The sequence below is a fragment of the Aminobacter sp. SR38 genome, from assembly GCF_014843375.1.
Lineage (GTDB): Bacteria > Pseudomonadota > Alphaproteobacteria > Rhizobiales > Rhizobiaceae > Aminobacter > Aminobacter ciceronei.
Window position 1 is genome coordinate 4818804 of sequence record NZ_CP062112.1, and the last position, 230686, is coordinate 5049489.

Sequence of the window (230686 nt, forward strand, 5' to 3'; positions counted from 1 at the left end):
GCGCAAGCGCCTGCGCCGGAGCGGTTGATCGCCGGCGGATTGGCAACGCCGGCGCTTCTGGCGCAGGTGCTGGTCTCCAAATATTGCGATCACACGCCGCTCTACCGGCAGTCGCAGATATTCGCCCGGCATGGTGTCGATCTGGCACGCTCGACGCTGGCTGGATGGGTCGGCGGCGCCTGCTGGTGGCTGGAAGCCCTGCACGAGCGGCTGGTGAAGAACATATTCGCCTCCAACCATCTGTTCGCCGACGACACACCGGTGCCGGTGCTCGATCCGGGCCGCGGGCGGACCAAGACGGGGCGGTTGTGGGTCTATGCCCGTGAGCAACGCACTTGGGCCGGACCCGAGCCGCCGGCGGCAGTCTACCTGTTTGCGCCGGACCGAAAGGCCGAGCGCCCGATATCGCATCTTCAGCACTTCAAAGGTGTGCTGCATGTCGATGGTTATGCCGGCTTCGAACAGCTCGCTGCCCGTGGCGATATCGCTCTCGCCGCCTGCTGGGCGCATACGAGGCGCAAGTTCTATGACGTGGTCGAAGCGACCGGATCGCCCGTGGCGGCGGAAGCCCTGCGCCGGATCGGTGAAATCTATGCCGTCGAGGCGGATGTGCGCGGACAGTCGCCGGCCCTTAGGCTTGCGGCGCGGCTGCAGCGATCGAAACCCGTTGTTGCCGCCTTCCACACCTGGCTGGAAGTGCAGCTCCAGCACATCTCCGGACGCAGCACGCTTGCAGAAGCGATCCGCTATGCGCTGTCGCGTTGGACCGGACTGACCCGCTTCCTCACCGATGGTCGTGTCGAGCTCGATACCAACCCGGTCGAGCGGGCCATCCGTCCCGTTGCGCTCGGCCGCAAGAACCACCTGTTCGCCGGCAGCGATGGCGGCGGCGGCCGCTGGGCGATCGTTTGCTCTCTCACCGAAACTGCCAAGCTCAACGATGTCGAGCCCTACTCCTATCTCGCCGACGTACTGCAGCGCATGCTCGATGGGCATCCCGTCAGCAGCCTCGATGAACTCCTGCCATGGGCGTGGAAAGCGCAAAATCCCGTCAAGAGCTGACATCACGTGCAGCCCCCGGACGCATACGTCGTTTCTCCAGCACCAACGCCGTAACTTGCCCCGCGCTGCCGGATGCCCGCCACACACCGCCATTCTGCGACGACAGTCAAAACGGGTCCCTCATCCCCGTGCGCGCGGCGAAGAGGCCGTTCGAGCGCGGCTTGATGGCAATGGCATCGGGCATAACGGAGCTCTCCGCGGCTGCACTATTCTCGCGGTCGAACGGCGTCGGCTCAGTGCCGGCGGCGGCTCGAACGAAAAGCGGCGAGCTGGGCCACGGCAGCGTTGCCGCACCACCAGATGCCATCGGCGTCGACGCCCGCTCGGTGAGTGAACCGCTGTCGATCAGAGGGGAAAGTGTTTCGACATAGGCGAGGGTTTCGGCCGGTAAAGGGTGTCCGGTGAGATAGGCTTCGTAGCGTGCCGGGCCCGCATTATATGCGGCGAGGAAACCTGGCGATCCGAAGCGATCGTGCATCTCACGCAGATAGGCGGCGCCCGCCAGGATGTTGTCGCCCGGATCGAACGGGTCCTGCCCAAGAAGCCATCGAGCGCGTAGCTCGTCCCAGGTGCCAGGCATGATCTGCATCAGGCCAAGCGCGCCGGCGCGGGACACGGCGCGCTCGTCGCCAGCGCTTTCCTTGCCTATGACAGCGCGTATCCAGGTAGCCGGAACTGCGAAGCGTCGAGAAGCTTCGGCGATGTGCGCGGCATAACGATCGCTGGGCACGGATTGTTGTACCGCGTTGGCTTGCGCGATGCATGGGCCCACTGAGCAGGCCGACAAAAGGAGGCCGGAAAGAAGACGAAGCGCGAACCGGCGAACCGGATGTGGCTGTCCGGCGACCGATCGGCTGCGCGTTGGGCGCAGCCGAGAAGCGATTGAAACGTTGCGGCAGGGCATGACTCAAGCCGTCTCGCTGCGGTCGCGCGGACGGCTCCAGTGCAATGACCATGCGGTTGCGTCGTCACTATTCCGGAAAAGGCGTGCGCGGATCGGTTCGTGGAAGGTCGGGTCGTCGAACTGCAACGAGACATACTCCCCTGCCTTCTCGCTGGCGCGTGTCCAGCCTGCGCCGATCTCCGGTCCGTCATCGGTGCCGCGCAGCACGCGATAGTCGGGTGTGTTGTCACCGTCGCCTGGCTCGCTCGGAACGATGGTGAGTTCGAGGTCGAGCGTGAATGTGTGGATGCGGCCTGAGAAGATGCCTCCTTCGCGCATGAACTGTCCGATCTGTGGCATGGATAACTCCCTTGCTGGTTCGGCGGTGGTGGGGGTGGCGGCGAAACGTAAGCCGCCGCTGGCGCGCTCACCGCGTTGACGCGCGCCATTCGAAGCGGCCGTCACCTTCCTCGTCGGTCCAAAGAGGGATGGCGCGGCCGATGATGCGGTCGATGGAAATCGGGCCGAAGTAGCGACCGTCGAGGCTGTCGCGGACCTCCCAGTTCATGAGGAAGATTTCGCCGCTGGAGATGCTCAGGCATCCGCGCCAGGCCGGCAGTGGACGGCCCGCACGATCGTGCTCAAGCGCGGTTCCAGCCTCGATGCCGTCGACGGTGATGAGGACGTTTGTGCGGCAGACGGTTTGCCCGGAGACCGCGCGAACACGCTTGAGTAGCGGCAGGCCTTTCGGCAGATAACCACGCGCGGCGAGGAAGGTCGCGAGAGGCTCCGGCGCATCGACGGCGACAAGATCCGTGACTTCGAGGGAGCTATTGAAATCGAGCGCGTAGAGGCCGATCGGTGCGCTGGCCGAGACGTTCCAGATCAGCCTGATTGGCATCGGCGCGAGCGCCGGATAGCCGACGCTTGCCGTCGCGAGTGCGGTCGTGAGGAGGATACCGAGACGGCTCATGGCTTCACCCTCAAGCGTTGAAGGAAGCCCCGATGCTGGTCGAGCGTGTACGCCCGCGGCTCTAGGCCCGCTGTCATTCGGTTATGAATGTGTCGCCAGTGATCGGGCGATACGGCTTCGGGATCGATGCCGAGACGTTCAATTGCATCTATCGCCTGAAGCACGCGCTCGACCTTGGGCCAGCTATCGACCTTGAGCAGGATGTCGCCGCCTGGACGCACGAATGGCAGCGTCTGATAGGCTTCGCCGCGTGCGACCGCCCGAACAATATCGATCCTTGAGATCACTGTGCCGAAGTCATTGGAAGCCCAACGGACGAAGGCGAAGATCGTGCCGGGCTGGAAAAAGAGGAGGCGACGGCGGCGATCGATACGTTGTTCGTGCGCTGCCTGACCGAAGCGGATCCAGTACTCGATCTTCTTCTCGACAAAAGTCAGCTCGACATGGGTGAGGAGCGCGACGTTCATGACGCGCCCTCCACCAGCGTGGAGTGGTCGCCCTCATCCTTGCGACAGCAGGGGAGCGTTAGAAAGATTCTCAAAGAATCTGGGTTAGTGACGTTACGCCGACCGCAAGGCACTGAAAGACGGCGCTGAATCGTCCGTTCCGGTCCCTGATAGCACGAGGATCGGGTCCCCGATGGCACGATAGGGGCAGTCCCCAATAGCACGAGCGTATTCACAGCTTATCCCCGAAGCGCGTTGATGATTTCCGAGCCGGGCGCGGTGAGGCAGCAGGATTGGTGGCGACGAATGTGAGGACATCCGGTCCGTCGACCTGGAGTTCGATGCCGAGGCGGTAGCCAGGCAGCGGTTGTCGTCGGGCAATGTCGCGCAGGTCGTATGCGAAGTGCTTGAGCGGCGAGAGGCTGCCCGACTTGTGGTGCAGGTGGGCGAAGTCGAATCTCCAGCCGAATTGCTGGTGTCCGCCATGCTTGCGCACGATGCGGTATAGCCAACGCTCGAGGCCCCCGGTCAGATCGAAATAGGCCCGATCGATGGTGAGCACGAGCGCGTCGTCAAGGACGCCGCGATAGAACCAATCCGGCAAGATCAGTTCGACGCCGACTGGGCGTCCATCCCGGTCGGTCCGCTCTTGCCATTCATTCAGCCAGGAGAAGCGATGGCGCCGCCCCTCGGCTGGCTGACGGATGGAGGTCGCGATCGTGGTAGACTGGAGACGATCAAGCGCTGCTTTCAGGCGCTGATAGTCACGTGAGCTGACGCCGCGTCCGGTAAAGGTCAGGATCTCGTAGGGCGTCGTAGCCATCAGTCGTGATGTTCGGAGTCCGGCATCGCGGGCGTTGACGATCTGGCTGGCCGCCCAGATCAGGATGTCCGCATCCCAGATCGTTGCCATGCCGTGATCCGGCACGGCCTCGACCCGGATGGTTACGCCGCCGGCCTTGAAATCGATGGGTGCTGTCCGTTTGGACTTTGCGAGGGAAAAGAATGGATAGGCCATGAGATCCTGTGCATCGCGGGGAGCGAAGTCGCCGGGGAGTGCATGGAACAGATCAAGCTGTCCGCGCTCCGAAGGTGGACAAGTACGCGCCGTCAAGGGGAAGGGCCGAGCGATCAGCGGGCCAATCGGCCGGCATGTGCCGCGGGGATGAGGGAATGGCGTTTGGCGGGCAGGACGGTACCTCGCGGGTCGGAGGTAGAGGTCATGGCTCCGCGATTGGCCCAGGCCTGGAGATCGTCGATTGAGTAGACGACCCGGCCGCCGAGTTTGCGATAGCCAGGACCGGTTCCGTAGGTGCGGTGCTTTTCGAGCGTCCTGGCCGAAAGGCTCAGAAACGTGGCCGCTTCCTTGGTGCGCAGAAAGCGCGGTGGCAAGCCGGCGTTTCGACCGTTCATCGGGGTATCTCCATCACACTTGTGAAAGCCGCTGGGATCAAGCGGCGGACATGGGCGATGATGGAGAAGGGCCCCGGCGTTGTTCAGGTGCGAAATGGATGGAGCCTATTTCGCACGAACAGGCATATTGCCGCCGGACTTTGGCGCCGGCGTTCAGGCGTCGCGCCGTCGGAACCGTAGTAGCTTGCGGTAACCGCCTTCAATCATTCTGTAGCCATCGCGTATTAGGCGCAGCGTTGTGTAACGAAATGGCGAATCTTGCCATTCTTCAGCGACGATGAAGCGGGGACCGAACAGGGCGTGGGCTATGTCGAAATGGGAAGCCCCTTCAATTCGGCCGTCGAGAGCGCGAAGCATATGGCCGAGGCGAGTGCGTTGCGATGACGTCAGGCGTTTATCAGGCACTCTGCCACCCTTGGACGATCTGATGAACCTGTCCAGGGATGACAGTCTTTCGGAGGCCTTTGCGTCGAGGGGTACTATCGCAGCCAGGGGTTGCGCAGGGTCGGTGCCATAAAGCAGCGCGATCTGGCAGCTGTTTGCTGTCGAGAGGGTACGCAGGTGTTCACCGAGCTCGTCACGCTGTGAAGCCGCCGGCGGCAAAGTGGCGACGATGTCCGCGTCGTCTGCCAGCAGCGGCGGCGTGTTGATGAGCAGGATAACACCCGGATCGACCTCGGGTGTCCAGTAAACCGGCTGCTTGGTTGCCGGGCGATCAGGATTTGCTGGAAAATCGAAGCCCCCACTGCGATGGCAGTTCATTCGGGGGGAGGGGATTCGGCATGGCGTTGATTTTCTGCATGTCAGCAAACTCGCGCTGATAGGCTGGATTGCGGCGCAGGAATTCCCAGGCGAGGGCATCAGGAGTGACGTTGCTTATGAAATCGTAGGCCTGCGAGCTACGCCACTCAGACGAATCCGGCTTCATGCATCCTCCTGCAAATTTGCGGACCATCCCCGTAATGCAGTGGAAAAGCAGAGAAAATCCCGGAAAACCGGGATTGACCGGAAGTGATTGATGGGCTGTGCGCCTACCACAAGCTGTCGAAGGAGGTCGGCGCCCGACCGCCAAGTTTTCTCTTGAGGCTTTGTCATGTGCTGGCCAGTCAATTAGCCCCGACGTCGGTCACAAGCTTGAATAGGCAGTCACCGGGAGCGGCAAGGGCCGGTGCGCGGCGGCAGGCGACGAGGCCGGACTGCGCGAAACGGATTTCTTCAGGCTGTCTGGGGAGACCTTCGACTGGAAAAAGGAAGCCTCCGGATTGGCCGGCTTCGACAGAGTCGCCGAGTTCGACAGCAGGTTCGAAGATACCGTGAATGGGGGCATATGTGTACGCGCCTCTCCCGGCGACCTGCATCAGCCGGACAGGCGGCGGCGATTTGGTTTCGGCATTGGGCAATACGCCGATGTGCTTGAGGACGCGGTAGATACCTTGGCTGGCGATGGCCTCGCCAGTAGATGAGAAGCCGCCGCCTCCACCCAACTCGGTGGTGAGGGCTACCACGCCAAATGCTTGCGCGATCGCTGAAAGCGTTGTCGCGCCTCCGCCACCAGTGCCGTCACTGACGGAGCCAATCGGCGCGCCGAAGACCTGCATGAGTTCGATGAGTCTGGCGGTTTCCGCTCCAGTTTTGCCGCTCCGGATCAGGCAGCAGGGGAGATAGTACAAGGAACTGCCGCCTGAATGCAGGTCGATGACGATGTCGGCCATTGAGAGCAGAACCGAGCTGACATAGTGGGCGATCATCTGGGTTGGAGTGCCGTTCGCCTCGCCCGGAAACAGCCGGTTGAGATTGCCTTCGTCGAGAGGGGAGAGGCGTCGCCCCGCAACGACGGCGGGATAATTGAGCGCAGGTAGAATGAGGATACGGCCCCGTGCGTCTCGGGGTTCGACCTGCCGAGCAAGCTTGCTCAACGCAACCTGGCCCTCATACTCGTCTCCATGATTGCCGGCGATCAGCAGTGCGGTTGGCCCGGCACCATTCTTGATGCAGGTGATCGGGATCGGGATGACGCCATAGGCGGACAGGTCGGTCGAGAACGGCAATCGCAGCCAATCGTGCTGCTTGCCATCCTGGTTGAAGTCAAGAGTTGTCCAGATGCGCGTCTCACCCGCCGGTAACATCTCCATGTCAGTGCAACAGGGTGTTGAGGAAGCTGCGGGCGCGAGGATGACTGGGTGTAGAGAAGAAAGTGTCGGGGGCCGCCTGTTCGACAATGCTGCCCTGATCCATGAACACGACCTGATCGGCAACCTCGCGGGCAAAGCCCATCTCATGGGTGACGCAGATCATCGTCATGCCCTCGTGAGCCAGTCCGGTCATGACGTCGAGCACCTCCTTGACCATTTCGGGATCGAGCGCGGAGGTCGGTTCGTCGAACAGCATCAGGCGCGGGTTCATGCAGAGCGCTCGCGCGATCGCCACCCGCTGCTGCTGTCCGCCTGAGAGCTGCGCGGGATATTTGTTGGCCTGCTCGGGAATGCGAACCTTTTCCAGGAAATGCCGAGCCAGGCTCTCGGCTTCGTTGCGCGGCATGCCAAGCACGCGGCGCAGGGCGAGTGTGCAGTTCGACAATACAGTCAGATGCGGAAACAGGTTGAAGCTCTGGAACACCATTCCGGTCTGCCGGCGGGCGAGTGCTGTCTCCCTGGCATTGTCGCCCAGCCGGACCGTGCCAAGTGTGACGGTTCCCTGCTGGTAGGCTTCAAGCCCGTTGAGGCAGCGGATCAGGGTGGATTTGCCGGAACCGGAGGGTCCGCAGATCACGACGCGGGAACCGCTTGGGATGGTGAGGTTGATCTCCTTCAACACATGGAAGGCGCCATACCATTTGTTGAGCGAGGCGATCTGTACGGCCGGTTTGTCGTCTGAATGGGTCATGGATTATCTCTACATTCGCTTGAAGATAGCGAGCTAAGCGTTTGGATTTGTGAGGACGTAGCCAGCCGTTGGGGTGGGCGGCCGGCCGCCTATCTGGCTGTCGGCCCCATCAGCCTGTTTTCAAGCCGTTTGATGGCCAACGAAATGAGGAGTGCGAGACCGAGGAAGATGAGGCCGGCGACCGTCAGTGGCTCGGCATAGCGATAGGTCTCGGATGCGATGTCGAAGGCACGGCCCAACATCTCCGGCACCGCAAGCACCGCCAGATAAGGCGTCGCCTTGAGGATCGAGACGAAGTAGTTGCCCATGGGTGCCGCAATGTTGCGCAACATCTGCGGTGCGATGACAAAGATGGTCATATCGATCCTGCCGAGCCCAAGTGCTCTGGCGGCTTCGGCCTGGCCATTTGGGATGGCATCGATGCCGGCCTTGAACACCTCCGCGAGATAACCGCTGTAATAGAGGCTGAGCCCGATGATGCCTGTGGCAAGCGCACCGAGGCGAATGCAGTAGAATGGCAAGATGAAATACAGGCAGTAAAGCCAGACCAGCACCGGCGTTGCCCTGATGAAGTCGATCAGGAAGCGAACGAAAACTCCACCCAGCCCGCCGGAGCGGCGAATGAGTTCAAGGCCAAATCCGACTGCCGAGGCACCAATGCAGCTGACCGCTGCCACCAGCAGCGTCATGCCAATGGCCCCAAGGATGGTCGGCACCGTCGACAGCGCAAAGGCCACATCAAACTGCACAACGCGCCTCCCTTGCCGGGTTGATGCGCCGTTCCACCCAGCGGCCGAGCAGTGCGACCGGATAACAGACGATGAAGTAGGCAAGCAGCAGCGAGCTGTAGATCGGCACAGGGTCATACTCGATCTGGGAGATCTCCTTGGCGCGGAAGGTCATGTCGGTCAGCGTCACCAGCGAGACAAGCGATGTCGCCTTCACCAGCTGGATGAGCTGGTTGATGAAGGTCGGGCTCATCGCCACCAGCGCCTGGGGCAGCTCAATGCGCAACAGGATGGTGGAACGCGACAGCCCAAGTGCGTGGCCAGCTTCCTTCTGGCCACGGTCGAGTGCCTGCAGGCCGGCTCTGACGGCCTGGCTGGCATAACCGCCAATGTTGAGCCCCAGCACCATGGCACTGACCGTCATCGCCGACAGCGCCAGTCCGGCGAGGGGAAGGGCGTAATAGAACACGAACAGCAGGATGATGACGGCAGAGCTGCGCCAGAACTCGATGATCGAGGTCACCACGAACCGCGCCGGGCCCGTGGTCATGTATTGGGCAACGCCAAAGATGAGGCCAAAGGGGATGGCAAAGACAAGGCCATAGAGCGTCACCAAAGCGGTGACGCGAAAGCCCTGCAGGATGCCGAGCCAGATCTCGAGAACACTCATTTGCCGGCACCAGCCGTGCCACAGAGCTTCTCGACGGTGACGGTATCAGGCACGACCTCCGTCTGACCAAAGCCATATCTGGCCATTACCTTGGTCACCGTGCCGTCCTTCGTCAGAGCCAGTAGCCTTTCATCCCACAGTGCCCGCAGATCCTGGTCTTCGCTGCGGAACGCGACAGCTGCATAAGTTGCCTGTTCGTCTGTCGTCACGAAGGGTGTGGCACTCTCCAGGCCCTTGAGCTTGCCGCTGGCAAGCAGCCCGATCACGGTAGGAGACGAAAGCACCGTCACGTCGATGCGGCCGGAGCGCAGGGCCGAGATGTTGGCCTCGATGTCGGGGAACAGCAGCATGTTGCTTTCGGGTACGCCGGCTACAGTCGCATTCCTGACCGACACGCTGCCGCGGCCGGCACCCATGATGATCTTCTTGCTGACGATGTCGTCAAAGCCATGGATCTGTTTTGGATTACCAGCGAGCACGATGGCTGCGTCATGGACCTTGAGATCGGGTGCACCGAAGGCGACCTGCCGGCAGCGCTCCGGTGTGATCGACAGACCGGAGGCAACCGCATCGAAGCGGCCGGCCAGCAGGCCCGGGATCAGGGCGCCGAACTCGGTGACCCTTATATCGATCTCCTTGACGCCAAGTTCGGCGAACGCGGCCTTGAGCAGATCAGGGTGCCATCCCTTTGCCTCGCCGGTGGCTTCATCGCGAAAGCCCCATGGCGTCCGGTTGTGGATGCCGATGACGATCTTGCCTTCGCGCAGGACACGCTCCTTCGTCGTCTCGGCAAAGGCCGGACCACCTGGCAAGGCGGCGATCAGCGCGAGCAAGGCGCTGCACATGAATGCAAGCCGCAGGCGTACAGAACTTCTGAAGGTCATTTTCTCTCTCCCATTGTTGTAAAATGTGCCTGCCCGACCGCCGATGCAGGGGCGCCCGGCGCATGGCCACGCGGCCGTCGCAGTCTCGCCTCCCGCGCTCCTGCAGGGCGTTCAGCTTCGCCGTGGATGGCTTTCGACGGCTGTGTTGCCGTCTGACATGGACGGGCGAATCCCATTGGTCGCAGCGACCAGGCCGCCTTCGCCCAATGCCTTGAGGTCTGCCAAGACCGACTGGATTTGCGGCCAAGGGAATGCCGAGGTGTCCCCCATGTTCTCGCCGCCGCCGCCGATGATCTTCAGCTTGGCGATCACCCCGGCAAATGACTGGGCGGGAGTGGCGGTAACAGCGTCGAGGATCTCTTCCTCAGCCTCAACGGCCTGTGCCTCGGCAGCACGAGCCCGTGAATATCCGACCTCCACATCGAGCTCGTCCCAGCGTGTCTGGAGGTCTACAGGTGGAGCTGGCTCAGCGGCTGATGTCGCATCCGCTTCGTTATGGGCCGAGGCAGTCCGCAGGGCGTTCCTGATCCTGATCTCAAGGCGCTGCTGCAGCCGGCACAAAACCACCGCCATGTGGTGGGCCTGCTCCCACTCCTGCAGAAGAACAACACACGGGTCGATAGGCGTAAGGAGAAGCGCGGCATGTACAATATCGCCAACTGCCCCAACGTCATCCAAAGCACAGCTCATCCTTCGTCCACCTTGGGTGACGAAAGGCAAAGCTGTGGTATTGTCGGAATCAGCCATGATCCGAGCTCCAACCAGCTTGGGTTTGGTCAGGCCGAGTAGGTGTTCCAGCAACTACTCGGCCGTCTTCAGAGGCAAGTTCTTATACAAATTGATTGATGTCAATCGGAATGTTTAGTTGAAATCGCCAGTCTTGACGATGGAGCAGTGCCGCGGCGCTCGAGCGATGCTTGGCTGGAGCCAAGAGGATTTGGCTCAGGTGGCAGATGTATCTCGACAGACAGTCGCTGACTACGAACGAGGTGCTCGGGTCCCCATCTTGAACAACCTCAAGAGCATGGCTGGAGCGCTAGAAAAAGCTGGCATCGAATTGCTGCCTGACAACGGAATTAGATTATCAAGAACCCGGTCGGAGTAGTCAGCACGATCTGGTCGGCCAAGTTGCGCGCCAACTGCAGCCGGGCGGGTGGGGTTAGCCGCAGCTGGCGCTAAGCTCGTGTGTTGCCTTTTGGGGGGGGCGGCAAGAGCCTGCCAGCAAATTAGACATAGCTAACGCAACGTCAACCAACGTTAGCGTGTCTTGAGAAGGATTTATCGCAACTAACGAACGCCTGGACTTGCAGCTCTGCCAATCTTGATCGGCGCAACTCCGGCCGTCTGCCTGTTCTCGAGCTAGAACTAGCGAGAGCAAGGCGCAGCCAATCGGTCGCTGTTTCTGACGCAGCGTCTAGGCCACCAATCGTCGGATTGACGTAGCTGTCGGAAAAACCTGGATGCCCTGGAATAAGTGAGAGCAGCATCTACGCCTTTGTCTTGCGTCCTGCTCGCTTTGCTGGCTGCTTTTCAGCAGGCTTGCGGCCAAGACCAAAGCTCCTAGCCATCTGCGATCGGTGGGCCGAATAGCTAGGCGCAACCATTGGATAATCTGCGGCAAGCCCCCATTTTGCGCGATACTGGTCAGGCGTCAGACCGCGAATGGTGAGGTGACGCTTCAGCGTTTTGTAGCGCTTCCCGTCCTCGAGGCTGATCAGGTAGTCGGGCGTGACGGACTTCTTGATCGATATCTTCGGCGTCAATGGTTCTTCGAGCGGCGCTAGCGGCGCGCCAAGATTGCTGATGCTGGAATGGATTTGGGCAATCAAGCCAGGCAGTTCTCCGGCCGGGACGGGATTGTTCGAAACATAGGCCGCCACAATATCGGCAGTGAGCTCAATGAGCTGATTATTGGGCTTTAGCAATTCTTCAGTCATCACATTCCCTCCGGCGGATAAACCCTCATGCCTTTTCGGTAGCGGACTTTTGTCAACAGCGAAACACAAATGTCTCAAACGTTGCCGCCCAAACTAGCAGTTAGATGGCGTTCAGAGGAACTATGACAGAGTTCGAGCAGGGTAGGGCTTTACTGGAGCACGTCCCAGCCGGCCGTCCTGGTTCAAGGCCGCGCGGCTGGTCGCAAACAGGTGGCTAAGGTTGAGCGTAGCTGGATGACAGTAAAGCACCCGTGCATGGACGGCCGTACCGGATACGCCTGTTTCACACCTGCCTCGTAAGAAGCAGCGCATAAAGCAAAGACCCCGGACCGTCCGACAGCACCAATGCCGGGACGAGGTCGAAGCAAATTCGCGGCCATTCGCTCGGTTAACAAGGTGACCTAAGGAGGTTCAGCATAGCGCCGCGCAGCGGGAACCGGGGTGATCGCCTCCGACGAATGGTCCACATATGGAGCCTTGCGTCAGGAAGTCTTCATCCTCGACCATCGATTATTTATGCGTGGCGTTGCGCGCACCAGTTCGCGGGCAAATGTTTTGGTCTGGCCATGGTGAGGCCGGCCCGAAGTGCCTCTTCCAAATCTGATGTGACGTATGCCGTTTCAGGGCCCCCAGAAAAATGATTGACACGAAGGCTGTCGCCTCTCTTGCTGATCATGATGCCGACTAGCCTTAGCTGCTCCTGCACCTCGCGATATTTCATTGGCTGTACTCCCCGCCATTGCCTGAATGCCCCAAAGCAAAGTTAGTCAGCACTAAAATGAACTGCTGGGCAAGGGTCGAGCCAATCAATGAGAAATCACGAAAGGGTGCGCCCGCACGTTGGGGTTTGGCGGCGTTAATTCTGTACCGTCAATTCGACCAACGACGAACGAGCATGTTGATCGAGCGACTGCAGTCACCGTGTGGAGGATCGAGACGCTGTTGATCGGCACGTGTTATGGGCATATTCGGGAACGCTGCCCTTTTCGACCGGTTAGAGGGCGGTCCTGCATGCGGCGCTCCAACTTGGCCGGCGCCTCCCGGCTGAGTCTTCCAAAGTTGCGCCGGCCTGCGGACAGACTGCCGCCGCGCGCAAATGCTATCAGTCTGCCGATGCTGGCTCAAGGATTGGCTTAGCTCTGCTGTTTGCTGTCCAGCTATTGCGGACGCCTCGCGATCGAGCGGTGAACGGCTGGTCAGGGGCCGTTTGCGGTCGGTCCGGTCTTGGCGAAAGCTCGCAATAACCCGCCATTCGGCAACCGACCGTTTGTCGCCGTTCAGGGAACTTTCGTCGCCGCGCGAAACTCGCCGTTCATTCAGCGCCTATTTTCGACTTAACCGCCTCGCGGGGCCTGTATATTTCACGCCCGAACGGCATGACGAGGCCATCGCTATATTCACGATAGCCAACTCATTTTGCTGATGGAAGGCTCCGCGCCTCCGCCGGTTGCTTTCCCCGCGCATCAGGGCGTAACAAAAACGGCCGAGGCTCTAATCGCCAATGGATGACAGTTCAGTGGCAGGTCAGGAGGCCGAGCTTGGGCACGAGCCGAAGCGCCCGCCGCACTCAGGCGCACTACGCCGAAGTCATCCCGACTGCGGCGAACTGTGAAGAACTGCAGCTAATTGCTTACAGCGTAATACGCCGAAGTCATCCCGACTGCGGCGAACTGTGAAGAACTGCAGCTAATTGCTTACAGCGTAACCGCGCGGTAACCGGAGCAAAAGGTCCGGCCTACCTCACTTCCGACGGGATGCTGCATATCTCAGCAAGAGCCGAGCGATATTTGTGAAGCGTCCGCGATAAGTTAGGTTGATGATTGGAGCGACTCGGCGAATTCGCTTTCGAGGGCGGCGAGGAAGTTCCGATGCGATCTCTTGGATGTCAGCCCAAGTGCGCTCCATGCGCGGCACATCTCCTAAGCGGGAGCCGCCAATGAAGTCTTGTATGGTTGAGCGGAAGAATCTAGGCGCAATAAGATCCCTAAGCCAGTGCGTATGCAGGCGAGGTTCGTTCGGAAACATCCCTTTTAGCTTGCGATAATAAATCATTCGAGAGACGGCCATTTTCATGCTGTACGACGTAGAGGAGCTGTGAATACGCCACCTTGTCACTGGTTGATCAATGTAAGTGCTTCGGTAGCCTCTTCGGAAAATCCTGAGAAAGAGGTCGTCGTCCTCATATCCCGACAGCTGCTCGTCAAAACGCCCCGCTTCAAGGATAACCTTTCGATCGATAAGTGAAGCACCGGGTAGGATAAACATGTCCTGCCCAATACACTGTTCCAGTGTCGTTCTGGGATGTTTAGTTGAAAAGATATCCAGGCAACTGTGGGCAACCATCTGCCCAGTCACATCGACGTGGTCAAGATTCCCATAGACCAGCGCAAGCCGATCCGTGGGAGATGCCCTCTCAAACGGCCGCTTGAGGATCGCAAGGTGCTCAGGATACCAAGCATCGTCTTGGTCCAGAAGTGCGATATGGCTGCTCTGGCAGTTCTGAATTGCGAGGTTGCGAGCGGACGATTGCCCTCCATTTGCTTTGCGCAGCAGGACTACCACTGGATGAGTTTTGGCTAGTTCCTCAACGATCGCGGCACCATTGTCTGTAGAGCCGTCATCCACGACAATGATTTCGTTTGGTGGCTCGGATTGAGCGAAGACGCTTTCCAGTGCTTCACGGATGAAGGCCGCGCCATTAAATAGTGGGATTACCGCCGCAACTGTAATGACTGGCATGAGCCCCCCCGACCGGGGATCCTTTATAATAGTGGCAAACGACTATCAAGCACTGCAAATCTGCGTACACGGTCTCGACAACTGATACCGCATTCGGCCACATGCGAGCATTCGTAACAATAACGATCTCGTGGGTGGTTGATGAACGCTCTTAGCTCGACCCCTGCCACGCAGGCGGTCCATATGATCGACGCACTTTGGTGCGATGCGCACGGTGTATTTGTTAAAGGCTGGGCCCACGCCTATGGCCAGGCCCCCACGGCGATCCATATTAGAAGCGGGGCACACCGCGCTACTACGGACACACTCTTCGATCGACCGGATTTGCAGCCGTTTTTCCCCACGCTCGCCTCCACCCTCTGCGGATTCGCCGTCTATCTCCCTTGCAGCCCGTTTCGACCGGTAACACTCGAAATCGAGACAATCGACGGCACCGTAGAGTTCGACGTTACTGAGCTGAGTCCAGAGCACCCCATCAACGCATGTTCTACCGATGGTGAGTACCCTATCGACGCGTTCGCATCAGAAATGAAGAGGATTGGCGGCACGGTACTCGAAATCGGTGCTCGGGTCGTAGGTCCATCGTCAACTTTGAACGCAGGTAAATTTGCACCAGAATGCAAATTCGTCGGTTTGGACATTCACGAGGCTCCCGGTGTTGATATCATTGAAGATGCTCATTTTCTAAGCGATTCGATTGCTCCCGGAACCATTGATGGTGTCTTCTCAGAGGCGGTAATCGAACACTTGGCCTGCCCCTGGCTGCTCGCGGCACAAATCAACAAGGTGCTCAAGCCCGGTGGGCTGACGTTGCACGCGGTACCGCACTCGTTCCCGATCCACGAGACGCCCAACGACTTCTGGCGGATGTCCAGTGAAGGTCTCAAGGTGCTCTTCTCACCGGCGATGGGCTTTGAAGTGATCGAGGTAGGAATGGCCGATCCCGTCAGGATGTTCATTCACCCATCAAAGCGGGTTGGCCCAATGCTTGAGTTCCCTCTCCACAACGGAATGGCATCGTCATGGATATTGGCTCGAAAGACGATTGATTTGCCGGACGGCACGGTCGCATGGCCCCTTCAGCGGGATGAATCACTGAGTCAAAGCAAAGCCTATCCATCTCATAAGCAGGCTTGAGCGACTTGCCGGCCTCGTTCACCGACATTGCTTCGCGAGGGACTAACTTTTTGAGTGCCAACATTGTCAATTTTTGCGAGCACCAAAGCCGACAAGCTTCATTTATCTGCCCAGTTTGCAGAAGCTCCGATAACAAGTCATGCGTGCTCATAACAAGGAATACGCAGCCGACATTGGACGCGAATTCGACGCTTAATCTTTATCGTTGCGATGCGTGCAGGTCTCTAGTTTACCACCCCTATCCCAAGATCGATTACACTCAGCATACATCTACCGAACTCAGTATCCGCGATTATGTCGAGTTCAACGCCGCGATTGATCTCATTGCCAAGAACATCTTGAGAGTCATACCTGACGACGGCCGCCCGGGCAAACTGTTGGATATCGGATGCGGCTATGGATTTGGTCTAGACGCTGTTCGAGGCATGCTGGGATGGAAAGTAAAAGGGTTCGAACCATCGCGCTATGGGGAATTGGGCCGAGAACAATTAGACCTAGATATCATCAATGATTTTGCGGCTCCAAACCTCAACCAGGAACAACTGTTCGATATTGTGCACTGCTCCGAAGTTATCGAGCATGTACACGACCCACATGAGTTCATTACCATCCTCAAGTCCTATCTCACTGAAGACGGCGTCCTTATCCTGACGACACCAGATGCGGAGCGTATCCACAATCGTACCGACCCGAGTTCGTTGCTGGCGCTGTTGTCACCAGGAGCGCACACCATCATCTTCAGCGCCGAAGCATTAGTAAAGGCACTCAAAGAAGGCGGTCTTCCATACGTTCAGATAGACAAAAGCGCACCAAGCATGCTGATTTATGCATCAAGGTCGCCGCTGAAATTTCAAGAGCGTTCGCCTGATCATCTTGCAATGCTTGTCCACCGGTATTTACAAGAAGCGCTCGGAAAAGCGCGCGCCGGTTCTTCGCTCGAAATTGGGCTACGTTACCGTCTTTTCCGGGGCGCCATGGATTCCGGAGACTACGCGCTCGCTGAAAGAGTGTTTGCACCCATTCTGGCGGTTGCGGACCCCTCCCTTGGCGACATAGCGACGCTAGATGACTTTGCCACTCGCTGGCCGCTCTGCATTGCCGCCTCTACATACTATCGAGGCATGATGCTGTTGATCCATACTGGCGACTACGTTGGCGCTGCAGGCTTCTTTCGTTCGGCGTTTCGCCTGTGTCGTACGAAGATAGCACTATCTCCGGCGACCGCAGTCGTGGAGTCAGACCTGATCTGGCGGGCGGTTTACCACGAAGCGCTCGCGCTAAAGTATTTGGGGAACAATCTTGGTTCCCTCGCACTGTTGGCCAGTTTTGTCGATTTCCAGCACACTCTCCAACCGCCCGTACCGGAAGACCTGCAACAGGCGGTGACGGCGTTGCGCGACGACCTTGGCGCTGAGTTCCAGGTGCTCTGACCAATTTGATCTGGCCGCCGGGAGTTGCGGCTTGCCGGCCAATCCCAAAGTCGACGGCGCACTGTCTTGAGCAGGCTTAGACCGCGCTATGGCCTACAATCCACCCGTCATGATTGCTTGACGCCTGCCTTGGCGTCTTTTCTCAAACACGACGACGCTATCATAGATAGCCATAGAGTCAGTGGAGCGCGTGAACTCGCTAACCGGCATAGCCCCGCGCGCATGCATCGCGTTGATGTCGTCGATACGCTCTTTTATCAATTCGATGAAGCTGCCCTGCCGTCGCAGGCCGCCGCCGTATTCTTCCCAGTAACAAGTGTGCAGATCTTCGACCAAGTACAAACCATTTACATCGATGCGCGGATATAAATGCTCAAACGTCGCAATCATATCGCTCATGACGTGGCTTCCGTCATCTAGGACGATATTGATCTTTGGGTGGCGTCTCATAATTTCATCGAGGATTGCTGTATCAGCTTGGCTGCCAATAACAATTTCAATTCCTTCTGCTTCGTGTTGCTTACACTGGGGATCTATGTCTAGTCCTATTATCGTTGTTCGTGGTCCGAAATAATCTCTCCACATTTGAAGAGAGCCACCGCTGCCTACGCCAATTTCAAGAACTACTGCGTCCTGGCCACGGAACCGCCGCAAATGGCGCTCGTAAATGTCGAAATAATGCAGCCATTTGTGGGCGATTTTGTCGCCATTGTTCAGGAACCAACGATGCAGATGTCCGTCGCCCATCTTTGTAATCCACTTATTCACATGATCTGCCACATAGCTATTCTGGGACAGGACATTCTTCAATACGAGACTCGATGCACCGAGTTTAGAACCAATACTTGGCGATGCGACTAGGGGGCTATGCCTCGGCGTCGCTCGAGTTTCCCGAGGTAGGGCGGGATGATCACATAAACTCGGTTGGGCTCGACCCGCATGCCGTGTTGTGTTTTGACCACTGGGAGGGGCGTGCCGCGGGTCCGTCAGCAGGCTGACATGATCAGGAGATAGCTGCGGTACCAGAACAAATGCCGACCCGCTGTCCTGCGGCAAGTGAGCTAAGAATGCCAGGAAAGCTTGAAGGCCGCCCGCTGAGGCGCCAATCCGACAATAAGGTTGAGGGGCCTCGGCTTTTCATCCTTTCGGTTCATCGAACAACAATCCTATCCCGTCTACTAGGTTCCCCAGAGCCGACCTCAGTTGGGGACCATCGGGTTGGGAATTGCACAAGGCGCCGATTAAGAGCGTGTACATCTCGTAAAATGCGGTGAGGAGCAAGCAACCGTGGCGTGATCGTCGAGACCGCGGACCGATCCGGTGGTGGATTTGCCCACGGGTTGGTCGATATGGCGGGGCAACCGAGCTAGTAGGAGACTGCACGTAGGACGGTTCGACTTCGGGAGACAATAGGTAAGTGGCCACTCGGGGGCCGAAATCGGCCGGGCCGCTTGCGAAACACATTTGGCTGAAGCGGACAACGTCACCGACCGGGGTGCTTGACATGGGGTTTAGGTTCATTTCAGCTGATATTCAGCGCGGTGGTGAGAATATTGTACTGCATTATAACTTTGGCGGTCCAATCTCAAGGTTGAGCCAAGGCTTGCAGCAACTCGCAGGCATCTGCGATGCCTGCGATGCAAGTTGTGCGCAAGGTTGTTCTTGCGTTATGTGCCGTTTGGATGACCATTTGAAGCCACGCGACGCCAGTCGCCGAAAAAGCGGGTGGGGATAATGCGCGTTGCCAGGATAGTATTACAAAACTTCCGTACATTTTCGTCGCTCGACGTGAACATTGCCGATGACCTTTGCTGCATCATCGGCGAGAACAATACTGGGAAGACCGCGATTCTTCGGGCGATTCAGATCTGCCTGGACAACATGCTGCCGTCGAGCTTTCGCTCGCTGCTCCGCGAAGACATACACTCCGGGATCGACATCGCCCACCCCAGCCAGGTTCTGATCGGTATCGAATTCACCGGCTTCGAGGGGCGGGTAAACGAGGAGGCGTTGGTCAGCACATGGAAGACCGCCGCCGATCGGGCGCGGATTTTCTATCGATTCCGACCACGCCCCTCGGTGCGCGAACAACTGGCCAGTGGCGACCTGGCCGGTGGCACTCTCACGCTCGAAGACTACCAATGGGAAATCCGCGGGGGTGGCGATCCGGCCATCGACCTTACGGATGTTGCCTGGAATGACGAGGGAATCGGTGAATCAGTTAGGTTTGCCGACCTCCAGTCCTATCTCCTCATTCACCTGCCGGCGCTCCGCGATGTGGAAAATGACCTACGCAATCCCCGCCAGTCGCCCCTTGTCCGTCTGATCGAGGCCTTCGAGATCGATGCCGCGGAACAGGCGGCACTGATCTCCATCCTCGACGGCGCCAATCAGGCCATCGCTCAGTCGCAGACCATCGCTGAAATTGCCGGGGCGATCGACGAAAGGTTCAAGGACGTGTCCGGCCCGGCGTTCGAAATGGACGCCACCCTCGGGCTCTCTGCGGCGACCTTTCGCGCGATCGTCCGCAATCTCAAGATAATCCTGTCCGACCTGTCGCTTAGCTCGTTCGAACCCGGTCGCAATGGTTTGGGAATGAACAATATCCTCTACGTTGCGATCCTGCTCGAATATCTCCAGCGTCGCATTGCGCTCGACCGCTCGGCCGGCCAGCTGATTTTGATTGAAGAACCCGAAGCCCATCTGCATCCGCAGTTGCAATTTTCGCTAATCTCAGCGCTGCGCGAAATCGGTGTACAGACGATCCTCACCAGTCACAGCACGCAGGTGACGTCGCAAGTTCCCTTGAGCAGCATGGTGTCGCTGACCAAGCGTGAGGATGCGACGATTGCTGCGGGCAATTTGGCGCTTAATGCCGCGCTCAATGCCAACGAGATCGCGGACCTGGAGCGCTATCTCGACGCAACCAAGAGCAGCCTGCTGTATGCCCGCAAAGTAATGCTGGTCGAGGGGCCGGCCGAGATGTTCCTGATCCCGGCGATGATCGAGAATGTCTACGGTGTGCAATTGGAGCGGCTCGGCATCTCTGTGATCGCCATCCACGGCGTTCACTTCGACGTTTATGCCAAGCTGTTTCGACAAGGATCGCTCGAAAAGAAGTGCGCAATCGTCGCGGATGCCGATCTGATGCCTTCAGACGCTGACGGCTTCGACCCCGGAACTGACGCTCCAGACCTAGTGGCAATGGAGGGGCCGTTCGTCTCAGCGTTCGCAGGGGCCACAACCTTCGAACGCGAACTGGTGTCGGTTGGCCGCTTGCCGATGCTCATCGAGACTGTCCGGGCACTTGGTGCACCGCAAATCCTTGCACAGCTCGAGAACGGGCTGGTCGATCTCCAGTGGGGCGGCATGGGCATGGCAGAGGAAATCGCGTTGCGTGTCGAGCTCGGCCGTCTCACGCTCAACACTGCCAAGCGGTTCGGCAAAGCGCGCTTCGCCCAGGTCGCCGCGCGCTATGCGCATCTGGCGGCGGACCTGCCGCCGTACATCGATGAAGCCTACCAGTGGCTCACTGAATGATCCCGCTCACCCCTGAACAGCGCAGCGCTGTCGAGCATGATGGCAATCTCCTCCTGACCGCGTGCCCCGGGAGTGGAAAGACACGGGTCATTCTGGCTAAACTGCTCGCGCTGGCCGACGCGGTCGTTGGTACGCCGCAGTTCATCGCCTGCATCACCTATACCAATGCGGCGGTCGATGAGATTGAGGCTCGACTCCGCACCTACGGAGGCAACGTCAGCGCCGACAAGTGCGCGATTTCGACTATTCACGCCTTTTGTCTCGAATTCATTTTGCGTCCTTACGGCTGGCTAGTTCCTGAAGTCCCGCTCGCATTCCATGTACTCACGCGCGAAAATCCGATCTTCGAACAGATCGTGATAGCGGTGGAAGACGCCTTTGGGCGTCAGGCGACGGCACGGACGTTCGACGACTATGAGGGACTGCGCATCGATGTCGATGGCGCAGCCTGTGGGCAGGGACTAGAGGGCGGCATCGTCACCCCGGAATCGGCAGCGCTCTACTGGGAACGTGTGCGAGGCCATGGCTGTCTCGATTTCGCGATGATCCTCTATTATTCATGGCGAGTCCTTGCTGCGCATCCGTTTGTTGGGCGCGGGATTGCCAGCCGCTTCGCCTGGTTACTGATCGACGAATTCCAGGACACGACCGATATCCAGCTTGCGATTTTCAGTGCGCTTCAGCGTTTCCTGCACACGCGGTTCTTCCTTGTCGGCGACCAGAACCAGTCGATCATGAGATTCGCGGGCGCGCGGCCAGATCTCGCGGACCAGTTCGGCAAGGACATCGACGCCCAATGCGATGCTGCACTTACCGGCAACTTTCGCTGCGGTCCGGCGATCGTCGAGACGGCACGTACGCTCATTCCGACCATGCCGGCAATGCAGTCGGCGGGCACCGCGAGCGCGCTCAACGCGAGCGTGAATTATGTTCATGTGGCGCGTCCGCTCGATGCGATCACCGACTATTTCCTGCCGGCCTTGCAGGCAGCCGGCATTCCCTTGGGAAAGGCTGCAATTCTCGCACCGTGGTGGACCCATCTAATCCCCGTCGCGCGAGCCCTGCGTGAGTTCGACGTGCCCGTCTTCGGACCCGGCGCTCGCCCATACCGACGTCGCCGTCTCGTTGCCGGGCTTGCGGAGCAGCTGGGTGCATGCGCGGAGTCCGTCGACTATCTCGGCCTTCCCGGTGTCGAGCGGGCAATATTTCGACTGATCGGGGATCTTACTGGCGCCACGCGCTACGATATCTTCAGCTACCTCGGGCGGCGCACCGCCCTCGGCCTGATCTATCACGCCCGTGCCCTTGCCGACCACCACCCCGGCGGAGTCGACTGGCTGCGCGCAATCGCCCGCGACATTGGTGATCACTTGGAACGCGAGGAGTGGCTTCCCGCCGCCGCGAAGCCATCGCTTATCGATTCCGCCGAAGAGATGCTCGCCGATATGCGGGCAAACAGGGTAGATCTCGACAATCTGCTGATCTCGGACATGGGACTGTTCGCCAATCCCGCCGACGCGCTCAAGTTGATCACGCTCCACAATTCTAAGGGCCGCGAGTTCGAGGGCGTGGCTTTGATCTGCATGAACGACGGCAGCATCCCGCACTTCGCGACCTCGACGCAGGAGCAATATGACGAGGCCCGGCGCTTGTTCTATGTCGGCCTCACGCGCGCGAAACAGGTGCTAGTCGTCGCCTCCGATGCCTCGCACCATCGCAATCGTCCGACACCTTTCATCGCAGATGCGGGACTCTGATCGCCGATCCAGCTCACGGCGATTTGGTATCGGGCGATTCTCAAGACAACACTGAATGAACGTCAGGAATTGGAATTTGCGATTTACCCGCCCAACGACTGAGATGGGCGCTTTCCCGCCATTCGACAATCCACGCTTGCACCGTCCACTTTCGGCTGAATGCAAAGTTTGACTGTACGGGCGAGATAGGGCGCTTTGTCGAACTCCCGATCTCCCCTGGCTGTTCTTGAGGCGATTTTAGAACCGGACTATCATCGTTTTGCACACATCAGGGTCGGGTCAATGCCCCGTCCGTTGCCCGTTGTTATCGGCCGAGTGCAGGGGCGCCTATGCAAGGTCGCAGCAACTTTCTGGATCATCATCGATCTTGGAAGTTGGCATGCCGAAACTCAAAAAACTGCGCGATGACGCTTACAACCGGCAAGACGGTCGCTGCTGGTATTGTAGCCGCCTCATGTCACCAGCCGATGCGATAAGTTCCAGCAGATGCACGGCGGAGCACCTTCTCGCACGATGCGAGGGCGGCAAAAATACGAGTGACAATGTCGTGGCGGCATGCTGGCTTTGCAACAGTCGGCGGCACCGACGAAAGGTGCCCCTCAGCCCAGAGGCCTATTTCATCCACGTCAGAGCGCTGATTGCGAAAGGACGATGGTCCGAACCTCGCTGGGATAACGGTTTTTAGTCGCTCGGCTAGCTGGGTGACTGGATTGAAGCGCAGAGCAGTTCGGGGCCCCGCCTGAGCGGCCGAGCCGTTTGGGCTACGTCTGTCACTTCGGCTCGCTCAAACGGCCGCAAGTGCGGTCAATACCAGTTTCCAGGAAGTGACGCGCCGAAACCGTAGCCCCATCATTCGAACCGCACCAATTCGTTCGGAGGTGGACTATGCCCCTTGTCGCCAACGATTCAGAACGTACCATGCTGGCAAAGCCGGCACGGGGTTGTGCATTTGGCCATCACGGCGAACTCGTTCAAGGCGTATTTGAGGACGATCGTGGGCGCTTGCACCGTGGCCTGGTAACCCTTCCAATTGATAGGCTTCGGTCCACTGCGTGGATCGTGCTCGATGAGAGCGGCAAGCTCGGCGTCGAGCCGCCCAGCCGGGAAAAGGCGTTACGTGCTGCGCAACTGGCGTTGGCGCATCTTGGATATCCATCCTTGGGTGGGCGTCTCAAGATCGAGAGCGATATTCCGATGGGGCATGGCTATGGCTCGTCCACCGCTGATGTCGTTGCTTCAACGCGAGCGGTGGCAGCCGCCCTGGGCGCGAGATTTCTGCCTTCGACGAGCAGTCGGTTGGCGGTCGCCGCGGAAGTCGCTTCAGATGCGATCGCGTTTGAAACTGAGGCGTTGCTATTCGCGCAACGGGAAGGGGTGGTGCTCGAGCACTTCGGCGGTTCGTTGCCGCCATTTGTCCTCGTGGGTTTCAAGGGAGACGCTACTGCTGGGGTCGATACGCTCGAACTTGTTCCGGCACGGTACAGCGGGGAGGAAATCCAGCTCTTCCGCGTTCTTCGAGGAATGGTCGCACGTTCTGTGCGCTACCAGGATGTGCGCCTACTTGGCCAGGCGGCGACGATGAGCGCTCGTATCAGCCAGCGGCATCTCCCCAAGCCATATTTCGATGTCGTCCTCGATATCGCAGCTCGCCATCATGCTTACGGGATCCAGGTGGCGCATAGCGGAACCCTTTTCGGGCTTATGCTCGATGCCCAATCAGCCCGTCGCGAGAGTATTCATACGATCATCTCAGCATTGGAGAACCGCGGATTCCAGGACATCGGCATCTTCCCAATCAACGTGGAGGAGGGCACTCATGTCCTTTGACGTGGACTATTTCAGGGCGCTGGAAACACCGCGTCTTGCTCGGCTCGGCCCAAACGTCGTTGCGGCGGCGTTCCCCTTGATGAAGCTGATGCCAGCTCGCTTCATCCTCGATCAGGCCGAGAAGTCGGGAGAGCTGAAGGCCGGCGCCCACATTGTCGAGACAACCTCGGGCACGTTCGGTATGGCCGTAGCCCTCCTAGCTGCAGCGCGTGGATTCCATCTCACTTTGGTGACCGCGGCCACCTTGATCGACCAAGCTTATCAGGAAAGGCTGGAACGATTGGGTGCAAAGGTCGTCGCACTTGCGGACGAGCGGGGCGACGGGAACCAGACTGGAAGATTGGCGCATCTCAGGGCGGTTATGGAGAATGAGCCGCACACTTTCTGGACACGCCAGTACGACAGTCCGGGTAACTGGCAATCCTATGCCCGCCTCGCCGAACTGTTCGTTCGTTCGATGGGCCAGGTTGATTGGCTTGTCGGTTGCATTGGCACCGGCGGCTCGCTGTGCGGGACCGGCACTTTCCTGCGCCAGGTTTATCCGCATCTGAAGATTGCCGCTGTCGACACCCATCGTAGCGTGCTTTTCGGGCAGCCCTTGGGCAAGCGAATGCTGCGCGGGCTAGGCAATAGCGTCCTTCCGGCAAATGTCCGGCATCATCTGGTCGACGAAGTACACTGGGTTGGTGCCTATGCCGCCTATCATTCCGTCCATTCGCTCTTTCGAAACCAAGGGATTTTCATGGGGCCGACGAGCGGAGCTGCGGCTCTCGTCGGCGATTGGATAGGCCGAACCAACCCGACTTCAGTCGTCGCGGTCATCATGCCCGACGAAGGGCATCGTCATGCCAACACGGTCTATGACGACAAATGGTTGGCAGCGCTCCCAGGTTGGCCGTGTGCACCCGTTCACGACCCCGAAACCCTTGTTGCAATCGAGCCGCGTGACGAATGGGAGTGGACCAGGTTCGAGTGGTCGAGGAGGTTGCTGGCCGAAGTTCCGCAGCCAGTAGCGACAAGCTAAATCAGCCCCACTGATAGCGGGCAAGCCTCAGGCTGTGCTCCGCTCGGTAGGAACTGTTCCACTTACCCACTGCCATCCAACTTCCACGTGGTGGGCTGTCTTGTTGAATGGAACATTCGCCGAGGGGGCATTTGAAGCTGCCCGGAAGCCGTATGTCGTGGCTGCTGGAGAATATTGCCGGCGAACTATTTGTTGCCATCCCCGCTCAATGCAAGTTCGGCAAGTTCCCGCGATGAACCTTCGTAATGCATTTGGTCTGAACCTGCAGCGACTGCGTCGCAAACGCGGGTTGTCTCAAGAGCAACTGGCTCATCTTGCCGGATGCGCTCGAGCCTATCTCAGCGGGGCAGAAGCTGGGCGCCGCAATGCAACTCTCGATATGGTGGAGGCGCTGGCAACGGTGCTGGAGGTAGAACCTGCGGACTTGCTGAAGCATCCGGCAGCGGGACGGGAAACGAGATAGTTGTTGGGTCGATGATAATTGAACCTCCCGCGGAATGGGTTAGACACGCTGGTCAAGAAGATTGCTGGACGACGCTTTGCCGCCGCTCGAGCACTGCTGAACATCTGCAATCGGAAGTCTATCAAGTCTCAGGCAGCAGCCGGTTCTGTGGCATGTCTCCTGGTTGCCCACTGCCATGCGGCCTCGACACTCTCAAATGGAGCTGGGGTGGCGGCCGGATTTGCTGAAATGTCGAGGTCCTTCAGGCCTGTGGCAGTCACAACTGCCACCACCCGATCCCCCGGCGCTATGATCTGCCGATCGCGCAAATCCTGGATTGCGACCAGAGGCGCGACCGAAGCCAGTTCTACGAAGAGACCTTCTCTGGCAGCCAGCGTCTTCTGCATGCGGATGAGCTTCTCGTTGGATACGCAGACAGCATGGCCCCCGGTGTCGCGCAGTGCCTTCACCGCCTGGTATGTGCTGCGCGTCGTGCCGATCGAGAGAGCAATTGTTTCGAAGGAAGGTTCCTGCTCCTCGATACGGTCAAAGCCATTCTCGAGGGCTTTTGAAAGCGAGCCATGCACTTCGGCAGCAACCAGCCTTGGTACTCGTGCGATCGTTCCCCTCCTATGCAGGTCGTGGAAGCCTGCCGCTACTCCTGCGAGGGCGTCCCCATAGCAGACTGGAAGCACACACCAGTCAGGCAGATGACCGTCCGCCTGCTCCGCAATCTCATAGGCGATCGTTTTGTAACCTTCGATGCCAAGCGGGTGACTGCCGACGACGGGGTGCTGATAGGGGGAGGTAACAAACCAACCGAGACGATCGGCAGCCTTCTCAAGAAGTTTCCACCTGTCGCTCTTGTCGGCCATCGGGATAACGGAAGCCCCATAGGCATGAATCTGCGACAACATCGGACCAGCGGCTCCGGCAAATGTCGCGACAACACAGCCGAGCCCAGACTTGGCCGCGTAGGCTGCCAGCGATGCGCCTGCATTGCCTGATGACGCTGTCGCCAGCACCCGAGCCCCTTGACCGCGCGCCATCGACACCGCGACTGTGGAAAATCGATCCTTGTGAGATCCGGTCGGATTGCGCCCCTCATCCTTGATGAAGAGCTGAGGGACGCCCAACGCTTCCCCAAGTCGCTCTGCTGGCAGCAGTGGGGTCAAACCTTCTCCCAAGGACACCACCGGACCGCTAGGGCGCGGCAGAAATGATCCGTAACGCCAAAGGGAACTGAGGAGAACGCTCCCCTCGGCCTGGTCGTCAACCGCATCTGCACCGCGTGTATAGATCGGCTGGAGGTTTGCCGGGGCCTGTTCAACGCACTTGGGACAGCCTCTGGAATCTATCCTGATGTCGCTTGCATGTTCGGAGCCACATCGGATGCAGCTGTATCCGGAAATAGTCGCCATGTGGTCGAAAGCTCCGTCTACGCAATATTGGTCTGCCGTGCGGCATGATTGGAGAGAAGGCCTTCCGAACGCTGCTTGTTGCATCAGGCTGCTAGCGAACGTCCGGACGCCTCCGGGTCCTTCTCGGGTCTGGTTTCCGCAGCCGATCAAACAGCATATGCCGCGCATGTCAACGAAAATGTGCACTATAGTGCGTTGCATTATAGTGCACATTCGGCAAGATCACGCGATGAACCTTCGCAAGATATTCGGTCTGAATCTGCAACGGCTACGCCGGGAACGGCGGTTGTCGCAAGAGCAACTGGCTCACCTCGCCGGATGCGCCCGTGCCTACCTCAGCGGTGCTGAAGCCGGGCGCCGCAATGCGACGCTCGACATGTTGGAGGCGCTGGCCACGGTGCTGGAGGTGGAGCCTGCGGAGCTTCTGAAGGATCCGGAAACCAGGTCGGAACCGAGATAGCGCGGTTCTCAGGCGGGCATTTAGGCGAAATGCTTTCAAAGCGCTGACAAATGAAAACTACAGTTAGCAATCTGCATGCGAAACGCTGAATCCGCCTGACTAGGCTGACCGGCCCTGCCATTATCGATGCGGGCTGGTCGCATAGTCGGCGGTTTTGGAGCGCGGGTGATGAACCCCAGTATGTTCGCAATGCTTACAGGCGCGCTCGCGAGAATTGATGCCGCAGTTACGCCAGCGGTTGTTTTGAAAGAACTGCTCAGCATCTTGCGGCCTTTCGGCTTTCGTCATCTGCTCATAACGGGCCTGCCTCCGCCGCAGCGTGGGCCGTGGCAGCGCGAAATCCTCTATGACGGCTGGCCAATAGAATGGCTCAAGCATTACCTTGCCAGCGAGCATTTCACCCAAGATCCGTGCGCCTCACGCAGCCGCTTGGTCGGCCAGCCCTTTGTCTGGCATGACCTGTTTTCCAAAGAGATGACCACTGGACAACTGCGGGTCATGGGCGAGGCCGCAGACTTCGGACTGAGGAATGGTTTGTGTGTTCCTGTCCATGAGCCTCGAAGAGCGCCTTCGGTCGTGACCGCTGCGGGCGAGCGTATCGAGGTTTTGCCTGAAGACGTTCCAATCCTTGAAACGGTGTGCGTGCATGCCTACCGAGCGCTTCGCCGGCTGCGTGACCAAGTTGAGCAATCACGTCAGATCACCCTGACCGATCGAGAGCGAGAAGTTCTGACATGGATCGCAGCCGGCAAGGCAGCTGAGGACGTAGCTTGCATTCTTGGGATTTCGCGGTTCACGGTCGAGCGACATCTGAGCAACGTCAGAGATAAGTGCGACGCGGTGAATACGATCCAGGCGGCCATGGAAGCCGTACGGAGAGGGGAAATCTATCCCTGACAATACCAGAAAACCGGAATATTCCGGCCCGCGCAGCTAGGGTACGCGTTCTCGGTGCGTACCATGTTCAAGCTTCATATCGTCGACTGGTCGAACCGCCGGACGTATCAGGATCATCTCGAACGCTATTTTCGCATTCGATATGAAATCTACGTCACTGGCCGAAAATGGCAGCAAATCGACAGGCCAATCCCATTTGAGATCGACGCGTTTGATACCAGGGACGCGATCTACCTGCTTGGAATAGACGGCAGCGGAAACATAGCCGGCGGGTCTCGTCTGGTGCCGACGACGAAACCGCATTTAATTTCGGATGTCTTCCCGATGCTTGCCAGAGGTGCACCGCCGAGGGGCGCCGATCTCTATGAATGGACGCGATTTTTCATCGCGCCATCTTTGCGAATGTCGGGTCGATCGTCACAGGCGGCCGGCATCGTATTATGCGGGCTTCTCGAAGCATGCCTGAGGTTGGGGATAGGCAGGCTGAGCGTCGTGTGTGAGGACTTCTGGCCTGCACGGCTGGAACAGCTTGGCTGGTCGGTTACTCGCCTTGGTGAGGTCCTTGACCATCCCGACGGCAGGATCGTCGCTCTTCTCATCCATGTCGACGGAGACGCCCTGCAGTCCACTCGAATTGCCTATGGGCTTCGAAATACGAGCGCGCTGGCCGGTGCGGGCGCATGAAGATCGCTCTTAAACTGCTGCAGATTGATGAGATTGCTTCGGTGACAGGCATCGAACTGGATGAACACGACGAAGATCTCGCCGGCGGCGGAATGGTGACGATCTATGAGAGGCTGAGGAGGCGGCCCGAACTAAGTTCGTGCCATCCATTCCTAGTGACGGTGGACTGCGTGACAGTGGGGTTCCTGATGCTGCGCGAGGGACCAGCGTTGCCGTCCTGGGCAAACCCGGAAGCAATCAGCCTGCACAACTTCCGCATCAGCCGCAAGGCACAGGGGAGGGGCTTTGGCACCGCGGCTATTGCACTTGCCGCGGTTTGGATCGCTGTGCACCGTCCAGGGAACTCCGCTTTAACGTTGAGCGTAAACGAGGACAATTCTAGCGCGCTCCGGCTTTATCGCCGCTGTGGTTTTGCGAGTTCCGGTTGCTCTTTCGCCGGACGGTTGGGGACGGAAATCGTCTTGTCGTGTGACGTGTCCCAACTTCTGAAAAAGTTTGTTGCTGATCGGTAGCGGGAGATTGCCGGCACTCGTCTTCTTCGACGCCAGGCGAACATGTCGCCATTAGCTTGTTTTGAGCGAAAAGTACCCGCCCGGATTATCCGGGCGGGACTTGATGGGGGCCTTACTCGCCTTTGCGGCGACCCGGGCGAGACCAGATGAGGCTGTATCCGTCACCTTCCTCATCGTCGAAGAGGTTGGCGAAGATGGGAGCATTGAAGCTCGGGTCGCTATTGCAGTAGAGCGGGCGGCCGCCGTTGTCAAGCGAAGCGAGGATTTGACCCCTTTGGCGAACTGAAGAACTGACCCCCTTCATTGGTTTGCTGTCTCGTTGGTTTCGAGCGCCGGTCCGGCCTTCTGCAGAAGGCCGGACCGGCGCTTTTCGCGGAGCCGGTAGCTGTCGCCCCGGATGGTGATCACCGTGGAATGGTGTAGCAGGCGATCCAGGATCGCCGTGGCCACAACGGGGTCTCCAAAAACGCTTCCCCATTCGCCCACGGACCGGTTGGAGGTGATCAGGATCGATCCCTTTTCATAGCGCCGCGACACCAGTTGGAAGAACAAATGGGCAGCGTTGGCCTCGAAGGGCAGATAGCCCAGTTCGTCGATGATGAGCAGTTTCGGCCGCGACAGGAGCGTCAACTGCTTGTCGAGCAAGCCGTCGGCATGAGCCTTGGCCAGCATCGCCACCAGCGTCGCCGCCGTGATGAACTGCACGTTGTAATTCTGACGGATGGCCTCTCGGCCCAGGGCGACCGCCAGATGGGTCTTGCCCGTGCCCGGCGGCCCCAGGAACAGGAGTGTGTCGCCGTGCGCGATCCATCGGCAGGTCGCCAGTTCCCTGATCTGTTCCTGATCCAGTGAGGGCTGCGCCTCGTAGTCGAAGCCGTCCAGCTCGCGCACGAAGGGGAACTGGGCGAGCTTGCTCGACATGGAGATGCGCCGCTCGTCGCGGCGGGCAATCTCCCGCGACACCAGGAAGGCCAGGGCCTCGCGCAAGGTCATCTTCGAACGAGCCGCTTCATCCAGCAGCGTATCGAGCTGGTCGCGGATCGCCGTCAACTTCAGCCGGTCCAGCGTTGCGATGAGCACGTCGTGATCTACGTTCGTCATCACCAGGCTCCTCCGACAACCGCCTCGTATTCCGCGAGTGGCCGCAGCAAGGCGGCCGGCGCGATCTCGACAGGATCTGCGCGCACTGGCCCTTCGAAGCCGGCAACGCCAACAAAATGGGCCCGGTCCACGATCCGTTGCCGTCGCCCTCGACACAGGGCATGATCGGCCACCACCTGGCCCGCATGACGGATGATCACCCGGCCTGCCAGCACCACGACCTGAACGCTCTCGCCGATCAGGCGCCAAGGCACAGAGTAGCTGTTCGTGTCGAGATCGATCGCGCAGTCTGCCTGAACCTTGCGTACCAGATCCCGCAACTGTCCGAATGGCGCTCGGCCAGCCAGCGGGCGCAGTGTACGAGCTTCAGCAGCAAAGCGTTCCGTCGGCGCGACACCGGTGGTGCCGTGTTCACGCTGGTCGGCCACCTCGCGTGTCCACCGGTCCAGATGCGCCTCGAACGCCGCCCAACTCTCGAACCGGCGTCCCGCGATTGCGTTCTTCTTGACGTAGCCGACTCCGCGTTCGTCCTTTCCTTTCGTGCGTGCCCGATAGGGAGCGCAGGCCCGCGGCGTGAAGCCCCAATACCGGGCGAAGGCATGCAGCCGAGCGTTGAACTTCACCTCGCGCGTCACCGCATCATGGTGTTCGACCAGCGCCTTCGCGTTATCGATCAGAACTTCCACCGGAACACCCCCAAACCGCAGGAATGCGCCTTCCATCCCTTCGAACCAGTCGGTTTGGCGCTGCCTCGGCGAGGCTCGAATGTGCATCCGGCGGGAATAGCCAAGCGTTCCGACAAACACATGGATCCGCACCCGCTCGCCGCCGATCCAGACACGCGTATCGCCGAAGTCGATCTGCATCTGATGACCCGGCGCCGTCTCGAAGCGGACCGTCGCCCGCTTCTGCGCTTTCAACTCGCGTCGCCATTGTCGAACTCGAAGCTCCACGGAACGCAACCCAATGACGATGCCATGCTCGCTCGCCAGTTCCTGGCGAATGACATCGGCATTGCCGTCGTGGCGGAAAAAGCGCTCCCGAAGCCAATCATCCAGACCGTCAAACGCTGTTCGACGAGCAGGCTGGCGATACGACACCACACCACCTTCACGAAGGTAGCGACGAACCGTATTGCGTGCGCAGCCGAACTCCTGCGCAATCCGTTTCGATCCCCAGCCAACCTCATGCAGTCGAACCATCGCTGAAACCTCTTCCCCCGACCGCATCTCCTCAACTCGCGCTGTTTTCGACACGGCGAGCTTCAATGGAAATTCAACATTCATCTACTGATCCTCTCAAAAACGAGGGGTCAGTTCTTCGTTTCGTTCGGGGGTCAATTTCTCACTTCGCCTGACAGCCGTTTGCAGCGCCCGCGTACTGTTCTTTCGACTTCCGGTTGGGAATGGCTCGAAATATCCACCCATCGACCCTTTAGCTGATCGCAAGATCGCTCAGCCGTCGGTGTCGCTTGTCGACGTCGAAGTACCGCCGGCGCCCCGATCGCGGCGAAGCAGCCGGATGGGATTACAGGGAGAAATGGCGAGGTTAGGAGCGTCCCGTTTGGAGCGTGAACCATCGCACCAATAGAAAAAAGCCCCGTCCAGTCGAACGGGGCTTTCCTATTTGGTGAAAGTACTGCGTCCGTCAGGCGGCGCGGGCGCTCGACGCCTCGACGCCATATTCCAGCGACGCGTCCACGATGGTGTGCCACAGGCTGTCGGCGAAGCTGGTGAACACCAGCATGTTGTAAACAGGGTGCCCGTCGGCGCCATTTGCCTCGCGCCACAAATTCACTGCTGTGTGGTCGACCGAAGTGTTCGCGGCAGCGCCCACCGGGAACGCCAGGTCATGCAGATCGAGCGACGAGAACTTGGCGATGGCGTCGCGGCCGCGCGGGCCGGAAACCCGGATCAAGCAGCGGCCATCCGACTGGTCGGACAAAGATGCTGATCCGGCAAAGACCTGCACCATGGCCGCAAGCTGCGACGCCTCGTCGGTCCGGGGCGCAATGACCGTGAACTGATCGGGGCCCGACCAGATCAGCGTCGCCGTCTTGCCGGTGACAGCCTTGGGCGTAGCCGGCGCCTCGATGCCGAACAGCTTCTTGGCGGCTTTGGCCGTCTCTGCTGCCTTGCCGCGCCGGGCCATGACCTGCACCAGCACGATATCGCGCACTTCATTGAGCGTCACGCCGGCATGTGCGCCGGCGGCGCCATGGCGGCCGGGAACAAGCGCCTTCTGCAACGGCGATTGGGTGTTCCAGAGATAATCAACCACGCTGGCGCGCTCCTTCTGGATCGTAGAAGACTGGGTTGCAGATTTCGGCTTCGTAGTCTTCGCTGCGCAACGGGTCGTGGATGCGCACGACTTCGCCGAAACGCTCGCGGCCGCGTTCGACCAGGCCAAGGCCGATCCACTGTTCCAGCATCGGCGAATAGCAGACCGAGGTGACGTAGCCCTGGTCGGTTTCCGGACCGGGGATCGCGCCCTTGGGAACGACATGGGCGCCGGAGCGCAGGCGACGCTTCTGGTCGAGCGGCTTGATGCCGACGACGACCTGGCGGTCAGGTGCCGTCAGTGCTTCGCGACCGGCCATGACGCGGCCGATGAAGTCCTTCTTCTTCGACATCATCTTGCCGAGGCCGAGATCGTCGGCGGTCGTGGTGCCGTTGAGCTCGGGGCCGGCGACGTGGCCCTTTTCGATGCGCATCACACCCAGGGCTTCGGTGCCATAGGGCGTGACGCCCAGGTCGCGGCCGGCGATCATCAGGTTCTGCGCCATGGCAGCGCCATAACGAGCCGGGACCGAAATTTCGAAGGCGATTTCACCTGAGAACGAGATGCGGAACAAGCGGGCAGTGACGCCGCCGCGCAGCTTGACCTCGCGGGCGCCCATGAAGGGGAAACCTTCGTTGGACATGTCCTCGGACGGATCGACAAGTTCCTGGAGCAGCTTGCGGGTGTTGGGCCCAGCAATCGAGAACTGCGCCCACTGGTCCGAAGCCGACGACAGTTGCACGTCGAGTTCAGGCCAGAGCACCTGGCGGCAAAATTCGAGATGCGCCATCACAGGGCCGGCCTTGGCCGTGGTCGTGGTCAGGAAGTAGTGGTCTTCGGCGATACGCGAGGTCGTGCCGTCGTCCATGACAATGCCGTCCTCGCGCAGCATCAGGCCGTAACGCGCCTTGCCCACGGCAAGCGACGAAAAGGCATTGATATAGACGCGGTCGAGGAAGGTGCCGGCGTCCGCACCGCGGACATCGACCTTGCCGAGGGTGGAGACGTCGCAGAAGCCGACGCCGTTGCGCACGGCCAGCACTTCGCGGGTCACCGACTCCAGCCAGTCCTTTTCGCCCGGCTGCGGATACCACTGCGCGCGCTTCCACAGGCCGGTGTCGACGAAAACCGCGCCCCGGGCAGCAGCCCAGTGATGCGACGGCGTCAGGCGCCAGGCATGGAAGTTTTCGTCACGGTGATGGCCGGCGAGCGCGCCGATCGCCACCGGCGCATAGGGCGGACGGTAGATCGTCGTGCCGGTCTGCGGGATGGTGCGGCCGGTGGCTTCGGCCATGATGGCGAGGCCGGTGATGTTCGACGTCTTGCCCTGGTCGGTCGCCATGCCGAGCGTGGTATAGCGCTTGAGATGCTCGACGCTTTCGAAACCTTCGCGCTGCGCCAGCGTCACGTCCGACGCGGTGACGTCGTGCTGGAAGTCGACGAAGGCCTTGCCCTTGGCCTTGACCTGCCAGAGCGGCGAGATCGCATAGACTTCGTCGCCGGCTTCCGACGCCTCGCCGGCATTGCCGGATGCGCCGCATTCGGCGGCGGCGGCTGCACCTGCCGCATGACCATCACGCAGGCAGGCACCGAGCGAGAACTCGCCATTGGCGGCACCGGCAGTGGTCATGCCCTTCGGCGAATCGCCGGGAACGAAGGCGGCGATGTCGTCGCGCCAGACCGGCCGGCCACGATGGAAGCAGGACAGCCCGACATTCGGGTTCCAGCCGCCGGAGACGGCGAGGCAGTCGGCGTCGATCTGCTGCGTACGGCCATTGCCGTCGGTGACGACGACACCGCGCACGCCGTCGACGCCACCCTTGACGTCGGAGACACCGCCCGAAAGCACGCGCAGGTCAGAAAGCTCGGCAAGCGCCTGGTATTCCGCCGGCACCTTGCCGCGCGGATCGATCACGGCAGCGATGTCGCCGCCGGCCTGCTGGATTGCCTCGACCGTGCGCCAGCCGTCGTCATTGTTGGTGAACAGCGCCACCTTGCGACCCGGCATCGCCGCGAAACGGTGGACATAGGTGCGCACGGCGGATGCCATCATCACGCCCGGACGGTCGTTGCCCGGGAAAACGATCGGCCGCTCGATGGCGCCTGCCGTCACCACAGAACGCTTGGCGACGATGCGCCAGACACGCTGGCGGACCTGATGCGGACCCGGCACCGGAACATGGTCGTTGACACGCTCGAGCGCGGCATAGACGCCGCCATCGTAGACACCGAACAGCGCCGTGCGGACCATGATGCGGACATTCGGAAGGGCTGTGAGTTCGTCGGTCGTACGACGCACCCACTCCTCGGCATGCATGCCGTCGATCTCGCCACCGTCGCTGAGCAGACGACCGCCGAGACGGCTGTCTTCCTCGACGAGGATGACGCGCGACCCGGCGCGGCCAGCCGCCAGGGCAGCCGAAAGACCAGCGGCACCAACACCTATGACGAGCACGTCACAATGCGCCCAGGCCTTGTCGTAATGGTCTGGATCGGGCAGCTCGGCGCTCTTGCCGAGACCAGCCGCACGGCGGATCAGCGGCTCGTAGACCTTCTCCCAGAACTTCGCCGGCCACATGAAGGTCTTGTAGTAGAAGCCGGCGACGAAGATCGGCGCGGCCAGCTGGTTGATCGACATGAAGTCGCGGCGCAGCGACGGCCAGCGGTTCTGGCTCTGGGCAACCAGCCCGTCATAGAGCTCCTGCGTGGTGGCACGGGTGTTCGGCTCCTTGCGGGCGCCGCTGCGCATCTCGACCAGCGCGCTCGGCTCTTCGGAGCCTGCGGTGATGATGCCGCGCGGGCGATGATACTTGAACGAGCGTGCGACCAGCTTGACGCCGTTGGCAACGAGCGCCGAGGCCAGCGTGTCGCCGGCAAAGCCCGACATGACCTTGCCATCGAACGAAAACTGCAGTGGCTGCTGACGGTCGATCAGACCGCCACTGCGCAGCCGGTGCGACTGGCTAGCCGATGCTGCCTGGCTGCGCGCGCTGGGGGTGGTTCCCTCGAGTGCGGCCGTCCTGCCGAGCGGTTCGGATCCGGAATAGCCCGACATCTTTATTCTCCTGCCTGCACCGGCTTGGCCGCGCCAACGCCTGGGGCTGCGGTCACCGATCTGAATTCATGCGTCACCGTGTTGCGCTCGGCTATCAGCCAGGAGCGGCAGCCGCCGCCGTGGTACCAGTACTCGCGCATGTAGCCGGCGACGTTGTCGCGCAGATAGACGTAGTCGTAGAAGGCGTCTTCGACGCCCTCGGGGCTTTCGCCGCTATCGACTGCGAAGTTGGGCCGCTTGGGCGAAGCGTCGCCGAGATAGGTGAACTCGCCATTCTCGCGTTCGCCGCAGAAAGGACATGCAATACGCATTCCGCCAGTCTCGCTTTCAGTGCAGGTTGGGTTGGGCGCCCTGGCCCTTTTCATCGATCATCGCGCCGCGACGGAACCGGTCGAGCCGGAAGCGCGCAGCCTCTGGATGCGGTTCGTCGCGCGCCAAGAGGTGGGCGAAGACGAGGCCCGAAGCCGGCGTCGCCTTGAAGCCGCCATAGCACCAGCCGGCGTTGAGATAGAGGCCGTCGATCGGCGTCTTGTCGATGATCGGCGTGCCGTCCATCGACATATCCATGATGCCGCCCCACTGGCGCAGCATGCGGACACGGCCAATCATCGGCATGACCGCCATACCGCCTTCGCAGACGTCCTCGACCACAGGCATGTTGCCGCGCTGGGCATAGGAATTGTAGCCATCGAGGTCGCCGCCGAAGACGAGGCCGCCCTTGTCGGACTGGCTGATGTAGAAGTGACCGGCGCCGAAGGTGATGACACCAGGGATCAGCGGCTTGATCGCTTCGGAGACGAAGGCCTGCAGCACGTGGCTTTCGATCGGCAGCTTCATGCCGGCCATCGCAGCAACGCGCGAGGTGTTGCCGGCGACTGCCATGCCGACCTTGCCGGCGCTGATCTTGCCGCGCGACGTCTCGACGCCAGTGACCTTGCCGCTGTGGTCGCGCACGAAGCCGGTGACTTCGCAGTTCTGGATGATGTCGACGCCGCGCTGGTCGGCGGCGCGCGCATAACCCCACACCACTGCGTCGTGGCGGGCGGTGCCGCCGCGGCGCTGCATCAGGCCACCCATGATCGGGAAGCGCGGGCTGTCGTAATTGAGGAACGGCAGTTCCTTGCGGATCTGTACGGCGTCGAGCAGCTCGGCGTCGATGCCGTTGATGCGCATGGTGTTGCCACGGCGGGCAAAGGCGTCGCGCTGGGCATCGGAATGGTAGAGGTTGATGATGCCGCGCTGGGAAACCATCGCGTTGTAATTGAGATCCTGCTCCATGCGCTCCCACAGCTTCATCGACATCTCGTAGAAGCCGGTATTGCCGGGAAGACCGTAGTTGGAGCGGATGATGGTGGTGTTTCGGCCGGCATTGCCGGAGCCGATCCAGCCCTTTTCCAGCACCGCAACGTTGCGGATGCCGTATTCGTTGGCGAGGAAATACGCCGTGGCCAAACCATGGCCGCCACCGCCGATGATGATCACGTCGTAGTGGCTCTTGGGCGCCGGATCGCGCCAGGCCCGGGTCCAGCCCTTATGGCCCGACAATGCAGCCTTGGCGAGTGAGAAGATCGAATATTTCATCGCATGTGTTCCGGCGAAATGTGAGGTGTATCCGAGGCCCGCGCCCGGTCTCCACGACCGGGCACAGCCTGTTTGGGTGCCTCAGACGTCCAGCGTGTGGTCGCGTTCCCACTGGGTGAAGTGGGAAGCGTAGGAGTTCCACTCCTGGTGCTTGAGCTTGATGTAGGCGGCGGAGAACTCCTCGCCCATCGCGGCCTTCAGCTCGCTGTCTTCGTCATAGGCGCGGAGCGCGTCGAGCAGGTTGAGCGGCAGCTTGGCACCGTGCGTGACGGTGTGGCCCTCGCGGTACATGTCGACATCGCTGCGCGGGCCGGGATCGGCCTTGGTGCGAATGCCGCTGAGGCCGGCGGCGATGATGATCGCCTGCATCAGGTACGGATTGGCGGCGCCGTCGGGCAGACGCAGTTCGAAGCGGCCAGGGCCGGGCACACGCACCATGTGGGTGCGGTTGTTGCCGGTCCAGGTCACCGTGTTCGGCGCCCAGGTGGCACCGGAGACGGTGCGCGGTGCGTTGATGCGCTTGTAGGAGTTGACGGTCGGGTTGCAGATCGCGGCGAGCGCCGAAGCATGCTTCATGATGCCGCCGAGGAAGTAGCGGCCCTTCTCCGACAGACCCAGTTCCATGTTCTTGTCGGCGAAGGCATTGGACTTGCCGGCAAGATCCCACACCGAGATGTGGGCGTGACAGCCCGAGCCGGTCAGACCCTGGAACGGCTTCGGCATGAAGGTTGCGCGCAGGCCGTGCTTTTCGGCGATCGAGCGAACCATGAACTTGAAGAAGGAGTGCTTGTCGGCGGTCTGCAGGACGTCGTCATACTCCCAGTTCATCTCGAACTGGCCGTTCGCGTCCTCATGGTCGTTCTGGTAGGGCTTCCAGCCGAGGTCGAGCATGGCGTCGCAGATTTCGGCGATGACGTCGAAGCGGCGCATCACGGCCTGCTGATCGTAGCAGGATTTTGCAGCCGTATCGTACTCGTCGGCGATCTGGTTGCCATCCGGCGTCGTCAGGAAGAATTCCGGCTCGACGCCGGTCTTGACGCGCATGCCTTCCTTGGCGGCTTCGGCGACAAGGCGCTTCAGCGTGTTGCGCGGTGCCTGGGCAACGCCCTTGCCTTCCATCAGGCAGTCCGATGCGAGCCAGGCCACTTCCGGCCGCCAGGGCAACTGGATGACCGAGAGCGGATCCGGCACGGCAAGCATGTCGGGGTGCGCCGGCGTGAGGTCCAGCCAAGTCGCGAAGCCGGCAAAGCCGGCTCCGTCCTTCTGCATGTCCGAAATGGCCTGGGCCGGTACCAGCTTGGCGCGCTGGCCGCCGAACAGGTCCGTATACGAGACCATGAAGTATCTGATGTTGCGAGCCCTTGCGAACTCTTTGAGATCGGTCACCTCTGACTGATCGATTTTGGCTTCGAAGGCCGTACCCATGAATTGCTCCTCCCAATCCTTGTGGTTTTAAAAGGGACCCTTACCAGGTACCCAGCTTGTCCCCGCAAGCGGCACGCCAGCCATGGCGGCAGCTTCGATCGAAAGAGCGCAGAGATCTTCAGGCTCGAGATTGTGCAGGTGATTTTTGCCGCAGGCACGGGCGATCGTCTGTGCCTCAAGCGTCATGACCTTCAGATAATTCGCCAGACGGCGACCAGCCGCGATCGGATCGACGCGCTTCATCAGCTCGACGTCCTGCGTGGTGATGCCGGCCGGGTCCTTGCCCTCGTGCCAATCGTCGTAGGCACCGGCGGTGGTGCCAAGCTTCTGGTATTCATCCTCCCAACGTGGGTCGTTGTCGCCGAGTGCGATAAGTGCCGCGGTACCGACCGATACTGCATCGGCACCGAGCGCCAGCGCTTTGGCCACATCCGCACCATTGCGTATGCCACCGGAGACGATGAGCTGAACCTTGCGGTGCATGCCGAGATCCTGCAGCGCCTTCACTGCCGGACGGATACAGGCAAGCGTCGGCTGGCCGACATGCTCGATGAACACTTCCTGGGTTGCTGCCGTGCCGCCCTGCATGCCGTCGAGCACGACGACGTCGGCACCGGCCTTCACTGCGAGGGCCGTGTCATAATAGGGGCGTGCGCCACCGACCTTGACGTAGATCGGCTTTTCCCAGTCGGTGATCTCACGGATTTCGAGGATCTTGATCTCGAGATCGTCCGGACCGGTCCAGTCGGGGTGGCGGCAGGCCGAGCGCTGGTCGATGCCCTTGGGCAGCGTGCGCATCTCGGCGACGCGGTCGGAGATCTTCTGACCCAGGAGCATGCCGCCGCCGCCTGGCTTTGCGCCCTGGCCGACAACGATTTCGATGGCGTCGGCGCGACGCAGGTCACGCGGGTTCATGCCGTAGCGCGACGGCAGGTACTGGTAGACGAGCTGCTTGGAGTGGCCGCGCTCTTCCTCGGTCATGCCGCCGTCGCCGGTGGTGGTCGAGGTGCCGGAGAGCGTTGCGCCGCGGCCAAGAGCTTCCTTTGCCGGGCCCGACAGCGAGCCGAAGCTCATGCCGGCAACGGTGATTGGGATCTTCAACTCGATCGGCTTCTTGGCGAAACGCGTGCCCAGGACGACTGACGTGTCGCACTTTTCACGGTAGCCTTCGAGCGGATAGCGCGAGATCGAAGCGCCGAGGAACAGCAGGTCGTCGAAATGCGGGACCTTGCGCTTCGCACCGGAGCCGCGAATGTCATAGATACCGGTCGCAGCGGCGCGACGGATTTCGGACATCGCGTATTCATCGAACGTGGCCGACTTGCGTGGCGTCGTCGGAGGATTGTGATAGCTCATAATGTTCCTCAGTAAGCGTCAGCGTTGTCGATGTTGAAGTTGTAGAGCGTGCGCGCCGAACCGTAGCGCGAGAACTCTTCCGGCTTGACGTCGGCGATGCCGGCGCGATCGAGCAGGTCCTTCAGGATGGCGATGTGCTCGGGGCGCATCTCCTTCTTGATGCAGTCGGCACCGAGGCTCTTCACCGAGCCGCGCACGAACAGGCGGGCTTCGTAGATCGAGTCGCCCAGCGCATCGCCGGCATCGCCGAGGACAACGAGGTTGCCCGACTGGGCCATGAAGGCCGACATGTGGCCGATGTTGCCACGGACAACGATGTTGATGCCCTTCATCGAAATGCCGCAGCGCGACGAGGCGTTGCCTTCGATGACAAGCAGGCCGCCGCGGCCGGTGGCGCCGGCGTACTGGCTGGCGTCGCCCTTCACGATGATCGTGCCCGACATCATGTTTTCACCGACGCCGGGGCCGGCCGAACCATGCACGGTGATCGTGCTGTTCTGGTTCATGCCGCCGCAATAGTAGCCAACGGAACCCTGCACATCGATCGAGATCGCGTGTTCGGCGCCGACGGCAACGGCGTGGCTGCCCTTGGGGTTGAGAACCTCCCAGTTCGATTCACCGGCGGCATCCTTCACATTGTGAAGAGCCTGGTTGAACTCGCGCAAAGTGATCTTGGACAGATCGAAGGTCTTCGGCGCGTAGTTGGCCTGGTGCAGAGGCGCGGTCGCAAGATTTGTTGAATGCATAATCTCAGTGCTCCCAGAAATAGACGGTGGACGGCTCGGGCTCCCAGACCTTGGCGTCTTCGATGCCTGGCAGATTGGCGAGGGCGCGATACTCGGAGCCGAAGGCGACGTACTGGTCGGTTTCGGCCATGACGGCGGGCTTGCAGGAGATCGGGTCGCGGACGACGCCGAAGCCGTTCTTGGTGCCGACGACGAAGGTGAAGAAGCCGTCGAGGTCGTTCAGGCTGCTTTCCAGCGCCTCACCGAGGTTCTGGCCGTGCGCGATCTTCGAGGACAGATAGGCTGCGGCAACTTCGGTGTCGTTTTCCGTCTCGAAGCGCATGCCGTCGCGGATCAGTTCGCGGCGCAGGTTGTTGTGGTTCGACAGCGAGCCGTTGTGCACCAGGCACTGGTCGGGGCCGGTCGAGAAGGGGTGCGCGCCGAGCGTGGTGACGGCGGATTCGGTGGCCATGCGGGTGTGGCCGATACCATGGCTGCCGCTCATCTTGGTGACGTCGAAGCGCTTCACGACTTCGACCGGCAGGCCGACTTCTTTGTAGATTTCGATCGCTTCGCCGGCGCCCATGACACGGACGCTGGGGCGCAGTTCGGCAAGTGCTGCACGGGCTTCGGCGACCTTTTCGGTCGGCACGTCGAGCACGGCATGGGTCGACTTGATCGTCGATGAAACCTTGGCACCGATCTTCTTGCCGAGCTCGGCGTCGAGACCCTTGAAATCCGCATCCGGGTTGGCCGACTGGATGGTGACCTTCGCATGACCCTTGGTGCCGCCGCCGTAGATGGCGATGCCCGCGCTATCGGGGCCACGATCGGTCATGGTTACGAGCATTTCGGACAGCAGTGCGCCCAATTGGGGCTCCAGCGACTTGTCCTTCAAAAAGAGTCCTACAATTCCGCACATCCCGGTTTCCTCACCTCATTGGCTGCCTATGACAAGCTAACAGCATGAGAGAACCTAGCAGCTTCCTTCGTCAATTTCAACTGTCATGAATGATTTATTCCTGTCAGACAAATCGAGCAGCCGTGCGTTTTGAAAAACTTGTGGCACATGCAATGAGGCAGTGCGCAAATTGCCGAGCCAATGCATCCGTCCGCCCCATGACCGCCAAGGAACTCCATCGGCGCCAAAGCTAGGAGAAGTGCGCAGTTGGCGCGGCCTGTAGGCCTAAGATGTGTGTCTAGGGGCCAAGTGGTTCGCGCGCGATCGTAGAACCAACATGTGGAGAGCTGGTGTTTGGCAAAGTGCAAGGAAAGATTGTGCTGACACCGCATCGACGTTGGAGCGCGCGGGAGGCCGCGGTGTGCAAATCACGACGCGGCCCATGGGAGGCGCTATTCCGCGGTCCAGGGCAGACATCTGCAATCACTCAGGCAATTTGAATGCTCAGGCGTTCGCTTTACGGAGTGCACTGTTGCCCACTTGAGTGTATTTATCGAGTGCATCGTGAAGCGATTTGATATCGCTTATCTTGTCGTCAGAGAACGCTCGCTCATAAATAGCTTCGAGATGCATTCGCATTATCGATTGTGCTCTATCGATGTTTCCGATCTCTAAGGCATCGATTATCTCGGTATGCTCATCTGAGTTACACTTCGTCCAATGAGGACGCCCATAGATGTAAAATACCAGCGAGCTCTGCGTCAGCAGAGGCTCAAGATACTTAGATAGAAGCTTGCTGTTAGTCATCCTGGCCAACGTTCGGTGGAAGGAGCTGGTTTGTCCCTTGTACGACGCAGGATCTTTCTCGAGATACTCATGTTCAAGCTTGACCGAATTGCGAAGCTCTTCGACTTGAGTGGCCGTCAGTTTGCCGGCAAGCGTTCGGATGACAACATCTTCCAGCTCCATGCGCATTCGCAGGATATCCCTTCCCTGCTCCATGCTAGGCTTTGCAACTGTTGCACCCTTATTCTGCTTAATCTCCACCAACTCATCGGCGGCAAGCATCTGAAGCGCAGATCTGACCGCATGTCGGCTGACGTTCAGCTGTTTGCTGATCGCTTCCTCAGGGAGTTTTGTTTCCGGAGCGAGGGCCTGCTCGATGATCGCACGCGTTAGCATGTCGTAGACCAAGTTCGCTTCGTTTTTCCGGCTTGCCATATCGTCTTTCGTCCTCATTGCAAGCAACACGTAATCGGTTGCTCGACTGCGTCTGTCCAGAGCCGACTTGAGTGCTTTCACGTCGGATCTGCAAGGGGTCTTTATCGCACAGAAACTCCCTCGACCGCAGCCGTGCGCATTGCGCGCAATTTCCCATGGATTGTTGAATATCTCCCTCACCGAATTTGCCTATTATGTCAACGAATTCCCGACATCGTGTGCGATAAATGTGATGGAGGGATGCAATTTTGGTTGGTTCAAAAGACGGCAAGGCGCGATTTGGGGCGAGGGGTGCCGGTTGAAGATTTTATATAACTATCTGAAAAAGCACGAAAATGTCGGAGATTGTGAATCAACGGAGGCGGATCGTAAGTTCTTGTTGGCTTAAGATTGTCGATTTATCGGATTAAATACGTGAAAAAATGACATTCGAAAAGTTGACAGATGTAGCAGATGGTGTTTCCTTATTCGGAGAGATCAACGCTCTGCAGGGCTCTGAAGATCTAGCAATGTGAACCGGCACCCCGTCGGTGCATGAGATCAGTGCGGTCAAATATTAGGTGGAGCCTTAACATGCAAAAATGTGATCTCTCTGTCCTGAATGGAAGAGTAATGCTGCCAGGAGGAGATCTGGTAACTGCAAACATTGGCGTTCGTGGCGGAAAAATTATTGAAATATCGTCAGAGAGCATCGATGCAGAGACAATAGTAGATGCGTCTGGAAAGGTGGTCATTCCAGGCTTAGTCGATCAGCATTTTCACTGCTGGTGGGGCTATGGGGTTGAGACACACGAAATTGCTACACGGGCAGCCGCACGCGGTGGCGTGACAACGCTGGTCGAAATGCCTCTGGACCGCCCGGCAACTATCACAAGCGAACTGCTTAGCGCGAAGTTGTCCGAGGTTGGAGACAAGTATCACGTCGACTACGCCGCAATTGGAGGATACTGCCCCGACCGCCCCGAGGAAGTCCATGCCATGGTACGGGCAGGGGTCATCTCGATAAAGATCTTCACTGGAGATGTCGCACCTCCCGGCATGTTCGCTGGCACCTCGGATGGGGAGCTTATGGATCTGATGCGGCGGGTGAAGAGCGAAAACGTCGCGCTCATGGCGCATTGTGAGAATGCGGGCATTGTAAGCGCTGAGACGGCGCGCGTCAGGGCAGAAGGCAAGACCGGGCCTGCGGCATGGGACGAAGCACGCCCGTGGTTTGCTGAGGTGGATGCCGTTCAGCGCTTGGCGACGCTTGCAAAGGCGACGGGTGCTCGCGTTATTGTGGTGCACATTTCGACCCCGGAAGCTGTCGACGTCATCACCGCCGCAAGGCGAGACGGCGTAGATATTTGGGCCGAAACGCTGCCTCATCAGTTGTGCCTGGATTTGGAGTCCGGTGGCGATGACGCGCGCCTGAAATGGAACCCACCGCCGCGGTCTCGCAAAGCCGTTGATGGACTTTGGGATCGGCTCGCCCGGGGCGAAATCCATTCAATCGCATCGGACCACGCACCTTTGACCAAGATCAACGGCGCCGACATCTGGAACCAGAACCCCGGTGCGGGCAACGTCCTGGAAACAATGCTTCCCGTGGTCGCAACTGAAGCGATCTTCAAGCGAGGGGTAAGCCTGGCGCAGCTTGTCGAGGCCATGGCGGTAAATCCAGCCAAGATTCTTGGGCTTTATCCCCGCAAGGGTGCCATTCAGGTAGGCGCTGACGCAGACCTTGTTGTCCTGGAAACAAACGGGAAGCGTGTAATCGACGGCCAAGCCTTGGAATTCTTTGACCAGACGGCCAAATGGTCACCTTACCACGGCAGGGAAGTAAGGGTTTTCCCCGTTTCCACGATCGTTCGCGGCACGGTGGTTTATCAGGACGGCGAAGTCGTAGGCCCGCTCGGGTACGGCAAATACCTCACCAAACACGTCAGCCCGTAGTGCAACTACTTGGATCGCGGATGTAGCGCTTCCAATCGATTGGCCAATTGCACGGAGCAGAACGTGAGCCAGACCTCGCATCCGAAAATTGTACGCCGGGTTTCGCCCGAAGATATCGCCACTCTGGCTCACCTTGCCGGCATACAGGTGGGCCATGAGGACTTATCGCCGCTAGCCGTTTCGCTCGAGCAGCATTTGAACGCGACGGAACTCCTCCTTCAAGCTGATCTGGAGGATGTGCTGCCTAGCATGGAGGCACGTTGGAATGTCTGACCTTGCAGATCTTACAATTCACGAGGCGTCATCGCGGATTGCGAAGGGGTCACTGACCTCCGTCAAACTAGTGGAGGCGACACTCGAGCGGATCGCACAAACAGAGCCAGCGGTGCATGCATATGCCTATGTGGGAGCAGAGCAGGCGCTCGCCGCGGCGCACCGAGCAGATGCAACCGAGCCGCGAGGCCCCCTGCATGGGATACCATTTGCAGTCAAGGATGTGCTTTTAACGAGCGACATGCCCACAGAGGCTAACTCGCGTGTACTGGCGGGGCACCGCTCCTGTAATGACGCCTGGGCAGTTGCCCGGCTTCGTGAGGCCGGAGCAATACTTGTAGGCAAACATGTTACCCACGAGTTTGCCAGTGGCCAAGACGTCCCGCCAACGCGCAATCCTTGGAACTTGGCGCACTATCCGGGAGGCTCAAGTGCCGGCAGTGGTGCCTCGATGGCCGTCGGGTCTTGTCTCTTTGCGCTTGGCACGGATGCGGGAGGCTCTGTTCGCAAACCAGCTGCGGTAACGGGCGTTGTAGGCCTAAAGCCCACTTACGGCCGCGTAAGCGCAAAGGGCACTGTGCGTGGTGCTACTGTTCCGACAGTTGAGCATGTCGGCATATTCTCACGTTCGGTGCGTGATGCAGCAATTGTGCTGAACACAATAGCTGGCGAGGATCCCGCAGATCCCAGGACGTGGCTGGGGCCGAACCCGGATTTTTGCTCAGATGCCGATGTTGAGCTTCGGGGTGTTCGGATTGGATTGCCGCGGCTCGACAGGTTCGGCCCAGCTCCCGATGAAAGCGTCGCGCGTTTGGTTGCTGATGCGATCAATGTAATCGGCAAACTCGGAGCTGAATTTGTCGAGGTGGACTTGCCTTTGGCAGAGTTGGCTCTCCCAGCTGCGACGGCAATCATCACTGGCGAGTTTGGCCCCCAACACAGGCAATGGCTGGCGCAAAAGCGGGAGCTATACAGTGAACCGGTTCGTCGTTTCATCGAGCTCTCGCTACTGACGCCCTCAGCTGATCTCCAGGCCGCCTACCGCGCTCGCCGTGCGCTGCAAGACGAGCTCTCGAAGCTGTTTGGTAGGACAGGTATTCACGCCCTCGCATTGCCGACACTGCCCTGCACATCGATGCCTCTCGACGAGATGGTCATCGCGCGGGATATGGGTCGGCTCATCCAATACACATGTCCATGGAGCCTCGTCGGCCAGCCGGCATTGAGTGTGCCATGTGGGTTTACGAGCCAGCAATTGCCGGTTGGGCTTCAATTAGTCGGTGCGCCCCTCAACGAGAAAATGATCCTGCGCATTGGGCAGGCGTTCCAAAGCGCGACCGATTGGCATGAGCGCCGTCCGGTGTTGACCAATACCTGAGGCGAAGGGCGCCGAAGGTACTAACGGGAGGAAATCAATGATAATGTTTCGTTCTTCGGTACGTGATTGGCGAACTAGCCGATCAATGAGGACCGTGCTTGGCAGCCTTACACTTGGCCTTATGGGCGCAGCGTTCAGCTCAGGAATTGCTTCGGCCGAGACTGGCGGATGCGTCAACGGCGAGGCTCAGGCGCTGATCGTCAGCGACGTCTCGGGACGCCTCGGCGTGCTCGGACCGAGCCAGTCGACTGCATCTCAAACCGTAATCGATCTGATCAACAAGGACGGCGGTTTGCTCGGTTGTAAGGTCAAGCTGACCATTAAGGACGAGCAGTTGGATCCGGCGGTTGCCGTTAGAGAGCTCAAGAAGGCTATCGCCACAAACAAGCCAAATGTGGTGTTTGGCCCGACATTGAGCAGCAGCATGCTCAGCATGGCGAAGATCACGAACGCACAAGGCATCCCGCTGTTTTCCGGTGAAGGCGGTGACGCCCAGTTCGTTATGGATGCACGCGAGCCGGGTAACTACATGGCCATCTCAACCCTGTATCAGGATGGCAGAGCAGCCGCCAAATATCTTGTTGAGAGCGGCAAATGCAAGCGATACGGCTTCCTGTATCCTGACATCGTAGCCGGCCGAGACATCGTCTCAGCCTTTCGCGGTCAGTTGGCGGAGTCGCAACCCGACGCGCAGATCGTGGTGGACCAGCCCTACAACCTGCAGAACAAGGACTTTGGGGCCATCATTCAGGCGATCTCCAGCAAGTCCCCGGACTGTGTATTTGGGAACCTGCTCGGCCCGGATTTGGGATCGGTATATAAGATATGGAACCAGCGGAAGCTGGATATCCTGACGATGTTTTACCCGGATACAGCGACGTTGAAGGCGGTTGGAAACGGCAACCTGCCTGCCAACACTTACGGGGTTATGCGAGCCAACGTCAAAACCATGGCTGCGACGCCTGTCGGGCGTGAGTTCACGGAGGCATACAAGGCTGCCAATAATGGCGCGGCTCCCGACGAGTGGGCGTACGCGGCTGCCTCAGCGGTCCAGATGTGGGCATCAATGGTAAAGGCTGCTGGTAGCTTCGACTACAACGCGCTGGATACCGCCGCGAAAAAGGGCGGGCTGACTTTCGATTCGGTCTATGGAGACGGCGTCGAAATCATGCCGAACCACCAAGCTAATGCCTGGTCCAATGTAGGCCCAGTTGTCGACGATAGCGAACTGGGGCACCCGTACTGGTCGTCCGACAGCAAGGCAATGTGGACGAAGGACGTTATCCCACAGCCCCTCTATGAAGCAATCCTTTCCGGGAAGACTTCGACGCGCTGGACGTCAGCACAATAGCAATAGGTCACGCAAGCAGTCATGGCGACAGTCATGCCTGCTTGCTTCGACCTCGTGGGAGGCATTCCTATGAATGAATTTCTGCTGCAATTACTTTCTGGAATCTCCGCGTCGGCTGTTCTGTTCCTCGTCGCATCTGGGTTTACCTTGGTGTTTGGCGCATTGCGGATCATCAACTTCGCACATGGTTCGGTCTACATGCTGGGCGCGTTCCTCGCGACTTCGATCAGCGACTTCGTTGGAACTGGAAACGTATCGTTCTGGATCAGCGCACTCCTTGCCGGCTTTTCAGTAGCTGCGCTCGGTGCGTTGATCGAAATTGTCTGCCTTCGTCGCATCTATCATCGCGATGTAGCGATTCAATTGCTCGTCACGTTTGGCCTGGTGATGATCATTGGCGGGCTAGTGCGCGGCATCTGGGGATCCGCGCCGCGACAGACTGCCATGCCTCCCTTGTTCGATGGGGGCGTCCCGATGCTTGGAACTTACTTCCCTACCTACTCGCTGTTCCTAATATGCGTAGGGAGTGCGGCGGTGATCGCGCTGTGGCTTATCATGTATCAAACCTCTCTAGGTCGACTGATCCGGGGCGCGGTCGACGACCGCCAACTTCTCGAAATGGCGGGCGTCAATGTTCCGCTCCTCTTTACGGCAGTCTTCTCTCTTGGCGCCTTCTTTGCAGGTATTGCCGGCGCTCTTGTGACCCCCCAGCAAACCATCTCTGTTGGCCTAGACCTCGACGTGATTGTTAAGGCCGTTGTCGTCGTTGTCATCGGCGGGTTGGGCAGTATCGGCGGAGCTCTTGTGGGCTCGTTGATGGTGGGTGTTGCAAGCTCGATTGCACTGATTTGGCTTCCGCCGTCCTGGTCCTTGATAGTTGTATTCGGCTTGCTTGTAACAGTGCTCGCAATTAGTCCGCAGGGCCTTTTCGGCAAGGTGAGATGATGTCGGTACAGGAAAATCAGAAAGTACCCATGGGTGAGACAATGTCACTGAACCAATTGTCTGCTGTACAGTCCGAAATGAGCGTGCTCTCGGAGACAAAACACGCAGCAGCGTGGGTGCGCCCAGTAGTTTTATTGTCAGCTATTATTTGTGCAAGCATGATGATATGTGCACCAATAATATTCCCTAGTACGATAGTGCTGGTTCTTGGCTCGGCTCTCGTTGTGGGAATGTTTTCGCTGAGTCTAAACCTTCTGTTTGGAACAAGTGGCCTGTTGACGTTTGGGCATGCTGCTTACTTCGGCATCGGCGCCTATACCGTTGCTCTTCTGGTTTCTCGACTAGAATGGAATCCGATCACTGGCTTGATCGTGGCGCCGTTCGCGGCAGCTATTGCTGCCGCGATACTTGCCCCAATCGTGCTGCGTGGGAAAGAGATCTATTTTGGTCTGCTGACACTTGGCACGGCCCAGCTTGTCTATGCAATCGCACACGGTACACCAGGATGGACTGGCGGCGATGAAGGGCTTATTGGCGATTTCCAGCCCAGCTGGGCATTCGATCTCAGCAAGCTTTATTGGTTTACCTTGGCTTGCGTGGCGGGCGGAGCGTTGGTGCTATGGATAGTGACCCGTTCACCGTTTGGGGACGCCCTGCGTGGTCTTCGCGAGAACCGTCTAAGAGCGCAGTTCATCGGCATTTCACCAATCCGCTACGAGTATGCTGCCTTCATCATGGCCGCCTTCTTTGCGGGCCTCGCCGGCGGACTGTTTACTATCTACGAAGGCCAGGTCCAGGACGCTTTGTTCTTCTGGCAGATGTCCGCGACTCCGCTGATCGTCGCGCTTCTTGGCGGGTTCGGTTACTTTCTTGGACCAGTCGTTGGCGCCATCTTCTACACGCTCCTTACGGATCAGCTCGCTTCGCGCACTGAGTTCTGGGACGTTGCTGTAGGGCTCGTGGTCGTCATCGTTGCGATTGGTATGCCCAGTGGCATCATGGGGGCGCTTGAGGCAGGTCTGCGCAACCTTCTGGGCGATGCGCGATCCCGTATACCTCAGCGTGCGACGGTAATGTCTGCGGCCCCGAGTTCGGCAGTGTCGGGCCCTCAAACGACTCGGGCTGATGCCAAAAATGCGCCAGTGCTCCTCGAAGTGTCCAATTTGACCAAGAGCTTCGGCGGCCTTCATGTTACGCATGACGTAAGTATGAAGGTCCGGAAGGGTACGATCCACGCGATCATCGGACCCAATGGTGCCGGCAAAACGACCTTCTTTAATCTGGTTACAGGGGCGCTTCGGCCAGATGCAGGAAGAGTGCAATTCGCAGGCAAGGACATCACCTTTGCCAACCCGTGGGACCGCGTCAAGCTAGGCTTGGGGCGATCGTTTCAGCAGCCGAACATTTTCCCTGCGTTGACCACAATCGATAATGTCGCACTCGCAGAGGCGAGCGTGCGTGGCAGAACTTCACGCCTGGTGGGCAAACTTCCGGCGGCTGTTCGAGACCGTGCGGCATCGATCCTTGAAAATGTCGGACTTGGCGATGTGGCGTTGGTTCGAGCAGCAGATCTCTCTCATGGTGATCAACGGACACTTGAGATCGCTATGGGTCTTGCGGTCGAAGCACAACTGCTTTGCCTCGACGAGCCTACAGCAGGTGTCGGGCCAGGCGAGACCCGTCAGGTTGTGAATGCGATCAGGCAGATCGCCCATAGTCAGGGACTCACTATCCTGTTTGTCGAGCATGACATGGAAGTCGTGTTCGGCATCGCAGATCGGATAACTGTCTTGTGCAACGGGGCGGTACTAGCCGAAGGGACGCCGGAGGAGATTAGAAGCAACCCTGACGTAATTGCCGCCTATCTCGGTTCGGATACAGCAGGAATCCACAAATGACGACCGCAGCTTACCCGGTATCCGCCGCGTTGACAGTGAATAACTTGGATGCCTTTTACGGCAAGTGCCAAGTCACGTTCGATGCACAATTGCATGTGGGGCGAGGCGAAATCGTCGCGTTGCTTGGCCGCAATGGTGCTGGCAAGACAACCACGCTCATGGCCATTGCGGGCTTTGTGACTGCGAGGCGAGGGAAAGTGTTGTTGGCAGGAAATGAGATTGCCACAGCACCAGCGTTTCGCCGCGTCCGGGCCGGACTGTCACTTGTTCCCTCTGGTTCCCGCTCCCTTGGCAGTTTGACAGTGCTCGAGAACCTGCAGACGAGCGCAGGCGTGTCCGCACGCAACGGGCAGTGGAGTATCGATAAGGTGTTTGGCCTCTTTCCCAAGCTGCGACAATTGGCGGGTTCGCAGGGACGGCAGCTGTCTGGCGGTGAGCGTCAAATGCTGGCGGTGGGACGCGCGCTCTTGTCCCAGCCCGAGGTACTCATGCTCGACGAGCCCAGTGAAGGTCTCGCTCCCCTGGTCGTAGCGGAGCTCGGGGGCATGTTGCGCCGGCTCGCCGATGCCGGACTTGCTGTCCTGCTCACTGAACAGAACCACGGTCTCGCTCTCGATATCGCCGATCGTGTCTTGTTCATGGAGAAAGGTCAAATTGCTTGGGAAGGCTCTGCGTCGGAAGCAAAAGATCCTGAGGTTCTCGGCCGATACTTGTCGGTCTGAAGGTTTTGTGTTTGGAGGATATGACATGCTGTACAATCGTGAACGAGCCATCAAGTATATGAAGGAAGCTGGCGTTTCAGCGATTATTGCCACATCGCCTAAGAGTATTACTTATTTTTCAGGCTACAGCTGGCCATTAGAATCTTCGATGCGTCAGTACATGTTTACCCCTGAAGCTTCAAGCGAGTTGATGTTTTCAGGCTTTGTCCTAATCCCTGCCGAAGGGGAGCCGACGCTCATCTTGGGTTCGCGGTTTGCGATGAATTCGGACGATGTGTGGATCCGGGACGTTCGGCTCTTTGGAGGAAATTTCCCCTTTGACCTATCGATGAGCCCAGCCGGCTTTGTCGGTAAGGCTGGGGAGGTCATGCGCGGCAACTCCTATGAAACTGCTGCGGAGGCGCTTGTCGCTGTCATGCGCGAACGTGGTCTCGCGGATGGCAGCCGGATCGGCGTTGAAATCGAGGGCATGGGCGACAGTGGGCGCTTAGCCCTTGCGGGCTTGCTGCCTGATGCAACGCTTCTGGACTGCACCAAGCTCATCAGGCTGGTCCGGATGGTCAAAACCGATGCGGAAATCGACCGGATGCGCACTGCGATCAATATTGCCGAAAGGGCGGCCACAGCAGCAATCGAGCAGGCACAACCAGATGGCACTCTCGAAGCGATCGAGAGAGAATATCGCATCCGCCTGGGCGAACATTGTGCTGACTTCGCGGCCGTCCAATTGGCGGCCGGGGGGGTTGGGCTCACTACTCAACCAACCTATGCGCCGTCGCGCAGCGAGGTCGTCTTCACCGACTGGTGCGCGATCTATCGCAACTATTGGGCTGACATTGGCATGAGCTTTATGTTCGAGGCCCCACCGGAATTGGTGCGCACGAAGGACGCGGCGCTGAAGGAATGTGTCGCTGCTGGTGGGCGCGCATTAAGACCTGGTGTGAGGTCGTCAGAGGTGTTTCGCGCAATGTGTGATGCTCTCGCCAAGGGAGGAATCGAGGGAAATGAGCCGCAAGGTCATGGTATTGGCCTCGATGTGCGTGAATATCCAATCATCGTTCCCGATTGTGGGGGGCGCATCGTCGACGATTGCATAGATGTCTCAGCAGACTTTCCGCTTGAGGAAAATATGGTGATCAATCTCGAGATCGGCCATTTCCTTCCTGCCATCGGAGCAATCCAGAACGAACAGTCCTTCATCGTTCGATCAGGCGGTGGAGAGTTGCTCATTCCCTACAGCCGACGCTCGCCTGTACTCGCACTTTGATACAGCGCAGCTGAAGTTACGAAGGTGAATGTGATGACTGGCATGGCTCAATGGCCAAGGCTCGATCGCGCGAGCGTTGCGAGCTTGGTAGATGAAATTTGTGGCATTGGTAATCGTTTCGTGGGCACAGCTGGAGAGGCTGCAGCTCGCTCGTTCCTGCTCGACCGCTTCAATGCGGCGGGTCTGCAACGAGTCCGGACAGAACCAGTGGAATTGTTGTCATACGAGGCTGTTGGGGCGACGTGCGAGATACTAAAGCCTTTCCAGACGCTTCGAGCCGTCGGCCTGCAGTACACTGCGAGTGCTCAGGCGGAGGGCGTAGCGATCTATGTTGGACGGCCCTCCAGCATTGACGACTTGACGGATATCCTCGCGCGATTGCCCCCGTTGAATGGGCGGATAGCTGTGATGCATTCGTACTGGCCATGGCTATTTGCAGAGCTCTTGGTGAAGAAGGGGGTCGCCGGCATTGTCGTCATAAGTGAGACGCCGGGTGGAACGATTTCTCACTTGACGGCACAGTTGTATCCAGTGCCGACGGCGCCGAGTTTCGAGGGCAGGCCGCTCGCCGTGCCAGGCGTCACAATCGACCGAGACGATGGTGCGCAACTGCTGACTTACGTCGCCAACGGCGTCGTTCGCCTGCGGATCGAACATAGCGCCAGGTACAAGCCGTTTACATCGGGTAATGTGGTAGGGGAAATCCCTGGCGCAACCGACGAATGCGTCGTGGTGGGAGCCCACTACGATACGCAACTTGAGGGAGTTGGAGCGCAGGACAATGCGACGGGTCTTGCAGCGCTTGTCGCACTTGCGGACCGGTGGGTCGGACAAGATTTCAGACGAACATTGAAGCTTGTTGCGTTCTGTGCCGAAGAACCCGGCATGTGGGGCGCAACGGACTACTGCCGCAGACACGAGGCAGATCTCAGGTCAACGGTCGCGATGATCAATCTTGACGCATTGGCATGGGCGCTCCCCGGCCGGCGCGCGCTGCTGGCCGATCCGGGCATCGCAGACTATGCCGTTGCGCGAGCGGCAGAGATTGGGTGGGAGATTGAAGATCTCACCAACGCTAGCCTTCTTCGCGCCGCAGATCTCAATCCGTTTATCGATGCTGGGGTGCCCGCTTGCTGGTTTTGGCGATTTCCTCCTCAGCATCCCTACTATCATAGTTCGGGCGACGTTCCCGCATTGCTTGATATGGCGGCCGTGTCCGAGGTCGCCAATGTGGCTGCCTATACAGCCTACGCGCTACTCAATGACGAAGAACTCAACCTTGGTCGCGCACAGGGCCTTGGCGCCGAGGAAGACCCCCGTGGCAGCAGCGATCGTGGAGATTGCAGCGGCCTTCTGGATGATTTGGACAAGCACCTGGAACAATTGCGACATCGGTTGGGGACGATGAGAGTGACGCTGCGTCTTGATGTGGACGGGCGGAACTTCCCTGTAGTTGGAGAGGCGGTCGCAGAAGGCTCCCCGTCCATCAAACATGATGAAAGTGTCGATCAACGGGGTGCCGCCACTGCACAATGGGTAATCCAAACGCGGAAGGTTCTGGTGCAATCGGAGTTTTCCAACTCACAAGTTCGTCCTCCCGCCGCGCTTGTTGATGCCTATGGTGTCGAAGCACAGATGTTGGCACCTGTAGTGCATAACGATCACGTTGCCGGTTGGATATCAGTACATTCCTCCACCAGGCGAGACTGGAGCGCAGCCGACGTCTCTCAGGCAGAAGCGGAAGCGTCGAATATTTCTGAAAATCTGCCTTCGATTTGCCAGTCTCTCCAGGAAACACGTGGGTGGAAGGTTATTCTGGAGTCTTCTCCATCATAACTCGGCATCTGCAAAGTTCTTACTTTCGAAAACGAGAGGAATGAAAGCGTGGGTCACGTTGATACTACACTGAAGTCGCTTCAACAGCTCAAAAAGATTGGCCATATCACGCCGTCTTCGAACACGGCGTTGGAGACGATCACGTCTCTGATGAATGTGGGATTGGCAAATCGCTGCTCTCATCATTTTGCTCGGCTGCGCGTAAAGGCTGTTCGGCTCGATCAAGCGACGGAAGCACAGTTTGCGCTCGATACTATGGTCGCAGCGGCAGAGCTTCTGGCAGACGCTCCCCTGGATGCGATCGTATGGAACGGAACGTCGGCATCGTGGCTTGGGCTGCAGCGCGATGAAGAGTTGTGCCAGAGGATTTCGGAACGTACTGGCCTTCGGGCATCCACCGCTACGCTCGCGTTTCACGAAGTGTTCCGATCAATGGGAGCTACGCGGATAGGCCTGGCCGTTCCTTATGTCGACGAAGTCACCACCAAAATCTGTGAAGTGTACGGTCGACTTGGCGTAAATGTCGTGTCGCACTCTTCGTTGAGGCAGTCCGTGAACCTCGACATCGGCAACAATTCGATGGACGACATTCGCAAGCTATTGCGTGCTGCAGACTCCCCAGAGGCTGACTGCATTGCAGTCGTATGTACCAACCTTCCGGCGACGCTGCTTGTCGAGGAGATGGAGCGGGAACTTGGCAAGCCTATCATCGATTCAATTGCTGTGACGTTCTGGAAGGGATGCATGCTTGCAGGAATTGATCCGACAATGAGCAATTGGGGTGCGCTCATGAGGGGTGAACTTACCGGCTAGCAATAGTTACGCTCGGCACAGACGGCTAGCTCGCCTCAGCGGAAAGTCCCGCTTTCTTGCCTACAGTTAGGCGGCCGCTCTATCTAAGCAAGAGCTCGGGCCGCCTTTCAAGGCTTACATGTGCCGACGAATGAAGAAACGAACGTGCTCCGGCAGTACCCACACCTGTCCCCATATATCAGGCTGACCTGCTGCTCCATAGACGACAGTATCTAGATAAAGCACTGGTCCTCCAGCCGCGGTTCCTAGATGGCTTGCGATCTCAGAGTCAAGTATTTGCGGAGCCACCTCCAAGTCGGCGTAATTTAACTCGAGCTCTGAATGCAACAACAATGCGTCAAGAAGCGAGCCTCTGAATTCATTCCGAAGCAGATCTAGATCGACAATCGTCGTCGGTAGCCAGTCTATCGTCCACGCGATTTTTGTGCCATCAAGCGTTTTTGAGCGCTGAACGTAATATACTGGATCGCCTACGGGTAGGCGTAGCTTAGTGCTTATTTCTGGCGTTACGATACCTTGGCCCCACTTTAGGTCCTCGGTGTCAAGAAGCTTGCCGGCGTCGCTCGCAGCCTTGTCCAGAGACGCAAGCCTATCGAGATGATGCACAATTGCCGACGAAGCAGGCGTCTGCGGCAGTACAGTTGCGCCCACTCCATTTCGAACGCTTACAACGCCTCGATCATGAAGGCTTTTGACCGCAGCCCTCAACGTAACTCTTGAGACGTCATACTTTTCAGTCAGTTCCTTTTCGCTCGGCAGAAGTGAACCGGGCTTGACCTTTTCGCTGGCAATGAAGTCATGAATAATCCGCTCGCAGACTTCATTTGATAGCGAGCGCTTCCGCCTCGATAAGTTAACACGTTCCATTCTTTTGTCTCCTGTGAGTATCAGGTTTGATAGAAACGCCAAACCTGATACTCGATGCCCACCAATACCTGGACGGGGTATCAAGTGCGCCGCGTATACAACAGCGTTAGGCTACCGATGAGCCTCCGTGTTGCTCATAGGCCTGCGCATTAGGCGAGTTTCCCCGACGCGCGGAATCGCATCACACCACCGTCCGGAAATACGTTGAAGCGCAAGTGAGATACGCCGCCAAGATCGAGAATCTCCCGTTCAAATACATGCCGCTTGTGCATCTCCAACTTTTGTTCCGGAAGCAATACCCGCCAGAACATGCTTTGCGTGACTATCCCAGGCACGTCTACTCCGCTCAGGTCGGCGGCCAGCACAGAGCATCTGTCTGGATAGTTCCCGCGGAAATGCGCTGTGTCTACCTCAATCTCCGAAATGCGGCCTCGGTGGCCCAACTCAATTACCACCCATTCGTTGCCCGGGCTGCGCCGCCGGCGTGTCTCCCATCCGTCGATGGGAGAATCCCCGGATCCAGGCAAGAGCAGATTGTTGGGCGACCCGTAGTGTTGGTCGCTGGCTGCCAGGGCGCGGCCACCAAGTCGCAAGGCTGAGAGTTCATGTGCTGCACTTTGGTTTGCCTTTTCCCAATCTACCGCCGCTTCGCCATATACCCTGAGCCTAGCTACGCCTCCATCGGGATAAATATTCAGCCGAATATGAGTGAAGGCCCCTGGATGTGAGGCCGGCAAAAAATGATGTGAATTGCCGGAAAGTTCCGTGGCCGGCAGGATTTCAGCCCATTGGGTATCGTCCGCCGGGATTTTTTGCGCTGAGAAGCAGCCTTCAATCGAAGCGGCCGGAGGGAAATTCCCGGTAAAGTGGCTGGTATCGATGTCGAAGCCGTGAATGATGCCCGGTATCCCAAGCTTCACGATGCAGTAATCGTGCCCTTCGGTCCTGCGACGTCGCGTCTCCCATCCGTCCATATACAAGCCTGGCCGCGTATCGTCCTTCTTGCCAAAAACAAATACCGGACTGGCCGGGCTCAACATTCTTTCCTTTGAAGCAAAAAACTCATCATTGGCAAAGACAGCTTCGGCACCAAGCTGCGGGCTCGCCAAATTGATGTAGCTGCTCGCAAAGTCTGGTTGTGTGCTTTTTGTCACCTCTGGATCTCCCGTTGTGGTCGCTGCGTAGCGCCTTGACACTGTTGGCGCTCTCAATTACGGTACACCCTGTTAGCTAGGTAGTAAACAGCTATCGATAGGTTAGACAGCGCAAAAAAGGGCTTGAGCCTGCTGCGGACCAGGGAACAGTTGGAGGAGCGATATCGTGCCGACGTTGGCCTTGACTGGGGATGTCATCCCGCTTGAGCAATTGCGAAGCGACGCCCAAATGGCGGATGTCCATGCGGTGCTGCGGCATCTTCATGACGCCGACCTGGCCATTGGCAACTTTGAGATGCCGCTCACTGGCGCAGTGAAGCCGCTTCAGAAGCTGCTGAACATACGCGCGGATCCATCGATTGCGTCTGACCTTGATGCGCTAGGTTTAGACGTTGTCACAGTCGCCAACAATCACACTGTCGACTATGGCTGGGAGGGCCTGCAAGATACCCTGCATTGCTTGCGGTCTGCAGGTCTTCACACAATCGGGGCCGGCGGAACATTACGCGAGGCCATTGCACCGGCAGAGGTTGTTCTCAGCGGAACTCGCGTGGGAGTGCTGGCTTTCTCTTGCCTTGTGCCGACAGGGGCTGGCGCGGCAGAGCAGAGGCCTGGGATCGCTGGCCTGAAGGTGGTGACCTCTTACGAGATCGATCCATATTATCAGATGGAAGAGCCGGGCGACCTGTCGGCTGTACGGGTTCGCACTCATGTCCATGACAGCGACTTGGCATTTGCCAGCGAGTGTGTCCGCGAATGCCGTTCTCGCTTCGATTTCTTGATTGTGACCGTTCATTGGGGCTTCGGCTCTGGCGATGAGTTGGCGGAGTACCAGCAGCCGCTGGCCCATGGGTTGATCGACGCGGGCGCCGACCTCATTCACGGCCACCATCCCCATGCGATCCATCCGATAGAATTCTACCGGAACAAACCAATTCTGTACGGTTTGGGAACGCTGGTCGGTCAGCAGGTCTTTATGGAAGCGGATCCTAAGGTCAAGAAGCTTTGGAGCGAGATGTCGGCCGAGGGTTATGTCGCTCTGTATCGCTCACAAGCGAGCGAGGACACCCAACTCCGCCTCATTCCTCACATCCTCAACGCAAGGCGGTTGCCTGAGCTTGCGAAAGGAGATGCGCTGGATCAGCTGCTCTCTCGGCTCAAGCGCTTGTCAAGTCCGTTCGGAACAGTAATAGAAATAAGCAACGGCGTTATTGTTGCTAGAAAGGGGTATGAATAGTCTCTGGTGATCTAGGTTTCTTCAACAAGAAAAACTGTGATAGAAAAAGGGGAATAAGCAATGTCAAAGAAAATGTGGACTGCCTTGTCGAGGCGAAACTTTATGGCACTCGGAGTGGCCGGACTCACCGCCGCTTCGGTTGCGATGCCGATGCCTGCTTTCGCACAACAGCCTGTAATCGCCGTCAGCTTCCCGAATTCGTCGCTTCAGGGCGCAGTTATCGCCACTTTGGAAGCCGCAAAGAAGAAGGGGGGAGAGCTTGGCTATCAAGTCGTTGTAGACGATCCCGGAACAGACCTGAAGAAGCAGATCAATACGCTGAATACGTGGATCGAGCAAAAGGTCGCAGTCATCGTCTGCGTTACCCTTAATCCAGCGGTGTTCGAAAGCGTAGCCAAGAAGGCTCGCAGCGCCGGCATCAAGTGGATCACGTATGCGGAAAAGCTCGAGAACCAGGATGCGACCGTTGGTTTCAGCCAGTACGAGTCTGCGGCAGTTCTTGGGGAATACGCCGGCAAGTGGATTAACTCCAACTTGGGCGGAAAAGCGAATGTTGTCATTCTAGGTTACGAAGGCGCCTTCTGGGGGCGTTCTCGAGCGGATGGCATCGCCAAAGGGCTCAACAGCGTTGCGCCCGGCGCGACCATCGTTGCTCGCCAGGACGCAATTAGCGCTACTGAGGGTCTCGAGACGACCCGCAGCATTCTTCAAGCGCACCCTGAAGTTAATGTGATCCTCGGCATCGAAGATCCTGCAACAGAGGGCGCATACAAGGCATGGATTGCCGCTGGGCGCGACAAGACTGATCCAAAAGCGTTCATCGGCGGCATGGACGGCACCCCCGGTGCGCTGAAATTGCTGCGAAGCGGCGATACCATCTATCGTGCTTCGATGGCGCTGCCGCTGATTGACTTGGGCGAGGCGATCGCAACGACAGCTGACAAGCTGGCGCGTGGTGAGGCCGTAGCCGAACGTATCATCGCGCTGGAGTTGGTTGAGGCAAAATCGCCCCTGGCTGACAAGTACCTGAAGCAGCAAGGCATCGAATAGAGCCGCAATTCCTGCCGATGTCGACGCGATAAGGACCAGGCGCAGAGGCGTGGTCCTTATCGCAAGATATAGAGGAAATACTATCAAATAAGGTGGTTTCCGTGTCTGTTGTGATTAGCAATCTCAAGAAGGCCTATTCTGGCGTTCCAGTCCTTAAGGGGGTCGATCTTGAAATTGAGGATGGAGAAATCCATGCCTTTCTAGGTGCCAATGGTGCCGGGAAATCGACATTGATCAAGTGTTTGTCGGGGGCTGAGCAGCCTGATTCCGGCGTGATCGAGGTCGATGGGAAACCGTTTACAACAAGCGGACCCCGCGATTCAATGCGGGCTGGTATTGCCGTAGTATATCAAGAGCTGTCATTAGCCTCAGGCCTCAATGTGCTTGACAATGTTTTTCTTGGGCAAGAATACAAGCGCGGTCCGTTTGTGCGCAAAGCCCAGGAAGCACGGGAAGTGCGCTCATGGTTCGCGGAGCTAGGCGTCACTATCGACCCCGAAGCTGACTTGCTTAAGCTTAGCAACGCGGAACTACAGGTTATCGAAATTGTCAAGGCACTTCGCACGAAGCCAAAGCTCTTGATATTAGATGAACCAACGGCATCATTGACGGAACGCGAAGCAGCGCAATTGTCGGCGCAGCTTCTCTCTCTAAAGAAGCAAAAATTACCACTCCTATATGTAACACATCGTTTGGCCGAAGTGTTCGCAATTGCTGATCGAGTTTCAGTCCTTAGAGGCGGCAAGGTTGTTCTTTCAGCCAGAGTCTCGGACGTAACAGAACAAGAGATCGTAAGCGCGATTGCAGGCCGGAGTGTGGGAACTGAACCGCCTGACTACGCCAGTCAGCAGAAAACAAGATCTCCCCTGGCCCAGCTTCGTGGGCTGACTGCGCCAGGTATTGGGCCGGTCGACCTAGACGTAAATTCGGGCGAGATCCTAGGCGTATTTGGCTTGGTAGGTTCTGGTAGGACCGAGTTGCTTGAAGCGCTGTTCGGAGCGCGAGCGCTGGCGGGCGGTACGATTACTCTGGATGGCAAGGCGCTTAAGCTTCGCCGACCGTCCGATGCGGTGCGGGCCGGCATAGCGCTGGTTCCAGAGGATCGACTTCGGAAGAGTGTCTTTCAGACACTGACGGCAGGTGAAAATGTAGCGATGGCCAGCGCCGCCAAGCTTGGGACCCTTGGGTTTCGCAGCAAACGGTCAGAGCAAAAAGCATTTCACGACATTTCAAGGAAGTTGAACCTGCAGCCGCGGCGCTCTGATCTTGAAGCCAGGCGGTTCTCAGGCGGAAACCAGCAGAAACTAGTGCTCGGCAGGTGGCTCCAAGAGGGCCAGGATTGTCGGATGCTGCTGCTCGATGAGCCCACACAAGGCGTGGACGTTGGCGCTCGCGGCGACCTCTACTCCGTCCTCTCGGAGAGTACCAAGGCCGGGCTTGCGGTCGTGGTGACTTCGTCGGAGCCGGAAGAGTTGATGCAATTGGCCCACCGCGTCGTAGTGCTATCTCGAGGACAGGTTGCGGGAGTTCTGCATGGGGCCGAAATTAATCAAGAGCGCCTGCTCCACCTGGCGCATGTAGGAGAGTAAGATGACCAGGTCAACCACATCGAATAATGCCGTTGAGGTAAAAAAATCCAGCTCAACGTCAATCCTAAACAAAATCAAGCGCCCGGAAGTTATTATCAATAATATCCTAGTGATAGCGCTTGTTATCATGATGGTATATTTCACGTCGCAGACGCCGACATTTCTTACGGTTTCGAACTTTGAGGTGATTCTTACAAATAATGCCGTGATCGGTGTTCTAGTGGCGGCGATGGCCTTGTTGGTGATCGCAGGGCACGTAGACTTGTCGGTCGGATCAAACATCGGGTTTGCCGGTACGCTCGTTGCTCTCGCCAATACAGAATGGGGCCTTTCACCCTGGTTGAGCATGTTGGTCGGGATTGGTGGGGGCGCGCTGGGTGGCACCATAAACGGGGTTCTCTGCGGGGTCCTCCGCTTCAATCCAGTTATCGTTACCCTGGGTATGCTCGGCATTCTCCGCGGGGCCACGCTGCTTATACAGCAGAACGAAATATCGGGCCTGGACGAGTTCTTCGTGGTGATGGGCAATGGTGATTTTCTTCATATTCCGATTCAGCTGTGGATCGTTGCTATCTCTTTCGTTGCTGCCGCGATCTTTATCTCGCTGACCACCTGGGGGCGATACGTCTACGCCATTGGGTCAAATCCGCGGGCTGCGTTTTTGGCCGCGTTGCCGGTACGTGCACTGCCGTTTGCTCTCTATGTCGTTACCGGGGCAGCTGCCGGGCTGGCTGGCGTGATGTCGGCTGCACGCCTTGATGGTTCTGCACCTGGCGCACTAGGCCTGCAGATGGAACTCCAAGCTCTGACGATCGTGCTGCTTGGCGGCGTTGCGTTTGCCGGTGGTCGCGGACGGATTGGTGGTGTTGCGACAGCGTGGATCTTTCTCGGCGTTCTGGAGAACGGACTTACGCAGCTAAATGTGACGCCATTCGTGCAGCTCGTTGCTGCTGGTCTCGCCTTGGTATTTGCCGCCAGCCTTGACTCCTTGGGTTCGGTGCTCGGACCGCTTCTTGAGGGCCGCCGTCGAGTGGGTGAGCAGCGCGCAGCGGCGGGCATCGGGACCGACGCCGTAAAACAGGATGATACTGGAACTGTCCGACATCTTTGAACGTCGCAGAAATCGTCCAGGCCCCTAATCCCGGGTCGTTTGAGAAGTTAGTGCCGATCAAAACGGCTGAAGTCGAAAGGAAAACAACATGACCTATGCTCGCGACATGGTCGGCTACGGCAATAATCCGCCGAATGCCAATTGGCCTAATGGCGCCAAGCTGGCGCTGCAGATTATCGTAGCCTTTGAAGAAGGTTCAGAGAACAGCGTACTTCACGGAGACGCTCATTCTGAAAACTTTATCTCCGACATGATTGGTGCTCCCCCGCTTTTCGGTGTGCGCAGCGTGAATATGGAATCTCTCTACGAATACGGCACACGTGTCGGCTTCTGGCGAGTTTTCAACGAGCTGAACGCCCGGGGGATCAAGTCCACAGTCCTGGCCAACGGGCTAGCTCTCGAGCATTACCCCGAAGCAGGCCAATTCATGCATTCCACCGGCCATGAGATCGCCAGTCATGGCTGGAAGTGGATCGACCATCAATGGATGGGGGAGGAAACGGAACGCGCCCACATGAAGCTGGCCATCGAGGCCATCACAAAGATCACCGGTGAGCGTCCTGTGGGATGGTACACCGGGCGCTGCAGTCAGAACACATTGAAGCTCGTAGTCGAAGAAGGCGGGTTCCTCTACGATTCCGACACATATGCAGATGATCTCCCATATTGGGTGACCGTGGATGGCAAGCAGCATTTGCGAATACCGTACACACTGGAAGCAAATGACATGCGCTTTGTGTCGGCCGCGGGTTTCAACTCAGGTGATCAGTACTTTTCCTACCTGAAGGATACGTTTGACGTGCTCTATCGCGAGAGTGACAGGACACCACGTATGATGTCCACCGGCCTGCATCTGAGAATTGTCGGCCGGCCGGGTCGGTGGGCGGCATTCCAGCGCTTTCTAGATTATGTGCAAAAGCACGAGGGCGTGTGGATTTGTCGAAGAGATGAAATTGCGCGCCACTGGCACAAGCATCACGGAGTGTAGTGATAGCAATGCCGCTCGAAGCATCCCAGATCTGCATTGAGCGGCATTTCGTGATCTTAGGTATCTGAGCTTGGAACGAGAACATGCCACAAGTTGTTGAGATTGAGCCGCTCACACGAGAACGGTTTCGCGAGTTCGGTGATGTAATCGAGATAGATGGTAATGGCAGTTACTCGATCAACGGCGGTATGGCCGATCGCTTTCACGATCTCGCGAAAGTACAGGTGGGTGGCCCGGAAGGGCGAGTTCTGATCTCTATGGTCCGGAGCCGTCACTACGAGCTTCCACTAATTGTTTCCGCTGTCGAGAGGCATCCGTATGGAAGCCAGGCTTTCATCCCGACGGAGCAGGGGGCGTTCCTGGTGGTCGTATGTCTTGACCGGCAAGGTGTTCCGCAGGCGCCCAGGGCATTTATTGCGCAAGCGGGGCAGGGTGTGAATTACCACAGCAATGTCTGGCACGGAGTACTTTCTCCTCTGGGTAACGAGCAAGATTTTCTGGTGGTAGATCGTGGGGGTCTGGGAAACAATCTCGAAGAGTACAACTTTGCCGATCCTTATGTCATTGGATGGAACACTCCATGATGAAGACAAAACAGATATCAGAAGGTGGGGCGCATCTAACAGAATTCATCCGGTCTCATCGCGACGACCAGGTGCGCATGCTGGCAGAACTGGTCAAAGTTCCGTCCGACAACCCGCCCGGAGATTGCGCAGCGCATGCCGATCGTGCTGCCCAGTTGTATGAAGGCCTTGGTTTCACGGTCGAGCGACACAAGGTGCCCGACGCGCTGGTTACAAGCGTCGGCATGATCAGCGCCACCAATCTGATTGTCCGCCATACGTTTGGCCCCGGTCCGACGATCGCGCTCAATGCGCATGGCGACGTCGTGGCGCCTGGCGAAGGCTGGACCGTCGATCCCTATGGCGCCGAGATCAAGGATGGCTGGATGTACGGTCGGGGTGTGGCAACCTCGAAGTCCGACTTCGTCACCTATGCCTATGCGCTGCTGGCGCTGCGTGCGCTAGGCGAAAAGCTGTCGGGCACGATCGAGATCCACCTGACCTATGACGAAGAGGTCGGTGGCGACATCGGCCCGCTCTATCTACTACAGCAAGGCTTGACCAAGCCAGACTACGCGATCTGCGCCGGCCTGTCGTATGGCGTAGTCACCGCCCACAATGGTTGCCTGCATCTCGACATCGACGTCCGCGGCAAGTCCGCTCATGCGGCACGGCCCGAAACGGGCATCGACGCGCTCGAGGCGGCAACCCACATCCTGAGCCGGCTCTATTCGCTGCGTTCGGGTTTTTCGGAGCAGCGCTCATCGGTCGAAGGCATCACCACGCCATCGCTGGTGGTGGGGCTCATTTCGGGTGGCATCAACACCAACGTCGTGCCCGACAAGATCGTGATGCGCGTCGACCGCCGCATGATCCCGGAAGAGAACGGTCCGGATGTGGCGCGCGACCTGATCGCCTTCATCGAGGCGACGGCGCGGGAGATGCCGGGCATCGAATGCCATGTCCGGCAACTGATGCTGGCCAATCCGCTGAAGCCGCTCGACGGGCAGGAACGTCTGGCCGATGCCTTGCAGAGGCATGCCTCGGACCTCATCGGCAAACCCGTGCCTACGCACGGAGTTCCAATTTACACGGACGCACGACACTACTTCAATGCGGGAATCCCAACCGTGCTGTATGGCGCCGGCCCGCGAACGATGCTCGAGGCCAATGCCCATCGTGCTGACGAGAAGCTCAAGATTGACGACCTTGCTTTGGCGACGAGTGTCGTGGCGCTTGCGCTCTATGACCTGCTGACGGGCAACGCCTGAGGGTCTTGAAGTAACAGATTCATTCTAATTGGTGGCGGCTGCAGCGGGGCAGAAGGAGGAAGCAATGCTTCGAGTTGAGAGCGTTGTCGGGAGCCGAAACGATCCCGGTCTGCATGAGGCGATCCATCATCTCGAACACCACCACGCCGTGGAGTTCGTGACGGTGGCAGTCGGCGATCTCGACCGCCGGCGGCTGATGGCCCGGACCGACAAGGGCGAGGAAGTGGCGATCACCTTGCCGCGCGACCAGAAGCTGCATGACGGCGCCGTGCTGGTGCTCGACCATCATCGCGCCGTGATCGTGCGCGCCGGCGAGCAGCGCTGGCTGAGATTCACGCCGCGTTCGGCCAGCGACGCGCTTGAACTCGGCTATCACGCCGGCAACCTGCACTGGCGGGTGCGGTTCGACGGCGAGGACCTGCTGGTCGCCCAGGACGGTCCGGCCGCGGCCTATGCCGCGCGCATCGAGCCGCTCATCTCAGGCGGCCGCGTCGAAATGACCGAGGAGGCCGAATGAGCATTCCATCGGCACATCTGCTCGTCGCCCTGCAGCATGCAGACGGGCAGTTCCCCTCCGGCGGATTTGCCTTCTCGCAGGGGCTGGAGGCCTCGTCCACGCTTGCCGGAAAACTGGGTGCCTTCGACTTCGCCGCTTTCGTCGACATCCAGATCCGGCATCGCTGGGCCGATGCCGACCGTGTCGCGCTGGTTCGGGCCCACCGGCTCGCCGGCGATCTCGAGGCGCTTGCCGAACTCGACCGCGAGGTCGAGGCTTCGACCTTCGTCGAGGGGCTGCGCTCGGGCTCGCGCCGCAATGGCATGGCGCTTTTGACCACACATGAGCGGATCGGCACCTGCGGCACTGCCATCTATCGGGCGAAGGTCCGCAAGGGCGAAGCCTGTGGCCATCTGCCGGTCGTCCAGGGCCTCGCCTGGCAGGCGCTCGACCTTGACGAGGCGAGTGCCGTGGCAATTGGCGGCTACCAGATGGTGGCGTCGCTTTCGACCGCTGCGGTACGGCTTGGCGCTATCGGCGCCATCGATGCCCAGAGGGTTGTCGCGCGCGCTCTGCCTGCCATCGAGGCTGCGGCCCGCCTGCCTGTCGGCGACGACCAGCCGCTGCGGTCGTTCACGCCGCTCTGCGAAATCGCGGTCGCCATGCATGGCGCTTCGGGCCAGCGCCTGTTTTCGAATTGAGGAGTACCCACGATGTTGCTGACACCGACCGAACTCGAGCGCCTGACGATCTATACGGCGGCCGAACTGGCGCGCAAACGGCGGGCCAAGGGGCTCCTGCTCAACTATCCCGAAGCGGTGGCGATCATCACTGACGAGATCCTCGAAGGTGCCAGGGAAGGGCGCTCGGTTGCCGAGATGATGTCGATCGGCTCGGCCATCCTGACCCAGGCCGACGTCATGCCCGGCATCGCGGCAATGCTGCCGATGCTGCAGGTCGAGGCGACGTTCCGGGACGGCACCAAGCTGGTCACCGTGCATGAGCCGCTGCGCCCGGCCGCCGGCGCTGCCGCCGACGATGTCGAACCTGGGGCAATCGTCGCCGAGGACGGCGACATCGAGCTCAATGCCGGACGCCGCAAACTGACGCTGAAGGTCGTCAACACCGGGGACCGGCCGGTGCAGATCGGCAGCCACTATCATTTCTTCGAGGTCAACAAGGCGCTCGACTTCGACCGGGCGGCCGCCTTCGGCATGCGCCTCGACATCGCCGCCGGTACCGCCGTTCGCTTCGAGCCGGGTCAGGAGAAGGATGTGCCGCTGACCACCTTTGGCGGACAGCAGCAGCTTTCCGGGCTCAACGGACTGTCAAACGGCTCGGCCGACGATCCAGCGGCCAAGGCCGCAGCTCTTGAAAATGCCCGCGCCCGCGGCTTTCGCGGCGCCTGAGGGGAGGAACGATCATGGCAACCCTGTCACGCCGCGACTATGCGGCAATGTACGGCCCGACCACTGGTGACGGCTTCCGTCTCGGCGACACCTCGCTCGTCGCCGTCGTCGAGAAGGATTTTGCCGTCTATGGCGACGAGTGCCTGCATGGTGGTGGCAAGACCCTGCGCGACGGCGCCGGCCTCGCCGCCGGCGTCACCAGCGCTGAAGGCGCGCTCGACTTCCTGTTGTGCAACGTCACGGTGATCGATGCCGTCGTCGGCATCGTCAAGGGCGATCTCGGCATCCGCGACGGCAAGATCGTCGGCATCGGCAAGGCCGGCAATCCGGCCACCATGGATGGCGTCGACCCGCGCCTCATCGTTTCGGCGGCAACCACGGTGCGCGACTGCGAAGGGCTGATCGCCACGGCCGGCGCGCTCGACGTGCATGTTCACTTCGACAGCGCGCAGCTCTGCGATCATGCAATCGCCTCCGGCATCACGACCATGCTCGGCGGCTCGCTGGGTCCGATCACTGTCGGCATCGACTGCGGCGGCCCGTTCAACGTCGGCAAGATGCTGCAGGCGGCCGAGCACTGGCCGATCAATTTCGGCTTCCTCGGCCGCGGCAATTCGCACCGACCTGCGTCGCTCGTCGAGCAGATCGAGACCGGCTGCCTCGGCCTCAAGCTGCACGAGGACTGGGGCACCATGCCGGCCTCGATCGACACCTGCCTGACGGTGGCCGACGAGCTCGATTTCCCGGTCCAGATCCACACCGACACGCTGAACGAGTCCGGCTTCCTCGAGGATACGCTCGCCGCCATCAACGGCCGCACCATCCACATGTACCATACCGAGGGGGCAGGGGGCGGGCATGCGCCCGACATCATCAGCGTCGCCGGCGTGCCGTGGTGCCTGCCGTCGTCGACCAACCCGACCAACCCCTACACGATCAACACTTTCGACGAACATCTCGACATGACGATGGTGTGCCACCATCTCAACCCGGCCATCCCAGAGGATGTCGCCTTTGCCGAAAGCCGAATCCGCGCCCAGACCATTGCCGCCGAGGACATCCTCCATGACATCGGCGCGATCTCGATGCTTGGCTCCGACAGCCAGGGCATGGGCCGCATCAACGAGGTGATCTGCCGGACCTGGCAATTGGCCGACAAGATGAAGAAGCAGCGTGGCCGCTTGCCCGAGGAGGCGACGCGTTTCGGCGACAATGAGCGCATCAAGCGCTATGTCGCCAAATACACCATCAATGCCGCGCGCACCTTCGGCATCGCGGAGCATGTCGGCTCGCTCGAAGACGGCAAGATGGCCGACATCGTCATCTGGCGGCCGGCCTTCTTCGGCATCAAGCCGGAGCTCGTCATCAAGGGCGGCTTCATTGCCTGGGGCGCGATGGGCGACAGCGCTGCTTCGCTGATGACCTGCGAGCCGCTGCTGCTGCGTCCGCAATGGGGTGCCTTCGGCCGGGCCAAGCAGGCACTGTCGGCATGCTTCGTCAATCCGCTCGCCATCGAGCGCGGACTGGCCGCGACGCTCGATTTGAAGAAGGCATTGCTGCCCTCACGCGGCAATCGCAGCCTGTCGAAGAAGGACATGCTGCACAACGACGCCTGTCCCAACATCCGCGTCGATCCGCAAACCTTCGACGTCTTCGTCGATGGCGAACTGGCGACATGCGAGCCGGCCTACGAGTTGCCGCTGACCCAACGCTACATGCTGAGGTGACATCATGGACACCAGGACGACCTCATTGAACCCGTCCCCTTCACGCGTCGGCGCCGCCCGAATCGGCATCGGCGGTCCCGTCGGCTCGGGCAAGACCGCGCTGATCGAGCGGCTGATTCCGGCTTTCGCGGCGCGCGGCGTGTCGCTGGCGATCGTCACCAACGACCTCGTCACCGCCGAGGACGCCGAGCGCATCCGCCGCTCGGGCCTGATCGACCCTGCACGCGTTGCGGCTGTCGAGGCGGGCGCCTGCCCGCACACTGTCATCCGCGAGGATCCCACACTCAACATTGCCGCCGCCGATGATCTGGAAGCCTTGTTCCCGGATGTCGAGCTGATCCTTATCGAAAGCGGCGGCGACAATCTCGCCTCGACCTTCTCGCTCGACCTGGTCGACTGGTGGATGTTCGTCATCGATGTCGCCGGCGGCGACGACATCCCGCGCAAAAATGGTCCGGGCGTGCTCAAATGCGATCTGCTGGTCGTCAACAAGACCGACCTTGCGCCTTATGTCGGCGTCAACCTCGCTGCGATGGCAGCACAGGCCGCCGCCGCGCGCGCCGGCCGACCGATGGCACTCACCAACTGCCGCAGCAATGAAGGGGTCGACGCGATCGCCGACCGCATCCTTTCGGATGTGTTGTTCAGATGACCAGCCACTGGCCACAACTGCGCCCCGAATATGCCACGCCGCAACCGCGCCATGCACGCAGCGGCCGCTTCGAGCTGGCGCTGTCGCGTCATGGCGCGCGCACGCATATCGGCCGCCAGTATGTCTCCTACCCGTTCCACATGACGCGGCCGTTTGCGCTTGATGCCGCCATCCCGTCCCTGCTCACCGTCTATCAGCAGTCTTCCTCGGGCGGGCTCTATCGGGACGACAGGCTCTCGAGCCGCTTCGATGTTGGGGCGGGCGCCGCCGGCCACGTCACCACCCAGGCGGCTACGGTCGTTCACGACTGCTACGGCCAGCCAGCTCGCCAGACGACCGAGATCGTCCTGCAGGAGGGGGCGTTCCTGGCGCTGACCCCCGATCCGCTGGTGCTGTTTCCCGGTGCCGCGTGTTCGAACATCACCCAGGCCCGGCTCACGCCCGGTGCGGTGCTGTTGCTGTCCGACGCCTTTACCCTGCACGACCCGCAGGCGCGCAACCGTCCGTTCGAGCGGCTGGAGGCGAAGGTCGAGATTCATGACGCCGACGGACGGCTGCTCGTGCGCGACAATCTTGACATCGCCGGAGCGGACCTTGCCGGCCCGGCTTCGCCCGCCGGCGCATGGAAGGTCGTGTCCAGTTTCATGCTCGTTGGCGCGCCTGACCGGCTGCCAACTGTCGATGAGCTCGCCGGCCTCGGTCGAGCGGAACGCCAGATAGCCGGCATCACCGCGCTGCCCAATGGCGCGGGCTGGGGCGTGCGCTGCCTGGCGGCGGACGCGATCGCGGCGCGCGGGATCGCCGACGATCTCTTTGCGCTCGCCGTTGCCGCAGCCTTCGGACAGCAACCCGCGCGGCGGCGCAAATGACGACCAATTCGCATCCGATCTGTGAATGATGAAAGGAACAGGACGATGAACAGCAAATCTCTCATTCGGACAGCGGCACTGGCCGCCTTCGCACTGGCGCCCGGTCTCGCCAGTGCCCATACCGGCATCGGCCATGTCGAAGGTTTCGCCCACGGCTTTGTCCACCCGCTTGGCGGGCTCGACCATGTGCTCGCCATGGTGATGGTTGGGCTCTTTGCCGCCCAACTGGGCGGCCGGGCCCGCTGGCTCGTCCCGGCAAGCTTCGTGTCGGTGATGATCCTGGGCGGCGCACTTGGTCTTGCCGGCATTGCCGTGCCGTTCGTCGAACTCGGCATCGGCCTGTCGATCGTCGTTCTCGGTGGTGTCGTCGCCTTCAACCTGCGCGCCGGAGTGGCGGCAGCGATGGCGCTGGTCGGCTTCTTTGCGGTCTTCCATGGTTATGCCCACGGTGCCGAGATGCCCGAAAGTGTCAGCGGTCTGGCTTATGGCGCAGGCTTTGTCCTGGCGACGGCGATGCTGCACGCGGCCGGACTTGGCTTCGGCCTGACTCTCGACGGCAAGGCCGGCGTACGTGGAGCGGTCGTGGTCCGTTCGCTTGGCGCGCTCGCGGCTTTCGCCGGCATAGGCGTAGTGACCGGCCTCGTCTGAAAATGGATTAGCGCGTGGGAGGCCGTGTTTGTGTTCCGGCAGGTAGAGGCGAGACACAGAGACACACTGAGCGGTCAGGACGAACTATCATGATCCAAGACCTTTCGACACTGACGGGCAATAGGCTTCGTGAACAGGCCATCGCTTTGTTCCACGAAGGCATAGAGGCGTCCGACCCCGAAAGAGCTGTTGCTTCGGCCCTGCAAAGTCGCAAGACCGAACTTGAGCTTGCCAAGCGAGTAATCCTTATTGCTTTCGGCATGGCAGCGTGTCCAATGGCCCGCGCCGCCCTGCCTTTTGTGGTCAACAAGCTGCACAGTGCGTGCATCGTCACAAACTGCGAGAATCGATCGGCAGTGGAAGGGATGCACGTCACGGTCGCCGGTTATCCGCTTCCCGACGAGCGCAGTGTCGCAGCAGCCTATGCAGTTGAACGCGCTGCGCGTTCAGCCGTACCTGGCGACTTGGTGCTGGTACTCATAAGCAGCGGTGGTTCAGCGCTGGTGTGTGCCCCAGCGCCAGGTGTGTTGCTTGCCGACAAAATAGCGCTCAGCGAAGCCCTGCTGCACTCGGGCGCGGATATCTACGAGATTAATGCTGTCCGGCAGCAGTTTTCGCGCCTGAAAGGCGGCCGCCTTGCGCAACTCACAACCGGCGCGCAGATACTCTCGTTGATCCTTTCGGATGTTGCAGGCGATGAAGTCGGAACAATTGCATCGGGGCCAACAGCGCAGCCTGCAACTACTGCTGCAGACGCACTCGCTGTACTAATCCGCTACCGCTTGAACGGGGTTGTGTCGGGCGCCCTACGCTCATATGCCGATCATCTGCTCGAACGTACCGAAGAAATGAGGTTCTCGCATGTCGAGAACGTGGTGGTTGGCTCTGTCAACGCTAGCTTGTGCAAGGTGATCGAACGGGCAGCTGCCAGTCACAAAACTATCCTCAAAGTTGACGAGCTTGAAGGTACCGCATCCGATGTCGCTGCGACGCTGCACCACCTAGCGAAAATGCAGTCTGCAGAAAGCGGGCCAATGGCGATAGTCGCGGGTTGGAGCCCTGCCGACAGGAAGGCCGGCGTCCGGGAGCGAAACCAAGAACTCGCTCTTCGTTTCGCGTTCCTCGATGAGCAAGCACCAATCGGGCATCCGTGGGCATTTCTGAGCGGCTGCGCTGGACGTGACACAGCCGGAGCTATTGTCGACCCCAACTCGATTTCGCGAGTACGGAAGCTTGGCTGCGATCCAGGAGCTTTGCTTGAGGCTGGTGCCTTTCATCAAGCCCTTCAGTATTCGGGTGATTTGCTCGCAACAGTCAGCACCCGCACCGCTGCAACTGACCTGCAAATATTACTGATGAATAGGCCTGCAGGAAAATGAGGGAGGTGATTGGGTCTGCTTCTCAAGGAAAGGGTTCAGATGTGCTGATGATTTGTCAGAGCATACGTCGATCCGAGCCAAAAGGTCAATTCCGTGGAGAGTGACGTCTGCGTTGATAACTATGCTCGAAATAATGTAGGCCTCAATTCGAGGCAGTTGCAGGTACTTATCGGAAGGGAAGTGCGAAAGTATCGCAGGAAGCACGAAATTACGGCCACCGAACTTGCTCACGCGGCGGGAATTTCGCTTGGGATGCTATCTAAGATAGAAAAGGGGATAATTTCACCGTCGCTTGGTACCTTGCATTCACTCTCGGAGGCTTTGGCCGTTCCGATTTCGGCTCTTCTACGACGTGCCCAGGCCGAGAGAACTGCCGTATTTACAAAGTGCGTGTCGAGTAACGCAGGCGAAAAATCCTCAATTATAATTGAAGCAATATCAAGTGTAGATGGGTTTGCTGTTCATCCATTGATATTAACGTTTACGTCTGAGAATTTAAATAAATCAAGTGAAATTTGTTCTGAGGCCGGGATAAAGTTTATATTTATATTGGATGGAAAAATGGAATATAATCATGGCGATAAAACATACGATATGGCAACGGGCGACAGTCTTCAATTTGATGCGATAATATCTCACGGGCCTAAGAGGTTAAATTCATCAATAGTTAAGTGTTTATCAATACTATCTGTTGATCGAAATAACTGAATGCGTGTCGACTGGCGCAATTCTGATTTAGTCGATGCTCGCAAGAATTTGGGCATCGATACAAAAATCGAGAAATACCTGACGAACTTCTGTCGTGGAAATTTCCGCGGTCTCTGCCCGCGTCAAGGCGATGACAGCAAGGCGAGCCGTTTCTGTGCGGAGCCCGCCAGGCCATTCAGACAAAAAGATCCGAGCCTCGTCGATAGAGGAAATCGCGATGGTGCGGCCTTCGAATGCGATCCAGATGATATCAAAGTCCATCGTCGGCGAGTCTCACTACAGTATTTGTCGACACTTCAAGCCTCCACACGCAGATAACCGCTCAGCCCGGTTCTCTGATGCTCGATCACATGGCAGTGGAACGCCCAGTCGCCAGGGTTGTCGGCGACCAGTGCCACCTCCATCGTTTCCTTCGACAGCAGCAGGGCGGTGTCTGTCACCAGTGGGGCGACCTTGCGCTTGTCGGAGCGCAGCAGGCGGAAGCTCATGCCGTGCAGGTGGATGGGATGATCGTTCGGTGTTTCGTTGCGCAGGCGCAGGACATAGCTCCGACCCTGTTTCAACACGGCGAGCGGCTCGCCGGGGCCCGGTATGTCGGATTGCCCGGCAACCCGGTTGATCGACCAGAATGTGTAGCCGAGGGTGCCGCAAATGCTCGGCGCAGGGGCGTCGCCGCCGGGCGACCAGCCAAAGATGAAGTCTATCGTTTCAGCATTGGCGAGATCAGCCTGTGGTATCGGATTGGGCCGCAATGGCTTGAGCTCGTCCAGCCTGCGCCTGATACTGGCACCCAGGGGCCGAAACCGCGCGAGAAGCCGCGGCCCTTGCGGCGTTCTCAGGCTCAGGCTCACAATGTCGCCCGCACTGTCAGGTACACGCAAGGCGATGTCGGCGCGCTGCCCCGGCGCCATGACGATACCCTTGGGCGCAATGGGCTGCGCCAGGGGATTTGCATCCAGTGCGATCACCAGGGCGGTTCCGCCCTCGAGATCATATGTGCCGACGCGGGTGACGTCGGTCACCGCCAGACGCAGCCGCACGAGGCTGCCGGCGGCGAGATCATATGTCGGAGCGACCTCCCAGTTCACTGTGCCGACCGTGCCCAGAGTGCCGCCACGGGCCGCATTGCGTGGCTTGAACAACTCGATGAACTGACCATCGCTGCCGAGGCGGAAGTCCCTGATGTTGAGCGGCAGGTCGCGGTCGAACCCCGGGTCTTCCTCGTCTTCGACCACCAGGACGCCGGTCAGCCCCCTGGCCATCTGCTCCAGCGTGTTGCAATGCGGATGATACCAATAGGTGCCGGCATCCGGCGCTGCCAGAGTGTATCGGAAGCTGTTGCCGGGCGCGATCGGCGCTTGTGTCAGATAGGGAACGCCGTCCATCGCATTGGCGATGCGCAAACCGTGCCAGTGCACGATCGTCGCTTCCTCCAGCTCGTTCACCACATCGATCGAGAATGGTTTGCCCTGCGGCAGCCGCAGCACCGGAGGCGGTCCGTCGGCGTGAAAGCTCATCATGCCTTCGGTCGTCGTGCCGGGCAGGATCGAATGGCGCAGCATCGACGCCCGCAGGGTCAGATCGACCGCGTTGGCCCGACTTGCCGCTACAGCGCCGGTGGCGGCCGCGGCAAGAGCTGCGGCACCCCCGAGCAAGACCTCGCGGCGCGATATTCCAGGCATACGGACTTACCTTTCGCAGGCCTCGATGGCGCCGTTCTTCGAATTTCCGGCTTGCCGGGGGCAATCCCAAAACGATCCGGGTCGAAACGATCCAGACCGATACATCCATCCGCCTGCATCAGCAAACGAGAGCGCCGTGACGCGGAACACTGTGCTCATGTGCCTTGTCGGGACGTCGCCTGCTCATTCCGGGCCATGTCGGTCCGGGAATTTCGAGGCCACTTGCGGACGACAATGGCGGCGATCAGGAAACCCTGCACCAGAACAACAGCGTAAGCGGCCAGGATGGCGGCGCAGGGGACGACAAAGTTCAGTTGGGGAGCCGCGCCGAGCACCACCGGCATTACCCATGAAACGACCGACACGACCCCGCAGCCGATGAGTGCGGCGCGCTTGCGCGGTTCGATGTCAGCCAGGAGGTGCTTTCCGACCTGCTGCCTGAGGAACGGCAGCACCAGGCGATGAATGGCGATGCCGTTGATCGTCAGTATGGCGACGATGATCACCTTGGCCCAGATCTTCGGGTTCAGGACTTTCTCCGGCTCGGCGGCCTGGTAGAGCAGAAGAAACCCGATGCCCGACAGCCAGAGCATCAGCAGGCCGCGGGCAACAAAGCGACTGATCCATTCGACATTGTCGACGAGCTCGGCTGTCACGGCTGTCCAGCGATAACGCGACAATGTCAGGTCGAGAAACGCCGCCCCGCCGAATCCCAGGATCAGGCCGCCGAAATGGATCAACCTCAGTGATGTCCTGGCATAGGACAAAAGCGCGGGTGATGATGCGAGGGAGAGGTCGAAAATGCTCAATTGTGTCACCGGATGGAGGACGCAACGGCCCATCACCCCCTCCCGATGGGAAGGCGTGCCCGCTGCGTATCGAGCCTGAAGGGAAAGTTCGAGTTGACCGAGTGCGCCCCACCGAGCCGGGGCAAACTGGACGGGTTCGTCCTATTTAAGCTGATTTTCATAGTCAAGTATGAGGGGTCGCTATTTTAGCATTTCTGCAAATTTCCCGGGGCATGTGGCGCTGTTGTGTTGGCTGACACTGGCGAAACGTGAGCGCACCGAGCAGCTGATAGAGGCGCATGAGCAACTGGCGATCGCTTACAGCGGGGCCTACTTGCTCTGGGCTTCGCGGTCGTCACTCCTCATGGCGTCGGGGCTCGCTACGGTGGCCTCGATTCCTCGCTTCCAATTTGCTAAAGTAGTTGATGACGGTACTTTTCGGGTTGGCGGCTAGGTTGATGCTGACCGAAAAATGCGGCTCTGAAGGGCGATTGATCTCGATAGATTCCGACAGCGCGCAAAAAATTTTTCGCGGAAATTCCCGTTTAAAATCAACACCGTATGATTTTGACGGCTTATGGGTCGGCATATCGGTCTGTGGGCAAGAAAAAACCCAGCTAGATCAATGACCTAGCTGGGTTTTGAATAATTGAGTGGGTCATCATGCCCGCTAAACGGGCGCGCGCCGCAAGAACAGCTGCGTGCGCTGTGGTCGAGAAGTTGATGACGGGTTCATTCCTCCTTATTGTCCTCCGGTTCGCCAGACCATTTGAGAACATACGAAGGATATGGCTTGGCGAACCACCCTCTAACCGTTTGTTTTTGTTGAAAAATTGACGGCCCTCCGGGCCCACCAAAATATTTCTGTACAGCCCGAAGACATAGGTAACAGTTTGTACCTAAGACATGGGTGACAACCTCGTGCCGAACGGGTTGTCGATGGTCTGCAGGGTCCTCTGTTCGAGGTCGATATAGCCAAGATCATAGTGCATGAAGGAGACGAGCCAAATGGCGTCGTCGACTTCAGTGATTCCGAGCCTCTGGCCGGCGAGCACGGTCGAGATATTGATCTTCTTGCGGTGCATGCAGATGCGGCCACAGGCGGTGACGAGGATGTCGCGGTCATGGAAGGGGTAATGCAGGTCTGGCAGCCCCTCATAGGCTCTTGAAGAGGGCTTATAGAGTTCGTCCGGCACCTTCATGCCGATCGCTTGGTGCGGTCGTTCGGCATTGAATTCGCTGACGAATGCATCGAACCTGGCCTGCTGCTGTAGAATGTTCATGCCCGGCGGCCGGGTCGTCTCCTGCTTGAGGGTCCGGTGCATACGCTCATGCCTGCCGTTCTGCTGCGGGTTGCCGGGTTTGATGCGCTCGATGTCGATGCCCAGCCGCAGCCAGAAGACCGAGAGCCTGGACAGATTGTAGAGCCCGTTGGGAGAGGCGAAGGGCAGCCCGTTGTCGCTTCTGATCGCCGCCGGCAGGCCGCGCTGTTTGAACAACCTCACGAAGGCTTCGACGACGGGCACCTCCCGCGTTGATTCGAGGGCTTCGCACAGAAGGATCATGCGCGAGGCCTGGTCAGTCACCGTCAAAGGGTAACAGTACTGGCGATTGCCGAGCCTGAACTCGCCCTTGAAATCGACACACCACAGATCGTTGGGGCAGCATGCCGCCGACAGCGGCGTGCCCTCGGCCTTGCAGCGCCGCCTCTGACGGGCGCGCGTGATAAGGCCGTGGCGGTCGAGCACGGCATGGACCGTGCTCGTCGACGGCAGCCGAACGTCGCCGGCCAGCTTGCGCACCAGAAGCTCACGGATCTTCCTGGCGCCCCAGTGCGGCTTGTCCTTCTTGGCCTTCACAATCGCCTGCTCGATCTGACAGGGCAGTTGGTTGGCATAGCGGACCGGCCGCCGTGACCGGTCGGTCAGCGCCTCCAGGCCGTCGTCCTTGTAGCGGTTGAGGATCTTGTAGCCGGTCTTGCGGGAAATCCCGAACTCTCGGCACACATCACTCATGCCCTCGCCATCCAGAAGCCGCGCAACAAAACGAAGACGTTCCTCCATCACCGAACTCTCCTTCCACGGCATCAACACCTCCGGCCAAAAGCCAAAAGTGTTACCCATGTGTCCGGTACGAAACGTCACCTATGTCTCGGGTCGCTCATTCCGTTTTCTAGCCCGAGTGGACACCAGAACCTACGCTGGGCGCGTGTATCCTGAGCAACGGGGATGCCGGCTCACCCGAGGATTCCAAGCGAGCGAGCTCCGTATCCCGTTGCTCCCTTTCGGATACGGCTCGGGCCGTTGCATGACGCGAGGCGCAACGCCGGGCACTGTTCAGGCTACGGTCGAAGGAATGAATGCCAGTGAAAATTGCGATGACTTTGCCGCCGGCACGGGCCATAGCTGATGGCGATAGTCTCCGATCCGAGACGTGACAATGGCCCAAGACGTCGAAAATCAGCTCTTTCGATTTGCCGCCTTCGAGCTTGACCTCGACAGAGGGATGCTGCGGCGGGGCAGCGAGGCGATCTTCCTGCGCCCCAAGGCTTACGGGCTGTTGACGCATCTCGCCCGGAACATGGGCCGGATCGTGCCCAAAATGGAATTGATGGATGTGGTGTGGCCGGGTGTCTTTGTCACCGAAGATTCGCTTACACAGTCAATCCGCGAGATCCGCAAGGCGATCGGCAACGAACTGGTGCGCACAGTTTCGAAGCGTGGCTACATGTTGGCGGCCGAAACTGAAACCGCTCCGGAAATTGGCAGCCAGCCGGTCGTGGCTGTGTTGCGTTTTCGCAATGAAGGCGGCGACCATTCCGACGAGGTCCTCATCGACGGTCTTGCGGAAGACGTCATCAACGGCCTAGCACGCTTTCGCGCCGTGACGGTCCTAGCCCGCAATTCAAGTTTCTCCTTCGCCTCGTACGCTCACTCGGAATGGGCTGAAATACGCGCTCGCATCGGTGCCGATTTCCTGGTCGAAGGTTCGGTGCGGCGTCAGGACGACAAGTTCTTGGCGACGGTGAACTTGATCGACGTCGTGACCGCCAGCCAATTGTGGGGCGATCGTTATCAGGCGCGCGACGAAGGCCTGTTCGCCATTCAGCAGGACATCGTCGAGGAGATCGTGGGCCGTCTGGTCACCCGTGTCTACAATGCCGGCTTGCAGAAGACGACGCGCAGGCCGGTCACCAGCCTTGCCGCCTACGAATTGACGTTGCGCGGTGTCTCCTTGCTCCGGGACCCGGCGCAGAGCGACCTGAAGAACGCCGAAGCCTTGTTCGAAGCGGCAATCGCCAAAGATCCGGCCTACGGGCTAGCCTATACTTACCTTGCCTTGTCGCGCGCGCTCTACGGCGAATTCGGCTCGGTCAGCATAGAGACGCTGACGGCGGCGCGCGACCTGGCGGACAAAGGTGCGGCTCTGTCGCCGGACCAGGCCGAATGCCGCCGCATCCAGTCGCTGTGCCGGCTTTACCTGCGACAGCACGAGGCGGCCGAACACCATCTGCGCCTCGCGCTGGAACTCAATCCTTATGACGCGGAGTGCATCGAGCAGATGGGCTTTCTGCTCACCATGCGCGGCCGACCGATGGACGCACTGGGCTGGCTGGCGCGCGCCATGCGCATCGATCCGCTGCAGCCTTATTGGTACCAGTATGACCGCTCGCTGGCGCTTTATCTGATCGGCGAATACCGCGCCGCCGCCGAAGCGCTGGAGCAATCGACCCGTCCCACGCCCTGGATCAGGACGCGCCTTGCCGCCTGCTACGCCCAGCTTGGCGATATGGCGGCGGCGCGCCGGCACGCGGCATCGATCAACGTCGATGGGCCAGAGTTTTCCGCCATCGACTACGCCAAGGGCGGTGTGCCGTTCGAGCACCTCGCCGATGCACAACACTTCGAAGAAGGCGTGATGCTGGCGCTCCAATCCTTGAACTGAAGCGCCAGCTTGGAATCTGTGGCTCACTTGACGGTAACGACGACGTAACGACCGCGATATGGCTGGTAGTATTTGCTGCCGCAGTGCCACACGGTGACGCCTTCGATCGAGGTGCGTATGCAAGCCGGCGGCAGTGTCGCGACGAAGATCGTCGAGCGGCGGATGATGCGGCGTGTCGTGCGACGCGCAACACCGGCGCCGCTGGCCGGAGTCCAGGGCTGGCCGACGCGTGCTTCCGCCTTGCCAACGAAGGCTCGAACCGGCGCGATGTCGGTGAAATCCGCGGCCAGCAGGGCTAGCCCGATGCCGCCGGCGACGGACATGCGCTTCAGACCGTTACCCCAGCGACGCTGGGCCACCTCCGGCTGCGGTGTGGCGGAACGCCAGCCGGCGTAGCAGAGGACCAGCATCGCGATGTTGCCAACGGCATCGAGCAAACCGATCGGCGTCAGCATCGGCTCGACGGCATAAAACCAGTAGTCGAAGGCGAAAAAAGGCAGCAAAACTATCGCATAGGCAGCGAAGGTGGCGCGGGTGAATTTCGCGAACAGTGCAAACGTGCCGGCAATGATCGCCTGCGCGCCGAATGCAGCGACGAGGATCGGCACGATCGGCGCATCGGACTGGTATTCGGGCCGGATCGCCAGATCGAGCACGGTCGATGGCGAAACGAGGCACCAGCCGCCCAGGATGAGGAAAACGGATGCCAAGAGGTACTGGATGGTTTTGGTGGACATGAGGTTCTCCTGAAGTTCTGATGTGAGGTTGGGGGGATCAACTGCACGTGTCGGTGACGAGATGTCTGGGGGCATGAACCGGGATCGCCAGTGCGATGAGGTGTGCGACAATCAAAGTGATGTGCAGGATCGTGGTGGAGTAGCCGACCGTGAGCAGGCCAATGGCGACGAAATACTGCCAGAACAGCAGGTTGACGCTTGCGAGCAGTGCATGAACCGAGGCCAGACCGAGATGCCATTGGCGCGCGTAGGCTGAACCCCAGGCGGCTATGCCGATGATAAGCGCCAGCCCATGCGCTTCGATGAAGCCGATGCCGGCACCGGGGGAGCCGGCGAGAAGCGTCGCCTCGGCGCCGTGCCCGAAAAAAGAGCCAGCGATGTCGGTAACCAATCCACCGGCGGAGGCCAGAATCAGGAATAGGGCATTGCCCCGGATGACGTGATTTCTGAACGTGGTCATGGGACCGTAATCCTTCGATTGTTGCGGAATGCGGGAAGTGTGACCGCGGCGGAGCGCCGCCGCGGGGAGTGTCTTCAGGGCAGGTGCCTCTCAGGCGGCTGACGGGGCCGGTTCCGCGAATTGTGTCGCGTGATCCGCCATCGGCTCGGCAGCCCGCCTCGCCGGCGCCTTGATGCGGAACCAGGCGACGTAGAGCGTCGGCAGGAAGACCAGCGTCAGCATGGTTGCCACCACCAGTCCGCCCATCACGGCATAGGCCATCGGTCCCCAGAAAACCGTTGGCGCGATCGGGATCATGCCCAGGATGGCCGCTGCGGCGGTGAGCAGGATTGGCCGCAGCCGATGTTCCGTGGCGCTGATCACTGCTGTCCACGGTTCCTCGCCGTCGGCGATGTGCCGGTCGATCTGCGTGATCAGAATCACCGAGTTGCGGATCACCATGCCGGTCAGCGACAGGACGCCGAGGATCGTAACGAAGCCCATGGGCAGACCGGAGAGCAAGAGTGCTCCGGCGACGCCAATCAGAGCCAGTGGTGCTGTCATGAACACCAGCACCAGGCGCTGGAAACTCATGAGCTGAACCATGAGCACCGTGGTCATCAGGAACAGCATCAGCGGGAAGACCGCGTAGATGCTGGCCTGCGACTTGGCGCTGTCTTCCATGACGCCGCCAAGCTGGACGTCATAGCCGGCAGGCAACTCCGCCTTGAAAGCCGAGAGCGCGCCGTCCAATTCCATGGTCACGACCGCCGGCTCGACGTTTGGCGCGAGGTCGGCCTGAACGGTGACAGTCGGCACGCGGCCACGGCGCCACACCAGCGGCGGCTCGATCTCGTAGGACAGCTTCGCCACATGGTCGAGCGGGATGCGGCGACCGCCCGAGGCACTGAGCGTCAGCGAACGCAGCGTCTCGATGTTGGCCCGCTCCTCCGGCACGGCACGCGCCACGACGTCGACCAGCCAGGTTGCGTCGCGCATCTGGGTGATCATCGACCCTGACAGGATCGAGTTGATCGAATCGGCGAGTTGCTGCGAGGACAGGCCGAGTGCGCGAGCGCGATCCTGGTCGACCTCGACCTTGATCACCTTCGCCGGCTCGTTCCAGTCGTAGTTGATGTTGCGCACCTTGGCGTTGCCGCCCAGCACCTGGGCGAAACCGAGCGCATAGGCCCGGACCTTGTCTTGATCCGGTCCGCTGACGCGGAACTTCAGCGGCCAGCCGACCGGCGGGCCCATTTCAAGCGGCGTGACGCGGGTCATGACATCGTCGATGCCGGTGGCGAAAGCCTGCTCCAGCCGTTTGACGACATGTGCCCGCTCCTCGTGCCCCTTGGTGACGACCACCGCCTGGGCGAAGAAGTCGTTGGCGAGCTGGGTGTCGAGCGGCAAGTAGAAGCGGATCGCGCCTTGACCGATGTAGAAGCTCCAGTGGTCGATGCCGGGATCGGTCTTGAGGATTTCCTCGACACGGTCCACCAGTTCCTCGGTTGCCTTGATCGACGCAGTACGCGGCAAGGTCAGGTCGACCATGACCTCAGGCCGATCCGATTTCGGGAAGAACTCCTGCGGCACGAAACTCATGCAGACGACGGCCAGCGCAAACAGGCCGGCTGTGGCGGAAAGCACGACCCACTTGGCACGCATGGCCATGTCGAGCACGGCCTTGAAGGTCCGGCCGAGGCGTGAAGAGCCGTGCTCTGCTTGCCTGGCCATAGTCGCCGGCAGGATGGCGACGCCCGTCAGCGGCGTGAACAGGACCGCCACCACCCAGGACACGACCAGCGCGATGCCGACGACGGCAAACAGCGAGAAGCAGTATTCGCCGGCGCCGCTTTTGGCGAAACCGACCGGCACGAAGCCGGCAATCGTCACCAGCGTTCCTGTGAGCATCGGGAACGCGGTCGAGCTGTAGGCATAGGTGGCGGCCGAGACCTTGTCGGCACCTTGCTCCATCTTCGAAATCATCATTTCGACCGCGATCATGGCATCGTCGACCAGCAGGCCGAGCGCTATGATCAGTGCGCCCAGCGAGATGCGCTGCAGCGAGATGCCCAAAAACTCCATGGCAACGAAGGTAATGGCGAGTACGAGCGGTATGGCGATCGCCACGACGATGCCGGGCCGCCAGCCAAGCCCGAAGAAGCTCACCGCCAGCACGATGGCGATGGCCTCGCCGAGGCTCTTGGTGAACTCGCGGACCGATTCTTCGACGACATGAGACTGGTCGGCGACCAGGCTCAAATCGACACCGACCGGCAGCTCCGACGACAGCTCGGTCACCTTTTGCTTGACGTTCTTGCCGAGCGCCAGAGCGTCGCCGCCGCTCGTCATGGAGACCGCGATGCCGATTGCCGGCATGCCGTTGAAGCGGAACATCGGCTGTGGCGGATCGGCATAGGTGCGCTTCACTTCGGCGACGTCGCCGAGGCGGAAGAACTGGCCGTTGGCGTAAAGGTTGATGGCCTTGAGGCTTTCCTCCGAGGTGAATGCACCCGAGACGCGGATGGCGATGCGCTCCGGTCCGGCGTCCACAGTGCCGGAGGGTGTGAGCGCATTCTGCGCCTGCAGCACCTGCGACAGTGAGCCGACGTCGAGGCCGAGGGCGGCGACTTTATCGGTCGAGAATTCGAGGTAGATCTTTTCGTCCTGCTGGCCGATCAACTCGACCTTGGCAACGTCCGGCACCTCAAGAAAATCAGCGCGCAGGCTGGCGGCCAAATCCTTCAATTCGCGATGGCTGAGGCCATCCGAGGTCAGCGCGTAGATCAGCGAATAGGTGTCGCCGAACTCGTCATTGTAGAATGGCCCCTGCGCGCCCGAAGGCATGGTCGACTTGATGTCGTCCATCTTCTTGCGCACCTGGTACCAGAGCGGCTGCACCTCGTCTGCCGCAACCGTGTCCTTGAGGGTGACGAACACGACGGATTCGCCGGGCTTGGTGTAGCTCTTGACGTGGTCGAGGTTCGGAATTTCCTCGAGCTTCTTCTCGATGCGGTCCGTGATCTGCTCGACCGTGTGGGTGGTGGTGGCGCCTGGCCACGTGGTCTTGATCACCATGGTCTTGATGGTGAAGGCCGGGTCTTCCTCCCGCCCAAGGCTGCAGTAGGAGAACAGGCCAGCGATCGCCGCCGCGATCATCAGGTAGACGACCAGGCTCTTGTTGCGCAGCGCCCACTCGGACAGGTTGAACGAGGTCATCGGTCTGCTCCCTGGATGGTGTGGACGCGCCGCTGGTTGCGCAGCAGCTCGATCCGGTCGGCGGTGAAGACGATTTCTTTCGAGGGGCCGTCGGCATCCGGTTTCGTATGGTCGGCGGCGTAACGCGGATGCAGGCCAAACTGGGCGATGTAGTTCAGCACGCGAACGCCGTCTGGGCCTGTCGCGACGGCAATGTGCCCGTCCGGCCGTACCAGATAGACGGCGTCGCGGGCGAAGCCCGCCCGCCTGGCATGGGTGGTCCAGTCGAAGATGTGCAGCGGAAAGCCGATCCGCGCCAACTCGGCCTGAAACTGCAGGCTGGGACGCCCATGAACGTGCACCTGCCAGTCGAGTGAGGCGAGCGGCGCGAAGTTGTCGCCGTCACTGCTTTCGACATAGGGCAACCGGTCGCCGGCCTTGATCTTGCCCGCCTCACCGCTGCTGATTGTACTGTTTCGGTACTCGATGCGCGTCTGCGAGATCATGCCGAAAAAGGCGCGCTTGCCGGTGTTGGTCGCCAGCAGCAGCCGCAGCAGCTTTGGCATGAGATGCTGGCGGAGCAGACCGACGGCCTTCGAACGGCTGGTTGCCATCTTGAACGCCTGGTCGGTGCCGTCGACGAGCAGCCGCGCGAAGGCGATGCGCTCCGGCTCGTAGGTATCAAGCAGCATTTCATCGGCACGGCCCTGCAGCACGGCTGCCAACTTCCAGGCGAGGTTCACCGCGTCGCCCATGCCGGTGTTCATGCCCTGGCCGCCGGCCGGGCTGTGGACATGGCCGGCATCGCCGAGGATAAACGCCCGCCCAACACGGAACTTGTCAGCGACGCGATGGTGCACACGGTAAGTCGAGAACCAGTTCACCGAATTGACCTTGATGCCGGTGTCGCGCTCGACTTCGGAGCGGATCGTGTCGAAGGTGATATCGGTCTTGGCCTCATGCTCTTTCGGCACGACACCGATCAGTCGCAACGAACCTGACTGGCGCACCGGCATGACAATGGCGAAACCATAAGTCGCGACGGTGGCATCCATGCCGTTGCGGGTCACCTCGCCGGTACCCTCGACGTCGGCGACGTAGAATGACTGGTCGTAGGCACCGCCCGGAAAGCCGATACCCAGCATATGGCGCACCGCGCTGTGGGCACCATCGGCGCCGGTCAGGTAATCGGCGCGCACGAACTCGCTGACGCCACCCTTGCGAAGCTTGGCGGTGACGCCGTTGGCGCTGTCCTGGAAGCTGACCAGCTCGGTATGACGCTCGACCTCGACGCCCTCGCGCTCGAGACTGCGGATAAGGACGCGCTCGTGAATCTCCTGCGGCAGTGCGAAGGCGAACGGGTAGGCGGTCTTGCCAGCGCCAAAAGTGGCGAGCGGAAGCCGGGTTGCCACGCCCGCTGGGGTGCGTACCCTCAGCTGTTCGATCTTGACGCCGGCTTCCAGCACCTCGTCAACGATGCCGATCTGGCGATGGAACTCCAGCGTACGCGCCTGAACGGCCAGAGCTCGCGACGTCCCGCCGGGAGCGGCGCTCTTGTCGATGATGCGCACGGCGACGCCGAGACGGGTCAGCCACAGGCCAAGCGTAAGGCCAGTCGGACCTGCGCCGACGATCAGAACCTGAGTGTTTTGGACGGTCATTTTTCTTCTCTTTCGAAACGGACTTTCTGGTTTTCGCGAAGCCGGTTCACGCCGGCCGTGACGACGACGTCGCCTTGGGCGAGGCCTGCGGCGACGATCACCCGGTCGGCCTCATAACGGGCGACGACGATGGGCTTGAGTTCGACTCCCGATCCCGCGCCGATCACCCAGACGGACGGCTTGCCGTCCTTGTCGAACAGCGCGCTTGCTGGCAGCACGACGACGGGGGCGCTGCTGGCTTTGATGCTGCCGGCGACGCTGGCGCCGAAGCGCATCGCCTCGGGCGCGTCCGCGAGCGAAACCTTGACCTGGTAGGTCCTGGTGGCCGCGTCGGCGACCGGCGCGATCTCGCGCAGCCTGCCTGTGGCCGTCAGGGCCGGATTGCTGAGCAAGGACACGGCAATCACCGGGATGTCGTTGCTTTGTGCGGCATTGGCGAAGTTCGCCTCGGCGATCGAGAACACTGCATCCTTCGCCTTGGGATCGGCGAGGCGGACGATCATCTGACCGGTGTTGACGATCTGGCCGACTTCCGAGGCGGTCGCCGTGACGATGCCGTCGAACTCGGCATGAAGCTCGGTGTAGGCGAGTTGATCGGCGGCCAACGCCAGTGCGATTATCGCCGACTCCAACTTGGCCTCGGCCGAGCGCAGATTCTTCAGCGTCGCGTCATGGTCGGCGCGGGTGGTGTAGCCCTTGTCGAGCAAAGTCTTGATGCGGCGCTCGGAGGCCTGCGCCTCGACCAGCACGGCTTCGGCCGCCGCCTTGTCGGCCTTCGCGCTGAGCAGCCGGTAGCGATAATCCTGATCCTCGATGCGGGCGAGTGTTTGGCCCTTTTTCACCGTGGCGCCGACATCAACGCTACGCATCGACAGCTTTCCGGACACGCGAAAGCCGAGATCGCTCTCGCGGCGCGGGCGTATCTCGCCGATGGCACGACGCTCGTCAGGGATGGACCGCGGCGACACCGTCGTCACGCGCACCAGCTTTATCTCCGGATGGCTGGGGGCAGCCGTCGCCCCGGCGCTGGCAGTCTGCTGCCAGGCGATGAAGCCGAGACAGGTCGCGCCGATCATGGCGGACGAAAGGGCGACGAGGCTATGCGTCCTCGCCAGGCGTAAGAATGCCCGATGCATGTATTTCTCCATGACAATCTGAACTCTGCCGCCGAAGGTCACACAGGACCTGCATTCGGCGCGATGCGCCGAGCCTTCAGCCCGGCATGGCTTCAGATGCCATCAGCGAGCTCGGCAAATCCCGAGCGGTTTCTGAGAAATTTCCGATGTTTTGGGGGGAATCATCGCTTCTCGACTGGCCAGGACTGGCCGAAGAAGAGTCGCAGGGACTTCGGAGTGTGACCCGGCAATCAGAAGGACGGCTGGTAAGGGTGCTGTTCGGCTACTGGAGCCAAGCGCGCCCGAGGGACCGGCAGATATGGGCGATCCGGTGTTTCCTCGATCCGCCGAAATGGCGCATGCCGTCCATCTTCTCGAAATTGCAGACAGTCATGCACTTGGTCCAGCGGCCGGCGATCTCGACCCGGATGTCGGCTTTCTCGGTGGTGAAGACGGACGGGTCGATCATGGCCGCAACGCAGCAGGCATCATGGACGGCAGGGTGCGCGATCTGCGGCAGGCCACCATGCGTCGTCGCGATGAACTCCCAGATGTCGAGGATAAACTTGCTGATCGGGCCACCGACGGCGCGCACCCGGTCCTGGAGTTCCGGGGTGGCCAGCGCCTGATGGGTGAGGTCGAGCCCGACCATGGTAACGTCCCAATTGGCACGGAACACGACATCGGCGGCTTCCGGATCGCCGTAGATGTTGAACTCGGCCGCTGGCGTGATGTTGCCGCGCGTATAGCTGCCGCCCATTGCGACGACCCGCTTCACCCGCTCGACGATGCGCGGCTCCTTGCGCGCGGCGAGCGCGATGTTGGTATAGGGACCAACCGGTACGAGCGTGACCGTCTTGGGCTCGTGCGCCATCACGGTGTCGATGATGAAATCCACCGCATGACGCTTGTCGAGCTCGAAGGATGCGGGCGGCAGCACCGGCCCGTCGAGCCCGGTCTCGCCATGGATCTCGATCGCCAGGATCTGGTCGCTGATCATCGGAGCGGGCGATCCCTTGGCGACCGGAACCTTGATGCCATAGGCGGTGCACACCGACAGCGCGTTGCGCGTGGTGTTCTCGACATTGTGGTTGCCGGACACTGTGGTGATGCCGAGCAGGTCGATGTTTGGATTGCCCGCCGCCAGCATGATGGCGATGGCGTCATCGTGCCCGGGATCGCAGTCAGGATGATCTTTTCCATGGGGTCGCCTTTCTGTCTGTCGCGACTAGAGACCGCCGCGCCTGGCATCGTCAAGTTTTCCCGTGCCAGCCAGCCAGCACCCAATCCCATCCAGGCAAGCTCTGATGACGCGACCAAAATGAATGACTTGCGAACGCTCGCTCCGAGACCCAATTCTCTTGTTCGGACCCCACACGATAATTTGCGCGATGCCGACAATCATGCTTGATGCCGCCAATATTTCACTGCACAGCGCTCAGCATGTCGGATGAGGCAACGAACCTGCGTCGGGATTTGCTGTGGGCCTGGCCCGCATCGCTGATTCTGCATGGGTTTCTGATCGCGGTGATGCTGGCCTACAGCCAGCCGAGGCTTCCTGAACAGCAGCAGGAGGAGGCGGTAAACGTCACTCTCGTGCCGCCGCCAGCACAGCCGATGCCGAAACCGGCTCCTCCGCCTCCCGCGAAGGCCGAAGCCGAAAAGCCTGCGGAGCCGAAGCTGTCGCCGGCGCCGGAGACATCGCCGTCCAAGCCGGCGCAAGTCGAGGTTCTGAAGCCTGTCTTCAGGTTCGGAGACAAGGATGCCGGTTCCGGCAAGTCTCCGGAGAGCGGCAGCGTCCAAGACACCGCGCCGTCGCCGGCAAAGGACGAGACTGTGAAGGCGCCTTCCGAGGAACGGCTCGATGCAGCCGATGACGCCGCAAAGCAGGCGGCGGCTGCAAAGGATTCCGGGGCGGTTCAGGACGCGGAGAGCGAGCCAGCTCCAAACCAGGACAATGGCAAGCAGGAAGCAGACAAGCAGGAGGGACTGACGGAGGGTGCCGACACGCAGGCAGCGTCGGCGCCAGCGCCGTTGGGCGCCATCGGCAATGACGGCGAGATCGCGCTGCCCGCCATGGCCACGACGCCTGAGCCCAGGCCCGCCAATACGCCGAAACCCAGTCTTGCGCAGATCCCTAAACCTGGAAGCGGCAAGGCCAGGGCCCCAGCCTCCGGCAATGCGAACGCTGCCGCCTCGCAGCCCTTTTCGGGATTGCCGGGGGTTCGAAGGCCGCAATCGCAAGGCGCTACCGGTGCTGCACTGAGCACGACGGCGATGGCCGGCTTGCCTCGCGACAAGCGGGCCGCCCAACTCTGCGCCAGCGCGCTGCAACGGCGACTGGTCGACGCTTCCTATTCGCCCGACCTCGTGCCTCTCGTCCCGCTCAGGCGCGGCAACGTGCTCGATGTCCCGGAGGCCGCCTTCCGCACGCGAAATGCGTGGCACGCCCTGAGCTTCCGATGCGAGGTCGACAGCGAGGCGACGACGATCCGGTCCTTGTCCTTCCGTGTCGGACCGACCATCCCGCCCGGCGAGTGGAAGCGCCTGGGGCTCCCTGGAAACGGCTAAGGTTTTGCCGAAAAACGGTTCCCGATATTGGCCCTTGAGTAACGGCGATTCGAAATGAAAACTCTGGCAATGACGATTGCGGCCATCGTGGCGGGTGACCTAAGCGGAATTCCCGTGGTCCAGGCAACCAACCACCTTGATCTGCTGGATGCGGCTGCCAGGCTACCTCAACTAACCGTCTCGCGGCATGCCTTGGCAAAGGTACTGAGCGCTTGGCGCAGCGGTCACTGCACTGCCGATGATGTCCAGCAGTGGGCTTCATTTGTCCGGCGTGGTTACGTCGCGGGTGGCTGTGGCGGACGCGGAGCGCACGCGATCGATATCGAGTATGATGCACTCGATGAAGATTTGATCGTGGAAATCATCGGGCGACTCGATGAGATCGGTGACATCATTGATGGGGAAGTTGATGACAATGAACGGGAGGCAATGCTGAGAAGTCTTGAGGCGTAACCAGCCGTTTGGAAATCGTCTCCCGCAGTACTGGCTGAGTTTGGCGACCAGCCGCGAAGCCACTCTTCCACTCTGGCGCGCTTGCGTGATATCAAGCGCCTAGAGGGATAACCGAAGCTCAGCCTCGAAACCCGACAAGCAGGTCGTGCAGTGTCGGGACGGTTGTTTCCTTCCCGATATGGTGCGGCCATGTCTCGGAAGGCAGAATATGGACCCTCGCATCTTTCTCCTGGCTCTGGCGACGTTTGCCACCGGCACGGCCGAAAACATCGTCATCGGCATTCTTCCCGATGTCGCCTTAGGCCTTGGCGTTTCGCTTGGCCTGGCCGGTCAGTTGACGGCCGTCTTTTCGTTGACCTTTGCGCTCGCTGCGCCGGCGGCGCTGCTGCTTGCCAGGCGCATGGAGCGCAAGACGATCCTCGCTTTCGCCTTGGCGGCGTTCGTTCTGAGCAATCTGGCTGCAGCCTTGAGTCCTGGCATCGCGGTGCTGTTTGCAGCACGCATCGCCATGGCAGTGGCAAGCGCCACCGCCTGTCTCGTGGCCACCATGCTGGCGACCGAGCTCGCCGGGCCCGAAAGGCGCGGACGGGCAATCGGCCTGATCTTCATGGGGATCAGCGGCTCGATGGTGCTGGGCGTGCCCGCCGGAATGCTGATCAGCAGCCTGTTCGGCTGGCGCAGCGTGTTCGTGGCGCTGGCATTGCTGGCCTTGTTGATTCTTGCGCTCTGCCAGCTGTTGCTGCCTGTTTCAAGCAGAGGGCCGCGCGACATGGCGGGCTATCGTCGCCATGTCGGGTCGCTGCGCCTTTTGTCCGGGCAGCTCGTGTCGATCCTGATGATAGGTGGTCACTTCGTCCTGTTTGCCTATCTCGCACCTTATGCAGTCGATGCGGTCGGCTTCGACGACGACACGCTCGTACCCATCTTCGTGGCCTTTGGCGTGGCCGGCGTCAGCGGCGGCTATCTCGGCGGCTGGCTGACGGACGTCGTCACGCCGCGTGCCGCGATCCTTGTCGTCCCGCTTGCCTATCTGGCGGTCCTGCTTGCCATTCCGGCCGTCTCTTCCATGCCGATGGCGTTCCTCGGCCTGATGATGGTCTGGGCCTGCATCAGCTGGATGATCTCGCCAGTGGTGCAGAGCTTCCTGATCAGCGTGGGGCCTGAGACCGCGGAAGCCGGCGTCAGCCTCAACCTGTCGGCGATGCATGTCGGCGTGGCTCTTGGCACCGCGATCGGCGGGCTGGCGCTCGATCGAGGTTCCGCAGCGGCCTTGCCGTGGACAGGCGCCATCCTCGCGGCCATTGCCGTAGCGGCGAGCCTGATTGCTTCCTGGCGCGCCGGAAGCAAGCAGGGGAGACCAGCCATCGGAGTTTGAAAAGTCGGAATTTTCGGTCGACTATGCCGGCATGAAGCGCTTCGCATTCGTCCTCGCCCGCGACTTTACGCTGTCGCCGCTGTCGTTGTTCGTCGACACGCTCCGGCTGGCCGGGGATGAGGGTGACCGCAGCCGACGTGCGGCCTTCGACTGGCAGATCATCGGCGAGCTGGGGCTGCCCATCCGGGCGAGTTCCGGCATCGAGCTGATGCCGACCGCACCGGCCCTCCGGCCTGAGGATTACGACAACATCCTTGTGGTCGGCGGGCTGCTCGGGCGGAAAAACTCGCTGCCGGCATCGGCCGAGCGGTTCGTCGAAGGCGCGGCAAGAAAGGGCGTTCCCGTTGGTGCCCTGTGCACCGGCAGCTTCGTACTTGCCGAGATGGGCTTGCTCGACGGCCACAGGGCTTCGGTGAGCTGGTTCCACATCGAGGATTTCCGCTCCCGTTTCCCCGACGTCGACGCTTCCTGCGACCGGCTTTTCATCGTCGATGGCAACAGGGCGACATGTTCGGGCGGGGCGGGTGCTGCCGACCTGGCAGCTCATCTGGTCTCAGGGGTCATCGGCGAGCAGTCGGCCGCCAAGGCGTCGCGCATCTTGCTGCTCGACAGGGTCAGGGATGCCGATGCCGTGCAGCCCAATCTCGAGCTTTTCCCCGAGGCGAAGACGCTTTCGGTACGCAGGGCCTTGCTGGTGATGGAAAGCAACCTCCAGGAACCGCTTGCGATCGTCGACGTAGCCCGGTCGGTCGGCGTGTCCACCCGGCAGCTCGACCGCGATTTCGCCAGTCAGCTCGGAACCAGCCCCGCGCGCGCCTATCTGAAGCTGCGCATCAGCCTGGCCACCCGCCTGTTGAGCTCCGGCAAGAATCCGGTCGGCGAGGTGGCGTTCCAGTCCGGCTTCGCCAATGCCGGGCACTTCAGCCGGGTGTTCCGTAAGATGACCGGCCTGTCGCCGACGGAAGTCTCCCGTCGATCGCCGGCGCTGTGAAGCTGTAACAATGGTATTTTTCGATTGGGTGCCTATTGGAGCCCACGGGCCACCGCTGGCGTGTATTGGCCGGGAACGTGGTCAGGCCGAACCGTCGGCATTTCTTTCGAACTGCGGATATTCCGTGATCACTCAGGCAGTCTCCGGCACCTTCACCTCCGGCATAGCGCCGATCAGCATGCGGGCGTACTCGCTTTTCGGGGCGTCGAAAATCTCGGCGCAGTCGCCCTGTTCGACGAGCTCGCCACGGTTGATCAGCGCCACCCGGTCGCAGAGATAACGCACGACGGCGAGATCGTGGCTGATGAAGAAATAGGTCAGGCCGAGGCGGTCCTGCAGCTCGCACAGCAGGTTGAGAACCTGCGCCTGAACCGAGACGTCGAGCGCCGACGTCGGCTCGTCGAGCAGCAGCAGTTCAGGACCCGAGGCGAGGGCGCGTGCGATGCAGATGCGCTGGCGCTGGCCGCCGGAGAATTCGTGCGGATAGCGGTGCAGGTGCTGCGGGCCCATGCCGACGAGCGAAAGCAGTTCTGCGGCGCGGTCGCTGCGCTGCCTGTTGGTCAGGCCGAGCGTCTCGTGGTGGATGACAAGTGGTTCCGTGACGATGTCGTAGACCGACATGCGCGGGTTGAGCGAGGCGTAAGGATCCTGGAAGACGATCTGGACGCGCGAGCGCAGGCGACGCAGTTCGGCGTCGGAGAGTTTGCCCAGGTCCTGGCCCTGCACGCGGATGCTGCCCGATGTCGGCGTTTCCAGATGCAGGATCGAACGGGTCAGCGTCGTCTTGCCCGAGCCGCTTTCGCCGACAAGGCCAAAGCTCTCGCCCTTGCGCACGCTGAGCGAGACGTTTTTCAGCGCATGGACCTCGGCTGAGGTGCCGAATATGCCGCGCCGTCCCGGGTAGATCTTCGAGACGTTGTCGATCTCAAGCATGATCTCAGTCATCGACGAGCGCCTCCATTTCGTTGACGCGGATGCAGGCGGCGGCATGGCTGTCGCCCACCGACACCAGGGGCGGCATGGCCGCCGTGCAGGCGGGTTGGGCAAACTGGCAACGCGGCGCGAAGCGGCAGCCCGGCGGCGGCGTGATCAGGTTCGGTACCGAACCTGCAAGGCCGCGAAGCTCGCCGCGCTTGGTTTCACGGGTCGGGATCGCCGACATCAGGGCGCGTGTGTAGGGATGGACCGGGTTGCCGATGACTGCTGCGACCGGCCCGCTTTCGACGATGTTTCCGGCATACATGACAGCGACATGGCTGCAGGTCTGGGCGACGACGCCGAGATTGTGGGTGATGAGCACGACGCCCATGTCGAAGTCGTTGACGCTGTTCTTGATCAGCCTGAGGATCTGCGCCTGGACCGAGACGTCAAGCGCCGTCGTCGGCTCGTCGGCGATCAGAAGGTCGGGGCGGCCGATCAGGGCCATGGCGATCAGAACGCGCTGGCGCATGCCGCCGGAGAACTGGTGCGGATAGTCGTCGAGCCGAGCCAATGCGTTGGGGATGCCGACGCGGGTGAGCATCTCGCCGGCCAGCTTGCGCGCGGCCTGGCGGCGTTCGCGCCGGCCGGCATCGGGCGAACAGCCGATGACATCAGGATCGCGGTCGGCGGCGGCCAGCGCCACGTCGACGAGCTGCTCGCCGATGCGGAAGGCTGGATTGAGATTGGTCGTCGGATCCTGGAAGATCATGCCGATGCGCTTGCCGCGCAGACGCTGCATCTCTGTCTGGCTGAGCTTGAGCAGGTCCTGGCCTTCGAGCAGGATCTCACCAGCAGTGTAATGTGCCGGCGGCGTCGGCTGCAGACGTGACACCGACAGGCCGGTGAGCGACTTGCCGCAGCCGCTCTCGCCGACGAGACCCCAGATCTCGCCCCGGTTCACGGTGAGGTTGATGCCGTTCAGCACATGCGCCCGGCCGTCGAAACTGGACATCCGGAGGTGCAGGTCACGGATCGAAAGGAGAGGTTGGGTCATCAGCGCCTCGCCTTCGGATCGAGGACGTCGCGCAGGCCATCGCCGAGCAGGTTGAAGCCGAATACGGCGAGGAACATCGCCATGCCGGGCGCCATCGCCGTCCACCAGTAATCGGGCATATAGGAGCGCGAGACGGACAGCAGCGTGCCCCATTCGGGCGTCGGCGGACGGACGCCGATGCCGATGAAGCCAAGGCCGGCGACGGTCAGGATGGCGAAACCCATGTCGAGCGACATCTTGACGATGATCGGCGAGACGACGTTGGGCAGGATGTGGCGGAACAGGATGCGCTTGGGTGTTGCGCCGAGGGCGCGGGCGGCGGTGACATAGACTTCCTCGCGCGCGGCGAGCACCTCGCCGCGCACCAGCCTCGCATAGCCAGGCCACCATGACAGGGCAATGGCGATGACCATGTTGCCGAAACCCGAGCCGAGGGCTGCGGCGATCGCCATGGCGAGGATCAGGCCGGGAATGGTCAAGGTGAGGTCGGTCAGCCGCATCAGCACCTCGTCGATCCAGCCGCGGGCAAAGCCGGCGACCGCACCGACCAGCGTGCCGATCACCGAGCCGATGAGGACGACGCCGAAGCCGGCGAGCACCGACACGGTGGTGCCGGCCATGACCAGCGACAGCACGTCCTGGCCGAGTTCATTGGTGCCGAAGGGATGGGCGACCGATGGCGGCATGAAGCGCGAAGCGGTGTCGACGCCGCCGGCGACATGTTCGGGATAGGGGGCGAGCACGGTGCCAAAGACGGTGAAGAAGATCACCGCCGCGACCATGACGGCGCCGAGCATCGACAGCTTGCTCTGTGAAAAGCGGAAGAAGGCGCGGCGCAGCCTGTCGCGGCGCGGCGTGGTGAAATCGTCCGCAATGTTGTGTTCGGTGGTGCTCATGAGTAGCGGACCTTGGGGTTGATGACGCCGTAGAGCAGGTCGATGACGAGATTGGCGAATACGAAGAGCAGGCCGATCACCAGGGCGACACCGATCACCGGCATCATGTCCTGCGAGACGATGGCCTTGGTGGCGTAGAGGCCGAGACCGGGCCAGTCGAAGACCGTTTCAACCAGCACGGTGCCGCCGAGCAGCCAGCCAAAATAGAGGCCGATCACGGTCAGCGTCGCCGAGACGGCGTTGCGCGCGACGTATTTGGTGATGATCTTGCGCTGCGGCAGGCCGAGCGCGCGTGCGGTCATCACGTAATCCTGCTGCATCACCTCGATCGTCGAGGCCCGCATCATGCGCATGATGGTGGCGAGCGGAGACAGCGACATGGCGATGGCCGGAAGCGCCAGGTGGCGCAGCGACATGAAGAAGGCGTTCCAGTTGCCGGCGATCAGGGAATCGATGGTCAGGAAGCCGGTGACGAAGCGCGGCGGGATGACGACGATCGGCAGGCGGCCGCCGAGCGGCAGCCACATCAGCCACATGGCAAAGCAAAGCTGCAGAAGCAAGCCGAGGAAGAAGCGCGGCATCGAGATCGCGCCGATGGCGCCGACCTGGGCCAGGTAGTCGGGCCAGCGATTGCGCCAGACGGCGGTGATGAGGCCGAGCGGGATGCCAACGGCAACCGCGATGAACATCGCTGCGAAAACGAGTTCGAGGGTCGCGGGCAGGTAGGCCTTGATATCGGCAGCGACGGGTCGGCGCGTCAGCAGCGAGGTGCCGAGGTCGCCATGCATCAGGCCGGAGACATAGCTGCCGTACTGCACCCAGACCGGCTTATCCAGGCCATACTCCACGGCAAGCGCTGCGATTTCGGCCTGCGTTGCGTTCGGACCTGCGGCGAGTGCCACCGGATCGCCCGGGAGGAGGCGAGCGATGGCGAACATGATGATCGTCAGTCCGACGATGACCGGAATGAGCAGCAGAAGCCGCCGCAGGATGAAATGCAGCATTGCCGATGTCCTTTGGTTGGAGCTTTGGCGGGCCCGAAGGCCCGCCAAATGTTCGACTTAGCCGAGCGACAGGCCCCAGGCCTCGATGGCATTGGAGGCGACCGGGGTGAAGTGATAGTCCTTCACGGTGTCGCGCATGGCGAGCTTGCGGCGCTCCAGCACGCCGAAGACGTCGGGGGCGTCCTCGACGACCTTCTTCTGGAATTCGCCATAGATCGCGACGCGCTTTGCCTGGTCGATTTCCTTGCGGCCGGCCTCGATGAGAGCGTCGACTTCGGCGTTCTTGTACACCGCGTTCTGCCATGCGCCGTTGCGCGACGAGTGGTAGGCCGCATAGGCGATGTTGTCGGGGTCGCCGTAGTTTGCCGTCTGGTAGACCGGGAACAGGTCGGGGAAGGTTTCCGGCGACTTGCAGGCGGTGACCATGTCGGGCCAGTTCATCGGCACGATCTCGAGGTCGATGTTCAGCTGCTTGAGGCTGTCGAGCATGATCAGCGCCCAGCGGCGCTGCTGCTCGAGACCCGAGACGTGGTACATCTTGAGCTTGAAGCCGCCTTCCGGCTTGGCCGACTTGGCCATGAACTCCTTGGCCTTGGCCATGTCGGTGCCATAGGCGGCAAGGTTGGCGTCGAAGCCGAGGATGCCCATCGGCAGCGGGCCTTTCATCAGGTCGGCATAACCCGCGGCGTCGAGGATCGCCTGGTAGTTGGTGGCGTAGGAGATCGCCTTGCGCAGGTTGATGTCGGCGCAGGGGCCGTGCTGGGTGTTCATCTTGATCGAGAAGGTGCGGTATTCCGGCTCGATGACGCTGACGACGCCCGAGGCGTCCTTCAGCGCGTCCATATCCTCGCTGGTGAGGTCGGTGGCGATGTGGGCTTCGCCGCGCTGGATCATCAGGCGCTGGGTGGCGGTTTCGCGGACGATCTGCCAGATCACGCCTTCGAGGTTGCCGCCGCTGGCCTGCCAGGCCTCAGGCGCGCGGGCCAGTTGATAGAGTGTGCCGACCTCGAAGCGGGCAACCGAGAATGGGCCGGAGCCGGCAGTATTGGTCATAAGATAGGTTTCGCCTGAATCACTGCCGAGATTGGCTTCGACCACCGCCTTCTCGACGATGAAGATCCAGGGCAGAACCTGCAGGAACGGCGCGAAGGGGGCGGTGAGCTTGAACTTGACCGTGCCGGCGTCGACGGCCGTCACGCCCTCGGCGGTGACGATATCACGAATCATCCAGGAGTTGCCCTTGGCGAGCTTCAGCGCACGGGCGAAGGAGTAGACGACGTCGTCTGCCGTAACGGCATTGCCGGAGTGGAACTTGGCGGCCTTGTTCAGGACGAAGGTGAATTCCGTGCCGTCGGGGCTGACCGTCCAGCTCTCGGCGATGCCGGGGGCGGGCACCGGCGGGTTGCCCGAGATGCGCACCAGCGGGTCATAGACGTTGCGCATGAAGAACGAGGCGGAATAGCCGGTCGCGGTGTGCGGGTCGAAATTGGGGATGTCCTGGCCGGCGGCGATGATCAGGACGCCGCCCGACTGGGCGAAGAGCTGACGCGGGAACACCGTGGTGGCGAGGCCGACGCCGGCGAGGGCCAGAAGGCCGCGCCGCGAGATGTTGAACTGGTCAGAGGTCATTGCATTGCTCCTGTCGAATGTCTGGTCGTCATTGCAAATGGGCGGCGCCAGTTGGCCGGGCGCCGCCGGATCTCGATGGGGCAGTCAGGCCCAGGCCACATTTTCCTGCGGTGCCACGGTGCCGGACGTTCCCGGTTCGTGGCGGTAGTTGAGCGCGACGTGGTCGGGCGTGACGAAGCCAAGCGCGAGGTCGCGGGAGATCGCTGCCGGGGAACGCTCGGCGGAGTTGCCGTAGCCGGAGCCGCCGGCGAGCACGAGCTCGACCACCTGGTCGGTCCGATGCAGCGACACCAACTCGCCGGTGCCGCAGTCGCGCAGCACGCGGCCGTCGGTGGAGAGCACCCGGCCGCGGGCACCACCGCCGGCCTGGCCGCCGAACAGGCCGTCGATCGGGTTGTCGACACCTTCTGGGTAGACGGAGACGAGCATCTCCAGTCCGTCCTCTTCGCGCTTGCGGAAGCGAACGACCTGGCCGAGGCCGCCGCGCATCTTGCCGGCACCGCCGCTGTCGGCGCGGAATGCCTTCTCCAGCACCAGCACTGGAACGCGGCTTTCCATCAACTCGATGGAGGTGTTGGCAGCCGAGGTCGGCCACAACAGCGAGGAGTGGCCGTCGCCGCGCTCGGAGCCGCCCTGGCCGCCGCCGCAGAAGAGCATGTCCGAATAGAACTGCCCGTCCTTGGTCTGGCCGTAGACGTTCGCCGCAACCGCAAGCCCGGTGAAGGATTGGACCATTTCGGGTGAGGCCGACGACAGGGCCGCGAAGATGTTCGGCGCGAGATACCAGCCGGTGCGGGTGCGCAGGTTCACCGCCGCCGGATATGTCGGATTCAGGATCGAACCTTCTGGTGCTGTCACCGTGAACGGGCGATAGCAACCGGCATTGCCGCGCACCGCAGGCGTCAGCATGCACTTCAGCGGGTAGGTCGCATGGGCTGCGGTATAGTTCAGCGTCGAGTTGAGACCACCCTGTGGCAACTGCGGCGGGGCGCCGTCGAAATCGACAGTGATGCTGTCGCCTTCGACCTTGACCAGGACGGGGTAAGTGATGGTCTCGCCGAGCGGATTGTTGGTGATGACCGAGCGGTACTCGCCATCGGGCAGTGCGCGGATTGCGTCGCGCATCGCCTTTTCCGACAGGCCCTGCACCACTTCGGCGAGGGCGCCGAGGTCATGCATGCCATAGTCATGCATGAAGGCATCGAGACGTTCCGCGCCGAGCTTGTTGGCTGCGACGAAGGAGAAGATGTCGCCCAGCACCTGTTCGCCGTTGCGGACGTTCTGGCGGATGAGCTGGATCAGGGTCTCGTTGGGCCGTCCCTCCTCGAAGATCTTCATCGGGGGGATCTGCAGGCCTTCTTCATAGATCTCGCGGGCATGCAGCGAGTCCTTGGTGCCGCCGATGTCGGAGACGTGGCCGACTGTGCCCATCAGGCCGACGAGCTTGCCATTGCGGAAGGCCGGCGTGACGATGGCGATGTCGAACAGGTGACCGGCGCAGAGCCACGGATCGTTGGTGATCAGCACGTCGCCGGGCTTCAGCGTCTCGGCCGGATAGCGCTCCAGCAGGGCCTTGACCGCGCGCGGCAGCGTCAGGTTGAACACCGGCATGGCGCGCGGGCTGTGGGCCAGCGTCTCGCCGTCCTTGTCGAGCAGCTCGCAGGCAAAATCCTGCGCCTCGGCGATGACGAGCGAGAAGGCGGTGCGGCAGACGGTAAGCCACATCTCCTCAACGACGTTGACGAGACGCGACCACATGATCTCGAGGCCGATCGGATCGCCCTTGATGCGGGCGACAGCCTCGGCGCGGGTCATGTCGTCGGTGACGAACGCATCGGCGGCCTTGAGCGCGCCGACCTGGACGCAGAGGTTCTGGCCGGCGTCGATCGTGACGCTGTCGGATGGGCCGACAACGGTTGTGGATTCACGCTCTTCGATGATTGCCGGACCCGCAATGGTGTCGCCGCTGCGCAGCGCGTAGCGATCGTAGACGGCCGTCTCGAACTTGCCTTCGTCGAACCAGCAGACGCGATGGCCCTTGATCCGAGCTGCAGTATCGCCGCCGCCGGTGGCGCCGGTGAGCGACAACTGCGGCGTCGGGCCGGCGACGCGGACGCGGAAGTTGACGGATTCGAAACGCGCGCCCTCGAAAGGCTCGGCGTAGCGGGCCGAGTAGGCGCGGACGAAGGCTTCGCGAATGGCTGGCAGATCGGCTTCGCCAAGAGTCGTCGTGGGCAGCGCCACGCTGATGTCGTGCATCTGGCCGACGAGGCGCATGTCGGCGCTGCGCTCGACAACAATGTCGCCTGCCGCGATGCCGGAGCGGGTCAGCTGGTGCCGTCCCTCGTCTTCGAGGGCGGTCAGCACGCCATTGACGGCGTCCGTGTCAAAGCCAGTCTTCAGCTCGACACGCAGCGACCGCACCCCCTCGAAGGACAGTGGGGCTGCAAGGAAGCCGAGGGCAGATGCCGCACCTGATGCCGGTGGGATCAGCACGGAGCTGATGCCCATGGCACGTGCCACGTCGACCGCATGGGCCGGACCGGCGCCGCCGAAGCCGACCATGGAGTATTCGCGCGGATCCTTGCCGCGTTCGACAAGGTGTACGCGGGCAGCCGAGGCCATGCTTTCGACCACCACCTTGTGGATGCCAAGCGCGGCTTCTTCGATGGTCAGGTTCAACGGTTCAGCCACCCGCGCAATCGCTGCACGTGCGGCCTCGAGGTCGAGCTTCATGCGACCGCCGAGGAAGAAGTTGGGGTCGTAATAGCCGAGCGTGAGGTTGGCGTCGGTGACCGTCGGCTGCTTGCCGCCCATGCCGTAGCAGGCCGGGCCCGGATCGGAGCTGGCGGAATGCGGGCCGACCTTCAGCAGGCCGACGTCGTCGATGGCGGCGATCGAACCGCCGCCGGCGCCGATCTCGATCATCTCGATGACGGGGGCCTTGATCGGCAGGCCGGAACCCTTGACGAAGCGGTGGACGCGCGCGGCTTCCATCATCGGCGAAATTTCGGCGCGGCCGTCTTCGATCATGCAGGCCTTGGCGGTGGTGCCGCCCATGTCGAAGGAAATGACGTCGGACAGGCCGGCAGCCTTGCCAAACAGGGCGGTAGCGAGACCGCCACCGGCCGGGCCGCTTTCGAGCAGCCGGATCGGGAAGTCGCGTGCGGTTTCCAGAGACATCAGGCCGCCGGCCGAATGCATCAGCCTGAGCGCGCCGGCAAAGCCAGCACCGCGCAGCGATTTCTCGAGCTTGGTCAGATAGCGGTGCATCAAGGGCTGCACGAAGGCGTTGGCGCAGGTGGTGACAATGCGCTGGTACTCGCCCATTTCGGCGACGACTTCGCTCGAGATCGAGACCGACAGCTCGGGGAAGGCGGCGCGGATGATGTTGGCGGCGCGGCGCTCATGCACCGAATTGGCATAAGAGTGCATGAAGGCGATGGCGACCGCCTCGCAGCCCTGCGCGACGAGCGCCTTGGCCGCCTGCAGGACCTGGGCTTCGTCGAGCGCGGTCTCCACCTCGCCCGAGGCATTCATGCGCTCGTCGACCTCGAGGCGCAGGTCGCGGCTGACCATTGGATCGGGGAAGGAGACGAACAGGTCATAGATGTCGTAGCGCTGCTCGGTGCCCATTTCGAGCAGGTCGCGGAAGCCGCGCGTCGTGATGAGACCGACCGGCGCGCCCTTGCGTTCGATGACGGCGTTGGTGACCAGCGTCGTGCCATGGACGATCTCGCCGACGTCGCTATGCTTGATGCTCTTGAGATCCAGCAGTTCCTGCAGGCCGAGCAGAGCCGCCTGGGACGGATCGTGTGGCGTGGTCAGGCGCTTGTGCAGCGTGACGGAATGGTTCTGGCTGTCATAGAGCACGAAGTCGGTGAAGGTTCCACCAATGTCGAACCCCACGCGCCAGCGGTTGGGCAGATCACTCATTACTGATGTCCTTTTCTTCAGATCCGGGGGGCGACGAAGGCGCTGTCGCCCAGGTCCTCGGCTATGCGGGCGGCCCCCTTGGCGAGGGCGGCAATCATCTCGTCACGGCCTTTGGTGTCGACGAGTGCGTGGGGGTAGACGATGCAGAGGCTGACGGCTTCGTCGGTGCGCGGATCGGCGACCGATATCGCGATGGCGTCGACGCCGGGCGTGGCTTCCTGGCTCGAATAGGCGAAGCCCTGGTGCCGCACTTTCGAAAGCTGCTCGCTCAGTTCATGCAAAGCGCTGTGCCCGGCATAGAGCGCATGCACTGCCTCCTCGCCAAGCCGCGCCAGCAGCGACCGACCGGTCGCACTGAGATGGGCAGGCAGGCGGCGGCCGATGTTGCTGACGACGCGGAGCGCGTTGGTGCCCTGGAAGTCGGCGACGGCAGTCACTTCCTTGCCGTCGCGCACCGAGATGTATCCGGTATGGCCAAAGGTGTTGCTGGCTTCGGCGACGACTTCGCTGGCGCGGCCGATCAGCAGCGAGGAACGGCGGTAGGCGGCGGCGAGATCGAGCATCAGCCGGCCTGGGCGATGCCGGTGACTGTCGCCGATCGTCTCCAGCATGTTCGCCTCCCGCATCGCCTTCAGCAGGCGCGACGCATTGGCTTTCGGCATGCCGAGCAGCCGCACGACGTCCGAAACCGTCAGGTCGGGACAGTCGTTTCCGAAGCACCTCAGCACGTCTGCGGCATTGTTCAGGACCGACATTGCTCCTCCGAGTCGTTCCATTAAATGGAACTCAAGTTCCACTTTATGCAACTAATGCTCTCGTCCTTGCATTCGGTCAAGCTAAAAAATGAGCCGACTTCGCGATGCCGCCAGGCAGGCGGCATCTCGGACCGAACAGGCAAAGCTCCGCCCGTCCCGACAGCCATGCCGGGATCGAGCGAAGTCCTCAGATCAAGAAATTGATTTTATTGGCGCGGCCGCGCTCAGGCGGCGCCGCGCACCTCGACGAGCCGGGCCAGCAGGCTGGCGCCGACGGGAAGAATCGTGTCGTCGAAAATGAACCCGGAATTGTGCAGCGGAACGGTTCCGCTATGCCCCAGATTGAAGAAAGCACCCGGGACGACGCGCAGCAGATCGGCCATGTCCTCCGATCCCATCGTCAGTTCCGCATTCGGCTGCGCCTTGTCGCCGACGATCTCATGGGCCACCTCGATCAGGTTGCCGACCCGCTCCGGATCGTTCGACAGCACGTCGAAGATGTTGCGGATGTCGGCTGTGATCTCGATTTCGTGGGCGAGCGCAAAGCCGGCGCAGAGTTTGCGGATGCGGTTTTCGATCATTACCCCGTCGGCCTCGTCGAAATAGCGGAAGGTGCCGCGCAGCACGGCGGTTTCCGGAATGACATTGTAGGCCGAGCCGGCATGGAACTGGGTCACGGAAACGACGGCCGGACGCGTCGGGTCCATGTTGCGCGAGACGATTTCCTGCATCTCCTTGATCAGGCCCGAGCCGATGGTGATTGGATCGCGGCTGGCCTGGGGCATGGCGCCGTGGCTGCCGCGGCCGTGGATCGTGATGTCGAAGAAGCTGGCGCCGGCCTGCGCCTTGCCCGGCCGGATCGTCAGCTGGGAATGGCCCTGGTAGGGCGAATTGTGCATGCCATAGAGCTCGTCGCAGGGGAAGCGATCGAACAGGCCGTCGCGCAGCATGGCGCGCGCACCGCCGAGACCTTCCTCCGCCGGCTGGAAGATCAGCACGGCGCGGCCGGCGAAATCGCGGTTGCCGGCGAGGTAGCGCGCAGCGCCAAGCAGCATGGTGGTGTGCCCGTCATGGCCGCAGCCATGGAACACGCCGGGGTTCTTCGAGGCGTAGGGCAGGTTGGTCAGTTCGTCCATCGGCAGCGCGTCCATGTCGGCTCGCAGGCCGATGCTGCGACCCGGACGAGTGCCCTCGATGACACCGACCAGGCCGGTGCCACCGATGCCGCGCTCGACTGAAACACCCCAGCTGGCAAGCAGATCCGCCACGCGTTGCGAGGTGCGATGCTCCTCGAAACCGAGTTCGGGATGCTGGTGGAAATCCTGGCGTATCGCGGTGAGATCTTGGGCAAACTGGGCAATCTGTTCAATCACAGGCATGGCGGACCGTCTTTCGTGGCTTTGGCCCGTCAGTGGCACTGGCGTCTTGTGAAGGCAAGCGTTTCGTCCTAGGCCTCGAAGATGTGAGCGGAGGCGCGGGTTGACAGGCCCATTGGCGCCGACACTCCAGATTGAACTGCCTGAAAGAGGAAATGATGTCAGTACAGACGATCGAGTCGATTGCGGAAGAAGCCGTGCAGTGGCGCCGCCACCTGCACCAGAATCCCGAGTTGCTGTTCGATCTTCCCGCGACGTCGGCCTTCGTCGCCGACAAGCTGAAGTCGTTCGGCTGCGACGAGGTCGTCACCGGCATTGCCAAGACGGGTGTCGTCGCGGTGGTGAAGGGAAAGCTGGGAGCCGGCCGCACCATCGGGCTGCGGGCCGACATGGATGCGCTGCCGATCGCCGAGCAGACCAACCTTGCCCATGCGTCGAAGAACCCCGGCAAGATGCATGCCTGCGGCCATGACGGCCACACGGCGATGCTGCTCGGCGCTGCGCGTCACCTTGCCTCGACACGGGACTTCGCCGGTACCGCCGTGCTCATCTTCCAGCCGGCCGAGGAGGGCGGCGCTGGTGGGCGCGTCATGATCGAGGAGGGGCTACTGGAGCGCTTCGGCATCGAGGAGGTGTTCGGCATGCACAACGAGCCGGGCCTGCCTGTCGGTTCCTTTGCCATCCGGCCGGGCCCGATGCTGGCCGCCGCCGATCGCTTCGTGGTCAAGCTGAACGGCAAGGGTTCGCATGCCGCTTCGCCGCATGAATCGCGCGATCCCGTGCTGATCGCTGCGCATCTGGTGACGGCGCTGCAATCGATCGCCTCGCGCAACGTCGACCCCTTCGATCCCGTCGTCGTCTCGGTGACCTATCTTGCCGGCGGCAGCGAGGCCGCACTCAACGTCATCCCTGAGCAGGCCGTCGTCGGCGGCACGATCCGAACGATCAATCCGCAGACGCGCAAGGCCGTCGAGCAGCGTTTCAAGGACATCGTCGCCAACACCGCGCGCCTGTTCGAAGCCCAGGCCGAGATCGACTGGCGCCCCGGCTACCCAGTGACCGTCAACGACCCGGAGATGACCAAGGTAGCGATTTCAGTCGCCTCTGATGTCGCCGGCGCCGACAAAGTCAACGGCAACTGCCAGTGCACGATGGGCGCGGAGGATTTCTCCTACATGCTCGAAAAACGGCCCGGCGCCATGATCTGGCTGGGCAACGGCGACTCCGCCGGCCTCCACAACCCCGCCTACGACTTCAACGACGGCGCGATCGTCCACGGTATCAGCTACTGGACGACACTGGTCGGCGAGAGACTGGTGAACCGCGGGTAGCCGATCGAGGGCGCTCGCAATTCTCCCCTTGAGGAGCAGCCGATGCCGACGAGCAACGCCGACCCAACTTCAGGAAGAAGGCCGGCGCCGACCCGCCGCTGAATGACGTTCCATGCAGTTGGTGTGCGCTTCGTAGGTTCGTTGAAGCTGGCCTGACTGGCATCAGACCAGATGCGCGATCTGGGCCCCGGCTTCATACCAGGCCTCGCGGCTTCGGCGGAACGGGGCGGGCGTGACGTCGGAGACCGGCAGCGGCAGCTCGGCGTATGTCTTCTCGCCCTTGATCAGCAGGGCGAGCTCGCGGCCGAACACCGTGCCGGGGGCGATGCCGCGGCCGTTGTAGCCGGAGAAGCCGACGGCGTTGGGACCGAATGTGTGAAGTCTCGGCAAGGCATCGCCGGTCATGCCGATCTGCCCATACCACTCGTGCTCGAAGGCAATGTCGCCAAGATCGGGATAGAGCCGGGACAGGGCACGGCGGGCCCAGGCCTTGTGGATGGCCGTGCCGGAGTAACGCAGCGCGCCGACGCTGCCGAACACCAGCCGCCCGGCGCGGTCCATCCGGAAGGAGGAGAGGACGGTCTTGGTGTCCCACACGCCTTCGCGCCCGGGCAGGATCTTGCGCAGCAGCTCCGGCGAGAGCGGCTTAGTGGCCAGGTTGAAATAGGGCAGGTGGACCTGCTCGGTGCGCACCATCTGCCACGGGCCGGTGCTGTAGGCATCGGTTGCGACAACGACCCAGTCGGCATCGACGCTGCCGCCTGAAGTGGTCAGGTGCCAGCGATTGTCCTTGCGCTCGGCTTTTGTGACGGGGCTGGACGTATGCAGCGTCACGCCCGCCTTGACCACGGCCGTGGCCAGCCCGCGGGCATAGGCCAGCGGCTGCAGTGTTCCGGCGCGCGCGTCATGCAGCGCGCCGAGATAGGCCGAGGTGCCGAGTCGTGCTGCCGTTTCCGTGGCGTCGAGCAGCTTGACCGGTGCGCCACGTTTTTGCCACTGCGCCTCGCGTTCCCTGATCTCGGCGAGGCCTGACGCGCCGACGGCGCAATGCAGCGTGCCGTTGCGCTCCAGCTCGCAGTCTATGCCGTGCCTGTCGATCAGCGCCATGACCGCAGCCGGCGCGTCGCCGAGCAGCTTGAGCAGCCGTTCGCCATGGTCGGGGCCGAGAGCCGAAGAGACGTCGTCAGGCGCGAGCCACAGGCCGGCATTGATCAGGCCGACATTGCGCCCGGCGCCGCCAAAGCCGATTTCCCTGGCTTCCAGCAGCACCACCCGGCAGCCGGCCTCCGCAAGATGCAGCGCGCAGGACATGCCGGTATAGCCACCGCCGACGATGACGACCTCGGCCGAAACATGCCCGTCGAGCGCTGTCGTTGCCGGTGCCGCCGGCGCCGTCGCTTCCCAAAGCCCATGCGAGCGCGGTCCATGGGAATGCGGCTTGTGAGGAGTGCTGAGCATCGGCAGACGTCCGTGGCTGCAGGTTGGCGGGAAGGGATTGGCCCGGGCATGACATCAAGCCGGGGCCATTCACGCCGCCCGCTTCTGCGGACGGCGCTTGAAATCACGTGGCTGCGGCGTGGCCGATGCCAGCGCCGCAACCGGTGTCGGCTTGCTCAGTCGATGTCGAAGCTGACGCCCTGGGCCAGCGGCAGCGCCCTGGAGTAGTTCACCGTGTTGGTGGCGCGGCGCATATAGGCCTTCCAGGCGTCCGAGCCGCTTTCGCGGCCGCCGCCGGTCTCCTTCTCGCCGCCGAACGCGCCGCCGATCTCCGCACCCGAGGTGCCGATGTTGACATTGGCGATGCCGCAGTCCGAACCCTCGACCGACAGGAAACGTTCGGCTTCCTGCAGGTCGAGCGTGAAGATCGACGACGACAGGCCGGCGCCGACCGCATTGTGCAGGTCGAGCACAGCATCGAAGTCGGAATACTTCATCACATAAAGGATCGGTGCGAAGGTCTCTTCCAGCACCGGACCTGTCTGGCCGGGCATCTCGACCAGTGCCGGCTTGACGTAATAGGCGCCGTCATGGCCCTGGTCGACGCGCATGCCGCCGGTGATCTCGCCGCCGGCCTCAGTCGCGTGCTTCAGCGCCTTCTGCATGCCGTCAAAGGCTGCCTTGTCGATCAGCGGGCCGACGAGGGCCGAACTCTCCAGCGGGCTGCCGACCGAGACGCTCTGATAGGCCTTCTTCAGCCGCGGCACGAGCTGGTCGTAGACGCTGTCATGGACGAACAGGCGGCGCATGGTGGTGCAGCGCTGGCCGGCGGTGCCCATGGCGCCGAAGGCGATGGCGCGCAGCGCCATGTCGAGATTGGCCGAAGGGCAGACGATGCCGGCATTGTTGCCGCCGAGCTCGAGGATGGCGCGGGCGAAACGTTTGGCCAGACGCGGGCCGACGTCGCGGCCCATGCGGGTCGAGCCGGTGGCCGAGACCAGCGGCACCTTGGGGTGGTCGACAAGCACCTCGCCGATGGCGCGGTCGCCGATCAAAAGCTGCGACAGGCCTGCGGGCGCATCAGCGCCAAAACGTTTTGCCGCACGTTCGAAGATCGCCTGGCAGGCAAGGGCGGTCAGCGGCGTCTTTTCCGACGGCTTCCAGACAACCGAATTGCCGCAGACAAAGGCAAGGGCTGCATTCCACGACCACACCGCAACGGGGAAGTTGAAGGCCGAGATGACGCCTGTGACGCCGAGCGGATGCCAGGTTTCCATCATGCGATGGCCGGGACGCTCGGTGGCAATGGTCAGGCCATAAAGCTGGCGCGACAGGCCGACGGCGAAGTCGCAGATGTCGATCATCTCCTGGACTTCGCCGAGGCCCTCGGAGGCGATCTTTCCGACCTCGATCGAGACCAGGCGGCCGAGATCGGCCTTTGAAGCGCGCAGCTCCTCGCCGAGCAGGCGGACAAGCTCGCCGCGCTTCGGCGCCGGCACGTTGCGCCAGGCTTTGAAGGCGGCATCGGCGCGGGCAATTACGGCTTCCGCCTCGGCTGATGAGATCGACTTGAGCGCGCCGATCTGGTCGCCCGTCACCGGGCTGCGCACGATCAGGTCGCCGCCGGTGAAGGCAGCTGACGCAACGCCAAGCCGCTCCAGAAGAGCGGCGGTTTCTTTTGCTATGGTCATTTTCTTGTCCTTTTGTTTGTCGGGTTCATTGTGGCGCTGTACGCCATGATCAGCCCAGCCGTGCGGTGCCGATCGGAGCGGGGGCGACCGCCTGTTTCAGCTGCGCGGCCATCGATTTCAGTTTTTCCGTCGTGTAGCGGTCGTAGAAACGCTGGTTGCGGCGTCCAAGTCCGTGTTCGGCGCTGAAGCTTGCGCCATGCTCCTCGACGGCAACCGAGATCACCCGCTCGCGCAACGCCTCGGCGGTTGCCATGTCGTTCGTCCCGTCCGCCAGCTTCGGCACGACTAGATTGAAATGCACGCCGCCGTCGCCGACATGGCCGAAATCGCAGATGGCGACAGCGGGGAATTCCAGGGCCAGCAGGTCGCTCATGTGCTGGCGGAAGCGCATCAGCTCGCCGCGGCGGAATGACAGGTCGAGGCCGACGACATAGCCCGACGACTTCACACCTTCGGACAGAGCGTGGCGCAGCGCCCACATTTCGTGCACGGGACCGACGAAGGCGTCGCCCAGCGGCTCCTCCGGCAGGCTCCATATGTCTGCCAGCACCTCTTCGAGCACGGCGTCGAGCTGCTGCTCGGCCGCGCGTGGCAGCCATGACCTGGAAACCTCGGCGAGGATGACGAAATCGGGCACGGCCCCGCCGGGGAATGGATTGCGCAGCGCTTCGACATGGGCGAGCGTGCGGGTGATCGCTGCGCCCGACATGCCTTCGAAGGCGCTGAGATAGGTGCCTAGGCGCACTTCCATGGCGTTGAGCAGGACCGTCACATGCTCGGGTGAACGCGGTACCAGATAGGCGGTCGCCACCTGCTGCGGCAGCCTTTCCAGGTTGAAGATGCATTCGGTGACGACGCCGAACGCGCCCGCCGTGCCGATGAAATGCTGCTTCCAGTCGACGCCGGTGTTGTCCTTGCGCAGGCCTGCGCCGAAATCGACAACGGTGCCGGCGTCGTCGCCGAGCACCACCTTCATGCCCAGCGTGTTGCGGCGGACGTCGCCGAAGCGCAGGAAACGCGCCCCGCCGGTGTTGCTCGCCACCATGCCGCCTGCCATCGGGTCGGCGCCAAGATCGATCGGGAAGAACAGGCCGTGCGGTTCGAGCCGAGCGTTGATTTCGGACAAGCGGAAGCCGGCGTCGACGCGCAGGCTGCGGTTGTCGAAGTCGAGCTCGAAGGTGGAGCGCAGGCGGTCGAGGCTCAGCACGCCCTGGGTGCCGGTGGCGTCGGGCGTCGAACCGGCGACCAGCCCGGTATTGCCTGACTGCGGCACCAGCGCGATGGCATGGCGGGCGCAATAAGCGACGACGGCCGAGACGGCCTCGGTCGAGGCCGGGCGTGCCACGAAGGCTGCGCGGCCGCTATCATAACGCGCGCCCCTTTCGTAGCCGGCCATGTCGGCTTCTGCGGTCAGTAACCCGCCTGCGCCGAGCAGGGCGCCGAGAGTGTCGATGTGTTCGCGCGCCAGCATCAAGCCGCGTCCGAAAACGCCTTCAGCGCGGCTAGGCAGCGCTCGATCGATGCCCGTTCGATGCCGGCATAATGCTCGAACTCGTTGAGGACGGAGGCCCCCAGGGCTTTTTCGAACAGGCGCTGGTTGGGGCTGGCGGTGAACTCCTGCACAGCGTCGTCACCCAGGTTGGACTGGAAGATGCCGGCGGCCGAGACCGGCAGGAAGTCCTCGTAGACAATTGCGTCGAAACGCACCGCACCGGCGGCGATCAGGCTTTCGATGTCGCTGCCGCGCGCACCGGCGACTGCGTCGTCGACGGTGTAGAGGAAATAGCCGAGGCCGGCCTTGCGGATGGCGTTCCAGTCGTCAGGGAATTCGGCAAAGCTCCGAGTGAGTGCTACGCGGTAGGCGTCCGCATTCGAACCGTCCGGGGCAGGGCGCACCGAGGCGCGAGCCTGGTTCAAAAGCTTGTCGTAAAGGCGTCGACCCTTGGGCGTGAGCGCTATGCCGCGCTGCTCGATCTCGCCGAAGCGCGCGGTGTGCGAGCCTGTCTGGAGCTTGCCGTTTTCGTCGGGAAACGACACGCGCTCCTCGATGGCCTTGAACGACGTCTGGCGCAGCAGGATGGGGCAAGCGCGGCTGGGCGGCCCCTCGACGACGGCCTTGGGAACGATGCCGCGCGATGGCATCTGGTCCTGCACGGCGTCGATATCAAGCGTGCGCGGCGTCAGATGGTTGATGTGCGGGCCCTTGAACGAGACCACGTCGGCGATCAGCCGGTGCGCATCGTGCAGCCTGGCATAGAGCGCCTGGTCGACGCTTGCCTCGCTGTGCCAGCGGAACGTGTCGAGCACTTCAGTGACGAACAGTCCGGCGTCCTCCTGCGACAGGCCACCGTCACGTTCAGCCTTGTCGACGAGTGCCACGGCCGCGTCGGAAAAGATCTGCCGGCGGGCCAAGGTCTGTTCGGCGGTGGCGCGCAGGCCTTCGTCGGCGATCAGGTCGAGCCGCAGCAGCGAGGTGAACACCCGGAACGGGTTGATGTTGAGCGCGGTCTCGCCGACCGGCCGGAAGGCGGTGGAGTGCACCGGCACGCCGGCTTCGCTGAGATCGTAATAGCCGACCGGGAGCATGCCCATGACGGCGAAGACACGCCGCATCATGGCGAGCTCGGCTTCGGTTCCGAGGCGGATGGCGCCGTGGCGCTCCTCGCTGATGCGGGCGAGCGTCTCTGTCGCTTCCAGGCTGGCGCGCAGCGCCGGCTGGCTGGCGAGGGTGGCTTCGTTGACGTCGGCGACCAGGGCCATCAGCGTGCCATAGGCGGGCACTTCATCGCGGTACATCGCCGACATGGCGGCCGAGAAGGCGGCGCGGATGGCATCGGGCGACAAGAAGGGAGACGGAGACATTCGAACCCTCTGTTTCACGTTCGGCATGGGCGACTTCATGCGAGAACAATGCTATATACGGTTCTGTCGGCGCTGAATTGCGCTGAATCCATCTAGGTTGATGCGGAAACCGAATGACTGCTGCGCGCACGCTCCTTCCCGACCTGGGCAAGCTGCAGGCCTTCGAGGCCGCTGCCCGCCATGGCAACGTCACGCTGGCAGGGCGCGAGCTCAACCTCTCGCAAAGCGCTGTCAGCCGGCAAATCCGCGATCTCGAGGCCCAGCTCGGCCTGCTGCTGTTCGAGCGGGTGCGCCAGCGCGTGGTGCTGTCGGCGGCCGGTCAGAAATTCCTGCCCGACGCGCGCAAGCTGCTTGAGCAGGGCGAGGCGGCGATGCTGAGGGCGATGGCCAGTTCGGGCGTATCGCTGCTCAGCCTCGCCACCTTGCCGACCTTCGGCAGCCGCTGGCTGGTGCCGCGGCTGCCGGGCTTCCTGAAAACCCATCCCGGCATCGCGCTCAACGTGGTGTCGCGCGCCGAGCAGTTCGACTTGGAGGAACAGGGGTTTGACGCAGCGATCCATTACGGCCAGCCGGTCTGGGCCAATGCCGTGTGCCGCTATATCTGCCGCGAAGTGATCGTGCCGGCGGCCAGTCCGGAGTTTCTCGCAGGCCACGACATCGGCTCGCCCGAAGCGCTGGCGCATGCGCCGCTGCTCAACATGGCGACGCGACCAAAGGCCTGGGCCAACTGGTTCCAGGCCGCCGGCGTCGAGGCGCAAGGCGCCTATCAGGGCCATCGCTTCGACCAGTTCACCATGTTGATCGAGGCGGCGGTTGCCGGCCTGGGGGTGGCGCTGCTGCCGCGCTATCTCGTCGAAAGCGAGCTGCGCGACGGCAAGCTGCAGGTCGTTCTCGATATGCCGCTGCAGACCGAAAAGAGCTACTACTTCGTGGTTCCCGAACGAAAGGCGGCGGGCCAGCTGACCAATCAGCTGTTCGACTGGATCCTGGGGCAGGTGACGCCAGAGGATTGAAGCAACAAGGCTTGGGCACTTCGGCTAGTCGCCGACATAGCCGGTGATCTTGCCGTGCAGTTCCGAGACCTTGTTCATGCGACCTTCGATCGCGACGCCGAGTTCGTTGAAGATGCCGTTGATCAAGAGGTTGCCGAGGCTGGCCATCTGCGCTGTCGATTCCCAGAACATGCCGAATTCGGTGGGCACGACGAACATTTCGTCGGCAAGGTCGCGGCCCCAGTCGCAGAAGGCGTCGGTGACCAGCGTGATCGGGATCTTCGCCTTTTTGGCTTCCTGCGCCAGCAGGAGGTTCAGGCGCGAATAGCGGCGGGCCTCGAAAATCACCAGGCATGTCGATTTGGATGGGCTCAGCAAGATCTCCGAAAAGTTGCCGCCGGCAATGTCGGCGAGCTGGACGCCTGGGCGGAGATACTGCAGCTGGTTGGCGAAGTACTGGGCGATGCCGCGCTCCGTCTGGAAGCCGGCGACGAAAAGCTGCGGCGAGGTGGCCAGGCGCTTGACGGCGCGGGCCCATTCCTTGGTGTTGGCGAGCTCGTAGATCCTCAGCAACGCCGCGATCTCCAGCTCCAGACTCCGGGCGAGGGCATCGCCGTTCTGGCTGCGGTCGCGGAACTCCTTCAGGCGGTCGCCGGCCAGCCAGGGCTGGGCGCCAATGTTGTCGCGGAGATCCTCCTTGAGGTCCTTGAAGCGGGCGTAACCCAGCGTCCGGCAGAAGCGCCCGACAGTCGGCTCGCTGACGCCGACCTTGGCGGCTAAGGTTGCCGAGGTCTCGAACGGCACGCCGTTGAGGTTTGCCAACATGTAGTTGGCAAGCGCCTTCTCGGCATTGGTGGCGGTAGCCAGGCTTTCGACCAGCCTGCGGCGAACCGATTCCGTCATTTTGCTCTCCCTGTGCGGGGCGGGATTTCTTGTAAGAATTCTATCACAGAATCGATTGACGTTTGTTTTTTTTCAAAATAGCTTGAACGCACCCTCGTTGAGGAGCGGGGAAGAAAAATGTTGCTGAGCCGCTGGATATTGCCAGTAACGCTCAGCAACCGGGAGGAAACGACGCGCATCTGGCTCAGGTCATATGACCATGCCACATCGCGAATTCTTGTCTGTTGTCGAGAAAATGCTGCTTCCGCGGCATGGCTGGCTTTTGCCGATTTTCCAAGGGGAGGTTGAACATGAATCGACGTGGGTTTCTTGCTTCGGTATCGGTGGTCACGCTGGCTGCGGGCCTCGGCCTGGCTGGGGGATATTCGGCGCGAGCATCAGAACCGGAGGCCGTGTTTGCTCTCGGCAGTGCCGAAATCGGCGCCCCTCATCACGATCCAATTCGCGCCACCTTGCTCAGCACCGTCGCGACCCTGATCTACGACCGGCTGATCGAGCAGGATGTCGACCAGAGCTATCATCCCCACCTCGCCGAATCCTGGGAGAACAGTCCCGACGGTATGAACTGGACCTTCAAGTTGCGGCAAGGCGTTCGCTTTCATGATGGTGAACCGTTCAATGCCGCGACCATAGCGTGGTGGATCCCCAAGTTCAAAGGCAGCCCGAACGAGTACCTTGTCGACGCCGTCGACCGTGTCGAGGTCGTCGACGACTATACTGTTCGCTTCGTCATGAAGCGGGCGGAGCCAAATCTGATCTACAATCTGGCATCGTCCTTCATGGGCATCCCGTCTCCTAAGGCCTACGACGCGGCCGGCGACAATTTTGGCGTGACCGAGGCCGTCGGAACCGGACCCTTCATGTTCGAGAGCTTTGCCGTCGGACAGGAAACCGTGCTGGTCGCCAATGAGGACTACAGCTGGGGCAGCGACCTCTCGAACAACAAGGGAGCCCCGCACGTCAAGCGGCTGACCCTGCGCGAAATTCCCGACGCCTCGACGGCCTTCCTCGAACTGAAGACAGGCGGCGTCGGCTTGCTGCTCGGCGTGCCGGACCAGTTCCTGCCGCAACTTCAGGCAGAAGAGATGTTGGACTTCCGGAGTCTGCCTGGCTTCGGGATCACGTATCTCGCGTTCAACACCCGAGCCGAGCCGTTCGGCGACGCCGCCGTGCGCCAGGCAACCGCATTGGCGGTCGACCAGGGCGCGATCCTAAAGAGCGTCTTCAACGGCATAGGCCTCGAAGCGCATCAGTTCCTCATCAGCACGCTGGTGGAATCGAAGATCGATCCCAAGCTGGAAATCCACCACGACCTGGCCAAGGCCAACGAGCTTCTGGACAAGGCCGGCTGGCAGCGAGGTGATGACGGCATCCGGGTCAAGGACGGCAAGCCGCTGAAGATCAAGCTGACGGCGCAGTCGGAGACGGCGATCAAACGTACTGCCGAGATCGTCCAGGCGCAGCTCAAGGCAATCGGCATGGTTGTCGAGATCGACATCTTCGACAGCACGACGGTCGTCGACCAGCTCAAGAAGGGCCAGCATCAGCTCGCGGTGCGTCAGTATGGCTGGAACAACGCCGACATTCTCGATTGGTTCTTCAGCACCACCAACATTCCCTATCCGAACTCCTCCGGGTGGCAGGACGAGAAATCGCAGGAGCTTCGCAACGTCGCCATGCAGCAGTCGAAGACGCAGGACGAGCGGGTGGCCAATTTCAGGAAGTATCAGGAGAACCTGATCGGCAACTTCCTGTTTGTACCGATCCACGAGCCGGTTCAGAACTACGCGTTCAACAAGACCATGCTCGATGTGCCGGCAAAGCTGCGTGGCACGCAGCTGGTGCAGGCAACGGCCGTCGACATCAAGGTCATTGGCTGAGCGGGTCGGCAGAACGTCATGATCGGCTTCACCTTGAGGCGGCTCGTCCTGCTGCTGCCTGTCTTCTTTGTCGTCTCACTGGTGGTGTTCTTCATCATCCATCTGGTGCCGGGTGACCCCATCGACAATCTCATGCGCGCCGGCTCGACGCCGGAGCAGCGCCTGCAGATTGCGGCGAAGTACGGTCTCGACCGCAGCCTGGTCGAGCAATATGTCACCTGGATGGGGCGGCTGCTGACCGGCGACCTGGGCACCTCGATCATCCAGGGGCGCCCGGTCAGCGCCCTGATCGCCCGGAACCTGCCCTACAGCCTCGAGCTGGGCATCGCAGCACTACTGTTTTCGACGCTGACCGGCATCGCCGCCGGCGTGATCGCGGCGAGCTATCAGGGCACCCGCGTCGACGACTCGATCACCGGCTTTATTCTGCTCGGCTCGACGGTGCCAAGCTTCTGGCTCGGCCTGCTGCTGATCCTTGTCTTCGCGGTCTGGCTCGGCTGGGTCCCGGTGTCGGGCGCGCGCGGCTGGAGTTCGCTCATCCTGCCGACCATCGCCGCCGGCCTCGGCGGTATCGCACTCGTGGCCCGCGTTACGCGGATCGCCATGATCGAGACCTCCAGGCAGGATTTCGTGACACTGCTGCACGCCAAGGGGCTGCCGCCCTTCATCATCCAACTGCGGCATGTGCTGCGCCACGCCATGGTTCCGGTCGTCACCATCCTCAGCCTGCGCATCGGCTGGGTTTTGGGAGGCGCCGTGACGATCGAATATGTCTTCGCCCGTCCCGGCCTCGGCTCGCTGCTGATCCGGGCGCTCAATCAGCGAGACTACCCGCTGGTTCAGGGCTGTCTTCTCATGCTGGCCATGGCCGTCATCATCGGCGCCCTGATCGGCGACATCGTCCAGGCGGCGATGGATCCACGCCAGCGCGAGGCACGGGCATGATCAGACACCGTGCATTGGCAATGCTCAAGGCCGTCTCGACCTTCAAGGGCGGCATATCGGGAGCGTTTCTGCTGCTTCTGGTCATCGGCGCGCTGTTTGCGCCGTGGCTGTCGCCATATCCCTACGACCAGCAGGACCTGGGCATCATGAACCAGGCGCCGTCGCTGACGCATCTGTTCGGCACCGACGAGTTCGGACGCGATGTGCTGTCGCGGATGATCACCGGGGCCCGCACCTCGCTCTCGGTCAGCATCACAGCGATCGGCATCTCCGTGGCGCTCGGCCTCGTCCTCGGCGCCACCTGCGGTTATTTCGGCGGCACCTTCGACCGCATCGTCATGACGGTGATCGACCTGACATGGTCGTTCCCAGAAATCCTGATCGCGCTGATGCTGGTGGCGATCATCGGGCCCGGGCTGGAAGGCGTGGTGATCGCCATCGCCATCGCCTACCTCGCGCAGTTCACCCGACTGACGCGAACCCAGATCATGTCGCTGAAGAGCGAAACCTACATCGAGGCGACAATCGGTCTGGGCGCCGGCCACGCCCACGTCCTGTTCTCGCATCTCCTGCCCAACGCGCTGGCGCCGGTGCTGGTGGCGGCGATGCTGGCAACCGGCGATGCGATCATTCTCGAGGCAACTCTCGGCTTCTTCGGTCTGGGCGCCCAGCCGCCTACACCGAGCTGGGGCGCAATGATGAGTTCCGGCACGGCCCAGCTGTTCATTGCGCCTTGGGTGATTCTGCTTCCCGGTCTCGCCGTGGCGCTGACGGTCGTCTTCATCAACCTGTTCGGCGACGCGGTGATCGCTGCGCTCGATGTCCGCGCGAAGTTCAGGGAGGCGTAACGATGCTGCTGGATCTGGAAATGCTGCGCATCAGCTTTGGTGCCTTCGCGCCGGTCGACCAGGTCACGCTCAGCGTCGACCGTGGCGAAATCCTCGGCATCGTCGGTGAATCCGGTTCGGGCAAGTCGCTGACGGCAACCGCGATCATGGGATTGTTGCCGCGCATCGGCGGCCAGGTCGCTGCCGGCACCATCCGCTTTGACGGCACCAATCTCGTCGGGCTGCCGGAGCGGCAGATGCGGAGGCTGCGCGGCGGGCGCATCGCGCTGATTACGCAGAACCCGATGACTTCGCTCGATTCGATGATGCGGATCGGACCGCAGATCGATCAGGCCGCACGCCTGCATCTCGGTCTCGGCCGGAGTGCGGCGCGGGCAAAAAGCCTGGAATTGATGGCCGACCTGCGCATTCCCGATCCCGCCTCGGTCTACGGCCTGTTTCCGCACCAGCTCTCCGGCGGCATGAAACAGCGTATCGTCATTGCCATGGCGCTTGCCGGCGACCCGGAGCTTCTGATCGCCGACGAGCCGACCACCGCCCTCGACGTCACGGTGCAGGCGCAGATCGTTCAGATCCTCGTCGACCTGGTGCGGCAGCGCGGCCTCGGCCTGATCTTGATCACCCACGACATGGGCGTCGTCGCCCAGGCCTGCGACCGGGTGGCCGTGATGTATTGCGGCCGCGTGGTCGAGCTGGCCGAGGTCGACGCACTCTTCGCGCAACCGCGTCATCCCTACACACAGGCGCTGATCCGCTGCATCCCCAGGCACGATATGGCGCGCGGCACGATGAGCGCCATCCCAGGCGTGGTCCCGAGTGCCGCAGCACAGCCGCCGGGCTGCAGGTTCAATCCGCGCTGCGCCCGTGTCGCCGACCGCTGCCGCATCGAGATCCCCGAGCTGCGCATAGGCGTCAGCGGCAATGGCGTGGCCTGCCACGTAGCGGAGGCAGCATGAGCGATCTTCTCACCGTCAACGGGCTCAGCCGCCGTTTCAGTGATGGCGGGCTGTTGCGCAAGCGCAAGACGTTCCATGCCGTCAGCAACGTTTCTTTCGCGTTGAAGAAAGGTCAGATCCTCGGAGTCGTCGGCGAGTCCGGCTGCGGCAAGTCAACGCTGGCGCGGCTGGTGCTGCGCCTGATCACGCCCAGCGAGGGGCAGGTCACGTTCGACGGTGTCGACATGGCATCGCTGTCGCGGCAAGACATGCGTCGCCTGCGCCAGCGCATGCAACTGGTGTTCCAGGATCCCTATTCGGCGATCGATCCACGCTACTCGATCCGGGACGCGCTGCTCGAACCGTTCCGCGTCCAGGGCGCAATGCCAAGATCCGCCGATGAGACCGTCGCATCGCTGCTCGACATGGTCGGTCTGAACAGCGCGCTGGCGGCAAGCTATCCACATCAGTTGTCGGGCGGCCAGAAGCAGCGTATCGGCATCGCACGTGCCCTGGCGCTCAACCCGTCGCTGGTGGTGCTCGACGAGCCGACGGCTTCACTTGACGTTTCGGTGCAGGCGCAGATCGTGTCGCTCTTGGAGCGGCTGCGCAAGGATCTCGGGCTGACCTATCTGTTCATCTCCCACGATCTCGGACTGGTGCGCTATTTCTGCGACCAGATCCTGGTCATGTATCTCGGCCGCATCGTCGAAGTGCTGCCGAGCACCGCGGCGCCCAAGCATCCCTACACAAGAGCGCTGCTCGACAGCACCTTCGAACCCGATCCGAAGCGGCGCCGTACGGTGACGCGGCTCGCCGGTGAGATCCCCAGCGGCTACGACCTGCCGACCGGCTGCGCCTTCGCCAACCGTTGCCCGCGCGTCACCGATCTCTGCCGCCGCGAGCTGCCGACGCTTTGGTCACAAGGCGGTGCGCATCAGGTCGCCTGTCACCATCCGCTCACCGCCGCAACCGACGCGATTATCGACGAGAGGTCGGTCGCATGAACGCCAATCACCGAGACGCTTCAGGCGCTTCGAATCGTTTGCAGATGACTTTGAAGACCAGGAAATCAGCATGAGCTACACCGGAGAACTCGACCGCTACCTGCAGTCGGAAATCGACAACAGTCAGGTTCCCGGCCTCGGCGTCGCCATCGTCCATGATGGCGAGATCGTGCATCTCGGAGGTTATGGCCTTGCCAATGTCGAGAACCAGGTGCCGGTGACGCCCGATACCGTTTTCCATTCCGGCTCGACCGGCAAGATGTTCACCGCGGCGGCGGTGATGTTTTTGCTTCAGGACGACCACATCAAGCTCGACGACCCGTTGATCCGCTATATTCCGGAAGGGCCCGAAAGCTGGTCCGGCATTACCATCCGCAACCTGCTGTCGATGATGGCCGGCTTCGGCAATTTCGACATCGCCTTCTCGGCGGGCGAAGGCGGGGAGGGTGGCGCCGTGCCGCTCAACCTGTGGCAGGACCATAGCGACGAGCAACTGATCGACCTCGCCCGACGTTCGCCGTTCATGTACCGACCGGGCGAGGGCTATCAGTACAGCAATACCGGCTACATCCTGGCCGGGCTGGTTGTCGCCCGTGTTTCGAACAAGCCTTATTACGAGCTCCTGCGCGAACGGCTGTTCGAGCCGATCGGCATGGCTACGGCGCGCGAGGCCTCGTGGTTCGACATCGTGCCGAACCGCGCCGCCGGCCACTGTATCCGCGACGGCAAGTTGGAAAACCGCTACTGGGCGGCGCCTTCACTGCAGCGCACCGGCGATGGCGGGCTCTATTTTTCGCCGCGCGACATCGCCCATTGGCTGCTTGAGCTCGACAATCCCACGGTGCTGAGCCCTGAAAGCATCGCGCTGGTGTCCGAGCCGGTGCTGATGAAGAACGGCCAGCCGTCGTTCAACAATTATGCGCTGGGCTGGCAGAATTCCACGATACGCGGTCATCGCAAGATCCGGCATGGCGGCACCTGGGACGGGTTCCGCGCCGAGATCGCTCGCTTCCCGGCGCGCAAGCTGTCGGTCTGCGTGCTCGGCAACACTGACGAGGCCCAGGTCGCCCGGATAGGCCAGAAGATCGCCGGCATCGTCGATCCGGCGCTCGCACCCTACGAACCGATCGCCGACGGCAACGAAGCTTTGACCAGGCGCGACCACGAGCTGCTGCAGGCCATCGTCGAGCGCCGTGCGCCGCGCGAGAGCTTTGGCGAAGAGGCCTGGCGCCTGTGGAGCAACGGCTGGTTCGAGCAGATCGCGGCAAGCGGCGCTGCGGTGGCTGGAGTTCCGCTCGAACTCACCCATCAGGAAGGCGACGGCGGCCGACGCTACCGGCTGGAGATGGGCGGCTATCACCTGCACTGGACGATCAGCCGCGACAGCGAGGACCGGGTGAGCGAAATGCGCTTCCACATGGAGTAGCCGCAACGGTGGCCGCGGCTCAGCCGGCGAGGCCACCGTTGCTGACACGTCAAACCAACTGCTGAGCCTGATCAGGCGCTGCGTATCCCTCGGCGAGGGACGCAACGGACAAGTGCGCCTGTTCGATTCGAAATGCCTGAACGACCAGATGGAGACCGATAATGAGCTTTCGTGTTCTGACCGCAGAATTCGCCCATGAGACCAACACGTTCAGCGTCCGCAAGACCGGCTATGACGCGTTTACCGTCGAAGGCGTGTTGTTCGGCGACGACGCCATTCGTGCCAGGGGCGACGCGAACACCGAGATTGCCGGCTTCCTCGATATCGGCCGCAAATATGGCTGGGCCGTCGAGCATGTTCTGAGCACCGCGGCCGAACCGGCAGGACCGGTGACGCGCGATGCCTTCGACCGGATCGGCGGCGCCATCGTCAAGGCGGCTGCCGACAACAAGGGCAAGATCGACGGCATCCTGCTTGGCCTGCACGGAGCAATGGTCACCGACTTCTCGCCTGATGGCGAAGGTGAACTGCTGGAGCGGCTGCGCGCCGTCGTCGGGCCGGACCTGCCGATCGCTGTCACGCTCGACCCGCATGCCAATGTCACGGCCAAAATGTGCGAGCTCGCCGACATACTGATCTCGTTCAAGACCTATCCGCACATTGACATGCGGGCGATCGCTCACCACGCTGGCGAGCTGCTGCAGCGCACGATGGCCGGCGAGATCCGTCCGAAGACGCTGTTGGTCCGCCGGCCAATGCTGGAGGAGGCCAATGCCGGTCGTACAGATATCGGGCCGATGGTCGAGTGGATCGCCAGAGCCCGCGCCTATGAAGAGACGCCTGGTGCGCTGGCCGTCAGCATCAATGGCGCATTTCCCAACGCCGACATTCCCGAGGTTGGGCCGACCGTGCTTGTCACCTATGACGGCGACCCGGCGCGGCACCGCACCTTCGCTGAAGGCATCGCCGACGAGATCTGGGACAACCGCTTCAATGTGCTGAACACCTTCTACACGGTGATGCAGGCTGCCGAGATCGCGCATGACTATCGCGGCGACCGTCCGCTGATCATTGCCGACTATGCCGACAATCCCGGCGCCGGCGGCTATGGCGATGCCACCGCCTTGCTTGGAGCGCTGCTCCATGTCGGCGTAGATGATGCGTGCTTCGGCCCGATCGTCGATCCGGAGACGGCCAACCAACTGCACCGCGCCACGGTCGGCGATACCGTCAAGCTCAGGCTCGGCGGCAAGACCGATCCGCGCTTCGGCGGCGATCCGCTCGAAGTGACCGGCAAGCTGCTCGTCATCAGCGACGGCAAGCTGATCGGCGACGGAGAACAGCTGGGCGGGCTGGAGTTCTCGTTTGGCCCGACGGCCGTGGTGCAGATCGACGGCATCGCCGTGCTGGTCGTAACCGAGCCGTCGCAGATGCGCGACCTCCAGCAGTTCCGGGCCTTCGGCATCGATCCGGCGCGGCATCGAGTGGTCGGGCTCAAGTCGATGCAGCATTTCCGCGCTGCCTTCGAACCTATCGCCGGCAAGGTCATCGTCTGCGACAGCGGCGCACTCTGCACCATGGACTATTCCAGGATGCCCTATCGCAATGTCGCACGACCGATCTTCCCGCTCGACCGCGACATGACCCTTTGAGTGTATGGCAATGACAGCAAGGAAACCGATGGCGCAGTCACATATCCAGCAGGCCGACGTCATCGTGCTCGGTGCCGGGATCATCGGCGTTTCGGTCGCACTGCAGCTGCAGCGGCGCGGCCGTTCCGTCATCCTCGTCGACCGCCGCGACGCCGGCGAGGAAACGAGCTACGGCAATGCCGGGCTGATCGAACGCTCCAGCGTCGTGCCTTATGGTGCGCCGCGCGAGCTTTCGAAGCTGATGCGCTATGCGTTCAATCTGTCGACTGAGGTGCGTTTCGACTGGCGGCAGATGCCGCGCATCGCACCGTGGCTGTGGCAGTTCTGGCGCGAGTCGGCGCCCAAGCCGTTGGCTCGCGCCGCAGCCGACATGCAGCCGCTGATCGAGCGCTCGGTGAGCGAGCACGAGGCGCTGATGTCGGAGGCCGGCGCATTGCCACAACTGCGCCGGGCCGGCTGGCTCGAGGTCTATCGAAATGAAAAGACCTTCGAGCAGGCGCGGGGAGCCGCCACCGCCCTTCACCCATTCGGGCTGAACTACGAAGTCCTCGACCGTAAGGCGCTGCAACAGCGCGAACCGCATCTCACCAATGCCGTGGTTGGCGCCGTGCACTGGCTCGATCCGGCCACCGTTGCCGATCCGGGCGCACTGGTGAAGGCCTATGCCCGTCATTTTGTCGAACGGGGTGGGGTGTTCCTGCGCGGCGATGCGCTTCATCTGCAACGGGAGGAAGCAGGGTGGAGCATAGCTGCCGGCAGCGCTCGGCTCGAGGCGCCGGAAGCGGTCGTGGCACTTGGGCCCTGGACGGACAAAATCTCGCGTTCGCTTGGCTACAAGGTCCCGCTGGTGATGAAGCGCGGTTACCACGTGCACTTCGAAGCCGAGGGCGACGCCTTGCTCAATCATCCCGTCGTCGATGCCGATGGCGGATTCGTGCTGGCGCCGATGGCCCAGGGCGTCAGGCTGACCACCGGCGTCGAATTCGCCTCGCGCGGCAGCAGGCCCAGCCCGGTCCAACTCGACAGGACAGAACCTCTGGCGCGCCAGATCTTCCCGCTCAGGCAGCGTATCGAGCCAAAACCCTGGATGGGATCGCGCCCGTGCTTGCCCGACATGAGGCCGGTGATCGGCCGGGGCTTCAGGCACAAGGGGCTGTGGTTCGCCTTCGGCCACAACCACCACGGCCTGACGCTCGGCCCGATCACCGGACGCCTGCTCGCCGAAATGATGACGGGCGAAAAGGCATTCACCGATCCTGCGCCTTACGCAATGGAGCGCTTTGGCTGACACGTATCTCTGCCGTGTCGCCTACCCGAAGGCCCAGCGAAACAAACAATTAACAAAGCCAGTCAGGCTGGTCTTTACCAATTGCTGCTAATCCCAAGCCGCAACAGGGAGGGCGGCCAGGGAATGGTTGGGGCAAGTCGCATCGCTGAACGGTTCAACGGCCTGTCGGTGCTGGGGCAGTCCTGCGTGATCGTGGCCACCGCGACGCTCGGTGCCGACCTTTTGACGCTGATCTTCTACTCGATCTTCTTCTCGGACCGGCTGCTGCTCGACCTCGTGCTGACAAGCCTGATCGTTGTCGCCGTGGCGGGGCCGTTGTCCTATTTCTTCATGGGCCGCAGCGCCAGGCTGGTCGAGCTTGCGGCCGAGCTCGACCGGGCCAATCGCCTCGATGACCTGACCGGCCTGCTGAACAGGCGAACCTTCCTGCTTCAATCCAGGCAGATCGTCAGTGACCACGCAGATGGCAAGGGCGCCGGAATGCTGCTCTTTATCGATGCCGATCATTTCAAGGCGATCAACGACCGCGAGGGTCACGCCATGGGCGATGCCGTGCTGCAGGAAATCGGCGCGGCGCTGGCTTCGAGCATTGGCGCTGGGGATATTGCCGGGCGGCTGGGCGGTGAAGAATTCGTCGTGCTGCTGGTGGGTGCCGGCGAGGACCAGGCAACGCTGGTGTGCGAACGCCTGCGGCGCAAGGTCAAGGCGATATCAGCCATCGTCGGCATGAGCGGCCGCGAGGTCACTGTCAGCATCGGCGTATCGAAACACCAGCGGGGCCAAAGCCTCGATGCGCTTCTCCTGGCCGCCGACAGGAACCTCTATCTCGCCAAAGCCAATGGTCGCGACCGTATCGTCAAAGCCGATGGCAAGCTGGCTGCCGCCTGAACAGCCTTGTCGTTCCGATTGCTCTGCAACTCGATCCTAGCTGCCGGCATGTGCCATATGCTGGAAGCGGCGAACCATGCGCCAGCCAGAAGCCACCAGCCGGTCGGCCGGCGGCGCCACCGGCAGCACCGGCTGGGTTAGCATACGGCGCAATTCGGCTGGCCCGATCTCGCTGGTCATGACGATGCGCGACAAGGTGTACGGGTCTTCCGTCGTCGTCGTCATCGCATGCCTGACCCGGCACGCCGAGGTGAAGCCGGCGCCGCGCACCAGCGCGCGCGTGGTGCGACTCGAATAACCATGCGGGTAGGCGAAGCTGTGCACCGGCCGCTTCAGGCCGTGTTCGAGGGCGAGCTTGCTGTCATGTATCTCGCGTGCGGCATCGCTGGCCGACAGGATGTCCAGCTGCGGATGGCTGACTGTATGGGCGCCGATTTCGATGCCTTCGCAGGCCAGCGCGCGCAGATCACCCCACCCGAGCATCGGCCGGTCGCCTTCGCCAGATGAAGCAAGCCACTGGCTGGTCTTGCCGACCAAGCCAGAGACGACATAGAGCGTCGCGGCAAAACCGTGGCGTTCCAGAATGGGCATGGCGCCGATGAGAAAATCCTGCAGCCCGTCGTCGAAGGTGATGCAGACGGTGCGCGGCGGCAAAGGTCGCTTTTCCCTGAAGATCGTCGCCAGCGCCGAGATCGTCACCGGGCGGAAGCCGCCTTCGGCCAGCACCTGCATGTGGCGCTCGAAATCGTCGGGCAGCATCATCCAGCGCCGGTAGGGCGCAGCACAGCTGGTGTCGATGCTGTGATAAACAAGGATAGGCACGGATGGGCGCATAGCTGTCGATCCTCCCTTGAAGGCGACCTCGTGCCCGTTTGCCGAGGGAGCGATGCCGGATGACGGGCTACGTGCTGCGGCATAGCGGCTGCGCAGATAGCCCGGCACGCCAGCAGCGATGCCGAGCCTCTCGCGCCAGACCAGATTGCTCGGATAATCGCCCGGCAGGCGCTGGTTCTTGGGCGATGTCGGGCCGGCCATGTGGGCGATACCGGCAGGCATGGCGCGCGCCAGCCGCAAGGCTGCCGCCGGTTCGTCGATGACGACCTTAGTGAGATAGGCGCCGAGGCCCATTCCATAGCCGAAGGCCTGGCGGCGCATGCCGTCCTCGCCGCGGCGATGATGGTGCCAAAGCAGCGCACGCGGGTCGTAAACAAGCTGGAAGCCGGCCTGGACCACGGCGTAGAAGGAGGCGAGATCGTCGCCGCCGCGCGCCAGCGTGCCGGCGCCCAGCGCTGAATCGAAGCCGCCAATTTGACGCAGCGCCTCGGTCCTGAACGCCATGTTGGCGCCCGAGCCGAACTGTCCGGCGGTGAAGGGAAAAAGCGACCCCGCCGGCCTGTTGCCGGCGAGATCGAAGACCTTACGCGCAAAGCCCTTGCCGAAGCCGCCATGGCGCTCGGTCCAGAATTGCGCGCGTGTGTCGAGCTCTGCCGGCAGGATCAGGCCGGTGACGCAGCCGACCCGGCCGTCGCGGTCAAAATTTGCGGCCATCGCCGCCACCCAGTTGGGGTCGACGACGACATCGTCGTCGGTGAACAGCGCCAGCTCGGACGACAGGTTGGCAAGCCCGGCATTGTGGGCGCGGCCAAGGCCCGGCACGTCTTCCCTGACATAACGCACCGCGCGCGCACCGCCGTAACGCCGGGCGATCAGATCAGCAGTCTGCGAGGAGGACGGCGCATTGTCGACGACGACGATCTCGAAGGGCTGATAGGTCTGGAGCAGCAGTGAATCGAGGCATCGCGCCAGGCTTTCGGCGCGATCGCGCGTGGCGATGACGACGCTGGCGAACGGCCCGTCCTTCCTGGGCAGCGGCGCGTCGTGCTGGAACGTGCTGTCCTGCACCGCCTGGTTCTCGCTGATGCGGCGGCGCAGCTCGAACGTCGTCAGCACGTCCTCGTCGAAATCGAACTCCATGATCGTCACCGGACGGCCTTGACGGCGAATGAGACAGAAGACGCCGCCGTAGCGCTGGTCGGTTGCCGCGTCGAACATCGGCACATCGTTCATCGGCCGGCAGACGTCGACGTCGAGGATCTTGATCGGGTGAAACTCGGGCACGCTCATGCTTGCCTCCGTGGGCGGCTCAAGCGGGCGCCGACATAACCCATCGTCGTGTAGCCAAGGCCGAAGAAGATGCCGGCCGCGCGGGCAAGCCCCCACATGTCGAACTTCAGCATCGCATCGCCAAGCCCACGCAGAACGCCTGCCGGCAGGACGCGCATGACATAGCGCTGTTCGCTGGACAATCCGTCCAGCGCGCCCACGGCGTTGACGACCTGCGTCTTGGAACGACCTTCGGCGAGGCAGCGCTTGCGGAAGTAGCCCCAGGCGGCACGCTCGGCGGTGACCTGATGGTGCACGCTCATATCAGGATCGTAGAGGATGAGCGAGCCGGGAATGGCCTGGAGTGCGCGGATGCAAAGCTCCGTCTCCTCGCAGCCGGCAGCATCGGCCGCGGTGCGGCCGATGCCTTCGCGGAACCCCCCCGTCAACTCGACGATGCTGCGGCGGAACGACATGTTGCAGCCGATGGGATTGCGCACCGGCTCGACCTTTTCGGGCTGGCCGCGATAGCTGCAGCCGACAACCCACTGGAACTCTTCCGGGAACCAGCGCGGACGATCGACCTGCCACATCGGCTGCACGCGGCCGCCCAGGCCGATGACCGAGGGGTTGCGATAATGCGGCAGCATCTTTTCCAGCCAATCGGGGGCGGCGACCGCGTCGTCGTCGAGGAAGGCCAGGATTTCGCTGCTCGCCCGCCTGACGCCGGTGTTGCGGGCACCCGAAAGGCCGCGCGCGCCTTCGTTCACGATGACGGTGATGGCCGGATAGGTGGCGAAGAAAAAAGCCCACAGCGGCATGTTGTGGTCGATGACCACGATGATCTCGGTCGCCTTGCTGCGCTGGGCGAGCACCGAGGCGATGGCGCGATGAAGCTGTTCGCGACGGTTGTCGGCGTAGGCGCAGATGATGACTGATACCGAAGTCGCCGACGCCGTCATGATCGCTGGCCTAGACGCTGGGTTGGTGTTGTCCGGTCGTGCTGCGGGGCGGGACGGCCGGTCGTGCCGGGCGGGAGACGCCAAGGCGAACGATCGTCTTCAGCACCCGCCAACCATCGGGAATGGTGCGCAGGTTGCTGACGCCATGGATGCGCGGGAACTCCTTGCTCGCCACCTCGAACACATTGAGGTTGGCGCGCAGCGCCTGGACGTTCATTTCGGTCTCGATCTCGAAACCTGTCGCGTCCTCGATGTTAAGATAGGGAAGCACGTCCCGCCAGAAGGCGTTGTAGCCGTAGCAAAGGTCGGTGAACTTGCCGCCGAAGCGAATGCGCACCAGCGTCAGCAGGCCCCAGTTGCCGAGCCGGCGATACCATTCCATGTCGGTGGTGTTGCCGCCCTGCATGAAGCGCGAGCCCTTGACGAAATCGGCACCTGCCAGAAGCGCACCGACAAAGGCCGGAATCTCGCCGGGATCGGCTGAGCCGTCGGCGTCGAGCGTGACGATGATGTCACCCTTGGCGGCGTTGAAGCCGGTGCGCAGGGCAGCACCCTTGCCGCGCCGATCCTGCTGCAGCACGACGATGTCGGGTAGAAGCGACCTTGCTACGTCTATCGTGTCGTCGGTCGAGTTGCCGTCGACCAGGATGACCTCATCCACCCATGCAGGGATGTGCGGCAGGACATGAGGAAGGTTCTTGGCCTCGTTCTTCGCCGGGACCACCACACTGATGCGCGGGGTGCCGCTGGTCGCCAAGCCTGCCAGCTTGAAGACCTCCATTGCAGGCCGATGCGGAAATGCTGCCGCCGTCATACTGGTTACTCCAACCCAAAGTAGGTGCGGCATATCCAATGACGACGCGAACCAAATGTTACAGACGCAGCACAGCACAGCCTGACGAGCACAACTTCGCAGGGAGGTCGTTACCGATCAAAAATCTGGACGCAAGTGTCTTGTTAGCCCCACTCGCCGATATGTAATTTACCATACATTAAGTTTTTGTAAACCATATGTAGTATTCGTGTGAAATTTCGACGCTATTGGCTCTGTTGGTAGATGTGGATTTGTATGAACTTTCCACATTGATGTTTATTATTAGAAGAACAGATGTTCATCTGAATTAAACTGCTGCGAACGGGTTGGCGGGCGCTCTGCGACAGGCATACATCAATTCATGCGCGTCGTATTAGGTGGTGCTTTAATATTAAATCCTTTCATTCGAAGTCTCGGCTGAATGGGGTGTTCCTGGGCGAGATGCACGCTGCAGTCCCGTGATGGTTGCACGCGGCCATGCCGTGCACGAACCGTTCGCAATATTGTGATCAGCATGAAAAGCGTGATCTTGCCGCCGCCTGGCGCCGGTGCGGCGAAATCGCAACATTCATACATATGTCTGTTAGCAACCGCTGAGATAAAGCCTGTGGTTGAATGACGGGCCGGGGCGTTCATGTTAGGTTGGGAGGAAATCAGGAGGCGGGGGCCACCAGCACGATCAGCGGCGTTCGGACACAGCGCCTGTGACATGTTCCGTGCGCCCGATTGTTCGAGGACCAAACTTGCCTAGCCCACAGCGACCCGAAACTCCTCCTGCCCCCGATGCTTTCGACGACTGGGTTCTCCTGACCCGCAAGTGGGACGAGGCCTACAAGGACTACCTGACCGTACGCGAAGCGCGGGCCACGGCTGAGGCCGCGTCGGGCACGCCTGATCCTGAGTTGAAGCGCTGGGAGGACGAAGCGCTGGCTACGTTGGCTGAAATCAAGGCCGAGATGGACAAGGTCGTGGCCGAGACGCGGCTACGACGCCAGCCCCTCGGCGGCTCCCTCGTCGTCGGCAGGATCGGTCGTGACGAGGGCGAAACGTCTCCCAGTTCCGAGCACGATTCCGACAAGAAGTAGGCGCGAGCTGCACCGTGTCGGGCGATCCGCTCGCGTGGTGGCCGCGCACGCAACCTCCATGGGCCTGGACATCTAAGGGCTATTTCCAGCGTGCGCGGTTGCGGTGTATTTAGGATGAGTGAGAACGCGAGACGCCCAGCGAAGCGCATTTTTCTTGCCGGCCATCGTGGCGACGCTGGCTTGGCTGGCGATGCTATCGCTGTTTGCCGGTCCGACCGTCGCCGCAGAGTTTCCCTCGATCGAACTCGAGACGACGTCCAGTGACACGCTTGACGGTGTGTTGCGCGCCGCGTTGAACGCTCCCGAGCTCGAGCGCGCAGCAGAAGGAGGGGACGCAAAAGGCTGGCAACCCTTCGTCGAAGCCGAACGCCACCGGCTGGAAGAGCTGATCCGCGGCCAGGGCTATCTCCACGCGCGGGTCGAGATGCCGGATGCTGCCGATGACGCGGGCACTTCCGACAAGGTCACGCTCAAGCCGGTCACCGGCCCGATTTTCCGTGTCGGCATGGTCGAGGTCGACGGTCTCCAAGACGTTGCCACCGATACGGTGCGCGACGACGTTTCCCGACAGATGATGGAGGCGGTCGGCAAGCCAGCACGCGGCGATCTTCTGGCGACCCTCGAAGACGAAGTTTTGTGGCGGCTTCGCACTGCATCCTACCCGTTTGTCCGCGTCACCGAACGCGAGTTGCTGCCGATCCCGGGGCGGGCGCTGGCGACAGTCCGTATCGTCGTCGAGCCGGGGGCGTCGGCGCGGTTTGGCGCCGTCGCCTACAGTGGCCTTGTCGGTCTCAGGCAAGACGAGTTGGGCCGCCTGCAGCCCTTCAGGCAGGGCGATCCCTACAATCCCGATGTGCTCGAGCGTTTCCGCGAGGCGCTGCTCGGACATCCGTCGGTCAAGGCCGTCAGGCTGCGGCTGCCGGAGGCGGTGGACGCCGACGGCCAGTTGCAGCTGCGCGCCGAGATTGAGGAAGATCAGCTCCGCGCCGAAGACGTGGCCGGCAATTATCGGACCGGGCTCGTTGCTGCCGTTTCGGCGATTGCCGCGCTGGCGATCCGGCAGGTTTCAGTCGCCAGCCTGCGCCCTGGCCGCTCGCGCTGGCCGCTCTGGTTCGAGGTGGTGCCGGTGCTGCTGCTCACCGCCGCATTCTACCTGATCGCGCAAAGGATGCTGCTGTTGGCGTTCCCTGGCTGAGGGGCAGGACATAGCGATTCCAGGAGAACTGTACAGCGTTTTCCGTCCGGACAGAACTCTAGGTATCCTTGAAGCCGATCGTCCATTTCGCCGCGTGCCGCACGCGGGCGTCGACGGCGGTGATCGGCAGCTTTTCCAGGAAGTATTCGGCGTGCGCGTGTGGGGTCGCGCCAAATCGCTGCTTGTAGTGCGCAAGCGAGGCCGAGGCGCCGGTCTCGCCGAAATGGTAGTAGCGGCAGCCGCTGTGGCAGGCCTCTTCGATGGCGAGTTTCTGGATCAGGTCGTTGGCGCCTGAGCTGCCCAGTGCATGGCGGTCGATCGCGCCGCGGGCATCATTTACGTTGCCATATTGCAGCACGAAAGCGGCCGCCGCCGGCTTGCCGTCGACCCAGGCGACCCAGATGCGGCAGGCCTCGCCGAAATGCCGGGCGATCGAGCTGAATTTTTCCATCGGATCGCGCTTGCGCCCACGCAGATGTGCCAGCATGCGCGGTTCGTGCTGCTTGTCGGCCCAGCGGTCGAAGGATGTGCGCAGCAGCTGGTGGAAGACGGGCACCAGCTTGCCGGTGGTGTCGCGCTCGACGACGATGCCACCGCGTTCGGCCTTGCGCACCCGCGTCCGTGTCGTCTTCTTGAAGCGTGTCGACCAGACGGCATCGAAGCCGCCATCGAGGTCGAGGATGTGGGCGAGGCCGGGCACCGAGGTGACATGGGCAGGTGCTGCGGCGGCCCACAGATGGGCATGGCGCGGATTGGGCCTTACCGAGATCCTGAGATAAGGCAGCTTCGCCAGATCCTCGAATATGGCGCGCAAATGTTCGACCTTGGGCACCAGCGATGAGAGCACGCCGCCGCGGCCCCAGGCATAAGGCATCGACTCCGCGACCGACAGGCGGGCTGGCAGATGCCTGTTGCGCACCATCGGCAGCACGTAGTGGTGCCCGCCTGCAAAATGGTAGGCGCGGCTGGCGTCCTGGTATTTGCCGAGGGCGCAAAGGCTGTCGAGCCAGGCCGGCGACTGGTAGGGCAGGGCTTCGGGATCGGCGAGCATCAGGCAATGCCAGAGGTCGCGCGGCGCTGGGCTCTGCACGTCGAAAACCGCCGGCGTGCTCGCCGCAGCGTGCACGTCTTGTGCGCTCCCAAAATTTGTCGGATCGGTATCCGTCAGAAGCCTCCCACTTTCCACCCAATGTCGCAGATTTTGTGAGATATCACTACCTTTGCAACCCCGGAGTTGCTTTTCGGATTCGCTTTTGTTCAGAAACGGTTACCGCAATGCCATAAAGATATTGTGTATCACAATTTTGTTATTTCTTCGTGATGGAAAACAATCTCCAAAACGCCAATCAAAGTCAAAGCCACTTAAATAAAGCATTCCGGACAGATAGCCGCTATTTCGACAAACAAGTCGATGCGTGGAAAATCCCAGAACATGATCTTGGATATGAGCTGGAATGGGCCATGTCATTTACCGAACGCGGTGAAACAGCTTGACGCGGCGTCTGGCAACCGTCCTAGTTAACAGATCGTAAGCGACAGATTTCCGGGTAACCGGCAATGCGCGCGAACCGCCTTTCGCGGAACCACGCAGGCAACGGCCGGCACCCCCCTATCGCGACGAGCCAGTGTGTTCAGGCCTATCGGGTTGGTGCATGGGTAAGGGGTTGTGGGGCGTGGCGCTGGCGGGCGCCTGGTGGTTTGGGCATTCGAGCGCCTTGGCGCAAGGCGTCGAGCCGCCACTGATCAAGGGGCAATGGGAGCGGATCTTCACCGAAGAGTTCGACCAGCCCAAGCTCGATCGCGACAAGTGGACCCGCTGCTACTGGTGGGACAAGGACGGCTGTACCAATCTCGCCAACAACGAACTGCAGTGGTACATGCCCGACAATGTCAGCGTCGCCGATGGAGTGCTGCGCCTGACGGCGCGGCCGGAGACGGTGACCGGCCATGAAGGGCGCACCTTCGACTACACGTCGGGCATGGTGACCACGGGGCGTGATTATCTCGAGCGCGCCAAGCCAGACCGCTTCGCCACGACGTACGGTTATTTCGAAATCCGCGCCAAGATTCCCAGGGGCAAAGGGCTGTGGCCGGCGATCTGGCTTCTGCCATCGACGCAGGAGCCGCGTCCGGAAATCGACATCCTCGAAGTCCTGGGTCATGCGCCCGACGTCTACGAGATGCACCTGCATTATCTCGACAAGAAGAAGGACTGGAAGAGCGAGGGCAAGAACGCCAAGGTGGTCGACCTTTCGGCCGACTGGCATGCCTATGGCCTGGAATGGCGCAAGGATGCCGTCGTCTGGTATCTCGATGGCAAGGAGATGTGGCGCTACACCAAGCCAGACGGCATCTCGCAGGAACCGATGTACCTGCTCATCAACCTGGCCGTCGGCGGCAACTGGCCGGGGTCGCCTGACGCCAGGACCAAATTCCCGGCCGATTTTCTGATCGACTATGTTCGTGTCTGGCGGCGTGCCGGGTCATGACCGCGCACCCGCCCACCCTGCGGCACCGAGAGCCCACGGCACAGGCGGGCGGCAGTGGTTGGCGATCGCTCATCCCGCAGGCGCTGATGGGCTCGTCGCTGATGCGCAACGGCTACGCGCTGATCGCCAACAGCGGCCTGAGTGCGGTGCTGGGGCTGGCGTTCTGGTTCCTGGCGGCGCGTTACTGTTCGCAGGAGGCGATCGGTCTCGGCGGCGCCATCACCGCCACCATCGTCAACCTGTCCAACGCTGCCCAGCTCAATTTTGGCAACCTGCTGGTTCGTTTCGTGCCGACTGTCGGCGGCCGCGCCGGCCGGTTGATCCTGTTCGCCTACGCCACGTCCTTCATCGCCTCGGTCGTCGTCGCTATCGTCTTCCTGCTGGTCGTCGGCGCCTTCATGCCCAAGCTCGACGTGCTGACCGAGAGCGCGGGCGTCATCCTGTGGTTCGTGGCGACCGTCGCCGTCTGGTCGGTGTTCGCGCTGCAGGACAGTGCGCTGTCGGGCCTGCGCCAGTCGATCTGGGTGCCGGTCTCCAAGACCATCTACCAGATCGTCAAGATCGCCATGCTCATTCCGCTGGCGCTTGCGGGGCTCGGCTGGGAAGCCATCGCGCTGTCATGGACAGCTCCTGTGCTGGTCTTCGTACTTGCCGTCAACCTGTTGATTTTCAAGCGTCTCGTGCCCAAGGCGCAAGCCGGAACCGGCCATGCCAATCTGATTGACCGCCGCGCCATGGCGCGCTTCTTCGGCTGGGACTACATCGGCTCGGTGTCGATGATGGTGGCCTGGACGGCGACACCGCTGGTCGTGCTCAACTTCGTCGGCGCTGCCGAAAGCGCCAGCTTTTTCGTCGCCTGGACGATCTTCACCTCGCTTTATTATGTCGGCAGCTCGATGGGGCTGTCGCTGCTCGCCGAGGGCGCCAGCGACGCGGGCCGGCTGCGCTCGCTGGCGGCGGATGCGGCTGTGATGTCGGTGCTGCCGCTGCTCGGCCTCGCCGCGCTGATGCTGGTGTTTGCCCATCCGATCATGTCGGTGTTCGGTGCGGCCTACGCCACCGAAGGTGCATCGATCCTCAGGGTGTTCACCCTTGCCAGCGTCGTTTCCGCCGTGCTCTCGATCTATCTGTCGATCGCCCGCACCAAGGGCTGGATGCGTTCGGTGGCGGCCGCCGAATTTGCCACGCTGGTCATCGCACTCGGCGCGGGTGCGGTTCTGGTGCGCAGTGAAGGCCCGATCGGGATGGCGCATGCCTGGCTGCTGGCAATGCTGGCGGTCACCTTTGGCGTCGGCGCGCTCGCCCTTGTCACCAGCCGCCGTTACAGCATGCACGACTGGGGTCTGGCGGTTGCCGCTTCGCTGAAGTCGCTCTCGGCCCAGTTCCTGCCTTTCGGCCGCAACGACGGCATTGCCGTTCCTGGTGACGCCGAGCTCCGGCCGCTCCTGGCAAAGACCGGCAGCTCCGCTGCCTCAGGCTGGCATGCGCTGAAATCCGAGCATGGACCCGAAGGAACTGACATCGTCTATCTCGGGGACCCGGTGCTGGACGAGGCGGTGCGGCACGCGCCCGTTCGGTCGCAAGGCACTTATGCCGTTCTCCGAAGCGCGCGCAACCCGATCGCCGCCGCCTATCTCGAGCGCCTGGTTGACAATCTCGACCTGCTGCACGCGGATACGCGTCTTCAGGCGCTGTGGCCGATGTTGCCGACGAGGCTGTCAGTCACCCGTATCGGCGGAGCCGTCGATTGCATCGAGGCGATGGCACCTGGGACGGATGGGCGGGTGCTGCTGCGCGACGCGTCCGAGCGGCAGACGGGCCTCGAAGCCGCGGCGAAGGCCGTGGCCATCTTGCACGGCCAGACAGCTGCCATGCGGACCATCGACGACGTCTGGTTCCACGAATGGGTCGAACGTCCGGCGGCAAAGCTCGCGCAGCTCGGCGGATCGACGATGTTGGCAGCAGCACGGCGTCGGGCGATAGAACGTTTCGTTGGCCAGCAGCGGCGCTACTGGCTCGGTCGCCAGGTGCGTCTCGGCTGGTGCCATGGCGATCTTTGGCCGCAAAACCTGAACTTCGCCTCGGGGCAGGGCAGTGCCGCCCGACTTGCCAGCCTGCTGGAATGGGGCAATGCGCGATCCAACACGCCACGTGGCTTCGACGGCTGCGGTCTGGCTGTCGCCATGCGCATGATAACCAGCAGCGAGCCGCTCGGCGCGGCCGTTGCCGATCTCTTGTGGACGCCGGAGTGGCGCAACGACGAGCGGCAGTGGCTGGGCATCGGCTCGGACGGGGACGATGACTGGAGCGGTGATGGCGCGGCGATCCGTGCCATGGTCGGCCTCGTCTGGCTGCATCAGGTTAGCGAGCGGGCGCGGCGCCCGGCGCATTCGGGCGTCGGCCGGCTTTGGATTGCGTCAAATGTCGATCGTGTTCTTAGGATCGTCTCCACCGATGGAGGCGCAATATGAATGTGATGCCGCGGGAATCCAGTCTTGCCATGTCGCCGGCGCTGAAGGCGCCGCCCCTGGCGGATGCTGGCCGTGTCTCGACAGCGCCGTTCAACCTCGCGTCGATCTGTCTTTGCCTGGCCTTTGCTTTGTGGCTGGCCGTCCTGTTCGTCACCGATCCTGCCGGTGTCGACGACTATGGCCTGATCTCTGTCCTGCCAGGCATCATCTGGGTGGCCTATGCCGCCGTCGGCCTCGGCTTTGCCTTGAGCCTGAGGCGCGGCGTCTGCGAGACGCGGATGCCGCTGTTGATGATCGTCATGCTGGTGCTGCTGCTTCATGGCACCCCGGCCATCGTCTATGACGAGTTGCGTTACGCCTGGGCCTGGAAACATGTCGGTGTCGTCGACTATGCCCAGCGGCACGGCCAGATCGATCCGAAGGCGCCATTCCTTGCCACCTACGCCAATTGGCCCGGCCTGTTCGTCTTCTGCGCCGCGATCGCCAACCTGTTCGACATCAAACCGATCCAACTGGCTGACATCGCCCGCTTTTCGCCGCCGGCGCTTAACCTGCTCTATGTGTTGGTACTGCCGCAGATCTATCGCCGCTTCACCGCCGACCCACGGCTGGTGTGGGGCGGGGTCTGGCTGTTCGTCATCGGCAACTGGATCGGCCAGGACTATTTTTCGCCGCAGGGCGTCGCCTTCCTGTTCTATCTCATGCTGGTCGCGCTTTGTGTCGGACCGCTCAGGATCGTGCCCGGCTGGGCCGACCCGAACGGGCGTGGCTTTTCCAAGTTTTGCGGCCGTTGTTTCGCCTTCGTCTCGCGTGGCCAGCCGCCGGTGACGCTGGCCGTCCCGCCAAAACTGCGTGCCGTAGCCTCACTGGCGGCCATGGCGCTGATCGTGATGATCACGGCGACCCACCCGCTCACGCCGATAGTCGTGCTCATGGCCCTTGGCGGCCTCTGGGTCATCGGACAATTGAGCCTTGGCTACCTCGTCTTTGCCGGCCTCGTCGAAGTCACATGGCTGCTGTTCTACGCCGACGGCTACATGTCCTCGGTCCTGCCCGAGCTGGTCCAGCGTTTCGGCGACACCTCGAACGAGATCAGCGAGCGCCTGGTGGATACCTCGATCGTCAGTGAAGGACAGGTGGTGGTGTCCTTGGCGTCGCGAGCGCTGACCGGTGCGATCGCGTTGGCGGCGGTCCTCGGCGGTCTGCGCCGGCTCGTGGCGGGGTTCCGCGACGGTCCGGCCATCGTGCTGACGCTGGCTCCAGCCTTCATGATCGTTGCCACCTCCTATGGCGGCGAGATCGTGTTCCGCGTCTATCTCTTCGCGCTGCCGTTCCTAGCCTTCTTTGCCGCGGCACTGTTCTTCCCGTGGTCGGGCACGCAACGCGACGCCATAGCGCGCTTTGCCATCGGCACGTTCGGCGCCGTGCTCTCAGTCGCCTTCGTTCTCGCCAACAACGGCAAGGACCGCCAATACACCTTCTCACGGGCCGAAGTGGAGGCGTCGGAATGGCTCTACAGGAACGCGCCGGCCGGTTCGGTGCTTGTCGAAGGCGCGCCCAACTATCCCGAGCAGTTCATGAACTACGAGAACTTCACCTATGTGCCGATCTCCAACGAGAGCAAGCAATCCATTTCAGCGGTTCTCGCCGATCCGGCTACCGAGCTCGGGGACTGGTTGCGGGCGGTGCCGGCAGGCTCCGCCTTCATCATCATCACGCGCAGCCAGAAGGCCTACATCGACGATCTCGGCGTGATGCCGAAAGGCTCGCTCGACGCGATCGAAGAAGCCTTGCGCGGCTCGGCGCGCTTCCGCCTGGTGCGCGCCACGGCCGACGCGAGCGTCTTTGCGCCAAACGACCAGGGAATCGGGATGGGCGAGTGGATCAAGTAATGAAGGCGGCGAAGTATGAACATGAAGAAGCGGCCGGACACATCGGAGGATACGGCTTCGTGAACGGTGCTGCTCAAGAATGCTCTTGCCGGAAAAATGCATTGACTGTTTCATATTAGCTGCGGCGCATCCTGGATGCGCCAGCGCTGTTGGGAGCTTGGGCCCATGCGTATCGGCTGGTTGTTGGTTGCCAGCGTTGTTGTGTCGGGAAGTGCTGAAGCCAGTCCCGCCGGACAGGCTCCAACATTGCCGGCGCTGGGCTTCGCGTCCCCTGATGTACCCCGGGCAATCCAGGCCACCAAGCCCAGCGCAGACAGCCGGGATGGCTTTGTTCTTGCGCTTGCGGCGTCCTACATCGCCTTGGGCGACCTCTACCGCGACGGCAAGACCACGGCCGCGGCGGCGGAAGCCGCACTTACTTATTATCGAGGCCTCGACAACCCAGGCCGTCCCGCCGCGATCTACGCAGTCATCTCACCGTCCGACCTGATCGGCGTCGTCAAGGACGCGCCGGCCGATCCGTTCGCGGCATCGAAGCTTTACCTGCAGGCGGCGAATATGGGCAGCTCGGAAGCCCTGATGCGGCTCGGCGACCTTTATCGCGAGGGCAGGGTGGTCGCGGCCGACGCCAGGCGCGCCTATCTGTTCTACGACCAGGCCGCCAAGGCCGGCAACGCTGACGGCAAGCTGCGTGTCGGCGAGATGCTGGCGCGCGGGCAAGGTGTTGCGCGCGACACTGGCAAGGGGCTGGCGATGATCGCAGCACTCGCCGATGCCGGCAATCCCGAGGCGTTGGTGCTGCTTGGCGACCTCTATCGCCCCGGCGCCCAGGGCATGGTCGCGATGGAGCCGGACAAGGCGCTGGACTATTACCGCAAGGCCGCCAACCTTGGCTACGACGTCGGCAAGCTGCGCGTCGGCGAGATGACAGCTACCGGCCAGGGCACGACGCAGGACGTCCAGGCCGGGCTCGCGATGATCGAAGAGGTGGTGGCGCGCACGCGCAACCCGGCAGGGCTCGTCCTGCTCGGCTCACTCTACAGCCGCGCCGATGGCGGTGTCATTGCCATCGATCTCGGCAAGGCCTTCGGCTATTTCCGCCGCGCCGCCGACAGCGGCGACGAGACCGGAATCCTGCGCACCGGCGAGATGCTGGCGCGGGGACGCGGCACTGCTCAGTCCTATCAGGCTGGGCGGGCGATGCTGACCGGTCTTGCCGATCATGGCGATACCTTTGCGCTGATCGCGCTCGGCGATTTGCTCAGCGATGCGGCGGTCGCCCCCGTCGACCTTGCCGCTGCCGTCACATCCTATGAAAAGGCGGCGTCGCTCGGCCACAGCGACGCACTTGTCAGGCTCGGTGATCTCTACAGCCGCAACGGCGCGATCGCCTCCGACCCACCCAAGGCATTCGCCTATTATGTCAGGGCGTCGCGGGCCGGCAATCTGGCCGGTAAGCTGCGCGTCGGCGAAATGACGGTTCTCGGACAGGGCACCGACCGCAATGTCGCCGCCGGCCTGGCGCAGATGAACTCGCTCGCCGACGAAGGCGATGCCAATGCGATGAACCTGCTCGGCGGGCTTTACCAGCGCGGCATAGGCGGACTGCTGCCGGCCAATCCGGTGACAGCGTTCGACTATTTCAGCAAGTCTGCCGAGGCCGGCAGCGTGATGGGCGCCGTCCGTGCCGGCGAAATGAAGGTGCGCGGACAAGGGACGTCAAAGGACGTCGTAGGCGGCCTGCAGATGGTCAAGGCGGTGGCGGATGCCGGCAATGGCGAGGCGCTGATGTCGCTGGCCGCCCTTCTGGCCGACGGCTCGACCGGCAAGGTCGACGCGACGGAAGCCGTGCTGGCCTATGAGAAGGCAGCGGCGCTGGGGCGTCCTGATGCTCTGGTGCGCATCGGCGACATCTATCGGTTAGGCGGGACGATACCAGCCGATCCCGCCAAGGCGTTCGACTATTACCGCCGCGCCGGCATGGCCGGCGACGAGACCGGCAGGCTGCGTCAGGGCGAGATGACCGCACGCGGCGAAGGCACGCGCCAGGACATTCCGGCCGGTCTCGATCTGGTCAGGCAGGTCGGCGTCGCAGGCGATCCCTACGCCTATGTCGTGCTTGGCGACCTGCATCTGTCTGGCGCGGTCGGGCCGGTCGATGGTGCTGCCGCTGTCGCGGCCTATGAGAATGCGGCCCGGAAGGGACGCGCCGATGCCTTGCTCAGGCTCGGTGACCTCTACCGTGACGGCAAAGGCGTTCCGGCCGACGGTGGCAAGGCGGCCGAATATTATCTGAAGGCAGTCGACGCGGAGAATCCGGCGGCTTCAGCGGGAGATGTGCAGAACTAAGTTTTGCTGGCGCCGCTTGCCAGGCGCCAGTCAGGGAGTTGGCATTGTCGCGTATCTGCCATGTGGCTCTGATGACGGTGTTCGCCGCACTTTCGGCGAGTACCGCCTTGTCGGCGGAAACCGCGCCCGACGCGGGCGCGCCGGCCACGCCAGGCGCTGTTACCCGGGAGCGTGCGGTCAACGCCGACGCCTTGTTGCGGCTCGGCGATCTCTACAGCAATGCCGACAACGCCAACCGCGATCCGGCCAAGGCGTTCGACTATTACCGCCAGGCGGCGGATGCCGGCAGTGCTGCGGCGCGGCTCCGCGTCGGTGAAATGCGCGTGCTGGGCGAAGGCACCGAACGCGACATCAGCGCTGGGCTTTTGGCCATCGAGGAGGTGGCATCGGCCGGCGACGGCGCAGCACTCGCCTCGCTTGGCGGCCTCTACAGCCATGCCGACAACAGGGCGATTCCGCTCGACCTGCCGCGCGCCTATGACTACTACCGCCGTGCCGCCGCGGCCGGCAACGAAACCGGCATCCTGCGCAGCGGCGAGATGCTGGCGCGCGGCCAAGGTATCGCCAGGGACAGCGCAGCCGGGCTGGCGCTGGTGCGGTCGCTTGCCGATCGCGGCAACATCTATGCGCTGGTCTCCCAGGGCGACCTGATGAGCGATGCCGATGCCGGCGTGCCCGACATGCCAGGGGCGGAGGCAGCCTATGCCAAGGCAGCCGCACTCGGGCATCCCGACGCATTGCTGCGCCTCGGCGATCTCTTCGGCAGTGGCCGCGCCGGCAAGCCCGACTATGCCAAGGCGTTCGGGTATTACGAAAAGGCTGCCGAGGCCGGTCAGCAGGTCGGCAGGCTGCGCGTCGCCGAACTGACGTTCCGTGGTCAGGGCACGCGGCAGGACGTCGAGGGCGGACTGGCGTCGATCAAGGAACTGGCCGATGGCGACGACGCCGAAGCACTGAGCTTCCTTGGCGATGTCTACAGCGGCGCCACGCCAGCGCCGGTCGCAAAGGATCCTCTCGCGGGGTTCGCCTACTACCAGCGTGCTGCCGACGCCGGCAACACGCGGGCGGCCCTGAGGGTCGGCGAGATGACGGCGCATGGCTTGGGTACGTTGCGCGACGTCTCGGGTGGGCGCGACATGGTTCGCCGGCTCGCCGATGCGGGCAATCCGCTGGCACTGATCAGCCTTGGTGACCTGCTGCGTGAGCCGCAGTCGGGTGCCGTCGATGCAGACGGCGCCGTTGCAGCCTATGAACGTGCGGCGGGTCTGAGCGAACCGGAGGCGCTGGTGCGCCTGGGCGACTTCTACAGCGACGGCATGACCGTTGCCGTGGATCTGCCCAAGGCGCTCGACTATTACAGCAAGGCCGCCGGGCTCGGCGATGTCATTGGGGCCGTCCGCGCCGGCGCCATGTTGGCGCGCGGACAAGGCATAGCCCAGGATGTCGCTGCCGGCCGGGCTATGGTGAAGGCTGCGACCGAGAGCGGCGAAGCCGAGGCGCATATCGTGATGGGCGACCTTTTGAGCCGGGGCGATGGCGGCCCGCCCGATGTTCAGGCGGCAATGCGCTGGTATGCCGAGGCGGCGGCGCTCGGGCGGACGCAAGGGCTGATCAGGCTCGGAGATCTCTATCGCGAAGGCAAGCTGCTGCAGAGCAACGGCAAGAAGGCCGCCGGCTATTATCGCCAGGCGGCCGAGGCAGGCGATGCTTACGGGCTGCTCATCCTCGGCTCGGCGCTGTCGGAAAGCCTGTTGCGCAATGCGGGCAAGCCGGCCGACGGAGTTGCCGCCTTGCGTGAGGCCGAAGCAACGGGTCTGGACGATGCTGCGACCGCGCTCGCCGACGCCATGCTTTACGGCATGGGCACCAAGCGTGACGCCAAGGCAGCCGTAGCCCTGCTTGAACAGGCAGCCGGCACCGGCAACGTCGCGGCGGCGCGTCATCTGATCAGCTACTATCGTGACGGCCGCCGTTATGGCCGCACCACCTTCATCAAGGCCGATGCCAAACGCGCCGAGCAGCTGATGACAGGCGTGTCGCCATGGCTGTCGCGCGGCGATCGCCTCGTCGAGGAGATGCTGTTTGCCGCCGCCGCAAATGACACCAAGGGCTACCAGTCGATCGTGGCGCGCATGCACGAACTTTCTGCCGAGCAGCGCCAGTCGCTGGTCCGCATGATGCGGACGACCCATCCGAACGGTTACATCTATCTGGCGCAGCAGCAACTCAAGCAGGCCGGCTATTACAACGGGCCTGTCAACGGCGTGCTCAGCGGCTCCACGACGCGCGCGGTCAGCCGCTTTTGCGCGGCCAGGTCGCTGCCCAATGCCTGCCGCTTTGGCCCGATGAGCAGCCAGGCCGGGGACGTCCTGTCCTACGCGTTCTAGATTACGTCAGTCGAAATGATCGCCGAAGATGCGGCTCCAATGCTCGCCCACCAGCCCGTTGAAAAAGCCGTTGCCGGTCTGGAACTGCCGGACGAGCTCGGGATCACGCGAATGCACCACCGTCGAGTTGACGTTGATGAAGATGATGCGCCGGCCGAGCATCGCTTCCAGCAGGGCTGGCTGGGTCCTGCCTCTGAGACCGGCGAGGCCGACGCCGGCGGCATGGTTGATCAGGCAGTCGATCACGGCACCAGCCTGGCCGGGCAAGGCCAGAACCTGGAGCACATGGCCGATGCCACCGGGCCGGCCGAAATAGACAAAGGCACCGATCACGGCACCTGTGCGCGCCGCAACCGTACAGCGGCAGATGTCGCCGAAATCCGTCTTGGCCGAGGCATCCGACATGATGCGCGACAGTGCGTTTTCGTTCCAATCCGGATGAACGGCGAAGCGCGAGGTGAATTTGCCGAGCAGAACGGCGAAGCCGTCGGCATCGATGCTTGCCACTGTGTAGCGGCCTTGCGAGGCCGCCGCGTCGCCGGCGCCGAACCAGCGCGAAAACTCGCCGCTGCGGCGAAGGCCGAGACAGGCATCGACGGCGCGGGCCAGCGGCGCGCCGAGGCGTGCGATGGGCAGGCGCTGTCTGGCACCGGCAACGGCAAAGGCTGCCGGTCTGAATACCTTGATCCAGTCGAGGCTGTAGTCAGGCAGGATCGAGCCGCGCAGCGTCGTCCACATATTGGCGGTAACGTCGCTTGCCGTCTCGCTGAACGACAGGTCCTGCGGACCGGCGAGAAATGCCTTGAGCAGCCTTGCGCCGGACAGGTCGTTGCGCTGGTCCTCGTCGACCATCAGCGAACCGCAGATCGAAGCGTTCAGCTTCCTGTCACCAAACCGCATGGGCAGTGACGTCACGCCGATGAAGCCCGAAATGCTGCCGTCGTCGGCGACATTGACCAGGGATGGCGACCCCACCGTAGCGTCGGTGGAACTGAGATAGAGGCGCTGGAGATAGCCGGGCAGCGAGGCGGGCGTCGGCGTGCGCCGCTTGCGCAGCACGCGCTGGAACATGTCTGCGACGACCGCCATATCTGCGGCCTGCAATGGACGAATTTCAGGCATCGGGCGAAGCCTCGGTCATGTCACGGCAGCAATGGCTTAGGCGGGAAACATCTAGGAAGGGTGAAGGTCGGGCTCCCGGTCACGCGGGATCGAGCTTGCGGACGATCGCCGCGCGCGGTGTCTTGGCGGCGTCGGACACGAATTCCACCGGTGCATAGACGCGCGCCCGGGCAAGCAGGGCTGCCACCTGGCGGTCCTGGCCGACGCCGAATTCGAAGGCGAGCCAGCCGCCGGGCTTGAGGAAGGTCACCGCATCGCGGATCAACCGCTGGTGGATTGACAGACCGTAGGGGCCGCCGTCGAAGGCTTCCCTCGGTTCGGAGGCCAGCAATTCGCTGCGATCGCCTTCGAGGCGTGCAGACGAGATGTAGGGCGGATTGCAGACGACAAGGTCGATGGACCCGGCTAGGTCCATCCCGTCGAAGGCGCCGAACAGGTCGCCCTGGGCAATGGTCACCCGGTCGGCCAGACCGAGACGGTCGGCATTTCGACGGGCGGTGGCGACGGTGCTGTCGGTCAGGTCGGCGCTCCAGACGCGCGCGCCCGGCATCTTGGCGGCGATCGCCAGGCCGAGATTGCCGGAGCCGCAGCACATGTCGATTACCCTGGCGTCGGCGCCGCGGCCGTCGAGCAGGCCGAGCGCTGCACGGCCGAGGATTTCGGTTTCCTCGCGCGGCACGAGCACGTCGCTCCCGAGCTCGAGCTCGATATCCATGAATTTGTGCAGCCTGATGCCAGACTTGTCGCCGTTGTTCTCAACGATATGCATGGTTGCCCTCGCCAAGTCCTTTGCCCGCTCCATGACAACCCCAGCGCCCCGGATCGTCAACCGGTCAATGCTTCTCCCGGGTGCGATTGTCATCAACATGACTTGTTCATACAATTCGTTACACAAAGAACCTTCTATCAATATCTACTATCGTATCGACGGTTGCGAAACCGAGACTATCGGCTTTGTGATGTGTTTTGATATCGGAAGTGTGCTTTCCTGCCATTGGTTAACTTGCGCTAAACACGTGCGCTTGTCGCACTAGCGAAACAGAGTCCGGCGTATGTGTGGATTTGTCGGGTATCTCGGGAATGTCGAGCCAGCAACGGCTGACGGGCTGCTGCGGCGCATGACCGGCAGCATCGCCCATCGGGGTCCCGACGAGCAGGGCGTGTTCGTCTGTCCTTCGGCCGGCCTTGGCCATGCCCGCCTGTCGGTCGTCGGCCTTGGCGACGGCCAGCAGCCGATGGCCAGCGCTTCGGGCGACCTCCACATCGCCTTCAACGGCGAGATCTTCAACTATGTCGAGCTGCGCGACGAGCTGAAGGCGCGCGGCCGCCGGTTTCGCACAGGCAGTGACACCGAAGTGATCCTGCATCTCTATGAGGAGATGGGCCCCGACTGCGTCGACCAGATGAATGGCGACTTTGCTTTCGCCATCTGGGACGCGCCGCGGCAGCGCATGTTCTTCGCCCGGGACCGGATGGGGGTGCGACCGCTGTTCTACACCGAAGTCGGCGGCACTTTGTATTTCGCTTCAGAGGTCAAGGCCTTTGCCAGAGTGCCCGATTTCACCGCCGAACTCGACGAAATCGCGCTCGACCAGATCTTCACCTTGTGGGCGCCGATCGCGCCGCGCACCGCCTTCAAGAATGTCTACGAGCTCGAGCCCGGGCACATCATGATCGCCGACAAGGGCGGGCTGGTGACGCGTCCCTATTGGCAGCTTGATTTCCCCGATGCCGAAGCATCCCGGGCGCCGCGCGACGAGAGGCAGGCGGCGGAGGAACTCCGGGAGCTTCTAACCGACGCGACCCGCATCCGCATGCGCGCCGACGTGACCGTCGGCTCCTATCTCTCGGGCGGCCTCGATTCCTCCATCGTCTCGGCGTTGGCGGCACCGATGGCGACCGGGGGCCTGCGCACCTTTTCAGTGACCTTCGACAGTGCCGAGCACGACGAAAGCGAATTCCAGGAAGAAATGGCGCTGGCCATCGGATCACACCACAGCGCGGTCAATGTCGGGCCCGGCGACATCGCCTCGATCTTCCCGGAGGTGATCAATGCCACGGAGCGGCCGGTCATCCGCACGGCACCGGCGCCGCTCTATCAGCTCTCCGGGCTGGTGCGTGCCAAGGGCATCAAGGTGGTGCTGACGGGCGAGGGCGCCGACGAGGTCTTCGCCGGCTACGACATCTTCAAGGAGACGCTGGTGCGGCGCTTCTGCGACCGCCAGCCCGGTTCGGCCGGCCGGCCGCATCTGTTCCGCAAGCTCTATCCCTATCTGCCTGGGCTGCAGAAACAGTCGGCGTCCTATCTCGCCGCCTTCTTCGGCGCCGGCAAGGACAGCCTCGACGATCCGCTCTATTCGCATCGTCCGCGCATGCGCAACACGGCTGCGGCCAAGCTGTTCTTCTCCGGCGACCTGCGCGCCAAACTCGCATCCTATGACGCGGCGGCTGAGCTCGCCTCACAACTGCCGGAGCGTTTCGCCCTCTGGCACCCGCTGCACCAGGCGCAATATCTCGAAAGCCGCTACCTGTTGCCGGGCTACATCCTGTCGAGCCAGGGTGACCGCATGTCCATGGCGCATGGCATCGAGGGCCGCTTCCCGTTCCTCGATCATCGCCTTGTCGAGTTCGCCAGCCAGCTGCCGCCCGGCATGAAGCTCAAGGGGCTGGTCGAAAAGCACATCTTGCGCGAGGCGACCAAGGACCTGTCACCACCGTCGATCGGCCAACGCACGAAGCAGCCCTACCGCGCTCCCGATTCGCAATCTTTCGTCGGCACCGGCGAACAACCGTGGCTGCGAGAGGCGATGAGTTCCGAGGCGATCGCCGATTCAGGATTCTTCGACGTTTCCACGGTAAGGAAGCTGACCGAAAAGTGTCGGCAGCAGGCGGTATCGGGCTTCCGGGACAACGCTGCCTTTGTCGGCATTCTGTCGACGCAGCTGTGGCACCGGTCGTTCGCCGGATCCAGATCCGATGTCACCGAGGCCGCCTGACGATGAAACAAAAGGAGAGAGCATGACGCAGCAGATCAAGGATACGGTCAAAGCCTTCATCTTCGACAACTTCCTGTTCGGGGACACGTCCTACGCGCTCGCCGATGACGTTTCGCTGATCGAAAGCGGCGTGATCGACTCCACCGGCGTGCTGGAACTGGTGACCTATATCGAGGACCAGTTCGGGCTCGAAATGGCGGATTCCGACATCGTTCCGGCCAATCTCGACTCGCTGGTCCGCATCGCGGCTTTCATCGAGGCGAAGCAGGCAGCAGCGCAACCGGCAAAGCAGGCAGCTGGCGCCGCCTGAGGCGCGCGGGAGGGGGCAATGCGACTGGAGCAGTTCTTACGCGACAGTGCGCGGTTGCGGGGCGACAAGACCGCGCTGATTGCCCGCGACATGCGCCTGACCTACGCCGAACTCGACAGCATGTCGGACCGGCTGGCAGCAAGGCTCGGCGATCTTGGCGTCGGCCGTGGCGATCGCGTGTTGGTCTTCATGGACAATTGCTGGGAAGCCGCGGTGTCGGTGTTCGCCATTGCCAAGGCCGGTGCCGTCTTCAGTCCGATCAACCCGTCGACCAAAGCCGACAAGCTCGATTTCATCATCGGCAACTGCCGCGCGCGCGCCGTGCTGACCCAGGCCCGGCTGCTGCCGGTCGTCACCGAGGCGAATGACGGCGGCGAACTGATCGTCGTGTCGACGGCTGCCGGCGGCAAGGCACCGGAAGGTGCGGTCTCGTTCGAAGAATGCCTGCAAGGCAGTGCCGCAATGCCCTTTCATGGCGGCATCGACGTCGACCTTGCCATGCTGATCTACACCTCGGGCTCAACCGGCCGGCCCAAAGGCGTGATGATGACCCACCGCAACATCGAGGCGGCGGCCGGTTCGATCACCACCTATCTCGAGAACACACCAGACGACATCATCCTCAACGTCCTGCCGCTGGCCTTCGATTACGGGCTCTACCAGCTGATCATGTCGATCAAGATGGGCGCGACGCTGGTGCTGGAGAAGTCGTTCTCCTTCCCGCAGGCGATCTTCGACGTCATCCGCGCCGAGAACGTCACCGGCTTCCCGCTGGTGCCGACAATGGCGGCGCTGATCCTGCAGATGCGCGACATCAAACCGGGCTTCCTGCCCAGCCTGCGCTACGTCACCAACACCGCCGCCGCCCTGCCGCCGGCCCATATCGCACGGCTGCGCGAGCTGTTCCCCGGCGCCCGGCTCTATTCCATGTATGGCCTGACCGAGTGCAAGCGTTGCACTTACCTGCCGCCGGCGGAGCTCGACCGGCGCCCCGGATCGGTCGGCATCGCCATTCCCAACACCGAAGCCTTCGTCGTCGACGATCTCGGCCAGCCGGTGCCGCCTGATACACCCGGCGAGTTGGTCATCCGCGGGCCGCATGTCATGCAGGGCTACTGGGAGAATTCGGAAGCGACCAACCGCATGCTGCGCCCGGGCTTCAACCCGTGGGAAAAGCTGCTCTACACCGGCGACCTGTTCCGCCGCGACGCCGAAGGTTTCCTCTATTTCGTCGGGCGCAAGGACGACATCATCAAGACGCGTGGTGAAAAGGTGGCGCCCAAGGAGGTCGAGGCCGTTCTTCACGCCTGTCCCGGTGTCGCCGAGGCGGTGGTGATCGGCATACCCGACCCTATCCTCGGTCACGCCATCGGCGCGCTGATCGTGCTCTCCGATCCCAACCTGACCCAGCGTGAAATCCTGCGCCACTGCCAAGCCAATCTCGAGGATTTCATGGTGCCCAAGATCATCGAGTTCCGATCCGAATTGCCCCGGACCGACACCGGCAAGGTCAGCCGGCGTCTCGCCGCCGAATCCATGGAGCCGACGCAATGAACATGCCATTGGCGCAAACCGGCAGTTTCGGCGCGGCGACGCTGACCATCGATCCCGAAGCCGAAGCGACGAGAATATCAGCCGCCTTGCGCAGCCAACTGACCGGCACGCTCCGCCGGCGCGGGCTTGTGCTCGGCCTGTCGGGCGGCGTCGACTCGAGCGTCAGTGCTGCCCTCGCGGTGCGCGCCGTCGGCGCCAAGAACGTCTTTGCTCTGTTCATGCCGGAGGACGATTCCGATCCCGAAAGCCTGCGTCTCGGACGCCTCGTCGCCGAAACCTTCGGGATATCCGCGGTCGTCGAGAACATCGGCCCGACGCTCAAGGCGATGGGCTGCTACGAGCGCCGCGACGCCTTCATCCGTGAACTGGTGCCCGAATACGGCGCCGGCTGGGCGTGCAAGATCGTCATCGCCAATGCGCTGACCAATGAAGGCTACAACATTTCGTCGCTGGTGGTGCAGGATCCCGAGGGCAAGCAGACCAAGCTGCGCATGCCGCCGCATGTCTATCTCGGCATCGTCGCCTCGACCAACATGAAGCAGCGGACGCGCAAGCAGGTCGAATATTTCCACGCCGACCGACTCAACTACGCCGTCATCGGCACACCGAACCGGCTGGAATACGACCAGGGCTTCTTCGTCAAGAACGGCGACGGTGCCGCTGACGTCAAGCCGATCGCCCATCTCTACAAGTCGCAGGTCTACCAGTTGGCCGCCCATCTCGGCGTCCCGGAGGAAATCCGCCGGCGGCCGCCGACCACCGACACCTATTCGCTGCAGCAGACGCAGGAGGAGTTCTATTTCTCCTTGCCATATGATCGCATGGACCTGTGCCTCTACGGGCTCAACAACGGCATTGCGGCGGAAGAAGTCGGCCGTGCTGCCGGGCTGACCGCCGAGCAGGTTGGTCGCGTCTGGACCGACATCGCCTCCAAGCGCAAGACGACGCGTTACCTTCACAGCGGCCCGCTTCTCGTCGATCCCGTGCCGGAGGTCTGAGGCGCCTGATGGAGGCCACCGTTTCGCCGGTGGCCCTTTCCGCGACTGATCTTATTCCGGGCGCAGGAAGCGGCCGTTGACCCAGCCTTCCTGGCCGCGATAGCGAACCTTGCACCAGCTCTGGCGATCCTGGCAGCCGAGATTGCGCAGGCCGCTGGCATCAAACGGGATTTCGGCGATCAGGAAACCGCGCGGCGAAGGCGTCGAGCGCATGTTGAGCACGTCGTTGGGCGTTACGCCGACGACACGCCAGGAGCGCGGATCGGGCCCAGGACCCGGGTTCGGGCCCGGGCCAGGCTCGCCACCGCGGCCGAAGATCGAGACGCTGAGCGAGAAGGGGGCGGGCCGATTGCGCCGCGCTTCGGCACGCACCAAATAGATCTGGATGGTGTAGAGGCCGGAGGCGGGCAGGCGTCCGTCCCACTGCGTCTGCTCACGCGCTATGGCGCGGCCGCGCGGGTCGAGCACGTTGAAATAGAGGAAGGTGTTGCGCGAATTGAGGTCGAGGCTCATGCGCTGGCCGGCTCGCGCCTCGAGCCGGTAGGAGGCGCTGATCGGGCCGAAGACAATGCCGCGCACCGTCGTCTGCGTGGCACCAGGGCGCATGCGCAGCGTTTCCATGCGCTCCTGGGCTGCCACGACCTGCGGCACGGCAGGCGCAAAGGTCAGCATTACTGCAAAGAGAAGACCGAGTTTCCGCATCTGGTATCCCCGCTTGATCAATAGCTTGGGGATGTTAGCCGATGTGTCGGCACAGAGGAATCCAATTTCGACGGAGGCCCTAACCGCCGCTGATCGCCGTCAATACGAAGACTTCGACACCGGGCTTGAGCCTTGTTGTCAGCGTGCCGCGTTCGCCTTCGACAAAGACGTTCATATGCTTGCGGATCGCGGGGCGGCTGTCGCAGATGCGGTCGCGCATACCGGGCCAGCGCCTGTCGAGCTCGTCGACCATGTCGCGGACGGTTTCAGCCGGAACTTCGACGCGCCTCGAAGCACCCGGAAACAGATCGACCAGCACCCCGGGCAGGCGAACCACGACGGTGGCGAGCGCTGCTTTTCGGCTTTCCGGGGCAGGGCTGTTGTCCACGGCCGCCGCTCAGTCTACGACCAGCGTTTCGACCGACAGGATTGCCGGCAGGTGCTGGGTGACGTTGACCCAACTCTCGCCTTCGTCGGCACTGGCAAACAGCGCGCCCGAACTGGTGCCGAAATAGACGCCGGCGGGGTCGAGCCTGTCGGTTGCCATCGCCTGGCGCAACACGCCGATATAGGCGTTTTCCTGCGGCAGGCCGTTGCGCATCGCCTGCCACTCTCGGCCGCCGTTGCGCGTCCGCCAGACGGCGGCCTTGGCGTCGGGCACGTAGCGGCCGGCGCTGTCGCCGTTGAGCGGCACGAGATAGAGCGTTTCGGGATCGCGCGGGTGCGCCGCGGCCGGAAAGCCGAAGGTCGAGGGCAGGCCTTTTTCGATGCTCACCCAGCGCTTGCCGCCATCGTCTGACCGGTACATGCCGCAATGGTTCTGCTGGTAGAGCCGGTCGGGCATGCCCGGGGCCATCACCAGATTGTGCACGCACTGGCCGAATTCCGGGTAGTTTTCACCCTCGGGCATGAAATCGGCGCGGGTGCCGAGATTGCGCGGCTCCCAGGTCGCGCCGCCATCGCCAGTGTAGAACACGCCGGCCGCCGAAATGCCGATCCAGATGCGGTCCTGGTCGTCGGGATCGAGCACCAGCGAATGCAGGATGAGGCCGGCGCCGCCGGGGTTCCAATGTGGCCGGGACGGGTGTTGCTGCAGGCCGTCTATGTGCTGCCAGCTCTGGCCGGAATCGTCGCTGCGGAACAGGCCGGCCGGCTGCACGCCGGCATAGAGGCTGCCATTACCCTTGGCGAGGCTCCACACCGCCTTGATCGGCTCTTCGCCCTCGGCATATGCGAGCCCCTCCGACGAATGCGTCCAGGTCTCGCCGAGATCGGTCGACTTCCAAACCGCCGGCCCAAACCACTCATTGCCGCCGGCGCCCCAGATGGTGCCGGTCGACTGGTCAGCGACGACATGGTTCATCGGCCAGGTCTCGCAGAACGGTCCGCGCAGTTTCCAGCTCTGCCGTGCCGCATTGCTTTCGGCGATGAAGGCACCTTTCTTGGTGCCGAGCAGGACAAGCACTTTCTCTGCCATGTTCTCCTCCCGCAATGCCGATCTTCAGGGATCGATTCCGGATCGGCTGCTATCGCATTTCAAACACTGGCTTTTCCCGGCAATGCCGGCTCGGGATCCCGGCTCCTCCCGGGGATGATCCAGATGCTGACAAAGACAGCCGACCATAGCGGCAAAGCGGCAGGCGGGCCAGATTGAGCTGCCATGCTCCTGACAAACGGCAGCCCAGACTGTGCCGGCGACATTCGAGTTGACAGGGCGCCATAATTCAATACCCGTCGCGCTTTAGGTTGGACATATCAGCGTGCTCGGGAGGAACCATCGGATGACCATCAACGTAGCCCCTGTCGGCTTGGCGCGGGATCTTGCCGAGCGTGGCAAGTCCGGCAAGCCGATCCGCATTGGCCTGATCGGCTCGGGCGAGATGGGCACCGACATTGTGGCGCGGGTGGCGCACATGCCCGGCATTGAGGTCGGCGCGATTTCCGAGCTCAACCTGCCCAACGCGCATCGCGCCGTCGACATCGCCTATCAGGAGAAGGGTCACGCCCGCGAAGTTGCCTCCGGTTCGGCGCTGAACGAAGCCATCGAGGCCGGCAAGGTCGCGGTCACCAACGATGCTGATCTCATCCTCAACAGCGGCCTGATCGACGTCGTCATCGATGCGACGGGCGTTCCTGCCGTCGGCGCCGAGATCGGCCTGCGCGCCATGGAGCATGGCAAGCATCTGGTGATGATGAATGTCGAGGCCGACGTCACCATCGGTGCCTATCTCAAGTCAGAGGCCGACAGGCTTGGCGTCACCTATTCGCTCGGCGCCGGCGACGAGCCGTCGTCCTGCATGGAGCTGATCGAGTTCGTCTCGGCGATGGGCCACACCATCGTCGCTGCCGGCAAGGGCAAGAACAACCCGCTCAACATCGATGCGGTGCCGCACGACTATGCCGAGGAAGCGGCCCGCCGCAACATGAACGTGCGTATGCTTGTCGAGTTCGTCGACGGCTCCAAGACCATGGTCGAGATGGCGGCGATCGCCAATGCCACCGGTCTGGTGCCGGACAAGGCCGGCATGCACGGCCCGGCCGCGACCTTGCCGGAGCTCAACAAGGTTCTGGTCCCGGAGAAGGACGGCGGTGTTCTCTCCAAGGTCGGCGTCGTCGACTATTCGATCGGCAAGGGGGTTGCCCCCGGCGTGTTCGTCATCGCCGACATGTCGCATCCGCGCATCCGCGAGCGCATGGAAGATTTGAAGATGGGCCATGGCCCGTATTTCACCTTCCACCGGCCCTATCACCTGACCTCGCTCGAGGTGCCGCTGACCTGTGCCCGCGTGGTGCTTTACGGCAAGGCCGACATGGTGCCGCTGGCCAGGCCGGTGGCTGATGTCTGTGCCGTCGCCAAGAAGGATCTTGCGCCCGGCGATACGCTCGACGCCATCGGCGAATACACCTACCGCGCCTGGATCATGACGGCAGGCGAGGCGCGTGCCGCAAAAGCGATCCCCTGCGGCCTGCTGCAGGGCGGCACGGTGACGGCCCCGATCAAAAAGGGCGAGCTGATCACCACTGCCAATGCATCAGTCGCGCCAGGTTCGAAGATCGCCGAGCTGCGCGCGAGGCAGGACAGACTGGTTTACGGGGCATAAGGCAACGCGCTGGCCGGCAGGCGAGCGAAGCTTGCGATCTGGGCGTTGGCGGACCCCCAGATCGTGGACGACGATCATGGAAATGAGGAGATGACCATGGACAGCAACTCGGGCGCGACGCCCTCGCAACTGATCGATGCACGGATCAAGGACCTGGGCGACTGGCGCGGCGAGGCGCTTGCCCACGTCCGCGCTTTGATCAAACAGGCCGCCCCCGAAGTGGTCGAGGAGTGGAAGTGGCGGGGCGTTCCCGTCTGGGAGCACGCCGGCATCATCTGCACCGGCGAGACCTACAAGAGCGTGGTCAAGCTGACCTTTGCCAAGGGCGCGTCGCTCGAGGACCCGTCGGGCCTGTTCAACTCCAGCCTCGATGGCAACACCCGCCGCGCCATCGACATCCATGAGGGCGACACGCTCGATGAAACGGCGCTGAAGGCGCTGGTTCAGGCAGCAGTGGCGCTGAACATGTCGGTCAAGGCTGCCCGCGCGCCGAAGGAGGCAAAGAGCGGCTGAGGCGTAAGGCCCGCTTCGGCGGGCAGGGCTCCTTCACGTTTGGTCCGCTGCCTGCTTGCATTTCGGCTCGCCAGCTTAGGTTACGCCTCCAGCGCGCCTGTTCGCGCATCGCTGCTGGGGGCCACGCCGACCAGTTTGACGAGGTCGTCGCCGGCGCGCGTGGCGCGGTGCGAGCGGCGGGTGAGGATGAATCCGTCCTGCGGTGCCAGCACCTCGACCCTGCCGCCGTCCTCGCCGGCCGCGCGCACGATCGTCGCGATATGGGCTCCCGCCTTGACGGTGTCGCCCGGATTGACGTGGTAGAGGATGGCGCCCGCGCAAGGGGCGGGCACCATCTCGATATGGTCGATCGGCGCTACCACGCCGGCGAACGTCTTCTGAGTTTCGATCCACGTGTCCTCGATCACGCCACGCGCCACAAGCAGGCGATAAAGGCCCTGAGCGTCGGCTTCGGCAACGGTGGCATAGACATCGGAGACGCCGCGATACTCGACTGTCGTGACGACGCGGCTTTCGAGCCGTGCTTCCTTGCGCGGCATCTTGAGATAGGGATGCAGCGAGGCTTCATCGAAGGATGAGCCCGACTGGCCGCTCCACAGGATGACAGCGTCGACGCCCATGTTGGCGGCACAGTCGGCCATCGCCGGCCACAGCTCGTCGGGCACGTAGAGATAGGCGACACCCTCGTCGTCGCAATGCAGGTCGAGCACGATGTCGTGGCCAAGCGACAGCTTGAGCAGGCGCGCCTTCAGCCGCCGGTCCGACGACATCGGTACCTCGTCACCCGGCAACAGCGCGGTGTCGGGCCTGTCGAGCAACGGGAAATCGCGATTGTAGTTGACGCGTGTGCCGAGGTCGAAGCGGCCTTGCGACGCCCCGAACAGCAACTGATTGGCGCCGATCGGGTTGGCGCGCGGCACGATTGTGACGTTGCCACGCACGCGGCCTTCGTTTTCCGCCTTGCGCAGTTTTGGCATCAGCGCGTCGATGGCGACGACGCCGGGGAGTTCGTCGCCATGCAGGGCCGCCTGGATGTAGGCCGAGGGCGCTTCGGACGAGGTGCCCGAAATGCGGTAGAGCGCAAATTCGTAGGCGATGCCCTCGCTGTCGCCCCTGATCGTCTCGACCGATTTTTCCATGCCATGTCCCTCGATGCTTCGACTGCTGCCTAACCGCTCGGCTGGTGATTCACCAGAGCCGTGGTGGTGTGTCATGGTCCAGCGCGCCGCAGCCGCAGCTCCAGACGTGTCGCCACTCCTCAGGTCGCCGAGCCCCATTGCTTCATCAGCGCCGCCGAGCGGGCCAACTGCGGGGCAGGATGGAACTCGTGGCCGAGCCTGGCTGCGGCACGCCACGGCCAGCGCGGATCGGCGAGCAATGCGCGGCCCAGCGCCACCATGTCGGCCTGGCCATCGCGGATTATGGCATCGGCCTGCTCAGGCTGGTCGATCATGCCGACGGCGCGGACCGGGATGCCCGTCGCCTTCTTCACCGCCTCGGCGAGGTGGACCTGGTAGCCGGGGCCGGTACGCAGGCTCTGGTGTGGGGAATTACCGCCGCTCGAACAGCATAGGTAAGCGACGCCCGCCTCACGATAGGCCTTGGCGACTTCGATCGCCTCCTCGAGGGTGAAGCCGCCATCGACCCAGTCGGTCAAGGACATGCGGGCGCCGAGCATCAGGCTTGGCACCGCTTCCTTGACGCGGCGGGCGATCGTCATGGCAAAGCGCATGCGGTTTTCGAGCGAACCGCCCCAGCGGTCGCTGCGGTGGTTGGACAGCGGCGACAGGAACTGGTGCAGCAGATAGCCATGCGCCGAATGCAGCTCGATGAAGTCGAAGCCGGCGCGTTCGGCCCGCTGCGCCGCCTGGACGAAATGGCCGATGGTCTGCTCGATCTCGTCTTCATCAAGCGCATGCGGCACCTGCCAGCCATCGGCATAGGCAAGCGCCGAGCATGACACCACAGGCCATGCATCCTCTTCCGGCTTGAGCGGGCCCGAGCCGTCCCATGGCCTGTGATTGGAGGCCTTGCGGCCGGCGTGCGCAAGCTGCACGCCGAACTTCGCACCTGGCGTCGCCACCCGCCGCGCTGCGTCGAGGGCGCGTTTCGCAGCCGCTTCGTTGGCATCGGAATAGAGCCCCATGCAGCCATGGCTGATGCGGCCGCGCCGTTCGACATCAGTCATCTCGACGGTGACCATGCCTGCGCCGGACATGGCGAGGTTCATCCAGTGCTGCAGGTGCCAGTCGGTCGCGGAGCCGTCGTCGGCGGAATACTGGCACATCGGCGCAACCGCGATGCGGTTGGGGAAATCGAGCGTGCCGAGCTTGATCGGCGAAAACAGATGGGCGGTCATGACGGCTCCTGGGCTTGGTAAGGCGACTGTAAGATGTTTGACGGGGCGGGCAACCGTGTTGCATGGGGCCAGACCGTGCTAACAGTCGCGACCCTGCCGCGGCCCAACGGCGGCAATGGCGAATCGGAGGGGTGGATGACCACGACCAGGGACCGGCTGGAGGCGATCCTTTCGCGGCTTGCTGCGCGCGCTGGCGAAGAACGCGTCTTCATGAAGCTCTATGCCGATGTGTCGCGCGCCGCCGCCGATGCCGCTGATGCGCGCCGCCGGGCAGGGCTCATGCTCGGGCCACTGGATGGCACAATCGTCTCGATCAAGGACCTGTTCGACGTCACTGGTGAGCCGACGCTGGCCGGCTCGGTGCTGCGGCGCGATGCCGAATCGGCACGGGACGACGCGCTGGTGGTCAAGCGCTTGCGCCGCGCCGGTGCTGTCATCATCGGCAAGACCCATATGACCGAGTTCGCCTTCACCGCGCTCGGCATCAACCCGCATTACGGCACGCCGGGCAACGCCGCCGATTCCAGGCTGATCCCGGGCGGCTCGTCCTCGGGCGCCGCAGTCTCGGTCGCCGAAGGCAGCTCCGACATTTCGATCGGCTCGGACACCGGCGGCTCGGTCAGGGTGCCCGCCGCCCTCAACGGTGTCGTCGGCTTCAAGCCGACGGCACGGCGCATTCCGCTTGATGGCGCGTTCCCGCTGTCGCCGTCGCTCGATTCCATCGGCCCGCTCGCCAACACAGTGGCGCAATGCATCGCCACCGATGCGGTCATGTCAGGCAAGGAGCATTTTTCGCTGCCACCGCTGTCGCTCGCTGGCCTGCGCCTCGCCATCCCGCGTGGCCGCCTGCTCGACGACATGGCGCCCGGCCTGGCGGCCAGCTTCGAGCGCGCGCTGCACCTGCTTTCGGCTGCCGGTGCGGTGATCGGCGACTGCCAGATCGACGACCTGTTGGCCGATTTCCGCGCCGCGACACGGACAGGCACCATCGCTGCGATCGAGGGGGCCTCGATCCACGCCGACTGGCTGGCCAATGGTGCGTCTGTGCCCATCGACCCCAATGTCAGCGGCGCGCTTGGCCGCGCCATGCAGGTGTCGGCGGTCAGCTACATCAGGACGATGAACCGCCGCGTCGAGCTTGCCGCCGCCATGGACGCGCGGCTGTCGGCGCATGATCTCGTCGTGCTGCCGACGACGCCCGTGCCGGCACAGCCGATGTCAGACATGCTGACCGACCTTGCGCACGCCAACCGCATCGAGGGGCTGTTGTTGCGCAATACCCAGGTCGCCAACCAGTTCGACCTCTGCGCCCTGTCGCTGCCGATGGCCGGTACGGCGCTGCCGTCCGGCCTGATGCTGATGGCGCGCCATGGCCACGACCGCCGACTGCTTTCCGCTGGCCTTGCCGTCGAGGCACTGCTTAGGGATAGGCCATGACCGGTTTGATCACCGACGACGGCGTCGTCACGCGCTGGCCGGCCAAGGCCGCCGACCGGCTGGTGGTGCTCGATTTTCTCGTCGCAAAATTCGAGACCGGACGCGACTACAGCGAGCGCGAGGTCAACGACGTCCTCAAGCGCTACCACAGCTTCGGCGACTGGGCCCTTTTGAGGCGCGAATTGTTAGAGAGCGGGCGCTTTTCGCGCAACCCTGTCACCGCCATCTATCGCCGTGCCGATGCCCGTTAAGTCGGAGGTTTGCTGGCCTCTTGCGGAGCTGGCCTGAATAATGGTCATCTGGCCGCTACAACGTTGCAGGCCGGAATCGGACGAGGAGTTTGCCATGCCATCGACAATGAAGGGTCCCGCGATCTTCCTCGCCCAGTTCGCCGGCGACGCTGCGCCGTTCAATTCATTGAAATCGATTACATCGTGGGCAGGTGGCCTCGGCTACAAGGGGGTGCAGATCCCGACGCCCGACGCGCGCCTGTTCGATCTTCAGAAGGCTGCGACGTCGAAAACCTATTGCGACGAGATCAAGGGCATCTGCGCCGATGCGGGTGTCGAGATCACCGAATTGTCGACCCATCTGCAGGGGCAACTGGTGGCGGTGCACCCGGCCTATGACGCGCAGTTCGACGGCTTTGCGCCCGATGCGGTCCGCGGCAATGCCAAGGCGCGCCAGCAATGGGCGGGCGAGCAGATGAAGCTCGCAGCCAAAGCATCGCAGAATCTCGGGCTCACGGCCTGCGTCTCCTTCACCGGCGCGCTGGCGTTTCCCTATCTCTACCCTTGGCCGCAGCGGCCCGCCGGCCTGATCGAAGAGGCCTTCGCCGAGCTCGGCAAGCGCTGGACGCCCATTCTCGACGCCTATGACGAGGCTGGCGTCGACCTCTGCTTCGAGCTGCATCCGGGCGAGGACGCCTTCGATGGCGCCACCTTCGAGATGTTCCTCGACGCCGTCGGCGGCCACAAGCGTTGCAACATCAACTACGACCCGTCGCATTTCCTGTTGCAGCAGCTGGACTATCTCGCCTTCATCGACATCTACCACGAGCGCATCAAGGCGTTTCACGTCAAGGACGCCGAGTTCAATCCCGACGGCCGCCAGGGCGTTTACTCCGGCTACCAGGGCTGGCTCGGCCGCGCCGGGCGCTTCCGCTCGCTGGGCGACGGCCAAGTCGATTTCACCGGCATTTTCTCCAGGCTCGCGCAGTATGGCTACGACAGCTGGGCGGTGCTCGAATGGGAATGCTGCCTCAAGCATCCGGAAGACGGCGCTGCCGAAGGGGCGCCATTCATCGAAAGCCACATCATCCGCGTCACCGACAAGGCGTTCGACGATTTCGCCGGCGGGACGAGCGACCCGGCGATGCTGCGGAAGATGATGGGGATCGCGTAAGCGGACACCGGAGGTGCCGAGGGACAGCACCTCCTCTGTCCGGCAGGACAGAGAGGGCGTGGAGCGCAGTCGGGGAACAACCAGGAGGAAAGCATGACAATCGAAGGACGCGGTGACAAGTCGGCCGGCCCGATCCGCTACGGCATGGTCGGTGGCGGGCAGGGCGCCTTCATCGGTGCAGTCCACCGCATCGCCGCCCGCATGGACGGCGATTTCCAGCTTGTCGCGGGCGCGCTGTCGTCCAATCCGGAGCGCGCCAAGGCCTCCGCCGCCGAGATCGGCCTCGATCCCGAGCGCAGCTACACCTCCTATGCCGAGATGGCCAAGGCCGAGGCGAAACGGCCCGACGGCATCGAGGCAGTAGCCATCGTCACGCCCAACAACGTACACTATCCCGCCGCCAAAGCCTTCCTCGAAGCCGGCATCCACGTCATCTGCGACAAGCCGCTGACGGCGACGCTTGCCGAGGCGAAGAAGCTCGCGGCACTCGTCGAGAAGACCGGCAAGGTCTTCGTTCTTACCCACAACTACACCGGCTATCCGATGATCCGGCAGGCGCGCGAGATGGTCGCCAAGGGCCAGCTCGGCGACATCAGGGTCGTCCAGGCCGAATACCCACAGGACTGGCTGACCGAAGATCTCGCCGCGACCGGCCAGAAGCAGGCCTCCTGGCGCGCCGATCCGAAACAGTCGGGCGTCGGCGGCGCCACCGGCGACATCGGCACCCATGCCTACAATCTCGCCCGCTTCGTCTCCGGCCTGGAGCTCGACAGCCTGTCGGCCGATCTCGACGCCTTCGTGCCGGGCCGGCTGCTTGACGACAACGTCAACGTCATGCTGCGCTTCAAGGGCGGCGCCAAGGGCATGATCTGGGCAAGCCAGGTGGCGCCGGGCCACGAGAACGGGCTCAAGCTGCGTGTCTATGGCTCCAAGGGCGGCATCGAATGGGTGCAGGCCGATCCGAACTACCTCTGGTACACGCCCTTCGGTCAGCCCAAGCAGCTGATCACCCGCGGCGGCGTTGGCGCTGGCCTCGCCGCAGCCCGCGTCACCCGCGTGCCGTCCGGCCACCCGGAAGGCTATCTCGAAGGTTTCGCCAACATCTACCAGGAAGCCGCCCGTGCCATCCGCGCCGCGCGCAAGAAACGCGGCAAGCCGGCCAAGGACGTCATCTACCCGACGGTGCAGGATGGGGTTGAGGGCGTGGCATTCGTCGAGGCCTGCGTGCGCTCGTCGAAGAAGAACGCCGCGTGGACGAAGCTGTAGGGACAGGCTCTGGTCAATCTGGGGACATTGCCGACCCAACCGGCTGGCAATGCTCCCGAACCAACTTTGGTACCATCTTTCCAACCAGCTAGCCGCGCTCGGCAGGGCGTGGCAACCAGCGGTTCCTTGCATCTGCTGGACATCCATTCATGCATTCGAGATGGGCTCTTTCCGCGTCCCTGTTGGCGATCTGCGCCGTTCCATCAGCTCACGCGGAAGACCTCCTGGCCAAGCGCTGGGGGCCATGGGTCGAAACCGGCGGGCAGTTCGGCAAGGGCCGTTCACTCGGTGAGATGACCCTGTTCGTTCCGCTGTTCCAGAACAGCGACACGCTCGTCTTCACCGATCTGCGCGGCAAGTTCGACAACAACGATTCCGTCGAGGGCAATTTCGGCCTCGGCATCAGGCACATGCTGCCGTCCGGCTGGAACCTGGGAGCTTACGGCTATTACGACATCCGCCGCTCGCCTTATGGCAACACGTTCCACCAACTGACGCTCGGCGCGGAAGCCCTGGGCGAGGTCTTCGACCTGCGCGCCAACGCCTACCTGCCGGTCGGCGAGACCGAGCGGCGAATGGACCTCGGCGCGACCGCGACAGTTGGTCCCTGGAGCAGCCAGGCCGTGCTGACCGGCACGTCGCTGGCGATCCAACACCAGGCGGTGCAGACGACAACCACCAGCTACAGGGTCGAGAAGGCGCTGGCCGGCGCCGACGCCGAGATCGGCATCAGGCTGCCGGTGTTCGAGCCGGATTCGGGCTTCGACATGCGCGCCTTCGTCGGCGGCTATTATTTCGGCGGCTCCGACGTGGAGGCGATTGCCGGCCCACGCGCGCGGCTCGAATTCACCGCCGCAGACTTCATCGATCTTCCCGGCGTGAAGCTGACCGCCGGGCTGATCTTCCAGCATGACGATGTCCGGGGCGAGCAGTGGATCACCCAGGCGCGGCTGCGCATTCCCCTGCAGGCAGCCTCATCCCCCGGGCGCGAGCCGCTGTCCTACATGGAACGGCGCATGACCGACACGGTGGTGCGCGACGTCGATATCGTCTCGACCACCCGCAACGGAACCAGGTCGAAGTACGATACGCTCACCTCGTCCGAAGATGCGGTCAACGCGTGGAACGGCAAGACCATCACCTCGGTCGTGCGGATCGACGGCACGACCCAGGATCAGACCGCCCTCCAGGCCGCGCTCGACAGCGTCGGGGCCCAAGGCATCGTGCTCTTGAACGGCAACCTCGCTGCGACGGGCGCCATTTCCCTCAACGACAAGCAGTTGCTCGTCGGCGGCGGCACCGTCCTCAAGCTCAAGGGCGCGACCAGCGGCGTTGCCGTCGACTATGCAGCAGCGGGCAGTGCGGGCCGCATTTCCGGTGCGGCCACCGACACCCTGGTCAGGATGGCCACGGACAGCGCCATGCGCGGGATCTCCGTCGAGAACACCTCGTCGAATGCCAACTCCTGGGCCATATCAGGTGCCAGCGGCGCCAGCCTGCGCGACGTTGCCGTCGTTTCGGCTGCCAACGGGGTGAGGGTCGACGGCACAGCGAACTTCACCCTTCAGGGCGGCAGCATCACTGCCGCGACAGGTAGCGCCATCGCCATCACCGACAGCACCGGGGTCAGCATCGGCGGCGCCACCATCATCCAGAATGGCGCCAGCGGCATCGGCATCGTCGTCGACAATGTCGCAGGCCGTATCGAGGGCAACACCATCACCACCAATGGCAATGGCAACGGTTATGACGATGCCCATTCGTTGGCGCGCCCGGCCCATGGCCTGTCGGTCAGCAACAGCGGCGGCCTGACCATCGCCAACAACACCATCACCACCAATGGTGAGCAGGCCAACGGCATCGACGTAGCCGACAGTGTAGGCATACGGATTTCCGGCAATACCATCACCACCAACAACTACATGAGCCGTGGCATCCACTTGCGCGAGAGCAATGGGGCCCTCATTTCCGCCAACTCCATCGCAACCAACACGATCGATGACAGGAACTGGTCGTATCTGACGATCGCGTTTGGCCTCATCGCCGACAGAAGCAGCAACCTGACTATCAGCGACAACGTGATCTCGACCCGCATGCGTGGCGGAAATGGCGTTTATCTGCGTTACGGTGGCGACAATGTCGTTTCCGGCAACGCGGTAACGACCCACGGAACGAGCGCCCACGCCATCTCTTCTGTGCGCTCAAGCTCCAACATCGTCAGCGGCAACGTCCTGACAGCCACCAACGTTGGCAGTTCATACGGCGTCTACCTTGGCATCCTGAGCCACAACGGGGTTGTGGAGAACAATGTAGTCACCGCAGCGAGTGGAACCGGAGTTCTGGTCAACACCTCTTCCGGCGTGGTGGTACGCGACAATCGCCTCGTCGGGCGAGGCAACAGCGGTGTTTTCACAACGGAATTCGACACTGTCATCACCGGAAATACGCCGTAGGGTGCCTTCGCCTACGGCTGCCGGCCCGTCGACGCAAGGCCGGGACCGGTCATGCGACCTGCACCTCTTTGACCCTGGTCAAAACCGAAACGGCTGTGAGTGCTACACCTTGCCTCGAAGGCATCGAGAAAGGGGAATTGCATGTACAGCCACATTCTTGTTGCGACCGATGGATCGATCCTCTCACAGAGCGTCGGAAGCAAGGCCACTATCGTCATTTGAACGCCGCGAGCCGTCGCTTCGAACGGGCGGTTCCAATTCTCCCGACTTCGACGTGGCTGCGCTGATGCCACCAAGGCCGCTGCTCGCGCTGCCCACTGACGCGACGCTCCCGAACCAACTTTGGTACCATCTTTCCAACCGGCTAGCCGCGCTCGGCAGGTCGTGGCAACCAGCGGTTCCTTGCATCTGCTGGACATCCATTCATGCATTCGAGATGGGCCCTTTCCGCGTCCCTGTTGGCGATCTGCGCCGTTTCATCAGCTCACGCGGAAGACCTCCTGGCCAAGCGCTGGGGGCCGTGGGTCGAAACTGGCGGGCAGTTCGGCAAGGGCCGTTCACTCGGTGAGATGAACCTGTTCGTTCCGCTGTTCCAGAACAGCGACACGCTCGTCTTCACCGATCTGCGCGGCAAGTTCGACAACAATGATTCCGTCGAGGGCAATTTCGGCCTCGGCATCAGGCACATGCTGCCGTCCGGCTGGAACCTGGGAGCCTATGGCTATTACGACATCCGCCGCTCGCCTTATGGCAACACGTTTCACCAACTGACGCTCGGCGCTGAGGCCCTGGGCGAGGTCTTCGACCTGCGCGCCAACGCCTACCTGCCGGTCGGCGAGACCGAGCGGCGAATGGACCTCGGCGCGACCGCGACAGTTGGTCCCTGGAGCAGCCAGGCCGTGCTGACCGGCACGTCGCTGGCGATCCAACACCAGGCGGTGCAGACGACAACCACCAGCTACAGGGTCGAGAAGGCGCTGGCCGGCGCAGACGCCGAGATCGGCATCAGGCTGCCGGTGTTCGAGCCGGATTCGGGCTTCGACATGCGCGCCTTCGTCGGCGGCTATTATTTCGGCGCCTCCGACGTGGAGGCGATTGCCGGCCCACGCGCGCGGCTCGAATTCACCGCCGCAGACTTCGTCGATCTTCCCGGCGTGAAGCTGACCGCCGGGCTGACCTTCCAGCATGACGATGTCCGCGGCGAGCAGTGGATCACCCAGGCGCGGCTGCGCATTCCCCTGCAGGCAGCCTCATCCCCCGGGCGCGAGCCGCTGTCCTACATGGAACGGCGCATGACCGACACGGTGGTGCGCGACGTCGATATCGTCTCGACCACCCGCAACGGAACCAGGTCGAAGTACGATACGCTCACCTCGTCCGAAGATGCGGTCAACGCGTGGAACGGCAAGACCATCACCTCGGTCGTGCGGATCGACGGCACGACCCAGGATCAGACCGCCCTCCAGGCCGCGCTCGACAGCGTCGGGGCCCAAGGCATCGTGCTCTTGAACGGCAACCTCGCTGCGACGGGCGCCATTTCCCTCAACGACAAGCAGTTGCTCGTCGGCGGCGGCACCGTCCTCAAGCTCAAGGGCGCGACCAGCGGCGTTGCCGTCGACTATGCAGCAGCGGGCAGTGCGGGCCGCATTTCCGGTGCGGCCACCGACACCCTGGTCAGGATGGCCACGGACAGCGCCATGCGCGGGATCTCCGTCGAGAACACCTCGTCGAATGCCAACTCCTGGGCCATATCAGGTGCCAGCGGCGCCAGCCTGCGCGACGTTGCCGTCGTTTCGGCTGCCAACGGGCTGAGGGTCGACGGCACAGCGAACTTCACCCTTCAGGGCGGCAGCATCACTGCCGCGACAGGCAGCGCCATCGCCATCACCGACAGCACAGGGGTCAGCATCGGCGGCGCCACCATCATCCAGAATGGCGCCAGCGGCATCGGCATCGTCGTCGACAATGTCGCAGGCCGTATCGAGGGCAACACCATCACCACCAATGGCAATGGCAGCGGCTACAACGACGCCCATTCGTCGGCGCGCCCGGCCCATGGCCTGTCGGTCAGCAACAGTGGCGGCCTGACGATCGCCAACAACACCATCACCATCAATGGCGAACTGGCCAACGGCATCAACGTCACTGGTAGCGCCGGTATCGCAATTTCCGGCAACAGGGTGACCACCAACAATTACATGAGCCGCGGGATACGCCTTGTCGACAGCGACGGCGCCACCATTGCCGGCAACACCGTGGCCACCAACACAACGAACGATACCTACCTGTCGCTCTACACGGCGGCCTTCGGCATCATGACCGAAGGAAGCGACAACCTGACGGTGAGCGGCAATTCTGTGACGACGCGCGCGCGCGGCGCTACCGGCATCCTTCTGCGCTACGGCGCCAACAGCACCATATCAGGAAACACAGTGACGACCGACGGCGAGAACGCAGCGGCCGTCGCCGTGGTGGGGTCAGCCTCCAACATTGTCAGCGGCAACACCCTGACGACCACGAACCCGAACAATTCGCATGGCGTATCCATAGGCTTCAACAGCCACAACGGGGTGGTGGAAAACAACACCGTGACTTCAGCTGGTCCGCATGGCGTTTATGTCTGGTCCTCCGGCGTGGCCGTACGCGACAATCGCCTCGTCGGGCGAGGCAACAGCGGTGTTCTGACAACGGCAGGCGACACCATCGTCACTGGAAACACGCCGTAAGGAGGCCTTCGTCGAAGGCTACGCGCGCTCGCCTCGGAAAGAGCGCGGCCCGGAGCAGACTTTGGTCATGCGACCTGCACCGCTATTTGACCTATGTCAAAACCGAAACGGCTGTGAGTGCTACACCTTGCCTCGAAGGCATCGAGAAAGGGGAATTGCATGTACAGCCACATTCTTGTTGCGACCGATGGATCGATCATCTCACAAAAGGGTGTCGAGCACGGCCTCAAGCTGGCCAAGAGCATCGGAAGCAAGGCCACTGTCGTCATCGTGACAAAGCCATTTCCGCTGCAGGGCACGACGGTGACGGGCTGGGTTGCAGGGGACAATGACATTCGACGCTACGACGCCAGCCAGAAGGAATTTGCCGAGACAATCCTGGGATCGGCCAGACAAGTCGCCGACGAAATCGGCATCGCCCCCGACCTTGTTCAGGTTACTGCCGATTCTGCCGCGGAAGCGATCGTGGAGAAAGCTCAGAAGCTTGGATGCGACCTGATCGTCATGGCCTCTCACGGTCGTCGCGGGGTGGGCCGCCTGCTGCTGGGCAGCCAGACGGCCAAAGTTGTCCAATACGCCCATACGCCGGTGCTTGTCGTTCGCTAGGCGACATTCGTTGCCGCGCTCCGCTGGTCTGGCGGAGCGCAATCCACATACAGGAATAATTGTATACATATTGGCCAACATTAATCTTCCAAATCGTACACAATCTATGCATACATAGCCCCGCGACTGACCGGGGCGGCGCCCATGCCGGGGGAGACGTGGCATGGCGGCCTGCGGTCACATCAAGGGAGGGAAAGCATGAAACGTAAATTCCTGGCGCTCTGCGCTGCAACGGCTGCACTCATGGTGGGCGTGACCGCGGCGCAGTCCGCCACCACGCTCGAAACCGTCAAGGCGCGCGGCAAGCTGATCTGCGGCGTCTCGCTCAGCACGCCGGGCTTTGCAGCTGCCGACGACAAGGGCCGCATGCAGGGTTTTGACGCCGACATCTGCCGCTCGATCGCGGCTGCCGTGTTCGGCGACGCCGACAAGGTCGACTTCGTCCTGACCAACATCAACACGCGCTTCCAGGCGCTGCAGTCGGGCGAGATCGACGTTCTGTCGCGCCAGACGACGGCGACCTTCTCGCGCGAAGCCTCGCTCGGCATCGATTTCGGCCCGACCGTGTTTTATGACGGCCAGGGCCTCCTGGTGCCCAAGTCGCTCGGCGTCGCCTCTGCCAAGGAGCTGACCGACGCTGCGATCTGCACGCTGCCCGGCACCACCACCTCGCAGAACCTGACCGACTTCTTCCGCACCGTCGGCGGCAAGTTCGAGCTGGTGGTGTTCGAGAGCCCCGACGAGAATCGCGCCGCGTTCTATTCCGGCCGCTGCGAGGCAATCTCGTCCGACCGTTCCGACCTCGCCTCGATCCGCGCCGTCGCCAACAATCCCGATGACTACGTGCTGCTGCCCGAAACAATCTCCAAGGAGCCGCTGGCGCCCGCCGTGCGCCAGAACGATTCCAACTGGCGCGACATTGTTTCGTGGTCGGTCTACATGCTGATGGCCGCCGAGGAGAAGGGCATCACACAGGCCAATGTCGACGAGATGGCGAAAAGCGAGGATCCCGAGATCCAGCGCATGCTGGGCGGCGCCGACGAACTCGGCAAGATGCTCGGCCTCGACAACAAGTGGGGCTACAACATCATCAAGGGCGTCGGCAACTATGCCGAGGTGTTTGACCGCAATCTCGGTGAAAAGACCAAGCTCGGCATGACGCGTGGTCCCAACACGCAGTGGAATGCCGGGGGCCTGCTCTACGCACCGCCGGTCCGCTAAGAAATGCGAGGTCCGCGCCGCCAGCCGGCGCGGACCTTGTTCTTGTCCCCCTGGCTCCGGCTATCTGACATCGCCTTCCGGACATCGGCGCGCCCATGCTGTTTTTGAACGACGCGCGGTTTCGCGCGGTCTTCTACCAATTTCTGGCCATTTCGCTGGTGCTGCTTGCCGCCTGGGCGATGTACGCGACCGCGAGCGCGAACCTGGCCAAGCAGGACATCGCCACCGGCTTCGGCTTCCTCTCCCGACAGGCCGGCATCGCCATCAGCGAAAGTTCGATCGCCTACAGGCCGACCGATACGGTGGCCCGCGCCATCCTCGTCGGGCTGATCAACACCATCAAGGTGTCGTTCCTCGCGGCATTGTTCGGCACCATCATCGGCGTCCTCGTCGGCATCGGACGCATGTCGACGAACCCGCTGCTCAGCCGGCTGATGCTTGCCTATGTCGAACTGCTGCGCAACGTGCCGCTGCTGCTCTATCTGTTCTTGTGGTACTTCCTGATCATCCTGGTGTTCCCGCCGGTGCGCCAGGCGATCCAGCTGTTTCCCGGCTTCTTCCTGTCCAACAGCGGCCTCGCCATGCCTGCGGTCGAATGGCAGAGCGGTTTCGGGCTGACCTTCGCGGCGCTGGCGTTCGGCGTCGTTGCGGCACTCGTCGTGCGCGCTGTCAGCCAGCGCCGGCGCATCCAAAGCGGCAAGGCCAATGCCGGCTGGATTTTTGCGCTCGTCCTGCTCGTGCTGCCGGTGCTCGCCGTCTGGGCCAGCGGTGCGATCTCGCTGAGCTGGAGCGCGCCGGAGGCCGGGCGCTTCCGCCTCACCGGTGGGCTGCAGATCCGCCCGGAGTTCGTGGCACTGCTTGTCGGCCTGATGCTCAACTTGTCGGCCAGCGTCGCCGAGATCGTCCGCGCCGGCATTCAGGCCGTCAGCAAGGGCCAGTGGGAGGCTGCCCAGGCGCTGGGCCTGCCGCGCTCGCGCACGCTCAGGCTCGTCGTGCTGCCGCAGGCGCTCAGGGTCATCATCCCGCCTTTGACCAACACCTATCTCACCGTGTTCAAGAACAGCTCGCTGGCGATCGCCATCGGCTATCCCGACCTCGTCATGGTCTCCAACACCATCATGAACCAGACCGGCCAGGCGATGGAGACCATCGCCATTTTCATGGGCATCTATCTCGGCCTGTCGGTGGCGATCTCGCTGTTCATGAACTGGTACAATGCGCGTGTCGCGCTGAAGGCACGCTAAGATGAGCGACACCCAGGTCCTTGCCACGGCCGTCAATCCAGTTGCCCGCCCGGCGCGGCGCTCCGCGTGGCGCGCTGCCTATTTCGGCACGCCGAGCAATGCGCTCGTCACGCTCGTCTGCGGCGCGCTCATCCTGCTGCTTGCCAAGGCGGCTTTTGGCTGGCTGTTTTTGAACGCCGTCTTCGACGGCGGCTCGGACGCCTGCAAGCAAAGCTCCGGCGCCTGCTGGCCGTTCCTGGCCGACAAGCTGCGCTACATGCTGTTCGGCTTCTACCCGTTCGAGGAGCAATGGCGCCCGCTGGTGGCACTTGTCCTGTTCCTCGGCGCCTGCGGCGTATCGATGGTGCCGCGCGTCTGGGGCAGGGGCCTGCTGATCGCCTGGGCGGTCGTCATTCTGCCCGGTCTCTATGTACTGATGGCCGGTGGCTTCTTCGGCCTGTCTGCTGTGCCGACGTCGAAATGGGGCGGCCTGCCGCTGTCCTTCATGCTGTCTTTCGTCGGTCTCGCCTTCGCGCTTCCGCTCGGCATCGGCCTCGCGCTGGCGCGCGCCTCCCATCTGCCGGCCATCCGCGTGCTTGGCATAGGCTTCATCGAGCTTGTGCGCGGCGTGCCGCTGATCAGCATCCTGTTCATGGCCGCCGTCATGCTGCCGCTGTTCATGCCCGACGGCGTCACCATCGACAAGCTGTTGCGCGCCCAGGTGGCGATCATCCTGTTTGCCGCCGCCTACATCGCCGAGATCGTGCGCGGCGGCCTGCAGGACGTGCCATCGGGCCAGTTCGAAGCCGGCCGCGCGCTTGGGCTGCATTACTGGCAGGTGATGTTCAACATCATATTGCCGCAGGCGCTGAAGAAGGTCATCCCGGCGCTGGTCAGCCTGTTCATCGCCTTCTTCCAGGACACCACGCTGGTCACCATCATCGGCCTGCTCGACTTCCTCGACACAGTTCGCACCGCGCTCCGCGACCCCGACTGGCAAGGCATCGCCGTGCTTGAGGGGTATGTCTTTGCCGCTGCGGTCTACTTTCTGTTCAGCGCGCTGATGGGAGCTTACAGCCGGTTCCTCGAGCGGCATTTCAACACGTCGTATCGGTAAAAGCCTGCGAATACGCCGGGACAGCGTGAAGTCGTCCCGGCAGGAATATTGTGGCGTCGACAAGCTCTGCCCATAGTGGCCGGCAACCAACTGCTGACTGCCGGTGGGATCATGGACAACGAACAATGGCGCGGGCGCATCAACAACGTCATCGAGACGCTGCACGGATTGGACACAGACAGCTTCTATGACGAGCGGGACTACAGCTATCACCCGATCTACGACGAGATCGAGCAACTCGCGACAGCCTTCGAGATCAATCGTGATGCGCTTTCAGAGGTGCTGACGACGACAGGGTTGCCATGCCCTGCATCACGGCGCCGATCTCTCAGACCTGATACCAGCTTTTCGAATGTCCAATCACGCCCGACGCCCGCCAGCTCATCCCAGTTGCGGCGGCGTCGCCGCACAAATCACGGAACCGTTTCGCTCCCAACCGGTTGTTAATCCATCAACCGAGGAGGATAGTGATATGACTTTCCGAAGCACACTTGCTGTAACCATGCTGCTCGCCGGCACCGCGTTCGCTGCTGCCCAGACTGTGGTCGTTACTCCCGAAGAACAAGTGATCGTCCGCGAGTATGTGAAGACCAATCCGGTGATCGTCGAACGTCCGTCCAACTTTGAACTGGTCGTTGGCGCGATCATTCCGGACATTCTGAAGCCAGGCGCACTTGCCGACAACAAGTATCAGTATGTCGTGATGGACGGCCGTACTGTTCTCATCGATCCGCAGACGCGCAAGGTCGTCTACATCATGGACTGACGGCCTTGATGCACAAGTTGCGTCGGGCGATTTCAGTTCTCCCAATCTTGTGATCACCGAGGTGTCGCCGCCGGGCGGTGACACCTCGTATTTCATTACCCTGCGGGTGAGACCTATGAAGGCAGGGCCAGGGACAGCAGCCCGTTGCTCAACCCTCGACGGCCTTGGGAAACACCTTCCAGCGCTTCGGCCTGAACGCCACGCGGCTCTTCTGTGCCGCAGGGTGCCCGACCGGCAGCTCGATCTCGATGCGCTCGCGGCTGCCGCCGATTTCGAGTTCGACTCGTCGGGTGCCGGCGACGCGGCGGCTGGCCGCCACCGTGCCGGCTATACAGCCATTGCACTCGTCCAGCAGCTCGATGTCGTGCGGGCGGAAATAGAGGATGGCTTCGCCATCGGCGAGCTCGGGCGTCGCCAACCCGACTGGGCGGTCCGAAATCCACACCTGGCCGTCCTCGACCTTGACCGGCAGCGAACTCGACTCGCCGATGAAGCCGTAGACGAAGGGCGAGTTCGGCGTGTCGTAGACCTCGTCGGCGGTGCCGATCTGCTCGATGTGGCCTTGGCTCATCACCACAACGCGGTCGGCGAGTTCGAGCGCCTCTTCCTGGTCATGGGTGACGAAGATGGTGGTGTGGCCGGTGGCGTCGTGGATCTCGCGCAGCCAGCGCCTGAGTTCGCGCCGGACCTGGGCGTCGAGCGCGCCGAACGGCTCGTCGAGCAACAGCACCTTGGGCTCGATCGCCATGGCGCGGGCAAGGGCGACGCGCTGGCGCTGGCCGCCCGAAAGCTGCGCCGGGTAGCGCTTTTCCAGGCCACTAAGTTGCACCAGGTTGAGCAGTTCCGAGGCGCGGCGGCGGATCTCCACTCTGGTCGGGCGTTTGGCCGAGGGTCTGACCTTAAGGCCGAAGCCGATATTGTCGGCCACCGTCATGTGGCGGAACAGGGCGTAGTGCTGGAACACGAAGCCGACATTGCGCTCCTGGATCGTCCGGTTCGAGGCATCCTCGTCGCCGAAGAAGATCGTGCCTCGCGTCGGCCGCTCGAGGCCGGCGATGAGGCGCAAAAGCGTGGTCTTGCCCGAGCCCGAAGGGCCGAGCAGCGCGATCAGCTCGCCCGACCTGATGTCGAGCGAGACGTCGCGCAGCGCCGGAAACCGGTCGAACTCCTTGCGCACATTTGAAACGCGAACTTCCATCAGTCGACCTCTGTCAGTGTCCGCGCGTGGCGGCGATCTCGGCGCCGTAGCGGAGCTCGAGAAGGGTTTTGAGCACAAGCGTCACAAGCGCGAGGCCGGCGAGCACGGACGCCACGGCAAAGGCGCCGACGGCATTGTATTCGTTGTACAGGATCTCGACATGCAGCGGCATGGTGTTGGTCAGGCCCCTGATGTGGCCCGAGACCACCGACACAGCGCCGAACTCGCCCATGGCACGCGCGTTGCACAGCAAGACACCATAGAGCAGGCCCCATTTGATGTTGGGCAGCGTCACATGCCAGAAGGTCTGCCAGCCATTGGCGCCGAGCGAAAGGGCTGCCTCCTCGTCGCCGGTGCCTTGTTCCTGCATCAGCGGGATCAATTCGCGGGCAACGAAGGGGAAGGTGACGAAGACAGTCGCCAGCACGATGCCCGGCACGGCAAACAGGATGACGATGCCGTGCAGCTTGAGCCAGGGCCCGAGCAGGCTCGATGCGCCGAACAACAGCACATAGACTAGGCCCGAAATGACAGGCGAGACCGAGAAGGGCAGGTCGATCAGCGTGATCAGGAAAGCCTTGCCCTTGAACTCGAACTTGGCGATCGCCCAGGCGGCGGCGACGCCGAACACCAGGTTGAGGGGCACCGAAATGACGGCAACCAGAAGTGTCAGCTTGATCGCGGCAATCGTGTCATGCTCGTTGATGGCGCCGAGGAAGGCGCCGATGCCGCGTGAAAACGCCTGCTCGAACACCACCACCAGCGGCAGAAGCAGGAAGATGGCGAGGAAGCCGAAGGCGAGCAGCATCAAGGCCGCGCGCGCCAGCGGGCGTTCGGTGACGGCAAGCGAGGCGTGCTCGTGATGGACGTCGGCGGGGTAAAGCTCTGGATCAGCCATAACGCTTGCGGGTCCACGACTGGATGAGGTTGATGACGAGCAGCATCGCAAACGACAGCGCCAGCATGATCGTGGCGATCGCTGTGGCAGCCGCGTAGTCGTATTCCTCAAGCCGGATGACGATCAGAAGCGGTGCAATTTCCGAGATGTATGGCAGGTTGCCGGCGATGAAGATGACCGAGCCATATTCGCCGACGCCGCGCGCGAAGGCGAGCGCGAAGCCTGTCACGACAGCGGGCGCCAGCCCCGGAAACAGCACCAGGAAGATGGTCTGGAAGCGGTTGGCACCCAAGGTGGCGGCGGCTTCCTCGACCTCCTTGTCGATCTCCTCGATGATCGGCTGCACCGTGCGCACGACGAAGGGCAAGCCAATGAAGACGAGTGCGATGACGATGCCGAGTGGGGTGTAGGCGACCTTGATGCCGAGCGGCGCCAACAGCGCGCCCATCCAGCCCTTGGGTGAATAGAGCGTCGTCAGCGCAATACCCGCCACTGCGGTCGGCAGCGCAAAGGGCAGGTCGACCATCGCGTCGATGACGCGGCGGCCGGGAAAGCGATAGCGTACCAGCACCCACGCAACGATGGTGCCGAACACCACGTTGATGCTTGCTGCAATGAAGGCCGTGCCGAAGCTGATCTCCAGCGCCTTGACGGTGCGGCGGTCGGTGGCGATGGCCCAGAAATCGGTCCAGCCAAGCGATGCCGAACGCCAGACGAGCCCGGAGAGCGGGATGAGGATGATGAGCGTGAGGTAGGCAAGCGAGAAGCCGAGCGTCAATCCGAAACCCGGAATGACGCTCGGCTGTCTGAACCGCCACCCCGCCTTGGCGGGTACTGTGGTCATATCGTCCTGGTCTTACCTTGGCTTACTGGGCCGGCTTATAGATCTGGTCGAATATACCACCATCTCCGAAGTGATAGGGCTGTGCTTTCTGCCAGCCGCCGAAAATCGGGTCATCGATAGAAACCAGTTTCAGCTCGTGCTGCTTCTGCAGATCGGCCGCAGGCACCAGCTCGGGCTTGGACGGACGGTAGTGATGCTTGGCGGCGATGGTCTGGCCTTCTGCCGAATAGAGGTAATTGAGATAAGCCTCAGCGACCTTTCGGGTCCCCTTGGCGTCGACATTGGCGTCGACCACGGCGACTGGTGGCTCGGCCAGGATCGACTGCGGCGGGAAGACGATGTCGAACTTTTCGGCGCCGAATTCGTCTAGGGCGAGATAGGCCTCGTTTTCCCAGGCGAGCAGCACGTCGCCCTGTTCACGTTCGGCGAAGGTCACCGTCGAGCCACGGGCACCGGTGTCGAGGATCGGCACATGGGCGTAGAGATTGCCGACGAATTCCTTGATCTTGGTCTCGTCGCCTGCGAACTGGCCATTGGCCCAGGCCCAGGCCGCGAGGTAGTTCCAGCGTGCGCCGCCCGAAGTCTTCGGGTTCGGGGTGATCACCTGGACGCCGTCCTTGATCAGGTCGCCCCAGTCGTTGATGCCCTTGGGATTGCCCTTGCGCACCAGGAAGATGATGGTCGAGGTGTAAGGCGAGGCATTGTTGGGCAGCTTTGAGCGCCAGTCGGGGTTGATCTTCTTTGACTTCTCGACGATGGCGTTGATGTCGCTTTCGAGCGCCAGCGTCACCACATCGGCGTCGAGGCCGTCGATCACAGCGCGGGCCTGTTTGCCTGAGCCGCCATGCGACTGCTGGATCGTCACCGTCTCGCCGCTCTCCGCCTTCCAATGCTTGGCGAAGGCTTCGTTGTACTCCTTGTAGAGCTCGCGGGTCGGGTCGTAGGAGACGTTAAGGAGCGTTGTGTCGGCATGGGCAAGGCCCAGGCCGCCGAGCTGAACTGCGCCGGCCAGCACGGCCGAGAGCAGAATGGTTCTGCGTGAAGTCGTCATTTCCGCCTCCGTTCGAATATGGTTCTACTCTATCGAACTGGTAGAAATTAGATGCGGCGAATGTTCCGAATTTCATGCCGCATGGGCAAATTTCGTGCGAACTGCCGAGGCGCCGGAAATTTTTTTGCTCGCTGAAAAAGTCCCGCACCGCCTGCGCGATCGAAACGTTCGACACGAACGATGAGAGTTAGGGGAGGCGAAGCGGGCGGCAAGGGGCCGTCAGGCCTTGGCGATCTGTCCCGACCAGAATCGTTCGGCCTCGATCCAACGCCGCGCGGCGAGCGGGCCCAACCACTGTTTCAGCTGATCCGGCGACGTGGATTTGTGAAGGTTCAGGTTCTGGAGGTCTTCCAGCAGCCCGATGGTCGCCGCTTCCTGTACCAGCTCATCGCCGTCGGCGAGCCAACGCTCGACGACCGTGAAGATTTGCTGAAGCTCATCGGTCCGGCCGCTCTCCAGCTTGCCGACCACGTGGCGAGCCAGATCCCCCAGGGCCAGGTAAAGCGGCAGCTCGATCTGGTCACGCCATTTGTCCAGAAACGCGTCCCAGACCGGCTGGAATGTCGGGTCGACTTCCAGAAGCACGTCGAACATGTTCAGCCGCGAGATCAAATCATCTACTCCACGAACACCCTGACACTCGCTGCGCGTCCTGCCGCATCGATGACGGTCAGTGTGGAAAAACCTGCGCCGTCGGGCTGCCAGGTCGCCTCGCGTCGGCGGGCGAGGGTGGCAAGCGGCTTGCCGTTGGCGAGCCAGCGGAATGGCGCGCGGCCGCCCTGCAACTTGAGCACCAGCGGCGAGGCGGCTGACGTCGCGGCACCCAGTTCGACGCGGGCGCCGTCGGGCGGAAAGACGATCTGCGGCGCCGGTTCGGTAATGACGGCTGCGACGACCGGCAGTTCGGTGGCGGTCGAGAAACGCTCCAGCGTCACCGGCAGGTCGGCGCGGGCGGTGCGCAGCGTGCCGGCCGGCGGGCGCGGCAAAGGCATTGATGGCAGGCTGGAACGGGCAAAGCCCTCGAACAGTATGGGGGCGGCCGAGACGTAGCCCGACAGTCCGGGCACCGCACCAGCGTCGGGGCGGCCGGCCCAAACGCCGAGAACGTAGCGACCGTCGTAGCCGATCGACCAGGCGTCACGGTAGCCGTAGGAGGTGCCGGTCTTGTAGGCGATTGTGCGTTTCGCGGCACCCTCGGGCGGCTTGACGCCTGCAAGGATGTCGGCGATCTGCCAGGCGGCCTGCTCCTCCAGGATGGTGCCATTGGCAAGCGGGGCAGGGACGGCCGCCTCCGCTCCGTCGCGCAACATCTTGGCGCGGCCGCCATTGGCGAGCCCGGTGTAGAGCTGGACGAGGTCGCGGAGCGTCACACCGACGCCGCCGAGGCCGATGGCGAGGCCGGGCACCTCATTCGGCGGCAGTTGCGGGGTGACACCGGCCTGGCGGAAGCGCGCCGTCAGCCGCTGCGGCCCGACCGCGTCGAGCAGCCGGATCGCCGGCACGTTGAGCGACAGCTGCAGCGCCTGGCGCACCGACACGTCACCCTGGTAGCTCATGTCGAAATTCTTGGGCCGATAGCCGCCGAAATCGGCCGGCCTGTCTTCGATCATCGTCTCCTGCGCCACCAGCCCCTGCTCGAAGGCGAGGCCGTAGATGAACGGCTTCAATGTCGAGCCCGGCGAGCGCACCGTCCTGGTCATGTCGATCCAGCCAGAGCGCGAGGCGTCGAAGAAGTTGGCCGAGCCGACCTCGCCGAGGATTTCGCCCGTCATCGCGTCGGCCAGAACCATGGCGACCGAGATTTTCGGGCCGAGCCGGGTCGCGGCCTCGCGCGCCACGACCTCCAGCCCTTGCTGCACGTCTCTGCGCAAGGTCAGGCGATGGCTGATGAGGCCCGGCTGGCTGCGAAGTGCCGTGTCCGAGGCGTGCGGCGCAAGCTGCGGCAAGGCAAGCCGGGTGGCGGCGACGGCCTCCAAGGATGCCCGCGCCGCCTCGGTCTCGCCGAGCAGGCCTGCCGACACCATGCGGTCGAGCACGCGATCGCGCGCGGCTCGGGCATTTGCGGGGTTGCGGTCGGGCCGGCGGCGCTCGGGCAATTGTGGCAGGGCGACAAGAAGGGCTGCTTCGGAAACTGTCAGCCGCTTCGGCTCCTTGCCGAAATAGGCGAGCGCCGCCGCACGCACGCCTTCGAGATTGCCGCCATAAGGCGCCAGCGTCAGGTAGCGCTCGAGGATTTCTTCCTTGGGCAGCCGCCGCTCGATCTGGACGGCGCGGGCCAATTGCTTGAACTTGGAACTGAGGCTGCGGCTGTCGCGCGGCTCGATCAGGCGGGCCAGCTGCATCGACAGCGTCGAACCACCCGAGACGATGCGGCCGTTGCTCAGGAACTGCCAGGCGGCGCGCCCGAGCGCCAGCACATCTATGCCCTCATGGTCCCAGAAGCGCTTGTCCTCATAGGCGACCAGCATCTTCACCAGCTGCGGGTCGACCTGGTCGAGGTCCGTGCCAAGCCTCCAGCGACCCGACGGTGTCGCATAGGCGCGTAGCAGTTGCCCGTCGCGGTCGAGCACTTCGGCCGAGACAGTCAGTTTTTCGGGCAAAGGCGGCGGAAAGGTGCGGTCGAGCGCGAACAGGCCGCCAAAGGCGAGGGCGGCCAGGCTGGCAGCGCCTATTGCCGAGAGAGCAATCCTGCGCGTGGTCTTTGCGGAGAGCATGGCTCTGCCCCTCACCCTTACCCTCTCCCCGTGAACAACGGGGATAGGGGGGCGTCGACGTCGCGACCGTCTTCCTTCTCCCCGTCATGACGGGGACACGGTGCCGGCAGGCGGATGAGGGGCGGTCCCTCCGCAGAAGTCGCTGCTGGGCTGAAAGCAGGCATGCTATTCCGCCTTCACCTCCATCATGCCGGTCGCCGTTCGTGCCGAATATTGCGGCCGGTACATGTCCTCGACATTGGCCGCCGGATGGGCATAGGTGCCGGGCGTCACGGCGCGCACGACATAGGCCAGCGTGAATTCCTGGTCCGAGCCTCCGCCGCTGTTCATGGCGGCGACGAAGCGATCGTTGCGGAATTCGAGATGGGCGGCTTCCGTCTGTTCCAGCCAGGAGAAGTTCGACAGGTTGGCGCTGTTGACCAGCCCCGGATTGTCGATCTCGAAGCCTGCCGGCAGCATGTCGGCCACCACCACGCGCGAGGGCCAGTCGTTGAGCTCGTTGATCTTGAGCACGACGACGAAGCGCTCGTTCTGCTTGACCTCGGTGACGTTGGCCTCGCTGCCGTCGAGCCGGTAGTAGGTGCGCTCGATGGTGAAGCCGTCGCCGCCGGCGGGCAGCGGCTGGGCTGGTGCGGCGACCGTCGTCACCACGGCCTGCAATGCGTCCTTGCCGGTGTTGGCGATGACGATCGGGTTGGTCAGAAGCTCGGCCCCGTCGACGCGCCCGGAATAGGCGCCGTTATGGGCCGTGCCGTTGACGTCGATCGAGATCGCCTCGTTGCCGGCTTTCAGCGCGCGTGCCGCAAGCAGCATCCAGGCATCATCCTGGGTGCTGGTCCAGCGTGCCGCGGCACGATCCGCCGCCACCATCTTGACCAGTGCCGGCACCACCGAAGGCAACGGCTTGCTTTCGGCGGCCAACGCCAGCATGGCGGCGCCGTCGCGCAGGCGTGAGCCATAGTCGGAGCGGTACCAGTCGTGTTCGGTGGTCGTCCTGGCGATCTGCAGCGCAGCGCCAAACAGGCTTTCCGAACGCTGGGCATCGCCGTAGAGCGCGAGGCTCGCGCCCAGCTGGGCCACTGCCATCGCGCTGGAGAAGGCCTCCAGCTTGGTGTCGGCGAAGTAGCGCAAATCGCCGACCGAGGCTTTCTTGTTTCGCGCCAGCACATAGAGCGCATAGGCGATCTCGGAGCCGCGGTCCTCGACGTCGACGTCATAGCCAATCGCGTTCTGCAGGTTGTTGAGCGCCTGCATCATCGCCTGCTGCGGCACGTCGAAATTCTTCTCGCGTGCCCGGGTGAGGAAGTCGGTGACATAGGCGTCGAGCCACAGATCGCCCGAGCCCGGACCCCACAGGCCGAAGCTGCCCGACGAGGACTGGTAGTTGAGCACGCGGTAGACCGCGCCCTGGATGCGCTCGCGCAGCTCGGGGTCTTCGGCCATGCCGTTTTCGGCGCTGAGCTCGCTGACATAGAGCAGGGGCAGCGCCCGGCTCGTCGTCTGCTCGGCGCAACCATAGGGGTAGCGGTCGAGCGTCATCAAAAGCGACGGTACGTCGAAGGCAGAGGCCAGAGACACACCGACGCTGACATGGGCATCGTCGAGCAGGCTCGCCGCCAGCAGTTCCTTGTCGACGCGCAGCGAGGTTGCCGGCTTGAGGTCGACGACCATGCGGGTGGTCATCGGCAACTGGCCCGGACGCACCGGCAGCGACAGCTCCTGCTCGACCTCGAGGCCGTCGCCATTGGCGAGCTTGACGGTCAGCCCGGCGGTGCCGGCGGTGACAGGCATCAGCGGGATCCTGATCGTCTGGCGCTTGCCTGGTTCGAGCGTCAGCTTCTCGGGCAGGGCGGCGTCGCCGGTCGAAAGATCACCAGTCGTTGCGACCGACAGGCTGTAATCGCCCGCCGGCGCGTCGGTGTTGGCGATGTCGAGCGTCATTTCGGCGAAGTCGCCCGGTGCCATGAAGCGTGGCATGCCCGCCGTCAGCACGATCGGATCGCGCACGATGACGTCGCCGGTGGCGTGGCCGACAGCAGTTCTAGTCCAGGCCACGCTCATCACGCGCACCGTGCCGTTGAACTGCGGAATGTCGAAATCGACCGTCGTCTTGCCGTCGGCGTCGAGCTCGACGATACCTGAGAAGAAGGCGACGAGCTTTTCCTTGGGGGGGGTGCCTTGCGAGGTCAGTGCCGCACCGTCGCCGCCGGTGCGCAGCTTGCCCATGGCACCTAGCGAGCCGTCGATCAGGCGGCCATAGAGGTCACGCAGTTCAAGCCCCAGCATGCGCTGGCCGAAGTACCAGCCTTCCGGGTCCGGCGCCTTGTAGTTGGTCAGGTTGAGGATGCCGACATCGACGGCCGCGACCGTGACATAGGCCTTTTCGCCTGCTGCGGCGCCGGTCACCGAAACCGGGATCGACAGCGTCTTGCGCGGTTCGGTCTTCCCGGGCAGCGCAAGTGTAACGTTGAGCTTCTTGTCGGCAGGATCAACCGCCAGCCACTTCAGGCCGATGGCGCGGGCCGGCATGCGCGATTCCTGCGCGTCGCCGGGCCGGTAGAGCGTTGCGGTCACATAGGCGCCTGCGCCCCAGTCCTCGCCGACAGGGATGTCGACGGTACCGCCTTCCGCCGGGATCGAGGCGGTCACGGTCTTGAGCAGCTTTTCGGCGCCGATGGTCACTAGGAGCTCGCCGGCAAAGCGTGGCGAAACCTGCAGCTTGGCGACTTCACCAGCCACATACTTTTCTTTGTCGAGCGCGACCTCGAGGCCGTCGGGCGTCTCGGTCGAGGTCGCCGAGACATACCAGCCGGCGTCGAACTCATAGCTTGTCGCCGGGCCGGCCGGATCGGCCGTCTCGACTTCGAGGCGGTAGCGGCCCCAGTCTACGGGCAGCGAAACGGTTGCTTCGGCGCCAGCGGTGAGATCGACCTGGCCTGATGCCACCGACTTGGTGAAGGTCACCGGCTCGTAATTCCACGAATTGCCGGAGCGGTACCACTGGTAGTTCCGCTCGACCTTGACCAGCGACCACTGCGCCCCCTTGAGCTCGGTGCGCTTGCCGCCGGGTTCGGCGGCGATCAGGCTGAACTTGGCGGTGCCACCCTGCGGCACTTCCTCGCCTGAGAAGTCGGGCCGGATGCCGATCATCGTTGCCTGCGGACGGATGCCGATGTCGAGCTTTTCCTCGACGGCGCGTCCGCCCGTCTCACGCATGCGCACGCTGAGTGCTGCATTGATCAGGCGCGTCGTCGACGGCAGTTGGTCGACGGAGATGGGGAAGGTCGCTTTGCCGTCATCGCCGACGACAGGCAGGTCGGCCAGCGGAATACGTGTAGCTTCGCCTTCCTGCTCGTCGGCGAGGCCGAAATAGTAGCCCTTGAAGCTGTCCCACTGGCGCTTGGTCGACAGTGTCAGCTCGCCTTCGAGTGCCAGGCCCGCAGCGGGTGCGCCATAGAGGAAGCGGCCGTCGACGGTGGCTTCGGCGGTTTCGCCAGCGGCGATCTCGTTACGGTCGGAAGTTAGAGTGAACTCGATGCGGTCGGGTACGAAATCCTCGACCAGGAACATCTGGCTCGACACCGCCGGCTGCTTCGGGTCGGTGTAGATGGCAAGCGTCCAGGTGCCGCGCATGGCGGCTGACGACAGCGGCAGGTCGACGCTGTGGCCGCCTGAATTGCCGCCCTGGCTGACGACGCGCCGGTCCTCGACGCCGTCGGGGCGGGTGAAGATGAAGGTCAGCGGCAGGTTGTCGACGCCATTGGCAGCATCATCGCGGGCAAGGGCTGCCGCATGGACGGTTTCGCCGACGCGGTAGATGCCGCGCTCGGTCCAGGCATAAATGTCGAGCGCAGCCGGTGCGGCGCGTCCGGTGACGCCACGGTCGGACAGGTCGAAGCCTGCGCGGGTCATGTCGAGGAAGACGAAATCGGCGTCGCCTTGCCTCGCCATCAGCACAGCCGGCGCCAGGCCGCCATTGCCGCGGGTCAGGCCCGGATTGAAGGTGGCGCGGCCCTCGGCGTCGGTCTTGCCGGTGCCGAGGATTTCGTTATTGCGGGCAAGCAGCGTCAGTTCCGCGTCGGCGATAGGCTTGGCCGAGGCGAGCGAGCGGGCGAAGACGTTGAGCCCGTCCTGGCCGGTATAGGTCGAAAGCCCGATGTCGGAGACAACGAACCACTGCGTCGCCTTGGTCGCCCAGGTGTCGCTCTTGTCGTCGACAGGCTGGGCGGTCAGCACATAGACGCCGGGTTTGCGGTTGGGCAGTGCCTCGTCGACTGGGAAGGAGGTCGTCACTTCCTTGTTGAGCTCGTTTGTGATCGCCAGCTGGCCTTCCCACACCGGCTCACCCATCTGGTCGGCGATCGAGGACAGGTCATAGCCGTCGAGCTGGCGCAGGAACTGATAGCCGGAAAGCAACTGCGCCAGCGAGCGGTCGCCGATGCGGTAGAGCTTCATGTCGGCAGCTTCCATGTTGACCGTCACGACGGGGATGCCCCGGCGGGCGGTTGACGGCAAAACGAAGCTGTCGCCGGTGAAGCGGGCAGACTGGCCGCGATCCTGGACATAGACAGAGAGCACGACGGGTGCTTCCAGCACCTCGCCGAGCGCTGCCGGCAGGCCGGAGCGGAAGGTCACGCGGTAGTGCTGGCCGTGCTGCAGACCCTCGACGCAGATCTGCTGGTCCTTGGCCTCGACGCTCTTCGGCGCCTGGTCGTCTATCGTGACGAAGGGGGCGTAGTCGACGCCCGTCTTGACCAGCGCCTCGGAAAACTGAGCGCAGACGCGCGGCGAGGTCGTGTCGGCGTCGATGGTGTGCTCGACGACGCGGAAGCCTTTTCGTGCCTTGAGGTCTTCATATTCGGCGCGGATGGAGGCCGAATTGTCGAGTGCGAGACTCGCTTCATAAGCCTGCAGCGAGGGTCGGAACATGTCGCGCTTGTCGAGGCCGCGCGCCAAAAGCGCCAGTGTCTCGGCGCGGTTGGTCGCCGAGCGCGACAAAAGATAGGCGTTGTAGGCGGTCGAGGTCGTGTCGCGCTGCAGCGACGCGGTCTCTTCGCCGTTGATCGGCGACACCATCGGCGTGGCGCGGGCGAGGCGCGTCCAGATCGCGGCGTCGTCGGGCAGGATGATCGCTGCAGCGCGGAACTTCTGCATCGCCGTGCGGCCGTCGCCGCCCAGGAGCGCCTGCTCGCCGGCATCGATCAGCGCGGCGAGGCCGAGCGCCGGATCGACAGTCGCATTGGTGGTCAGCGCACTGCGATACTGGCGCGCCTCGTCCACCATCGACGCCGGGAAGAACGTAAGTTCGGCCGGCGCGCCGATGTCAGGCTCGCCACTGACCGGCACGACCTTGCCGGCAACCGCGCCGGTGAACGACTTGATCGTGGCGAAGTCGGATTTCAGGAAGCACCATTTCGCCTTGGTGTTGTAGGTGAAAGCGCGGCAGGACTGGTCGCCCATGCACGAGGTCTGGCACTGGTCGAGGCTGACATTTTGCTCCGAGCGCAGGTCGAAACCGAAATAGTCGGAGTTGTCGGTCGTCACGACGCGCCGGGCTTCGACCGCCGCAGCCTCGAATGTGTTGGCCAGCCCGAATGCCATGGCCAAAACGAGAAGAACGAATACCGGAAAAGCCCGCAGCGCACGCATCGCCAATTCCCTCCACCACCCTGATCGTCGCTCTAGACGACATGTTAAGCTTGCCACAGTCCAGTCAATACTGCAGCTACGCAGGCACCGCCTGCTACGTTGATACTTGTCTTGGACGCCGTGCATGGTATTGCCCGCCCATGCGGTTCGCTCCGATGACAACACCCGAATCCCTGGCCCGGCTGTCGTTCATTTGCCCAATGAATTCTGACATATCGAATGTGGCTGCTTTACGAAATGCCAGAAACTTCATTCCAATTTTAGGATTGGAGGTTACGGTGCCTTGATGTTTGTGCGGCGTTTGCGTGGATTCGACAGACCAACGATCGCCCGTGCGCTTCCGCGCGCGGCGGTTGCAATGCTGTTGTCTTCAGGCATCCTGGCCGTGGAGACCCAGGGCGCCTCAGCCTTCGAAATCTTCGGAATCAAGCTGTGGGGCTCGTCGAAGGAAGACGACGCCGACGTTGTCGACCCGCTCGACTATGCCGTTACCTTCGAAGTCGACACCACTGACGATGACCTGAAGGAAGCGATCGAGAACGCCTCGCTGCTGAAGGGCGAGGAGGATCGGCCGGTCTCCGGCTCGCTCGGCCTGCTCGCCAAGGCGCGCAACGACCGCGAGCGCCTTGTCGCCGCACTGTTCTCCAAGGCGCACTATGATGGCGTCGTCACCATTTCCATTGCCGGCAAGAATCTCGACGACCTCGCTCCTGACGCCGTCTTCGACGGGCCACAGCCCGTCCCGGTCAGCATTACGGTCCAGCCCGGCTCGATGTTCACGCTCGGCGATATTGTGCTCAAGGGCGATGCCGCCAACATCAGGGGCGCCGATTTCGGCCTGATCGCGGGCGGCAATGCCGCCTCCGACGCCATCCTGAAGGCCGAGGCCGGCATCGTGCGCGCGCTGAAGGAAGAGGGCAGGCCGCTCGCCACGGTGACCAGCCGCACCATCGTCGCGGATCACGCTACCACCACGCTCGACGTCACCCTCGACGTTGCCGCAGGCCCGATCGCCGGTTACGGCGCAACGACGGTCGAAGGCACCGAGGCGGTCGATCGCGACTTCACGGTTTACATGACGGGGCTGGAACCCGGCCGGAAATACTCGCCCAAGGAAATCGAGGAGGCACGCAACCGCCTCCTGGCGCTCGAAGTGTTCAGCTCGGTGTCGATCAATGAGGCGCTGGCGCTCGATCCGACCGGCAACATCCCGATGGACGTCCGCGTCAGCGAGCGCAAGATGCGCTATTTCGGAGCCGGCGCCACTTACTCCAATACCGAGGGTGCCGGCATCGAGGGCTATTGGGGCCACCGCAACCTGTTCGGTCGTGCCGAAAAGCTGCGCATCAGCGGTTCGATCGGCCGCATCAGCGACACCACCGAACTCGGCAAGCTCAACTACAATGCCGGCATCATGTTCGAGAAGCCTGGCGTCATCGGGCCTGACTCGAAGTTTTTTGCCAACCTCAAAGCGTCCTATGAGCACCCCGATGCCTATGACATCTTCTCGGTCAAGGGCAATGCTGGCGTCTCCTACGAGCTGACCAGGCAGCAGACCGTCTCGGCCTCGCTCGCTGTCGACTATTCCGACATCGAGGACGCACTCAATCCGGATGGCAAGCGCTACCTGCTGGTCTCGACACCGCTGCAATATGCCTTCGACAATCGCGACGACAAGCTCAACCCGACACGCGGTTTCCGCGCGCTCGCCTATGTCGAGCCGACCTATGACGCGCTGAACGGCAATACCTTCGTCAAGCTGAAGGGCGAGGGCTCGGCCTATTACGGCCTTGGCGACCAGAACCGGTTCGTTCTCGCCGGCCGCGTCGCCATGGGTTCGATCCTCGGCGCTGGCCTCGACGACGTGCCGGCCGACCGGCGCTTCTATTCCGGCGGCGGCGGCTCGGTGCGCGGCTACGCCTACCAGGGCATCGGCCCGGAGATCAACGGCAAGCCGACGGGCGGCCTGTCCTATGCCGAGACCTCGGTCGAGATCCGCTACAACTACAACGACAAGATCGGCATCGTGCCGTTCATCGACGCCGGCACGGTTTCCGCCAGGCAGTTCCCCGATTTCGGAACCGTCAAGGTCGGCGCCGGCATCGGCGTCCGCTATCTCACGCCATTCGGCCCGCTGCGCGTCGACGTCGCCGTGCCGCTCAATCCGGGGCCGGGCGACCCCAGCTATGGCTTCTACGCCGGCGTCGGCCAGGCGTTCTGACCGCGATGGTTATGCTGAAGAAAATCCTGCGCATCCTCCGCATCGCGGTTCTTGTCGTGCTGGCCTTCGTCATTGGCGCCACCGCCGTCTTCACGCTGACCTCGAAGGGCCGCGAAAACCTCGCTGGGCTGATCTCCAGCGTCGCCTCGACGCCCGACCAGAAGATCAGGCTGAGCGGACTAAACGGCATCTGGTCGGGCAATCTCCGGCTCGACAACGTGGTCATCGAAGACGCCCAGGGCGCTTGGCTCGCTCTGCGCGGCGTCTCTGTGGACTGGTCGCCGCTGGCGCTTCTGTCGCGCACCTTCCGCGCCGGCAGGATCGCCGCCGACCGCATTGAGCTTGCCCGCCTGCCGCAGGGCGGCACGAAGAAGGAAAGCAGCGGTGGCGGCCTGTCGCTGCCTGTTTCCGTCGACATCAAGGCGATCGAGTTGCCCGAGATCGCACTCGGTGAAGCATTGGCCGGCACCGGCATCGCCGAACTCGCCGCCAAGGGCATGCTGCGCGCCGACCGTTCGCCGCTGGGCATCGAGACCAAGCTCAACGTTTCGCGCAGCGACGGCAAGGAAGGCGTCGTTGACGCCGACATCGCCTTTGCGCCTGCCGACAACCGCCTTGCGCTCAACATCCGCGCCGCCGAGCCCGCTGGCGGCATCATCGCCAACATTCTCAAGCTGCCCAACCAGCCGGCCGTCGAACTCGTCGTTGCGGGTGAGGGGCCTGCTGCCAACTGGAGCGGTAACGGCACCTTCGCCGTCGACGGCAAGGTGATCACCCGGATTTCCGGTACCCACCAGCTGACCGACAACGGCAATGCCATTTCGGCAAAGGGCGACGGCGCCTTCGAGGATTTCCTGCCCGCCGCCCTCAAGCCGCTGCTCGCGGGCAACACCACCTTCGACATTGCCGGTACCAGGACGACGACAGGCGGCCTCGACATCGAACGCGCCACCGTCGCCAGCAGCGCGCTGACCGCCACCGCCGCCGGCTCGCTCGATCCGGAAGGCGCCGCCGACCTTGCGCTCGACGTCAAGGCCAATGAAGGCCCGATCGTGCTCAGCCTCGGCAGCGATGCCCAGCCGGTTACCGTCGCCATCAATGCCGCCAGCCTGCGCGCCTTCGGCGACGGCAAGGAGCCGGCGGTCGATTTCAGCGCCTCGCTGCTGTCGGTCATCGCCGGCAACACCGAATTGCGCGACATCGCAGCCTCCGCCCATTCCGATGGCTTCGACATCGCCAACCGCAGCGGCCCGCTGTCGATCAAGCTCGGCGTCGCCGAACTCAAGACCGATGTCGCCACGCTTGCACCGTTGGTCGCCGGCCGTGTCGCGGTCGACATGGCGGGCTCCATCGGCAAGGATCAGGTCGCCGTCGACGAAGGCACGATCCGCAGCGACACGCTCAACGGCGCGCTGAACGCCAAGCTCAACCTGGCTGACCTGTCGCTCGAACTCGGCGTCAGGGCCGACGTCGCTTCCAGCGCGCTGCCGGCAGGCGTCCGTATTGCGCTCGCCGAGCGCACGCAGTTTTCGGCCACCGCGAGCCGCGATGCCGAAGGCAGCTTCGCCGCCAACGCCATCGAATTCACCTCGGGCGCGCTCACCGCCAGCGGCACGGCCCGCATGAAAGGCACCGATGTCGATGCCGACCTCAAGGGTTCCTTCGCCGACATCTCGCTTCTGTCCAAGGATGCCAAGGGTTCGGTCGATTTCGCCCTGACCGCCAAGGGCGCGCGCACTGCGCCCGACATTTCGCTGACCGTCACCAGCGACCGCATCGAAGCGGCGGCACGCGAAATCACCGGGCTCAGCCTGAAGGCAACAGGCAAGGTCGACCCGGCCAACCCGGCCGCCAATGTGGCACTTTCGGGCAACGTCGCCGGTCAACCACTCCAGGGCAGTGCCGTGCTCGCCACATCAGACGGCAAGCGCGAGATCAAGGGCCTGTCGCTGTCGCTGGGCGAGAACAAGCTGTCGGGCGACCTGGTCCTTGACCAGGATTTCGCGCCGCTCGGCACGGTCACCATCAACATGCCCGATATCGGCGCACTTGCAGCACTTGCGCTCGAAAAGGCCGAAGGCGATCTGCGCGGCAAGATCGACTTCACGCGTTCAGGCGATGTCCCGCAGGCGCGCCTTGAACTGGGCACCGCTTCGCTCAAGCGTGGCGATCTCGCCGCCAATGGCGTTTCCATCAACGCCGACATCCTCAACTACCTCAAGGCGCCGGCTATCTCTGGTACGATCAAGGCCAAGTCGGTGACCTCGGGCAAGACGGTCATTTCCGGCATCGATGTCGATCTCAAGCGTGATGGCGAATGGACCGGTTTCTCCGGTGGCGCCACCGTTGCCGACATTCCGGCCAAGGCCGCCGGTCGCGTCAAGCTCGCTGGCGGCACCACCACGATCGAGCTCGCCTCGGGCGAAGCCGTCATGCGCGGCATCAAGGCCGCCATCGCGCGGCCGACGACGGTTTCGATATCGGGCGGTACGACGACCCTCGACAAGCTTGCGCTCAATCTCGGCGGCGGCACGGCGACTGTCTCCGGCACGGCGGGCTCGGCGCTCAACCTCAACGCCACGCTGGCCAATGTGCCGGCTTCGCTTGCCAATTCCTTCGCGCCTGGTCTTGGTGCCGCCGGTTCGATCTCGGGTACGGTCAAGGTCTCGGGCGCTGCCGCCAATCCGACAGTCGGCTACGACCTCAAGGTCGCGGGTGCCGCGACCGCACAGACCACGGGGGCCGGCTTCGGTGCCATGAACATCGGCTCGACCGGCACCTTCGCCGGTGGCAAACTCACCTTCCAGTCGACGATCAGCGAAGGGTCGGGCCTCGCGATCAAGGGGGGCGGCAGTGTCGTCACCACTGCCAAGCCGGTGGCGCTCGACCTCAATTTCCAGGGGCCCGTGCCATTCCAGTTCCTTGGCCGCACGCTGGCCGCCCAGGGCATGGCGCTGAACGGTTCCGCCGACGTCAACGTCCAGGTGCGCGGCCCCGCCACGTCACCTGTCATTGGCGGCAGCATCCGCGCTTCCGGCGCGCGGCTTCTGATTGCCCAGTCGGGCATCGCCATCAACGACATCAATCTAGACATCGGCATTGCCGCCGGCGTTGCCCGTATCAACCGCCTGACCGGCGCGCTGTCGACGGGCGGCCAGCTCACCGCGAGCGGTACTGTCGGTACCAATGCGGCGCAGGGGTTCCCGGCCGACATCTCCATCAAGCTGACCGACGGTCGCTACACCGACGGCCGCGTCGTCACCGCCAATCTTGGCGGCGACATCGCGATCAAAGGACCGCTGGTTTCGGCGCCGGTGCTGTCGGGCACGATCAATCTGGCACGCACCGTCATCAGCATTCCGGAAAAGTTCCCCGGCGCGCTGACCGCCGTCGACGTCAAGCACAAGAACGCACCCAAAGCGGTCGTCGCCCAGCAGGACGCGATGCGCCCGCCGGCGAAGGCCAGCGGCGGCAGCGGCGCGCTGATGCTCGACGTCACCGTCAACGCGCCCAACCAGATCTTTGTCCAGGGCCGTGGTCTTGACGCCGAGCTTGGCGGTTCGCTGCGCCTGTCGGGCTCGTCGGCATCGCCGCAGGCGGTGGGTGAGTTCACGCTGCGCCGTGGCCGCCTGTCCATTCTGGGCAAGCGACTCAACTTCACACAGGGTTCGGTCGGCTTCTCGGGCTCGCTCGTGCCGACGATCAACTTCGCCGCCGAGACGACAGCCGGCGACGCCACCGTCACCATCGGCATCTCGGGCGAGGCCAACAATCCGAAATTCGCCTTCTCCTCGGTGCCGGCTTTGCCGGAGGACGAAGTGCTGGCGCGGCTGATCTTCGGCCGTTCGATGTCCAACCTGTCGCCGCTGCAGATCGCCCAGCTTGCCGACGCCGCTGCCCAAATGGCCGGCATCGGTGGTTCGACGTCGCTGCTGTCGAGCCTGCGTGCGACGCTCGGCGTCGACGACCTCGACATCAAGACCAACGAGCAAGGTGATACTTCGGTTGCCGTCGGCAAGTATCTGAACGACCGTACCTATCTGTCGATCGAGGCCGGCGACCAGCCTGGCTCGGGCAAGGCGACGATCGACCTGAATGTCGGCCGCGGCGTCAAGCTGCGCGGCCAGGCGACGGACTCCGGCGAGGCCAAGGGCGGCATCTTCTACGAGAAGGAATACTGAGCGGGCTGCCGCTCGGGTAACCCCTGCACTGACATATCAGGCGATGTGTCGTGGCACTGCCGGCGATTGTCGGAACCCGGGCATATTAGCTTGGGGCGAAGATTCCGACGAATCCGCAACGCATTACCATTTTTGCGCCAACTCTGTCGCTATCACGCGAACTGCTCTCCGTTCAAAATTGCAGACTTACCTATGGGAACGATGACGTCCGACCGTTTTGACAACGGCAATCGGATGCGAAATGGTAACGTTACAGCTGCAATGGGAGACGGAAATGACATTCTACAAGAGCAACTCTGATCTTGTTCCCGGCCACATCCGTGAGCTGGCAAGTGCTGTCGTCGACGGCAAGATGGACCGTCGCGAGTTCCTCGCGATGGCAACGACCTTCGGCGCATCCGCAGCCATGGCCTATGGCATGATCGGTCTTGCCATGCCTGTCGAAGCCCAGGCGCAGGAAGCCAAGAAAGGCGGCGTCCTGAAGGTCGCACAGTGGATCAAGGACCCCAAGGATCCGCGCAAGGCGGACTGGTCCGAGATCGCCAATGCCGAGCGCCAGGCGATCGAGCCACTGGTCAAGTACACCGACAAATATACCTTCGAGCCTTATCTGCTGGCCAGCTGGGAAGTGAATGACGACGCCACCGAATATGTCCTGCATGTCCGTCCGGGCGTGACCTGGTCGAACGGCGATGCGTTCAACGCCGACGACGTGATTTTCAACTTCACGCGTTGGGCCGACAAGAGCGCAGAAGGCAATTCGATGCCAGGCCGCCTCGGCACGCTGGTCGACGAGAAGACCGGCAAGCTGCGCGAGGGCTCGGTTGAGAAGGTCGACGACATGACGGTCAAGCTCAAGCTGACCACCTCCGACATCTCGATCATCCCGAATCTCTGCGATTATCCCGGCCTCGTCGTCCACAAGACCTTCGATGAGAAGGGCGGCGACTTCAAAGCCTGCCCGATCGGCACCGGCCCGTTCGAGCTCGTCTCCTATGACGTCGGCTCGAAGGTGGTCTACAAGCGCCGCGAGGACAACAAGTGGTGGAACGGCGAGGTCTATCTCGACGGCGTCGAGCTGATCGACTACGGCACCGACCCGGCCGCCATGGTCAGCGCCTTCGAGGCCAACGAAGTCCACACCAACTTCGAAACCTCGGCCGACTACGTGTCGATCCTTGACGGCCTCGGCCTGGTCAAGTCGGAAGTCGTGACCGCGGCGACCATCGTCGCCCGCACCAACGTCGCCAACAAGCCCTATGACGACCAGAAGGTGCGCCAAGCGCTGCACAAGGCCGTCGACAACGCGGTCGTGCTGCAGCTCGGCTATGGCAATGCGGGTGCCGTCGCCGAAAACCACCACGTCGCGCCGATCCATCCGGAATATTTCGAGCTGCCCAAGCAGGCCCGCGATCCGGCGGCGGCCAAGGCGATGATGGCGGAAGCCGGCCAGGCCGACTTCGAGCATGAGCTGATCACCGTCGACGAGGACTGGCACAAGAACACCGGCGACGCCATCGCCGCCCAACTGCGCGAGGCCGGCATCAAGGTCAAGCGCACCGTTCTGCCCGGCTCGACCTTCTGGAACGACTGGACGAAGTACCCGTTCTCGATGACCAACTGGAACATGCGCCCGCTCGGCGTGCAGGTCCTGGCGCTGGCCTACCGCACCGGTGAAGCCTGGAACGAAAGCGCCTGGTCGAACCCTGAGTGGGACAAGAAGCTGAACGCCGCACTTGCCGTCGCCGACGTCGCCAAGCGCAAGGAAATGATGAAGGACATCGAACAGACCCTGCAGGATTCCGGCATCATCATCCAGCCGTTCTGGCGCAAGCTCTACAATCACTCGGTCGCCGCGGTGAAGGGCGGCGGCATGCACCCGACCTTCGAGCACGACTACGGCAAGGTGTGGCTCGACGAGGCCTGAGCCTGGGCCGCAATTCAGGGAGGGGTGTCCTGCACCTCTCCCGCCTTTCGCAACCGGGTTGATCGCCACGGACCCCAAACCCACAAAGGCAGGGGACGCCAATGCTATCTTTCATCATGCGCCGCCTCGGCACCATGGCACTGACCATGCTGTGCCTGACCCTCGTGGTGTTCTTTCTCATCAATCTCGAGCCCAACCTGAAGAAGCTGGCGATCAGCCAGACCGAAATGCGCACGACGGCCGAACAGCTCGAAAGCTGGCTGCAGCGCAACGGCTACCGTCAGAACTTCTTCGTCCGCTACGGCCAGTGGCTCGGCGTCGTCCAGAAGCAGCCCAATATCGACCCGGCCAACGGCCAGGCGGTGCCGCGTTTCCGCTTCTGCAACGAGGCGGCGGAGCCTACCTATTCCGGCATCCTGCAAGGCGATTTCGGCTGCTCGACCAAATTCAAGACACTCGTCGCGACCAAGCTGTTCCCCGCACTCGGCGCCACCGGCATTCTGATGTTCTGGGTGCTCGTCACCATGGTGCCAATATCGCTGTTGATCGGCATCCTCGCCGGCATGCGCGAGGGCTCGCGCACCGACAGGACGCTGTCGGTCGCCTCGATCGCCACGACCGCGACGCCTGAATATGTCTCGGGCGTCATCTTCACCGTCATCTTCGCCTCGTGGCTGGGCTGGCTCAACGGCTCGGCGGCCTCCGCCAGCCAGGGTATCACCTTCTACAACTTCACCTTGCCCGTCATGACGCTCGCCATCTACGGCATCGGCTACATCGCCCGCATGACGCGCGCCTCGATGGTCGAGGTGATGACCCAGCAATATATCCGCACCGCCCGGCTCAAGGGCCTGTCCTTCGGCAATGTCGTGGTCAAGCACGCGCTGCGCAACGCGCTGATTGCGCCGTTCACCGTGATCATGCTGCAGTTCCCGTGGCTGCTCACCGGCGTCGTCATCGTCGAGGTGATGTTCCGCTACCAGGGGTTCGGCTACACGCTGGTCGAAGCCGCCGGCAACAACGACATCGACCTGTTGCTCGGCTGCTCGCTGGTCTCGGTCTTCATCGTGCTGATCACCCAGCTGATCTCGGATGTCGGCTACGCCTACCTCAATCCACGCATCCGCGTTCAGTAGGGAGACAGCCGCATGCAGCTCGAATATATCGGCGCCTTCCAGGTTGTCCTCGGTGTGCTCGCCCGCTTCTGGCCGGTGTGGTTGGCGATGGCCATCGTGCTGGTCGCTAGCTTCAACTTCCGCAAGCATCTCGGCCTCTACGGTCAGCTCTTCGATTCGGGCGTCGGTATCGCCGGCGTCGGCATCTGCTTCTTCTGGCTGTTCACGGCGATCTTCGCCGCCAAGGTTGCGCCCTTCGATCCGCTCAGCCAGATCCCTGTCATGAAGGACGCGCTGCCCGGTGCCATCGAACCCGCGTCGAAGCAGGTCTATCTGTTCGGCGGCGACAAGCTCGCCCGCGACGTGTTCTCGCGCATGGTCTTTGGCAGCCAGATCGTGCTGATCATCGCACCTGCCGCCACCGCCTTCGCGCTGATGGTCGGCATCACGCTCGGCCTGCCGGCCGGTTATTATGGTGGACGGATCGACTCGTTCCTTTCCTTCCTCGCCAACCTCGTGCTCGCCTTCCCGGTGATCCTTCTGTTCTACCTGCTGGTCACCCCCGGCATCATGGACACGCCGATCCCCTATGCCATGGCCGGTGTGTTCTTCCTGTTCCCGATCATCTTCTTTTCGGTGCTGTTCTACACCCGCTTCAAGAGCCGGCCCGAACGTATCTACCTGCTGCTCGGGCTCACCCTGCTGCTCGGCGGCTGGGTCTATGTCGGACTGGTCTTCAACGCAGACCCGCTCGGCATCATCTCGATCGATCCCAACCAGCTCAACATCTTCGTCGCCGTCGTCTTCGCTTCCAGCCCGGGCGTGTTTCGCATCGTCCGCGGCCTGACCATGGACATCAAGACGCGCGACTACGTCGCCGCCGCACAGACCCGCGGCGAGACGCCCTGGTACATCATGCTGTGGGAGATCCTGCCCAATGCGCGTGGGCCGCTGATCGTCGATGCCTGCCTGCGCATCGGCTACACCACCATCCTGCTCGGCACGCTCGGCTATTTCGGCCTCGGCTTGGCACCCGAAAGCCCGGACTGGGGTACCGCGATCAAGGACGCCAGCCGCCTGCTGCGCTCCTTCATCCACCCGGCATTGCCGCCGACAATCGCGCTGATGTCCTTCGTGCTCGGCCTCAACCTTCTTGCCGATGCGCTGCGCGAACAATCGATGAAGGACTGAAGGAGAGCGTCATGAACGAGACCGTCAGAAACGCCACCGCCCAGGAACCGATCATCGAGATCGAAAACCTGTCGATCTCGTTCTTCACCCGTCGCGGCGAGATCCCCGCCGTTATGGACTTCTCCTGTACCGTCATGCCGGGCGAGGCGATGGGCATCGTCGGTGAAAGCGGCTGCGGCAAGTCGACAGTGTCGCTCGGCATCATGCGCGACCTCTCCAACATTGGAAAGATCGTCGGCGGCCGCATCAAGTTCCAAGGCAAGGACATGGGCGACATGTCCGAGGACGAGCTGCGCTCCATCCGTGGCAACAAGATCGCCATGATCTACCAGGAGCCGATGGCCAGCCTGAACCCGGCGATGAAGGTCGGCCAGCAGCTGATGGAAGTGCCGATGATCCACGACAAGGTGTCGAAGGAGGAGGCCTACAAACGCGCACTCGAAATGGTCCGCTCCGTCAAGCTGCCCGACCCCGAGCGCATGATGCGCTCTTTCCCGCACCAGCTCTCCGGCGGCCAGCAGCAGCGCATCGTCATTGCCATGGCGCTGCTGTCCAATCCGGCGTTGCTTTTGCTCGATGAGCCGACGACAGCGCTCGACGTCACCGTTGAGGCCGGCATCGTCCAACTGGTCAAGGGGTTGGGCAAGCAGTTCGGCACCTCGATGATCTTCGTGTCGCACAATCTCGGCCTGATCCTCGAGACCTGCGACCGCATCACGGTGATGTATTCGGGCGAGGCGGTGGAAACCGGCTCGATCAAGGACGTCTTCGACCGGATGCGCCACCCCTATACGCAAGGGCTGTTCCGCTCGATTCCGCTGCCCGGCGCCGACAAGAACTCGCGCCCGCTGGTTGCCATTCCCGGCCAGCTGCCCTTGCCGCACCAGCGTCCCAAGGGCTGCAATTTCGGCCCGCGCTGCCACCATTTCGTCGAAGGCGTCTGCAATGCCGCCGAGATCCCGATGATCCCTGTGGCCGGCCATGACGGCCATTTCAGCCGCTGTGTGCGCTTCAACGAGATTGACTGGGCTGCGATGCCGCCGGGCGCCGAAAAGAAGCACGAGCCGGTCAAGCCGGGCGCGCCGGTGCTCAAGATCGATGACCTCAAAAAATATTACCGCGTCGGCGGCAACGAGGTCTTCGGCGGAGCCGAGGGCAGGGTTGTCAAGGCCAACGAGACCATCAGTTTCGAGGCGCGCGAATCCGAAACCGTCGCCATCGTCGGCGAAAGCGGCTGCGGAAAGTCGACGCTCGCCAAGGTGCTGCTCGGCCTTGAGACCGCGAGTTCCGGCAAGGTGCTGCTCGGCAACAAGGAGATCCAGTCTACCGGCATCGAGGACCGCGACGTCGCCACCGTCGCGTCGATCCAGATGGTGTTCCAGAACCCGTTCGACACGCTTAACCCCAGCCATTCGGTGGGCTCGCAGATCGTGCGCACGCTGGAGAAGTTCAAGGTCGGCAAGACCGCCGGCGACCGCAAGCAGCGCATGCTGGAGCTGCTCGACCTCGTCAAACTTCCACGCGCTTTCGCCGAACGCATGCCGCGCCAGCTGTCGGGAGGGCAGAAGCAGCGTATCGGCGTCGCCCGCGCCTTCGCGGGCCAAGCCAGGGTCGTCGTCGCCGACGAGCCGGTCTCGGCGCTCGACGTCTCGGTCCAGGCGGCGGTCACCGAGCTTCTGATGGACATCCAGCGCAAGTCGAAGACAACGATGCTGTTCATCAGCCACGATCTCAGCGTCGTGCGCTATATCGCCGACCGCGTCGTGGTCATGTATCTCGGCCACATCGTCGAGCAGGGCACCACCGACCAGATATTTTCCCCGCCCTATCACCCCTATACCGAGGCACTGCTTTCGGCGATCCCGATCGCCGACACGTCGGTGGTGAAGAAGCACATCGTGCTCGAAGGCGACATCCCCTCGGCGATGAACCCGCCGTCCGGCTGCCCGTTCCAGACCCGCTGCCGCTACAAGAGCCAGGTGCCGGGCAATCTCTGCGAAACCCAGGTGCCGCCGGTGCGCGAGTTCGGCGACGGCCACCAGATCAAGTGCCACCTCCCGCCCAGCGCCTTCGATGCCATGGAACCGGTCATCAGCCTCGGCAAGGGCGCGACTTCAGGCGCGCACGACATTACGCCGGAGGCGTGAGGGGCGGGCGGTTGGAGGAACTTGACGGGCAGGTGACACCGTCGGTTTGACCAGGTGAGAGCGTGGCGAGGTTCTCCTCGCTCGCTCTTTGAACACCAATCGCCAAGCGGAACTCCCGCAGAACGCCTAGCCGCGATCCTTCACACCCCCCTCTGCCCTGCCGGGCATCTCCCCCACAAGGGCGGAGATCAGGGCGTCATCTGCCCTGCAACCAATCACCAACATAGCCGACAGCACGGGCAGTCCTTGCAACTTCTCAGGACGAGCGCCGCCGGCGACGTGACTAATCTCCCTCCTTGTGGGGGAGATAGCAGGCAGGCCAGAGGGTGGTGTGACGGATCGCAGCGCCAAAGGTTGGCTTCTTGGGGCACGCTCGACGCTCACCTGTCAGCAACTCTGATGCGCGCAACCTGCCTTCTCCCGCATCGGATGAAAGTCTCATCAACGCCCCACCTATCCCTACGGAAGCGAACGCCCCAGAATCGTCAAATCCTGACTAGAATAATCATCTTATTTTTGTGTAAAATCAGATACTTACGCAGAAAATTGACCAATTGATAAAAAAACAGAACGTGCTACGCTTCCTCAAAATGAGAATAAACTGGGGAACTGGAATGGCAGAAGGTCACTTCAAGGAAGGCATCGTCGGCGGCCGCCTTGCGCCTGCACAATACGCGGACAATTTCTCCGACCTGCACCCGCCGCTCGACCATCACGAGGCGCTGGTGGAGTCCGACCGGTGCTATTTCTGCTACGATGCGCCCTGCATGCAGGCTTGCCCGACATCGATCGATATCCCGATGTTCATCCGCCAGATTTCGACCGGCAATCCGATCGGATCGGCCAAGACGATCTTCGACCAGAACATCCTCGGCGGCATGTGCGCGCGCGTCTGCCCGACCGAAACGTTGTGCGAGGAGGTCTGCGTCCGCGAGGTCGCTGAAGGCAAGCCGGTGCAGATCGGCCGCCTGCAGCGTTATGCCACCGATGTGGCCATGGCGCAGGGCAAGCAGTTTTACAGCCGCGCCGAGCCGAGCGGCAAGACGGTCGCCATCGTCGGCGCCGGCCCGGCGGGCCTTGCCGCCGCACACCGCTTGGCGCGCCACGGCCACGACGTGACCATCCTCGAGGCGCGGCCGAAGTCGGGTGGTCTCAACGAATACGGCATTGCCGCCTACAAGAGCACCGACGATTTCGCCCAGGCAGAAGTCGACTACGTCACCGCGATCGGCGGCATCAAGACCGAGAACGGCAAGGCGCTCGGCCGCGACTACCATCTCGCCGATCTCACCGCTTCTTATGATGCGGTATTCCTCGGCCTCGGCCTTGCCGGCGTCAACGCGCTGCGCGCCGAAGGCGAGGACGCCTCGGGTGTCTCCAACGCCGTCGACTTCATTTCGACGCTGCGCCAGTCGAGCGATCTCGCGGGCCTGCCGGTCGGGCGCCGCGTAGTCGTCATCGGCGGCGGCATGACAGCGGTCGACGCTGCCGTGCAGTCCAAGCTGCTCGGAGCCGAAGAGGTGACGATCTGCTACCGCCGCGGCCAGGAGCATATGAATGCCTCGGAATTCGAGCAGGATCTGGCGGCAGCCAATGGCGTTGTCATCCGTCACTGGCTGCAGCCGAAGAAGGTCATCTCCGAAGGCGGCAAAGTCGTCGCCATCGAACTCGAATACACTGCGATGAAGGGCGACAAGCTCTCCGGCACCGGCGAGACCGTGCGCCTTGCTGCCGACCAGGTGTTCAAGGCGATCGGCCAGAGTTTCGAGCCTTCGGCGCTCAACGGCAGTGGTCCATCGGTTGCCATGGACGGCGGCCGCATCAAGGTCGACGGCGAAGGCCGCACGTCGCTCGCCAAGGTCTGGGCCGGCGGCGACTGTATTGCGGGAGGCGACGACCTGACCGTCTCGGCTGTGGCGCAAGGGCGCGACGCGGCTGAATCCATCCACCGCGCCCTGGTCGGCTGAGGGAGGACAAGATGGCAGACATCCGCAACAATTTCGTCGGCATCAAGTCGCCCAATCCGTTCTGGCTGGCGTCCGCCCCGCCGACCGACAAGGCCTACAATGTCGTCCGCGCCTTCAAGGCGGGCTGGGGCGGAGTGGTCTGGAAGACCTTGGGCGAAGAAGGCCCGCCCGTCGTCAACGTCAACGGTCCGCGCTATGGCGCGATCTGGGGCGCCGACCGGCGCCTGCTCGGCCTCAACAACATCGAGCTGATCACCGATCGCGACCTGCAGACCAATCTGCGCGAGATCAAGCAGACCAAGATGGAGTGGCCTGACCGGGCGATCGTCGTGTCGCTGATGGTGCCCTGCGTCGAGGAAGCCTGGAAAGCGATCCTGCCTGTCGTCGAGGAGACCGGCGCCGACGGCATCGAGCTTAATTTCGGCTGTCCGCACGGCATGTCGGAGCGTGGCATGGGTGCCGCCGTCGGCCAGGTGCCCGAATACATCGAAATGGTCGTGCGCTGGTGTAAGGCGAACACCCGCATGCCGGTCATCACCAAGCTGACCCCCAACATCACCGATGTGCGCAAGCCGGCACGGGCGGCACTCGCGGGCGGCACCGACGCCGTGTCGCTGATCAACACCATCAATTCGATCACCGGCGTCGACCTGGACAACTTCGCGCCGATGCCGACCATCGACGGCAAGGGCTCGCATGGCGGCTATTGCGGTCCTGCGGTCAAGCCTATCGCCATGAACATGGTGGCCGAGATCGCGCGCGACCCGGAGACCGCGGGCCTGCCGATCTCCGGCATCGGCGGCATCACCACCTGGCGAGATGCTGCCGAATTCATGGCGCTGGGCGCCGGCAACGTGCAGGTCTGCACCGCCGCCATGACCTATGGCTTCAAGATCGTGCAGGAGATGATCGCCGGCCTCGAAAACTGGATGGACGAGAAGGGCCACAAGTCGCTCGACGACATCGTCGGCCGCGCCACGCCCAATGTCACCGACTGGCAGTATCTCAATCTCAATTACGTCGCCAAGGCGCATATCGACCAGGACGCCTGCATCAAGTGCGGCCGCTGCCACATCGCCTGCGAGGACACCTCGCACCAGGCAATTACCAGCATGCTCGACGGCGCGCGCCATTTCGAGGTGATTGAGGAAGAGTGCGTTGGCTGCAATCTCTGCGTCAATGTCTGCCCGGTCGACGGCTGCATCACCATGGAACCGCTGGCCGTGGGCGCCATGGACAAGCGCACCGGAAAGCCGGTGTCGCCGCACTATGCCAACTGGACGACGCACCCCAACAATCCGATGGCCAAGGTGGCGGCGGAGTAGGGGCGGCAAACCATGGACGACAGGAGCGAGATCGTTGAACTCGCTCTTGCCTGGGCGGAGGCGATCGTTGCCAACGATGCTGCCGCCATCGGCCCCTTCATGGCCGACGACTGGGTGATCATCGGCCCCGACGGCGCGACCGCCAGGGCGGATTTTCTTGGCCTTGTCGCCTCGGGCGATCTCACCCACGACATGATGCGTACGGTCGGCGATGCCAGGGTCGCGTTTTACGGTGCGACTGCGGTCTACACCGCCCGGGTGATCAACAACGGTCATATTCGCGGACAGCGTTTTGCTGCCGACGAATGGACAAGCGATGTCTTCGTTCGCGACGGAACCGGCTGGAAATGCGTGCTCAGCCACGTGACGCCGGCAGCGCAAGGCCAGGCCGACATCGACTGACACTCGCTCCGGCCAACTCGGCCGAGTGCCCTGCTGCGCTTGTGTCGATATCGTCGCGGCGAGCGAGGGAACAGGCGATGCGTCTGATCGGGGCTGGGGTGATGGTCGCGGCGAGCCTGCTTCCGCGTGGGGCGTGGGCCGACGATCTTCAGTCGCTCTACCTCGATGCGCTCGACAAGGCCGAGGTTGACGGCTTTCTCGGCAGATGGCGGATCCGCAACGAGGCCGGCGACAGGAGCTGCGATGTCGTGCTCGAGCGCGAGATGACCATCGGCGGCTTGCAGATCGATGTCGACCCGGCCTGCGCCAAAGCCTTTCCTGTTATGGACGAGATTGCCGCCTGGCGTCTCAAGGAAGGCTGGGCCATCGACCTCGTCGACGCCGTCAGGCAGATGCGCCTGCGTTTCTACACACCCGACGTGACCTACATCACGGCACAGGAGATCGATGGCATCTTCACCATCGAGCAGCTGCCGAAGAAGTGAGCCGTGGACGGTTTTCCCAGATTGTTCGCATGCGCCTATTGCGGATATTACTTATCCACGATATTATATATCCACGATAAGGAGACCACGATGAAGCTCGGTGATGGCGTGGAGGCGGCGATCCATTGTGCGGCGATGCTGGCCGGCGTCGATGGCGACGGCACGCTGCCCGCCAATGCCATGGCCGAAGCCTTCGGCCTGTCACCGAGCTACCTGCTCAAGCACTTGAAGGCGCTGACGGCGGCGAAGGTGCTGGAATCGCTGCCGGGTCCGAGTGGCGGCTACAGGCTGGCGAAGCCGGCCGAGCAGATCACGCTGCTCGACATCGTGCTGGCGGTCGAGGGCAGGGAGCCGGCGTTCCGCTGCGGCGAGATCAGGCAGAAGGGCAAATATGCCCTCGACCCCTCGGCCTATGTGAAGCCCTGCGGCATAAATGTCGCCATGCTCAAGGCCGAGCGTGCCTATCGCGCCGCACTTGCAGGCACAAAGCTGTCCGACATCGTCTCCGACTTCACCGAGAACACCGACCAGCGCATCGTTGCCGCCAGTTGCGCATTCGTCGCGCTGAACCAGCGGCCGCAAAAGACAAGAACCATCAACGAAAGGAAGATACCGTGAAACCAAGGATGAATTTCTACACCGCTGCACCCGACCTGACGAAGCTCTTGGTCTCGCTCAACACCGCGATCAATGAATGCGGCCTCGAGCACAGCCTGCTGCACCTGATCAAATTGCGCGCATCGCAGATCAACGGCTGCTCCTATTGCGTCGACATGCACAGCCGCGAGGCCAAGCAGGATGGCGAGACCGAGCAGCGCCTCTGGCTCGTTGCGGCATGGAAGGAATCGCCGCTTTTCAGCGAGCGTGAGCGGATGGCCTTTGCCTGGACAGAAGCGGTCACCAACATAGCGGATGCCGGTGTTCCGGCCGAGCTTTATGCCGAGGGGCAAAAGCACTTCTCCGGTGAGGAACTGGTCAAGCTCACCATGGCGGTCGGTATGATCAATACCTGGAACCGGCTTTGCGTGACGTTCCATGCCGTCCATCCGGTCGCCGACGCCAAGGCCGCCTGAGTTTTCCAGCCTTCCCAAAAAATCAGACGTATTTTCAGCGGTCGCCGATGGCGGCCGCGCAAGGAGCTGTGCATGTTCGAAACTGATATTTCCGTGCTTACCGCAGTCGGCCGTCTTTTGCTCGGCTGCGCCTTCGTCTTTGCCGGACTGCGCAACATTGCCAACACCAAGCTTTTGTCTGGCATGATGACTGCGCGCGGCGTACCGCAGGCCCATCTCGTCCTATGGGCCGGGATCATTCTGCAGATGGTCGCCGGCCTGATGCTGGTCGTCGGCTTTCACGCCGCCTATGCGGCCGCGGCCCTGATCGTGTTCCTGATCGCTGGGACGCTGATGTTCAACAATTTCTGGGATCATCAGGGCCCGGATCGCGCCTCGCGAATCAATGGCGTGGTCAGCAACGTGGCGCTGGCCGGGAGTTTTCTGATGGTGATCGCAACAGGCGGTTAAGCCGCTTTGCAGCGAAGGAACAGATTCAATCTGTGCTGCCAAGTCATGCCAGAAAAAGTGCTTTCCTGATTTGAGAAAGGCCTGTGGTCAGCGGCGTTTCGCTCTTCAAACAAGGTGAAATCACCTTGTCCGGACACGAAAGCGCCTGCATCGGGACGCCTCTGATGTTTCAATGAACGCTGCAGCCTGTCCTCATTGGCGGGCCGCCAAGCCGACGGCGAAGACGAGACACGCCATGACCAGAACGCCCAAGAAAAGCGAAACGCTGGAAATCCGGATTCCGCACGAAACCAAGCAGGCCCTGATGGCCCGCAGTCGGGCAGAGGGGAGGCCGGCCAGCGAGGTCGTGCGCGGTTTCATCGACGCCTATCTGTCCGAAGCGGCATGTTCAACCCCCTCAGCATGGGACAGAAACATGACCAGACTTCGCCTCTACGCCCGGCCATCCATGGCCCTTTTTGCCACCCTCGTCGCCGTAGGCGGCGTCGGGCTCGCCGTCTCGCCAGCCACCGCACTGCCGGACCTGCAGGTCGCTTTCAAGGAAGCCGACGCCGATGGCAATGGCGCGCTCAGCCCCGACGAGTTTGGCGGAACATTGTCAAGAACCTTCCGGATCGGGCCTGCGGCCAATACGGCCGAACCGCCGGCACCGCCCAAGGCTGACAGGGCCCAGCCGGGACTGATGTTCGTCATGCGTGCGGCACCCGAGACGGGGGACAAGCCGGTGGTATTGTCAGTGCGCGTGCCCGACAGCGGCGGCGCCAAGGATCGCGCCGGCCAGTTCAGGACAATGGATCTCAACGGCGACGGCAAGCTGAACTTCGAGGAGTTCGAGGCGCATCACCGGGCGCTGGTCGACCGCGCCTTCGCTGCCGTCGACGCTGACAAGGACGGCTTCCTGTCGCCGGGAGAGGTCGGTGGTGACGGCGATCGCGCTGATCTCGTTGCCGCCTTCGACCGCGACGCCGACGGCAGGTTGTCGCCCCAGGAGTTCATGGCGCCGAAGGAGTAGTGGGTGACGGCGCTCCGGTCGCCGTGGCTGGAGTGCCAACCGTCGCAAGGACGCGCAATCGCGCCTCCGAGAGAAGCCCCTCGGCCTTGTGTTCGAGCAGGATCGCTGGAAACGACACGGAAGTGGCGTGATAGCGCGGTCAGCCAGCCTTCGGCTTGAGCCCTTCGAGGAACAGCTGTTCGAGAAACCGGGCGGCATCCTCGAAGCGGCCGTCGCCGCCACGGTCCGGGCCGAGCACGGCGCGGACCTGGACGTCGAAATCGGCATAATGCTGGGTCGTCGCCCAGATCGAGAAGATCAGGTGCCAGGGGTCTGTCCTGGCGATCTTGCCGGCCCGCATCCAGCCTTTGATGACCTCGGCCTTCTCGTCGACGAGTTCCTTCAGCTCGCCCTCCAGCATCGGCATGATGCGCGGCGCGCCTTGCAGGATTTCATTGGCGAAGAGCCGGCTCTCGCGCGGATAGTCGCGCGCCATTTCGAGCTTGCGCCTGATGTAGCTGCGCAACTCGGTCATCGGGTCGCCGATGTTGTCGAGCTCCTTCAGCGGCGCGAGCCAAGTGTCGAGCAGCCGGTGCATCAGTGTCTCGTGGATGTCTTCCTTGCGCCTGAAGTAATAGAGCAAATTGGGCTTCGACATGCCCGCCGCCTCGGCGATCTGGTCGATGGTCGAGCCACGGAAGCCGTTGGTCGAAAACACCTCCAGGGCGGCTTCCAGGATGACCTCACGCTTCTCTTTCTGGATGCGGGTGCGGCCGCGCGGTGTCGAGCCTTCCATGGTCATGACATCCCGCATTGGAGGGTGGACGGAGATCGCATCTGGACCAATCCGCTGGACCAGTTCTTGCCGACCTGTGGAGCGCGCCTCAGAAGCCGCATTTCCGGTAGTAATCCCTTGACCGCCAATGCGGCGGTGCTAACGTTTGTCCATTCGGTCAAAAAATTGCGTAGCATGAAAACGCACCGAAGACCAAGCGTTGGCCGTACCTAAACAGGGGAAGAAAGGAAAGCTTGGTCATGTCGGACAGGCTCAAAGTTACGCCCAACGATCTCAGCGCATTCTGGATGCCGTTCACCTCGAACCGGCAGTTCAAGCAGTCGCCGCGCATGATGGTTGCGGCCAAGGACATGCATTACACCTCGAGCGACGGCCGCAAGGTTCTCGACGGCACCGCCGGTCTCTGGTGCGTCAATGCCGGCCACTGCCGGCCCAAGATCACCGAGGCGATCCAGAAGCAGGCGGCAGAGCTCGACTATGCGCCGGCCTTCCAGATGGGTCACCCGATCGTCTTCGAGTTGGCCAACCGCCTCGTCGACATCGCGCCCAAGGGCATGGACCACGTCTTCTTCACCAATTCCGGTTCGGAATCGGTCGAAACCGCGCTCAAAATGGCGCTGGCCTATCACCGGGTGAAGGGCGACGGCGCGCGCACCCGTCTGATCGGCCGCGAACGCGGCTATCATGGCGTCAATTTCGGCGGCATCTCGGTCGGCGGCATCGTCACCAACCGCAAGATGTTCGGCACGCTGCTTGCCGGCGTCGACCACATGCCGCACACCCACCTGCCGGCCAAGAACGCCTTTACCAAGGGCGAGCCGGAATATGGCGCAGAATTGGCCGACGAACTCGAGCGCATCGTCACGCTGCATGACGCCTCGACAATCGCCGCCGTCATCGTCGAGCCGGTCGCCGGCTCCACCGGCGTGCTGATCCCGCCGAAGGGTTATCTGCAGAAGCTGCGCGACATCTGCACCAAACACGGCATCCTGTTGATCTTCGACGAGGTCATCACCGGGTTCGGCCGTCTCGGCACGCCGTTCGCGGCCGACTATTTCGGCGTCATCCCCGACATCATCACCACCGCCAAGGGCGTCTCCAACGGCGTCATCCCGATGGGTGCCGTGTTCGTGAAGAAGGAGATCCACGACGCCTTCATGACCGGCCCCGAGCATATGATCGAGTTCTTCCACGGCTACACCTATTCGGGCAATCCGATTGCCTCGGCCGCGGCACTCGCCACGCTCGACACCTACAAGGAAGAGGGCCTTTTGACCCGCGGCGCGGAGCTTGCATCCTACTGGGAGGAGGCGCTGCATTCGCTCAAGGGCGAGCCGCATGTCATCGACATCCGCAACATCGGCCTGATCGGCGCGATCGAGCTGCAGCCGATGGCTGGCGCGCCGACCAAACGTGCCTTCTCGGCCTTCGTCAAGGCGTTCGAGCGTGGCGCGCTGATCCGCACGACCGGCGACATCATCGCCCTGTCGCCGCCGCTGATCATCACCAAGGGCCAGATCAACGAGCTGATCGACCACGTCCGGGAAGTGCTGAGGATGGTGGATTGACCTACCAGGCGCGGCAGCAGGCGACGAGCGAAGTGCTCGTCGACGACGACAGGGTCCGCGTCACGCGCTGGGATTTCGATCCCGGCGCGGAAACGCGTTGGCACCGCCATGGCATGGACTATGTCGTAACGACGATCACGCCTTGCGCTTTCCTGCTGGAAGAGCCCGGCGGCGGCACGCGACGCGTCGACATGGCTGCCGGCGTCGCCTATAGGCGCGACGAGGGCGTCGAGCACAATGTGGTCAATGCCGGCGACAAGCCAATGTCGTTCGTTGAAGTCGAGTTGAAAGCATAAGGGTCCGAACCATGTCCGCTCCAGGCGAAAATCTCCGAATCAATTCAGAGCGTTTGTGGGATTCGCTGATGGAAATGGCGAAGATCGGCCCCGGCATTGCCGGCGGCAACAATCGCCAGACCCTGACCGACGAGGACGGCGAGGGCCGCCACCTGTTCAAGAAATGGTGCGACGCGGCCGGGCTAGAAATGGGCGTCGACGAGATGGGCACGATGTTTGCCCGCCGCGAAGGCACAGATCCCGAGGCGCTGCCGGTCTATGTCGGCAGCCATCTCGACACCCAGCCGACGGGCGGCAAGTTCGATGGCGTGCTGGGCGTGCTCGGCGGACTTGAGGTTGTGCGTACGCTCAACGACCTCGGCATCAAGACCAGGCACCCGATCGTCGTCGCCAACTGGACCAACGAGGAAGGCACGCGTTTTGCTCCGGCCATGCTGGCATCGGGCGTGTTCGCCGGCGTGCTTGAGCAGGATTTCGCCTATGCCCGCACCGACGCGCATGGCGCGCGCTTCGGCGACGAGTTGGAGCGCATCGGCTGGAAGGGCACCGAAAAGGTCGGCGCCCGCAAGATGAAGGCCTTCTTCGAACTGCATATCGAGCAAGGCCCGATCCTCGAGGATGAAGAGATCGAAATCGGCGTCGTCACCCATGGGCAAGGATTGAAGTGGCTGCAGGTAACGCTGACCGGCACCGAGGCGCATACCGGTTCGACGCCGATGTACAAGCGCCGCAACGCCGGCCTTGGCATGGCGCGGGTGACCGAGCTGGTGCACGAGATCGCCATGGACTACCAGCCCGACGCCGTCGGCGCGGTCGGCCACATGGAGGTCTACCCCAACTCGCGCAACATCATTGCCGGGCGCACCGTCTTCACCATCGACATCCGATCGCCGGAAAAGGAAGTGCTCGACGCCATGGACAGCCGCATCCGCGAGGGCATCGCCACGATCTGCGAGGCGCTTGATATCTCCTACGAGATCGAGCAGGTCGGCCATTTCGACCCGGTCGCCTTCGACGAGAGCTGCGTCAAGGCCGTGCGCGACGCCGCCGAGCGGCTCGGCTACAGCCACCGCGACATCGTTTCGGGTGCCGGCCACGACGCCTGCTGGATCAACCGGGTTGCGCCGACGGCAATGGTGTTCTGCCCATGTGTCGACGGGCTGAGCCACAACGAAGACGAAGAGATTTATCCGGAATGGGCCGCCGCCGGCTGCGACGTGCTGTTCCACGCCGTGGTCGAGACCGCGGAGATCGTTGAGTGAGTTTTTGGGCCGACATTGCCGCGCGGGCAGTCCTTTCCCATCACGGGGAAGGGCGGCTTGCGCTTGGCTTGCGTGGAGTGTCTGCCCTTAGATGATGTGAAACTTTGCTGAAGCGCTCGCAAAGAAGCGCGGCAACAATAGGGGAACTGAAGAATGACCAAAGTCATCCGAAACGGCACCATCGTCACGGCCGACCGGACGTGGAAGGCCGACGTGCTGATCCAGCATGGCAAGATCGTCGCCATCGGCGAGAATCTGCATGCCGACCATGAGTTCGATGCCACCGGCTGCTACATCATGCCCGGTGGCATCGACCCGCACACCCATCTCGAAATGCCGTTCATGGGCACCTATTCGGCCGACGATTTCGAGAGCGGCACGCGCGCAGCACTTTCCGGCGGCACGACGATGGTCGTCGATTTCTGCCTGCCGTCGCCCGGCCAGTCGCTGCTCGAAGCGCTGCAGATGTGGGACAACAAGACCTCCAAGGCCTGTTCCGACTATTCGTTCCACATGGCGATCACCTGGTGGGGCGAGCAGGTGTTCAACGAGATGGCTCAGGTCGTCGACAAGGGCATCACCTCGTTCAAGCACTTCATGGCCTACAAGGGCGCGCTGATGGTCGACGACGACGAGATGTACTCGTCATTCAAGCGTTGCGCCGAGCTCGGCGCGCTGCCGCTGGTCCATGCCGAAAACGGCGACGTCGTCGCCCAGCTGTCGGCCAAGCTGCTGGCCGAAGGCAATAACGGCCCCGAGGCGCATGCCTATTCGCGGCCGCCCGAGGTCGAGGGCGAGGCGACCAACCGCGCCATCATGATCGCCGACATGGTGGGCAGCCCCCTCTATGTCGTGCACACTTCCTGCGAGCAGGCGCATGAGGCGATCCGTCGTGCCAGGCAGAAGGGCATGCGCGTCTATGGCGAGCCGCTGATCCAGCATCTGGTGCTCGACGAGACCGAATATTTCAACAAGGACTGGGACCATGCGGCGCGCCGGGTGATGAGCCCGCCCTTCCGCAACAAGCTGCACCAGGATTCCTTGTGGGCCGGACTGCAGGCGGGCTCGCTGCAGGTGGTGGCGACCGACCATTGTTCGTTCACCACGGCGCAGAAGCGCACCGGTGTCGGCAATTTCACCAAGATACCCAACGGCACCGGCGGCCTCGAGGACCGCATGCCGGTCCTGTGGACCAAGGGCGTCAACACCGGCCGGCTGACGATGAACGAGTTCGTCGCGGTGACCTCGACCAACATCGCCAAGATCCTCAACATGTACCCGAAGAAAGGCGCCATCGTCGAAGGAGCGGACGCCGACGTCATCGTCTGGGATCCGAAGCGCAAGAAGACCATCGCCGCCAAGAGCCAGCAGTCGGTCATCGACTACAATGTCTTCGAGGGCATCGAGCTGACCGGCCTACCACGCTTCGTCTTCACCCGCGGCGAACTGGCGATCCAGGAGCACGAGGTCAAGGTGCAGCCCGGCCATGGCGAATTCGTCGCCCGCGAGCCGCATGCAGCGGTCAACCGGGCGCTGTCGCAGTGGAAGGAGATCACAGCACCGCGCAAGGTCGAACGCACAGGTATCCCGGCGACGGGAGTGTGAGCGATCGGACTGGGTGGGGTCGATGATGACGGGGACATTTTGATGGAACCGGAAAGTGCCCCCGCCAAGCGGCGCTCCAATGGGCATTTTTCCTTCTTTGCCCTAATTGGAAGTGTGTTTGCAGGGCTCTGGGCCTGTGGGATTGTCTTGATCCTCTTTGAGGTATTCAGCAGCTCTTCATTGTCAAAACTCTCCCGACTTCCACTGGATGTAGCGGGTTCGGTTTTCTGGAGCGTGTGGGGTGCACTTATCTGGACAATTCCTGCGAGCGTAGCTGTCGGCGGACTAGTATTTCTGCTGGCCAGGATAGGGCGCGATAGATCGCTTCCGAGTGGTTTTGGTTTTGTAGGATTCGGGTTCACGATGGGAGCAACAATTGTTTTGATGCTCCTTGTCTGCGACTTCATTCTAGGCGGGTCCATGCCGTTCGCAGATAGCATAGCTTTGGCGACAGCTGGCCTCGTCGGTGGAGCGATCGCGGGAATTACTTACCGGAGGCTCATCGTCTATCGCAATCTGGGCTCAGGCTACGCTTGACCAAACAGGGCGAAAGAAGGCCGGCTCGTTTCATGCGTCTGGGAAAGAGTGTTGATCAAGTGGACGCCTACCTCATCTTCGGAGAGGATGGCATGATGTGGGGTAAAGTCGGGCAATGCTCATGACAGTCAATCAAGCCATGGCGACGAGCGTCGAGCGAAACGCAGTCGTCGAAGCCAGACAACTGGGGCTGACCTTCCAGACCAATGACGGCCCGGTGCGGGCGCTTTCGGACGTCAATCTGACCATCAACAAGGGCGAGTTCGTCTCCTTCATCGGGCCTTCGGGCTGCGGCAAGACGACCTTCCTTCGTGTCATCGCCGATCTTGAGCAGCCGACGGAAGGCACCATCTCGATCAACGGCATGACGCCGGAACAGGCGCGCCAGGCGCGGGCCTATGGCTATGTCTTCCAGGCGGCCGCGCTATTTCCGTGGCGGACCATCGAAAACAATGTCGGGCTTCCGCTCGAGATCATCGGCCTGTCCAAGGCCGAGCAGCAGGCGCGCATCAAGCGCACTATGGATCTGGTAAATCTCACTGGTTTCGAGAAGAAATATCCCTGGCAGCTTTCCGGCGGCATGCAGCAGCGCGCCTCGATCGCGCGCGCGCTGGCCTTCGATGCCGACCTTCTGCTGATGGATGAGCCGTTCGGCGCGCTCGACGAGATCGTGCGTGACCATCTCAACGAACAGCTGCTCCGGTTGTGGCGGCAGACCAACAAGACGATCTGCTTCGTCACGCACTCGATCCCCGAGGCCGTCTACCTCTCCACGCGCATCGTCGTCATGTCGCCGCGCCCCGGCCGGGTCACCGACGTGATCGAGTCGACGCTGCCCACCGAGCGGCCGCTCGACATCCGCGAGAGCCCGGAATTCCTGGCGATCGCCGCGCGTGTCCGCGATGGGCTCAGGGCAGGGCACAGCTATGACGACTGAGATGGGGTTCGAGGATCCTCGTACATCGCGGATTACGGCTTCGAACGTCAATGGGGAAACTGTCCTGCGCGTCCCGCCGAGCCGCAACGCGTTCGCCTTGGCTTTTCTGTTTGTTTGGCTTGGAGGCTGGACTGCCGGCGGCGTGATGGCGTTCAATCAGCTCGGCGTAGCGCAAGGTGGAGCCCAGGGTTTTCTGCTCTTCTGGCTATGTGCGTGGGCTTTGGGCTGGATCGGTGCCGCCGGCACACTCGTGTGGCAGGTTTTCGGTGCCGAGCTTATCGGGGCGACCAGCGTTGCGCTGACTCATTCTTACCGGCTGTTCTTCTGGTCGCGTACACGCAGGTTCAATCCTGCCTCCATCAGGAAGCTGCGCTGGAAAGAGGGTAACGGATCGCAATGGAACCGCCACGGGGATCCGTCTTCAGTGGCCTTCGATTACGGCGCAAAGACAATCCAAATGGCCAAAGGCGTGGACTCTGGGGAGGGGGAATACATCGTAAACACCCTTCGGCAGAGACTTGGCCTTGAGAGGGCGCGCCCATGAACGTCAAGGAACCTGTCATGTGCAGCCTCAAGTCGTGGGAGGCCTGCTGATGGATCGCCTCAGAGACCGCGTCGTGCCCGTCATCACCATCCTCGCGGTCATCGTCGTCGCATGGTACGCGTTCGCCGTCTACATGAACGCGCCGTTCCAGCGCGATCTCGACCGGCGGGCGGGCGAGACGTCGACGACCATGGAATTCATCGGCAAGACGCTGTCCCAGCCCAAGCCGACGATGCCCGCACCGCACCAGGTGGCGCAGAACTTCTTTGAAAACACCTTCCTCAGGAAGGTCACCAGCGCGCGCAGTCTCGTCTACCACTCGTGGGTGACGCTGTCATCGACGCTGCTCGGCTTCACCTTCGGCACGGCACTGGGCATCCTGATCGCCGTCGGCATCGTGCATGTGATCGCGCTCGACCGCAGCCTGATGCCGTGGATCATCGCTTCGCAGACGATTCCGATCCTTGCGGTGGCGCCGATGATCATCGTCGTTCTGGCGGCAATCGGCATTACCGGGCTGATCCCCAAGGCGCTGATTTCGACCTATCTGTCGTTCTTCCCTGTCGCCGTGGGCATGGTGAAGGGGCTGCGCTCGCCCGATCTCATGCACCTCGACCTGATGCATACCTACAATGCGAGTGCGTCGCAGACCTTCTGGAAGCTGCGCGTTCCGGCTTCGGTGCCGTTCCTGTTTGCCTCGATGAAAGTGGCGGTGGCGGCAAGCCTGGTCGGCGCCATCGTCGGTGAACTGCCAACGGGAGCGGTTGCGGGCATCGGCGCAAAACTGCTCGCGGGCTCCTACTACAGCCAGACCATCGACATGTGGGCAGCGCTCGTCGCCGGATCGGTGGTGGCGGCAATGCTGGTGGTGCTGGTGGGGATCGTCGGCAAGATTGTCGAACGCTCGATGGGTGGGAGGCCGGCATGATGAACTCCAAGCCGTCCTCGCAGGTCGGGCTGGCGGTGCTGCTTTGCGCCGTAGCCATGGCGACAATGCCGATGCTCGCCACGGAGGCTACGGCACCGATGTCGAGAGGCACGACGTCACTTGTCATCGGACTGATCGCATTGAGCGGCGTTGCCTCCTTCGCCATGTTTACCGGCATCGCCAGTGCCGCCCTGCTGTTCGTCGGCGCGCATGGCGCTGCCTGGCTGCTGATCGCGGGTGTTGCGGGCAATGAAGGCATGGCGCGCCTGCCATACTTCCTGCTGCTTGCCGCCGCCTGGCTGCTGGCCTGGCGTTGCGTCGCCGTGCTGTCGGCAGTCCGCCCGGTGTCGAAACAGGCAAGGACGTTGCTCAGGCTGCTGATCCCGGCGATCTTCGGGGCGTGGATCCTGATCATATGGGAGGCGGTGACACGCGGAGCGGGCATCCCCTTCATCCTGTTGCCGCCGCCGAGCGCAATTGCCGCGCGCATCGGCGCATCGCTACCGACCCTTGCCGCCGACGTGCGCCAGACGATCTTCAAGGCGGTTCTGTTCGGCTACGTCGTCGGCTGCGCCTCGGGCTTCGTCGTCGCGATCCTGGCCGACCGCGTGCCGTTCCTGCGCCGCGGGCTCCTGCCGATTGGCAACATGGTATCGGCGCTGCCGATCATCGGCGTGGCGCCCATCATGGTGATCTGGTTCGGCTTCGAGTGGCAGTCGAAGGCCGCCGTGGTCATCATCATGACCTTCTTCCCGATGCTGGTGAACACCGTTGCCGGCCTCGCCGCATCGGGCCACATGGAGCGCGACCTGATGCGCACCTATGCGTCCAGCTACTGGCAGACGCTGTTCAAGCTGCGCCTGCCGGCCGCCGCCCCCTTCATCTTCAATGCGTTGAAGATCAACTCCACGCTGGCGCTTATCGGCGCCATCGTCGCCGAATTCTTCGGCACGCCGATCGTCGGCATGGGCTTCCGCATCTCGACCGAGATCGGGCGCATGAATGTCGACATGGTCTGGGCGGAGATCGCTGTTGCGGCTCTGGCCGGTTCCGTCTTCTATGGCGTGGTCGCCCTGATCGAGAGGGCCACCACTTTCTGGCATCCGTCTGTCCGTGGTGGGCGGGCGTGACCTGAGCTCCTTGGGCGGGGCCGCGGTCCAACTTCAGAGGGAAAGAAGAAGATGAAAAGACTGATGGTATCGTTGATGGCGGGAGCGATGTCGCTGGCCGCAGCACAAGCGGCACTCGCCGCCGACAAGGTGACGCTGCAGCTCAAATGGGTGACCCAGTCGCAATTCGCCGGCTACTACGTCGCCAAGGAGAAGGGCTTCTATGGCGAGGAAAACCTCGACGTCGACATCAAGCCGGGCGGTCCCGACATTGCGCCCGAGCAGGTGATCGCCGGCGGCGGTGCCGACGTCATCGTCGACTGGATGGGCGGCGCGCTCGCCGCCCGCGAGAAGGGTGTCGGCCTGGTCAACATCGCCCAGCCCTACAAGAAGGCCGGCATGGAGCTGGTCTGCCCGAAGGACGGCCCGGTCAAGACCGAAGCCGACTTCAAGGGCAAGACGCTGGGCGTCTGGTTCTTCGGCAATGAATATCCGTTCTTCGCCTGGATGAACAAGCTTGGCCTCAAGACCGAGGGCGGCGCCGATGGCGTGACGGTGCTGAAGCAGAGCTTCGACGTGCAGCCGTTGATTCAGAAGCAGGCCGACTGCATCTCGGTCATGACCTACAACGAGTACTGGCAGCTGATCGACGCCGGCTTCAAGCCGGAAGAGCTAACTGTCTTCAACTACACCGCCATGGGCAACGATCTGCTCGAGGATGGCCTCTATGCCATGGAAGACAAGCTCAAGGATCCGGCCTTCGAAGACAAGATGGTTCGCTTCGTGCGCGCCACGATGAAGGGCTGGAAATATGCCGTCGACAATCCAGACGAGGCTGCCGGTATCGTCGTCGACAATGGCGGCCAGGACGAAAACCACCAGAAGCGCATGATGGGCGAGGTGGCCAAGCTGATCGACAATGCCGACGGCAAGCTGATCGAGGCGGCCTACAAGCGCACCGCCGACGCGCTGCTGGCACAGAAAATCATCACCAAGGAGCCTTCGGGCGCCTGGACTTCGGCAATCACCGACAAGGCGATCAAGTAAGCTTTTGGATGATCGGAAATCGGAAAGGGGCGGGCGACCGCCCCTTTTTTGTTTGAGGCTGGCGCTTGAGATGCGTCCTTCGAGGGGCGCCTTTCAGGCGAACACCTCAGGATGAGGGCCGTTGTGGCAGAGGCGCTTCTCGGGAGGGCGTAGCGCCGTCAGGAGAGCGGGGGCCAACTCCTGCGTCCTGAATGCCTGCGAAGCGGGCCTCGAAGGACCCGCGCACGACCAAGGTGCGCCCGTCGGGCAGCCGGACGCTACTTCGCCAGCGTGTAGAAGGTCAGCGTGCGCGGCTCGCCCTTGGAATAGTTCATGCCTTCAATGATACCGCGCTGCCGGAGCGCGTCGGCATCACCGGGAATGGCGGCGAGGAAGGCTTTGCTCTCGGCTTCTGCGACGACGGCGATGGCGCAGGCGGGATCGGCGATGAGTGCCGCAGCCGCACCCTTGCCGTCGGTCAGCTGGGTGTTCGTGCCGGCGAGGAAAACGAGGCTTGGCTCGCCATAGCCGGCCGAGGCCAGCACGGAGGTCGGGCAGGGCTTCAGCTTCTCGAAGCGCTCGGCGATCTCAGGGCTGAGCCAGAGCGGCTTGAGCGGCGGCAGGATCTTCAGCGTCAGCACGCCAAAGACCGCAGCAGCCGCCGCCGCGGCGAAGGCGATGCGCTTGACCGGGTCCATGCCATCAGGCGCGCCGATGCCGTAGCGGGCGGCGATCAGGACGAGCACGGCGGCCAGCAGCCCCCACCAGGAGACATAGCCGAGGAAGTAGGGCGTGATGCCGAAAGCGATTGCCGAAAGGCCGATGCTGATACCGAACATGCCGAAGGCGCAAGCGCGGCGCAGCCAGAGCTGCCAGCGCGACAGCTCGATGCTGGCGGCCGATTTGGAGGTCAGCAGCCAGGCCATCAGCAGGATCATCGCCGGGTAGGCCGGCAGGGCGTAATGCGGCAACTTGGTCGGAATCAGCTCGATCGCCACCCAGTAGGGCAGGTACCAGGCAAGGCAGAACAGCAGGCGCGGGTCCTGCCGGAAGTTGTTGAGCGCCTTGAGCCCGCCTTCGAGTGCCACCAGCGCGAAGGGCCACATGAACAGCGAATAGGTCAGGAAATAATAGCCGGGCGGGAAACCGTGGGATTCCTGGCCGGAGCCGACCTTGCTCAGCAGGTCTTTGCCGACTGACTCCTGCCAGAATTCGGCGCCGGTCTTGAGCGTAATCAGGATCAGCCAAGGGGCCGCAACCAGAAGGGTCAACAGCAGGCCGGTGAATGGTCGAAGCTTGCGCAACCATGCGCGGTCCTTGTCGAAGACGACGAGGGCGGCGATGGTGAGCAGGCTGAGGAAGGGGATCACCGGTCCCTTGATCAGCAGCGCCAGGCCCTGTGCGCCCCAGAACAGCCAGTTGGCGTTGCCCTGCGACCTGCCGGCCTTGTGGCCGAGATAGATGGTGGCTAGCGCGCCCTGGGCGAGCAGGGCGGTGGCGAGAAGGGTGGCGTCGGTCTTGGCGATGCGCGCTTCGACGCCCAGCATCAGGATGCCCATCATGCCGAGGCCGGCAATGACACCGGCGCTGCGTCCGAACATGCGGTCGGCAATGAAGGCCAGCGCCAGCACCGAGAAGGTACCGGCGAGCACCGAGATCAGGCGGTAGACCCAGATCGGGGCGTCGCTGCCTTGGCCGCTTAGAAGCACGGCCGTGGATTGCAGCCAATAGATGCCGGCGGGCTTCTTGTAGCGCGGCACGTCCTGGAAGCGGATGTCGACATAGTCGCCGCTCTCGACCATCTGCTTGGTCGCCTGGACGAAGCGGGACTCGTCGCGGTCGGTCGGCGGCAAGGTCGAGGTGCCCGGTGCAAAGGCGAACAACGCGAGCAGGCCCAGAAGGAGATAAGTCAGCGGCGTCAACGTTTTGCGGGACGTTGCGGAGGTTTTGAGTCCGATGGTCGACATTCCCGTGGTCAGTCCGTCTTGGACATAGCCAGGCGCCGCTCATTGGCGATCAGCCAGAGATTGCGGATGTAGATGAACAGGCCAAGCCCCTGGCCGGCAATGAAGACCGGGTCCTGGCGCTTGATGGCGTAGATCAGAAGCAGCGCGCCGCCGCCGAGCGAGAAGAACCAGAAGGCGATCGGTACGACCGAGCGCTTGGCGCGTTCGGAAGCGAGCCACTGCACCACAAAGCGCATGGTGAAGAAGCCCTGGGCAACGAAGCCGAGCAGGATCCAGCCGTCGAACTGGGCGATGAAAACGTCGTGCAGCCAGGTGCCGAGTTCCGAGATCAGGTTCATTGGCCAAGCTCCGTGACTGATGGCACGACCTTGCGGCGGCGGCGCAGCCACCACACGCCGAAGAGGTCGAGAACGCCGCGCAGGCCGCGATCGAGGATGCCGTAGTTGGACTTGCCGTGGATTCGCGAGCGGTCGACGACGTCGACATGGACCACGCCACGGCCTTCGCGCAGCGCAAGTGCCGGCAAATAGCGATGCCAGCCGTCGAAGAACGGCAACTGGCGGAACAGGTCAGTGTGCAGGGCTTTGAGGCCGCAGCCCGAGTCGCGGGTGCCGTCGTGCAGAATCCGCTCGCGCAGGCCGTTGGCGAAGCGCGAAGACAGCTGCTTGAGCTTGGTGTCGGTGCGTTTGAGACGCTGCCCTGCGGCGATGCCGACGGTGGGGCCGGCGGCAACAAGCGCGTCGGCGAGCTTGGGCAGGTAGGCCGGGTCGTTCTGGCCGTCGCCATCCATGGTGACGACGACGTCGCCTTTCGCGGCAAAAACCCCGGAACGGACGGCCGCACTCTGGCCGGCGGAACGGTCGTGCCTGACATGGCGCAGGCGGCCGGCGCTGCGCGCTAGCTCGGCGAGAACGTCTGGCGTGCGGTCGGTGGAGCCGTCGTCGACGACGATGATCTCGTAGTCACGGCCGGCCATCGCGGCGTGAACCTCGCCGATCAGGATCGGCAGGTTCTCAGCCTCGTTCTTGCACGGAATGACGATTGAAATCATCAGTTTGCCTGGGGAAAGTTACAACAGGATGGCGAAATTCGCGGCCTCAATAGCATAAAGCCGCGCCTTTGCCACGATGGTTGCGCCTTTCCCTGAGCCAAGTTCCCAGTTGACTGCTGGGGCAGGTCTCACTTTTTCGAGATGTCCATTGGGGCAAGGTCTCCCTTGTCCCAATGCAATGCTCAGCGCTTGTCCCTGATGTCACTCAGCGTGCGCGTCGGCGTGATCGCTTCGGGATCGAGCTTGATCTCGATGATCGACGGCTTGCCGCTGGCGCGTGCGCGTTCGAAGGCTGCGGCGAACTCGTCGGTCTCGCGCACCGTCTCGCCATGGCCGCCATAGGCACGGGCAAGGGCTGCGAAGTCAGGGTTCTTGAGGTCGGTTGCCTCGACGCGGCCAGGATATTCGCGCTCCTGGTGCATGCGGATGGTGCCGTAGATGCCGTTGTTGACGACGATCACGATGATCGGCAGGCCGTATTGCACGGCGGTGGCGAATTCCTGGCCGTTCATCATGAAGCAGCCGTCGCCGGCAAAGGCGATGACCTCCCGCTCCGGGAACAGGCCCTTGGCGGCAACCGCTGCCGGTGTGCCATAGCCCATCGAGCCGGAGGTCGGCGCTGCCTGCGTGCCGTAGCGGCGGAAGCGGTGGAAACGGTGCACCCAGGTGGCGTAGTTGCCGGCGCCATTGGTGAGGATGGCGTCCTCGGGCAGCACCTTTTCCAGCCAGTTCATGATCGGGCCCATCTGCACGGGGCCGGGGCCGGTGAGCGGCGGGGTCGACCAGGCGAGATAGTCAGCATGCGCCTTTTTCGTCTCCTCGGCCCAGCCTGGTACTGCTGGACCCTTGCGCCTGGCGAAAGCTCGCACGAAAGCGGCCGGCGAGGCGTTGATGGCGATCGTTGGCCGGTAGACGCGGCCGAGCTCGTCCGGATCGGCATGGACGTGGACGAGCTGCTGGTCCGGATAGGGGCTCTTGAGCAACGTGTAGTCGGACGACGGCATTTCGCCGAAGCGGCCGCCGATCAGCAGCACGAGGTCGGCTTCCTTGATGCGCGTGGCGAGTTTTGGATTGATGCCGATGCCGACATCGCCGGCATAGTTGGCGTGCAGGTGGTCGAACAGCATCTGGCGCCGGAACGAGACGCCGACCGGCAGCGACCATTTCTCTGATATCGCCTGAATGTCATCGAAGGCCAGGCGCTGGTCCCAGCGCGTGCCGCCGAGGATGACAAACGGGCGCTTGGCTGCGTTGAGCAGCGCCTCGACCCGGTCCAGCTCGGCCTCGCCAGGATGGGTTTCCACTTGTACGGCGGGAAGGGCGACAGGTGCCTCGACTTCGCTGGTCAGCATGTCCTCGGGCAACGAGATGACGACCGGGCCGGGACGGCCCGACGTCGCCACCGAAAAGGCGCGGGTGAGCAGCTCGGGAATGCGCGCGGCGTCGTCGATCTCGACAACCCATTTGGCGATGTCGCCGAAGAAGCGGCGGTAATTGACCTCCTGGAAGGCCTCGCGCTCCTTGGCGTGGCTCGCCACCTGGCCGATGAACAGGATCATTGGGATCGAATCCTGCATGGCGATATGAACACCGGCCGACGCATTGGTGGCGCCGGGACCGCGGGTGACGAAGCAGATTCCTGGCTTGCCGGTGAGGCGGCCGTGGCAGTCGGCCATCATCGCGGCACCGCCTTCCTGGCGGCAGACGATGCTCTGGACCCTGGAATCATGCAGGGCATCGAGCACGGCCAGATAGGATTCGCCCGGCACGCAATAGATGCGGTCGACGCCATTGGCCTCGAGCGCCTCGACGATCAGTTTTCCGCCGGTCTTCATTTCGCAGTCTTCTCCAGTTCGGCAAGGATCTCAGCGGTGTGTTGCCCGAGGCGCGGCGACGGGCGGTCATAGGCAAGCGGCGTCTCCGACATCACCATCGGCGCGCGCACCGACGGCAGCCTGTTGCCGAGGCCGTCGTCGAGGTCCAAGCGCATGCCGCGCGCGATCGCCTGCGGATCGGCGAAAGCCTGGCCGATGGTGTTGATCGGGCTTGCCGGCACCCCCGCAGCCTCGAGCTTTGCCAGCAACTCTTCGCGGCCGAAGCCGGCCAGGGCTGCGACGATCTTTTCGCGCAGCGCGACGCGGTTGGCGACGCGGGCCGAGTTGGTGGCGAAGAGCGGGTCGGTGGCGATGGCTTCGAGCCCGACGATGGCGCAGAATTTCTGGAACTGGCCGTCATTGCCGACAGCAAGGATGAAGTGCCCGTCGCGCACCGGCAACACCTCGTAGGGCGAGATGTTGGGGTGGGCATTGCCCATCTGCACCGGCGAGTTGCCCGAGACGAGGTAGTTCAGGTTCTGGTTGGCGAGCACCGACATCTGGGCGTCGAACAGCGCCATGTCGACATGCTGGCCCTGGCCGGTGGCCTCGGCGTGACGCAGTGCCGCCTGGATGGCGATGACGGAGTAGAGCCCGGTGAATATGTCGGTGACGGCGACGCCGACCTTCTGCGGCTCGCCACCGGCGGGGCCGGTGATCGACATCAGTCCGGACATGCCCTGGACGATGAAGTCGTAGCCGGCGCGGGGGGCGTAGGGTCCGTCCTGGCCGAAGCCTGTGATCGAGCAATAGACCAGCTTCGGATTGATCTTCTTCAGGCTGTCATAGTCGAGGCCGTATTTCTTCAGGCCGCCGAGCTTGAAGTTCTCAATCAGCACGTCGGCGCCTGCGACCAGCTTGCGCACGATCTCGGCCCCTTCCGGCGTCGAGAAGTCGAGCGCGATCGAGCGCTTGCCGCGGTTGCAGGAATGATAATAGGCCGCCGAAAGGTTTTCGCCGTCATGCGAGGTGACGAAAGGCGGGCCCCATTTGCGGGTGTCGTCGCCGCCGTCAGGATTTTCGACCTTGATGACATCAGCCCCGAGGTCCGCCAGCAATTGCCCGGCCCAGGGACCGGCAAGGATGCGGGCAAGTTCGATGACGCGGATTCCGTGAAGAGGCGGATTGCTCATGAGGCACCAGATGTCATTTCAACAGATTGTACACAATTGGCTCTAACAGGAGTCCCGATTGGCCGCCACAGCGTTGGACTGGGCCAGCCCTGCCATTCACCGGGGAAGGGTCCGGTCGAGCCAACCGGCGAAATCGGCCATGATGGGTTCGCGGTTGATCTCGTTCAGGCTTTCGTGGCGGGTCTCGGGATAAACCTTTGAAACGAGATTCGAAAAGCCCATCCGGCGCAGCCGCCCGGCGAGCGCCTCGACAGCCTTGCCGCCATCGGTGGCGGGATCACGCTGACCGCCGACCAGATTGAACGGCAAATCCCTGCGCACGCCGGCGAAGTTGCCGTCGTCGGCACCGGCGAAGACGAGGTCGAAGACGTCGATCCACATCGACACCGACGCATCCCAACCGCAGAGCGGATCGGCGACATAGGCGTCGACCTCTGAGACATCGCGCGACAGCCAGTCGAATTCGGTGCGTCGGTTGGGAATCTTCCTGGCCCAGTCGCCGAAGGTCAGTTTGGGCAGCATGCGGGAGGGCACGTCCGAGCCCAGCCGGAAGCGCTCGAAGGCGAGGATCGCCTGCGCCAGGCGGCCAAGTATGCCGGCGGAGAAATTGGCGTTCCATATCGCGGCAGCAGCAACGCGTTCGGAGTGGCGCAGGACGAAATTGAGCGCGATCAGCCCGCCCATCGAATGACCGAAGACGACCACCTGCAGATCGGGATGCTTTCCGGCGATATGGTCGTGGATCGCCGCGATGTCGGCTACCACGATATCAAAGCCGTTCTTGCCGGCGAAACGGCCCTTGGGCGCATCGGGGGCAGTTGTCGCACCATGGCCGCGATGGTCGTGTGCATAGACATGGCAGCCGCGCGCGGCAAGGAAATCGGCGAAACGGGCGTAGCGCGCGCCATGCTCGGCGAGGCCGTGGTTGATCTGGACGACGGCACGGGCAGGGGTGTCGGCGGGCCTGACATAAAGATTGAGTTTTGCCCCGGTCGGGGAGGCAAGCGTGGTGGTGGTGTCGAACGGCATTGCTGTCTCCCCCGGTGCGGACTGTCGGGGATGTCAGGTGCGCCCGTCAAGGCCGGCGAACCGTGGTGCACAGGGACAATGTCAGGAGTTGTCACGACGTCCCTTGTTCGGCGGAAGCCAGCTCATATATTGCGCTAACCTTAGAACCGGCCGCCCTCGCCGGCATTTTTCGCGATTTTCCGTACCATTCCCAGCTGAAGTGATGATCGTCATGCAGCCGATTATTTCCGTTTCCAATCTTTCCAAGACCTATGCGTCGGGCTTTTCGGCGCTGAAGAACATCAATCTGGACATTCGCCGCGGCGAGATTTTTGCGCTGCTCGGGCCCAATGGTGCCGGCAAGACGACGCTAATCAGCGTCATCTGCGGCATCGTCAATCCGACTTCGGGCACCGTACTGGCCGATGGCCACGACATCGTTCGTGACTATCGTGCGGCGCGTACGCTGATCGGCCTGGTGCCGCAGGAGCTGACGACCGACGCCTTCGAGACGGTGTGGGCGACGGTGAGCTTCAGCCGCGGCCTGTTCGGCAAGCCGGCCAATCCGGCCCACATCGAAAAGATCCTCAAGGACCTCTCCCTGTGGGACAAGAAGGACAACAAGATCATCACCTTGTCGGGCGGCATGAAGCGCCGCGTGATGATTGCCAAGGCGCTGTCGCATGAACCGCAGATTCTGTTCCTCGACGAACCCACGGCAGGTGTCGATGTCGAGCTCCGGCGGGACATGTGGGAGGTGGTGCGCCTGCTGCGCGAAACCGGCGTTACGATCATCCTGACCACGCACTATATCGAAGAAGCCGAGCAGATGGCCGACCGCGTCGGCGTGATCAGCCATGGCGAGATCATCCTGGTCGAGGAAAAGGCCGAGCTGATGCGCAAGCTTGGCCGCAAGCAACTGACGCTGCAGCTGCAGCAGCCGCTGGAGCAGGTGCCGCCGGCGCTTTCGAGCCACGGGCTCGAACTGTCCGAGGACGGCAACGAGCTCATCTACACCTACGACACCCAAGGCGAGCGGACGGGCATCACGGCCCTGCTCAAGGACCTCAACGACGCCGGAATCCGCTTCCGCGACCTGCAGACCAAGCAGAGCTCGCTGGAAGAGATCTTCGTCAATCTGGTGAGTGAACGGCGATGAATTTTTACGCGATCCGCGCAATCTATCTGTTCGAAATGGCGCGTACGTGGCGCACGCTGCTGCAGAGCATTGTCTCGCCGGTCATCTCGACCTCGCTCTATTTCGTCGTCTTTGGTGCGGCCATCGGCTCGCGCATCAGCGAGATCAACGGCATCAGCTATGGCGCCTTCATAGTGCCCGGCCTGGTCATGCTGTCGCTGTTGACCCAGAGCATTTCCAACGCATCGTTCGGCATCTACTTCCCGAAATTCGTCGGCACCATCTACGAGCTTTTGTCGGCGCCGGTGTCCTATCTGGAGATCGTCATCGCCTATGTCGGGGCGGCGGCGTCCAAGTCGATCATTTTAGGCGTGATCATCCTTGCCACCGCGGCCCTGTTCGTTCCGCTGCAGGTCCAGCATCCGGTCTGGATGCTGCTGTTTTTGGTGCTGACGGCGGTAACCTTCAGCTTGTTCGGCTTCATCATCGGCATCTGGGCGCGCAGCTTCGAGCAATTGCAGCTGGTGCCGCTGCTGATCGTCACCCCGCTGACCTTCCTGGGCGGCAGCTTCTACTCTATCGACATGCTGCCGCCGTTCTGGCGCACGGTGTCGCTGTTCAATCCGGTGGTCTATCTGGTGAGCGGCTTCCGCTGGAGCTTCTTCGGCGTCTCCGACGTCAATGTCGGCATCAGCCTCGGCATGACGCTGGTGTTCCTGGCGGCCTGCCTTGCCGCCGTCTGGTGGATCTTCAGGACTGGCTGGCGCATCAAGGTGTAACAGAAGGGCGGAGGCTTACTCCGCCCATTCCCTGTCGGCGGTGAAGGCGATCGTCAGCCAGCGGTCGGGGCCTTCGTCGCCGAGTTCGTTGCCAATCTCGTTGCGCAGGGCGTCCCATTCCTCGATGGTCCTGGCGGGCAGGCCGGGCGGGACGATGAAATAGAGCTCGACCTGCATCAGGCGGCCGACCTTGGCGACATAGGCGCGGTATGAGACGAAGCCGTGCTTCTTCACCGTTGCCCGTGCGACCTCGTCGACATGTGCCTTGAGCGCCTCGGGCGTGATCAGCAGAATGTCGGAGAAGGCCTGGCGAATTGTGCCGATGGGCATCGGGATGATGACCAGGCAGACAAGCGCGAGCACAGCCGGATCGACATAAGGCGCTGTCCAGGCAAGCTTTGAGCCTTCGACTAGCCAGCCGCCGATGAAGGCGATCAACAGTGCCGCGGTGATGCCGCCCGACATCATCCAGGCGGTGACGTCGAGCGCCACGAAGTCGGACTGGATCGTCCGGTTGGCGCGGCTGCCGATGGTCGCCATCGTCAGGCATGCGGCAAGGGTGACGGCCGCATAGATGATGGCGAAATCGAATTCGAGATGATGTCCGCCGGCCAAAAGGTTGGCGACAGCATTGATCAGCGCGTAGCAGGAGACGCTGATCAGCACGATGCCGTTCAGGCCGAGCACGATGGGCTCGAGATGCCAGAAGCCAAACGAGAAGCGCTTGTGCAGGCGTCGGTTGTGGGTGGCATTGCTGGTGATGAGGCGGGCGACGATCAGCGCCAGGATGGTCATCGTCGCATCGGCGAGCGAATAGGCGCCGTCGAAGGCGATGGAGAAGGAGCCGCTGAGGACGCCGAAGACGATGCCGAACAGCGCGACGACGAACGTCACGGCGATTGACATCCGAAGCAGATTTGTTTCGGTTTTCATGGCTCAGCTATGAAATAGCCGCCTGCGGATGTCCATCGCTGACGGCTTGAGGGCGGTCTTGCCTCAGATCGCCTTGCCGTTCGAGGCCAGGCGGAAGCTCTCGCGGCCGCCGCTCGGCACCACGATCATCTGCTTGACCTTGCCCTGCTTGAAGGCGGTGAGGAAGCGCTTGTAGTCGGCGAAGGCGACGCAGCCATGCGACTCCTCGCGCCCGCCGCGCAGCAAATAGCTATGCGTCAGGAAGCCGTCGCGGCCATATTTGTTCTTGCCGTCGACCGGCAGCATGCGGATCGCCTCGACGCCGTGGAAGCGGCTCTCGCGCATCTTGAGATTGTAGGTGTGGGGCGGGGTCGGGCCGTTCATCTTGACGTGGACGTAGCGCGGGTTGTCGGCCATATTGCCGATGCCCGAATGTGCCTCGAGCACGCTGCCGTCGGGCATGTAGACCTTGGCGGCGCTGATGTCATAGACCGCTACGCCGTTGCCGGCGCGGGTCTTACCGCCGAACAGGCTGCGCAGCGACTGGCCGAGCGTGCTGCCCGGCTTGTCCTCGGGAATTTCCGGGCGCGCATAGGCGAGTTTTTGCGGCTTTCGGGTTTCTGGCTTTTCGACCACCTTCGGTGCACTGACCTCGGGATCGGGGGCGTTCGCCTTGCCGACATCTGCAGGCTCGGCGGCAGCGACTTCGGGGCGGAGTTCCGGACGGGGGCCGGCCGACGGGGTTTCGGCATAGTCGGGCAGGGCGGCCGCTTCTGCTTCAGCTTGTGCCGCGGCGAGTTCCTCTTCGGAAGACCCGGTCAGAAGGGTCGACAGTGCAGTGTCGGCAGCGCCGCCAGGCGACGGATCAGCATAAGCGAGGATGGTCGGGCGCTCTGCGACCGAAGCTGGCAAGGATACCGGCTGATCGGCGCTCTCTGCGGCGTCGGCAAGCTGTTTCAGTTCGACGGAACTGGCCGCGAACAGGCTGGCGAGCTTCTTGGAGCTCAGATCAGCCTTGCTGGCTATGGTGTCGAAGCGGGTGGCATTGCTGTTTGCGGGCGCGGCAGCCGCTACGGTGGCATGGCGGGCTGATTTGCCCAGACTGCCGGCTAGGCTGGCCATGGCGGCGGGCTTGGCGCCGTTGGCGGATATCAAGGGCTTGGTCGAGGCAGCGAGCCGCGATGCCTTGTCGGTGCTGACATAGGCCGTGAGCCGCGCCTGCCTGACGATCACCGGCTGCGCGTGCGGCTTGGGCGCCAGGTGGGCCGGATCGAAGGCGCTGACATTGCTTAATGCGGCCATGCCGGCCATCGACCACGCCGCCATGCCGGCGAAAGCCGTGCCGACACAAGCGATGACAAACGGGCGCACCAGACGGCGCAAGGATTGTGGACGAACGATTTTACTCAAAACGCGTAGCAGACCAGTTGTCCCGCAACATCGTGCGGCCGGCGAGGCGACCGCAGTGCGTGATTTCCGGAATGTCCCCAACTCGACAGAACGATGGAGAAAGGATGGACAAATGTGGTTAATTTTTGCTTTGCGTTTGCGCCAAACATCGCAGGCCCGGCATTCGGGGCCTGAGATCCCTGCGTCAGGGGTATCCGACGGTACGGTGCCGCATGGTCAGCGCCAGTATTGGCGCCTGTCCAGGTGAGAACTGTGCAAGAGAATTTCGAGGTCAGCCAAGCGTGTTCTTGTGGATCAAGCCGTCCTTCATGATCACGACCATGTTCTTGCCTGGCTCGCTGATCAGGTCGATATTTTCGAGCGGATTTCCGTCCAGAAGGAGCATGTCGGCGAGGGCGCCTGGTTCGATCACGCCGAGCTTGCCGGGATAGGGATTGCGCAGATTGGACAGCGCCAGCAGCTCCGCATTGCCCGAAGTTGCCATGCGCAGTGCCTCGGCATTGGTGTAGAAATTGCTGAGATGGGTGAACATGACGCTTTGGCGCGCGGTCATTGCCGGCGAAAACAGCACGTCGGAACCCCACGCGGTCCTGATGCCGTGCTTGCGAACAAACTCGTAGACCTTGGGAGTGCCGGCGAACAGCTGCTGTATGCGTTCCGCGCTTGGACCGGTCTGAGGCTCAGCATCCTCGACGGTGAGGAATGGCTGCATGCTGAGCCATACGTCTTTTTCGGCAAAGAGCTTTGCCGTTGCCTCATCCATCAGGTGCGCATGCTCGACGCAGGCCGCTCCGGCGTTGATCGCTCGCTGAACGGTGTTGGGGGCATAGGCGTGGACGGTGATGTATGTATTCCAGTCTTTTGCCACAGAGACGGCAGCGCGTATCTCGTCTTCGGCAAAGGTCGACATGTCGAGCGGGCTGCGCGGCGACGAAACCCCGCCACCGCCGACAAGCTTGATCTGCGATGCCCCCTGGATCAGCTGCTCGCGAATGCGCATCTTCAAGTCGGGAATGCCATCGACGACCGCGTTGGCTCCCATCAGTTCGCCGACGCTGAGCTGGTTGCCATCTCGCGGGATCTCTGTCGGCATGCGCAAATCGCCGTGGCCTCCTGTCGTCGTGATCATCGCTCCGCAGGGAAAGATGCGTGGGCCCGGAACGATGCCGCTGTCGACAGCCTGTTTGAACGAGAAAACCGGACCACCCAAATCCCGGATCGTGGTGAAGCCGCGCAGCAAGGTACGCTCTGCCTCGGCGGTGGTGGCAGCGAAGATGATGCCCGGATCGCCCGCCAGCAGTACGTTCAACGGCACCGCCGCAAAGACCGTATGCCAGTGGGCGTCGATCAGGCCCGGCATGAGCACCCGATCGCCGCAGTCGATGACAGTTGCGTCGGAGGGTGCTGCGCTGTTTTTCGTGTCTACCACTGCGACACGGTTGCCTTCGACCAGGACCTGAACGCCAGTCTTGAGTGTGTCGGAGGTGCCGTCGAACAGCCTGACCTGCCTGAACAGGGTTTTTTGTGACGGGCCGGGTGCCTGGGCCAGGGAAGGCGAGGCAAGAGCGGCAAAGCTTGCTCCCATGCCCGCCATGAAGCCGCGTCGCGTAAGGGCCTCGAGGCGTCGCGATGCCTGCTGAATCTCGGGGCTGAAGCAGCTGCAGCCGGTTCCGTGAACGAGGTGCTGGTACTTCTGACCTAACCGGAGCATTGCATCCCCCATCAGCCTTCGAGCGAAATTAATGTAGTCCCATGGGAGGCATTGGCAACCTTAGATATTGCCTTGGCAAGAATACCACCAAGGTGATCTGGATGGTCCTCTTGCCTGTTGGCGCGGGCACGACCGAGGCGTGGTGTCCTGACAGTGTTCGGACGCGCGTGTCATCGCGATGTTCGCCCCGAAAGCATTTGCCGTTTGGGGTGGGATGGCCTACATAGCGCGCAAATCTCCGTTCACCTGAAGCAGGATACGCGCGCGTGGCACGCCAGTTCATCTATCACATGTCGGGACTGACCAAGTCCTACGGCACCAAGAAGGTGCTGGAAAACCTCAACCTGTCGTTCTACCCGGATGCCAAGATCGGCATCCTCGGCCCCAACGGCGCGGGCAAGTCGACCGTGCTCAAGATCATGGCCGGCCTCGACAAGGAGTGGTCGGGCGAAGCCTGGCTGGCTGACGGCGCCACCGTCGGCTACCTGGCGCAGGAGCCGCATCTCGACCCGGCCAAGACCGTGTTCGAGAACGTCATGGACGGTGTCTCCAAGAAGACCGCCATCATCGAGCGCTACAACGAGCTGATGATGAACTACTCCGACGAGACCGCCGACGAGGGCGCCAAGCTGCAGGACGAGATGGATCGTCTCAACCTGTGGGACCTGGAACAGCAGGTCGAGATGGCTATGGACGCCCTGCAGTGCCCGCCCGGCGATTCTGAAGTGACCCAGCTGTCGGGTGGCGAACGCCGCCGCATCGCGCTGTGCCGCTTGCTGCTCGAACAGCCCGACCTTCTGCTGCTCGACGAACCGACCAACCATCTCGACGCCGAGACCACGGCTTGGCTGGAAAAGCACCTGCGCGACTATCCAGGCTCGGTGCTGATCATCACCCACGATCGCTACTTCCTCGACAACGTCACCGGCTGGATCCTCGAACTCGATCGTGGCCGCGGCATCCCTTATGAGGGCAACTACACCAAATATCTCGACGCCAAGGCCAAGCGCCTGATCCAGGAAGGCCGCGAAGACGATTCGCGCCAGAAGGCGATCTGGCGCGAGCGCGAGTGGATCGCATCCTCGCCCAAGGCACGCCAGACCAAGTCGAAGGCGCGTATCAAGGCCTATGAGGAGTTGGTCGAGCAGTCGCAGAACCGCAAGCCGACCGACACGCAGATCGTCATCCCGGCCGGCGAACGCCTCGGCAATGTGGTGATCGAGGTCGATAGCGTGAACAAGGGTTATGGCGACGAGCTTTTGATCGAAAACCTGAACTTCAAGCTGCCGCCCGGCGGCATCGTCGGCGTCATCGGCCCCAACGGCGCGGGCAAGACCACGCTGTTCAGGATGATCACCGGCCAGGAAACGCCCGATAGCGGCACGATCCGCGTCGGCGAGACCGTCAAGCTCGGTTATGTCGACCAGAGCCGCGATGCGCTCGACCCGACCAAGACGGTCTGGGAAGAGATTTCTGGCGGCGCCGAAGTCATCAAGCTCGGCAAGCATGAAGTGAACAGCCGCGCCTATTGCTCGTCGTTCAACTTCCGCGGTGGCGACCAGCAGCAGCGCGTCGGCAACCTGTCGGGTGGTCAGCGCAACCGCGTCCACCTCGCCAAGATGCTGAAGAACGGCGGCAACGTCCTGCTGCTCGACGAACCGACCAACGATCTCGACACCGAGACGCTGGGCGCGCTCGAAGACGCATTGGAAGCATATGCCGGCTGCGCCGTCATCATCTCCCACGATCGTATGTTCCTCGACCGCATGGCCACCCACATGCTGGCCTATGAAGGCGATGCGCATGTCGAGTGGTTCGAAGGCAACTTCGAAGAGTACGAGAAGGACAAGATCCGTCGTCTCGGCGCCGATGCGGCCACCCCGCACCGGATGAGCCACAAGCGCCTGACGCGCTGACAGACCAAGAAAACGCCCCGCCCAAAAAGCGGGGCGTTTTTTGTTTTCTGCCCGCTGCCTTGCGTAGCGAGACGGAAAACGCCCTCGCACTTCCCGGAATTGCTTCTGGAGTCCCCGACATGAAGGACTGGTCCGCCGCGCAATATCTCAAATTCGAGGACGAGCGGACGCGGCCGTCCCGGGACCTTCTGGCGCAAATCCCTCTGGAGCGGCCGAGAAGAGTGGTCGACATCGGCTGTGGGCCGGGCAATTCGACCGAGCTTCTGGTCGAGCGCTGGCCGGATTCGACGGTTTCCGGCTTCGACACGTCGCCCGACATGATCGAGCAGGCCAGGCGTCGGCTGCCCGATGTTGAGTTCCAGCTCGCCAATGCGCGCGACTGGACGCCCGACGAGCCCGTCGACGTGATCTTCGCCAATGCCGTGTTCCAGTGGCTGCCGGACCATCAGGCCGTTCTGGCACGCCTGATGACGCTGCTCGCCCCGGGCGGGTACCTCGCAGTGCAGATGCCCGACAATATCGGCGAGCCGTCGCATATGGCGATGCGCGAGACCGCAGCCGCAGTGCCCTTCGCCGCCAGGATCGCGGGCGCCGCCCGCGCGCAATTGCCATCGGTCGTTTCATATTATGACCTGCTCGTGCCGCTGTCGGCGCGGGTCGACATCTGGCACACCGTTTACAACCACCCGCTGGCGGACGCCACGGCGATCGTCGAGTGGGTCAAGGGGACGGGGCTCAAGCCCTTCGTCGATCCGCTCGAACCGGCCGAGCGCGAAGCCTATCTCGCCGCCTACACGGCGCGCATCGCCGCTGCCTATCCGCCCGCCGCCGACGGCAAGGTGCTGTTGCGCTTTCCCAGGATCTTCCTGGTGGCACAACGAGCATAGGGCGGAATATCGGGGCGAGTGTTGCGTTCAGGGCGTATTCGAACGCCTCCATGTGACGTAATCTGCACTTGGCGAGTCTGCTGGAGACGGGGGCAGGATGCGCCGGGGCCCGATGGCTCCATTTTCGTCGCTGGAGCATGGGTTTTTCCGAAGCGGTAACTGCTATCGGGCATGCTGCGGAAATTCAGGCATGGACGGTCTTATGCATCGCGTCATCATCAGTGGCATCGGCGTCGAAATTCCCCAGGCAACGATCAGCAACGACGAACTTGTCGAGAGCTTCAACGCCTGGGCCGACATCGAGAACATCAGGCGCGAAGCCGCAGGGCAGGAGCCGATCAAGAAATCGGACAGCGACTTCATCGTCTATGCCTCCGGCGTGAAGAACCGGCACGTCCACACGCTCGACGGCATTCTCGACCCTGAGCGGATGACGCCGCGCATCGCGCCGCGCGCCGACGACGTCCTTTCGGTCGAGGCCGAGTTCGGTGTTGCCTCGGCACGCGAGGCGCTCGCCCATGCCGGGCTCACCGGCGCCGACATCGACATGGTGATCTGCGCCGCCTCGCACCAGCAGCGACCTTATCCGGCGATCTCGATCGAGATCCAGAAGGAGCTCGGCATCGAGGGTGCTGCATTCGACATGAGCCTCGGCTGCTCGTCGGCGGCGGCCGCCCTGCACGTCGCTTTCAATCTCGTCCGCTCGGGCGGACAGAAGCGCGTGCTGATCGTGACGCCCGAGATCATCACCGGGCACCTCAATTTCCGTGACCGCCAGACGCATTTCATCTTCGGCGACGCCTCGGTGGCGATGGTCGTCGAGGCAATTGGATCCAAGGAGACCCGGCCGGGGCGCTTCGAGATGCTCGACACGCGCAACTGGACGCAGTTCTCCAACAATATCCGCACCAATTTCGGCTTCCTGCTGCGTGCCGGACAGGAAAACACCTCCGTCGTCGAGATGGAGGGCAACATGATCAAGCAGGTCGGCAACAAGGTGTTCAAGGAGGTGACCCATGCGGCGCATCGCTTCATCACCGCCTTTCTCGCCGACCACGGCATGACACCGTCCGACATCAGGCGCTACTGGCTGCACCAGGCCAATGCGCGGATGAACGCGATGATCCTGAAGCTGGCGCTCGGCCATGATGCCGACCACGACAAGGCGCCGATGGTGCTGGAGCGGCTGGGCAACACGGCGGCGGCCGGTGCGGTCATCGCGCTCAAGGAAAACCACGAGGACATGAAGGCGGGCGACCACGGGTTGATCTGCGCCTTCGGCGCCGGCTACTCGATCGGCGGCGCGCTGGTCCGCATGATGTGAAGAGTGGACCAGGGGATCGATCAGTTCGGATGATCGCCGGGATCAGGCTTTTTGTCTGGATTTCCCGGGTCATGCCGTTCAAAGCAGCAGTCCTAAACCGAGAGGCTAGAGATGCTCGACCCGACCATGCATCGCGAAGGCGAACCTGAAATCCTGCCGGGCCGCAAATTCGCGGCGCGCGTTGCCGGTGTCTACACCGCGCCGGAAGACCATTTCGTCACCTGGGCGGTGGAAACGCTGCCGCTGACCTTCGAGGGCATCGTCGGCGATGTCCATGCTGGTCACACCAGGCGCTCCGGCGGGCGCGAGCCGTGGTATCCGCGAGGCACCGAGATGCGCAACGAGCGGCAGCTGTCGATCGTCGCACCCGACGAGATGGCAATCGTCGCCGAGCGCATGGGCCTTGCCGAGATCAAACCGGAGTGGATCGGCGCCAATCTCCTGCTCGAGGGCCTGCCGATGCTGTCGATGCTACCTTCGGGCACCATGCTGTTCTTTAAGGGTGGCGTGACGATCAAGATCGACGGACAGAACGCGCCGTGCCGCGTTGCCGGTCGCTCGATCGCCGAGCATGCCGGCATGGTCGACCACGACGCCGGCTCGCTGCTGTTCCCGAAAGTGTCGCGCCGGCTGCGCGGGCTTGTCGGCTGGGTCGAGAAGCCCGGTGTGATTGCGGCCGGCGAAGAGGTCTCGGTGCGGGTGCCCGAGCAGTGGATCTACAGGGCGTGAGCACAGCCCCTACCGGTCAGGGATAGGTGACCGGCATCGACCAGTCGGGGTCGTCGTGTTTCGCCCAATAGGCGTCTTTCAGCCTTGTGGTAACAGGGCCAACCTTGCCATTGGCAACGTCAGTCCCGTCGATCTTGGTCACCGGCATGATTCCGCCGGCGGTCGAGGTGATGAACACCTCGTCGGCGCCAAGCAATGCATCGACGCTGACGATAACGGCTTCGGCGACAAGGCCGGCTTCGGCACAGAGGTCGAAGACGCTGCGCCGGGTGATGCCGGGCAGGACGCCGGTTGCCGGCGTCGCCAGGCGCCCGTTCTTCACGGCAAAGACATTGAAGCCCGGGCCCTCGGCGACATTGCCGTTGAAGTCGAGCAGCAGTGCCGTCTCGGCGTTGTTGTCATAGGCATCATAGAGGCCACACACGAGGTCGAGCCAGTGGTAGTTCTTGATTGTGGGGTCGATCGAGGCCGGCGGGATCCGCACGCGCTGGCTGATCGACACATGCAGGCCGCGCTCTAGCTGCTCAGGATTGGCGACAGAGCCGAACGGCACGGCGAAGGCCATGAAACGGTTGGTGGCGTCGCGCGGGTCGCGGCTGAAGTTCGGCGAGGCGCCGCGGGTGCACAGCATCTCGACATAGGCCGAGC

Annotated in this window: 195 protein-coding genes and 3 pseudogenes (2 of these 198 only partly in view); 113 read left to right on the forward strand and 85 right to left on the reverse strand. The window is 62.5% G+C overall.

All coding sequences use genetic code 11. From position 1 onward, the window contains the following. Positions 1-1062, forward strand: the 3' portion of a protein-coding gene (locus tag IG197_RS23675) for an IS66 family transposase (protein ID WP_067967026.1). Its footprint begins 465 nt before the window's first position; only the last 1062 of its 1527 coding nucleotides appear in the window; the start codon falls outside the window, past its left edge; its stop codon occupies positions 1060-1062. Between the two features lie 106 nt (positions 1063-1168). On the opposite strand, the gene IG197_RS23680 is transcribed toward IG197_RS23675, so the two are convergent. The 14 genes from IG197_RS23680 to IG197_RS23745 form a co-directional block, all read right to left on the reverse strand. Continuing rightward, the gene (locus IG197_RS23680) at positions 1169-1966 is read right to left on the reverse strand and encodes a lytic transglycosylase domain-containing protein (RefSeq protein ID WP_192315284.1); all 798 of its coding nucleotides are present in this window, start codon (positions 1964-1966) and stop codon (positions 1169-1171) included. A gap of 3 nt (positions 1967-1969) precedes the next feature. Continuing rightward, on the reverse strand, positions 1970-2305 hold the full coding sequence (locus IG197_RS23685; RefSeq protein WP_192315286.1) for a DUF736 domain-containing protein: 336 nt from the start codon (positions 2303-2305) through the stop codon (positions 1970-1972). Between the two features lie 67 nt (positions 2306-2372). Further along, on the reverse strand, positions 2373-2918 hold the full coding sequence (locus IG197_RS23690) for a S26 family signal peptidase (protein WP_192315287.1): 546 nt from the start codon (positions 2916-2918) through the stop codon (positions 2373-2375). Further along, complete coding sequence (locus IG197_RS23695; protein ID WP_192315289.1) at positions 2915-3385, reverse strand: DUF2840 domain-containing protein; 471 nt, start codon at positions 3383-3385, stop codon at positions 2915-2917. Before IG197_RS23695 ends, IG197_RS23690 begins: the two co-directional genes overlap by 4 nt. 211 nt (positions 3386-3596) lie before the next feature. Continuing rightward, positions 3597-4382, reverse strand: coding sequence for a replication initiator protein A (locus IG197_RS23700; protein WP_246765228.1), 786 nt, complete (start codon positions 4380-4382; stop codon positions 3597-3599). 113 nt (positions 4383-4495) lie between these two features. Further along, a complete protein-coding gene (locus tag IG197_RS23705) occupies positions 4496-4777 on the reverse strand; it encodes an AlpA family transcriptional regulator (RefSeq protein ID WP_067965069.1) in 282 nt (93 codons plus the stop codon). Between the two features lie 153 nt (positions 4778-4930). Continuing rightward, a complete protein-coding gene (locus IG197_RS23710) occupies positions 4931-5539 on the reverse strand; it encodes a DUF2285 domain-containing protein (protein ID WP_192315293.1) in 609 nt (202 codons plus the stop codon). Next, a complete protein-coding gene (locus tag IG197_RS23715; RefSeq protein WP_192315295.1) occupies positions 5493-5705 on the reverse strand; it encodes a transcriptional regulator domain-containing protein in 213 nt (70 codons plus the stop codon). The genes IG197_RS23710 and IG197_RS23715 overlap by 47 nt, the downstream gene beginning before the upstream one ends. Positions 5706-5883: 178 nt before the next feature. Then, positions 5884-6909 (reverse strand): succinylglutamate desuccinylase/aspartoacylase family protein, encoded by a 1026-nt coding sequence (locus IG197_RS23720; protein WP_192315297.1) that lies wholly within the window; start codon positions 6907-6909, stop codon positions 5884-5886. Position 6910: 1 nt separating this feature from the next. Further along, on the reverse strand, positions 6911-7660 hold the full coding sequence (locus tag IG197_RS23725; protein ID WP_192315299.1) for an amino acid ABC transporter ATP-binding protein: 750 nt from the start codon (positions 7658-7660) through the stop codon (positions 6911-6913). A gap of 89 nt (positions 7661-7749) precedes the next feature. Then, on the reverse strand, positions 7750-8409 hold the full coding sequence (locus tag IG197_RS23730) for an amino acid ABC transporter permease (protein ID WP_192315301.1): 660 nt from the start codon (positions 8407-8409) through the stop codon (positions 7750-7752). Then, the gene (locus tag IG197_RS23735) at positions 8399-9058 is read right to left on the reverse strand and encodes an amino acid ABC transporter permease (protein ID WP_192315303.1); all 660 of its coding nucleotides are present in this window, start codon (positions 9056-9058) and stop codon (positions 8399-8401) included. The genes IG197_RS23730 and IG197_RS23735 overlap by 11 nt, the downstream gene beginning before the upstream one ends. Then, entirely contained in the window at positions 9055-9942 is an 888-nt protein-coding gene (gene ehuB / locus IG197_RS23740) for an ectoine/hydroxyectoine ABC transporter substrate-binding protein EhuB (protein WP_192315305.1), read from the reverse strand. Before ehuB ends, IG197_RS23735 begins: the two co-directional genes overlap by 4 nt. A gap of 111 nt (positions 9943-10053) precedes the next feature. Next, positions 10054-10689, reverse strand: coding sequence for a hypothetical protein (locus IG197_RS23745; RefSeq protein WP_192315307.1), 636 nt, complete (start codon positions 10687-10689; stop codon positions 10054-10056). Positions 10690-10828: 139 nt separating this feature from the next. On the opposite strand from IG197_RS23745, the gene IG197_RS23750 reads away from it, so the two are divergent. After that, the gene (locus tag IG197_RS23750) at positions 10829-11047 is read left to right on the forward strand and encodes a helix-turn-helix transcriptional regulator (protein ID WP_192319940.1); all 219 of its coding nucleotides are present in this window, start codon (positions 10829-10831) and stop codon (positions 11045-11047) included. A gap of 382 nt (positions 11048-11429) precedes the next feature. Here IG197_RS23750 and IG197_RS23755 read toward each other — a convergent pair whose 3' ends face one another. Beyond that, positions 11430-11879 carry a MucR family transcriptional regulator gene (locus IG197_RS23755; protein ID WP_192315308.1) on the reverse strand — a complete coding sequence of 150 codons (450 nt, stop codon included), beginning with the start codon at positions 11877-11879 and terminating at the stop codon, positions 11430-11432. A gap of 1740 nt (positions 11880-13619) precedes the next feature. Next, positions 13620-14618 (reverse strand): glycosyltransferase, encoded by a 999-nt coding sequence (locus tag IG197_RS23760; RefSeq protein WP_192315310.1) that lies wholly within the window; start codon positions 14616-14618, stop codon positions 13620-13622. A 183-nt stretch (positions 14619-14801) separates the two neighbouring features. Between IG197_RS23760 and IG197_RS23765 the strand changes: the two genes are divergently transcribed. After that, positions 14802-15755 carry a class I SAM-dependent methyltransferase gene (locus IG197_RS23765; RefSeq protein ID WP_192315311.1) on the forward strand — a complete coding sequence of 318 codons (954 nt, stop codon included), beginning with the start codon at positions 14802-14804 and terminating at the stop codon, positions 15753-15755. A 173-nt stretch (positions 15756-15928) separates the two neighbouring features. Next, the gene (locus IG197_RS23770) at positions 15929-17185 is read left to right on the forward strand and encodes a class I SAM-dependent methyltransferase (RefSeq protein ID WP_192315313.1); all 1257 of its coding nucleotides are present in this window, start codon (positions 15929-15931) and stop codon (positions 17183-17185) included. 93 nt (positions 17186-17278) lie between these two features. Here IG197_RS23770 and IG197_RS36100 read toward each other — a convergent pair whose 3' ends face one another. Together IG197_RS36100 and IG197_RS36885 are read right to left on the reverse strand one after the other, a co-directional pair. After that, a complete protein-coding gene (locus IG197_RS36100; protein WP_246765229.1) occupies positions 17279-17995 on the reverse strand; it encodes a class I SAM-dependent methyltransferase in 717 nt (238 codons plus the stop codon). A gap of 186 nt (positions 17996-18181) precedes the next feature. Further along, a pseudogene (locus IG197_RS36885) lies at positions 18182-18292 on the reverse strand (chemotaxis protein CheB); the annotation flags it as partial. Positions 18293-18919: 627 nt separating this feature from the next. Here IG197_RS36885 and IG197_RS23785 point away from each other — a divergent pair. The 6 genes from IG197_RS23785 (at position 18920) to IG197_RS23810 (ending at position 25796) form a co-directional block, all read left to right on the forward strand. After that, the gene (locus tag IG197_RS23785; protein ID WP_192315314.1) at positions 18920-20725 is read left to right on the forward strand and encodes an ATP-dependent endonuclease; all 1806 of its coding nucleotides are present in this window, start codon (positions 18920-18922) and stop codon (positions 20723-20725) included. Further along, positions 20722-22482: a UvrD-helicase domain-containing protein gene (locus IG197_RS23790; protein WP_192315315.1), complete on the forward strand. Its 1761-nt coding sequence runs from the start codon at positions 20722-20724 to the stop codon at positions 22480-22482. The genes IG197_RS23785 and IG197_RS23790 overlap by 4 nt, the downstream gene beginning before the upstream one ends. 379 nt (positions 22483-22861) lie before the next feature. Beyond that, positions 22862-23167, forward strand: coding sequence for an HNH endonuclease (locus IG197_RS36890; protein ID WP_192315316.1), 306 nt, complete (start codon positions 22862-22864; stop codon positions 23165-23167). 200 nt (positions 23168-23367) lie between these two features. Continuing rightward, positions 23368-24309 carry a kinase gene (locus IG197_RS23800; protein ID WP_192315317.1) on the forward strand — a complete coding sequence of 314 codons (942 nt, stop codon included), beginning with the start codon at positions 23368-23370 and terminating at the stop codon, positions 24307-24309. After that, positions 24299-25333: a PLP-dependent cysteine synthase family protein gene (locus IG197_RS23805; protein ID WP_192315318.1), complete on the forward strand. Its 1035-nt coding sequence runs from the start codon at positions 24299-24301 to the stop codon at positions 25331-25333. The genes IG197_RS23800 and IG197_RS23805 overlap by 11 nt, the downstream gene beginning before the upstream one ends. A gap of 232 nt (positions 25334-25565) precedes the next feature. Then, the gene (locus IG197_RS23810) at positions 25566-25796 is read left to right on the forward strand and encodes a helix-turn-helix domain-containing protein (protein WP_192315319.1); all 231 of its coding nucleotides are present in this window, start codon (positions 25566-25568) and stop codon (positions 25794-25796) included. 128 nt (positions 25797-25924) lie between these two features. On the opposite strand, the gene IG197_RS23815 is transcribed toward IG197_RS23810, so the two are convergent. Beyond that, complete coding sequence (locus IG197_RS23815) at positions 25925-27196, reverse strand: threonine synthase (protein WP_192315321.1); 1272 nt, start codon at positions 27194-27196, stop codon at positions 25925-25927. Positions 27197-27425: 229 nt separating this feature from the next. On the opposite strand from IG197_RS23815, the gene IG197_RS23820 reads away from it, so the two are divergent. From IG197_RS23820 to IG197_RS23835, 4 genes are all read left to right on the forward strand, one after another. Beyond that, complete coding sequence (locus IG197_RS23820; protein WP_182575711.1) at positions 27426-27656, forward strand: helix-turn-helix domain-containing protein; 231 nt, start codon at positions 27426-27428, stop codon at positions 27654-27656. A gap of 168 nt (positions 27657-27824) precedes the next feature. Beyond that, positions 27825-28553 carry a LuxR family transcriptional regulator gene (locus IG197_RS23825; RefSeq protein WP_192315323.1) on the forward strand — a complete coding sequence of 243 codons (729 nt, stop codon included), beginning with the start codon at positions 27825-27827 and terminating at the stop codon, positions 28551-28553. Between the two features lie 63 nt (positions 28554-28616). After that, positions 28617-29237 (forward strand): acyl-homoserine-lactone synthase, encoded by a 621-nt coding sequence (locus IG197_RS23830; protein WP_192315325.1) that lies wholly within the window; start codon positions 28617-28619, stop codon positions 29235-29237. Then, a complete protein-coding gene (locus tag IG197_RS23835) occupies positions 29234-29749 on the forward strand; it encodes a GNAT family N-acetyltransferase (protein ID WP_192315327.1) in 516 nt (171 codons plus the stop codon). Before IG197_RS23830 ends, IG197_RS23835 begins: the two co-directional genes overlap by 4 nt. A 112-nt stretch (positions 29750-29861) precedes the next feature. On the opposite strand, the pseudogene IG197_RS23840 reads toward IG197_RS23835, so the two are convergent. The 12 genes and pseudogenes from IG197_RS23840 to IG197_RS23895 all read right to left on the reverse strand — a co-directional run. After that, positions 29862-29966 (reverse strand): annotated as a pseudogene (locus IG197_RS23840) (DUF736 family protein); the annotation flags it as partial. Positions 29967-30049: 83 nt separating this feature from the next. After that, on the reverse strand, positions 30050-30850 hold the full coding sequence (gene istB, locus IG197_RS23845) for an IS21-like element ISSme2 family helper ATPase IstB (RefSeq protein WP_192314504.1): 801 nt from the start codon (positions 30848-30850) through the stop codon (positions 30050-30052). Further along, positions 30850-32064, reverse strand: a pseudogene (gene istA, locus IG197_RS23850) (IS21 family transposase); the annotation flags it as partial. The gene istB and the pseudogene istA, both read right to left, overlap by 1 nt. A gap of 433 nt (positions 32065-32497) precedes the next feature. Further along, positions 32498-33130 carry a sarcosine oxidase subunit gamma gene (locus tag IG197_RS23855; RefSeq protein ID WP_192315329.1) on the reverse strand — a complete coding sequence of 211 codons (633 nt, stop codon included), beginning with the start codon at positions 33128-33130 and terminating at the stop codon, positions 32498-32500. After that, on the reverse strand, positions 33123-36185 hold the full coding sequence (locus tag IG197_RS23860; RefSeq protein WP_246765230.1) for a sarcosine oxidase subunit alpha family protein: 3063 nt from the start codon (positions 36183-36185) through the stop codon (positions 33123-33125). Before IG197_RS23860 ends, IG197_RS23855 begins: the two co-directional genes overlap by 8 nt. A 2-nt stretch (positions 36186-36187) precedes the next feature. Further along, complete coding sequence (locus tag IG197_RS23865; RefSeq protein WP_067967931.1) at positions 36188-36496, reverse strand: sarcosine oxidase subunit delta; 309 nt, start codon at positions 36494-36496, stop codon at positions 36188-36190. A gap of 16 nt (positions 36497-36512) precedes the next feature. Next, the gene (locus IG197_RS23870; protein ID WP_192315331.1) at positions 36513-37766 is read right to left on the reverse strand and encodes a sarcosine oxidase subunit beta family protein; all 1254 of its coding nucleotides are present in this window, start codon (positions 37764-37766) and stop codon (positions 36513-36515) included. An 81-nt stretch (positions 37767-37847) separates the two neighbouring features. Continuing rightward, on the reverse strand, positions 37848-39191 hold the full coding sequence (gene glnT, locus IG197_RS23875; RefSeq protein ID WP_067967923.1) for a type III glutamate--ammonia ligase: 1344 nt from the start codon (positions 39189-39191) through the stop codon (positions 37848-37850). Positions 39192-39218: 27 nt separating this feature from the next. Continuing rightward, entirely contained in the window at positions 39219-40547 is a 1329-nt protein-coding gene (locus IG197_RS23880) for an FMN-binding glutamate synthase family protein (RefSeq protein WP_182576238.1), read from the reverse strand. An 8-nt stretch (positions 40548-40555) separates the two neighbouring features. Then, the gene (locus tag IG197_RS23885; protein ID WP_192315333.1) at positions 40556-41293 is read right to left on the reverse strand and encodes a GXGXG domain-containing protein; all 738 of its coding nucleotides are present in this window, start codon (positions 41291-41293) and stop codon (positions 40556-40558) included. A gap of 4 nt (positions 41294-41297) precedes the next feature. Then, positions 41298-42194: a glutamine amidotransferase family protein gene (locus IG197_RS23890; protein WP_192315334.1), complete on the reverse strand. Its 897-nt coding sequence runs from the start codon at positions 42192-42194 to the stop codon at positions 41298-41300. 483 nt (positions 42195-42677) lie between these two features. Continuing rightward, entirely contained in the window at positions 42678-43475 is a 798-nt protein-coding gene (locus IG197_RS23895; protein WP_192315335.1) for a GntR family transcriptional regulator, read from the reverse strand. Between the two features lie 492 nt (positions 43476-43967). On the opposite strand from IG197_RS23895, the gene IG197_RS23900 reads away from it, so the two are divergent. The 10 genes from IG197_RS23900 to IG197_RS23945 all read left to right on the forward strand — a co-directional run bounded on the left by IG197_RS23900 (position 43968) and on the right by IG197_RS23945 (position 55812). Then, a complete protein-coding gene (locus IG197_RS23900; RefSeq protein ID WP_192315336.1) occupies positions 43968-45329 on the forward strand; it encodes a dihydroorotase family protein in 1362 nt (453 codons plus the stop codon). Between the two features lie 63 nt (positions 45330-45392). Then, positions 45393-45602: a hypothetical protein gene (locus IG197_RS23905; RefSeq protein WP_192315338.1), complete on the forward strand. Its 210-nt coding sequence runs from the start codon at positions 45393-45395 to the stop codon at positions 45600-45602. Further along, a complete protein-coding gene (locus IG197_RS23910) occupies positions 45595-46980 on the forward strand; it encodes an amidase (RefSeq protein ID WP_192315340.1) in 1386 nt (461 codons plus the stop codon). The genes IG197_RS23905 and IG197_RS23910 overlap by 8 nt, the downstream gene beginning before the upstream one ends. Before the next feature lie 85 nt (positions 46981-47065). Beyond that, positions 47066-48331, forward strand: a complete 1266-nt coding sequence (locus IG197_RS23915; RefSeq protein WP_192315342.1) for an ABC transporter substrate-binding protein — start codon at positions 47066-47068, stop codon at positions 48329-48331. Between the two features lie 69 nt (positions 48332-48400). Further along, positions 48401-49276, forward strand: a complete 876-nt coding sequence (locus tag IG197_RS23920) for a branched-chain amino acid ABC transporter permease (RefSeq protein ID WP_192315344.1) — start codon at positions 48401-48403, stop codon at positions 49274-49276. Then, positions 49273-51174, forward strand: coding sequence for an ATP-binding cassette domain-containing protein (locus IG197_RS23925; RefSeq protein WP_192315346.1), 1902 nt, complete (start codon positions 49273-49275; stop codon positions 51172-51174). The genes IG197_RS23920 and IG197_RS23925 overlap by 4 nt, the downstream gene beginning before the upstream one ends. Then, complete coding sequence (locus IG197_RS23930; protein WP_182576103.1) at positions 51171-51896, forward strand: ABC transporter ATP-binding protein; 726 nt, start codon at positions 51171-51173, stop codon at positions 51894-51896. The genes IG197_RS23925 and IG197_RS23930 overlap by 4 nt, the downstream gene beginning before the upstream one ends. Positions 51897-51921: 25 nt before the next feature. After that, positions 51922-53163 (forward strand): Xaa-Pro peptidase family protein, encoded by a 1242-nt coding sequence (locus IG197_RS23935; RefSeq protein WP_182576102.1) that lies wholly within the window; start codon positions 51922-51924, stop codon positions 53161-53163. A 33-nt stretch (positions 53164-53196) separates the two neighbouring features. Continuing rightward, positions 53197-54999: a M28 family peptidase gene (locus IG197_RS23940; protein WP_192315348.1), complete on the forward strand. Its 1803-nt coding sequence runs from the start codon at positions 53197-53199 to the stop codon at positions 54997-54999. Between the two features lie 48 nt (positions 55000-55047). Next, on the forward strand, positions 55048-55812 hold the full coding sequence (locus IG197_RS23945; protein WP_182576100.1) for an Asp/Glu/hydantoin racemase: 765 nt from the start codon (positions 55048-55050) through the stop codon (positions 55810-55812). A gap of 114 nt (positions 55813-55926) precedes the next feature. On the opposite strand, the gene IG197_RS23950 is transcribed toward IG197_RS23945, so the two are convergent. Both IG197_RS23950 and alc read right to left on the reverse strand, forming a co-directional pair. Further along, entirely contained in the window at positions 55927-56679 is a 753-nt protein-coding gene (locus IG197_RS23950; protein WP_182576099.1) for a GntR family transcriptional regulator, read from the reverse strand. Positions 56680-56828: 149 nt separating this feature from the next. Continuing rightward, positions 56829-57833 (reverse strand): allantoicase, encoded by a 1005-nt coding sequence (gene alc / locus IG197_RS23955; protein ID WP_182576098.1) that lies wholly within the window; start codon positions 57831-57833, stop codon positions 56829-56831. 166 nt (positions 57834-57999) lie between these two features. On the opposite strand from alc, the gene IG197_RS23960 reads away from it, so the two are divergent. From IG197_RS23960 to IG197_RS24035, 16 genes are all read left to right on the forward strand, one after another. Continuing rightward, a complete protein-coding gene (locus IG197_RS23960) occupies positions 58000-59070 on the forward strand; it encodes a CapA family protein (RefSeq protein ID WP_182576097.1) in 1071 nt (356 codons plus the stop codon). A gap of 102 nt (positions 59071-59172) precedes the next feature. Beyond that, positions 59173-60120 (forward strand): sugar ABC transporter substrate-binding protein, encoded by a 948-nt coding sequence (locus tag IG197_RS23965; RefSeq protein WP_192315350.1) that lies wholly within the window; start codon positions 59173-59175, stop codon positions 60118-60120. A gap of 101 nt (positions 60121-60221) precedes the next feature. Beyond that, entirely contained in the window at positions 60222-61709 is a 1488-nt protein-coding gene (locus IG197_RS23970; RefSeq protein ID WP_182576095.1) for a sugar ABC transporter ATP-binding protein, read from the forward strand. Position 61710: 1 nt separating this feature from the next. Then, entirely contained in the window at positions 61711-62820 is a 1110-nt protein-coding gene (locus IG197_RS23975; protein WP_182576094.1) for an ABC transporter permease, read from the forward strand. A gap of 88 nt (positions 62821-62908) precedes the next feature. After that, positions 62909-63808 (forward strand): allantoinase PuuE, encoded by a 900-nt coding sequence (gene puuE, locus IG197_RS23980; RefSeq protein ID WP_192315352.1) that lies wholly within the window; start codon positions 62909-62911, stop codon positions 63806-63808. An 83-nt stretch (positions 63809-63891) separates the two neighbouring features. Further along, complete coding sequence (locus IG197_RS23985) at positions 63892-64392, forward strand: ureidoglycolate lyase (protein ID WP_182576092.1); 501 nt, start codon at positions 63892-63894, stop codon at positions 64390-64392. Further along, entirely contained in the window at positions 64389-65642 is a 1254-nt protein-coding gene (locus IG197_RS23990) for an ArgE/DapE family deacylase (protein WP_371746485.1), read from the forward strand. Before IG197_RS23985 ends, IG197_RS23990 begins: the two co-directional genes overlap by 4 nt. Positions 65643-65706: 64 nt before the next feature. Beyond that, positions 65707-66159 carry an urease accessory protein UreE gene (gene ureE / locus IG197_RS23995; protein ID WP_192315353.1) on the forward strand — a complete coding sequence of 151 codons (453 nt, stop codon included), beginning with the start codon at positions 65707-65709 and terminating at the stop codon, positions 66157-66159. After that, a complete protein-coding gene (locus tag IG197_RS24000) occupies positions 66156-66839 on the forward strand; it encodes an urease accessory protein UreF (RefSeq protein ID WP_192315354.1) in 684 nt (227 codons plus the stop codon). The genes ureE and IG197_RS24000 overlap by 4 nt, the downstream gene beginning before the upstream one ends. Before the next feature lie 12 nt (positions 66840-66851). Further along, positions 66852-67547, forward strand: a complete 696-nt coding sequence (locus IG197_RS24005; protein ID WP_067967422.1) for an urease subunit beta — start codon at positions 66852-66854, stop codon at positions 67545-67547. Between the two features lie 14 nt (positions 67548-67561). Continuing rightward, positions 67562-69274, forward strand: a complete 1713-nt coding sequence (gene ureC, locus IG197_RS24010) for an urease subunit alpha (protein ID WP_192315355.1) — start codon at positions 67562-67564, stop codon at positions 69272-69274. A 4-nt stretch (positions 69275-69278) separates the two neighbouring features. Further along, entirely contained in the window at positions 69279-69926 is a 648-nt protein-coding gene (gene ureG, locus IG197_RS24015) for an urease accessory protein UreG (RefSeq protein WP_182575484.1), read from the forward strand. Beyond that, positions 69923-70795 carry an urease accessory protein UreD gene (locus tag IG197_RS24020; RefSeq protein WP_182575483.1) on the forward strand — a complete coding sequence of 291 codons (873 nt, stop codon included), beginning with the start codon at positions 69923-69925 and terminating at the stop codon, positions 70793-70795. The genes ureG and IG197_RS24020 overlap by 4 nt, the downstream gene beginning before the upstream one ends. A gap of 45 nt (positions 70796-70840) precedes the next feature. Next, entirely contained in the window at positions 70841-71443 is a 603-nt protein-coding gene (locus IG197_RS24025; protein ID WP_182575482.1) for a HupE/UreJ family protein, read from the forward strand. An 89-nt stretch (positions 71444-71532) separates the two neighbouring features. Beyond that, positions 71533-72822, forward strand: a complete 1290-nt coding sequence (locus tag IG197_RS24030) for a glycerate kinase (protein ID WP_182575481.1) — start codon at positions 71533-71535, stop codon at positions 72820-72822. Positions 72823-72915: 93 nt separating this feature from the next. Continuing rightward, on the forward strand, positions 72916-73530 hold the full coding sequence (locus tag IG197_RS24035) for a helix-turn-helix domain-containing protein (protein WP_192315356.1): 615 nt from the start codon (positions 72916-72918) through the stop codon (positions 73528-73530). Between the two features lie 27 nt (positions 73531-73557). On the opposite strand, the gene IG197_RS24040 is transcribed toward IG197_RS24035, so the two are convergent. The 3 genes from IG197_RS24040 to IG197_RS24050 form a co-directional block, all read right to left on the reverse strand. Then, positions 73558-73791 (reverse strand): DUF982 domain-containing protein, encoded by a 234-nt coding sequence (locus tag IG197_RS24040; RefSeq protein WP_182575479.1) that lies wholly within the window; start codon positions 73789-73791, stop codon positions 73558-73560. A gap of 35 nt (positions 73792-73826) precedes the next feature. After that, complete coding sequence (locus tag IG197_RS24045) at positions 73827-75212, reverse strand: multicopper oxidase family protein (protein ID WP_182575478.1); 1386 nt, start codon at positions 75210-75212, stop codon at positions 73827-73829. 155 nt (positions 75213-75367) lie between these two features. Then, positions 75368-76054: a hypothetical protein gene (locus tag IG197_RS24050; RefSeq protein ID WP_246340955.1), complete on the reverse strand. Its 687-nt coding sequence runs from the start codon at positions 76052-76054 to the stop codon at positions 75368-75370. A gap of 404 nt (positions 76055-76458) precedes the next feature. On the opposite strand from IG197_RS24050, the gene IG197_RS24055 reads away from it, so the two are divergent. Next, complete coding sequence (locus IG197_RS24055; RefSeq protein WP_192315357.1) at positions 76459-76629, forward strand: hypothetical protein; 171 nt, start codon at positions 76459-76461, stop codon at positions 76627-76629. Positions 76630-76899: 270 nt separating this feature from the next. On the opposite strand, the gene IG197_RS24060 is transcribed toward IG197_RS24055, so the two are convergent. Next, positions 76900-78087 (reverse strand): IS481 family transposase, encoded by a 1188-nt coding sequence (locus IG197_RS24060; RefSeq protein WP_192315358.1) that lies wholly within the window; start codon positions 78085-78087, stop codon positions 76900-76902. Positions 78088-78439: 352 nt separating this feature from the next. On the opposite strand from IG197_RS24060, the gene IG197_RS24065 reads away from it, so the two are divergent. Continuing rightward, positions 78440-79945 carry a winged helix-turn-helix domain-containing protein gene (locus IG197_RS24065; RefSeq protein WP_192315360.1) on the forward strand — a complete coding sequence of 502 codons (1506 nt, stop codon included), beginning with the start codon at positions 78440-78442 and terminating at the stop codon, positions 79943-79945. Positions 79946-79968: 23 nt separating this feature from the next. Here the strand turns inward: IG197_RS24065 and IG197_RS36325 are convergent, their stop codons facing one another. From IG197_RS36325 to IG197_RS24095, 6 genes are all read right to left on the reverse strand, one after another. Further along, positions 79969-80682, reverse strand: coding sequence for a hypothetical protein (locus tag IG197_RS36325; protein WP_246765231.1), 714 nt, complete (start codon positions 80680-80682; stop codon positions 79969-79971). A 37-nt stretch (positions 80683-80719) separates the two neighbouring features. Continuing rightward, positions 80720-81142 carry a hypothetical protein gene (locus IG197_RS24075; RefSeq protein WP_192315362.1) on the reverse strand — a complete coding sequence of 141 codons (423 nt, stop codon included), beginning with the start codon at positions 81140-81142 and terminating at the stop codon, positions 80720-80722. Between the two features lie 90 nt (positions 81143-81232). After that, the gene (locus IG197_RS24080) at positions 81233-84340 is read right to left on the reverse strand and encodes an efflux RND transporter permease subunit (protein ID WP_192315364.1); all 3108 of its coding nucleotides are present in this window, start codon (positions 84338-84340) and stop codon (positions 81233-81235) included. Then, positions 84337-85980 (reverse strand): FAD-dependent monooxygenase, encoded by a 1644-nt coding sequence (locus tag IG197_RS24085; RefSeq protein ID WP_192315366.1) that lies wholly within the window; start codon positions 85978-85980, stop codon positions 84337-84339. The genes IG197_RS24080 and IG197_RS24085 overlap by 4 nt, the downstream gene beginning before the upstream one ends. After that, entirely contained in the window at positions 85977-87116 is a 1140-nt protein-coding gene (locus IG197_RS24090) for an efflux RND transporter periplasmic adaptor subunit (RefSeq protein WP_246765232.1), read from the reverse strand. The genes IG197_RS24085 and IG197_RS24090 overlap by 4 nt, the downstream gene beginning before the upstream one ends. A 262-nt stretch (positions 87117-87378) precedes the next feature. Next, a complete protein-coding gene (locus IG197_RS24095) occupies positions 87379-88245 on the reverse strand; it encodes a nucleoside hydrolase (RefSeq protein ID WP_246765233.1) in 867 nt (288 codons plus the stop codon). A gap of 293 nt (positions 88246-88538) precedes the next feature. Here IG197_RS24095 and IG197_RS24100 point away from each other — a divergent pair, with 293 nt between their 5' ends. The 4 genes from IG197_RS24100 (at position 88539) to IG197_RS24115 (ending at position 92485) form a co-directional block, all read left to right on the forward strand. Next, positions 88539-89666, forward strand: coding sequence for a DUF930 domain-containing protein (locus IG197_RS24100; RefSeq protein WP_192315367.1), 1128 nt, complete (start codon positions 88539-88541; stop codon positions 89664-89666). Positions 89667-89720: 54 nt separating this feature from the next. Then, the gene (locus tag IG197_RS24105) at positions 89721-90119 is read left to right on the forward strand and encodes a hypothetical protein (protein ID WP_192315369.1); all 399 of its coding nucleotides are present in this window, start codon (positions 89721-89723) and stop codon (positions 90117-90119) included. A 208-nt stretch (positions 90120-90327) separates the two neighbouring features. Beyond that, a complete protein-coding gene (locus tag IG197_RS24110; RefSeq protein ID WP_192315371.1) occupies positions 90328-91494 on the forward strand; it encodes an MFS transporter in 1167 nt (388 codons plus the stop codon). A gap of 31 nt (positions 91495-91525) precedes the next feature. Continuing rightward, positions 91526-92485 carry a GlxA family transcriptional regulator gene (locus IG197_RS24115; RefSeq protein ID WP_192315373.1) on the forward strand — a complete coding sequence of 320 codons (960 nt, stop codon included), beginning with the start codon at positions 91526-91528 and terminating at the stop codon, positions 92483-92485. Between the two features lie 132 nt (positions 92486-92617). Here IG197_RS24115 and IG197_RS24120 read toward each other — a convergent pair whose 3' ends face one another. From IG197_RS24120 to IG197_RS24155, 8 genes are all read right to left on the reverse strand, one after another. Continuing rightward, positions 92618-93430: an ATP-binding cassette domain-containing protein gene (locus tag IG197_RS24120; RefSeq protein WP_067960040.1), complete on the reverse strand. Its 813-nt coding sequence runs from the start codon at positions 93428-93430 to the stop codon at positions 92618-92620. Beyond that, the gene (locus tag IG197_RS24125) at positions 93423-94460 is read right to left on the reverse strand and encodes an ABC transporter ATP-binding protein (protein WP_192315375.1); all 1038 of its coding nucleotides are present in this window, start codon (positions 94458-94460) and stop codon (positions 93423-93425) included. The genes IG197_RS24120 and IG197_RS24125 overlap by 8 nt, the downstream gene beginning before the upstream one ends. Then, the gene (locus IG197_RS24130) at positions 94460-95356 is read right to left on the reverse strand and encodes an ABC transporter permease (RefSeq protein ID WP_192315377.1); all 897 of its coding nucleotides are present in this window, start codon (positions 95354-95356) and stop codon (positions 94460-94462) included. Before IG197_RS24130 ends, IG197_RS24125 begins: the two co-directional genes overlap by 1 nt. Then, entirely contained in the window at positions 95353-96360 is a 1008-nt protein-coding gene (locus IG197_RS24135; RefSeq protein WP_192315379.1) for an ABC transporter permease, read from the reverse strand. The genes IG197_RS24130 and IG197_RS24135 overlap by 4 nt, the downstream gene beginning before the upstream one ends. A gap of 57 nt (positions 96361-96417) precedes the next feature. Next, on the reverse strand, positions 96418-97989 hold the full coding sequence (locus IG197_RS24140; protein ID WP_192315381.1) for an ABC transporter substrate-binding protein: 1572 nt from the start codon (positions 97987-97989) through the stop codon (positions 96418-96420). Positions 97990-98073: 84 nt separating this feature from the next. Next, entirely contained in the window at positions 98074-101925 is a 3852-nt protein-coding gene (locus tag IG197_RS24145) for a hydantoinase B/oxoprolinase family protein (protein ID WP_192315382.1), read from the reverse strand. 17 nt (positions 101926-101942) lie between these two features. After that, complete coding sequence (locus IG197_RS24150; protein ID WP_067960057.1) at positions 101943-102680, reverse strand: IclR family transcriptional regulator; 738 nt, start codon at positions 102678-102680, stop codon at positions 101943-101945. A 224-nt stretch (positions 102681-102904) separates the two neighbouring features. After that, complete coding sequence (locus IG197_RS24155; RefSeq protein WP_192315384.1) at positions 102905-104059, reverse strand: M20 aminoacylase family protein; 1155 nt, start codon at positions 104057-104059, stop codon at positions 102905-102907. Positions 104060-104211: 152 nt separating this feature from the next. On the opposite strand from IG197_RS24155, the gene IG197_RS24160 reads away from it, so the two are divergent. Continuing rightward, complete coding sequence (locus IG197_RS24160; RefSeq protein WP_192315386.1) at positions 104212-105387, forward strand: M20 aminoacylase family protein; 1176 nt, start codon at positions 104212-104214, stop codon at positions 105385-105387. A 162-nt stretch (positions 105388-105549) separates the two neighbouring features. Here the strand turns inward: IG197_RS24160 and IG197_RS24165 are convergent, their stop codons facing one another. The 4 genes from IG197_RS24165 to IG197_RS24180 form a co-directional block, all read right to left on the reverse strand. Continuing rightward, positions 105550-106845: an FAD-binding oxidoreductase gene (locus IG197_RS24165; RefSeq protein WP_192315388.1), complete on the reverse strand. Its 1296-nt coding sequence runs from the start codon at positions 106843-106845 to the stop codon at positions 105550-105552. A 155-nt stretch (positions 106846-107000) separates the two neighbouring features. Further along, entirely contained in the window at positions 107001-108515 is a 1515-nt protein-coding gene (locus IG197_RS24170) for an aldehyde dehydrogenase family protein (protein WP_192315390.1), read from the reverse strand. Between the two features lie 49 nt (positions 108516-108564). Continuing rightward, on the reverse strand, positions 108565-109986 hold the full coding sequence (locus tag IG197_RS24175) for an FAD-binding oxidoreductase (RefSeq protein ID WP_067960076.1): 1422 nt from the start codon (positions 109984-109986) through the stop codon (positions 108565-108567). Further along, on the reverse strand, positions 109986-111377 hold the full coding sequence (locus IG197_RS24180; protein WP_192315392.1) for a VOC family protein: 1392 nt from the start codon (positions 111375-111377) through the stop codon (positions 109986-109988). Before IG197_RS24180 ends, IG197_RS24175 begins: the two co-directional genes overlap by 1 nt. A 113-nt stretch (positions 111378-111490) precedes the next feature. Here IG197_RS24180 and IG197_RS24185 point away from each other — a divergent pair, with 113 nt between their 5' ends. After that, a complete protein-coding gene (locus IG197_RS24185) occupies positions 111491-112390 on the forward strand; it encodes a LysR family transcriptional regulator (protein WP_192315394.1) in 900 nt (299 codons plus the stop codon). Between the two features lie 24 nt (positions 112391-112414). On the opposite strand, the gene IG197_RS24190 is transcribed toward IG197_RS24185, so the two are convergent. Next, positions 112415-113272, reverse strand: a complete 858-nt coding sequence (locus tag IG197_RS24190; protein ID WP_067960085.1) for a MurR/RpiR family transcriptional regulator — start codon at positions 113270-113272, stop codon at positions 112415-112417. Positions 113273-113562: 290 nt separating this feature from the next. Between IG197_RS24190 and IG197_RS24195 the strand changes: the two genes are divergently transcribed. The 9 genes from IG197_RS24195 to IG197_RS24235 all read left to right on the forward strand — a co-directional run bounded on the left by IG197_RS24195 (position 113563) and on the right by IG197_RS24235 (position 124141). Next, on the forward strand, positions 113563-115152 hold the full coding sequence (locus IG197_RS24195; protein WP_210283691.1) for an ABC transporter substrate-binding protein: 1590 nt from the start codon (positions 113563-113565) through the stop codon (positions 115150-115152). Between the two features lie 18 nt (positions 115153-115170). Then, positions 115171-116097 carry an ABC transporter permease gene (locus IG197_RS24200; protein ID WP_154386365.1) on the forward strand — a complete coding sequence of 309 codons (927 nt, stop codon included), beginning with the start codon at positions 115171-115173 and terminating at the stop codon, positions 116095-116097. Beyond that, complete coding sequence (locus IG197_RS24205; RefSeq protein WP_192315396.1) at positions 116094-116945, forward strand: ABC transporter permease; 852 nt, start codon at positions 116094-116096, stop codon at positions 116943-116945. Before IG197_RS24200 ends, IG197_RS24205 begins: the two co-directional genes overlap by 4 nt. 2 nt (positions 116946-116947) lie before the next feature. Further along, positions 116948-117901 carry an ABC transporter ATP-binding protein gene (locus tag IG197_RS24210; protein ID WP_192315398.1) on the forward strand — a complete coding sequence of 318 codons (954 nt, stop codon included), beginning with the start codon at positions 116948-116950 and terminating at the stop codon, positions 117899-117901. Further along, positions 117898-118887: an ABC transporter ATP-binding protein gene (locus IG197_RS24215; RefSeq protein WP_192315400.1), complete on the forward strand. Its 990-nt coding sequence runs from the start codon at positions 117898-117900 to the stop codon at positions 118885-118887. The genes IG197_RS24210 and IG197_RS24215 overlap by 4 nt, the downstream gene beginning before the upstream one ends. A gap of 70 nt (positions 118888-118957) precedes the next feature. Beyond that, the gene (locus IG197_RS24220; protein ID WP_192315401.1) at positions 118958-120313 is read left to right on the forward strand and encodes a serine hydrolase; all 1356 of its coding nucleotides are present in this window, start codon (positions 118958-118960) and stop codon (positions 120311-120313) included. A 161-nt stretch (positions 120314-120474) separates the two neighbouring features. Beyond that, positions 120475-121965, forward strand: coding sequence for a M81 family metallopeptidase (locus tag IG197_RS24225; protein WP_154386362.1), 1491 nt, complete (start codon positions 120475-120477; stop codon positions 121963-121965). Positions 121966-121993: 28 nt separating this feature from the next. Then, positions 121994-123253, forward strand: a complete 1260-nt coding sequence (locus IG197_RS24230) for an FAD-binding oxidoreductase (protein ID WP_192315403.1) — start codon at positions 121994-121996, stop codon at positions 123251-123253. A gap of 123 nt (positions 123254-123376) precedes the next feature. Beyond that, positions 123377-124141, forward strand: coding sequence for a GGDEF domain-containing protein (locus IG197_RS24235; RefSeq protein WP_192315405.1), 765 nt, complete (start codon positions 123377-123379; stop codon positions 124139-124141). Between the two features lie 36 nt (positions 124142-124177). On the opposite strand, the gene IG197_RS24240 is transcribed toward IG197_RS24235, so the two are convergent. The 3 genes from IG197_RS24240 to IG197_RS24250 are packed head-to-tail and all read right to left on the reverse strand — an operon-like array spanning position 124178 to position 128020. Beyond that, positions 124178-126265 carry a polysaccharide deacetylase family protein gene (locus IG197_RS24240; protein ID WP_192315407.1) on the reverse strand — a complete coding sequence of 696 codons (2088 nt, stop codon included), beginning with the start codon at positions 126263-126265 and terminating at the stop codon, positions 124178-124180. Further along, positions 126262-127206 carry a glycosyltransferase family 2 protein gene (locus IG197_RS24245; protein WP_192315409.1) on the reverse strand — a complete coding sequence of 315 codons (945 nt, stop codon included), beginning with the start codon at positions 127204-127206 and terminating at the stop codon, positions 126262-126264. Before IG197_RS24245 ends, IG197_RS24240 begins: the two co-directional genes overlap by 4 nt. A gap of 10 nt (positions 127207-127216) precedes the next feature. Continuing rightward, positions 127217-128020 carry a glycosyltransferase family 2 protein gene (locus IG197_RS24250; protein WP_246765235.1) on the reverse strand — a complete coding sequence of 268 codons (804 nt, stop codon included), beginning with the start codon at positions 128018-128020 and terminating at the stop codon, positions 127217-127219. 743 nt (positions 128021-128763) lie between these two features. On the opposite strand from IG197_RS24250, the gene IG197_RS24255 reads away from it, so the two are divergent. After that, positions 128764-129105, forward strand: coding sequence for a hypothetical protein (locus IG197_RS24255; protein WP_192315411.1), 342 nt, complete (start codon positions 128764-128766; stop codon positions 129103-129105). A gap of 154 nt (positions 129106-129259) precedes the next feature. Beyond that, complete coding sequence (locus IG197_RS24260; protein ID WP_210346885.1) at positions 129260-130300, forward strand: hypothetical protein; 1041 nt, start codon at positions 129260-129262, stop codon at positions 130298-130300. Between the two features lie 58 nt (positions 130301-130358). Here IG197_RS24260 and IG197_RS24265 read toward each other — a convergent pair whose 3' ends face one another. Continuing rightward, a complete protein-coding gene (locus IG197_RS24265) occupies positions 130359-131426 on the reverse strand; it encodes a GNAT family N-acetyltransferase (protein ID WP_192315415.1) in 1068 nt (355 codons plus the stop codon). Positions 131427-131620: 194 nt separating this feature from the next. On the opposite strand from IG197_RS24265, the gene IG197_RS24270 reads away from it, so the two are divergent. The 6 genes from IG197_RS24270 (at position 131621) to IG197_RS24295 (ending at position 141888) form a co-directional block, all read left to right on the forward strand. After that, the gene (locus IG197_RS24270) at positions 131621-131794 is read left to right on the forward strand and encodes a hypothetical protein (RefSeq protein WP_192315417.1); all 174 of its coding nucleotides are present in this window, start codon (positions 131621-131623) and stop codon (positions 131792-131794) included. 158 nt (positions 131795-131952) lie between these two features. Next, entirely contained in the window at positions 131953-132789 is an 837-nt protein-coding gene (locus tag IG197_RS24275; RefSeq protein WP_192315419.1) for a family 16 glycosylhydrolase, read from the forward strand. Next, the gene (locus tag IG197_RS24280) at positions 132786-135260 is read left to right on the forward strand and encodes a phosphotransferase (RefSeq protein WP_192315420.1); all 2475 of its coding nucleotides are present in this window, start codon (positions 132786-132788) and stop codon (positions 135258-135260) included. Before IG197_RS24275 ends, IG197_RS24280 begins: the two co-directional genes overlap by 4 nt. Further along, a complete protein-coding gene (locus IG197_RS24285) occupies positions 135257-137152 on the forward strand; it encodes a hypothetical protein (protein ID WP_192315422.1) in 1896 nt (631 codons plus the stop codon). The genes IG197_RS24280 and IG197_RS24285 overlap by 4 nt, the downstream gene beginning before the upstream one ends. A gap of 165 nt (positions 137153-137317) precedes the next feature. Continuing rightward, positions 137318-139501 carry a tetratricopeptide repeat protein gene (locus IG197_RS24290; RefSeq protein ID WP_192315424.1) on the forward strand — a complete coding sequence of 728 codons (2184 nt, stop codon included), beginning with the start codon at positions 137318-137320 and terminating at the stop codon, positions 139499-139501. Positions 139502-139545: 44 nt separating this feature from the next. Beyond that, positions 139546-141888: an SEL1-like repeat protein gene (locus tag IG197_RS24295; RefSeq protein WP_192315426.1), complete on the forward strand. Its 2343-nt coding sequence runs from the start codon at positions 139546-139548 to the stop codon at positions 141886-141888. Between the two features lie 6 nt (positions 141889-141894). Here IG197_RS24295 and IG197_RS24300 read toward each other — a convergent pair whose 3' ends face one another. Together IG197_RS24300 and IG197_RS24305 are read right to left on the reverse strand one after the other, a co-directional pair. After that, a complete protein-coding gene (locus IG197_RS24300; protein WP_192315428.1) occupies positions 141895-143010 on the reverse strand; it encodes a hypothetical protein in 1116 nt (371 codons plus the stop codon). Between the two features lie 79 nt (positions 143011-143089). After that, a complete protein-coding gene (locus IG197_RS24305; RefSeq protein ID WP_246765236.1) occupies positions 143090-143779 on the reverse strand; it encodes a HemK/PrmC family methyltransferase in 690 nt (229 codons plus the stop codon). A gap of 283 nt (positions 143780-144062) precedes the next feature. Between IG197_RS24305 and asnB the strand changes: the two genes are divergently transcribed. The 4 genes from asnB to nadE are packed head-to-tail and all read left to right on the forward strand — an operon-like array spanning position 144063 to position 148868. Further along, positions 144063-146006, forward strand: a complete 1944-nt coding sequence (asnB, locus tag IG197_RS24310) for an asparagine synthase (glutamine-hydrolyzing) (RefSeq protein WP_192315432.1) — start codon at positions 144063-144065, stop codon at positions 146004-146006. A gap of 22 nt (positions 146007-146028) precedes the next feature. Then, the gene (locus tag IG197_RS24315) at positions 146029-146316 is read left to right on the forward strand and encodes an acyl carrier protein (RefSeq protein WP_192315433.1); all 288 of its coding nucleotides are present in this window, start codon (positions 146029-146031) and stop codon (positions 146314-146316) included. 18 nt (positions 146317-146334) lie between these two features. After that, a complete protein-coding gene (locus IG197_RS24320; RefSeq protein WP_192315434.1) occupies positions 146335-147870 on the forward strand; it encodes a class I adenylate-forming enzyme family protein in 1536 nt (511 codons plus the stop codon). Beyond that, entirely contained in the window at positions 147867-148868 is a 1002-nt protein-coding gene (gene nadE, locus IG197_RS24325) for an NAD(+) synthase (protein ID WP_192315435.1), read from the forward strand. Before IG197_RS24320 ends, nadE begins: the two co-directional genes overlap by 4 nt. A gap of 51 nt (positions 148869-148919) precedes the next feature. Here nadE and IG197_RS24330 read toward each other — a convergent pair whose 3' ends face one another. The 3 genes from IG197_RS24330 to IG197_RS24340 form a co-directional block, all read right to left on the reverse strand. Further along, positions 148920-149570: an SH3 domain-containing protein gene (locus IG197_RS24330; protein WP_192315436.1), complete on the reverse strand. Its 651-nt coding sequence runs from the start codon at positions 149568-149570 to the stop codon at positions 148920-148922. A gap of 79 nt (positions 149571-149649) precedes the next feature. Beyond that, a complete protein-coding gene (locus tag IG197_RS24335; protein ID WP_192315437.1) occupies positions 149650-149958 on the reverse strand; it encodes a MoaD/ThiS family protein in 309 nt (102 codons plus the stop codon). Positions 149959-149967: 9 nt separating this feature from the next. Then, positions 149968-151047 carry a glycoside hydrolase gene (locus IG197_RS24340; RefSeq protein WP_067960172.1) on the reverse strand — a complete coding sequence of 360 codons (1080 nt, stop codon included), beginning with the start codon at positions 151045-151047 and terminating at the stop codon, positions 149968-149970. A gap of 304 nt (positions 151048-151351) precedes the next feature. Here IG197_RS24340 and IG197_RS24345 point away from each other — a divergent pair, with 304 nt between their 5' ends. Both IG197_RS24345 and IG197_RS24350 read left to right on the forward strand, forming a co-directional pair. Then, positions 151352-152671: an NAD(P)H-dependent oxidoreductase gene (locus IG197_RS24345; protein ID WP_192315438.1), complete on the forward strand. Its 1320-nt coding sequence runs from the start codon at positions 151352-151354 to the stop codon at positions 152669-152671. Positions 152672-152767: 96 nt separating this feature from the next. Beyond that, positions 152768-153184 carry a DUF1801 domain-containing protein gene (locus IG197_RS24350; RefSeq protein ID WP_246765237.1) on the forward strand — a complete coding sequence of 139 codons (417 nt, stop codon included), beginning with the start codon at positions 152768-152770 and terminating at the stop codon, positions 153182-153184. A gap of 80 nt (positions 153185-153264) precedes the next feature. Here the strand turns inward: IG197_RS24350 and IG197_RS24355 are convergent, their stop codons facing one another. Beyond that, positions 153265-154323 (reverse strand): succinylglutamate desuccinylase/aspartoacylase family protein, encoded by a 1059-nt coding sequence (locus IG197_RS24355; RefSeq protein ID WP_067960177.1) that lies wholly within the window; start codon positions 154321-154323, stop codon positions 153265-153267. 119 nt (positions 154324-154442) lie between these two features. Continuing rightward, positions 154443-155543 carry an NADH:flavin oxidoreductase/NADH oxidase gene (locus IG197_RS24360; RefSeq protein ID WP_192315441.1) on the reverse strand — a complete coding sequence of 367 codons (1101 nt, stop codon included), beginning with the start codon at positions 155541-155543 and terminating at the stop codon, positions 154443-154445. Between the two features lie 135 nt (positions 155544-155678). On the opposite strand from IG197_RS24360, the gene IG197_RS24365 reads away from it, so the two are divergent. From IG197_RS24365 to IG197_RS24420, 12 genes are all read left to right on the forward strand, one after another. After that, positions 155679-156980 carry an amidase gene (locus tag IG197_RS24365; RefSeq protein WP_192315442.1) on the forward strand — a complete coding sequence of 434 codons (1302 nt, stop codon included), beginning with the start codon at positions 155679-155681 and terminating at the stop codon, positions 156978-156980. Next, a complete protein-coding gene (locus IG197_RS24370) occupies positions 156977-157231 on the forward strand; it encodes a DUF2087 domain-containing protein (protein WP_192315444.1) in 255 nt (84 codons plus the stop codon). The genes IG197_RS24365 and IG197_RS24370 overlap by 4 nt, the downstream gene beginning before the upstream one ends. Before the next feature lie 94 nt (positions 157232-157325). Then, a complete protein-coding gene (locus tag IG197_RS24375; protein WP_192315446.1) occupies positions 157326-158384 on the forward strand; it encodes a sugar phosphate isomerase/epimerase in 1059 nt (352 codons plus the stop codon). A 93-nt stretch (positions 158385-158477) separates the two neighbouring features. Then, positions 158478-159650 (forward strand): Gfo/Idh/MocA family protein, encoded by a 1173-nt coding sequence (locus IG197_RS24380; RefSeq protein WP_192315448.1) that lies wholly within the window; start codon positions 158478-158480, stop codon positions 159648-159650. A 149-nt stretch (positions 159651-159799) separates the two neighbouring features. Continuing rightward, positions 159800-162103: a right-handed parallel beta-helix repeat-containing protein gene (locus IG197_RS24385; protein WP_192315450.1), complete on the forward strand. Its 2304-nt coding sequence runs from the start codon at positions 159800-159802 to the stop codon at positions 162101-162103. Positions 162104-162528: 425 nt separating this feature from the next. Beyond that, the gene (locus tag IG197_RS24390) at positions 162529-164829 is read left to right on the forward strand and encodes a right-handed parallel beta-helix repeat-containing protein (protein WP_192315452.1); all 2301 of its coding nucleotides are present in this window, start codon (positions 162529-162531) and stop codon (positions 164827-164829) included. 159 nt (positions 164830-164988) lie between these two features. Next, positions 164989-165435, forward strand: coding sequence for a universal stress protein (locus IG197_RS24395; protein ID WP_067960192.1), 447 nt, complete (start codon positions 164989-164991; stop codon positions 165433-165435). Between the two features lie 198 nt (positions 165436-165633). Then, on the forward strand, positions 165634-166656 hold the full coding sequence (locus IG197_RS24400; RefSeq protein WP_192315453.1) for an amino acid ABC transporter substrate-binding protein: 1023 nt from the start codon (positions 165634-165636) through the stop codon (positions 166654-166656). A 95-nt stretch (positions 166657-166751) separates the two neighbouring features. Further along, positions 166752-167900, forward strand: coding sequence for an amino acid ABC transporter permease (locus tag IG197_RS24405; protein WP_192315455.1), 1149 nt, complete (start codon positions 166752-166754; stop codon positions 167898-167900). A gap of 1 nt (position 167901) precedes the next feature. After that, positions 167902-168996, forward strand: a complete 1095-nt coding sequence (locus IG197_RS24410; protein WP_192315457.1) for an amino acid ABC transporter permease — start codon at positions 167902-167904, stop codon at positions 168994-168996. A 111-nt stretch (positions 168997-169107) separates the two neighbouring features. After that, positions 169108-169443, forward strand: a complete 336-nt coding sequence (locus IG197_RS24415) for a hypothetical protein (protein ID WP_192315459.1) — start codon at positions 169108-169110, stop codon at positions 169441-169443. Between the two features lie 25 nt (positions 169444-169468). Further along, positions 169469-169762, forward strand: a complete 294-nt coding sequence (locus IG197_RS24420; protein WP_192315460.1) for a DUF1236 domain-containing protein — start codon at positions 169469-169471, stop codon at positions 169760-169762. Between the two features lie 148 nt (positions 169763-169910). Here IG197_RS24420 and IG197_RS24425 read toward each other — a convergent pair whose 3' ends face one another. From IG197_RS24425 to IG197_RS24455, 7 genes are all read right to left on the reverse strand, one after another. Beyond that, complete coding sequence (locus IG197_RS24425) at positions 169911-170960, reverse strand: sulfate/molybdate ABC transporter ATP-binding protein (RefSeq protein WP_192315462.1); 1050 nt, start codon at positions 170958-170960, stop codon at positions 169911-169913. 13 nt (positions 170961-170973) lie between these two features. Further along, a complete protein-coding gene (cysW, locus tag IG197_RS24430; RefSeq protein WP_192315464.1) occupies positions 170974-171858 on the reverse strand; it encodes a sulfate ABC transporter permease subunit CysW in 885 nt (294 codons plus the stop codon). Next, a complete protein-coding gene (gene cysT / locus IG197_RS24435) occupies positions 171851-172702 on the reverse strand; it encodes a sulfate ABC transporter permease subunit CysT (protein WP_192315466.1) in 852 nt (283 codons plus the stop codon). Before cysT ends, cysW begins: the two co-directional genes overlap by 8 nt. Before the next feature lie 22 nt (positions 172703-172724). After that, positions 172725-173753, reverse strand: coding sequence for a sulfate ABC transporter substrate-binding protein (locus tag IG197_RS24440; RefSeq protein WP_192315468.1), 1029 nt, complete (start codon positions 173751-173753; stop codon positions 172725-172727). A 219-nt stretch (positions 173754-173972) separates the two neighbouring features. Further along, on the reverse strand, positions 173973-174365 hold the full coding sequence (locus IG197_RS24445; RefSeq protein ID WP_192315469.1) for a hypothetical protein: 393 nt from the start codon (positions 174363-174365) through the stop codon (positions 173973-173975). A 5-nt stretch (positions 174366-174370) separates the two neighbouring features. Beyond that, positions 174371-176467: a penicillin-binding protein 1C gene (gene pbpC / locus IG197_RS24450; protein ID WP_192315471.1), complete on the reverse strand. Its 2097-nt coding sequence runs from the start codon at positions 176465-176467 to the stop codon at positions 174371-174373. Between the two features lie 165 nt (positions 176468-176632). After that, positions 176633-182068, reverse strand: coding sequence for an alpha-2-macroglobulin family protein (locus IG197_RS24455; protein ID WP_371746561.1), 5436 nt, complete (start codon positions 182066-182068; stop codon positions 176633-176635). 334 nt (positions 182069-182402) lie between these two features. Between IG197_RS24455 and IG197_RS24460 the strand changes: the two genes are divergently transcribed. The 14 genes from IG197_RS24460 to IG197_RS24525 all read left to right on the forward strand — a co-directional run bounded on the left by IG197_RS24460 (position 182403) and on the right by IG197_RS24525 (position 201612). Then, the gene (locus IG197_RS24460) at positions 182403-184337 is read left to right on the forward strand and encodes an autotransporter assembly complex family protein (protein WP_192319951.1); all 1935 of its coding nucleotides are present in this window, start codon (positions 182403-182405) and stop codon (positions 184335-184337) included. 11 nt (positions 184338-184348) lie between these two features. Further along, positions 184349-188518, forward strand: a complete 4170-nt coding sequence (locus IG197_RS24465) for a translocation/assembly module TamB domain-containing protein (protein WP_371746486.1) — start codon at positions 184349-184351, stop codon at positions 188516-188518. Between the two features lie 274 nt (positions 188519-188792). After that, positions 188793-190445 carry an ABC transporter substrate-binding protein gene (locus IG197_RS24470; protein ID WP_192315477.1) on the forward strand — a complete coding sequence of 551 codons (1653 nt, stop codon included), beginning with the start codon at positions 188793-188795 and terminating at the stop codon, positions 190443-190445. Positions 190446-190546: 101 nt separating this feature from the next. Continuing rightward, positions 190547-191581, forward strand: coding sequence for an ABC transporter permease (locus IG197_RS24475; RefSeq protein ID WP_192315479.1), 1035 nt, complete (start codon positions 190547-190549; stop codon positions 191579-191581). A gap of 12 nt (positions 191582-191593) precedes the next feature. Continuing rightward, on the forward strand, positions 191594-192751 hold the full coding sequence (locus tag IG197_RS24480) for an ABC transporter permease (protein WP_067960251.1): 1158 nt from the start codon (positions 191594-191596) through the stop codon (positions 192749-192751). 11 nt (positions 192752-192762) lie between these two features. After that, positions 192763-194898, forward strand: coding sequence for an ABC transporter ATP-binding protein (locus tag IG197_RS24485; protein WP_154386328.1), 2136 nt, complete (start codon positions 192763-192765; stop codon positions 194896-194898). Between the two features lie 614 nt (positions 194899-195512). Next, entirely contained in the window at positions 195513-196865 is a 1353-nt protein-coding gene (locus tag IG197_RS24490; RefSeq protein ID WP_067960259.1) for an NAD(P)-dependent oxidoreductase, read from the forward strand. Between the two features lie 11 nt (positions 196866-196876). After that, positions 196877-198190 (forward strand): NAD-dependent dihydropyrimidine dehydrogenase subunit PreA, encoded by a 1314-nt coding sequence (gene preA, locus IG197_RS24495; RefSeq protein ID WP_067960262.1) that lies wholly within the window; start codon positions 196877-196879, stop codon positions 198188-198190. A 12-nt stretch (positions 198191-198202) separates the two neighbouring features. Further along, positions 198203-198592, forward strand: a complete 390-nt coding sequence (locus tag IG197_RS24500) for a nuclear transport factor 2 family protein (RefSeq protein ID WP_192315481.1) — start codon at positions 198203-198205, stop codon at positions 198590-198592. Between the two features lie 77 nt (positions 198593-198669). Next, positions 198670-199077: an AprI/Inh family metalloprotease inhibitor gene (locus tag IG197_RS24505; protein ID WP_192315483.1), complete on the forward strand. Its 408-nt coding sequence runs from the start codon at positions 198670-198672 to the stop codon at positions 199075-199077. Between the two features lie 90 nt (positions 199078-199167). Then, positions 199168-199695 carry an Rrf2 family transcriptional regulator gene (locus IG197_RS24510; protein ID WP_192315485.1) on the forward strand — a complete coding sequence of 176 codons (528 nt, stop codon included), beginning with the start codon at positions 199168-199170 and terminating at the stop codon, positions 199693-199695. 8 nt (positions 199696-199703) lie between these two features. Next, on the forward strand, positions 199704-200150 hold the full coding sequence (locus IG197_RS24515) for a carboxymuconolactone decarboxylase family protein (protein WP_210283696.1): 447 nt from the start codon (positions 199704-199706) through the stop codon (positions 200148-200150). 72 nt (positions 200151-200222) lie between these two features. Beyond that, complete coding sequence (locus IG197_RS24520) at positions 200223-200600, forward strand: DoxX family protein (protein ID WP_192315486.1); 378 nt, start codon at positions 200223-200225, stop codon at positions 200598-200600. 235 nt (positions 200601-200835) lie between these two features. Continuing rightward, entirely contained in the window at positions 200836-201612 is a 777-nt protein-coding gene (locus tag IG197_RS24525; RefSeq protein WP_192315488.1) for an EF-hand domain-containing protein, read from the forward strand. 139 nt (positions 201613-201751) lie between these two features. On the opposite strand, the gene IG197_RS24530 is transcribed toward IG197_RS24525, so the two are convergent. Further along, entirely contained in the window at positions 201752-202387 is a 636-nt protein-coding gene (locus tag IG197_RS24530) for a TetR family transcriptional regulator C-terminal domain-containing protein (RefSeq protein ID WP_154386372.1), read from the reverse strand. A gap of 239 nt (positions 202388-202626) precedes the next feature. Between IG197_RS24530 and IG197_RS24535 the strand changes: the two genes are divergently transcribed. From IG197_RS24535 to IG197_RS24580, 10 genes are all read left to right on the forward strand, one after another. Continuing rightward, on the forward strand, positions 202627-203955 hold the full coding sequence (locus tag IG197_RS24535) for an aspartate aminotransferase family protein (protein ID WP_192315490.1): 1329 nt from the start codon (positions 202627-202629) through the stop codon (positions 203953-203955). Beyond that, positions 203952-204251: a cupin domain-containing protein gene (locus IG197_RS24540; RefSeq protein WP_067960273.1), complete on the forward strand. Its 300-nt coding sequence runs from the start codon at positions 203952-203954 to the stop codon at positions 204249-204251. Before IG197_RS24535 ends, IG197_RS24540 begins: the two co-directional genes overlap by 4 nt. An 11-nt stretch (positions 204252-204262) precedes the next feature. After that, entirely contained in the window at positions 204263-205513 is a 1251-nt protein-coding gene (locus IG197_RS24545; protein WP_192315492.1) for a Zn-dependent hydrolase, read from the forward strand. A gap of 153 nt (positions 205514-205666) precedes the next feature. Beyond that, positions 205667-207118 (forward strand): dihydropyrimidinase, encoded by a 1452-nt coding sequence (gene hydA / locus IG197_RS24550; protein ID WP_192315494.1) that lies wholly within the window; start codon positions 205667-205669, stop codon positions 207116-207118. Between the two features lie 42 nt (positions 207119-207160). Beyond that, positions 207161-207655: a hypothetical protein gene (locus IG197_RS24555; RefSeq protein WP_192315496.1), complete on the forward strand. Its 495-nt coding sequence runs from the start codon at positions 207161-207163 to the stop codon at positions 207653-207655. 115 nt (positions 207656-207770) lie between these two features. Further along, positions 207771-208592 carry an ABC transporter ATP-binding protein gene (locus IG197_RS24560; protein WP_192315498.1) on the forward strand — a complete coding sequence of 274 codons (822 nt, stop codon included), beginning with the start codon at positions 207771-207773 and terminating at the stop codon, positions 208590-208592. After that, the gene (locus tag IG197_RS24565) at positions 208582-209136 is read left to right on the forward strand and encodes a hypothetical protein (protein WP_131922440.1); all 555 of its coding nucleotides are present in this window, start codon (positions 208582-208584) and stop codon (positions 209134-209136) included. Before IG197_RS24560 ends, IG197_RS24565 begins: the two co-directional genes overlap by 11 nt. Positions 209137-209185: 49 nt before the next feature. After that, positions 209186-210064 (forward strand): ABC transporter permease, encoded by an 879-nt coding sequence (locus tag IG197_RS24570; protein WP_192315500.1) that lies wholly within the window; start codon positions 209186-209188, stop codon positions 210062-210064. Beyond that, positions 210061-211194, forward strand: a complete 1134-nt coding sequence (locus IG197_RS24575; protein WP_371746488.1) for an ABC transporter permease — start codon at positions 210061-210063, stop codon at positions 211192-211194. The genes IG197_RS24570 and IG197_RS24575 overlap by 4 nt, the downstream gene beginning before the upstream one ends. Before the next feature lie 51 nt (positions 211195-211245). After that, a complete protein-coding gene (locus IG197_RS24580) occupies positions 211246-212220 on the forward strand; it encodes an ABC transporter substrate-binding protein (RefSeq protein WP_192315502.1) in 975 nt (324 codons plus the stop codon). Positions 212221-212477: 257 nt separating this feature from the next. Here the strand turns inward: IG197_RS24580 and IG197_RS24585 are convergent, their stop codons facing one another. From IG197_RS24585 to IG197_RS24610, 6 genes are all read right to left on the reverse strand, one after another. Further along, positions 212478-214121 carry an ArnT family glycosyltransferase gene (locus IG197_RS24585; protein WP_371746489.1) on the reverse strand — a complete coding sequence of 548 codons (1644 nt, stop codon included), beginning with the start codon at positions 214119-214121 and terminating at the stop codon, positions 212478-212480. Positions 214122-214174: 53 nt separating this feature from the next. Beyond that, entirely contained in the window at positions 214175-214504 is a 330-nt protein-coding gene (locus IG197_RS24590) for a lipid-A-disaccharide synthase N-terminal domain-containing protein (RefSeq protein ID WP_067960293.1), read from the reverse strand. Beyond that, a complete protein-coding gene (locus IG197_RS24595; RefSeq protein ID WP_067960294.1) occupies positions 214501-215217 on the reverse strand; it encodes a glycosyltransferase family 2 protein in 717 nt (238 codons plus the stop codon). Before IG197_RS24595 ends, IG197_RS24590 begins: the two co-directional genes overlap by 4 nt. A gap of 182 nt (positions 215218-215399) precedes the next feature. Continuing rightward, complete coding sequence (locus tag IG197_RS24600) at positions 215400-217052, reverse strand: thiamine pyrophosphate-binding protein (RefSeq protein WP_192315506.1); 1653 nt, start codon at positions 217050-217052, stop codon at positions 215400-215402. Continuing rightward, complete coding sequence (locus tag IG197_RS24605; protein WP_067960299.1) at positions 217049-218224, reverse strand: CaiB/BaiF CoA-transferase family protein; 1176 nt, start codon at positions 218222-218224, stop codon at positions 217049-217051. The genes IG197_RS24600 and IG197_RS24605 overlap by 4 nt, the downstream gene beginning before the upstream one ends. 96 nt (positions 218225-218320) lie before the next feature. Beyond that, on the reverse strand, positions 218321-219253 hold the full coding sequence (locus tag IG197_RS24610) for an alpha/beta fold hydrolase (protein ID WP_192315507.1): 933 nt from the start codon (positions 219251-219253) through the stop codon (positions 218321-218323). A gap of 211 nt (positions 219254-219464) precedes the next feature. On the opposite strand from IG197_RS24610, the gene IG197_RS24615 reads away from it, so the two are divergent. Further along, the gene (locus IG197_RS24615) at positions 219465-220391 is read left to right on the forward strand and encodes an ABC transporter ATP-binding protein (RefSeq protein ID WP_067966320.1); all 927 of its coding nucleotides are present in this window, start codon (positions 219465-219467) and stop codon (positions 220389-220391) included. After that, on the forward strand, positions 220388-221149 hold the full coding sequence (locus tag IG197_RS24620; RefSeq protein WP_154386318.1) for an ABC transporter permease: 762 nt from the start codon (positions 220388-220390) through the stop codon (positions 221147-221149). The genes IG197_RS24615 and IG197_RS24620 overlap by 4 nt, the downstream gene beginning before the upstream one ends. 15 nt (positions 221150-221164) lie before the next feature. Here the strand turns inward: IG197_RS24620 and IG197_RS24625 are convergent, their stop codons facing one another. The 3 genes from IG197_RS24625 to IG197_RS24635 form a co-directional block, all read right to left on the reverse strand. Continuing rightward, positions 221165-222082 carry a cation diffusion facilitator family transporter gene (locus IG197_RS24625; protein WP_192315509.1) on the reverse strand — a complete coding sequence of 306 codons (918 nt, stop codon included), beginning with the start codon at positions 222080-222082 and terminating at the stop codon, positions 221165-221167. A gap of 63 nt (positions 222083-222145) precedes the next feature. After that, positions 222146-223432 (reverse strand): tlde1 domain-containing protein, encoded by a 1287-nt coding sequence (locus IG197_RS24630; protein WP_246765239.1) that lies wholly within the window; start codon positions 223430-223432, stop codon positions 222146-222148. 310 nt (positions 223433-223742) lie between these two features. Next, entirely contained in the window at positions 223743-225182 is a 1440-nt protein-coding gene (locus IG197_RS24635) for an amidohydrolase family protein (protein ID WP_192315511.1), read from the reverse strand. A gap of 266 nt (positions 225183-225448) precedes the next feature. On the opposite strand from IG197_RS24635, the gene ettA reads away from it, so the two are divergent. From ettA to IG197_RS24655, 4 genes are all read left to right on the forward strand, one after another. Continuing rightward, on the forward strand, positions 225449-227098 hold the full coding sequence (gene ettA / locus IG197_RS24640; RefSeq protein ID WP_067960305.1) for an energy-dependent translational throttle protein EttA: 1650 nt from the start codon (positions 225449-225451) through the stop codon (positions 227096-227098). Positions 227099-227217: 119 nt separating this feature from the next. After that, a complete protein-coding gene (gene tam / locus IG197_RS24645) occupies positions 227218-227985 on the forward strand; it encodes a trans-aconitate 2-methyltransferase (protein WP_192315513.1) in 768 nt (255 codons plus the stop codon). A gap of 202 nt (positions 227986-228187) precedes the next feature. Continuing rightward, on the forward strand, positions 228188-229309 hold the full coding sequence (locus IG197_RS24650; RefSeq protein WP_192319956.1) for a beta-ketoacyl-ACP synthase III: 1122 nt from the start codon (positions 228188-228190) through the stop codon (positions 229307-229309). A gap of 111 nt (positions 229310-229420) precedes the next feature. Beyond that, positions 229421-230038, forward strand: a complete 618-nt coding sequence (locus IG197_RS24655; protein ID WP_192315514.1) for an MOSC domain-containing protein — start codon at positions 229421-229423, stop codon at positions 230036-230038. A 16-nt stretch (positions 230039-230054) separates the two neighbouring features. Here IG197_RS24655 and IG197_RS24660 read toward each other — a convergent pair whose 3' ends face one another. After that, positions 230055-230686 carry the 3' portion of an aminotransferase class IV gene (locus IG197_RS24660; protein ID WP_192315516.1) on the reverse strand. The gene runs 316 nt beyond the window's last position, so only the last 632 of its 948 coding nucleotides appear in the window; the start codon falls outside the window, past its right edge; it ends in the stop codon at positions 230055-230057.

Coding starts and splice junctions, on each gene's coding strand:
- IG197_RS23680 (WP_192315284.1), bottom strand. CDS start 1,966: ATGCCCTGCCGCAACGTTTCAATCGCTTCTCGGCTGCGCCCAACGCGC.
- IG197_RS23685 (WP_192315286.1), bottom strand. CDS start 2,305: ATGCCACAGATCGGACAGTTCATGCGCGAAGGAGGCATCTTCTCAGGC.
- IG197_RS23690 (WP_192315287.1), bottom strand. CDS start 2,918: ATGAGCCGTCTCGGTATCCTCCTCACGACCGCACTCGCGACGGCAAGC.
- IG197_RS23695 (WP_192315289.1), bottom strand. CDS start 3,385: ATGAACGTCGCGCTCCTCACCCATGTCGAGCTGACTTTTGTCGAGAAG.
- IG197_RS23700 (WP_246765228.1), bottom strand. CDS start 4,382: ATGGCCTATCCATTCTTTTCCCTCGCAAAGTCCAAACGGACAGCACCC.
- IG197_RS23705 (WP_067965069.1), bottom strand. CDS start 4,777: ATGAACGGTCGAAACGCCGGCTTGCCACCGCGCTTTCTGCGCACCAAG.
- IG197_RS23710 (WP_192315293.1), bottom strand. CDS start 5,539: ATGAACTGCCATCGCAGTGGGGGCTTCGATTTTCCAGCAAATCCTGAT.
- IG197_RS23715 (WP_192315295.1), bottom strand. CDS start 5,705: ATGAAGCCGGATTCGTCTGAGTGGCGTAGCTCGCAGGCCTACGATTTC.
- IG197_RS23720 (WP_192315297.1), bottom strand. CDS start 6,909: ATGGAGATGTTACCGGCGGGTGAGACGCGCATCTGGACAACTCTTGAC.
- IG197_RS23725 (WP_192315299.1), bottom strand. CDS start 7,660: ATGACCCATTCAGACGACAAACCGGCCGTACAGATCGCCTCGCTCAAC.
- IG197_RS23735 (WP_192315303.1), bottom strand. CDS start 9,058: ATGAGTGTTCTCGAGATCTGGCTCGGCATCCTGCAGGGCTTTCGCGTC.
- ehuB (WP_192315305.1), bottom strand. CDS start 9,942: ATGACCTTCAGAAGTTCTGTACGCCTGCGGCTTGCATTCATGTGCAGC.
- IG197_RS23745 (WP_192315307.1), bottom strand. CDS start 10,689: ATGGCTGATTCCGACAATACCACAGCTTTGCCTTTCGTCACCCAAGGT.
- IG197_RS23750 (WP_192319940.1), top strand. CDS start 10,829: ATGGAGCAGTGCCGCGGCGCTCGAGCGATGCTTGGCTGGAGCCAAGAG.
- IG197_RS23755 (WP_192315308.1), bottom strand. CDS start 11,879: ATGACTGAAGAATTGCTAAAGCCCAATAATCAGCTCATTGAGCTCACT.
- IG197_RS23760 (WP_192315310.1), bottom strand. CDS start 14,618: ATGCCAGTCATTACAGTTGCGGCGGTAATCCCACTATTTAATGGCGCG.
- IG197_RS23765 (WP_192315311.1), top strand. CDS start 14,802: ATGATCGACGCACTTTGGTGCGATGCGCACGGTGTATTTGTTAAAGGC.
- IG197_RS23785 (WP_192315314.1), top strand. CDS start 18,920: ATGCGCGTTGCCAGGATAGTATTACAAAACTTCCGTACATTTTCGTCG.
- IG197_RS23790 (WP_192315315.1), top strand. CDS start 20,722: ATGATCCCGCTCACCCCTGAACAGCGCAGCGCTGTCGAGCATGATGGC.
- IG197_RS36890 (WP_192315316.1), top strand. CDS start 22,862: ATGCCGAAACTCAAAAAACTGCGCGATGACGCTTACAACCGGCAAGAC.
- IG197_RS23800 (WP_192315317.1), top strand. CDS start 23,368: ATGCCCCTTGTCGCCAACGATTCAGAACGTACCATGCTGGCAAAGCCG.
- IG197_RS23805 (WP_192315318.1), top strand. CDS start 24,299: ATGTCCTTTGACGTGGACTATTTCAGGGCGCTGGAAACACCGCGTCTT.
- IG197_RS23810 (WP_192315319.1), top strand. CDS start 25,566: ATGAACCTTCGTAATGCATTTGGTCTGAACCTGCAGCGACTGCGTCGC.
- IG197_RS23815 (WP_192315321.1), bottom strand. CDS start 27,196: ATGGCGACTATTTCCGGATACAGCTGCATCCGATGTGGCTCCGAACAT.
- IG197_RS23820 (WP_182575711.1), top strand. CDS start 27,426: ATGAACCTTCGCAAGATATTCGGTCTGAATCTGCAACGGCTACGCCGG.
- IG197_RS23825 (WP_192315323.1), top strand. CDS start 27,825: ATGAACCCCAGTATGTTCGCAATGCTTACAGGCGCGCTCGCGAGAATT.
- IG197_RS23830 (WP_192315325.1), top strand. CDS start 28,617: ATGTTCAAGCTTCATATCGTCGACTGGTCGAACCGCCGGACGTATCAG.
- IG197_RS23835 (WP_192315327.1), top strand. CDS start 29,234: ATGAAGATCGCTCTTAAACTGCTGCAGATTGATGAGATTGCTTCGGTG.
- istB (WP_192314504.1), bottom strand. CDS start 30,850: ATGACGAACGTAGATCACGACGTGCTCATCGCAACGCTGGACCGGCTG.
- IG197_RS23860 (WP_246765230.1), bottom strand. CDS start 36,185: ATGTCGGGCTATTCCGGATCCGAACCGCTCGGCAGGACGGCCGCACTC.
- IG197_RS23865 (WP_067967931.1), bottom strand. CDS start 36,496: ATGCGTATTGCATGTCCTTTCTGCGGCGAACGCGAGAATGGCGAGTTC.
- IG197_RS23870 (WP_192315331.1), bottom strand. CDS start 37,766: ATGAAATATTCGATCTTCTCACTCGCCAAGGCTGCATTGTCGGGCCAT.
- glnT (WP_067967923.1), bottom strand. CDS start 39,191: ATGGGTACGGCCTTCGAAGCCAAAATCGATCAGTCAGAGGTGACCGAT.
- IG197_RS23880 (WP_182576238.1), bottom strand. CDS start 40,547: ATGAGCTATCACAATCCTCCGACGACGCCACGCAAGTCGGCCACGTTC.
- IG197_RS23885 (WP_192315333.1), bottom strand. CDS start 41,293: ATGCATTCAACAAATCTTGCGACCGCGCCTCTGCACCAGGCCAACTAC.
- IG197_RS23890 (WP_192315334.1), bottom strand. CDS start 42,194: ATGTGCGGAATTGTAGGACTCTTTTTGAAGGACAAGTCGCTGGAGCCC.
- IG197_RS23900 (WP_192315336.1), top strand. CDS start 43,968: ATGCAAAAATGTGATCTCTCTGTCCTGAATGGAAGAGTAATGCTGCCA.
- IG197_RS23910 (WP_192315340.1), top strand. CDS start 45,595: ATGTCTGACCTTGCAGATCTTACAATTCACGAGGCGTCATCGCGGATT.
- IG197_RS23915 (WP_192315342.1), top strand. CDS start 47,066: ATGAGGACCGTGCTTGGCAGCCTTACACTTGGCCTTATGGGCGCAGCG.
- IG197_RS23920 (WP_192315344.1), top strand. CDS start 48,401: ATGAATGAATTTCTGCTGCAATTACTTTCTGGAATCTCCGCGTCGGCT.
- IG197_RS23925 (WP_192315346.1), top strand. CDS start 49,273: ATGATGTCGGTACAGGAAAATCAGAAAGTACCCATGGGTGAGACAATG.
- IG197_RS23930 (WP_182576103.1), top strand. CDS start 51,171: ATGACGACCGCAGCTTACCCGGTATCCGCCGCGTTGACAGTGAATAAC.
- IG197_RS23935 (WP_182576102.1), top strand. CDS start 51,922: ATGCTGTACAATCGTGAACGAGCCATCAAGTATATGAAGGAAGCTGGC.
- IG197_RS23940 (WP_192315348.1), top strand. CDS start 53,197: ATGACTGGCATGGCTCAATGGCCAAGGCTCGATCGCGCGAGCGTTGCG.
- IG197_RS23950 (WP_182576099.1), bottom strand. CDS start 56,679: ATGGAACGTGTTAACTTATCGAGGCGGAAGCGCTCGCTATCAAATGAA.
- IG197_RS23965 (WP_192315350.1), top strand. CDS start 59,173: ATGGCACTCGGAGTGGCCGGACTCACCGCCGCTTCGGTTGCGATGCCG.
- IG197_RS23975 (WP_182576094.1), top strand. CDS start 61,711: ATGACCAGGTCAACCACATCGAATAATGCCGTTGAGGTAAAAAAATCC.
- puuE (WP_192315352.1), top strand. CDS start 62,909: ATGACCTATGCTCGCGACATGGTCGGCTACGGCAATAATCCGCCGAAT.
- IG197_RS23985 (WP_182576092.1), top strand. CDS start 63,892: ATGCCACAAGTTGTTGAGATTGAGCCGCTCACACGAGAACGGTTTCGC.
- IG197_RS23990 (WP_371746485.1), top strand. CDS start 64,389: ATGATGAAGACAAAACAGATATCAGAAGGTGGGGCGCATCTAACAGAA.
- ureE (WP_192315353.1), top strand. CDS start 65,707: ATGCTTCGAGTTGAGAGCGTTGTCGGGAGCCGAAACGATCCCGGTCTG.
- IG197_RS24000 (WP_192315354.1), top strand. CDS start 66,156: ATGAGCATTCCATCGGCACATCTGCTCGTCGCCCTGCAGCATGCAGAC.
- IG197_RS24005 (WP_067967422.1), top strand. CDS start 66,852: ATGTTGCTGACACCGACCGAACTCGAGCGCCTGACGATCTATACGGCG.
- ureC (WP_192315355.1), top strand. CDS start 67,562: ATGGCAACCCTGTCACGCCGCGACTATGCGGCAATGTACGGCCCGACC.
- ureG (WP_182575484.1), top strand. CDS start 69,279: ATGGACACCAGGACGACCTCATTGAACCCGTCCCCTTCACGCGTCGGC.
- IG197_RS24020 (WP_182575483.1), top strand. CDS start 69,923: ATGACCAGCCACTGGCCACAACTGCGCCCCGAATATGCCACGCCGCAA.
- IG197_RS24025 (WP_182575482.1), top strand. CDS start 70,841: ATGAACAGCAAATCTCTCATTCGGACAGCGGCACTGGCCGCCTTCGCA.
- IG197_RS24030 (WP_182575481.1), top strand. CDS start 71,533: ATGATCCAAGACCTTTCGACACTGACGGGCAATAGGCTTCGTGAACAG.
- IG197_RS24040 (WP_182575479.1), bottom strand. CDS start 73,791: ATGGACTTTGATATCATCTGGATCGCATTCGAAGGCCGCACCATCGCG.
- IG197_RS24045 (WP_182575478.1), bottom strand. CDS start 75,212: ATGCCTGGAATATCGCGCCGCGAGGTCTTGCTCGGGGGTGCCGCAGCT.
- IG197_RS24050 (WP_246340955.1), bottom strand. CDS start 76,054: ATGGGCCGTTGCGTCCTCCATCCGGTGACACAATTGAGCATTTTCGAC.
- IG197_RS24055 (WP_192315357.1), top strand. CDS start 76,459: ATGCTGACCGAAAAATGCGGCTCTGAAGGGCGATTGATCTCGATAGAT.
- IG197_RS24060 (WP_192315358.1), bottom strand. CDS start 78,087: ATGCCGTGGAAGGAGAGTTCGGTGATGGAGGAACGTCTTCGTTTTGTT.
- IG197_RS24065 (WP_192315360.1), top strand. CDS start 78,440: ATGGCCCAAGACGTCGAAAATCAGCTCTTTCGATTTGCCGCCTTCGAG.
- IG197_RS36325 (WP_246765231.1), bottom strand. CDS start 80,682: ATGTCCACCAAAACCATCCAGTACCTCTTGGCATCCGTTTTCCTCATC.
- IG197_RS24075 (WP_192315362.1), bottom strand. CDS start 81,142: ATGACCACGTTCAGAAATCACGTCATCCGGGGCAATGCCCTATTCCTG.
- IG197_RS24080 (WP_192315364.1), bottom strand. CDS start 84,340: ATGACCTCGTTCAACCTGTCCGAGTGGGCGCTGCGCAACAAGAGCCTG.
- IG197_RS24085 (WP_192315366.1), bottom strand. CDS start 85,980: ATGACCGTCCAAAACACTCAGGTTCTGATCGTCGGCGCAGGTCCGACT.
- IG197_RS24090 (WP_246765232.1), bottom strand. CDS start 87,116: ATGCATCGGGCATTCTTACGCCTGGCGAGGACGCATAGCCTCGTCGCC.
- IG197_RS24095 (WP_246765233.1), bottom strand. CDS start 88,245: ATGCTGGCGGCGGGCAATCCAAACATCGACCTGCTCGGCATCACCACA.
- IG197_RS24100 (WP_192315367.1), top strand. CDS start 88,539: ATGTCGGATGAGGCAACGAACCTGCGTCGGGATTTGCTGTGGGCCTGG.
- IG197_RS24105 (WP_192315369.1), top strand. CDS start 89,721: ATGAAAACTCTGGCAATGACGATTGCGGCCATCGTGGCGGGTGACCTA.
- IG197_RS24110 (WP_192315371.1), top strand. CDS start 90,328: ATGGACCCTCGCATCTTTCTCCTGGCTCTGGCGACGTTTGCCACCGGC.
- IG197_RS24115 (WP_192315373.1), top strand. CDS start 91,526: ATGAAGCGCTTCGCATTCGTCCTCGCCCGCGACTTTACGCTGTCGCCG.
- IG197_RS24120 (WP_067960040.1), bottom strand. CDS start 93,430: ATGACTGAGATCATGCTTGAGATCGACAACGTCTCGAAGATCTACCCG.
- IG197_RS24125 (WP_192315375.1), bottom strand. CDS start 94,460: ATGACCCAACCTCTCCTTTCGATCCGTGACCTGCACCTCCGGATGTCC.
- IG197_RS24130 (WP_192315377.1), bottom strand. CDS start 95,356: ATGAGCACCACCGAACACAACATTGCGGACGATTTCACCACGCCGCGC.
- IG197_RS24135 (WP_192315379.1), bottom strand. CDS start 96,360: ATGCTGCATTTCATCCTGCGGCGGCTTCTGCTGCTCATTCCGGTCATC.
- IG197_RS24140 (WP_192315381.1), bottom strand. CDS start 97,989: ATGACCTCTGACCAGTTCAACATCTCGCGGCGCGGCCTTCTGGCCCTC.
- IG197_RS24145 (WP_192315382.1), bottom strand. CDS start 101,925: ATGAGTGATCTGCCCAACCGCTGGCGCGTGGGGTTCGACATTGGTGGA.
- IG197_RS24150 (WP_067960057.1), bottom strand. CDS start 102,680: ATGTCGGTCCTGAACAATGCCGCAGACGTGCTGAGGTGCTTCGGAAAC.
- IG197_RS24155 (WP_192315384.1), bottom strand. CDS start 104,059: ATGCCTGTGATTGAACAGATTGCCCAGTTTGCCCAAGATCTCACCGCG.
- IG197_RS24160 (WP_192315386.1), top strand. CDS start 104,212: ATGATGTCAGTACAGACGATCGAGTCGATTGCGGAAGAAGCCGTGCAG.
- IG197_RS24165 (WP_192315388.1), bottom strand. CDS start 106,845: ATGCTCAGCACTCCTCACAAGCCGCATTCCCATGGACCGCGCTCGCAT.
- IG197_RS24170 (WP_192315390.1), bottom strand. CDS start 108,515: ATGACCATAGCAAAAGAAACCGCCGCTCTTCTGGAGCGGCTTGGCGTT.
- IG197_RS24175 (WP_067960076.1), bottom strand. CDS start 109,986: ATGCTGGCGCGCGAACACATCGACACTCTCGGCGCCCTGCTCGGCGCA.
- IG197_RS24180 (WP_192315392.1), bottom strand. CDS start 111,377: ATGTCTCCGTCTCCCTTCTTGTCGCCCGATGCCATCCGCGCCGCCTTC.
- IG197_RS24185 (WP_192315394.1), top strand. CDS start 111,491: ATGACTGCTGCGCGCACGCTCCTTCCCGACCTGGGCAAGCTGCAGGCC.
- IG197_RS24190 (WP_067960085.1), bottom strand. CDS start 113,272: ATGACGGAATCGGTTCGCCGCAGGCTGGTCGAAAGCCTGGCTACCGCC.
- IG197_RS24195 (WP_210283691.1), top strand. CDS start 113,563: ATGAATCGACGTGGGTTTCTTGCTTCGGTATCGGTGGTCACGCTGGCT.
- IG197_RS24200 (WP_154386365.1), top strand. CDS start 115,171: ATGATCGGCTTCACCTTGAGGCGGCTCGTCCTGCTGCTGCCTGTCTTC.
- IG197_RS24205 (WP_192315396.1), top strand. CDS start 116,094: ATGATCAGACACCGTGCATTGGCAATGCTCAAGGCCGTCTCGACCTTC.
- IG197_RS24210 (WP_192315398.1), top strand. CDS start 116,948: ATGCTGCTGGATCTGGAAATGCTGCGCATCAGCTTTGGTGCCTTCGCG.
- IG197_RS24215 (WP_192315400.1), top strand. CDS start 117,898: ATGAGCGATCTTCTCACCGTCAACGGGCTCAGCCGCCGTTTCAGTGAT.
- IG197_RS24220 (WP_192315401.1), top strand. CDS start 118,958: ATGAGCTACACCGGAGAACTCGACCGCTACCTGCAGTCGGAAATCGAC.
- IG197_RS24225 (WP_154386362.1), top strand. CDS start 120,475: ATGAGCTTTCGTGTTCTGACCGCAGAATTCGCCCATGAGACCAACACG.
- IG197_RS24230 (WP_192315403.1), top strand. CDS start 121,994: ATGGCGCAGTCACATATCCAGCAGGCCGACGTCATCGTGCTCGGTGCC.
- IG197_RS24235 (WP_192315405.1), top strand. CDS start 123,377: ATGGTTGGGGCAAGTCGCATCGCTGAACGGTTCAACGGCCTGTCGGTG.
- IG197_RS24240 (WP_192315407.1), bottom strand. CDS start 126,265: ATGAGCGTGCCCGAGTTTCACCCGATCAAGATCCTCGACGTCGACGTC.
- IG197_RS24245 (WP_192315409.1), bottom strand. CDS start 127,206: ATGACGGCGTCGGCGACTTCGGTATCAGTCATCATCTGCGCCTACGCC.
- IG197_RS24250 (WP_246765235.1), bottom strand. CDS start 128,020: ATGACGGCGGCAGCATTTCCGCATCGGCCTGCAATGGAGGTCTTCAAG.
- IG197_RS24270 (WP_192315417.1), top strand. CDS start 131,621: ATGGAAAACAATCTCCAAAACGCCAATCAAAGTCAAAGCCACTTAAAT.
- IG197_RS24275 (WP_192315419.1), top strand. CDS start 131,953: ATGGGTAAGGGGTTGTGGGGCGTGGCGCTGGCGGGCGCCTGGTGGTTT.
- IG197_RS24280 (WP_192315420.1), top strand. CDS start 132,786: ATGACCGCGCACCCGCCCACCCTGCGGCACCGAGAGCCCACGGCACAG.
- IG197_RS24285 (WP_192315422.1), top strand. CDS start 135,257: ATGAATGTGATGCCGCGGGAATCCAGTCTTGCCATGTCGCCGGCGCTG.
- IG197_RS24290 (WP_192315424.1), top strand. CDS start 137,318: ATGCGTATCGGCTGGTTGTTGGTTGCCAGCGTTGTTGTGTCGGGAAGT.
- IG197_RS24300 (WP_192315428.1), bottom strand. CDS start 143,010: ATGCCTGAAATTCGTCCATTGCAGGCCGCAGATATGGCGGTCGTCGCA.
- IG197_RS24305 (WP_246765236.1), bottom strand. CDS start 143,779: ATGCATATCGTTGAGAACAACGGCGACAAGTCTGGCATCAGGCTGCAC.
- asnB (WP_192315432.1), top strand. CDS start 144,063: ATGTGTGGATTTGTCGGGTATCTCGGGAATGTCGAGCCAGCAACGGCT.
- IG197_RS24315 (WP_192315433.1), top strand. CDS start 146,029: ATGACGCAGCAGATCAAGGATACGGTCAAAGCCTTCATCTTCGACAAC.
- IG197_RS24320 (WP_192315434.1), top strand. CDS start 146,335: ATGCGACTGGAGCAGTTCTTACGCGACAGTGCGCGGTTGCGGGGCGAC.
- nadE (WP_192315435.1), top strand. CDS start 147,867: ATGAACATGCCATTGGCGCAAACCGGCAGTTTCGGCGCGGCGACGCTG.
- IG197_RS24330 (WP_192315436.1), bottom strand. CDS start 149,570: ATGCGGAAACTCGGTCTTCTCTTTGCAGTAATGCTGACCTTTGCGCCT.
- IG197_RS24340 (WP_067960172.1), bottom strand. CDS start 151,047: ATGGCAGAGAAAGTGCTTGTCCTGCTCGGCACCAAGAAAGGTGCCTTC.
- IG197_RS24345 (WP_192315438.1), top strand. CDS start 151,352: ATGACCATCAACGTAGCCCCTGTCGGCTTGGCGCGGGATCTTGCCGAG.
- IG197_RS24350 (WP_246765237.1), top strand. CDS start 152,768: ATGGACAGCAACTCGGGCGCGACGCCCTCGCAACTGATCGATGCACGG.
- IG197_RS24355 (WP_067960177.1), bottom strand. CDS start 154,323: ATGGAAAAATCGGTCGAGACGATCAGGGGCGACAGCGAGGGCATCGCC.
- IG197_RS24360 (WP_192315441.1), bottom strand. CDS start 155,543: ATGACCGCCCATCTGTTTTCGCCGATCAAGCTCGGCACGCTCGATTTC.
- IG197_RS24365 (WP_192315442.1), top strand. CDS start 155,679: ATGACCACGACCAGGGACCGGCTGGAGGCGATCCTTTCGCGGCTTGCT.
- IG197_RS24370 (WP_192315444.1), top strand. CDS start 156,977: ATGACCGGTTTGATCACCGACGACGGCGTCGTCACGCGCTGGCCGGCC.
- IG197_RS24375 (WP_192315446.1), top strand. CDS start 157,326: ATGCCATCGACAATGAAGGGTCCCGCGATCTTCCTCGCCCAGTTCGCC.
- IG197_RS24380 (WP_192315448.1), top strand. CDS start 158,478: ATGACAATCGAAGGACGCGGTGACAAGTCGGCCGGCCCGATCCGCTAC.
- IG197_RS24385 (WP_192315450.1), top strand. CDS start 159,800: ATGCATTCGAGATGGGCTCTTTCCGCGTCCCTGTTGGCGATCTGCGCC.
- IG197_RS24390 (WP_192315452.1), top strand. CDS start 162,529: ATGCATTCGAGATGGGCCCTTTCCGCGTCCCTGTTGGCGATCTGCGCC.
- IG197_RS24395 (WP_067960192.1), top strand. CDS start 164,989: ATGTACAGCCACATTCTTGTTGCGACCGATGGATCGATCATCTCACAA.
- IG197_RS24400 (WP_192315453.1), top strand. CDS start 165,634: ATGAAACGTAAATTCCTGGCGCTCTGCGCTGCAACGGCTGCACTCATG.
- IG197_RS24405 (WP_192315455.1), top strand. CDS start 166,752: ATGCTGTTTTTGAACGACGCGCGGTTTCGCGCGGTCTTCTACCAATTT.
- IG197_RS24410 (WP_192315457.1), top strand. CDS start 167,902: ATGAGCGACACCCAGGTCCTTGCCACGGCCGTCAATCCAGTTGCCCGC.
- IG197_RS24415 (WP_192315459.1), top strand. CDS start 169,108: ATGGACAACGAACAATGGCGCGGGCGCATCAACAACGTCATCGAGACG.
- IG197_RS24420 (WP_192315460.1), top strand. CDS start 169,469: ATGACTTTCCGAAGCACACTTGCTGTAACCATGCTGCTCGCCGGCACC.
- IG197_RS24425 (WP_192315462.1), bottom strand. CDS start 170,960: ATGGAAGTTCGCGTTTCAAATGTGCGCAAGGAGTTCGACCGGTTTCCG.
- cysW (WP_192315464.1), bottom strand. CDS start 171,858: ATGGCTGATCCAGAGCTTTACCCCGCCGACGTCCATCACGAGCACGCC.
- cysT (WP_192315466.1), bottom strand. CDS start 172,702: ATGACCACAGTACCCGCCAAGGCGGGGTGGCGGTTCAGACAGCCGAGC.
- IG197_RS24440 (WP_192315468.1), bottom strand. CDS start 173,753: ATGACGACTTCACGCAGAACCATTCTGCTCTCGGCCGTGCTGGCCGGC.
- pbpC (WP_192315471.1), bottom strand. CDS start 176,467: ATGCTCTCCGCAAAGACCACGCGCAGGATTGCTCTCTCGGCAATAGGC.
- IG197_RS24455 (WP_371746561.1), bottom strand. CDS start 182,068: ATGGCATTCGGGCTGGCCAACACATTCGAGGCTGCGGCGGTCGAAGCC.
- IG197_RS24460 (WP_192319951.1), top strand. CDS start 182,403: ATGTTTGTGCGGCGTTTGCGTGGATTCGACAGACCAACGATCGCCCGT.
- IG197_RS24465 (WP_371746486.1), top strand. CDS start 184,349: ATGCTGAAGAAAATCCTGCGCATCCTCCGCATCGCGGTTCTTGTCGTG.
- IG197_RS24470 (WP_192315477.1), top strand. CDS start 188,793: ATGACATTCTACAAGAGCAACTCTGATCTTGTTCCCGGCCACATCCGT.
- IG197_RS24475 (WP_192315479.1), top strand. CDS start 190,547: ATGCTATCTTTCATCATGCGCCGCCTCGGCACCATGGCACTGACCATG.
- IG197_RS24480 (WP_067960251.1), top strand. CDS start 191,594: ATGCAGCTCGAATATATCGGCGCCTTCCAGGTTGTCCTCGGTGTGCTC.
- IG197_RS24485 (WP_154386328.1), top strand. CDS start 192,763: ATGAACGAGACCGTCAGAAACGCCACCGCCCAGGAACCGATCATCGAG.
- IG197_RS24490 (WP_067960259.1), top strand. CDS start 195,513: ATGGCAGAAGGTCACTTCAAGGAAGGCATCGTCGGCGGCCGCCTTGCG.
- preA (WP_067960262.1), top strand. CDS start 196,877: ATGGCAGACATCCGCAACAATTTCGTCGGCATCAAGTCGCCCAATCCG.
- IG197_RS24500 (WP_192315481.1), top strand. CDS start 198,203: ATGGACGACAGGAGCGAGATCGTTGAACTCGCTCTTGCCTGGGCGGAG.
- IG197_RS24505 (WP_192315483.1), top strand. CDS start 198,670: ATGCGTCTGATCGGGGCTGGGGTGATGGTCGCGGCGAGCCTGCTTCCG.
- IG197_RS24510 (WP_192315485.1), top strand. CDS start 199,168: ATGAAGCTCGGTGATGGCGTGGAGGCGGCGATCCATTGTGCGGCGATG.
- IG197_RS24515 (WP_210283696.1), top strand. CDS start 199,704: ATGAATTTCTACACCGCTGCACCCGACCTGACGAAGCTCTTGGTCTCG.
- IG197_RS24520 (WP_192315486.1), top strand. CDS start 200,223: ATGTTCGAAACTGATATTTCCGTGCTTACCGCAGTCGGCCGTCTTTTG.
- IG197_RS24525 (WP_192315488.1), top strand. CDS start 200,836: ATGACCAGAACGCCCAAGAAAAGCGAAACGCTGGAAATCCGGATTCCG.
- IG197_RS24530 (WP_154386372.1), bottom strand. CDS start 202,387: ATGGAAGGCTCGACACCGCGCGGCCGCACCCGCATCCAGAAAGAGAAG.
- IG197_RS24535 (WP_192315490.1), top strand. CDS start 202,627: ATGTCGGACAGGCTCAAAGTTACGCCCAACGATCTCAGCGCATTCTGG.
- IG197_RS24545 (WP_192315492.1), top strand. CDS start 204,263: ATGTCCGCTCCAGGCGAAAATCTCCGAATCAATTCAGAGCGTTTGTGG.
- hydA (WP_192315494.1), top strand. CDS start 205,667: ATGACCAAAGTCATCCGAAACGGCACCATCGTCACGGCCGACCGGACG.
- IG197_RS24555 (WP_192315496.1), top strand. CDS start 207,161: ATGGAACCGGAAAGTGCCCCCGCCAAGCGGCGCTCCAATGGGCATTTT.
- IG197_RS24560 (WP_192315498.1), top strand. CDS start 207,771: ATGCTCATGACAGTCAATCAAGCCATGGCGACGAGCGTCGAGCGAAAC.
- IG197_RS24565 (WP_131922440.1), top strand. CDS start 208,582: ATGACGACTGAGATGGGGTTCGAGGATCCTCGTACATCGCGGATTACG.
- IG197_RS24570 (WP_192315500.1), top strand. CDS start 209,186: ATGGATCGCCTCAGAGACCGCGTCGTGCCCGTCATCACCATCCTCGCG.
- IG197_RS24575 (WP_371746488.1), top strand. CDS start 210,061: ATGATGAACTCCAAGCCGTCCTCGCAGGTCGGGCTGGCGGTGCTGCTT.
- IG197_RS24580 (WP_192315502.1), top strand. CDS start 211,246: ATGAAAAGACTGATGGTATCGTTGATGGCGGGAGCGATGTCGCTGGCC.
- IG197_RS24590 (WP_067960293.1), bottom strand. CDS start 214,504: ATGAACCTGATCTCGGAACTCGGCACCTGGCTGCACGACGTTTTCATC.
- IG197_RS24595 (WP_067960294.1), bottom strand. CDS start 215,217: ATGATTTCAATCGTCATTCCGTGCAAGAACGAGGCTGAGAACCTGCCG.
- IG197_RS24600 (WP_192315506.1), bottom strand. CDS start 217,052: ATGAAGACCGGCGGAAAACTGATCGTCGAGGCGCTCGAGGCCAATGGC.
- IG197_RS24605 (WP_067960299.1), bottom strand. CDS start 218,224: ATGAGCAATCCGCCTCTTCACGGAATCCGCGTCATCGAACTTGCCCGC.
- IG197_RS24610 (WP_192315507.1), bottom strand. CDS start 219,253: ATGCCGTTCGACACCACCACCACGCTTGCCTCCCCGACCGGGGCAAAA.
- IG197_RS24615 (WP_067966320.1), top strand. CDS start 219,465: ATGCAGCCGATTATTTCCGTTTCCAATCTTTCCAAGACCTATGCGTCG.
- IG197_RS24620 (WP_154386318.1), top strand. CDS start 220,388: ATGAATTTTTACGCGATCCGCGCAATCTATCTGTTCGAAATGGCGCGT.
- IG197_RS24625 (WP_192315509.1), bottom strand. CDS start 222,082: ATGAAAACCGAAACAAATCTGCTTCGGATGTCAATCGCCGTGACGTTC.
- IG197_RS24635 (WP_192315511.1), bottom strand. CDS start 225,182: ATGCTCCGGTTAGGTCAGAAGTACCAGCACCTCGTTCACGGAACCGGC.
- tam (WP_192315513.1), top strand. CDS start 227,218: ATGAAGGACTGGTCCGCCGCGCAATATCTCAAATTCGAGGACGAGCGG.
- IG197_RS24650 (WP_192319956.1), top strand. CDS start 228,188: ATGCATCGCGTCATCATCAGTGGCATCGGCGTCGAAATTCCCCAGGCA.
- IG197_RS24655 (WP_192315514.1), top strand. CDS start 229,421: ATGCTCGACCCGACCATGCATCGCGAAGGCGAACCTGAAATCCTGCCG.